This is a genomic window from Ferdinandcohnia jepli, from assembly GCF_047246645.1.
In the GTDB taxonomy this organism is placed as follows: Bacteria; Bacillota; Bacilli; order Bacillales; family Bacillaceae_L; genus Ferdinandcohnia.
In genome coordinates, this window is sequence record NZ_JBFOKR010000007.1 from 1 (window position 1) to 227992 (window position 227992).

At 36.9% G+C, this 227992-nt stretch carries 222 protein-coding genes, 1 rRNA gene and 3 riboswitches; of the genes, 159 read left to right on the forward strand and 64 right to left on the reverse strand.

All coding sequences use genetic code 11. The features are described 5' to 3' along the window. Positions 1-136 precede the first annotated feature (136 nt). Positions 137-252: ribosomal RNA gene (rrf, locus tag AB3M96_RS08485) — 5S ribosomal RNA — on the forward strand. A gap of 837 nt (positions 253-1089) precedes the next feature. Here the strand turns inward: rrf and AB3M96_RS08490 are convergent. Continuing rightward, complete coding sequence (locus AB3M96_RS08490) at positions 1090-1611, reverse strand: GNAT family N-acetyltransferase (protein ID WP_412967160.1); 522 nt, start codon at positions 1609-1611, stop codon at positions 1090-1092. A gap of 147 nt (positions 1612-1758) precedes the next feature. On the opposite strand from AB3M96_RS08490, the gene AB3M96_RS08495 reads away from it, so the two are divergent. After that, entirely contained in the window at positions 1759-2685 is a 927-nt protein-coding gene (locus AB3M96_RS08495; RefSeq protein ID WP_412967161.1) for an MBL fold metallo-hydrolase, read from the forward strand. A 102-nt stretch (positions 2686-2787) separates the two neighbouring features. On the opposite strand, the gene AB3M96_RS08500 is transcribed toward AB3M96_RS08495, so the two are convergent. Next, complete coding sequence (locus AB3M96_RS08500) at positions 2788-3222, reverse strand: Hsp20/alpha crystallin family protein (RefSeq protein ID WP_412967162.1); 435 nt, start codon at positions 3220-3222, stop codon at positions 2788-2790. Positions 3223-3410: 188 nt separating this feature from the next. Between AB3M96_RS08500 and AB3M96_RS08505 the strand changes: the two genes are divergently transcribed. The 14 genes from AB3M96_RS08505 (at position 3411) to purD (ending at position 18016) form a co-directional block, all read left to right on the forward strand. Then, on the forward strand, positions 3411-3953 hold the full coding sequence (locus AB3M96_RS08505) for a DUF2179 domain-containing protein (protein ID WP_412967163.1): 543 nt from the start codon (positions 3411-3413) through the stop codon (positions 3951-3953). Then, a complete protein-coding gene (locus AB3M96_RS08510) occupies positions 3950-4147 on the forward strand; it encodes an NETI motif-containing protein (protein WP_412967164.1) in 198 nt (65 codons plus the stop codon). The genes AB3M96_RS08505 and AB3M96_RS08510 overlap by 4 nt, the downstream gene beginning before the upstream one ends. Before the next feature lie 70 nt (positions 4148-4217). After that, positions 4218-4319, forward strand: a riboswitch (purine riboswitch). A 113-nt stretch (positions 4320-4432) separates the two neighbouring features. Beyond that, positions 4433-4921: a 5-(carboxyamino)imidazole ribonucleotide mutase gene (gene purE / locus AB3M96_RS08515; protein ID WP_412967165.1), complete on the forward strand. Its 489-nt coding sequence runs from the start codon at positions 4433-4435 to the stop codon at positions 4919-4921. Continuing rightward, positions 4908-6059 carry a 5-(carboxyamino)imidazole ribonucleotide synthase gene (purK, locus tag AB3M96_RS08520; RefSeq protein WP_412967166.1) on the forward strand — a complete coding sequence of 384 codons (1152 nt, stop codon included), beginning with the start codon at positions 4908-4910 and terminating at the stop codon, positions 6057-6059. The genes purE and purK overlap by 14 nt, the downstream gene beginning before the upstream one ends. 3 nt (positions 6060-6062) lie before the next feature. Beyond that, positions 6063-7355 carry an adenylosuccinate lyase gene (purB, locus tag AB3M96_RS08525; RefSeq protein ID WP_412967167.1) on the forward strand — a complete coding sequence of 431 codons (1293 nt, stop codon included), beginning with the start codon at positions 6063-6065 and terminating at the stop codon, positions 7353-7355. A 213-nt stretch (positions 7356-7568) separates the two neighbouring features. Continuing rightward, positions 7569-8285, forward strand: coding sequence for a phosphoribosylaminoimidazolesuccinocarboxamide synthase (gene purC, locus AB3M96_RS08530; RefSeq protein WP_412967168.1), 717 nt, complete (start codon positions 7569-7571; stop codon positions 8283-8285). Next, positions 8282-8539 carry a phosphoribosylformylglycinamidine synthase subunit PurS gene (gene purS / locus AB3M96_RS08535; RefSeq protein ID WP_412967169.1) on the forward strand — a complete coding sequence of 86 codons (258 nt, stop codon included), beginning with the start codon at positions 8282-8284 and terminating at the stop codon, positions 8537-8539. Before purC ends, purS begins: the two co-directional genes overlap by 4 nt. Next, complete coding sequence (gene purQ, locus AB3M96_RS08540) at positions 8536-9225, forward strand: phosphoribosylformylglycinamidine synthase subunit PurQ (RefSeq protein WP_412967170.1); 690 nt, start codon at positions 8536-8538, stop codon at positions 9223-9225. Before purS ends, purQ begins: the two co-directional genes overlap by 4 nt. Beyond that, positions 9209-11437 carry a phosphoribosylformylglycinamidine synthase subunit PurL gene (gene purL / locus AB3M96_RS08545; RefSeq protein WP_412967171.1) on the forward strand — a complete coding sequence of 743 codons (2229 nt, stop codon included), beginning with the start codon at positions 9209-9211 and terminating at the stop codon, positions 11435-11437. Before purQ ends, purL begins: the two co-directional genes overlap by 17 nt. Continuing rightward, positions 11413-12831, forward strand: coding sequence for an amidophosphoribosyltransferase (gene purF, locus AB3M96_RS08550; RefSeq protein WP_412967172.1), 1419 nt, complete (start codon positions 11413-11415; stop codon positions 12829-12831). The genes purL and purF overlap by 25 nt, the downstream gene beginning before the upstream one ends. Positions 12832-13508: 677 nt before the next feature. Continuing rightward, the gene (purM, locus tag AB3M96_RS08555; RefSeq protein WP_412967173.1) at positions 13509-14549 is read left to right on the forward strand and encodes a phosphoribosylformylglycinamidine cyclo-ligase; all 1041 of its coding nucleotides are present in this window, start codon (positions 13509-13511) and stop codon (positions 14547-14549) included. Then, positions 14546-15136 carry a phosphoribosylglycinamide formyltransferase gene (purN, locus tag AB3M96_RS08560; protein WP_412967174.1) on the forward strand — a complete coding sequence of 197 codons (591 nt, stop codon included), beginning with the start codon at positions 14546-14548 and terminating at the stop codon, positions 15134-15136. Before purM ends, purN begins: the two co-directional genes overlap by 4 nt. Positions 15137-15146: 10 nt before the next feature. Beyond that, a complete protein-coding gene (gene purH / locus AB3M96_RS08565) occupies positions 15147-16712 on the forward strand; it encodes a bifunctional phosphoribosylaminoimidazolecarboxamide formyltransferase/IMP cyclohydrolase (protein WP_412967175.1) in 1566 nt (521 codons plus the stop codon). A gap of 35 nt (positions 16713-16747) precedes the next feature. Next, positions 16748-18016: a phosphoribosylamine--glycine ligase gene (gene purD / locus AB3M96_RS08570; protein WP_412967176.1), complete on the forward strand. Its 1269-nt coding sequence runs from the start codon at positions 16748-16750 to the stop codon at positions 18014-18016. On the opposite strand, the gene AB3M96_RS08575 is transcribed toward purD, so the two are convergent. Both AB3M96_RS08575 and AB3M96_RS08580 read right to left on the reverse strand, forming a co-directional pair. After that, positions 17994-18074 (reverse strand): EYxxD motif small membrane protein, encoded by an 81-nt coding sequence (locus AB3M96_RS08575; protein ID WP_412967375.1) that lies wholly within the window; start codon positions 18072-18074, stop codon positions 17994-17996. The two genes, purD and AB3M96_RS08575, sit on opposite strands and share 23 nt — an antisense overlap. 93 nt (positions 18075-18167) lie before the next feature. Continuing rightward, complete coding sequence (locus AB3M96_RS08580; protein ID WP_412967177.1) at positions 18168-18425, reverse strand: YgaP family membrane protein; 258 nt, start codon at positions 18423-18425, stop codon at positions 18168-18170. Positions 18426-18610: 185 nt separating this feature from the next. Here AB3M96_RS08580 and AB3M96_RS08585 point away from each other — a divergent pair, with 185 nt between their 5' ends. The 9 genes from AB3M96_RS08585 (at position 18611) to AB3M96_RS08625 (ending at position 32250) form a co-directional block, all read left to right on the forward strand. Further along, positions 18611-20353: an adenine deaminase C-terminal domain-containing protein gene (locus AB3M96_RS08585; RefSeq protein ID WP_412967376.1), complete on the forward strand. Its 1743-nt coding sequence runs from the start codon at positions 18611-18613 to the stop codon at positions 20351-20353. 50 nt (positions 20354-20403) lie between these two features. Continuing rightward, positions 20404-21447 (forward strand): DUF3048 domain-containing protein, encoded by a 1044-nt coding sequence (locus AB3M96_RS08590; RefSeq protein WP_412967178.1) that lies wholly within the window; start codon positions 20404-20406, stop codon positions 21445-21447. Between the two features lie 37 nt (positions 21448-21484). Then, entirely contained in the window at positions 21485-21787 is a 303-nt protein-coding gene (locus AB3M96_RS08595) for a YerC/YecD family TrpR-related protein (RefSeq protein ID WP_412967179.1), read from the forward strand. Between the two features lie 355 nt (positions 21788-22142). Then, the gene (pcrB, locus tag AB3M96_RS08600) at positions 22143-22829 is read left to right on the forward strand and encodes a heptaprenylglyceryl phosphate synthase (RefSeq protein WP_412967180.1); all 687 of its coding nucleotides are present in this window, start codon (positions 22143-22145) and stop codon (positions 22827-22829) included. A gap of 89 nt (positions 22830-22918) precedes the next feature. Further along, the gene (gene pcrA, locus AB3M96_RS08605; RefSeq protein ID WP_412967377.1) at positions 22919-25189 is read left to right on the forward strand and encodes a DNA helicase PcrA; all 2271 of its coding nucleotides are present in this window, start codon (positions 22919-22921) and stop codon (positions 25187-25189) included. A gap of 49 nt (positions 25190-25238) precedes the next feature. Then, positions 25239-27245, forward strand: coding sequence for an NAD-dependent DNA ligase LigA (ligA, locus tag AB3M96_RS08610; RefSeq protein WP_412967181.1), 2007 nt, complete (start codon positions 25239-25241; stop codon positions 27243-27245). 14 nt (positions 27246-27259) lie between these two features. Next, positions 27260-28450 (forward strand): CamS family sex pheromone protein, encoded by a 1191-nt coding sequence (locus tag AB3M96_RS08615; protein ID WP_412967182.1) that lies wholly within the window; start codon positions 27260-27262, stop codon positions 28448-28450. A 181-nt stretch (positions 28451-28631) separates the two neighbouring features. After that, the gene (pruA, locus tag AB3M96_RS08620; protein ID WP_412967183.1) at positions 28632-30179 is read left to right on the forward strand and encodes an L-glutamate gamma-semialdehyde dehydrogenase; all 1548 of its coding nucleotides are present in this window, start codon (positions 28632-28634) and stop codon (positions 30177-30179) included. Between the two features lie 268 nt (positions 30180-30447). Then, positions 30448-32250: a PAS domain S-box protein gene (locus tag AB3M96_RS08625; RefSeq protein WP_412967184.1), complete on the forward strand. Its 1803-nt coding sequence runs from the start codon at positions 30448-30450 to the stop codon at positions 32248-32250. 24 nt (positions 32251-32274) lie between these two features. Here AB3M96_RS08625 and AB3M96_RS08630 read toward each other — a convergent pair whose 3' ends face one another. Further along, positions 32275-32580, reverse strand: coding sequence for an iron-sulfur cluster assembly accessory protein (locus AB3M96_RS08630; protein ID WP_412967185.1), 306 nt, complete (start codon positions 32578-32580; stop codon positions 32275-32277). A gap of 652 nt (positions 32581-33232) precedes the next feature. Here AB3M96_RS08630 and putP point away from each other — a divergent pair. Together putP and AB3M96_RS08640 are read left to right on the forward strand one after the other, a co-directional pair. Beyond that, positions 33233-34747 (forward strand): sodium/proline symporter PutP, encoded by a 1515-nt coding sequence (gene putP, locus AB3M96_RS08635; protein WP_412967186.1) that lies wholly within the window; start codon positions 33233-33235, stop codon positions 34745-34747. A 126-nt stretch (positions 34748-34873) separates the two neighbouring features. Continuing rightward, on the forward strand, positions 34874-35335 hold the full coding sequence (locus AB3M96_RS08640) for a GNAT family N-acetyltransferase (protein WP_412967187.1): 462 nt from the start codon (positions 34874-34876) through the stop codon (positions 35333-35335). A 328-nt stretch (positions 35336-35663) separates the two neighbouring features. Here the strand turns inward: AB3M96_RS08640 and AB3M96_RS08645 are convergent, their stop codons facing one another. Continuing rightward, entirely contained in the window at positions 35664-35981 is a 318-nt protein-coding gene (locus AB3M96_RS08645) for a thioredoxin family protein (protein ID WP_412967188.1), read from the reverse strand. A gap of 321 nt (positions 35982-36302) precedes the next feature. Here AB3M96_RS08645 and AB3M96_RS08650 point away from each other — a divergent pair, with 321 nt between their 5' ends. From AB3M96_RS08650 to AB3M96_RS08720, 15 genes are all read left to right on the forward strand, one after another. Beyond that, entirely contained in the window at positions 36303-36512 is a 210-nt protein-coding gene (locus tag AB3M96_RS08650) for a hypothetical protein (RefSeq protein ID WP_412967189.1), read from the forward strand. 21 nt (positions 36513-36533) lie between these two features. After that, positions 36534-36824 carry an Asp-tRNA(Asn)/Glu-tRNA(Gln) amidotransferase subunit GatC gene (gene gatC / locus AB3M96_RS08655; RefSeq protein ID WP_412967190.1) on the forward strand — a complete coding sequence of 97 codons (291 nt, stop codon included), beginning with the start codon at positions 36534-36536 and terminating at the stop codon, positions 36822-36824. 14 nt (positions 36825-36838) lie between these two features. Continuing rightward, positions 36839-38296, forward strand: a complete 1458-nt coding sequence (gatA, locus tag AB3M96_RS08660; protein ID WP_412967191.1) for an Asp-tRNA(Asn)/Glu-tRNA(Gln) amidotransferase subunit GatA — start codon at positions 36839-36841, stop codon at positions 38294-38296. Positions 38297-38308: 12 nt separating this feature from the next. Continuing rightward, positions 38309-39739 carry an Asp-tRNA(Asn)/Glu-tRNA(Gln) amidotransferase subunit GatB gene (gatB, locus tag AB3M96_RS08665; protein ID WP_412967192.1) on the forward strand — a complete coding sequence of 477 codons (1431 nt, stop codon included), beginning with the start codon at positions 38309-38311 and terminating at the stop codon, positions 39737-39739. Positions 39740-39857: 118 nt separating this feature from the next. Beyond that, positions 39858-40112: a DUF3949 domain-containing protein gene (locus AB3M96_RS08670; protein ID WP_412967193.1), complete on the forward strand. Its 255-nt coding sequence runs from the start codon at positions 39858-39860 to the stop codon at positions 40110-40112. A 124-nt stretch (positions 40113-40236) separates the two neighbouring features. Next, positions 40237-41172 carry a hypothetical protein gene (locus AB3M96_RS08675; RefSeq protein ID WP_412967194.1) on the forward strand — a complete coding sequence of 312 codons (936 nt, stop codon included), beginning with the start codon at positions 40237-40239 and terminating at the stop codon, positions 41170-41172. A 146-nt stretch (positions 41173-41318) separates the two neighbouring features. Then, the gene (locus AB3M96_RS08680; protein ID WP_412967195.1) at positions 41319-41837 is read left to right on the forward strand and encodes a sigma-70 family RNA polymerase sigma factor; all 519 of its coding nucleotides are present in this window, start codon (positions 41319-41321) and stop codon (positions 41835-41837) included. Further along, the gene (locus AB3M96_RS08685; protein ID WP_412967196.1) at positions 41834-42277 is read left to right on the forward strand and encodes an anti-sigma factor; all 444 of its coding nucleotides are present in this window, start codon (positions 41834-41836) and stop codon (positions 42275-42277) included. The genes AB3M96_RS08680 and AB3M96_RS08685 overlap by 4 nt, the downstream gene beginning before the upstream one ends. Continuing rightward, the gene (locus AB3M96_RS08690; protein ID WP_412967197.1) at positions 42274-43380 is read left to right on the forward strand and encodes a hypothetical protein; all 1107 of its coding nucleotides are present in this window, start codon (positions 42274-42276) and stop codon (positions 43378-43380) included. The genes AB3M96_RS08685 and AB3M96_RS08690 overlap by 4 nt, the downstream gene beginning before the upstream one ends. Continuing rightward, on the forward strand, positions 43380-44327 hold the full coding sequence (locus AB3M96_RS08695; RefSeq protein ID WP_412967198.1) for a hypothetical protein: 948 nt from the start codon (positions 43380-43382) through the stop codon (positions 44325-44327). The genes AB3M96_RS08690 and AB3M96_RS08695 overlap by 1 nt, the downstream gene beginning before the upstream one ends. A 17-nt stretch (positions 44328-44344) precedes the next feature. Further along, on the forward strand, positions 44345-44890 hold the full coding sequence (locus tag AB3M96_RS08700) for a GNAT family N-acetyltransferase (RefSeq protein ID WP_412967199.1): 546 nt from the start codon (positions 44345-44347) through the stop codon (positions 44888-44890). Between the two features lie 223 nt (positions 44891-45113). After that, positions 45114-46016 carry a diacylglycerol kinase gene (locus AB3M96_RS08705; protein ID WP_412967200.1) on the forward strand — a complete coding sequence of 301 codons (903 nt, stop codon included), beginning with the start codon at positions 45114-45116 and terminating at the stop codon, positions 46014-46016. Positions 46017-46143: 127 nt separating this feature from the next. Continuing rightward, on the forward strand, positions 46144-47520 hold the full coding sequence (gene rlmD, locus AB3M96_RS08710; RefSeq protein ID WP_412967201.1) for a 23S rRNA (uracil(1939)-C(5))-methyltransferase RlmD: 1377 nt from the start codon (positions 46144-46146) through the stop codon (positions 47518-47520). A gap of 300 nt (positions 47521-47820) precedes the next feature. Further along, positions 47821-48393 (forward strand): TetR/AcrR family transcriptional regulator, encoded by a 573-nt coding sequence (locus tag AB3M96_RS08715; protein ID WP_412967202.1) that lies wholly within the window; start codon positions 47821-47823, stop codon positions 48391-48393. Positions 48394-48531: 138 nt separating this feature from the next. Beyond that, entirely contained in the window at positions 48532-50640 is a 2109-nt protein-coding gene (locus AB3M96_RS08720) for an MMPL family transporter (RefSeq protein WP_412967203.1), read from the forward strand. Between the two features lie 208 nt (positions 50641-50848). Here the strand turns inward: AB3M96_RS08720 and AB3M96_RS08725 are convergent, their stop codons facing one another. The 4 genes from AB3M96_RS08725 to AB3M96_RS08740 are packed head-to-tail and all read right to left on the reverse strand — an operon-like array spanning position 50849 to position 54629. Continuing rightward, complete coding sequence (locus tag AB3M96_RS08725; protein WP_412967204.1) at positions 50849-51922, reverse strand: ABC transporter substrate-binding protein; 1074 nt, start codon at positions 51920-51922, stop codon at positions 50849-50851. Beyond that, positions 51919-52722 (reverse strand): ABC transporter permease, encoded by an 804-nt coding sequence (locus tag AB3M96_RS08730; protein ID WP_412967205.1) that lies wholly within the window; start codon positions 52720-52722, stop codon positions 51919-51921. The genes AB3M96_RS08725 and AB3M96_RS08730 overlap by 4 nt, the downstream gene beginning before the upstream one ends. A gap of 1 nt (position 52723) precedes the next feature. After that, positions 52724-53530 carry an ABC transporter permease gene (locus AB3M96_RS08735; RefSeq protein WP_412967206.1) on the reverse strand — a complete coding sequence of 269 codons (807 nt, stop codon included), beginning with the start codon at positions 53528-53530 and terminating at the stop codon, positions 52724-52726. Continuing rightward, complete coding sequence (locus tag AB3M96_RS08740) at positions 53520-54629, reverse strand: ABC transporter ATP-binding protein (protein ID WP_412967207.1); 1110 nt, start codon at positions 54627-54629, stop codon at positions 53520-53522. Before AB3M96_RS08740 ends, AB3M96_RS08735 begins: the two co-directional genes overlap by 11 nt. A 221-nt stretch (positions 54630-54850) precedes the next feature. Beyond that, positions 54851-54937: riboswitch (cyclic di-GMP riboswitch) on the forward strand. Between the two features lie 214 nt (positions 54938-55151). Here AB3M96_RS08740 and AB3M96_RS08745 point away from each other — a divergent pair. Beyond that, a complete protein-coding gene (locus tag AB3M96_RS08745; protein ID WP_412967208.1) occupies positions 55152-56351 on the forward strand; it encodes a sensor domain-containing diguanylate cyclase in 1200 nt (399 codons plus the stop codon). A gap of 253 nt (positions 56352-56604) precedes the next feature. Here the strand turns inward: AB3M96_RS08745 and AB3M96_RS08750 are convergent, their stop codons facing one another. Together AB3M96_RS08750 and AB3M96_RS08755 are read right to left on the reverse strand one after the other, a co-directional pair. After that, the gene (locus tag AB3M96_RS08750) at positions 56605-56892 is read right to left on the reverse strand and encodes a YxcD family protein (RefSeq protein WP_412967209.1); all 288 of its coding nucleotides are present in this window, start codon (positions 56890-56892) and stop codon (positions 56605-56607) included. After that, complete coding sequence (locus AB3M96_RS08755; protein WP_412967210.1) at positions 56880-57317, reverse strand: hypothetical protein; 438 nt, start codon at positions 57315-57317, stop codon at positions 56880-56882. The genes AB3M96_RS08750 and AB3M96_RS08755 overlap by 13 nt, the downstream gene beginning before the upstream one ends. A 246-nt stretch (positions 57318-57563) precedes the next feature. On the opposite strand from AB3M96_RS08755, the gene cyoE reads away from it, so the two are divergent. From cyoE to AB3M96_RS08805, 10 genes are all read left to right on the forward strand, one after another. After that, the gene (cyoE, locus tag AB3M96_RS08760; protein WP_412967211.1) at positions 57564-58484 is read left to right on the forward strand and encodes a heme o synthase; all 921 of its coding nucleotides are present in this window, start codon (positions 57564-57566) and stop codon (positions 58482-58484) included. A gap of 172 nt (positions 58485-58656) precedes the next feature. Next, positions 58657-59934: a phytoene desaturase family protein gene (locus AB3M96_RS08765; RefSeq protein WP_412967212.1), complete on the forward strand. Its 1278-nt coding sequence runs from the start codon at positions 58657-58659 to the stop codon at positions 59932-59934. 15 nt (positions 59935-59949) lie between these two features. Next, the gene (locus tag AB3M96_RS08770) at positions 59950-60840 is read left to right on the forward strand and encodes an RNA polymerase sigma-70 factor (RefSeq protein WP_412967213.1); all 891 of its coding nucleotides are present in this window, start codon (positions 59950-59952) and stop codon (positions 60838-60840) included. Between the two features lie 86 nt (positions 60841-60926). After that, positions 60927-61547, forward strand: coding sequence for an SAM-dependent methyltransferase (locus AB3M96_RS08775; RefSeq protein ID WP_412967214.1), 621 nt, complete (start codon positions 60927-60929; stop codon positions 61545-61547). A gap of 256 nt (positions 61548-61803) precedes the next feature. Further along, positions 61804-61950, forward strand: coding sequence for a hypothetical protein (locus AB3M96_RS08780; protein ID WP_412967215.1), 147 nt, complete (start codon positions 61804-61806; stop codon positions 61948-61950). 14 nt (positions 61951-61964) lie between these two features. Beyond that, complete coding sequence (locus tag AB3M96_RS08785) at positions 61965-62426, forward strand: cytochrome c oxidase subunit II (RefSeq protein WP_412967216.1); 462 nt, start codon at positions 61965-61967, stop codon at positions 62424-62426. A gap of 14 nt (positions 62427-62440) precedes the next feature. Next, entirely contained in the window at positions 62441-64138 is a 1698-nt protein-coding gene (locus AB3M96_RS08790; RefSeq protein ID WP_412967217.1) for a cbb3-type cytochrome c oxidase subunit I, read from the forward strand. A 117-nt stretch (positions 64139-64255) separates the two neighbouring features. After that, the gene (locus AB3M96_RS08795; RefSeq protein ID WP_412967218.1) at positions 64256-64888 is read left to right on the forward strand and encodes an SCO family protein; all 633 of its coding nucleotides are present in this window, start codon (positions 64256-64258) and stop codon (positions 64886-64888) included. A gap of 2 nt (positions 64889-64890) precedes the next feature. Beyond that, positions 64891-65454, forward strand: a complete 564-nt coding sequence (locus tag AB3M96_RS08800) for a hypothetical protein (RefSeq protein ID WP_412967219.1) — start codon at positions 64891-64893, stop codon at positions 65452-65454. Between the two features lie 233 nt (positions 65455-65687). After that, the gene (locus AB3M96_RS08805; RefSeq protein ID WP_412967220.1) at positions 65688-66830 is read left to right on the forward strand and encodes a trans-sulfuration enzyme family protein; all 1143 of its coding nucleotides are present in this window, start codon (positions 65688-65690) and stop codon (positions 66828-66830) included. A 180-nt stretch (positions 66831-67010) separates the two neighbouring features. Here AB3M96_RS08805 and AB3M96_RS08810 read toward each other — a convergent pair whose 3' ends face one another. The 3 genes from AB3M96_RS08810 to AB3M96_RS08820 all read right to left on the reverse strand — a co-directional run bounded on the left by AB3M96_RS08810 (position 67011) and on the right by AB3M96_RS08820 (position 70240). Beyond that, positions 67011-67631, reverse strand: coding sequence for a hypothetical protein (locus AB3M96_RS08810; protein ID WP_412967221.1), 621 nt, complete (start codon positions 67629-67631; stop codon positions 67011-67013). Between the two features lie 42 nt (positions 67632-67673). Further along, entirely contained in the window at positions 67674-68666 is a 993-nt protein-coding gene (locus AB3M96_RS08815; protein ID WP_412967222.1) for a dimethylarginine dimethylaminohydrolase family protein, read from the reverse strand. Positions 68667-68887: 221 nt separating this feature from the next. Continuing rightward, entirely contained in the window at positions 68888-70240 is a 1353-nt protein-coding gene (locus tag AB3M96_RS08820; RefSeq protein ID WP_412967378.1) for a sigma-54 interaction domain-containing protein, read from the reverse strand. 363 nt (positions 70241-70603) lie between these two features. Between AB3M96_RS08820 and AB3M96_RS08825 the strand changes: the two genes are divergently transcribed. Next, on the forward strand, positions 70604-71806 hold the full coding sequence (locus AB3M96_RS08825; RefSeq protein WP_412967223.1) for an ornithine--oxo-acid transaminase: 1203 nt from the start codon (positions 70604-70606) through the stop codon (positions 71804-71806). Between the two features lie 55 nt (positions 71807-71861). On the opposite strand, the gene AB3M96_RS08830 is transcribed toward AB3M96_RS08825, so the two are convergent. Beyond that, positions 71862-72029, reverse strand: a complete 168-nt coding sequence (locus tag AB3M96_RS08830; RefSeq protein WP_412967224.1) for a hypothetical protein — start codon at positions 72027-72029, stop codon at positions 71862-71864. 351 nt (positions 72030-72380) lie between these two features. On the opposite strand from AB3M96_RS08830, the gene AB3M96_RS08835 reads away from it, so the two are divergent. Both AB3M96_RS08835 and AB3M96_RS08840 read left to right on the forward strand, forming a co-directional pair. After that, positions 72381-73370 (forward strand): ornithine cyclodeaminase family protein, encoded by a 990-nt coding sequence (locus AB3M96_RS08835; RefSeq protein WP_412967225.1) that lies wholly within the window; start codon positions 72381-72383, stop codon positions 73368-73370. A gap of 288 nt (positions 73371-73658) precedes the next feature. Continuing rightward, the gene (locus tag AB3M96_RS08840; RefSeq protein ID WP_412967226.1) at positions 73659-75287 is read left to right on the forward strand and encodes an ATP-binding protein; all 1629 of its coding nucleotides are present in this window, start codon (positions 73659-73661) and stop codon (positions 75285-75287) included. 26 nt (positions 75288-75313) lie between these two features. On the opposite strand, the gene AB3M96_RS08845 is transcribed toward AB3M96_RS08840, so the two are convergent. The 3 genes from AB3M96_RS08845 to AB3M96_RS08855 form a co-directional block, all read right to left on the reverse strand. After that, positions 75314-75910: a hypothetical protein gene (locus AB3M96_RS08845; protein ID WP_412967227.1), complete on the reverse strand. Its 597-nt coding sequence runs from the start codon at positions 75908-75910 to the stop codon at positions 75314-75316. Positions 75911-75989: 79 nt separating this feature from the next. Continuing rightward, positions 75990-76718, reverse strand: a complete 729-nt coding sequence (locus AB3M96_RS08850) for a DUF421 domain-containing protein (RefSeq protein WP_412967228.1) — start codon at positions 76716-76718, stop codon at positions 75990-75992. A gap of 24 nt (positions 76719-76742) precedes the next feature. Beyond that, positions 76743-78065 (reverse strand): DUF2254 domain-containing protein, encoded by a 1323-nt coding sequence (locus AB3M96_RS08855; RefSeq protein WP_412967229.1) that lies wholly within the window; start codon positions 78063-78065, stop codon positions 76743-76745. Positions 78066-78197: 132 nt separating this feature from the next. On the opposite strand from AB3M96_RS08855, the gene AB3M96_RS08860 reads away from it, so the two are divergent. Beyond that, a complete protein-coding gene (locus AB3M96_RS08860) occupies positions 78198-78710 on the forward strand; it encodes a cupin domain-containing protein (protein ID WP_412967230.1) in 513 nt (170 codons plus the stop codon). Between the two features lie 449 nt (positions 78711-79159). Here AB3M96_RS08860 and AB3M96_RS08865 read toward each other — a convergent pair whose 3' ends face one another. Continuing rightward, entirely contained in the window at positions 79160-80218 is a 1059-nt protein-coding gene (locus tag AB3M96_RS08865) for a lactonase family protein (protein WP_412967231.1), read from the reverse strand. Positions 80219-80477: 259 nt separating this feature from the next. Between AB3M96_RS08865 and AB3M96_RS08870 the strand changes: the two genes are divergently transcribed. Beyond that, positions 80478-81896 carry a tyrosine phenol-lyase gene (locus AB3M96_RS08870; protein ID WP_412967232.1) on the forward strand — a complete coding sequence of 473 codons (1419 nt, stop codon included), beginning with the start codon at positions 80478-80480 and terminating at the stop codon, positions 81894-81896. A 34-nt stretch (positions 81897-81930) separates the two neighbouring features. Here AB3M96_RS08870 and AB3M96_RS08875 read toward each other — a convergent pair whose 3' ends face one another. Continuing rightward, positions 81931-82713 (reverse strand): ABC transporter ATP-binding protein, encoded by a 783-nt coding sequence (locus AB3M96_RS08875; protein WP_412967233.1) that lies wholly within the window; start codon positions 82711-82713, stop codon positions 81931-81933. A 317-nt stretch (positions 82714-83030) separates the two neighbouring features. Here AB3M96_RS08875 and AB3M96_RS08880 point away from each other — a divergent pair, with 317 nt between their 5' ends. Further along, on the forward strand, positions 83031-84044 hold the full coding sequence (locus AB3M96_RS08880; protein WP_412967234.1) for a S66 family peptidase: 1014 nt from the start codon (positions 83031-83033) through the stop codon (positions 84042-84044). A 58-nt stretch (positions 84045-84102) separates the two neighbouring features. On the opposite strand, the gene AB3M96_RS08885 is transcribed toward AB3M96_RS08880, so the two are convergent. Beyond that, positions 84103-84726 carry a glycerol-3-phosphate acyltransferase gene (locus tag AB3M96_RS08885; RefSeq protein WP_412967379.1) on the reverse strand — a complete coding sequence of 208 codons (624 nt, stop codon included), beginning with the start codon at positions 84724-84726 and terminating at the stop codon, positions 84103-84105. A 196-nt stretch (positions 84727-84922) separates the two neighbouring features. Between AB3M96_RS08885 and AB3M96_RS08890 the strand changes: the two genes are divergently transcribed. The 3 genes from AB3M96_RS08890 to AB3M96_RS08900 all read left to right on the forward strand — a co-directional run bounded on the left by AB3M96_RS08890 (position 84923) and on the right by AB3M96_RS08900 (position 88393). After that, entirely contained in the window at positions 84923-86992 is a 2070-nt protein-coding gene (locus AB3M96_RS08890) for a sensor histidine kinase (protein ID WP_412967235.1), read from the forward strand. Between the two features lie 15 nt (positions 86993-87007). Further along, complete coding sequence (locus tag AB3M96_RS08895) at positions 87008-87655, forward strand: response regulator (RefSeq protein WP_412967236.1); 648 nt, start codon at positions 87008-87010, stop codon at positions 87653-87655. 114 nt (positions 87656-87769) lie between these two features. Then, complete coding sequence (locus AB3M96_RS08900) at positions 87770-88393, forward strand: hypothetical protein (RefSeq protein ID WP_412967237.1); 624 nt, start codon at positions 87770-87772, stop codon at positions 88391-88393. Between the two features lie 72 nt (positions 88394-88465). On the opposite strand, the gene AB3M96_RS08905 is transcribed toward AB3M96_RS08900, so the two are convergent. Then, complete coding sequence (locus AB3M96_RS08905) at positions 88466-89017, reverse strand: GNAT family N-acetyltransferase (RefSeq protein WP_412967238.1); 552 nt, start codon at positions 89015-89017, stop codon at positions 88466-88468. Positions 89018-89264: 247 nt separating this feature from the next. After that, positions 89265-89999, reverse strand: coding sequence for a hypothetical protein (locus AB3M96_RS08910; RefSeq protein WP_412967239.1), 735 nt, complete (start codon positions 89997-89999; stop codon positions 89265-89267). Between the two features lie 216 nt (positions 90000-90215). Here AB3M96_RS08910 and AB3M96_RS08915 point away from each other — a divergent pair, with 216 nt between their 5' ends. The 4 genes from AB3M96_RS08915 (at position 90216) to AB3M96_RS08930 (ending at position 92841) form a co-directional block, all read left to right on the forward strand. Further along, positions 90216-91100 (forward strand): LysM peptidoglycan-binding domain-containing protein, encoded by an 885-nt coding sequence (locus AB3M96_RS08915; RefSeq protein ID WP_412967240.1) that lies wholly within the window; start codon positions 90216-90218, stop codon positions 91098-91100. Positions 91101-91448: 348 nt separating this feature from the next. Beyond that, a complete protein-coding gene (locus tag AB3M96_RS08920; RefSeq protein ID WP_412967241.1) occupies positions 91449-91949 on the forward strand; it encodes a DoxX family membrane protein in 501 nt (166 codons plus the stop codon). Between the two features lie 206 nt (positions 91950-92155). Then, positions 92156-92455, forward strand: a complete 300-nt coding sequence (locus tag AB3M96_RS08925) for a nucleotide pyrophosphohydrolase (RefSeq protein WP_412967242.1) — start codon at positions 92156-92158, stop codon at positions 92453-92455. Positions 92456-92586: 131 nt separating this feature from the next. Further along, positions 92587-92841, forward strand: coding sequence for a GlsB/YeaQ/YmgE family stress response membrane protein (locus AB3M96_RS08930; protein ID WP_412967243.1), 255 nt, complete (start codon positions 92587-92589; stop codon positions 92839-92841). Between the two features lie 54 nt (positions 92842-92895). Here AB3M96_RS08930 and AB3M96_RS08935 read toward each other — a convergent pair whose 3' ends face one another. Next, the gene (locus tag AB3M96_RS08935) at positions 92896-93345 is read right to left on the reverse strand and encodes a staygreen family protein (protein ID WP_412967244.1); all 450 of its coding nucleotides are present in this window, start codon (positions 93343-93345) and stop codon (positions 92896-92898) included. Positions 93346-93621: 276 nt separating this feature from the next. On the opposite strand from AB3M96_RS08935, the gene AB3M96_RS08940 reads away from it, so the two are divergent. Next, the gene (locus AB3M96_RS08940) at positions 93622-94674 is read left to right on the forward strand and encodes an LLM class flavin-dependent oxidoreductase (protein WP_412967245.1); all 1053 of its coding nucleotides are present in this window, start codon (positions 93622-93624) and stop codon (positions 94672-94674) included. Positions 94675-94798: 124 nt separating this feature from the next. Then, the gene (locus tag AB3M96_RS08945) at positions 94799-95281 is read left to right on the forward strand and encodes a hypothetical protein (protein WP_412967246.1); all 483 of its coding nucleotides are present in this window, start codon (positions 94799-94801) and stop codon (positions 95279-95281) included. Positions 95282-95328: 47 nt separating this feature from the next. On the opposite strand, the gene AB3M96_RS08950 is transcribed toward AB3M96_RS08945, so the two are convergent. Further along, positions 95329-95643, reverse strand: coding sequence for a phage holin family protein (locus AB3M96_RS08950; protein ID WP_412967247.1), 315 nt, complete (start codon positions 95641-95643; stop codon positions 95329-95331). A gap of 225 nt (positions 95644-95868) precedes the next feature. Here AB3M96_RS08950 and AB3M96_RS08955 point away from each other — a divergent pair, with 225 nt between their 5' ends. The 4 genes from AB3M96_RS08955 to AB3M96_RS08970 all read left to right on the forward strand — a co-directional run bounded on the left by AB3M96_RS08955 (position 95869) and on the right by AB3M96_RS08970 (position 99032). Continuing rightward, entirely contained in the window at positions 95869-96609 is a 741-nt protein-coding gene (locus tag AB3M96_RS08955; protein WP_412967248.1) for an ABC transporter ATP-binding protein, read from the forward strand. Then, positions 96587-97648 carry an ABC transporter permease gene (locus AB3M96_RS08960; RefSeq protein ID WP_412967249.1) on the forward strand — a complete coding sequence of 354 codons (1062 nt, stop codon included), beginning with the start codon at positions 96587-96589 and terminating at the stop codon, positions 97646-97648. The genes AB3M96_RS08955 and AB3M96_RS08960 overlap by 23 nt, the downstream gene beginning before the upstream one ends. A gap of 23 nt (positions 97649-97671) precedes the next feature. Beyond that, the gene (locus AB3M96_RS08965; protein ID WP_412967250.1) at positions 97672-98340 is read left to right on the forward strand and encodes a TetR/AcrR family transcriptional regulator; all 669 of its coding nucleotides are present in this window, start codon (positions 97672-97674) and stop codon (positions 98338-98340) included. Positions 98341-98645: 305 nt separating this feature from the next. Beyond that, on the forward strand, positions 98646-99032 hold the full coding sequence (locus AB3M96_RS08970) for a hypothetical protein (protein ID WP_412967251.1): 387 nt from the start codon (positions 98646-98648) through the stop codon (positions 99030-99032). 194 nt (positions 99033-99226) lie between these two features. On the opposite strand, the gene AB3M96_RS08975 is transcribed toward AB3M96_RS08970, so the two are convergent. After that, positions 99227-100411 carry an SLC45 family MFS transporter gene (locus AB3M96_RS08975; RefSeq protein WP_412967252.1) on the reverse strand — a complete coding sequence of 395 codons (1185 nt, stop codon included), beginning with the start codon at positions 100409-100411 and terminating at the stop codon, positions 99227-99229. Positions 100412-100676: 265 nt separating this feature from the next. Here AB3M96_RS08975 and AB3M96_RS08980 point away from each other — a divergent pair, with 265 nt between their 5' ends. From AB3M96_RS08980 to AB3M96_RS09015, 8 genes are all read left to right on the forward strand, one after another. Then, complete coding sequence (locus AB3M96_RS08980) at positions 100677-102605, forward strand: BglG family transcription antiterminator (protein ID WP_412967253.1); 1929 nt, start codon at positions 100677-100679, stop codon at positions 102603-102605. Positions 102606-102953: 348 nt separating this feature from the next. Then, the gene (locus AB3M96_RS08985) at positions 102954-104885 is read left to right on the forward strand and encodes a PTS fructose transporter subunit IIABC (protein WP_412967254.1); all 1932 of its coding nucleotides are present in this window, start codon (positions 102954-102956) and stop codon (positions 104883-104885) included. 71 nt (positions 104886-104956) lie between these two features. After that, positions 104957-106033 (forward strand): SIS domain-containing protein, encoded by a 1077-nt coding sequence (locus tag AB3M96_RS08990; protein ID WP_412967255.1) that lies wholly within the window; start codon positions 104957-104959, stop codon positions 106031-106033. Between the two features lie 54 nt (positions 106034-106087). Then, the gene (locus AB3M96_RS08995) at positions 106088-106867 is read left to right on the forward strand and encodes a Cof-type HAD-IIB family hydrolase (protein ID WP_412967256.1); all 780 of its coding nucleotides are present in this window, start codon (positions 106088-106090) and stop codon (positions 106865-106867) included. Between the two features lie 154 nt (positions 106868-107021). After that, positions 107022-108821, forward strand: coding sequence for an oligoendopeptidase F (gene pepF, locus AB3M96_RS09000; protein ID WP_412967257.1), 1800 nt, complete (start codon positions 107022-107024; stop codon positions 108819-108821). A gap of 195 nt (positions 108822-109016) precedes the next feature. Beyond that, positions 109017-110309, forward strand: a complete 1293-nt coding sequence (locus AB3M96_RS09005) for an MEDS domain-containing protein (protein ID WP_412967258.1) — start codon at positions 109017-109019, stop codon at positions 110307-110309. Between the two features lie 182 nt (positions 110310-110491). Further along, positions 110492-110860 (forward strand): YkvA family protein, encoded by a 369-nt coding sequence (locus tag AB3M96_RS09010; RefSeq protein ID WP_412967259.1) that lies wholly within the window; start codon positions 110492-110494, stop codon positions 110858-110860. A 175-nt stretch (positions 110861-111035) separates the two neighbouring features. Further along, the gene (locus AB3M96_RS09015) at positions 111036-111698 is read left to right on the forward strand and encodes a hypothetical protein (protein WP_412967260.1); all 663 of its coding nucleotides are present in this window, start codon (positions 111036-111038) and stop codon (positions 111696-111698) included. Positions 111699-111736: 38 nt separating this feature from the next. On the opposite strand, the gene AB3M96_RS09020 is transcribed toward AB3M96_RS09015, so the two are convergent. From AB3M96_RS09020 to AB3M96_RS09050, 7 genes are all read right to left on the reverse strand, one after another. Next, positions 111737-111985, reverse strand: coding sequence for a LexA family protein (locus tag AB3M96_RS09020; protein ID WP_412967261.1), 249 nt, complete (start codon positions 111983-111985; stop codon positions 111737-111739). Next, positions 111975-112199, reverse strand: a complete 225-nt coding sequence (locus AB3M96_RS09025) for a hypothetical protein (RefSeq protein WP_412967262.1) — start codon at positions 112197-112199, stop codon at positions 111975-111977. The genes AB3M96_RS09020 and AB3M96_RS09025 overlap by 11 nt, the downstream gene beginning before the upstream one ends. A 117-nt stretch (positions 112200-112316) precedes the next feature. Next, a complete protein-coding gene (locus tag AB3M96_RS09030) occupies positions 112317-112811 on the reverse strand; it encodes a L,D-transpeptidase family protein (protein ID WP_412967380.1) in 495 nt (164 codons plus the stop codon). A 255-nt stretch (positions 112812-113066) separates the two neighbouring features. Next, complete coding sequence (locus AB3M96_RS09035) at positions 113067-114074, reverse strand: NAD-dependent epimerase (protein ID WP_412967263.1); 1008 nt, start codon at positions 114072-114074, stop codon at positions 113067-113069. A gap of 7 nt (positions 114075-114081) precedes the next feature. Then, entirely contained in the window at positions 114082-115242 is a 1161-nt protein-coding gene (locus AB3M96_RS09040) for a hypothetical protein (protein WP_412967264.1), read from the reverse strand. After that, entirely contained in the window at positions 115239-116303 is a 1065-nt protein-coding gene (locus AB3M96_RS09045) for a glycosyltransferase (protein WP_412967265.1), read from the reverse strand. The genes AB3M96_RS09040 and AB3M96_RS09045 overlap by 4 nt, the downstream gene beginning before the upstream one ends. Positions 116304-116489: 186 nt before the next feature. Further along, complete coding sequence (locus tag AB3M96_RS09050) at positions 116490-117140, reverse strand: hypothetical protein (protein WP_412967266.1); 651 nt, start codon at positions 117138-117140, stop codon at positions 116490-116492. A 222-nt stretch (positions 117141-117362) separates the two neighbouring features. Here AB3M96_RS09050 and AB3M96_RS09055 point away from each other — a divergent pair, with 222 nt between their 5' ends. After that, positions 117363-118292, forward strand: a complete 930-nt coding sequence (locus AB3M96_RS09055) for an FxLYD domain-containing protein (RefSeq protein ID WP_412967267.1) — start codon at positions 117363-117365, stop codon at positions 118290-118292. 41 nt (positions 118293-118333) lie between these two features. Here the strand turns inward: AB3M96_RS09055 and AB3M96_RS09060 are convergent, their stop codons facing one another. After that, a complete protein-coding gene (locus AB3M96_RS09060; RefSeq protein ID WP_412967268.1) occupies positions 118334-118732 on the reverse strand; it encodes a cytosolic protein in 399 nt (132 codons plus the stop codon). Between the two features lie 279 nt (positions 118733-119011). Here AB3M96_RS09060 and AB3M96_RS09065 point away from each other — a divergent pair, with 279 nt between their 5' ends. The 3 genes from AB3M96_RS09065 (at position 119012) to AB3M96_RS09075 (ending at position 121729) form a co-directional block, all read left to right on the forward strand. Then, positions 119012-119959 carry an ABC transporter permease subunit gene (locus AB3M96_RS09065; RefSeq protein ID WP_412967269.1) on the forward strand — a complete coding sequence of 316 codons (948 nt, stop codon included), beginning with the start codon at positions 119012-119014 and terminating at the stop codon, positions 119957-119959. After that, positions 119956-120837: an ABC transporter permease gene (locus AB3M96_RS09070; protein WP_412967270.1), complete on the forward strand. Its 882-nt coding sequence runs from the start codon at positions 119956-119958 to the stop codon at positions 120835-120837. The genes AB3M96_RS09065 and AB3M96_RS09070 overlap by 4 nt, the downstream gene beginning before the upstream one ends. A 175-nt stretch (positions 120838-121012) precedes the next feature. After that, on the forward strand, positions 121013-121729 hold the full coding sequence (locus AB3M96_RS09075; RefSeq protein ID WP_412967271.1) for a YwmB family TATA-box binding protein: 717 nt from the start codon (positions 121013-121015) through the stop codon (positions 121727-121729). A gap of 39 nt (positions 121730-121768) precedes the next feature. Here the strand turns inward: AB3M96_RS09075 and AB3M96_RS09080 are convergent, their stop codons facing one another. Then, on the reverse strand, positions 121769-122551 hold the full coding sequence (locus tag AB3M96_RS09080) for an aminoglycoside 6-adenylyltransferase (protein ID WP_412967272.1): 783 nt from the start codon (positions 122549-122551) through the stop codon (positions 121769-121771). 177 nt (positions 122552-122728) lie between these two features. Here AB3M96_RS09080 and AB3M96_RS09085 point away from each other — a divergent pair, with 177 nt between their 5' ends. Both AB3M96_RS09085 and AB3M96_RS09090 read left to right on the forward strand, forming a co-directional pair. After that, positions 122729-122929 carry a DUF6199 family natural product biosynthesis protein gene (locus tag AB3M96_RS09085; RefSeq protein WP_412967273.1) on the forward strand — a complete coding sequence of 67 codons (201 nt, stop codon included), beginning with the start codon at positions 122729-122731 and terminating at the stop codon, positions 122927-122929. 100 nt (positions 122930-123029) lie between these two features. Beyond that, positions 123030-123950: a DMT family transporter gene (locus AB3M96_RS09090; protein ID WP_412967274.1), complete on the forward strand. Its 921-nt coding sequence runs from the start codon at positions 123030-123032 to the stop codon at positions 123948-123950. Between the two features lie 39 nt (positions 123951-123989). Here the strand turns inward: AB3M96_RS09090 and AB3M96_RS09095 are convergent, their stop codons facing one another. Next, positions 123990-124499, reverse strand: a complete 510-nt coding sequence (locus AB3M96_RS09095) for a hypothetical protein (RefSeq protein WP_412967275.1) — start codon at positions 124497-124499, stop codon at positions 123990-123992. Beyond that, positions 124499-124972 (reverse strand): hypothetical protein, encoded by a 474-nt coding sequence (locus AB3M96_RS09100; RefSeq protein WP_412967276.1) that lies wholly within the window; start codon positions 124970-124972, stop codon positions 124499-124501. Before AB3M96_RS09100 ends, AB3M96_RS09095 begins: the two co-directional genes overlap by 1 nt. 164 nt (positions 124973-125136) lie before the next feature. Here AB3M96_RS09100 and AB3M96_RS09105 point away from each other — a divergent pair, with 164 nt between their 5' ends. Continuing rightward, a complete protein-coding gene (locus tag AB3M96_RS09105; protein WP_412967277.1) occupies positions 125137-125655 on the forward strand; it encodes a YbaK/EbsC family protein in 519 nt (172 codons plus the stop codon). A 155-nt stretch (positions 125656-125810) separates the two neighbouring features. Here AB3M96_RS09105 and AB3M96_RS09110 read toward each other — a convergent pair whose 3' ends face one another. Beyond that, the gene (locus AB3M96_RS09110; RefSeq protein WP_412967278.1) at positions 125811-126599 is read right to left on the reverse strand and encodes a Cof-type HAD-IIB family hydrolase; all 789 of its coding nucleotides are present in this window, start codon (positions 126597-126599) and stop codon (positions 125811-125813) included. A gap of 160 nt (positions 126600-126759) precedes the next feature. On the opposite strand from AB3M96_RS09110, the gene AB3M96_RS09115 reads away from it, so the two are divergent. After that, positions 126760-128457 carry a DUF2207 domain-containing protein gene (locus AB3M96_RS09115; RefSeq protein ID WP_412967279.1) on the forward strand — a complete coding sequence of 566 codons (1698 nt, stop codon included), beginning with the start codon at positions 126760-126762 and terminating at the stop codon, positions 128455-128457. Positions 128458-128748: 291 nt separating this feature from the next. Here the strand turns inward: AB3M96_RS09115 and AB3M96_RS09120 are convergent, their stop codons facing one another. Then, positions 128749-130128: a Glu/Leu/Phe/Val family dehydrogenase gene (locus tag AB3M96_RS09120; RefSeq protein ID WP_412967280.1), complete on the reverse strand. Its 1380-nt coding sequence runs from the start codon at positions 130126-130128 to the stop codon at positions 128749-128751. Between the two features lie 425 nt (positions 130129-130553). On the opposite strand from AB3M96_RS09120, the gene AB3M96_RS09125 reads away from it, so the two are divergent. From AB3M96_RS09125 to AB3M96_RS09135, 3 genes are all read left to right on the forward strand, one after another. Then, positions 130554-131894 carry a CoA-disulfide reductase gene (locus tag AB3M96_RS09125; RefSeq protein WP_412967281.1) on the forward strand — a complete coding sequence of 447 codons (1341 nt, stop codon included), beginning with the start codon at positions 130554-130556 and terminating at the stop codon, positions 131892-131894. Positions 131895-131966: 72 nt separating this feature from the next. Beyond that, positions 131967-132013: riboswitch (PreQ1 riboswitch) on the forward strand. 133 nt (positions 132014-132146) lie between these two features. Then, the gene (gene queF, locus AB3M96_RS09130) at positions 132147-132647 is read left to right on the forward strand and encodes a preQ(1) synthase (protein ID WP_412967282.1); all 501 of its coding nucleotides are present in this window, start codon (positions 132147-132149) and stop codon (positions 132645-132647) included. A gap of 16 nt (positions 132648-132663) precedes the next feature. Beyond that, positions 132664-133290, forward strand: a complete 627-nt coding sequence (locus AB3M96_RS09135; protein WP_412967283.1) for a queuosine precursor transporter — start codon at positions 132664-132666, stop codon at positions 133288-133290. A 650-nt stretch (positions 133291-133940) separates the two neighbouring features. Here AB3M96_RS09135 and AB3M96_RS09140 read toward each other — a convergent pair. Next, positions 133941-134870 (reverse strand): GNAT family N-acetyltransferase, encoded by a 930-nt coding sequence (locus AB3M96_RS09140; protein ID WP_412967284.1) that lies wholly within the window; start codon positions 134868-134870, stop codon positions 133941-133943. A 227-nt stretch (positions 134871-135097) separates the two neighbouring features. Here AB3M96_RS09140 and AB3M96_RS09145 point away from each other — a divergent pair, with 227 nt between their 5' ends. The 4 genes from AB3M96_RS09145 (at position 135098) to AB3M96_RS09160 (ending at position 137886) form a co-directional block, all read left to right on the forward strand. Then, complete coding sequence (locus AB3M96_RS09145; RefSeq protein WP_412967285.1) at positions 135098-135436, forward strand: PadR family transcriptional regulator; 339 nt, start codon at positions 135098-135100, stop codon at positions 135434-135436. Continuing rightward, a complete protein-coding gene (locus AB3M96_RS09150) occupies positions 135423-136286 on the forward strand; it encodes a permease prefix domain 1-containing protein (protein WP_412967286.1) in 864 nt (287 codons plus the stop codon). Before AB3M96_RS09145 ends, AB3M96_RS09150 begins: the two co-directional genes overlap by 14 nt. A 22-nt stretch (positions 136287-136308) precedes the next feature. Beyond that, the gene (locus AB3M96_RS09155; protein WP_412967287.1) at positions 136309-136722 is read left to right on the forward strand and encodes a hypothetical protein; all 414 of its coding nucleotides are present in this window, start codon (positions 136309-136311) and stop codon (positions 136720-136722) included. A gap of 105 nt (positions 136723-136827) precedes the next feature. Next, positions 136828-137886 (forward strand): M42 family metallopeptidase, encoded by a 1059-nt coding sequence (locus AB3M96_RS09160; RefSeq protein WP_412967288.1) that lies wholly within the window; start codon positions 136828-136830, stop codon positions 137884-137886. A gap of 153 nt (positions 137887-138039) precedes the next feature. Here the strand turns inward: AB3M96_RS09160 and AB3M96_RS09165 are convergent, their stop codons facing one another. Both AB3M96_RS09165 and AB3M96_RS09170 read right to left on the reverse strand, forming a co-directional pair. Beyond that, a complete protein-coding gene (locus tag AB3M96_RS09165) occupies positions 138040-139212 on the reverse strand; it encodes an MFS transporter (RefSeq protein WP_412967289.1) in 1173 nt (390 codons plus the stop codon). 163 nt (positions 139213-139375) lie between these two features. Further along, the gene (locus AB3M96_RS09170) at positions 139376-140497 is read right to left on the reverse strand and encodes a coiled-coil domain-containing protein (RefSeq protein WP_412967290.1); all 1122 of its coding nucleotides are present in this window, start codon (positions 140495-140497) and stop codon (positions 139376-139378) included. Positions 140498-140735: 238 nt separating this feature from the next. Between AB3M96_RS09170 and AB3M96_RS09175 the strand changes: the two genes are divergently transcribed. Next, positions 140736-141230, forward strand: coding sequence for a GNAT family N-acetyltransferase (locus AB3M96_RS09175; protein ID WP_412967291.1), 495 nt, complete (start codon positions 140736-140738; stop codon positions 141228-141230). A gap of 428 nt (positions 141231-141658) precedes the next feature. On the opposite strand, the gene AB3M96_RS09180 is transcribed toward AB3M96_RS09175, so the two are convergent. Next, on the reverse strand, positions 141659-142081 hold the full coding sequence (locus AB3M96_RS09180; RefSeq protein WP_412967292.1) for an acyl-CoA thioesterase: 423 nt from the start codon (positions 142079-142081) through the stop codon (positions 141659-141661). 125 nt (positions 142082-142206) lie between these two features. On the opposite strand from AB3M96_RS09180, the gene AB3M96_RS09185 reads away from it, so the two are divergent. Further along, positions 142207-143268 carry an AbrB family transcriptional regulator gene (locus AB3M96_RS09185; protein WP_412967293.1) on the forward strand — a complete coding sequence of 354 codons (1062 nt, stop codon included), beginning with the start codon at positions 142207-142209 and terminating at the stop codon, positions 143266-143268. Positions 143269-143574: 306 nt separating this feature from the next. On the opposite strand, the gene AB3M96_RS09190 is transcribed toward AB3M96_RS09185, so the two are convergent. Continuing rightward, positions 143575-144057, reverse strand: a complete 483-nt coding sequence (locus AB3M96_RS09190) for a DinB family protein (protein ID WP_412967294.1) — start codon at positions 144055-144057, stop codon at positions 143575-143577. A 150-nt stretch (positions 144058-144207) separates the two neighbouring features. Then, positions 144208-144510 (reverse strand): EthD family reductase, encoded by a 303-nt coding sequence (locus tag AB3M96_RS09195; protein ID WP_412967295.1) that lies wholly within the window; start codon positions 144508-144510, stop codon positions 144208-144210. Positions 144511-144690: 180 nt separating this feature from the next. On the opposite strand from AB3M96_RS09195, the gene AB3M96_RS09200 reads away from it, so the two are divergent. The 3 genes from AB3M96_RS09200 to AB3M96_RS09210 all read left to right on the forward strand — a co-directional run bounded on the left by AB3M96_RS09200 (position 144691) and on the right by AB3M96_RS09210 (position 147480). After that, complete coding sequence (locus AB3M96_RS09200; protein ID WP_412967296.1) at positions 144691-145335, forward strand: LytTR family DNA-binding domain-containing protein; 645 nt, start codon at positions 144691-144693, stop codon at positions 145333-145335. A gap of 140 nt (positions 145336-145475) precedes the next feature. After that, positions 145476-146987, forward strand: a complete 1512-nt coding sequence (gene scpC / locus AB3M96_RS09205) for a succinyl-CoA:acetate CoA-transferase ScpC (protein WP_412967297.1) — start codon at positions 145476-145478, stop codon at positions 146985-146987. A 223-nt stretch (positions 146988-147210) separates the two neighbouring features. Beyond that, a complete protein-coding gene (locus AB3M96_RS09210; RefSeq protein ID WP_412967298.1) occupies positions 147211-147480 on the forward strand; it encodes a hypothetical protein in 270 nt (89 codons plus the stop codon). A 35-nt stretch (positions 147481-147515) separates the two neighbouring features. Here AB3M96_RS09210 and AB3M96_RS09215 read toward each other — a convergent pair whose 3' ends face one another. Then, positions 147516-147971 carry a DUF2269 family protein gene (locus AB3M96_RS09215; protein WP_412967299.1) on the reverse strand — a complete coding sequence of 152 codons (456 nt, stop codon included), beginning with the start codon at positions 147969-147971 and terminating at the stop codon, positions 147516-147518. 261 nt (positions 147972-148232) lie between these two features. Between AB3M96_RS09215 and AB3M96_RS09220 the strand changes: the two genes are divergently transcribed. Next, entirely contained in the window at positions 148233-148625 is a 393-nt protein-coding gene (locus tag AB3M96_RS09220; protein ID WP_412967300.1) for a YbaN family protein, read from the forward strand. Between the two features lie 321 nt (positions 148626-148946). Here the strand turns inward: AB3M96_RS09220 and AB3M96_RS09225 are convergent, their stop codons facing one another. Next, a complete protein-coding gene (locus AB3M96_RS09225) occupies positions 148947-149285 on the reverse strand; it encodes an ASCH domain-containing protein (RefSeq protein WP_412967301.1) in 339 nt (112 codons plus the stop codon). Between the two features lie 172 nt (positions 149286-149457). Between AB3M96_RS09225 and AB3M96_RS09230 the strand changes: the two genes are divergently transcribed. After that, positions 149458-149664 (forward strand): hypothetical protein, encoded by a 207-nt coding sequence (locus AB3M96_RS09230; protein WP_412967302.1) that lies wholly within the window; start codon positions 149458-149460, stop codon positions 149662-149664. Between the two features lie 361 nt (positions 149665-150025). On the opposite strand, the gene AB3M96_RS09235 is transcribed toward AB3M96_RS09230, so the two are convergent. Beyond that, the gene (locus AB3M96_RS09235; RefSeq protein WP_412967303.1) at positions 150026-150919 is read right to left on the reverse strand and encodes an ABC transporter permease; all 894 of its coding nucleotides are present in this window, start codon (positions 150917-150919) and stop codon (positions 150026-150028) included. A 12-nt stretch (positions 150920-150931) separates the two neighbouring features. Then, positions 150932-151855 carry an ABC transporter permease subunit gene (locus tag AB3M96_RS09240; protein WP_412967304.1) on the reverse strand — a complete coding sequence of 308 codons (924 nt, stop codon included), beginning with the start codon at positions 151853-151855 and terminating at the stop codon, positions 150932-150934. Between the two features lie 176 nt (positions 151856-152031). Between AB3M96_RS09240 and AB3M96_RS09245 the strand changes: the two genes are divergently transcribed. From AB3M96_RS09245 to AB3M96_RS09290, 10 genes are all read left to right on the forward strand, one after another. After that, a complete protein-coding gene (locus AB3M96_RS09245; RefSeq protein WP_412967305.1) occupies positions 152032-152658 on the forward strand; it encodes a LysE/ArgO family amino acid transporter in 627 nt (208 codons plus the stop codon). 159 nt (positions 152659-152817) lie between these two features. Continuing rightward, entirely contained in the window at positions 152818-153630 is an 813-nt protein-coding gene (locus AB3M96_RS09250; RefSeq protein WP_412967306.1) for a transporter substrate-binding domain-containing protein, read from the forward strand. A gap of 128 nt (positions 153631-153758) precedes the next feature. Then, positions 153759-154415 (forward strand): amino acid ABC transporter permease, encoded by a 657-nt coding sequence (locus AB3M96_RS09255; RefSeq protein ID WP_412967307.1) that lies wholly within the window; start codon positions 153759-153761, stop codon positions 154413-154415. Further along, positions 154412-155134 (forward strand): amino acid ABC transporter ATP-binding protein, encoded by a 723-nt coding sequence (locus AB3M96_RS09260; protein WP_412967308.1) that lies wholly within the window; start codon positions 154412-154414, stop codon positions 155132-155134. The genes AB3M96_RS09255 and AB3M96_RS09260 overlap by 4 nt, the downstream gene beginning before the upstream one ends. Before the next feature lie 82 nt (positions 155135-155216). Next, positions 155217-155753 carry an HD domain-containing protein gene (locus AB3M96_RS09265; RefSeq protein ID WP_412967309.1) on the forward strand — a complete coding sequence of 179 codons (537 nt, stop codon included), beginning with the start codon at positions 155217-155219 and terminating at the stop codon, positions 155751-155753. A gap of 1133 nt (positions 155754-156886) precedes the next feature. Then, on the forward strand, positions 156887-157510 hold the full coding sequence (locus tag AB3M96_RS09270; RefSeq protein ID WP_412967310.1) for a TetR/AcrR family transcriptional regulator: 624 nt from the start codon (positions 156887-156889) through the stop codon (positions 157508-157510). A gap of 43 nt (positions 157511-157553) precedes the next feature. After that, positions 157554-158438: an ABC transporter ATP-binding protein gene (locus AB3M96_RS09275; RefSeq protein ID WP_412967311.1), complete on the forward strand. Its 885-nt coding sequence runs from the start codon at positions 157554-157556 to the stop codon at positions 158436-158438. A gap of 6 nt (positions 158439-158444) precedes the next feature. Further along, positions 158445-159239 (forward strand): DUF2705 family protein, encoded by a 795-nt coding sequence (locus tag AB3M96_RS09280; RefSeq protein WP_412967312.1) that lies wholly within the window; start codon positions 158445-158447, stop codon positions 159237-159239. A gap of 17 nt (positions 159240-159256) precedes the next feature. Then, positions 159257-160057, forward strand: a complete 801-nt coding sequence (locus tag AB3M96_RS09285; RefSeq protein ID WP_412967313.1) for an ABC transporter permease subunit — start codon at positions 159257-159259, stop codon at positions 160055-160057. A 159-nt stretch (positions 160058-160216) separates the two neighbouring features. Continuing rightward, positions 160217-161065, forward strand: coding sequence for a M55 family metallopeptidase (locus AB3M96_RS09290; RefSeq protein WP_412967314.1), 849 nt, complete (start codon positions 160217-160219; stop codon positions 161063-161065). A gap of 246 nt (positions 161066-161311) precedes the next feature. Here the strand turns inward: AB3M96_RS09290 and AB3M96_RS09295 are convergent, their stop codons facing one another. Next, positions 161312-162475, reverse strand: coding sequence for an ROK family transcriptional regulator (locus AB3M96_RS09295; protein WP_412967315.1), 1164 nt, complete (start codon positions 162473-162475; stop codon positions 161312-161314). A 294-nt stretch (positions 162476-162769) separates the two neighbouring features. On the opposite strand from AB3M96_RS09295, the gene tkt reads away from it, so the two are divergent. Together tkt and fsa are read left to right on the forward strand one after the other, a co-directional pair. Then, positions 162770-164779, forward strand: coding sequence for a transketolase (gene tkt, locus AB3M96_RS09300; RefSeq protein WP_412967316.1), 2010 nt, complete (start codon positions 162770-162772; stop codon positions 164777-164779). A gap of 113 nt (positions 164780-164892) precedes the next feature. Further along, entirely contained in the window at positions 164893-165561 is a 669-nt protein-coding gene (gene fsa, locus AB3M96_RS09305) for a fructose-6-phosphate aldolase (RefSeq protein WP_412967317.1), read from the forward strand. 43 nt (positions 165562-165604) lie between these two features. Here fsa and AB3M96_RS09310 read toward each other — a convergent pair whose 3' ends face one another. The 3 genes from AB3M96_RS09310 to AB3M96_RS09320 all read right to left on the reverse strand — a co-directional run bounded on the left by AB3M96_RS09310 (position 165605) and on the right by AB3M96_RS09320 (position 167897). After that, a complete protein-coding gene (locus AB3M96_RS09310) occupies positions 165605-166711 on the reverse strand; it encodes a PAS domain-containing sensor histidine kinase (protein WP_412967318.1) in 1107 nt (368 codons plus the stop codon). After that, positions 166704-167357 (reverse strand): response regulator, encoded by a 654-nt coding sequence (locus AB3M96_RS09315; RefSeq protein ID WP_412967319.1) that lies wholly within the window; start codon positions 167355-167357, stop codon positions 166704-166706. The genes AB3M96_RS09310 and AB3M96_RS09315 overlap by 8 nt, the downstream gene beginning before the upstream one ends. A gap of 99 nt (positions 167358-167456) precedes the next feature. Further along, complete coding sequence (locus tag AB3M96_RS09320) at positions 167457-167897, reverse strand: GAF domain-containing protein (RefSeq protein WP_412967320.1); 441 nt, start codon at positions 167895-167897, stop codon at positions 167457-167459. 299 nt (positions 167898-168196) lie between these two features. Here AB3M96_RS09320 and AB3M96_RS09325 point away from each other — a divergent pair, with 299 nt between their 5' ends. From AB3M96_RS09325 to AB3M96_RS09335, 3 genes are all read left to right on the forward strand, one after another. Further along, entirely contained in the window at positions 168197-168928 is a 732-nt protein-coding gene (locus AB3M96_RS09325; protein ID WP_412967321.1) for a Crp/Fnr family transcriptional regulator, read from the forward strand. Positions 168929-169175: 247 nt separating this feature from the next. Beyond that, positions 169176-169556 (forward strand): hypothetical protein, encoded by a 381-nt coding sequence (locus tag AB3M96_RS09330; RefSeq protein ID WP_412967322.1) that lies wholly within the window; start codon positions 169176-169178, stop codon positions 169554-169556. A gap of 65 nt (positions 169557-169621) precedes the next feature. Then, positions 169622-171058: a DEAD/DEAH box helicase gene (locus AB3M96_RS09335; protein WP_412967323.1), complete on the forward strand. Its 1437-nt coding sequence runs from the start codon at positions 169622-169624 to the stop codon at positions 171056-171058. A 35-nt stretch (positions 171059-171093) separates the two neighbouring features. On the opposite strand, the gene AB3M96_RS09340 is transcribed toward AB3M96_RS09335, so the two are convergent. Further along, positions 171094-172293 carry an MFS transporter gene (locus tag AB3M96_RS09340; protein WP_412967381.1) on the reverse strand — a complete coding sequence of 400 codons (1200 nt, stop codon included), beginning with the start codon at positions 172291-172293 and terminating at the stop codon, positions 171094-171096. Between the two features lie 191 nt (positions 172294-172484). On the opposite strand from AB3M96_RS09340, the gene AB3M96_RS09345 reads away from it, so the two are divergent. Next, positions 172485-173513 carry an alpha/beta fold hydrolase gene (locus AB3M96_RS09345; RefSeq protein ID WP_412967324.1) on the forward strand — a complete coding sequence of 343 codons (1029 nt, stop codon included), beginning with the start codon at positions 172485-172487 and terminating at the stop codon, positions 173511-173513. An 18-nt stretch (positions 173514-173531) separates the two neighbouring features. Beyond that, the gene (locus AB3M96_RS09350) at positions 173532-173876 is read left to right on the forward strand and encodes a hypothetical protein (protein ID WP_412967325.1); all 345 of its coding nucleotides are present in this window, start codon (positions 173532-173534) and stop codon (positions 173874-173876) included. 130 nt (positions 173877-174006) lie between these two features. Here the strand turns inward: AB3M96_RS09350 and AB3M96_RS09355 are convergent, their stop codons facing one another. Continuing rightward, complete coding sequence (locus tag AB3M96_RS09355; protein WP_412967326.1) at positions 174007-174939, reverse strand: aldo/keto reductase; 933 nt, start codon at positions 174937-174939, stop codon at positions 174007-174009. A 226-nt stretch (positions 174940-175165) separates the two neighbouring features. Here AB3M96_RS09355 and AB3M96_RS09360 point away from each other — a divergent pair, with 226 nt between their 5' ends. Next, positions 175166-176524: an SGNH/GDSL hydrolase family protein gene (locus AB3M96_RS09360; RefSeq protein WP_412967327.1), complete on the forward strand. Its 1359-nt coding sequence runs from the start codon at positions 175166-175168 to the stop codon at positions 176522-176524. A 42-nt stretch (positions 176525-176566) separates the two neighbouring features. On the opposite strand, the gene AB3M96_RS09365 is transcribed toward AB3M96_RS09360, so the two are convergent. Next, positions 176567-177538 (reverse strand): phosphotransferase enzyme family protein, encoded by a 972-nt coding sequence (locus AB3M96_RS09365; RefSeq protein WP_412967328.1) that lies wholly within the window; start codon positions 177536-177538, stop codon positions 176567-176569. Between the two features lie 480 nt (positions 177539-178018). On the opposite strand from AB3M96_RS09365, the gene AB3M96_RS09370 reads away from it, so the two are divergent. From AB3M96_RS09370 to AB3M96_RS09445, 16 genes are all read left to right on the forward strand, one after another. Then, entirely contained in the window at positions 178019-178462 is a 444-nt protein-coding gene (locus AB3M96_RS09370) for a YueI family protein (RefSeq protein ID WP_412967329.1), read from the forward strand. Between the two features lie 132 nt (positions 178463-178594). After that, positions 178595-180112, forward strand: a complete 1518-nt coding sequence (locus tag AB3M96_RS09375; RefSeq protein WP_412967330.1) for a nitrate/nitrite transporter — start codon at positions 178595-178597, stop codon at positions 180110-180112. 394 nt (positions 180113-180506) lie between these two features. Then, entirely contained in the window at positions 180507-180956 is a 450-nt protein-coding gene (locus AB3M96_RS09380) for a hemerythrin domain-containing protein (protein ID WP_412967331.1), read from the forward strand. A 39-nt stretch (positions 180957-180995) separates the two neighbouring features. Further along, positions 180996-181307, forward strand: coding sequence for a hypothetical protein (locus tag AB3M96_RS09385; protein ID WP_412967332.1), 312 nt, complete (start codon positions 180996-180998; stop codon positions 181305-181307). Positions 181308-181325: 18 nt separating this feature from the next. Next, positions 181326-181619 carry a hypothetical protein gene (locus AB3M96_RS09390; protein WP_412967333.1) on the forward strand — a complete coding sequence of 98 codons (294 nt, stop codon included), beginning with the start codon at positions 181326-181328 and terminating at the stop codon, positions 181617-181619. Further along, positions 181594-185283, forward strand: a complete 3690-nt coding sequence (locus tag AB3M96_RS09395; protein WP_412967334.1) for a nitrate reductase subunit alpha — start codon at positions 181594-181596, stop codon at positions 185281-185283. Before AB3M96_RS09390 ends, AB3M96_RS09395 begins: the two co-directional genes overlap by 26 nt. Beyond that, positions 185273-186775 (forward strand): nitrate reductase subunit beta, encoded by a 1503-nt coding sequence (gene narH / locus AB3M96_RS09400; protein WP_412967335.1) that lies wholly within the window; start codon positions 185273-185275, stop codon positions 186773-186775. The genes AB3M96_RS09395 and narH overlap by 11 nt, the downstream gene beginning before the upstream one ends. Continuing rightward, entirely contained in the window at positions 186772-187374 is a 603-nt protein-coding gene (narJ, locus tag AB3M96_RS09405) for a nitrate reductase molybdenum cofactor assembly chaperone (protein WP_412967336.1), read from the forward strand. Before narH ends, narJ begins: the two co-directional genes overlap by 4 nt. 227 nt (positions 187375-187601) lie before the next feature. Next, entirely contained in the window at positions 187602-188303 is a 702-nt protein-coding gene (gene narI / locus AB3M96_RS09410; protein WP_412967337.1) for a respiratory nitrate reductase subunit gamma, read from the forward strand. A 345-nt stretch (positions 188304-188648) separates the two neighbouring features. Continuing rightward, positions 188649-188873, forward strand: a complete 225-nt coding sequence (locus AB3M96_RS09415) for a heavy-metal-associated domain-containing protein (RefSeq protein WP_412967338.1) — start codon at positions 188649-188651, stop codon at positions 188871-188873. A gap of 14 nt (positions 188874-188887) precedes the next feature. After that, on the forward strand, positions 188888-190786 hold the full coding sequence (locus AB3M96_RS09420) for a heavy metal translocating P-type ATPase (protein ID WP_412967339.1): 1899 nt from the start codon (positions 188888-188890) through the stop codon (positions 190784-190786). 93 nt (positions 190787-190879) lie between these two features. Continuing rightward, entirely contained in the window at positions 190880-191521 is a 642-nt protein-coding gene (locus AB3M96_RS09425; RefSeq protein ID WP_412967340.1) for a Crp/Fnr family transcriptional regulator, read from the forward strand. Between the two features lie 20 nt (positions 191522-191541). Then, complete coding sequence (locus AB3M96_RS09430; RefSeq protein WP_412967341.1) at positions 191542-191991, forward strand: flavodoxin; 450 nt, start codon at positions 191542-191544, stop codon at positions 191989-191991. 169 nt (positions 191992-192160) lie between these two features. Next, on the forward strand, positions 192161-193144 hold the full coding sequence (locus AB3M96_RS09435) for an aldo/keto reductase (RefSeq protein ID WP_412967342.1): 984 nt from the start codon (positions 192161-192163) through the stop codon (positions 193142-193144). Between the two features lie 232 nt (positions 193145-193376). Further along, the gene (locus AB3M96_RS09440) at positions 193377-194306 is read left to right on the forward strand and encodes a ring-cleaving dioxygenase (RefSeq protein WP_412967343.1); all 930 of its coding nucleotides are present in this window, start codon (positions 193377-193379) and stop codon (positions 194304-194306) included. 20 nt (positions 194307-194326) lie between these two features. Next, on the forward strand, positions 194327-194935 hold the full coding sequence (locus tag AB3M96_RS09445; RefSeq protein WP_412967344.1) for a flavin reductase family protein: 609 nt from the start codon (positions 194327-194329) through the stop codon (positions 194933-194935). A gap of 29 nt (positions 194936-194964) precedes the next feature. Here AB3M96_RS09445 and AB3M96_RS09450 read toward each other — a convergent pair whose 3' ends face one another. After that, complete coding sequence (locus tag AB3M96_RS09450; protein ID WP_412967345.1) at positions 194965-195831, reverse strand: VanW family protein; 867 nt, start codon at positions 195829-195831, stop codon at positions 194965-194967. A 670-nt stretch (positions 195832-196501) separates the two neighbouring features. On the opposite strand from AB3M96_RS09450, the gene qoxA reads away from it, so the two are divergent. From qoxA to qoxD, 4 genes are all read left to right on the forward strand, one after another. Further along, positions 196502-197425, forward strand: coding sequence for a cytochrome aa3 quinol oxidase subunit II (qoxA, locus tag AB3M96_RS09455; protein WP_412967346.1), 924 nt, complete (start codon positions 196502-196504; stop codon positions 197423-197425). A gap of 70 nt (positions 197426-197495) precedes the next feature. Beyond that, positions 197496-199448 carry a cytochrome aa3 quinol oxidase subunit I gene (gene qoxB / locus AB3M96_RS09460; RefSeq protein ID WP_412967347.1) on the forward strand — a complete coding sequence of 651 codons (1953 nt, stop codon included), beginning with the start codon at positions 197496-197498 and terminating at the stop codon, positions 199446-199448. Next, on the forward strand, positions 199445-200041 hold the full coding sequence (gene qoxC, locus AB3M96_RS09465; RefSeq protein ID WP_412967348.1) for a cytochrome aa3 quinol oxidase subunit III: 597 nt from the start codon (positions 199445-199447) through the stop codon (positions 200039-200041). Before qoxB ends, qoxC begins: the two co-directional genes overlap by 4 nt. A 1-nt stretch (position 200042) precedes the next feature. Next, positions 200043-200327, forward strand: coding sequence for a cytochrome aa3 quinol oxidase subunit IV (qoxD, locus tag AB3M96_RS09470; protein ID WP_412967349.1), 285 nt, complete (start codon positions 200043-200045; stop codon positions 200325-200327). A gap of 374 nt (positions 200328-200701) precedes the next feature. Here qoxD and AB3M96_RS09475 read toward each other — a convergent pair whose 3' ends face one another. Then, a complete protein-coding gene (locus tag AB3M96_RS09475; protein WP_412967350.1) occupies positions 200702-200917 on the reverse strand; it encodes a hypothetical protein in 216 nt (71 codons plus the stop codon). A 276-nt stretch (positions 200918-201193) separates the two neighbouring features. Between AB3M96_RS09475 and AB3M96_RS09480 the strand changes: the two genes are divergently transcribed. The 7 genes from AB3M96_RS09480 to AB3M96_RS09510 all read left to right on the forward strand — a co-directional run bounded on the left by AB3M96_RS09480 (position 201194) and on the right by AB3M96_RS09510 (position 208765). Next, positions 201194-202327: an acyltransferase family protein gene (locus AB3M96_RS09480; protein ID WP_412967351.1), complete on the forward strand. Its 1134-nt coding sequence runs from the start codon at positions 201194-201196 to the stop codon at positions 202325-202327. A 319-nt stretch (positions 202328-202646) separates the two neighbouring features. Continuing rightward, positions 202647-203339, forward strand: coding sequence for a response regulator transcription factor (locus AB3M96_RS09485; protein WP_412967352.1), 693 nt, complete (start codon positions 202647-202649; stop codon positions 203337-203339). Further along, the gene (locus AB3M96_RS09490; RefSeq protein ID WP_412967353.1) at positions 203317-205464 is read left to right on the forward strand and encodes a sensor histidine kinase; all 2148 of its coding nucleotides are present in this window, start codon (positions 203317-203319) and stop codon (positions 205462-205464) included. The genes AB3M96_RS09485 and AB3M96_RS09490 overlap by 23 nt, the downstream gene beginning before the upstream one ends. Before the next feature lie 56 nt (positions 205465-205520). Beyond that, positions 205521-206270 (forward strand): GNAT family N-acetyltransferase, encoded by a 750-nt coding sequence (locus AB3M96_RS09495; RefSeq protein ID WP_412967354.1) that lies wholly within the window; start codon positions 205521-205523, stop codon positions 206268-206270. Positions 206271-206392: 122 nt separating this feature from the next. Beyond that, positions 206393-207121 (forward strand): DsbA family oxidoreductase, encoded by a 729-nt coding sequence (locus tag AB3M96_RS09500; RefSeq protein WP_412967355.1) that lies wholly within the window; start codon positions 206393-206395, stop codon positions 207119-207121. Positions 207122-207272: 151 nt separating this feature from the next. Beyond that, positions 207273-208001 (forward strand): hypothetical protein, encoded by a 729-nt coding sequence (locus AB3M96_RS09505; protein ID WP_412967356.1) that lies wholly within the window; start codon positions 207273-207275, stop codon positions 207999-208001. Continuing rightward, positions 207998-208765, forward strand: a complete 768-nt coding sequence (locus AB3M96_RS09510; protein WP_412967357.1) for a hypothetical protein — start codon at positions 207998-208000, stop codon at positions 208763-208765. Before AB3M96_RS09505 ends, AB3M96_RS09510 begins: the two co-directional genes overlap by 4 nt. Positions 208766-208797: 32 nt before the next feature. On the opposite strand, the gene AB3M96_RS09515 is transcribed toward AB3M96_RS09510, so the two are convergent. Next, complete coding sequence (locus AB3M96_RS09515) at positions 208798-209637, reverse strand: P-loop NTPase family protein (RefSeq protein WP_412967358.1); 840 nt, start codon at positions 209635-209637, stop codon at positions 208798-208800. Positions 209638-209881: 244 nt separating this feature from the next. Between AB3M96_RS09515 and AB3M96_RS09520 the strand changes: the two genes are divergently transcribed. The 5 genes from AB3M96_RS09520 (at position 209882) to AB3M96_RS09540 (ending at position 213909) form a co-directional block, all read left to right on the forward strand. Then, positions 209882-210601, forward strand: coding sequence for a YebC/PmpR family DNA-binding transcriptional regulator (locus AB3M96_RS09520; RefSeq protein WP_412967359.1), 720 nt, complete (start codon positions 209882-209884; stop codon positions 210599-210601). A gap of 111 nt (positions 210602-210712) precedes the next feature. Beyond that, the gene (locus AB3M96_RS09525) at positions 210713-211090 is read left to right on the forward strand and encodes a DUF2500 domain-containing protein (protein ID WP_412967360.1); all 378 of its coding nucleotides are present in this window, start codon (positions 210713-210715) and stop codon (positions 211088-211090) included. Between the two features lie 337 nt (positions 211091-211427). After that, the gene (locus AB3M96_RS09530) at positions 211428-213002 is read left to right on the forward strand and encodes a M2 family metallopeptidase (RefSeq protein ID WP_412967361.1); all 1575 of its coding nucleotides are present in this window, start codon (positions 211428-211430) and stop codon (positions 213000-213002) included. A gap of 326 nt (positions 213003-213328) precedes the next feature. Further along, positions 213329-213568 (forward strand): excisionase family DNA-binding protein, encoded by a 240-nt coding sequence (locus tag AB3M96_RS09535; RefSeq protein WP_412967362.1) that lies wholly within the window; start codon positions 213329-213331, stop codon positions 213566-213568. Between the two features lie 20 nt (positions 213569-213588). Beyond that, the gene (locus AB3M96_RS09540) at positions 213589-213909 is read left to right on the forward strand and encodes a YciI family protein (protein ID WP_412967363.1); all 321 of its coding nucleotides are present in this window, start codon (positions 213589-213591) and stop codon (positions 213907-213909) included. 32 nt (positions 213910-213941) lie between these two features. On the opposite strand, the gene AB3M96_RS09545 is transcribed toward AB3M96_RS09540, so the two are convergent. Continuing rightward, complete coding sequence (locus tag AB3M96_RS09545) at positions 213942-214898, reverse strand: D-2-hydroxyacid dehydrogenase (RefSeq protein ID WP_412967364.1); 957 nt, start codon at positions 214896-214898, stop codon at positions 213942-213944. Positions 214899-214918: 20 nt separating this feature from the next. Next, positions 214919-215863: a GGDEF domain-containing protein gene (locus tag AB3M96_RS09550; RefSeq protein ID WP_412967365.1), complete on the reverse strand. Its 945-nt coding sequence runs from the start codon at positions 215861-215863 to the stop codon at positions 214919-214921. A 320-nt stretch (positions 215864-216183) separates the two neighbouring features. Here AB3M96_RS09550 and uxaC point away from each other — a divergent pair, with 320 nt between their 5' ends. Continuing rightward, positions 216184-217581 (forward strand): glucuronate isomerase, encoded by a 1398-nt coding sequence (uxaC, locus tag AB3M96_RS09555; RefSeq protein WP_412967366.1) that lies wholly within the window; start codon positions 216184-216186, stop codon positions 217579-217581. Between the two features lie 127 nt (positions 217582-217708). Here uxaC and AB3M96_RS09560 read toward each other — a convergent pair whose 3' ends face one another. Beyond that, a complete protein-coding gene (locus AB3M96_RS09560) occupies positions 217709-218911 on the reverse strand; it encodes an ROK family protein (RefSeq protein WP_412967367.1) in 1203 nt (400 codons plus the stop codon). Between the two features lie 613 nt (positions 218912-219524). Here AB3M96_RS09560 and AB3M96_RS09565 point away from each other — a divergent pair. The 4 genes from AB3M96_RS09565 (at position 219525) to pflA (ending at position 225136) form a co-directional block, all read left to right on the forward strand. After that, on the forward strand, positions 219525-220907 hold the full coding sequence (locus tag AB3M96_RS09565; RefSeq protein WP_412967368.1) for an MFS transporter: 1383 nt from the start codon (positions 219525-219527) through the stop codon (positions 220905-220907). A 64-nt stretch (positions 220908-220971) separates the two neighbouring features. Beyond that, entirely contained in the window at positions 220972-221817 is an 846-nt protein-coding gene (locus AB3M96_RS09570) for a creatininase family protein (RefSeq protein WP_412967369.1), read from the forward strand. A 328-nt stretch (positions 221818-222145) separates the two neighbouring features. Continuing rightward, entirely contained in the window at positions 222146-224374 is a 2229-nt protein-coding gene (gene pflB, locus AB3M96_RS09575) for a formate C-acetyltransferase (RefSeq protein WP_412967370.1), read from the forward strand. A 36-nt stretch (positions 224375-224410) separates the two neighbouring features. After that, positions 224411-225136, forward strand: coding sequence for a pyruvate formate-lyase-activating protein (gene pflA / locus AB3M96_RS09580; RefSeq protein WP_412967371.1), 726 nt, complete (start codon positions 224411-224413; stop codon positions 225134-225136). Between the two features lie 30 nt (positions 225137-225166). Here the strand turns inward: pflA and AB3M96_RS09585 are convergent, their stop codons facing one another. Then, positions 225167-225718 carry a hypothetical protein gene (locus tag AB3M96_RS09585; RefSeq protein ID WP_412967372.1) on the reverse strand — a complete coding sequence of 184 codons (552 nt, stop codon included), beginning with the start codon at positions 225716-225718 and terminating at the stop codon, positions 225167-225169. A 172-nt stretch (positions 225719-225890) separates the two neighbouring features. On the opposite strand from AB3M96_RS09585, the gene AB3M96_RS09590 reads away from it, so the two are divergent. Both AB3M96_RS09590 and AB3M96_RS09595 read left to right on the forward strand, forming a co-directional pair. Next, positions 225891-226424 carry an RNA polymerase sigma factor gene (locus tag AB3M96_RS09590; RefSeq protein ID WP_412967373.1) on the forward strand — a complete coding sequence of 178 codons (534 nt, stop codon included), beginning with the start codon at positions 225891-225893 and terminating at the stop codon, positions 226422-226424. Then, positions 226411-227880 carry a hypothetical protein gene (locus tag AB3M96_RS09595; protein WP_412967374.1) on the forward strand — a complete coding sequence of 490 codons (1470 nt, stop codon included), beginning with the start codon at positions 226411-226413 and terminating at the stop codon, positions 227878-227880. The genes AB3M96_RS09590 and AB3M96_RS09595 overlap by 14 nt, the downstream gene beginning before the upstream one ends. The last annotated feature ends 112 nt before the right edge of the window (positions 227881-227992 follow it).

Below are 227992 nucleotides of genomic sequence, written 5' to 3' on the forward strand. Positions count from 1 at the left end.
CGAGGTTGATAGGTCAGAGGTGGAAGCGCGGTGACGTGTGCAGCTGACTGATACTAATCGATCGAGGACTTAACCAATATTGATTTCTTTGAATGTGTGAGTGTTATCTAGTTTTGAAGGAATGAACCTTCAATAGTCTAGTGATGATGGCGAAAAGGACACACCCGTTCCCATACCGAACACGGAAGTTAAGCTTTTCAGCGCCGATGGTAGTTGGGGCATTGCCCCTGTGAGAGTAGGACGTCGCTAGGCACGAGAGAAAGACCAGCTGGAATGGCTGGTCTTTTTTGTGTTTTAAAACCGTAAGGTTTTATGGAAAAAGTATACAAACGCATATCGAGTATTGAAAATAAGAAAATATTTGGGTTTCGAGGAGCGAAGAGTTCAAGGAAGCAAGGGAACGACAACCGGAATGTACTATGTACATGAGGATTGGAGAGAGTGCAGTTGACGCAGAAATCTGAAGTTCATCGGAAGCCGACCATCGTACACGGAAGTTAAGCTTCCGGCGCCGATGGTAGTTGGGGCATTGCCCCTGTGAGAGTAGGACGTCGCTAGGCACGAGAGAAAGACCAGCTGATATGGCTGGTTTTTTTTTTGCAGATAGGAAAGTGTAAAATTCTTTCCTATCTGCATAAGTACAACTACGGCTCTGCTGTCGCCTAAAGGCTCGGCAATCGCCGAGTTTTCTAATATTTATAAAAAGGTTTTAATGTAACTGATGTTTTCTATTATGTTTTGATTGAGTACTATAGCTTGGGAAAATTGCCAAAATGATAAATTTTGATTAAAATGCACAAATTTAATTTAACGTCTCAAAAAATGCATACGCGGTGATTAAGAAGGTCAAATGCCGCCCCAGAAATTGCTAAAAACCGTAAATGTTAATTAAAAACCATAAATTTGATTTAAAAACCGTAAATTCAATATAAAAACCGTATTTTTTAATTAAAAATCGTAAATTCAAATTATAATGCATAACCTAAATTAAGTTGAATTCGCCTTAGCTCAAAACTAGTGCAGATTGCTATTAATCTATCAAATTATGAAAAATTCACTTAAAAATCTCCAAAACCGGGACTAGATATCCTATTTTGAACCAACCATCAACTTTTTGCCCATTATGATATAAAGAGTTTTACCATCTGGCAAGAAAGAATTACTAATTTCCTTCCACCCCAAGCTTTTGTATAGTGATTGTGCATTTATATTTGATTTTTGTGTGGTTAGCACTGATGTTGAATTTGTTGCATTTTCTAAAAGGTCCGCAATTAAGCTTTTTCCGATTCCCTTTTTTCGGTAGTCTGGGTGGACTGCCAGTTCGACAAGTTCAAAGCAGTCAGTTAACCATTTTTCTGTTTCTTCCTCTGATAGATGTTTTTCTAATAGCCCTCTATAATATTGTCCTTCCATGGAAGTATAGCCATACGTAAAGCCAATTACATCTCCGTTTTTATTGACAGCAACAAGTCCCTTGAACCCATCATAAGATGCATGTTTTTTAAAACGATAAATTACCTCAGAATCATTTTGATCCCAAATCTTATTATAAAGAGAAGATATGATTTCAAAGCTCTTATCTGTACAATCGAATTTATAAATTTGTATCATTTTTTTCCTCCATTATTTGATATATCGTGTAATTATTCTTTACTTTGTTGTATTCTCCTTCTTTTTTAAGAAGAGAAATTATGCTATGAAAGAGTTAGTATGATACGCTTATACCACATTAACGAGGCGATGAAAGGATTAAAACCAATGGCCAGAAAAAGATACACAAACTATGACAATGTAAGTAATACAAAAAGCTTTGCAGATATGAGACGTTGGTCGAAGGAAAGACGTGCTAATAAGAAGGATTTATCTGTCCAGATTCAGCAATATGAGAACAAAGAGATTCAGAAAGTGTATCAGAACCGAGAGTGCTCGTCGATAACCTGGATTGGTCATTCGACTTTTTTACTTCAGGTAAATGGTATAAATATTGTTACAGATCCCGTTTGGGCAAAACGAATGGGGTTTCAAAAGAGGTTAACGGAACCTGGCATTCCTATAGAAGAGTTACCAGAAATTGATGTCGTTTTAATTTCTCATGGTCACTATGATCATCTAGATTTTGGTTCAATTAAGCGTTTAAAAGGAAAACCTACTTTTTATGTACCCATTGGTCTCCGTTCTGCTTTTACAAAGAGGGGATATAAAAATGTTATTGAAGCAAATTGGTGGGATGAATTTTCAACTAACGGTCTGAAAATTACGTTTGTTCCGGCGCAACACTGGACAAGAAGAGGAATTAAAGATATGAACACTTCACATTGGGGTGGTTGGATAATAGAAGATACACTAACAAATCAAACTGTTTATTTTGTTGGGGATACTGGCTATTTTAAAGGATTTAAAGAAATTGGAGAAAAGTTTAATATTGATGTTGTCCTTATGCCAATAGGTGCATATGAACCGGAGTGGTTTATGAAGGATTCTCATATAAATCCCGAAGACGCCATTAAAGCCTTTCTTGAGGTAAAGGGAAGCTTATTTATTCCGATGCATTATGGAGCCTATCGATTAGCAGACGATAACGGTCCAGAGGCACTTGAACGTTTTTTAAAAGAATGGGATAGACTAAAATTGCCGAAGAAGCAATTAGCTGTTTTACAAATTGGTGAAACTCGCTGGCAGCAATAAAGAAAACTCTGCTCTCGCAGAACCGTAGTTGCACTTATGCGTTTAGGAAAGTATCATATACTCTCCTATTAGCTAAAAAAATGCCCCGTTTGCTGGGGCATTTTACTTTTCTGCATCTATAACATCCACTTTTTTACGAGAATCATCTGGTATTAGTTTATGAAGGTGGATAAGGAGAAGCCCTCTTTTATAGGTAGCTTTTATTCGGTCTTCTTTTACCGTATATGGCAAAGGAATCTCGCGTTCGAACTTTCCTTGGAATATGCCCTCCTGAATGATATCAAAGCCTTTAAAATTAAGATTAATTTTCCCCTTCACTTCAAGAGTCTGATGATTCACAAAGATATCAACATCCTCTACCTTCGCAAGTCCTGGGAGGCTGAGTACAACTAATAGTTCATTTTCTCCTTGATATAGGTTAAGTTGTGAGTGGGCATTATCAAAAAATGGTGCAAATCCATTCCAAAATTCTTCTCCGAAAAAGTGATCCCACTGATTTCTCCAGTCGGTCATTCTTTTAAATTGATCCATTTTCATTGGGAACCCTCCTGATAACAATCTACTCCAGTCTGTGTTTTGCTTCTCTAGTATATGGGTGTAAAGTGATATATGTGCCTATAAAAATATGCAAACATGTTTACTGCAGTTTCGTTTTGGGAAAATGTTTAGTAAAATGAATACTTTGGAAAGCTACACATATGTAAGGAAAGTAAGGGGGGTTAATTTTGTTAGAAAATGCTTATGTTATGGTACTTATTATTTTGGTCATTAATATTGTGTATGTCTCGTTTTTTACGATTCGGATGATTTTAACGATGAAGGGACAGCGATATGCTGCTGCCTTTCTAAGTACGATTGAGGTTGTCATTTACGTTATTGGTCTTGGTTTGGTGTTAGATAATTTAAATGAAATACAGAATTTAATAGCATATGCTGTAGGCTATGGAATTGGTGTAATTGTTGGAATGAAAATTGAGGAGATGCTTGCGTTAGGCTATATTACAGTTAATGTAATTACAAAGGAATATGAAATGGATTTGCCTAAGAGACTTCGTGATGAAGGTTATGGGGTTACAACCTGGCCATCCTCGGGAAGAGAAGGTGACAGGCTTTCCATGCAGATTTTAACGCCTCGTAAATACGAACTTAAGTTATATAGAACGATTCAGGAGTTAGATCCAAAAGCATTTATAATTGCATATGAACCCAAGACAATACATGGCGGTTTCTGGGTGAAGTCTGTAAAGAGAGGTAAGCTTGAATCATGAAAAAACAAACCAAGTTAAAGTTTGAGGTGTTGGAAAATGAAACGATTGACCAATGCTTAGAACGGATGAAAAAGGAAGGGTACATGCCGGTAAGAAGAATGGAAGAACCACTGTTTCAAGAAGTGGAAAGGAATGGTGAGATTATTATCGAACCATGTGGCCGAAAAATAATTTTCGAAGGTAAAATGGAGTAAAACACGAACGTTAAAATTATTATAATGGATAATTGTTCGATATTAATTGACATCCAAAACCTCTGTTGTTAAGATTAAAGTAATAAGACCTCATATAATCTTGGGAATATGGCCCATAAGTTTCTACCCGATAACCGTAAATTATTGGACTATGAGGGAAAAGTATAATTTTACCTTAACTTAAAGACTTGTCTTAAAAGTGCCCAGGTAGGATTGCTTTCCCTTTTTTCGGGACAGTCCTACCATGGGCATTTTTTGATAAGTTTAAGATAACGGGAGGATAAAATGAATCCAGTAGTTGGCGTAATCATGGGAAGTACTTCTGATTGGGAAACAATGAGGGAAGCATGTGTGATTTTAGACGAAATTGGTATTCCTTTTGAAAAAAAGGTTGTTTCCGCACATAGAACACCTGACTTAATGTTCGAATATGCCGAAACAGCAAAAGAACGCGGTATTAAGGTTATTATTGCGGGAGCAGGCGGTGCAGCGCATCTGCCAGGTATGGTAGCCGCAAAAACAACAATCCCAGTAATTGGTGTGCCGGTCCAATCAAGAGCTCTAAACGGGTTAGATTCTCTATTATCGATTGTTCAAATGCCAGGCGGTGTACCAGTAGCAACTGTAGCTATAGGTAAAGCTGGTGCAAAGAATGCGGGACTTTTAGCAGCATCTATTCTAGGCACTTCAAATCCTGAATGGGATCGTGCGCTTGTTGAAAAGAGAGAGCAGAAAAAAATTCAAGTACTAGAAAGTAGTGATGAACTTGAATAATCGAATTTTACCTGGTCAAACCATTGGGATTATTGGTGGTGGGCAGCTTGGCCGAATGATGGCAATTTCGGCAAAAGAGATGGGATTCAATGTTGCGGTTCTTGATCCGACTCCAAATTCACCATGTGGACAGATAGCAGATCTAGAGATAACTGCAAACTATGATGATTTAAATGCAATTAAAGAATTAGCTTCACATAGCGATGTGATTACATACGAATTTGAAAATATTGATTATGAAGCATTAACGTGGCTTGAAGAGAATGCGAATTTACCTCAAGGAAGTAAATTGTTAAAAATCACCCAGGACCGTGGGACTGAGAAAAATGCCATTCAGAAGAGTGGGTTACAAGTGGCATCATTTTTTCTAGTGGATAACGAATCTGATCTACATGATGCCGTTGAACGAATAGGTGTGCCAGCAGTCCTAAAAACGCGTCGTGGAGGCTATGATGGCAAGGGCCAATTTGTACTGAAAAAGCAGGATGACATTAATGAAGCTAGTAAACTACTTAAAGTGGGTCCATGTATTTTAGAGGGATGGGTTACTTTTCAAAAAGAAATTTCGGTTATTGTTATCAGAAATTCTGCAGGTGAGATAAAAACATTTCCTGTATCAGAGAACGTACATGTTGATAATATCTTGCACCAATCGATTGTTCCAGCAAGGATACCAGTAGAAATTCAGTTCTTAGCAAAAGAGATGGCAATGAAGCTGGCTGCTGAATTTGATTTAGTAGGAACATTAGCTGTTGAGATGTTTGTAACAAGCGAAGGAGAAATCTTTATTAATGAATTGGCACCAAGACCTCATAATTCAGGTCATTATACGATAGATGCATGTGAAACTTCTCAATTTGAGCAGCATGTACGTTCCGTTTGTAATTGGCCACTTGGTGAAACTACGCTGCTTCGACCTGTAGTAATGACAAATATATTAGGTGAGCATGTGCAGTCCCTGCTAGAGAGTGTTTCTCAATTTTCACATGTTAAGGTGCATTTATATGGGAAAAAGGAAGCAAAAGTAAAGCGTAAAATGGGTCATGTTACCGTTTTAGGAAATACTATCGAGGATGCGTTAGAAAAAACGAATTCATTACATATATGGAATATACCACAAGAAGTGATCGGAGGATAAATCATGATAGAACGTTACACACGAGAGGAAATGGGTGCTATTTGGACGGAGGAAAACCGTTTCAAGGCATGGTTAGAGGTAGAAATTTTAGCTTGTGAGGCTTGGGCAGAGCTAGGAGAGATTCCAAAAGAGGATGTGGCATTAATTCGTAAACACGCATCCTTTGATGTAAATCGAATTAAAGAAATAGAGGAAGAGACTAGACATGATGTTGTAGCCTTTACTCGTGCAGTTTCTGAAACGTTGGGTGAAGAACGAAAGTGGGTTCACTACGGATTAACTTCTACTGATGTTGTTGATACAGCTCTTTCTTATCTAATAAAACAAGCAAATGATATTTTATTGAAGGACCTTGAACGATTTGTAGAAATAGTAGCTGAAAAGGCAAAGGAACACAAATATACCGTTATGATGGGGCGTACTCACGGTGTTCACGCTGAGCCAACAACATTCGGGCTAAAGTTGGCTTTATGGCATGAAGAAATGAAACGTAATTTAGAACGCTTTAAGAATGCTGCAAATGGAGTTCAATTTGGAAAAATTTCTGGAGCAGTTGGTACGTATGCAAATATCGACCCATTTGTTGAACAGTATGTGTGTGAAAAGCTAGGTATTTCACCTACACCTATCTCAACGCAAACGCTGCAACGTGACCGTCATGCTGATTATATGTCAACACTAGCACTTATCGCTACATCTATCGAGAAATTTGCAGTAGAGATTCGTGGGTTACAAAAAAGTGAAACAAGAGAAGTAGAAGAGTTTTTTGCGAAGGGTCAAAAGGGGTCTTCAGCAATGCCACATAAACGAAATCCAATTGGCTCTGAAAATATGACTGGATTGGCACGTGTTATCCGTGGATACATGATGACAGCCTACGAAAATGTTCCATTATGGCATGAACGCGATATATCTCATTCATCTGCCGAGAGAATCATTTTACCAGACGCAACAATTGCGCTGAATTATATGCTAAACCGTTTTGGAAACATTGTGAAGAACTTAACTGTTTATCCAGAAAATATGAAGCGCAATATGGACCGTACACTTGGTTTAATTTATTCACAACGTGTGTTATTAGCGTTAATCGATTCTGGAATGGCTAGGGAAGAGGCGTACGATACAGTTCAACCGAAGGCGATGGAAGCGTGGGAAAAGCAAGTTCCATTCCGTGACTTACTTGAGGCTGAAGAACAGATTACAAGTCGTTTAACTCCAGCACAAATTGATGATTGTTTTGATTATAACTACCACATTAAGCATGTAGATATGATTTTTGACCGTCTGGGCTTATAAAACAGGTAAAAAAATAAAAATACGATTTTTAATTTGGAAATACGGTTTTTATTTGAAAAATACGATTTTTAATACGAAAATACGGTTTTTAATCTGAAAATACGATTTTTAATTCAAATTTACGATTTTTAGCATCTTTTTGGTGGTTGGCAGCCACGTAGCTCCAACCACCAGCTTATCGAAAAGAGACCTAAATTGAGGGGAGACCTGAACGTGGAAAAGCTGGCTTTGTTATATGAAGGGAAAGCGAAAAAAATCTACCAAACAGCGGAAGATTCAATTGTGTTAGTGGAATATAAGGATGATGCAACAGCATTTAATGGTGAGAAAAAGGCTCAAATTGTAGGAAAAGGCCGTTTAAACAACGAGATTACGAGTTTACTATTTTCTAAATTACATGTTGCGGGAATCAAGACACATTTTATTGGGAAGCTTTCAAAAACGGAACAGCTTGTAAAACGTGTCACGATTATACCACTTGAGGTAGTAGTGAGAAACGTAGTTGCTGGAAGCCTTTCAAAAAGAACTGGAATTTCAGAAGGTACACAGTTAGAAAAACCGGTTGTTGAATTTTATTACAAAAATGATGGGTTAGGGGATCCGCTTTTTACAGAGGATCACATTGACATGTTGCAGCTTGCTACAAAGGAACAGGTTTCTGAGCTTAAGGAAAAGGCGCTAAAAATTAATTCAGTATTAGAAACATATTTTTCAGGATTAAATATTAGACTGGTAGATTTTAAGCTTGAGTTTGGTGTAACAAATGAAGGGTCTATTTTATTAGCTGATGAAATTTCACCGGATACTTGCCGTTTGTGGGATTGTGACACGAATGAAAAGTTTGATAAGGATGTATTCCGTCGTGATTTAGGTAATTTAACAGATGCATATACTGAAATTTTACATCGTTTAGGAGGAAAAATAGCATGAACTATAAAGTGAAGGTATACGTAACATTACGAGAAAGTGTGTTAGACCCACAAGGTAGTGCTGTAAAAGGATCGTTACATCGCCTTAACTATAACGAGGTAAAGGATGTCCGAATCGGTAAGTATATGGAATTAACAATTGATGAGAAGGTTACGAATTTAGACCAAACAGTACGAGAAATTTGTGAAAAGCTTTTAGCAAATACAGTAATTGAAGACTACCGCTATGAAGTTGAGGAGGTTGTCGCGCTGTGAAATTTGCGGTCATCGTATTCCCCGGCTCTAACTGTGATGTAGATATGTATCATGCAATAAAGGATGCGCTTGGCGAAGAAGTTGAGTATGTGTGGCATGATGCAACAAGTTTAGATGGTTTTGATGGTGTACTATTGCCTGGAGGGTTTTCCTACGGAGATTATTTACGCTCAGGCGCAATCGCGCGTTTTTCAAATGTCATGAAAGAAGTTGTTAAGGCTGCAGAGGCTGGTAAACCTGTGTTAGGCGTTTGTAATGGGTTTCAGATTTTATTAGAAGCGGGACTACTCCCAGGTGCAATGAGACGAAATGAAAAATTAAAATTCATGTGTCGACCAGTTGAGTTACGAGTTGAGAATAATACAACCATGTTTACCTCAGAATACAAAGCAGGTGAAATCATAACGATTCCGATTGCACATGGTGAAGGAAACTATTATTGCGATGAGGAAACACTTGCTAGATTACAAGAAAATAACCAGATTGCGTTTACGTATCATGACGCAAACCCAAATGGTAGCATCATGGATATTGCAGGAATTACGAATGAAAGAGGAAATGTCCTTGGTATGATGCCGCACCCAGAACGTGCAGTAGAAGAATTAGTAGGTAGTGAAGATGGAAGAAAGCTATTTCAATCAATTGTGAAAAATTGGAGGTTAGCAGCACATGTCGTTACTTCTTGAACCAAGTCCGGAGCAAATTAAGGCTGAAAAAATATATAGTGAAATGGGATTAAATGATTCTGAGTTTGCGTTAATTGAAAACATCTTAGGAAGACTTCCAAACTATACAGAAACAGGCTTGTTTTCTGTTATGTGGTCAGAGCATTGCAGCTATAAAAACTCGAAGCCGGTATTACGTAAGTTCCCAACAAGTGGAGAACGTGTTCTTCAAGGTCCCGGAGAAGGGGCTGGAATTGTTGATATAGGAGATAACCAAGCAGTCGTGTTTAAAATTGAGAGTCATAATCACCCTTCTGCTATTGAGCCTTATCAAGGTGCAGCAACTGGTGTTGGAGGAATCATTCGTGACGTGTTCTCAATGGGGGCAAGACCAATTGCATTATTAAACTCGCTTCGTTTTGGTGAGTTAACTTCTCCACGTGTGAAATACTTGTTTGAAGAAGTAGTGGCAGGAATTGCGGGATATGGAAATTGTGTTGGAATTCCAACAGTTGGTGGAGAAATTCAATTTGATCCATCATACGAAGGAAATCCGCTTGTAAACGCAATGTGTGTTGGTTTAATTAATCATGAAGATATTAAAAAAGGGTTGGCAAAAGGTATTGGCAATACAGTCATGTATGTAGGGGCAAAAACAGGTCGTGATGGAATACACGGTGCTACTTTTGCTTCTGAAGAGCTTTCAGATGAGTCAGATGCTAAGCGTCCAGCGGTTCAAGTGGGAGACCCATTCATGGAGAAGTTATTACTTGAAGCTTGTCTTGAACTGGTAAAATGTGATGCGTTAGTCGGAATTCAAGATATGGGTGCTGCAGGATTAACAAGTTCTTCAGCAGAAATGGCAAGTAAAGCAGGTTCAGGAATTGAGATGGACCTTGACCTAGTACCACAACGTGAAACTGGAATGACAGGCTATGAAATGATGCTTTCAGAATCTCAAGAACGTATGCTAATCGTTGTTGAAAAAGGCAGGGAGCAAGAGATTCAAGACATCGTAACGAAATATGGCCTTGAAGCAGTAGCAATCGGAAAGGTAACAGATGATAAAAAGCTTCGATTACTTCACAAGGGTGATGTAATTGCAGATGTCCCTGTTGATGCATTAGCAGAAGATGCACCAGTATATCATAAGCCATCAAGTGAGCCTGCGTATTATCGTGAGTTTCAAGCGATGAATGTGGAAACTCCTGTTGTTATAGATTTAGAGAAGACTCTACTAGATTTACTTGCTCAACCTACAATAGCAAGTAAAGAGTGGGTTTATGATCAGTATGACTATATGGTTCGAACAAACACTGTTGTTTCACCTGGCTCGGATGCTGCAGTTGTACGTGTTCGTGGAACTGAAAAGGCACTTGCAATGACAACAGACTGTAACTCTAGATATCTATATTTAGACCCTGAAATTGGTGGGAAAATTGCTGTTAGTGAAGCGGCACGTAACATCGTATGTTCTGGTGGAGAACCGCTTGCTGTTACAGATAACTTAAACTTCGGTAACCCAGAAAAACCAGAGATTTTTTGGCAGATTGAAAAGGCTGCTGATGGAATAAGTGAGGCATGTGTTGCCTTAGGTACACCTGTTATCGGAGGGAATGTTTCGCTTTACAATGAGACAAATGGCGTAGCGATTTACCCTACTCCTGTAATTGGAATGGTTGGATTAATTGAAGATGTAGCTCATATTACCACTCAAGAGTTCAAGCAAGCAGGAGACCTTATCTATGTAATAGGTGAGGCAAAGCCGGAGTTCGGTGGTAGTGAATTACAAAAGTTATTGAATGGAAAAATCTTTGGTCAGGCACCAGAGTTAGATTTAGTGATTGAAAGAAAACGTCAGCAGCAAGTCCTTGCTGCGATTCGTGCCGGATTGGTTGCTTCTGCTCATGATATTGCAGAGGGCGGTTTCGCTGTAGCATTAGCTGAGAGTGCAATTGGATCAAAAGGGTTAGGAGCAAGAGCTACTATTAATGGTGAGGCTGTAGTTGAATTATTTAGTGAAACACAGTCCCGTTTTATTGTATCTGTTAAACCAGAAAATAAAGCCAAGTTTGAACAACTTGTAGAAGCGACTTATGTTGGAGAAGTAATAGAAGAGGGAACTCTATTCATCCAGGATCAAGAAGGAAACAATCTTGTTAACCTCCCTGTTGAAGAGGTAAAAAGAACATGGAAAGGAGCTATCCCATGCTTGCTGAACTCAAAGGCTTAAACGAAGAATGTGGTTTATTTGGAATCTGGGGGCACCCGGATGCCGCGCAAATCACTTATTACGGTTTGCATAGCTTGCAGCACCGAGGTCAAGAGGGTGCTGGTATTGTTGTAAGTAATGGAGAAAAGCTTCGTATTGTAAAAGGGGAAGGCCTCGTTAATGAAGTATTTAGCAACGGCCAATTAGATAACTTACACGGAAAAGCGGCGATGGGGCATGTACGTTATGCTACTGCAGGTGGTGGGGGCATTCAAAACGTTCAGCCCCTTCTATTCCATTCCCAAGTTGGTGGCCTTGCAATTGCACATAATGGAAATCTAGTAAATGCAAATGACTTAAAGCATCAGTTAGAGAATCAAGGAAGTATTTTTCAAACAACATCAGACACTGAAGTTCTTGCTCATTTAACGAGAAGGAGCGGATATACAAAAATTAAGGACCGTGTGAAAAATTCGTTATCAATGTTAAAAGGTGCATATGCCTTTATCATTATGACGGAAACGAAAATGCTTGTTGCGCTTGACCCAAATGGTCTTCGTCCTTTATCAGTTGGCCGCCTTGGTGATGCGTATGTTATAGCTTCTGAAACTTGTGCATTTGATGTTGTAGGTGCAACCTATGAGCGTGATGTAGAGCCTGGCGAACTTCTTGTAATAACGGATGAAGGTATGACATCTGAAAGATTTTCACTAAACACGAACCGTGCGATGTGTAGCATGGAATATATCTATTTTTCACGTCCGGATAGCTCAATCAATGGAATTAATATTCATACAGCACGAAAAAACCTAGGTAAACAGCTTGCATTTGAAGCACCGGTAGAAGCAGATGTTGTTACAGGCGTACCAGATTCTAGTATCTCGGCGGCAATCGGCTATGCAGAAGCATCCGGTATTCCATACGAACTAGGATTAATCAAAAACCGTTATGTTGGCCGGACGTTTATTCAACCTTCACAATCTCTACGTGAGCAAGGGGTTAAAATGAAGCTTTCACCTGTACGTGGAGTGGTAGAAGGTAAGCGCGTTGTAATGGTAGACGATTCGATTGTACGTGGTACAACAAGTAGACGAATTGTAAAAATGCTGCGTGATGCGGGTGCAACTGAGGTGCATGTATGTATTAGTTCACCTCCAATCAAAAATCCGTGTTTTTATGGAATTGACACCTCAACACACGAGGAACTGATTGCATCGGCTCATTCGGTGGAAGAAATCCGTCAAATTATTGGAGCGGATACATTAACATTTCTAAGCCCAGAAGGTCTTGTAGAAGCAATTGGAAGACCGTATGAAGGTGAAAGCCGTGGTCAATGTATGGCCTGTTTTACTGGTAAATATCCGACAGAGATTTTTCCAGATACAGTGTTACCGCATGAGAAGGTTTATGTGTGAGGAATCGAGATTAAATAGTGATCTCATTACTATGTTCTATGTTGCTATTTTAGTATTTTCAAGTGACTATTGTTGATTAGTTACTACAAGGGTGATTGGAGCGCATGGCATGAGACTCCTCGAAAATGCTTTGCATTTTCTTCGTGCGTGGGAGAATTCAAAGAAGCCTCTCAAAGTCCTGCGGGAAGTTCATAGGAACGTCTACTAATGACCGCCACGTCCTGTGGCTAACGTAGACGTCAGCACATCCTCGAAAATGCTACGCATTTTCTTCGTGCGATGCATATGCTGCCGGAGCATTCCTTGTCCTGTGCAAGTCAGGTGAGACCCCGCAGGAGCTTGCGACCTGTCTAGCTTCAGCGGCTAGAAACTCGAGAAATTTCAACTCCTCCGTCAGAGGTAAAAGGCGCCTCTTTTGTCGGAGTCTCCGACGCACAGGATGTGCTAGTGCCGCCAAAGCCACAGGACGTGGCGTTATTGGCGGCCAATTTCCTCGTTTCTAACCAAGCCGCTTTCGCATTTCGTAGAGGAGGCTCACGGTCCGCCCGCGGAAAGCGAGTGCCAGGAGCGGAAATCACCATAACCTATAAAACAATGGGAAATAAAGTAAAGAGTTTATGAGAAACAATCATTAACTCAAGACGTTCGTAGAATACAGGTAGGGAGTGTTCGTAAGGATGGCAAATGCTTATAAGCAAGCCGGAGTAGATATAGAAGCAGGCTATGAAGCTGTTACCAGAATGAAAAAGCATGTGCAAAAGACAGTTAGACCTGAAGTGATGGGGGGACTCGGAAGCTTTGGGGGAATGTTTGATCTTTCGAAGATAAATGTAAAAGAACCTGTGTTGGTTTCAGGTACAGATGGAGTCGGCACAAAGCTTATGCTGGCATTCATGATGGATAAGCATGATACAATCGGAATAGATGCAGTCGCGATGTGTGTAAATGATATTGTTGTTCAAGGTGCTGAGCCGTTATATTTTCTAGATTACATCGCTTGTGGAAAGGCATTGCCTGAAAAAATTGAACAAATTGTAAAAGGGATCGCGGATGGATGCGAACTAGCAGGCTGTGCCTTAATTGGCGGCGAAACTGCAGAAATGCCTGGTATGTATGCAGAAGATGAATACGATCTCGCTGGTTTTTCAGTAGGCGTTGTTGAAAAATCAAAGCTTGTTACGGGGAATTCAATTAATCCAGGTGACGTTTTCATCGGCTTATCTTCTAGTGGTATTCATAGTAATGGATACTCACTTGTTCGCAAGGTATTACTTGAAGAAGGTGGATTAGACCTAGCAAAAACTTATGGTAGACTCGAAAAATCACTTGGTGAAGAGCTGCTTCAACCAACGAAAATATATGTAAAGTCGCTCTTGAAGGCGATGCAGCAGTTTACGGTCAAGGGAATGTCCCATATTACTGGTGGGGGCTTTATTGAAAACATCCCACGTATGCTTCCAAAGGGTATAGGTGCTGAAATCGATTATGGCTCATGGCCAGTTCCGGCAATTTTTGATTTACTTCAAGAGACTGGGAACCTAAACAGACTAGAAATGTTTAGTATTTTTAATATGGGAATAGGTATGGTTCTTGCTATAGACGAAGCTGATATTCATGATGTTATCAAACTTCTTGAGGAACAAGGTGAAAAGGCGTATATTATCGGCCGTGCAAAAGAAGGGGCAGGAGTTTCCTTTGGCGGAGGAGCGCTTGTATGAAAAAGATAGCGGTATTTGCCTCTGGGAGCGGGACAAATTTTCAAGCCATAGCTGATTCAGTTAAGTCTGGTTTTTTGCAAGCTGAGCTTGTCTTGCTTGTTTGTGATAAACCGGGGGCTAAGGTAATTTCCCGTGCTGATCTTGCAGGTGTAGAATCCTTTATTTTCTCACCTAAAGAATATCCAAGTAAGATTTTTTTTGAAAAAGATATCGTTCAGATATTGAAAGAGAAAGATGTGGACTTTATTGTATTAGCAGGATATATGAGGCTGATTGGTGAAACCTTGCTATCAGCCTATCGTCATAAAATTGTTAATATCCATCCTTCGCTTTTACCGGAATTTCCAGGTAAGGATGCTATTGGTCAAGCTTTTGAAGCTGGCGTGATGAAAACGGGTGTTACGATTCATTATGTGGATGAAGGCATGGACACCGGGCCAATTATTGCTCAGAAAGAGCTAGTGATTGAAGACCATGATACGTTGGAAAGTGTGGAGAAAAAGATTCATCAAATTGAACATGAATTTTATCCACAAACATTACAGTCATTATTCACTTCATCCAGTAAAAGTCTATCAACTCTGTAAGGACGGTATTATGACAAACATAGGGAGCGATTTTACAGTGACAATTAAACGAGCGCTTGTAAGTGTATCAGATAAAGAAGGACTTGTCCCTTTTGTAAAGGGTTTAATAGATCATGGTATTGAGGTTATCTCAACGGGTGGTACAAAACGTATGCTTGAAGAAAATGGTCTTTCCGTTATAGGTATTTCTCAAGTAACAGGCTTTCCTGAAATTATGGATGGACGAGTAAAGACACTACATCCGAATATTCATGGGGGATTACTTGCGGTTAGAGAAAATGAAGAACATGTAAAACAACTTAACGAGCATCAAATTTCACCAATCGATTTAGTAGTAGTAAATCTATATCCGTTTCAGCAAACAATTGCGAAGCCGAATGTTGAATTTGCTGAGGCAATTGAAAATATTGATATTGGCGGACCATCTATGCTTCGTTCAGCTGCCAAAAACCACAAGTATGTAACGGTGGTAGTTGATCCACAAGACTACAATAAAGTATTAGATGAGCTTAATCAGACTGGTGCAGTAGCTGCTGAAACCAAGCAAAAGCTTGCAGCAAAAGTATTTCGTCATACAGCAGCCTATGATGCAGTAATTGCAGAATTTTTAACGAAGGAAGCTGGAGAAGATAGCCCAGAATCGTTAACAGTTACATATGAGAAAGAGCAAGATCTACGCTATGGTGAAAATCCTCATCAAAAGGCTGCATTCTATAAAAAGCCACTTTCAACGGAGTTCTCGATTGCGTCTGCAGCACAATTACATGGGAAAGAATTATCATACAACAACATTAATGATGCAGATGCAGCTCTTCAAATAGTCAAGGAGTTTACAGAACCTGCAGTTGTTGCAGTTAAACATATGAACCCATGTGGTGTAGGGGTCGGAACTACTATAGAAGAAGCTTATCAAAAAGCATATGAAGCAGATTCGACTTCAATTTTTGGTGGTATTGTAGCATTGAACCGCGAAGTAGATGCATCAACAGCTCAAAAGTTACATGAAATTTTCTTAGAAATTGTGATTGCACCTTCCTTTAGTGAAGAAGCTTTTGAGATTCTATCTTCAAAGAAAAATATCCGTTTATTAACGGTTAATATTGCTGAGAAACAAGAGGTTGAAAAGAAGTTAGTTTCTGTTCGTGGTGGTTTATTAGTACAAGAAGAAGACGTTTATACTTTTGAGGATGCAACGATCACAATTCCAACGAAACGCGAGCCAACTGAAAAGGAATGGGCTGATTTAAAGCTTGCCTGGAAGGTAGTTAAGCATGTTAAGTCAAATGCAATTGTTTTAGCAAAAGACGATATGACAATTGGAATTGGTGCGGGGCAAATGAATCGTGTAGGAGCAGCGAATATTGCACTTGCACAAGCTGGTGAAAAGGCACAAGGTTCTGCTTTAGGGTCTGATGCATTTTTCCCTATGGATGACACAGTAGAAGCAGCTGCTAAAGCGGGTGTAACAGCGATTATTCAACCAGGTGGTTCGATTCGCGATGAAGATTCGATTAAAAAAGCAGATGAGTACGGAATTACCATGGTATTTACAGGAGTACGTCATTTCAAGCACTAGAAATTTCGAAAAATCATCGTAAAGAGGTGGACTAAATGAAGGTACTTATCATCGGACGAGGTGGACGTGAGCACACAATAGCCTGGAAGGTTGCTCAAAGTCAGAAGGTGGATGAGGTATTTGTAGCACCTGGTAATCCAGGTATGAGTGATGTAGCAACTATTTTGAATATCAATGAAGCTGACCTTGATGCCTTGTTGACATTTGCGAAAGTTGAAAAAGTGGACCTTACAATTGTCGGTCCAGAAGTTCCATTGATAAATGGTATTGTGGATCAGTTTCAAGCTGAGGGTTTAAAGATATTTGGCCCATCAAAGGACGCTGCTCTACTTGAAGGTAGTAAGTCTTTTGCGAAGGAAATTATGAAAAACTATCAAATCCCAACAGCATCATATGAAACATTCACCTCTTATGAAGAAGCAAAATCATATATCCTTGAAAAAGGGGCTCCAATTGTTATTAAGGCAGACGGTCTAGCAGCTGGAAAAGGTGTAACGGTTGCAATGAGTGTTGATGAGGCTTTAACAAGTCTTTATGACATGATGGAGGCTGGTAAATTTGGCGAGGCGAGTTTACGAGTCGTGATAGAGGAGTACCTTGAAGGCGAGGAGTTCTCGTTAATGGCCTTTGTAGACGGGGAAACTGCATACCCAATGGTCATTTCACAAGATCATAAACGTGCTTTTGACGGCGACAAGGGGCCAAATACTGGAGGAATGGGTGCTTATTCGCCTGTTCCACAGATTCCAGAAACAGTTGTAGAAGAAGCTGTTGAAACGATAATCAAACCAACAGTTAAGGCAATGGAATTGGAAGGAAGACCATTTACAGGAGTTCTTTATGCGGGCCTTATTTTAACGACCTCCGGGCCAAAGGTGATAGAATTTAATGCAAGATTTGGAGATCCAGAAACACAGGTTGTTCTTCCGCGACTTGAGAACGACTTAGTTGAGGTTATATTCGGGTTACTAGCTAAAGAAAAAGTTGAGTTGTCTTGGTCAAGTTCAGCGGCAATTGGAGTTGTTTTAGCATCTAAAGGATATCCGGAAAGTTATGAGAATGGTGCTGTTATAGAGGGACTTTCTAGTCTAGATACTACCATTAACATTTTCCATTCAGGTACTGCTATAGTTGATGGACAATTTGTTACTAACGGAGGAAGGGTCGTAACTCTCGTTGCACAAGCCGAAACACTTGAAGAGGCGCAAAACTGTGTCTATCGTGAGGCGGAAAATATTCAATGTTCAAACCTGTTTTACCGTAAGGATATCGGACACAGATCTATCTCGCGCGTTTCTTCCTAATGTAAGCATAGGAAATGGCAACAATTCCTCCTATAATTGCAATAAGGACAAATAACATATCTGAAGCATATTCCCAAAATGACAAATTCAATCTACTCCTTTCTGTAGGTAATAAAAGGTAAGAAGGTGGACGCCTTCTTACCTTTTTATTTTAAGTCGGATTAATTACGTCGGGTAATCTGTCATTGTTTTGTTCATCTTGGTTTTTTTCCATATATTCTTTAAAAAGAGCAGTTAATGGGCAAAAGCGAGTTATCCCTTCTGCTACTTTCATACCACCAAGCATTGCTACTATGATAAAACTCTCGCGCCAAGGGCGTTTTACCATTTTTGCTGTAGCCCACGCAAGCATTGTAAATCCACACGTTATACGGATTAAAGCGTTAATCATGCCTATATTTGGCCTCATAATACTACCCCCGTTGTCATATCATTTCTACAATAACTAAATTTTTATACGGTTATAAATTGTCCCGAAAATTTATTGCAGAAAAAATTTAAAATTATCTAAACTCTTTAGTGCGTTAAATTGGTTAATATGGTACGATAATAATAGCTTCATATGAAGCTATGGTAGAGATTGGAGAGATGTTTATGCCTGAGCAACGGTATCGTTGGAAAAATAAGCAACTCAGGGAACATGTTGCTGTAATAGATGGGAAGAAGTCCCCAACAATTTTATTGAAAAATGTAACATATTTAAATCAAATGCTTAAGAAGTGGCTACATGCACATATTTGGATCTATGAAGACCGCATAATCTATGTCGGCCAACAACTACCCGCTGATCTCACAGGATGTGAAGTAGTTGATTGTGATGGAAAATATATAGTGCCGGGTTATATTGAACCACATGCCCATACTTTTCATTTATATAATCCCCATACATTTGCTCAGTATGCATCACAGACTGGTACGACTACACTTATAAATGACAATCTGGTGCTTGCTTTACAATTAACAAAAAAGAAAGCGTTTTCTTTTTTGAATGAGATGAAGAACTTGCCGGTATCTATGTATTGGTGGTGCAGGCTTGATGCACAAACAGAAATCCAGAACGAAGAACAAGCTTTTTCAAATGGAAATGTGCTTAGCTGGCTGGATCATGATTCGGTTGTTCAAGGTGGAGAATTAACAGGTTGGCCGAAGCTTTTAGCTGGTGATGATCTAATGTTACATTGGATACAAGAAGCAAAACGTAAAGGTAAAAAAATTGAAGGTCATTTTCCTGGAGCATCCGAAAAAACATTGGCAAAATTAATGTTGTTAGGAGCTGATTGTGATCATGAATCAATGACAGGAAAAGATGTCATGAATCGATTACTTCAAGGATATACAACATCTTTACGTTATTCTTCGATACGACCTGACTTACCAACTATCCTTGATGAAATTCATGAGTTAGGAATCGATCAATATGATAAATTTGTGTTCACAACGGATGGATCACCTCCTGCTTTTTACGAACATGGAATTATCGATAATATGATTAAAATAGCCATTGATAAAGGAGTTCCGCTTATCGATGCATATAATATGGCAACCATTAATGTTGCTCGTCATTATCATATCGAGCATCTACATGGAATGATTGCGACGGGCCGTGTAGCGAATCTTAATATCTTGTCCTCAAAAGATAACCCAACTCCGGAGTCAGTACTGGCAAAAGGCATATGGGTTAAAAGAAACGATGAAGTACACGAATTTAGTAAAGCGTTTCCATGGAAAAGTCATGGCTTTTCACATGTATCGACAAACTGGGATTTAACAATGGATGACCTGCAATTCTCCATGCCGTTTGGGATGAAAATGGAAAATGCAGTTATTATGAAACCTTACTCCATTACAATTGATGCATCATACGATGAATTGTCCATGAAACATGATGAAAGTTTTATAATGCTTATAGACCGTAATGGAAAGTGGCGAGTAAATACAATTGTGAAAGGGTTTGCTAACAGGGTGTCCGGTTTTGCTAGTTCTTTTTCCAATACGGGTGATTTTGTGTTAATTGGAAAGAATAAGCAAGATATGATGCTTGCATTCAGCCGTATGAAGGAACTTGGCGGTGGAATCGTTTTAACTGAAAATGGCGAGATTATTCATGAAATACCACTCGAAATAGGTGGAATAACTTCAACGAAATCAGTAGAAGAGTTAATGTCTTTAGAGAAGGAATTTGATACTCTTCTAAGAGAGCGTGGGTACAATCATAGCGACCCAATCTATACATTATCGTTCTTATCTTCGACGCACTTGCCATATATACGCATTACACCACAAGGAATTTATGATGTTATGAATAAAACTGTACTCTTTCCGTCGATAATGCGTTAAAATATAAAAGTGTAAAATTAGTAATAATTAGAAAAAGGTTGTGGCTTTTGATGAAGAAAAGTTTACTATTATTCGGCATAATACTTGTACTATTTTTAGCAGCTTGTAATAAAAAAGAAGAGGTAGTAAAAGAAGAAGATACAGGGCCTAAACAAGAAGAACCTGTTGTGACAGAAGAGCCAGAACTAGAAAACATGTTTCCATTAACAGGGTTAGGTACTGATGAGGAAGTATCAAATCGTCCTTATGCAGTTATGGTTAATAATCATCCGAAGGCACGTCCACAATCTGGTCTGCATATGGCTGACGTTGTGTATGAGGTTTTAGCAGAAGGAGATGTTACAAGATTTTTAGCCGTTTTTCAAAGTGAGAAGCCTGAAATCATTGGACCGGTCCGTAGTGCTCGTGATTATTATATTGAATTAAGTAAAGGGTACGATTCTTTATATGTAGCACATGGATGGAGTCCAGAGGCGCAGCAAATCTTAAATAGTGGAAATATTGATAACCTTAATGGTATGGTTTACGATGGCAGTTTATTCTGGAGAGCAGATCATCGAGTAGCTCCTCATAATTCTTACATCTCATTTGAGAACATTGTTAAAGGGGCGGAACAAGAAGGATATTCGATGGATAAAGAAGTTCAGGCATTTACGTTTTTGTCTGACGAAGAAATAGAGACTATTGAGGGAACAACGGCTGAACACGTTAGAGTTTCCTATTCATCAAGAGATACATTTGCCGCAGTATACGATTTTAATGCTGAGGAAGGCAGATACGAACGATATAGTGCAGGTGAACAAACAGTAGATCGTGAAACAAATACGCCTGTTCTCCTAGATAATGTGTTTATTGTGGAAATGAGTCATCAAGTAATTGATGAAGCGGGAAGAAGAACGATTGATACAACTTCTGGTGGAAAAGGGTACTTGTTACAAAAAGGCAAAGCAAAAGAAATAGAATGGCAAAATGTAAATGGACGAATTATCCCATTCTCTAATGGAAAAGAGGTAGGATTTGTCCCGGGGAAAACATGGATTAATATTATTCCAACATCACCAGGAATTACAGGCGCCGTTTCATTTGGAAACTAATTATACATTTAATAAAGAACATTAAAGGAGAAACTATATGCAAATTGATAAATTACGTGGTAAAGAACTAGATCAGTTATTTAATGCAATTCTATCAATAAACGACTTGGAAGAATGCTATCGATTCTTTGATGATTTATGTACGGTTAACGAGATTCAATCATTAGCTCAACGACTTGAGGTTGCAAGAATGCTGCAAGAAGGTAATACGTATCATAAAATTGAAACTGAAACTGGCGCTAGTACAGCAACAATATCCCGTGTGAAGAGATGTTTAAACTATGGAAATGATGCCTATCAAATGGCTTTAGATCGTTTAAAAGAAACTGAAGAAAAATAGGAAAGAAAAAAGTCGAAACAATGTGTTTCGGCTTTTTTTTTTAGTAGAGTGTGTCTATATCCAGCTTCAGCGCCTAGCCCCTCGAGGTCGCTTCACCCCTCCTGCGGCGGCAACACTGAGGGAAGGTTCGTGAGGAAAAACCTCGCAGGAAAAAAGCTTTGCTTTTTATCGAGCCTCCTCGTCAGGGTTCCGACGCACAGGACGTGGCGGCCATTAGTCGATGTTCCTTTTTCCAAGGCGCTTACGCTTTTAATCTAACAGGATTAAATTGGTTCACTTGGAATTGTGTAGAGGTATTAATAATGGCGTGAGTTTTGATATAATGGAGAAATGGATATATGAATGGAGGATCTTCATGTACGATTATAGAGAGTGGAGACATGTTTTTAAACTTGATCCAAATAAGGAAATTGATGATGAACAATTAGAGAGAGTTTGTGAATCAGGTACGGATGCCATTATAGTTGGAGGTAGTGATGGAGTTACATTGGATAATGTACTTGCATTAATGTCGCGCATTCGCCGTTATACAGTACCATGTGTATTAGAAATTTCAAATATTGAGTCAGTCACACCTGGCTTTGATTTATATTTTATCCCTTCTGTTATGAATAGTACGGATACAAATTGGATGATGGGCTTACATCATGAAGCGGTGAAGTCGTTTGGGGATGTAATGAATTGGGATGAAATTATCATGCAGGGATACTGTATTTTAAATAAAGATTGCAAAGCAGCACAGTTAACACATGCTAATACAGAATTGAGTATCGAGGATGTTGTAGCTTATGCTGCAATGGCTGAGAAAATGTTTTCTCTTCCTATCTTTTATCTCGAATATAGTGGTACGTATGGCGATAGTGAGGTTGTGGAAAAGGTTAGTAATGAATTAAAGAATACAAAATTATTTTATGGCGGGGGCATTAAAACCGTGGAGCAGGCAAAAGAAATGAGTCAGTATGCGGATACAATTGTGGTTGGAAATTTTGTGTATGAAGATATTGATGCTGCTCTTAAAACGGTACAAGCTATTAAAGGGTAATTACAATATAGAAGATATGGAAAAGCTGTAGAAAATCAGGTAAAATAGAACGTATGTTTGATGAACATTTATATAGGGCGGTGGAACAAGTGCAATTTTTAAGTAATAAATTGTTAGCGGGTCTAAACAAAGAACAACAAGAGGCAGTGAAAACAACAGATGGACCACTTTTAATAATGGCTGGTGCGGGAAGTGGTAAGACAAGAGTGTTAACCCACCGTATTGCTTATTTAATGGTTGAAAAAGAGGTTGCTCCTTGGAACATTTTAGCGATTACCTTTACAAATAAGGCTGCTCGTGAAATGAAAGACCGTGTAGCAGGAATATTAGGAGGAGCGGCTGAAGATATTTGGATTTCAACGTTCCACTCGATGTGTGTACGAATTTTACGAAGGGATATTGATCGACTTGGCTTTAATCGCAATTTTACAATACTAGACACAACTGACCAGTTATCGGTTATTAAAAATATCTTAAAAGAGAAAAATCTTGATCCGAAAAAGTTCGACCCACGTAGTATCCTTGGGGCAATAAGCAGTGCAAAAAATGAGCTGATTTCAGCGGAAGAATATGAAAAAACTGCTGGCGGGATGTACGAACAGGTTGTGAGTGATGTTTATACGATGTATCAAAAGCGTCTTCGTAAAAACCAGGCTCTCGATTTCGATGACTTAATTATGACTACTATTACACTATTCAGACGTGTACCCGAAGTGCTCGAATTCTACCAACGTAAGTTCCAATACATTCACGTGGATGAGTATCAGGATACGAACCGTGCACAATATATGCTTGTAAAATTACTTGCAACACGATTTAAGAATCTTTGTGTTGTTGGGGATTCTGATCAATCCATTTATCGTTGGCGTGGGGCAGATATTGCGAATATCCTTTCATTCGAAAAAGACTACCCAAATGCCAGTGTTATTTTACTAGAACAGAATTACCGTTCAACCCAACGTATTCTTCAAGCAGCAAACCAGGTGATTGAAAAAAATGCGAATCGTAAACCAAAAAAGCTTTGGACTGAAAATGATGAAGGTGCTAAGCTTCTCTATTATCGTGCTGATAGTGAATCAATGGAAGCTCAGTTTGTTGCCGGGAAAATTAGAGAATTAGTTGATAATGGTAAGAGAACCTTTGCAGATATTGCTATCCTATACCGCACAAACGCACAATCACGTGTTATGGAGGAAGTATTACTAAAATCAAATATTTCTTATCAAATTGTCGGCGGAATAAAGTTCTACGATCGAAAAGAGATTAAAGATCTTCTAGCGTATTTACGTGTGGTTGCGAATCCGGATGATGATATTAGCATAACAAGGATTATTAATGTACCAAAACGTGGTATTGGTGCTACTTCAATTGATAAGATAGCAAATTATGCTAATGCGAATGATATCTCAATATTCCAAGCCCTTCAGGAAGTGGAGCATATTGGTTTAAGTGCGAAAATCACGAATTCATTACGAGATTTTAGAAGTCTAATTCACAACTGGGATCAAATGCAGGATTATTTATCAGTTACTGAATTAGTGGAAAGTGTCTTAGAGAAAACAGAATACCGTGAGATACTTAAAGCTGAGAAAACAATTGAAGCACAAAGTCGCTTAGAAAACATTGACGAGTTTTTATCTGTTACGCAGAATTTTGAAAAACAAAACGATGATAAAAGCTTAGTTGCATTTTTAACAGATTTAGCGCTTGTTGCTGATATTGATAAATTAGATGAAGATGAAAATGATAAAAACAATGCAGTTGTTTTAATGACACTTCATTCAGCAAAGGGATTAGAGTTTCCGGTTGTCTTTTTAATGGGACTAGAAGAAGGGGTATTCCCGCATAGTCGTTCATTAATGGATGAGGAAGAAATGGAAGAAGAACGTAGACTTGCCTACGTTGGTATTACACGTGCAGAAGAAGAGCTTTATTTAACAAATGCTCAAATGAGAACCTTATACGGGCGCACAAATATGAATCCAGTTTCTCGTTTTATAAGTGAAATTCCGGAAGAATTAATAGAGGATTTAGGAGAACAGCGTAAACAACAAATGCAGCAGCAAAGACAACAAATGCAGCAGCAGAGACAGCAACAAATGCGTACTCCATTTACACCTTCTAGTTCGGTAAGTCAGTCTGAACGCAAATCCTTTGCTCGTCCGATAGCAACATCAACTGGTGGCGATGAAATTGGCTGGAAAGTAGGCGACAGGGCAGAGCATAAAAAGTGGGGAATTGGTACAGTTGTTAGTGTAAAAGGAGAAGGTGAATCAAAAGAACTTGATATTGCCTTCCCAAGCCCAACTGGAATTAAGAGATTACTGGCAAAATTTGCACCAATAACAAAAGCTAATTAAAGTCTTTCTCTTTAAATGATTAAATTCATACTTGGAAAGGGTTGGTTGTATGGAAAATGAGGTAGTGCAAAAAAGAGTACAAGAGCTTCATGAACTTTTAAACCGATATAACTATGAATATCATGTTTTAGATAAACCGACTGTGCCTGATGTTGAGTATGACCAACTATTACACGAATTAATTAAGCTTGAGGAAGAATATCCTGAGTTAAAAACTGAAGACTCTCCTACGCAGCGTGTTGGGGGACATGTATTAGAAGCGTTTCAAAAGGTTGAGCATCGAACACCGATGCTTAGCCTTGGAAATGCATTTAACGAACAGGATTTACGTGATTTTGACCGCAAGGCGCGTGAAGCAGTTGGAGATAGTATCTCTTATGTATGTGAATTGAAAATTGATGGTCTTGCTGTATCCCTTCGTTATGAACAGGGGATGTTCGTTCTAGGTTCGACCCGTGGCGATGGAACGATTGGAGAAGATATAACAATCAACCTAAAAACCATTCGCTCAATACCATTACGTTTACGAGATGCGATTGATATTGAGGTTCGTGGCGAAGCTTATATGCCAAGAAAGTCTTTTGAAAAGCTAAATGCGGTAAGGCTCCAAAATGAAGAAGAGCCATTTGCGAATCCTCGAAATGCGGCAGCAGGTTCTTTACGACAATTGGATCCAAAGATAGCAGCAAGTCGAAATCTTGATATTTTTGTTTATAGTATTGCTGATACGGGACGTACAGGAGTTGTGTCACATAGTGAAGGATTAGATATGCTTGACCAACTGGGCTTTAAAACAAATCCAGAACGTAGAAAATGTACGACTATTGAGGAAGTACTTGAATATGTTACTAGCTGGGTAGAAAAAAGACCGCATCTGCCGTATGATATTGATGGTATTGTAATCAAGGTAGACTCGCTTGATCAACAAGAGGAATTAGGATTTACTGCGAAAAGTCCACGTTGGGCAATCGCTTATAAGTTCCCTGCTGAGGAAGTTGTTACAAAGCTGATTGACATTGAATTAAGTGTAGGTAGAACGGGCGTGATAACACCTACAGCCATTTTGGAACCAGTTCAAGTTGCGGGTACTACGGTGCAAAGAGCATCTCTTCATAATGAGGATCTGATCCGTGAAAAAGATATTAAAATTGGAGATCCTGTCATTATTAAAAAGGCTGGGGATATTATCCCGGAAGTAGTTAATGTTTTAGTGGAAAAACGGACAGGTGAAGAAATTGATTTTCATATGCCGACACATTGTCCTGAATGTGAAAGTGAGCTTGTTCGACTAGATGGTGAGGTTGCGTTACGATGTATTAATCCGAAATGTCCTGCCCAAATTCGTGAAGGACTAATTCATTTTGTGTCACGTAATGCCATGAATATTGATGGTCTAGGTGAGAAGGTCATTTCTCAATTGTTCAAAGAGAAATTAATAGAGGATGTTGCAGACCTTTACAAATTAACAAAAGAGCAGCTCATTAACTTAGAACGTATGGGTGAAAAGTCTGCTGACAATCTTATTTCTGCGATAGAGACTTCTAAACAAAACTCTCTTGAAAGACTACTATTTGGTCTGGGGATTCGCCATGTTGGAGCAAAGGCAGCTAAAACCTTAGCACAACATTTTGAAACAATGGAAAATCTACAAAAAACGAATAGAGAAGAACTAACATCAATTAATGAAATCGGAGAAAAAATGGCCGATGCGATTGTAACATATTTCGAGTTGCCAGAGGTTCAGGAGTTGCTGGTAGAACTTCAAGAATACAGTGTAAATATGGAATACAAAGGGCCAAAGGCAGTTGCGGTTGAAGATAGTGATTCCTATTTTGCGGGTAAAACCATTGTATTAACTGGTAAGTTGGAGCAATTAACAAGAAATGAAGCGAAGTCGGAGATTGAAGCGCTTGGTGGTAAAGTGACAGGCAGTGTCAGCAAAAGTACAGATTTACTAATTGCTGGTGAGGCAGCGGGTTCAAAACTATCCAAGGCACAGGAGCTTGGTATTGAAATTTGGGATGAGGAACGTATGGTTCAAGAACTAAGGAAGTAAGGGGGTGTTCGGTATTGAAAAACCTATTCTTATTGGGGTTATCACTTGTTCTTCTTTTAACAGGATGTGCACCGAAGTTTGAACAAGAAACAGAGGTTATTCAGGATTCTGAAGAAGAAACGGAGCAAGCGATTATTCCAAGGTATAATATTTCTGATTCATATTATAAGGCTGTTTTACCTTATAAGACTGGAAAAGCCAGGGGAATTGTAGCAGAATACGTTAATAATCGATTGGACGTTGATGAATTTGAAACGGGATTGATGCGCATTGCACAAGATTCTTTTCCGTCGGACAAATACTTTTTCCAGGAAGGTCAACACATAGAAAAAGAAACCATTCAACGTTGGTTAACGCGTGAAAAGTCCGATGCACAAATGGCGAGTGCGAAAAAGGGCACTGTTAATGAGGGATTAAACCCAATTTTTGAGGCACCGGGTAATGATGATGAATATGAAGCAACAATGGAAAAGAGTCCTATTTATATCGCTACCATTGCTGAGCAAAATTACTTAATAAAAAATAATGATGATAAGTTACAAATTGGCGGTATCGTAATTGGGATTGGTCTAAACTCTCATCATTATTATAATTTACCTGCTTCTGTAGGAGGTTATCCAAGGGAAGTAGAGATAGATCAAGCAACAATTGAAAGAGAAGGCCAAAAAGCTGCAGAGAAAATTATTAACAGATTACGAACTGACAAGGAATACGAAAATATAAAAGATGTTCCGATTATGGTCGGCTTGTTTAGACAAGAAGCGGCTAATTCAGTAGCTCCAGGAAATTTCTTTATGAAAACAACTGTGGGTGCAAACAGCTCTAAAATTGGTAAGTGGGAAGCTATTAATGAACGCTATTTCTTTTTCCCATCAAAAGAAGCGACCGAGAATTATCGTGAAGATGCATTAAAAGTAGATAATTTTTCTTCTGATATTTCCGAGTTCTTTCCTAATTTTACAGCAGTTATAGGCAGAGGGTTTTATAAGGATGATGAACTACAAGAGTTGACCCTGACTATTCCAATGCAATTCTACGGTAAGGCAGAAGTTATTGGTTTCACACAATATATAACCGGTCTCATCATGGAGCATTTTGAAAACTATGTCTCTCTTCAGGTGTACATAAACTCTGAAGATGGACCGGAAAGCGTAATAACACGAGATGCGGGAGAAAATGAGCCTACCATACATGTTTATAATTAATGCAAATAGGACCTAGCTTAGAGTTAGGTCTTTTTTACAGTTAAATGAAAGAGTTTTTTCTATCTCCTTAAAAAAACGGTGTGGGAATATTACGACTATTACCACTTTATTTGAAGAAGATACATATATCTAGTAGAATGTTATTGTTGAGGTTAAAAATCTGAAAGGGAGGCGAAGTAGAATGGTAGTACCATATAAACATGAACCATTTACAGATTTTTCAATTGAGGAAAATAAGAAAGCGTTTGAGGCGGGCCTAAAAACTGTTGAGGCTTATCTTGGAAAAGATTACGATCTAATTATTGGCGGAGAACGCATTTCAACTGAAGATAAAATTGTCTCTGTAAACCCAGCTAATAAGCAAGAAATTGTAGGTAGCGTATCAAAAGCAAATCGTGAACTTGCCGAAAAGGCAATGCAAGTTGCTGATAAAACGTTCCAAACCTGGAGAAAGTCTAATCCTGAAATGCGAGCTGATATTTTATTCCGTGCAGCTGCAATTGTTCGTCGTCGTAAGCATGAGTTTTCTGCTCTATTAGTGAAAGAAGCAGGTAAACCATGGAATGAAGCTGACGCAGATACTGCAGAAGCGATTGACTTTATGGAATATTACGGTCGTCAAATGCTGAAATTAAAAGACGGTATCCCTGTGGAAAGTCGTCCAATTGAACATAATCGTTTTACATACATTCCACTTGGAGTTGGTGTTATTATCTCTCCTTGGAATTTTGCATTCGCAATTATGGCTGGTATGACAACAGCTGCTTTAGTATCTGGTAATACAGTGTTATTAAAACCAGCTAGCACAACTCCAGTTATTGCGGCTAAATTCATGGAAGTACTTGAAGAAGCGGGACTTCCTGCAGGTGTAGTTAACTTTATTCCTGGTAGTGGTTCTGAAGTGGGAGACTATTTAGTTGACCATGCAAAAACTCGTTTCATCAGCTTTACAGGTTCACGTGATGTAGGTCTACGTATTTACGAACGTGCCTCTAAGTTAAATGAAGGCCAAATCTGGTTAAAACGTGTAATCGCTGAAATGGGCGGTAAAGATACAATTGTTGTTGATAAAGAAGCAGACCTTGAATTGGCGGCTAAGTCTATTGTTGCATCATCGTTTGGTTTCTCTGGTCAAAAATGTTCTGCATGCTCAAGAGCAGTTATCGTAGAAGATGTGTATGACCAAGTATTAAATCGCGCTGTGGAGTTAACAAAAGAATTAACAGTTGGAGACCCAACAAGCAAAGAAACGTTCATGGGTCCAGTTAATGACCAAGGTGCATTTGATAAGATTATGAGCTATGTAGAAATTGGTAAGCAAGAAGGTAAACTCCTTCATGGTGGAGAAGGCGATGATTCGAAAGGTTGGTTCATTCAGCCAACAATCTTTGCTGATGTAGCAGAAGATGCTCGTATCATGAAAGAAGAAATCTTTGGACCTGTTGTTGCATTTAGTAAAGCTCGTGACTTTGACCATGCGATTGACATTGCTAACAACACTGAATATGGTTTAACAGGTGCGGTTATCTCAAACAACCGTGCAAACATTGAAAAGGCACGTGAAGACTTCCACGTTGGTAACCTTTACTTTAACCGTGGATGTACAGGTGCAATTGTTGGATACCAACCATTTGGTGGATTCAACATGTCTGGAACAGACTCAAAAGCAGGTGGCCCAGACTACCTACTACTTCACATGCAAGCAAAAACAACTTCAGAAATGCTATAATAGAACATCTCAAAACCTCTCCTTTGCGGAGAGGTTTTTTACATTTCCATGAAAAACATATCCACATGTGGATAACCCAAAAATGATAGCGATTTCTCCCTGTGTCCTCCTGGGGTGGACAGTTGTCTTTTTGTGGTGTCTGACACCAATGTGGGTAATGTGGATAATGGGGATAAGTTGATTTTTCGGAGGATGTATTTTATATTTAAATTAATTAAATTCCAAATATTCGTTTAAGTATAGAGATAATTAGGGTTTAGGGGGAGTCATGCAAATATTTAAAAGGTGGTTTTCGAAGAAGAAAAATGTATACCAGAAACACTTTGTTGATCAGTTGAAGGATGCGTTTTTTGTATTAGACCGTAACTGGCGCTTTACTTATATAAATCATGAGGGAGAAAGGTTACTTTTACGTACAAGGGACGAACTTGTTGGCAAAATGATTTGGGATGCGTTCCCAGAGGCGTTTCGTTCCACCTTTTACTATGAATATAATAGGGTAATGGTAGAACGAATTGCGGTACAATTTCAAGAGTATTTTTCACCTTTAAAGATATGGTTTGAAGTTAGTGCTTTTCCAATGGAGGACGGTATTGCGGTACATTTTCGTGATATAACAAAGGAAAAGGAAGAATTAGATATTAGTAAACAACAATATAGGTCATTGTTTGATTATAATCCTGATGCTATATTTTCATTGGATTTGAAAGGTAAATTCACATCTATAAATAAGAGTTTTCAAGAACTTACAGGGTATACAAGTGAGGATTTACAGCTACTAACATTCGATCCTCTAGTGGCCATCGAAGATAAAGAGAAAGCCCGTGGTTATTTTTATTTAGCAGCGAAGGGAGAATCTCTAAATTATGAACTCACAGCAATTTCTAAATTCGGGAAACGTATTTACACATACATAACGAATGTGCCTATTGTGGTGAATAACAAAATAGTGGGTGTGTATGGGATTGCTAAGGATATAACTGAAAGGATGATGGAGCAGGAGCAACTCCGTAAAAGTGAAGAGCTGCATAAATTAATAGCTGAGAATATCCAAGACATTATTTGTCATAGCTCTCCAGACGGTTTATATGAATATATATCCCCAGCGGTATATCAGTTATTAGGATATCTCCCGAGTGAATTAGTAGGAACAAATAAACAAGCAATCTTTCATCCTGAGGATAGAGAAAAAATAAGTAATCCACCGTTACATGACGCAGATATGTGTACATGTCAAATACTACATAAGAACGGTTCGTATAAATGGTTTGAAATTAGTAGAAAAACCATCAGGGATGAGAGTGGAGAAATCAAGAAGGTACTTGGGGTTGCACGTGATATTAGTGAGCGAAAAAAAGCAGAGAGTTTAATGAGAAAAAATGAAAAACTGTCAACCGCTGGTCAACTAGCGGCGGGTATCGCTCATGAAATACGAAATCCATTAACTTCTGTAAAAGGCTTTGTGCAGCTTATGCAAAATGGACAAGACTTACAAAGACCATACTTGGATATTATGTATTCAGAGATTACGAGAGTGGAAGGAATTATTAAGGAACTATTACTTTTGTCAAAGCCAAATAAAGAGAATTTTAGTGAAAAAAATGTGGTAACCATTATTGAACAAGTGGTTACTCTTATGGAAACGGAAGCTGCCTTGAAAGATGTACATATGAAGGTTGAGTTACGTAATGAAAATTTACTGATTACATGTGACGATAATCAAATTAAGCAAGTTTTTATAAATCTTATAAAAAATGCGATTGAAGCAATGCCCGCCGGTGGAGAGATCCATCTAAGTATTACTACACACGATCAAGATGTTATTATCTCACTAAGAGATACAGGATATGGGATCCCACCAGAAATTCTATCGAAAATAACCCAGCCGTTTTACACAACAAAGGATAAAGGAACTGGGTTAGGGCTTGCAGTTTGTTTTAATATAATAGAAAACCATAAAGGTACAATTGAAATTGAAAGTGAACTAAATCAGGGTACGACGTTTACTGTCACGTTTCCTTTATTAAGGAAAGCTTCTAGACAGGTAGCTGGAAATGTTGTGTCAATATAAAAAGCGAGGAATAACCTCGCTTTTTTAATGTTGATGATTGTATCCTTTAGAAGGGTTTGTAATGGTAAAGCCTTCCTCAGGAACATAGAAGAACTGAATCCAAACTCCATCTAAAAATTCAGCATCACGTGTATCTAAAAGGATATCGACATCCTTATCCGTCTTAACAATCTCATCATGTTCAGTAGGGTTGTCGAATTGTAATGCATAATGAGCATGATTCCCATGATGCTCAGTTATAATGACACGAATCATTCTTCCTTCAGCTTCATCACTTGCTAACATCTGTTTGATGACTTTAGCTGCATTTCGATTAATTTTTACCTTCATTGGTCATTCTCCTAATTATAAATTTTACTCCTATATATTCTCCCAGTATTTCTGAAAAATAACAAATATATAGCTTGCAAGAGAAAAAACATAAAAAATATTTTTCCCGGCGTAATCTTCCGTAAGACTCCCACTTCAAAATGTAACAATTAGGTGAGAGATAACAGACTCTAACACCCGATTGGTGAGAAAAATCAATCAGGCTCTGCGTGATTAACAATCAGTGGGATAAACAAAAACCCACTGATTGAAGTCTCACTTTATGACAAAATGATGACAAAACTCAATTTAATTTTATAAATTTTCATGAATAGATATTAGGTTATTGTACTCAAATTGTTAATTTGATTCACATTTATGTATTTTTATACATATTAAATATATTTTTATATAATTCATTCTGTTCTGAATACTTATATGTGCTACGCTTAAAAGGTGTTTTCTTCACAGTGCAGCTATTTTATAAAAATAAGAATAATCATGAAATTGTATGAGGTTGCATAGGGATGGTATTAATTGATTTTTAGGGGGGTGAGCCAATGGAACATAGTTTAACGGGTGCAACATTGTTTTGGCTTTATGTGCCAATGTTATCGTTAATTTTGCTATCGATTATTACTTATTTTACTGAAAGAGGAGAGGATGTCTAGACATGGATATTAACGTACCAACGTTAACAGCAATAATAATTTATTTAGTGGGAATGTTAGTTATTGGTATTCTTGCAGCAAGAATGACTAGGGACCTATCAGACTATGTATTAGGTGGTAGACGATTGGGTGCAGGAGTTGCAGCATTAAGTGCTGGTTCATCTGATATGAGTGGTTGGCTCATGCTTGGCTTACCAGGTGCCATGTACCTGGGGGGAATGGGAGAAATTTGGATTGCAGTGGGATTGGCAGTAGGTGCTTATTTAAACTGGCAATTTATAGCTAAACCATTTCGTTTATATACAAAAGTTTCGAATGACTCCATTACCATTCCTGATTATTTAGAAAACAGATTTCGTGATCATTCAAAGTTGCTTCGTGTTTTCTCAGCAATTGTTATTCTATTATTCTTTACCTTTTATACCTCAGCAAGTCTAGTTGGTGGGGCAATTTTATTAGAGAGTTCTTTTAACATGGATTATAAACTGGCACTTTGGGTTGGAGCCGGAGTTATCCTTTCATACACATTCTTTGGAGGCTTCTTAGCTGCAAGCTGGACCGACTTTATTCAAGGAATACTAATGTTCTTAGCACTTATCATAATCCCTATTGTGGCAATCTTTGAGCTGGGCGGTTGGGGAGAAACTGTTACTAAAATTGGAGAAATAGACTTATCCCACTTAGATGTTATGTCAGGTGCAACAACCCTAGGTATTATTTCATTATTAGCTTGGGGGCTAGGCTATTTCGGTCAGCCGCATATCCTAGTTCGTTTTATGGGGATTAAGTCCACAAAAGAGATACCAAAAGCTCGTCTTATTGGCATGGTATGGATGGTATTATCATTAATTGGTGCTATTTTCATAGGATTTGCAGGTATCGCTTATTTTGCTGATGCGCCATTAGCAAATTCCGAAACAGTATTTATTATGTTCTCACAAGTTTTATTTAACCCCTGGGTTGCGGGCTTCTTACTTGCGGCTATTCTTTCAGCAATAATGAGCACTGTAGATTCACAACTATTAGTTTCTTCCAGTGCGTTAGCACAAGATTTTTATAAAGCGATCTTTAAAAAGGATGCTAGTAAAAAAGAAGAAATGTGGGTTGGAAGAATTGCGGTTTTATTAATAGCTATCATTGCTATTTTTCTTGGATATAACCCGGAAAGTAAAGTATTAGAGCTCGTAGGATATGCATGGGCTGGTTTTGGAGCTGCATTTGGTCCTGTTATCATTCTCTCCCTTTTCTGGAAACGGATGAATCGTTGGGGAGCGCTAGCCGGAATGATTGTAGGAGCAGTTACAGTTGTGGTGTGGAAGATTCTATCCACTGACAAGGTAAATGAAGCTGGTGAAGTGATTAAAGAGGCAGTTATTCCATTTAGCCTTTATGAAATTGTTCCAGGTTTTCTACTAGCTCTACTTGCAGTTGTTATAGGAAGCTTACTAACTAAAGCACCTTCTAAAGAAATCCAAGAAGAATTCGATAGTGTTAAAGAAGAGTTAAAAGCATCGTAATTTTTAAGATAGTAATTTAAATTAACAAAGAATAAGAAATAAGAAATCCTCCGATAAAGGGGATTTCTTTTTGTTGACGACCAATCAGTTTCTAGATTACCTTTAGAAAGGAAAGGGAGGGGCATTATGTCTAAAATTACAATAAAACCAATTACCATAGAAAATATTTATAAATGCATTGGTTTAAAGGTAGCCGAAGAACAGACCAATTATATAGCTCCAAACGTATTGTCAATTGCAGAATCAAAGGTGAATAGCTGCTATACCCCCTATGCAATATATGCAGAGGAAGATGTTGTTGGGTTTGTTATGACCGATTATGATCCATCTCTTGAAGTCCGAAATAAATATTGGGTACCGCGAATGATGATTGATGTCCACTATCAAGGGAAGGGTTATGGTAAGCAGGCAATGAGAGAAGTTATTAATCTATTAAGTCGTAATGAAGATTGCGAGTATATTCGTCTTTCAATTGAACCAGAAAATATTTCTGCTCTGCGGTTTTATGAGAGTTTAGGGTTTGTAAATACTGGGGAAATGTTAGAGGGAGAAGAAGTTATTCTGGAATTAGTAGTACATAAAAAGTAATAAGTGAAAAAGGGCGTTTTATGTGTTTTACATAGACGCCCTTTTCAATAGGTAGAAAGTAAATAATTTTCAACCTGTTTTTTTGTGTCTAGCCCCAGCGCCTAGCCAGTTTTCCTACCTGAATAAGCTTCTTAGAGTATCTTGCGCAAAAGCTTTGCTTTTAAGCAGCTCGAGGTCGCTTCACTCCTCCTGCGGCGGCGACAGCCTCCTCGTCAGGGTTCCAGCGCTTGTCGGACTTGCACAGGATGTGCTGACATCGGCGTTCGCCACAGGACGTGGCGGCTTTTAGTCGATGTTCCTTTTTCCAAGGCGCTTGCGCATTTCTTATTTAGATTCCTAAGCCTTCTAAATATTCATTTACTTGATCAGGTGTTTTAGCATTTGCACTGTGAAGGTGGCCAAGTTTTTCACCGTTCTTATAATAAAGTAGACTAGGAATCCCCATTACATTGTATTTCTCAGCGATATCTGGGAATTCATCTTTATCAATGCTGTGCCAGCTTACGTTATTATGGCTGCTAATAATGTCACCGATGAACATCTCCAAGCGTCTGCAATCAGGACACCAAGTTGTATCAAACACAACAATCGCACCATCTGAATTTATAACCTCGTTAAAACGCTCTACAGAACTAATCTTATCCATACTGTCTCACTCCATGTACTGTAATATGGTAATACTATAGCAAATTACCACTACCAAAAGAAACTTATCTGCTTACATTATGTAAGTGTCTTTCTGGGGTGGACAAATGTGTTTCTTATCGGTGTCCAGCTCCAGCGCCTAGAAACTCGAGAAACTTCACCTCCTCCTACAGAAGCAAAAAAACGCTTCCTTCGTCGGAGCCTCCAGTTTTCTCGTTTCTGGTCAAGGCGCTTCCGCATTTCAATGTGCCTGGCACCATTGTGGATATTGTGGATAATGTTGATATGTGATTAACCGGTTGTTGCCGAGGGGAGGTAATGTTTGGTATTATCAGTTTATTATCTAAAAGAAAAGAAGGTTATGAATTTCAACCTAGCTTTTGATGGTCTAGCTCTTGGTGCAGTCGGCTCTCGTTATAAGTCAAACGTTTTGAAAGTAAAAGAAAGAAATAACCTTCAAGCATTTCGTCTTATGGTTCACATCGATAGTCAGTCGGGTGCCTTGCGCTTTTCTATTGTTGAGGGTTTTTGAATTTATGGAGGTGAAGGGAGTATGTCACGTATCTCGATTGAGGAAGTGAAGCATGTTGCAAATTTGGCACGTTTGGCTGTTACAGAGGAAGAAGCGAAACAATTTCAACAACAGTTAGATGAGATTATTACTTTTGCGGATTTATTAAATGAAGTTGACACTGAAAACGTTGAGCCAACATCACATGTTCTGTCTATTAAGAATGTCATGCGTGAGGATGTGGCAACAAAAGGGTTGCCGGTTGAGGAAGTCTTAAAGAATGCACCGGATACAAAGGATGGACAGTTTCGCGTACCATCAATCATTGAATAAGGAGGGGAGAAACATTGTCATTATTTGAACATAGTGTATCAGAGCTGCATTCATTACTACATAAAAAAGAAATTACGGTTACTGACCTTGTGGATGTATCCTATAAGCGTATAAATGAAGTTGAAGATAAGGTACAAGCGTTTTTAACTTTAGATGAAGAAAATGCAAGACGATATGCAAAGCAGTTAGATGAGGCAATTGGGAAAAAAGATGAGTTTGGTCTGTTGTTTGGTCTACCTATTGGCGTAAAAGATAATATCGTAACGAAGGGTATTCGAACAACTGCCGCTAGTAAAATCTTAGATAACTTCGATCCTATCTATGATGCCACTGTTGTTCAGGAGCTTCAGGGAGCAGAAACCGTTACAATTGGAAAGCTGAATATGGACGAGTTTGCAATGGGTTCTTCTACTGAAAACTCAGGCTATAAAAAAACCAAAAACCCATGGAACCTTGAACGTGTACCAGGTGGCTCAAGTGGTGGTTCTGCTGCAGCCGTTGCAGCTGGTGAGGTATTATTTTCGCTAGGATCAGATACAGGTGGTTCGATTCGTCAGCCTGCAGCATTTTGCGGGGTAGTCGGATTAAAGCCAACCTATGGACGGGTATCACGTTTCGGGTTAATTGCATTTGCGTCTTCGCTTGATCAAATTGGCCCAATTACACGTACAGTTGAAGATAATGCCTACTTATTACAAGCCATTGCCGGCCATGATTCAATGGATTCAACTTCGGCAAATGTTGATGTCCCGGATTATTTATCAGCCTTAACAGGAGATATAAAGGGACTTAAGATTGCCGTTCCGAAGGAATATCTAGGTGAAGGTGTATCAGAAGAGGCACGTCAATCGGTATTAGATGCCTTAAAAGTCCTTGAAGGATTGGGTGCTACATGGGAAGAAGTTTCTCTTCCACATTCAAAATATGCACTTGCTACTTATTACCTCCTATCTTCTTCGGAAGCTTCTGCAAATCTTGCGCGATTTGATGGAGTTCGGTACGGTTATCGTACCGACAATGCTGAAAATCTACTTGAAATGTACAAGCAATCTAGAAGTGAAGGCTTTGGTGATGAAGTAAAACGTAGAATTATGCTGGGAACCTTTGCGTTAAGCTCAGGATACTATGATGCTTACTATAAAAAGGCCCAAAAAGTTAGGACTTTAATAAAGAAGGATTTCGAGGATGTATTTGAGAAATATGATGTAATTATTGGACCGACTACTCCTACTCCAGCATTTAAATTCGATGAAAATACGAAAGACCCACTTACAATGTATGCAAATGATATTCTAACAATCCCTGTTAACTTAGCGGGTGTTCCAGGTATTTCGGTTCCGTGTGGTTTCTCAAATGGGCTGCCACTTGGTCTACAAATCATTGGAAAGCATTTTGATGAAAGCACCATCTATCGAGTTGCAGATGCGTTTGAAAAAGCAACAGATTTTCATAAAAAGAAACCACAGTTGTAAGGGGTGATAAAAGTGAACTATGAAACGGTAATTGGGTTAGAGGTACATGTTGAGCTAAAAACACAATCGAAAATCTTTTCAGGTACACCAAATGAATTTGGAGCAGCTCCTAATACACTTACAAGTGTTGTAGAGTTAGGGTATCCGGGTGTACTCCCTGTGTTAAATAAGACAGCTGTTGAATATGCAATGCGTGCTGCAATGGCTTTAAACTGTGAAGTTGCGACAGAGACAAAGTTTGACCGTAAAAATTATTTTTATCCGGATAATCCAAAAGCCTATCAAATTTCTCAATTCGATAAACCAATTGGAGGAAACGGCTGGATTGAAATAGAAGTGAACGGTGAAAAGAAAAGAATAGGAATTACACGTCTTCATTTAGAGGAAGATGCAGGAAAGCTTACTCATACGGGTGACGGGTATTCATTAGTCGATTTGAATCGTCAAGGAACACCGCTTATTGAAATTGTATCAGAGCCAGATATAAGAACTCCAGAAGAAGCGTATGCCTACCTGGAAAAATTAAAATCAATCATCCAATACACTGGCGTTTCAGATTGTAAAATGGAAGAAGGTTCCCTACGTTGTGATGCCAATATCTCACTTAGACCTGTAGGGCAGGAAGAATTCGGAACAAAAACAGAATTAAAGAACTTAAATTCTTTTGCCTTTGTTCAAAAGGGTCTAGAATATGAACAAACACGTCAAGCTGAGGTTTTGTCTGCCGGGGGAGAAATTCAACAGGAGACACGCCGTTATGATGAAGCGACTAAAACCACCATTCTTATGCGTGTAAAGGAAGGCTCTGATGATTATCGTTATTTTCCTGAGCCTGATTTAGTGGAGCTTTATATTGATGACGAATGGAAAGAGCGAGTACGAGCTCAGATACCTGAGCTTCCAGATGCACGTAAGAAACGTTATATTGAGGAGCTTGGCCTCCCGGTTTACGATGCTAGTGTGTTAACAGTAACCAAGGAAATGTCGGACTTTTTTGAGGAGACAGTTACAAAAGGAGCCGATGCAAAACAGGCATCAAACTGGATTATGGGAGAGGTTTCAGGCTATTTAAATGCAGAGCAAAAGGAATTACATGAAATTGCCCTCACTCCAGCAGGGTTAGCAGGTATGATAAAGTTAATTGGAAATGGCACAATTTCTTCCAAAATAGCAAAAACCGTCTTCAAGGAACTAATTGAAAACGGTGGAGATGCTGAAAAAATTGTGAAAGAAAAAGGATTAGTGCAAATTTCGGATGAAGGCGCACTTACTACAATTATTGTAGAAATTTTAGATAAAAATCCACAATCAATCGAAGATTTCAAGAGTGGAAAAGGAAAAGCAATTGGTTTCCTGGTGGGTCAAGTAATGAAGCTAACTAAAGGCCAAGCCAATCCGCAAATGGTAAACAAAATCCTGGTTGAAGAAATGAATAAGCGCTAATATTCAGTTGCCGCCAATTGGGCGGTAACTTTTTTACGTTAATTTCCAACTTTTTGAAACCTTGCACAAACTCATACGTATACATTAGTAAATGCAATACCTAAAGGGAGTGAGTAGGTTGGATATCGTTTTTATTATTCTAGCGGCAGTGTTTGTTCTTTACTTTCTAATTATGGTTCCTGTTCAGTACCGATACATTGACGAAATGAAGAAAAGTAGAGAAAAAGCAAACCAAACTCAAAATGAACAATATGAAAGTATGTCTTTTCAAGAGGAACAGCTGCATTTTAATCAACAAGGAAATCTTCTCAACCTGCCATCAGCATTGGTAGCAACAATCATCTATAAAATACGAAATCGAAACAAACATTGATCTCTTTAAGACCTTCATTTGAAGGTCTTTTTCAATGTCGAAATATGGCGTAAAAATTTAATAGACGTTACTGAGAGATTTCGATAATGTTGAATCAGAAAATATAGAATGGAGAATATTTCCTTTGAGGTACATTTATCTGATTTTATTGATATCATGCTTTCTATTTCTAACAGGATGTGAATCACAAGAAGAAATTGATCAACTAGTAAGAGAGTATGTTCAAACCAAATATGATGTAGAAGAAATTGAGTTCATTTATCGAGAGAGTAAAAATGAAGGCAATATGGGAGACCGTACGTATATAGTAAAAAGCAAAAAGGAACCCTCCTTTGAGTTCGACATACTATTAGATGGGATAATGAAGTCTGAGGTAGTCGGAGACGATTATAAAAAGCAGGCAGAAGCTTACGAAATTGGACAAGCATTTGAAAGTAAATATAGGGCAGAACTTAATCAGTTGGGGTATGCCCTTGTGAATTTTAGCAGAGCTCAAGATCGTACAGCGTCTACAGAATTAGAGGTAAGTGTGGTATCGGAAAGAACAATTTCGTTAAATAATGAACAGTCGCTAAAAGACTTGTATCAGATATTTGCTATTTTACAAGAATATAATGAGAATCTAAAAGAGGATTTTTTAGTTTACAATCTACTCATCGATTACCCTTATAAAGACAAAACTGAATCGTTAACATTTTACTATAATGTAACGGACATCACGAGTTATGAAAAACTTACATCAGCTTTAGCGGAGGATATCCATTTTGTGAATTTGGCATTGCAAGAAAAGTATCAGTCTACACTTGTTGAAATGGAGAAGGAAATAAAGAAATTAGGTTTTTCATATCGGGAGGGTTTGAACGATAGCTCGATTTTTTGTTATGGAAAGGATCTAAGCGGGCAGGAATGTCTGGGGTTTACTATATATCTTTCTGGAGCTGATAAATCAGAAGGGAATTTAACCGCTTTAAAGGCAGTTATAAAAGAATTTGATATCCCTATTGGTGAAGTAGTAATAGCCAACACCGGAGGAGCAATCGTTTTAGAGGGTTTTAACTAAATAGAATGATAGGGTCTGACGAAAAAACGTCCGGCCTTTATTTTTTTGAAAAAAGTGTAGGGTTTACTAAAAGAATATTCGTCTATTAGTATAGATGAAAGAGAAAGGGGGGGAGCAACATCCAAGATGAAGTATTAATTGAGAAGGTGAAAGCTGGAGATGAACATGCGTTTCGCTTACTCGTTGAAAAATACAAGAATACCCTGTTTCGAGTAATCTATCCTATTCTTAGGCATGAAAAGGATGCGGAGGATGCTACACAGGAGGTTTTTCTAAAAATCTATTATGCTCTCCCCGAGTATAGTTCACAAGGTTTTAAATCATGGATGACAAGAATTGCGATTAATCATGCAATCGATGTGAAACGAAAAAAGCAGAGACAAAATGAAACTGTGTTTGAACCAGACGACCTATCAACCTTCTCTCAATCAGAAGAAAATATAGTAGTCCCTCTTTTACGTAAGGAACAAAGGAAACTAGTGCAAGAACGATTGCAAGATTTGCCTGCTAATTATCGGGAGGTTATTCAAGCCTACTACATATCAGAAAAAAGCTATCAACAAATAGCTGAGGAACAACAGGTTGAAGTAAAGACGGTAGAGACAAAGCTATACCGGGCAAGAAATTGGATGAGAAGACATTGGAAGGAGGATGATTTTTCATGAAGCATTACAACACAGATGAGTGGCTGGCGTATATAAATGACAAAATACCTGAGCTAAAGCGTGAAGAAATGGAAGAACATCTTTTATTATGTGACCAATGTTTAGAAGTGTATATGAACTTGCTCGAAGACAAAGCTGAGGAATTACCAATTATTCAGAATGAAGGATTTACGGATGAAACGTTACGTAATCTCCCTAAGAAGAAACAGAAGCAGAAGAAATTGGATTTACAAAGTCCGATTTTTCACTATGGAGTTGCAGCAGCAGTTACCTTTATTCTAATGACAAGCGGATTCTTCCAAAGTGTAACCGGGATTGTATCAACTGTAGAAGCCTCTTCAGACGCAAGACAAGAAAAACCTGTTTCAGAGGGATTAATGGAAAAGGCATTATCACTATTTGACATAATTGAAGGAAAACAAAAGGAGGGGCAAAAATGAATTTTAATCCAATACTGGCATTTTTTCTAACGTTTATCCCGGGTGTTGGTCACTTTTATGTAAATCGAAAATTTAGAGGATTTATATATGGAGCAGGAGCAGTAGGGCCAGTTTTATTTGGTATATTTCTCTATGCAATCGGGGGGTACTTAGGAGATGCCGTCTTAGTCGGATTTTTAATTGCTTTCTTTGTAACCGTAATTAGTGTGTTTGACATGATTCTCTTTTTATTAAGACGATCTAAGGTCAGTAAACATACTTCGAATCATCATGAAGCTACTGTTGAGTCTACTGGTTTGAGTGAAGTGAAAACAGATGAATCCGAACGTTTTTATACCATTTTACTCTCATTTATTCCTGGATTAGGTCACTTTCAGCTTGGATTAATAAATCGGGGATTAACGTTCTTAACAGGATTTTTCGGACTAGGGACAATGGTTATATTTATTTCCGCGTTTACGGATCAAGGAGCATTCATGGTATTTCTGGGTATCCTGCCTGTAATTTGGGTGTTTACTATGTTCGATGCCATACAGTTAGTGTCAAAAAAACAACGTGGTGAAGAATTAGTAGATAAAACAATACTGGAAGATTTCGAAGAAACACGCCGTGAACAGGGAAAGAAAAGTAAAACTCTTGCGACCATCCTTTCCATTTTTCCAGGTGCAGGACATATGTACTTAGGACTACAAAGGCGAGGCATCCAGCTAATGGCGGCATTTTTATTCGCAATTTATATACTGGATGTTCTTAGATTATCATTGTTTCTCTTCTTAATTCCGATCATCTGGTTTTATAGCTTTTTCGATGCACTTCAGAAGGTTTCAAAGCACGGAGAAGAGGAAATTGAAGATATCCCTGTGATTTCTTACATTGTCAACCATCAGAAATGGTTCGGAATTGGTTTACTGGCATTAGGTCTTTATTATATGTTTGACAGTATTGTAGTACCGGCTATTAGCCCAATGCTAGAATTCGAATTTGGATTCAATCTTTCTCACTTTTATTATAACTACTTCCAAGGTGCAATCTTATGTATTTTATTAATTGGTGGGGGACTGAAGCTTATCTTTGGAAGTAAAAGTCGGAAGGAGAGTGCGTAATGAGAAAATGGCGTGTTGGTTCGGTGTCTATGGGACTTTCTTTAATAATGCTGGGTATATTATTGTTTCTCTCACAGTTAAGAGATACCCAAATGTTTGAGCCACTGCTTGTATGGTGGCCTCTCATTCTTGTAGTCCTAGGGATTGAAATTGTTTTATATCTATTTTTGTCAAAGCAAGAACATCCGATAGTAAAATATGATTTACTAAGTATATTCTTTGTAGGAATTATCGGTACGATAGGAATTGGTTTTACTTTGTTGGCCTCAACGGGTTTGGTTGATGAAGTACAAGCTTTTCTCGGAGCAGAGCATCGGACAATTGATTTGCCTGAGGTAGAAGAGCAGCTGCCAACTACAATAAAACGAATTGTACTAGAAACAAATAGCTCATCGACTAAAATAGAGAGTTCTTTGACTAGTAATCTTCATGTGTTTGGTACATATCAAGCAACTGTTGACCCAAAGGGAAAGCCAGTTATAGCTAGTAAAAATGATTATGTATTTACTAAGGTTGTTGGTGAAACGATGTACATAACTATAAAGGATCCTTCCAATCATTCTGGTCCTTTCAATACTTACACAACGTTGGATCCAACAATCGTAATACCGGCTTCTGTACGACTTGAAGTAAGAGGTGAGCATAACCGAATATCACTTTATCCGGGGTCTGTTGAAAATCATTGGGTAGTTGACGGAGGGGGTCATGTAGACGTGTATGTTAGTAAGGAAAATAATGTTCTTCTATCCGCCACATCAAATAGTGACTTGCAAAATGGAACGATAAATTGGGATGAACTGACAAGGCCAGAAAGCAATAATAGTGAAGAAGTGTATGGAGACCAAAGCAATATATATAAAGGCACTCTGAAGCTAGGGGATGGAACATATCAGCTATCAATATTGAATTGTGATTCTGTTTCTGTAAATCTAGTCGAAAAAATGTAGATTTGAGGGAAAAGGATATGTTTTCATTTAAAGTGAACGATAAAATTTCCATAGAGCTTTTGCAACAGCATCATAAAGAAGAGTTATTTGAGTTAATAGATTCAAATCGAGAGCATCTGCGTAAGTGGTTATTATGGGTTGATAAACGAAAGTCACCTGACGATTTTACTCCGATTATCCCAATCTGGTTAAATTATTATGCAGATAATAATGGGTTTGATGCAGGAATTCGTTATGATAGTAAACTCGTTGGAATGATTGGTCTACATTATATTGATTGGAAAAATAAATCTACAAGTATTGGCTATTTTTTATCAGAGGAAGCACAAGGAAGAGGTATAATTACACAGAGTATAGAAGCATTACTTGGATATTTATTTAATGAATTAAGATTGAATCGTGTTCAAATACAAGTAGCAGCAGGAAATGTAAAAAGCAGAGCGATTCCAGAGAGAATGGGTTTTAGGGCCGAGAACATCATACGTGAGGGACAATGGTTATATGACCATTATGAGGACTTGGTTACGTATAGTTTACTTGCAACAGAGTGGGAAAATAAGTAGAGGGGACGCTTGGTATCATACCAGGCGTTTCTAAGTGTTTATTTAAGTATTTTTATGAGAGCAGATGCTAATAAAACAAGTTCTGAATATAGTATAATTAGCAAGTAGAAGTTTAAAATTGGTTTAATTTACTAGTTGCAAAATTGATAAAAATTGAAGGATAGGCTATGATGTTAAAAGATGGAATATAGACTGAATGTATATCTAAAATAGGATGATGGTTATGAAAAGAGCAAGAATTATATATAATCCAACATCAGGTAGAGAACTATTCAAGAGACACCTTCCTGATGTATTAATGAGGCTGGAAGAAGCTGGTTATGAGACTTCTTGTCATGCGACAACAGGGGCCGGAGATGCAACAAATGCGGCTCGAATTGCTGTTGAAAGAAAATATGATCTTGTTGTTGCAGCGGGTGGAGACGGCACGATAAATGAGGTTGTTAATGGCTTGGCTGAACAGGAGTATCGTCCAACACTTGGAATCATACCAGTTGGGACAACAAACGACTTTGCACGTGCTATAGGAGTTCCGCGTAATATTGAGGGTGCTTGTGATGTACTTGTAAATGGTCTATCGGTTCCTATTGATATTGGCAGAGTGAATGATAAATATTTTATTAATATTGCCGGCGCAGGTAGGCTAACAGAACTAACCTATGAAGTCCCAAGCAAGCTTAAGACGATGCTGGGACAACTTGCTTATTACCTAAAAGGAATGGAGATGCTTCCTTCCATAAAACCTACTGAAGTAAGCATCGAATACGATGGAAAGTTGTTTGAAGGAGAAGTTATGCTTTTCCTAGTATCATTAACAAACTCAGTAGGTGGCTTTGAAAAGCTAGCACCAGATTCATCTTTAAATGATGGGCTGTTTGACCTTTTGATTCTAAAAAAGGCAAATTTAGCGGACTTTATTAAGGTTGCGACACTTGCAATTCGTGGAGAGCATATTAATGACCCGCATGTATTATATACAAAAGCGAATCGAATTAAGGTGAACCCTACAGAGAAAATGCAATTGAACTTAGACGGTGAATATGGGGGGCTTCTCCCGGGGGAATTCGTTAACCTCTATAAGCATATAGATGTACTTGTTTCTAAAGATAAAGCGGTACAAATGTAACGAAAAATCTGGCTAACTGCCAGATTTTTTTTAGCTAATAGGATAGTTATGTATTGTATAAATTGGCGAACGATATCCTACATATGATACAATCGTCTCAGCATTTGAACGTAAAGGAAGTATAATAATGACAACAGTAAATCCACCAATCGAAAAAAATACATATTATGATGTCACGTTCGAGGATCTCACACATGACGGTGCGGGTGTAGCCAAAATAGATGGCTTCCCTGTTTTTGTGCCAGATGGGCTGCCGGATGAACGTGCGAAAATCAAAGTAATCAAAGTTAAAAAAGGGTATGGATTTGGTCGTCTGATAGAAATCTATGAGAAAAGTAAGTTTAGAGTTGATGCACCTTGTCCCGTGTTTAAAGAGTGTGGAGGCTGCCAATTACAGCATTTGAGCTATGAAGGACAAATGGTTGCAAAGCATAAACAAGTACAAGAGGTACTGACACGTATTGGGAAATTGTCTGATTTAAAAGTTCATTCAGTTCTTGGTATGGAGCACCCTTGGCGGTACAGAAACAAGGCGCAAGTTCCAGTGGCAGACAGAGAAGGTGGACTTGTAGCTGGTTTTTACCAACAAAGAAGTCATGAAATTATTGATATGGAAGCCTGTTTAATTCAACAAGAAAAAAACGATGAAGTAGTCCAAAAGGTAAAGTCAATCTGTGATAGGTATAAGGTTCCAGCTTATGATGAAAAAAACCACAAAGGTACGCTCCGTCATATTATGGCTCGTTATGGTCTTGTGACAGGCGAAGTGATGGTTGTTCTAATCACAAGGACAAAGGAGCTTCCGAATAAAGAAAAAATCATTTCTGAAATTGTGGATCAAATTCCTAATGTTAAATCAGTCGTTCAAAATGTTAATCCAAAGCGAACGAATGTCATATTTGGCGATGAAACGACTGTTCTTTGGGGCGAAGAGTATATTTACGATAACATTGGTGTTATAAAGTTTGCTATTTCTGCACGATCTTTCTATCAAGTAAATCCAGAGCAAACAAAGGTACTTTATGATAAAGCGTTAGAGTATGCAGAGTTAACAGGTAGTGAAACGGTATTTGATGCATATTGTGGAATTGGAACAATCTCACTATTTTTAGCTCAACAAGCGAAAAAGGTATACGGAGTTGAAATTGTCCCTGAAGCAATCGAAGATGCAAAAAGAAATGCTGCATTAAACGGAATAGAGAATGCGGAATTTGCTGTAGGTGAGGCAGAAACAATTATCCCTAATTGGAAAAAGGAAGGGATTAAAGCAGATGTCATTGTTGTTGACCCGCCTCGAAAGGGCTGTGATGAAGCCTTACTACAGACTATTATTGAAATGAAACCAAAGCGAGTCGTATATGTGTCTTGTAATCCAGCTACTCTTGCAAGAGACTTACGAATTTTGGAGGATGGAGGATTTAAAACGGTTGAAGTACAACCGGTAGATATGTTTCCTCAAACTGTTCACTGTGAGGCAGTGGCGAAGATTGAATTGATAGGTTGATTTTTGTAGTTGATAGGCCTAGGTGTTTGTGAGGGACTAGCGAAAATGAAAAATTATTAGTGGGATCACTTATCAGGCAGATGAGAGCCCTGAGCGAAGGGGAAGGTCGTGCTGAGGTCACTCATAATCCTGATGAAAGCCCAGAGCGAAGAAAAATTCCGAGGTCACTCATAAGCCCGATGAAAGCCCAACACGAGAAAAAATCCAGAATTGGTCACCCGTCGTAAGCCTAGTCGTTAAAATCTATGTATAAAAGAATATAATGAACCATTTAATACTGTGCGGTTCGGGGGGAGAAGAATGGCACGTGAACGAAAATTCACTACAGATGATCTGTATCAAGCTACAGAGGAAATTTTATTAAAACACAGCTATGATGGGTTTAACTTTAGCTTACTGGCAGAGCGCCTGCAGGTATCTCGTGGTGCAATCTATAAATATTTTGATAACAAAGATGTGCTGATTACAGAGTATATGTTGTATGAGATGAATAAATTTCTTACAGGTCTTGAGGCAATTGAGACAGTCGGTGGTTTCAAAGAACAGTTACATTTTCTAATTGACCATATGTTTAAAAATCCAGCAATACAACAATTGATTGAATTAGGAAAGCATGTGCCGACACATAAGGATAAGAAGGTTCAAGAAAACAAGAGGAAACTGGAGAAGCTACATCTAGATATGTATCATAGCCTTAAGAATTTTATACAGCTAGGTAGGAGAGAACAAGTACTAAAACAGTCCATACCTGATTCTTTAGTTTTAGGTTATATCTTTCAGTCAGTAGTAATCCCCAATCACTTTGAAGTGCCGCATTCAGAGTGGGTTAACTCAATAAAGGAAATAATTAGTCATGGAATTTATAATGAATAATAATTGACACATCTGTTACTTTTGAAAGATAATAATTTTGGTAACAGTGTCAATTATTATTTTAATCAAAAGTGACACTTGTGTCACATTTTAATGCTGATGTTCAGCAAATAGCTAAATTAGGAGTGGATATAACGAATGAAGAATTTCTTACAAGCAGTTACTGATCGAGTGTCTACTAAAAAGGGGATGTGGATAACGCTAGCAGCATGGTTGGTCATTACAATGGTGTTGGCGTTATTTGCTCCAAATGCAAAGGATTATGAAGTAACAACAATTGATTCATTGCCGGAAGATGCACAGTCAGTAATTGCACAAAATAAAGTGAATGAATATTTTAAGGATGACGATGGTACACCTGGAATCTTAGTATTTCAGTCCGAAAATGGGAAACTTGAATTTAGTGAACTTTTGACTATTTTTAATGATATTGAAGGAGAGAAAATTCCAGGTGTTGAACAAATAATTGCACTCGGAGAACTACCACCACAAGCAGCTGCGGGTTTTTTCTCTGAGGATCAAACAACAGCTATTATTCCAATCGCTTTTAGTTCAGAGTTAGAAACGAAAGAGATTAGAGATTCTAAGGATCAGATAATTGACATTGTAAATGAGTATTCTGGAGTAACGTTATATGTGACGGGGCCGGCGGGAATCGGTACTGACTCACTTGATTTATTCTCAAGAGCAGATTTAGTTCTTATTTTATCAACGGTTGGTCTTATTTTAATTCTTTTAATTGTTATCTACCGTTCACCATTACTAGCACTTATTCCATTATTAGCGGCTGTATTTGTGTATGAGGTAGTTATGCAGCTTCTAGGCATCTTTGGAAAAGCAGGATTGTTATTGAGCAACCAAACCATATCAATTATGTCGATTCTCTTATTTGCTGCCGTAATTGATTATTCGCTATTTGTGTTCTCACGTTTCCGCGAAGAACTGAAGAAGCATGAGAATAAGTTTGAAGCGATGAGGGAAGCAATGAGGGAAACTGGAATGCCTGTATTTTTCTCAGGTGGTACGGTTTTAGCGGCAATGTTAGTGTTATTCTTTGCAGAGTTCGGAGATTACAAAAACTTCGCTCCAACCTTTGCTACAACGATGGTTGTGATAATGGCAGCATCGATTACTCTTGTTCCTGCATTATTCGCTCTTTTTGGTAGAAAGTCATTCTGGCCAAAAGTTCCGAAGGTTGGAGAAGATCAAGTAAAGGATAGCTCTCTTTGGAGCAAGGTTGGCCGCACTGTCGTTAGAAAACCAGTGTTATCTGTTTCGGTAGTAGGTGTAATTCTTCTTGTATCAGCTCTAAATATGTTCAACCTAACTTATGAATTCGACACAATGAAATCATTTCCCGAGGACATGCCTTCTCGTCAAGGTTATGAAATAATTGAGGAAAAGTTTGAAAAGGGTGACCTTGCACCAACAACTGTGTTATTTGAAGCAAAGAAAACACCTGAACCTGTTCAACAAGAAGCGCTACAGGCTGAATTATCAAATCAAGAGCTTGTAAGTAGTGTGAGATTAACCAATACTGCAGATGAAGGTAGAGTCCTTTCATATAGCCTAACATTTGAAGAAGGGCCATATGATGTCGAAACCATTGATGCGATGGAGGGAATTATCTCTAATTCAGAAGACATTTTGAAGAATGCTGATGTCGAAGGTACCCTCTATTTTGCAGGAGAAACACCGAAAAAAGTAGACGACCGGAATGTAAATAATCGAGATGTTATATTAATTGTGGTATTAGAAACTATATTGATATTTATTATGTTAATATTTCTGACGAAGTCCTATAAGATGCCGATTTATATGATGGGGACCATCTTAGTTTCATTCCTGGCTGCATTAGGATTAGGTATGTTCCTGACAGATTTATTCTTTGATATTGGAACTATTAGTAATCGGGTTCCGCTATATTCCTTTGTGTTCTTGGTTGCGTTGGGAATTGACTATAATATCATGTTAATTTCTAGATTCCAAGAAGAACGAAGAAAACATTCTGTTAAAAAAGCAGTAGAAATTGCGGTAGCTAATACAGGTGGAGTTATTTCATCAGCTGGTCTAATCCTGGCTGCTACCTTTGCAGTTCTTATGACACAGCCTATTCAATTATTATTCGTTTTCGGGTTTATTGTTGCAGTAGGTATATTATTGGATACATTCTTAATTCGTGGTGTCTTACTTCCAGGATTAATTGTGCTACTTGAAAAAGATAAAGCAGTAAGTAAAGAGCAGTAACTAGAAAAGCCAGCCCGTGACTTAGGGCTGGCTACTTTGTTTTAACAGTTTAGAATGTATGTAATTTTCAACTTAGTTTCTGGTGTCTAGCTTCAGGCGCCATCGGCTCGAGGTCATAAGCCAATCGCTTCGGAAGGTAAAAAGCACCTTCTGTCAGCGCTTGTCTTATGCTTGTCGCCGATAGGCGGGCGCCTTGGGCTTTTCTAATTTAATTTTGTGCCATCTTAAACTCTAAATAGATTTGGTTATAAATAGATAAATTCTTTTTACCTAAATTCTCGTATACTTCAAGCCTTTCAGTTAGCTCTGGTGATGGATAAAAACGTTCATCGTTAACCATTTCTTCAGGCATATACTGAAGTGCTTCTTTATTCGGTGTAGAGTAACTAACATACTCTGTATTTTGGGCTGCAGCTTCAGCATCCAGTATAAAATTAATAAATTGATGGGCAGCATCAATGTTCTTCGCTGTTTTTGGTATAACCATGTTATCAAACCATAGATTTGATCCTTCGATCGGAACAACATATTCTAAATCTTCATTTTCCCACATAATTTCTGATGCTACTCCAGACCACACGATACCAATTGAGGCTTCTTGATTTTCGAGCAGCATTCTACCTTCATCTCCAACGATTGCTTTAATGTTAGGACTCAGGGAGATGAGTTTTTCTTTTGTTTCTTTCAGATGCTCGGTATTTGTATCATTTAGGGAGTAACCTAAACTATTAAGACCCATTCCGATAACTTCCCTTGCACCATCGATAAGCAAAATCTCATTTTTAAGAGCGGGGTCCCATAGATCATTCCAACTTTTAATTTCCAATCCATCAAGCATTGTAGGATTATAGACAACCCCAACCGTACCCCAGAAATAAGGAACTGAATATTGGTTTCCTGGATCAAAGGGAAGATCCATAAATCGCTCATCAATATTTTTTAAGTTAGGTAGTTTTGAATGGTCAAGCGGTATAAGTAAATCCTCTTGGCGCATTTTATCAATCATATATTCTGACGGTACAGCAATATCATAGGTTGTACCACCTTGTTCAATTTTTGTCATCATTGCTTCGTTAGAGTCAAAGGTTTCATAGATTACTTTAATGCCTGTTTCCTCTTCAAAACGTTCAACTAACTCCATATCGATATAATCACCCCAGTTAAATATCGTCAGGGTATTTCCGCCTGATAGGCCTTGTGACGAATTTAAGTGGTGGATAAGGTAGAGAAGGGCTCCTGAAACAATACTTATTGCTAAGAAAGCACGAACTAATTTACTCATTTTCGTACCCCCAATCCTTTAACATTACTACGTTGTGAGATAAAGTAGTATCCAATGACAAGGATCATTGTAAATACGAACAATAAAGTGGATAATGCATTAATATTTAACGCAATTCCTCTACGAGCTAATGAATAGATTTCAACAGATAGTGTTGTAAAACCGTTTCCGGTTACAAAGAAGGTAACCGCAAAGTCATCAAAGGAATATGTTAAAGCCATAAAAAAGCCAGCAAAAATCCCTGGTGTAATATACGGAAGAATAACTTTAGTGAAAACATCCCAACGGCTAGCACCAAGATCACGAGCTGCATCGAGTAAAGTTGGACTCATTTCCTTTAATTTAGGAAGAACCATAAGTACAACAATTGGTATACAAAATGCAATGTGAGATAGTAACACTGAATAGAAACCGAGCTTAATGCCAACTAACGTTAATAATATTAAGAAAGAAGCACCAATAATTACATCAGGACTAACAATTAACACATTGTTAAGAGATAACAGAGCATTCTGAGTTTGATTTCGTTTTACAGAGTGAATGGCAATCGCTCCGAGAACACCTATTATAGTAGAAATTAGTGCTGATAGTAGAGCTATAACAATTGTATTAAGCACAATTATAAGTAGTCTTGTATCCTGGAAGAGCTCTTTGTACCAATCAAGTGTAAACCCTTCAAAATCATTCATTGTTCCGCCACTGTTAAAAGAATAGAAAACTAAAAAGAAAATGGGAGCGTAAAGTATGAAAAAGATGATTGCCAAATATGCTTTTGATGAAATCGAAAGTCTGTTATTCATATTACGCACCTCTTTTCTTACGGTTACCAGTTGCAACCATAATTAACACCATAAAGATGATTAGGAATACGGCTATTGTAGAGCCCAGGCCCCAATCCTGTGTGACAAGGAATTGCTGCTCAATAGCTGTCCCGAGTGTGATTACCTTGTTACCGGCAATCAGTCGTGTAAGCATAAACAGTGATAAGGCAGGAATAAATACAATCTGACATCCTGATTTTACACCTTGAATGGTTAATGGAAAAGTAACTCTTCGGAACGTTGTCCAGCGTGAAGCACCTAAATCACTTGCAGCATCAACTAGACTTGGATTCAACTCATTTAATGAATTGAAAATTGGTAATATCATGAATGGAATAAAAATATAAACTGAAACAAATATAAAGCTAAAATCAGTAAATAGTAATTGCTGCGAACCAATACCCAGGACCTCTAAAAGGCTGTTTGTTATTCCGTAGGTTGAAAAGATTCCTAAAAATGCATAGGCTTTTAAAAGCAAGTTAATCCATGACGGAGCAATTAGTAGCAATAACCAAAGGTGCTTGTGCTTTGTTTTTGTTAATAAATATGCTGTTGGATATGCAACAACTAAAGAAATAGCCGTTATTAAAAATGCATACCAAAATGAGCTAAGTGTCATTTTTAAATAGATTGGTGTAAAAAACGTCTTATAATTAATTAATGATAAATTTCCCTCTATATCAAAAAAGGAATAGTAGAGTACGAGAGAAATTGGTGCAATGACAAAGATGGCAATCCACAATGCATAAGGGATGATATATAGATTACGAGTAAGCCTATTTTCCATGGCTTTCCCCATCCGTATATGCATCTAAACGTCGGTCGAATTCTTCTTCAGTCTCTCCAAGACGCATAACATGAATAGCTTCAGGATCAAAATAAAGTCCAATTTCATCCCCAACGGTAGCCTTTTTAGTGGAATGTACCAGCCATTCATTTCCGTCTTTATCAAAGCAGCAAATCTCATAATGAACCCCACGGAATAACTGGGAGTCTACTTCGACCTGAAGTTTTCCTCGATTTAATGTTGTGATTTCTAAGTCTTCAGGACGTATTACTATTTCCACCGGCTCATTATCACTAAATCCTTGGTCAACACAGTCAAATGTTTTACCGACAAATTCAACTAGGAAATCTCGATGCATTTTCCCTTTAACGATATTCGACTCTCCAATAAAATCAGCCACAAAGCGATTAATTGGTTCGTCATATATGTCAGTTGGGGTGCCACTCTGTTGGATTTGGCCTTCATTCAGAACGAATATTTCATCCGACATGGCAAGTGCCTCTTCTTGGTCATGAGTAACAAAAATAAAGGTAATCCCTAGGCGCTGCTGTAACTCTCTTAGTTCATACTGCATTTCAGTACGTAGCTTCAAATCAAGTGCTGATAGCGGCTCATCTAGTAAAATTACTTCTGGTTCATTAACAATAGCACGGGCAATTGCAACACGCTGTTTCTGCCCACCGGACATTTCTTTGATTTCTCGTTTTTCGTATCCTGCTAGATTAACAAAGCTAAGTGCTTCCTTAACTTTAGCTTCAATATCAGTATTTTTTAATTTCTTAATTCGTAATCCAAATGCAACATTTTCAAATACATTTAGATGCGGAAATAAAGCATAATCCTGAAATACAGTATTTACTTGACGTTTATTAGCAGGAACTGAATTAATCTTCTTTCCATTAAAATAAACCTCTCCTTGAGATGGTTCAATAAATCCGGCAATTAAACGCAAGATGGTAGTTTTTCCACAACCAGAAGGACCTAGAAGCGTATAGAACTTACCTCGTTCAAATTCAAAACTTACATTATCAAGGACGGGTTGATCAGAATCATATTGTTTTGTTACACCTTTAAATTGAATAATAGGTATATTACTCATGGCGACCCCCTTCTCTACTATTTATCTGTTTAAAATAATTTCAATTCGGCATAATTATACATGAATCGGCAAATAATTCAATAATCTTGCCCATATTTTAAAAATATTGTTTAGGAATAAGTCGGCATCGAGTTATATTTCCTATACGGTTATAATTGACCCAGACTAAAATAAGAAATATAATTATAGTAAACCTAAAGAACACTTTAGTTTGATAATAGAATAAAGTAGGGCAAATTCATTGAAAAATGGAGACGCAAAACTATAGGGGCTAAAATCAATTTAGAATATGCCAGCCAGTTGCCGAGATAAGTCGTATTAGAAGAAACGCAGATTAATCGGTAGAGGATTAGTCTTTTTTTTATACTTTAGTAAAGATTAATATGGTAATATTTACCTATATAACAGCCTGTTAAAATAATAGATTAGGAATCTATAAGAGTGGGAGACGCCACTCGTTTTTTCAAAAGTAAAAAGTAGCTAGATTTTTCAAATGAACTCTAATTTTGGAAGTGATTACAAATGGAGAAAGTGGTCCAAAGTAAAGGAAATCTAAATGTGCTGAAGAAAATTAGTGAATTGCTTGAAAAAGTAGGGACTGAGAAGAGTCTTATCACGCCAGAAATATGTGATTTGTTTGAAAATGAAGCTTACAATGAAGAGCAAAAAGTAACTACAGATAAAGTTTTAAGACAGCTTCATGAAATGAATGAGCAAATAGAAAATATGAACTGGATGAATAAGCATTATCGAATACTGCATGAGTTTGCTCAAATATGTAGTAAAACGTTAAATGAAAAAATCCTACTTCAAAAATCCTACGAAATGGTTTCTCAGGTAATGCCAACTGACTCATTTTATATTGCGCTATATGATGAGGGAGATACACAAGTACAATTGATTTTTATAATGGATAACGGAGAGCTGGCTCCACCAAGTACAGTTGAATTTGGCGAGAACTATACTTCAAAGGTTATCAAGACAAGAGAGATTGTTCATTTAAAACAGCAGAGTCAGTCTCTTGAATATGATACAAAAATGGGTGAAGGGGAAGAGGATACAAGTTCCTGTTTATTTGTCCCTGTGGTAATTGATGACCAAGTGAAGGGTGTTATCTCTGCACAAAGTTTCCGAGACTTTGCCTACCGCAAAGAACATGAAGATTTATTACAAATGATAGGTGCCCAAGTTATTAATTCCATTGAAACAGCACGTTTATATGAAAGAATCTATAAAATGTCAAGAACTGATGAATTAACCGGATTAAAGAATCATCGGGCTTTCCATGAGGATTTAGCAAAGCTAATCCAAAGTGGAAAAGATAAGCTCACATTAATGATGATAGATTCAGATAACCTAAAACAAATGAATGATAACTATGGACATGACATTGGTGATTTATATTTAAAGACATTATCTGACGGAATCAAGTCAATAAGCGGTCCTGATATACAGGGATATCGTTATGCGGGAGACGAATTTATGATACTTATCAAATCTCGTATTGATCGAACCGTCGAAGAGTTATACGCTGACTTGAAAAATTATTATCAAAACCATCCCATTTTGCTGGGTGATGAGAAAATAATAGTGTCAATTAGTTCGGGTGTAGGCATGTATCCTCAGCATGGACCAACGGTGGATTCACTTAAAAAGGTTGCCGATCAAGCACTATACCGTGCAAAAGAAAATGGAAAAAATCTATTGTATATTGCAAATTAAAAATAAAAGCTCATCTTCCTTTTGGGGAGATGAGCTTTTGCTATTAGTTAGTTTATCCCGGTGTAATCGTCCGTAATACTCCCACCTATAAACGTGATGTGAAACGAAGACGTTTAGGGGGAGATAACGGACGCTAACACCCCGATTGGTGAGATCAGGTTTTTCTTAGGGCTTTAGCCCTTAGAAAAATCAATCAGGCTTTGCGTGACTAACAATAAGTGGGGGATGAACAAAACCCCCACTTATTGAAGTTTCACTTTATATGTGCGATTATTCCTTCGTTATCATCTAGTACAAGCTTTATACCAGCATAAGGATCTCTGTTTAGGAATTCTCCAAGCCATAGCCTGATTGCTTCAATTAAGTTAGCCATGATGAGTACTTGTTTTCGGTCTTGTACAAATACTTCCGCTGAAAAGCCATAGTCATCATCATACATTAATTCTACTTCAACTTCTTCTGGCTTTACTTGTTTCTTCAAGCCAATATATACGCAAATAGCGTTAATAATTTCTTGTTCAGAAAGAATTAGTTTCTCCATGAATTTTCCTCGTTTTTCTTTTTCCTTACTAGATTGAAAATTTTACGAATAACTGAGAAAAGAACATAAATAGCAATAATGTTAATCATTAATCCAAAGAAAGAACCAAGTACACCCATATTAGACAGCAGGCCGCCAAATAGGAAACCAGCAAGTCCACCAAGCATTAGGCCTTTCATTAATCCACCAGACATAAGTCCACCTTTTGGTGTTGTTGTAGTCGACTTATTCGTAGTAGTTGTATCTGTGTTTTTTTTCTGTTGGAAATTGGATTTATTTTGGTTACCTATATTACTGTTGAAACTCTTTTTACCTGACTTGTACCCTTTTGCTTCAACGGTTGTTGTAGAATCTTGAAAAACAAAGTTGCCAACTGGTGAAAGGATAAGGGATAGTGCTACTATAGCTGCAAGAATTTTTTTCATGTTTTTATTTACCTCCGTGGTGTATGATTAACTAGAATAGATAGGTATTTCCTTTCTATTCTACTATATATACGAAGTAAATATTAATTAGTTTCGCTTTTACTAAAAAAATGACCTGGTAAATTATGCTTGATCTATTTCATAGCTTTAGTCAATATAGGTGTGAGGAATATCTCATCTATGAATAGCAATTTGTTATAAAATATACACTGACAAGTAATGTTCGTATCAAGGGAGGTTATGAGTATGAATAAGGAAATGGCATCTGCTCTAGTAGGTAAACAAAAGATATCATTACTTATTGCAGATATTAAATCCTTACTAAAAGCAGGTGTCTTACTTGCAAATGTACTTCCCGTATTTTCAGGTTTTTGGTTAGCGATCTACTTCTTTAATGTCTCAATTGTGGATTACTGGGGAGTCTTTTTACTAACCATGTTGGGAAGTACAATGGTTATGGCGGGAGCACTGATCATTAATAATTGGTTTGATGTTGATATAGATACAGTAATGGAACGAACAAAAAAAAGACCCACAGTGACTGGGCATTTTACACTGCGATTTGTTTTACTATTGGGTATTATATTAACTGCTGTTGGATTTATTTTATTATTTTTTACTACAACAGAGGCAGTAATATATACGTTCATTGGTTGGTTTACGTATGTAGTTCTTTACACAATGTGGTCAAAGAGAAGATACACCTTTAATACCATTATTGGTAGTATTTCAGGTGCTGTATCTCCTTTAATTGGGTGGACTGCAGTCGGAAGTAGCCTCCACACTGTTCCTGCCATTTTATTCTTACTGTTGTTTATTTTTCAGATGCCTCATACGTATGCAATTGCGATGAGAAAGCATGCTGAATACAAGGCAGCAGGAGTAGCGATGCTTCCGGTTACAAAGGGTTTTTTAACAGCAAAAAAACATATAGTGTTTTATGTTTTGTGTTTATTGCCTTTACCATTCTTTTTAACGCAATTAGGCACAGTTTTTATTGTACTAGCAACCATCCTTAATGTAGGTTGGTTCCTTCTTGCCGTCTATGGTCTATTCATAAAAGATGACCTAAAATGGGCGCGATGGAACTTTTTATATTCTGTAAACTATATAATGATCATCTTTTTACTAATGGTAATTGTTACATTACCGGGTTATTTTAAATAAGATTCCCAGTGCGGAAATAAAAGCGTGAGTTCGTTATTATAGAACACACGCTTTTTGCGTAATGAAAAGTAAAAGCACAGCCGGTATATTTTAATATGAAAACTTTTTATTTTATGTCACAATCCACCATCTCAAATCGTCTTGTGTGTAAAAACAGAAAGGGGAAATGGTAGTGGATAACAAGGTTTGGGATTGTGTAGTGATTGGTGGCGGTGTTGCGGGTTTGGTTGCTTCAACATTTCTAGCGCGCTCGGGGAAAGCGGTGCTTGTACTAGAGAAGTCTAAACAACTAGGTGGTAGAGGACAGACAATTGAAAAGCACGGCTCTTATTTAAATCTAGGTCCACATGCGATTTACGAGAAAGGAATTGCATATAAAGTGTTAACTGAACTGGAACTGGAAGTAAAAGGTGGAAAGGTCCCAACTAGTGGTAAAATTGTAGATAAGGAAAATGTATATGATTTACCGGGTGACGCACTTAAACTATTAACTAGCCCAATGCTTAGTTGGAATGGTAAAAAAGAGGCGCTCCGGTTTTTTACAACTTATAAGAAAATCGATACATCTAGTATGAAATCAGTGCGATTAAGTAAATGGCTCAATCATAATATAAAGAGTGAAGAAGTAAGGAAATTTATTCAAATGCTTATTCGGTTAGCCACTTATAGTAATGATATTGATGAAATAAGTGCTGGTGCTGCGTTAAGGCAGCTTCAACTAGGGAATGCAATTTACCTTGAAGATGGTTGGCAAACAATGATACGTGCATTAAAAGAGAAGGCAAGGGAGTATGGAGTTGCATTTTTAACAGGGGCAAAGGTAGAACAAATCAAAGGTGTCTTTCCAAACATGCAGGTCCTTACACAAGGTAGAGATCCTATTGATACTAAAAATATTGTATCTACTGTAAGTCCACAAGAGGTTACTGCATTGCTCAGAGAATACGGAAATCCAGTAGATTTTGATACTTTTAAAAATCTTAAGCCAGTTAAAGTAGCATGTTTAGATCTTATTTTAAGTAGCCTACCACTACGCAATATTCATTTTGCTCTGGGTTTGGAGCAACCATTTTATTATTCCAATCATTCAAATGTAACCAAGTTAAGTTATGATGGGAAAAATCACGTCGTACACGTAATGAAATATTTGAGTGCTTCTGGAATAGAGGACCAAGATCAAGTTCTAACAGAGCTAGTAGATTTCATGGATCGGATACAGCCTGGATGGGAGAATTTTGTTATTTATAAAAGGTATCTTCCTAGAATGACAGTTTCCCATAGTGCTGTTAAGGCAGATAAAAGTGGACTTTTGGGTAGGCCTACTCATAGTGTCAAACACATTCCAGGACTTTACCTTGCTGGTGATTGGGTAGGAGGAGAAGGCATGCTGGTCGATGCCAGTTTTAATAGTGCGGTTCAAGTTGCGGAGACTATCTTGGAATCTAGTTAAAGGGTGTGATGGAGAATGTTAGATGAAAGTTTATATCTACAATATAAGCCATTGCTTTTTTCAATTGCTTATCGAATGACAGGGACGATTACTGAGGCAGAAGATATTTTACACGATGTTCTTCTGGGAATGGAGAAGGCTGACTTTCAAACGGTTAGCAATCCAAAAGCATATCTTTGTAAAATGGTTACAAACAAGTCGCTTGATTATATGAAATCGGCTAAAAAGAAACGAGAATTATACTCAGGGCCATGGTTGCCGGAACCGGTAGTCACACATGGAAAAAATGACCCAATCTTGAAAGTATTACAAAAGGACCAGGTTTCCTATGCACTGCAGACATTGATGGAACAGCTAAGCCCTATTGAGCGAGCGGTATTTGTGTTAAGACAAGTATTTGAATTTGATTATCAAGAAATTGCGAGTATGGTGAATAAGGAAGAGACGAATTGCAGAAAGATTTTTAGTAGGGCTAATAAAAAGCTAGATTATAAGGTTGTTGAAAATAGGAGTGGAAATGAAAGGCTTCAACAACTGGTTCACCAGTTTGTTATTGCAGCATCGACAGGACAAATGGAACATCTTCTCAGCTTATTAAGTGAGGATGCAGTTCTTTATTCAGATGGTGGAGGAAAGGTAAAGGCAGCTTTAGTACCTATTCAATCTAAGGACAGAGTAGCGGCATTTATTTTTGGGTTGGTGAAGAAGTTCGGAAACGATAGTGAATATACAGTTGAACCAATACGAGTTGAGGGGCAAGTAGGACTTCTTTTAATGGTAGCGGGAGAAATAGAAAGTGTAATTTGCTTTGACCAAAAAGACAATTATATTCATACCATCTATATGGTTCGAAATCCAGAAAAGCTTCAGCATATTAGTCTTTATTATAAACTTGACTCAAAATGAGTTGAGTTTTTTCTTTTATATAGATTTATAATAAGAAGTGTAGAAACAAAAGGTTATTCAAGAAGAAAACTTTTTAGGAGAAACATATGGACGAGAAGTACTATGATGCAATATTACACATTAAAACGAGTGGTGGGCAAAAAGGGTTTAGTCCATCTGTTCATTACCATCGTTATGAGCCAACACCTTATCAAGGACTTGAACAGCTGTGTAAACAATATCAAGTAACTAGTAAAGATCGTATTGTGGATTTTGGATGTGGCAAGGGAAGATTGTTATTTTATCTACATCATTTATTTGGTGCAACTGTAGTTGGAGTAGAGGTTGATAAGAGTTTATACCAAGAGGCTGTTCAGAATAAGACACGTTATTTGAAATATACGAAGGGCCGTGCAGACCAAATTGACTTGCATAATTGTGTTGCTGAAGAATATGAAATTCACCCACTGGATAACAAATTCTACTTTTTTAATCCCTTTTCCATTCAAATCTTTAAAAATATAGTTAGTAACATCCTTCATTCTCATGAGTCTTCACCAAGGGAAATAGATTTGATTGTATATTATGGCTCAAATGAATATACCTATTTCTTAGAAAATCATACACCGTTTGAACGTAAAGAAGAGATTAGCATTACTGGGCTATCTGAAAGTAATCCTTATGAAAGGTTTATAATTTATCGGTTAGGATCATTAGAAAGTAAATAGGGGTAAACGTAAATGGCAAATCGGAGTTAGTTCACCGATTTGTCATTTTTGCGTTTAGCTCATTTTTTTACAAGTTAACAGTGTTACAAACTTTAAAAACCTACTAATATCAAGTGTTGGTAAGTCGCTAGCATACATTGAAAATGTTATGTGTAAAAAAAATTACAGTTAAAGTGTGATTCAGTTCACTACAATGAGAATCATTACTAATTAATATGGAATCAAGAAGGAAACAAACTCTAAGGGGGTTAATTGAATGGGAGCTAAGGTAAACCGAAATAAAAAGTTGGGTAACGAACATGAAGCACCATTAGTAGGAACCTGGATTTCAGTAGGAGTGGTTGGAGCAGTTATTCTTGCCACATATTTATTATTATTTGGGCTTTTCATGGCTAGATTTTAGGAGGGGAAAAGTATATGCATCGTGATGAAAAAGTATGGCTAACAATTAGTTTCGGTATGATCATTGCATTCATGCTTATTACAGGATACCAAGCATTCGCGCTAGAAATGGGACCACCGAGTCATATGGAAACAATTGATCCACAAAAGGTGGATGAGACGGCTCCATTTGACAAACCAGGTATTACACAAATTGGTGAAAATGAATTTGAGGTTGTAATGACTTTAGAAATCTTTAGTTTTAATCCAGGAAACATTGAAGTTCCAGCTGGATCAACTGTTCATTTTACAATGACTTCAAAAGATGTTGTTCATGGATTTCAAGTTGCTGGTACGAACCTTAATGCAATGGTAATGCCAGGTCAGATTCAAAAAATTACACAGACTTTTGATGAGCCAGGTGAGTATTTAGTACTTTGTAATGAGTACTGTGGCGCAGGTCACCAAATGATGTCAACAACAATAACAGTTAAATAAAGGAGGGCTGAGTAGTGGAAACAGCAATACCACAAACAGGAGCTATTAAAACGTTTAAAGAAAAAACAAATAAAGCTTTAGGTATAAGTCTTGAGGATGCAAGAATTACAAAATCCTATTTGTCAGTAGCATTTATCGCATTATTATTAGGTGGGTTTTTAGGATTATTACAAGGATTGAATCGTGCAGGTCTTCTTGAATTACCAACTTGGCTAGATTACTATCAAGTATTAACAGCACACGGGTTGCTATTAGTTGTTGTACTTTCAGCATTTTTTACGATTGGTTATTTCTACGCAGGACTCTCACATGATTTAGGAGGATTACTCCCTAAAGTAAGAAAGCTTGCATGGGTTGGATTCTGGACCAAAATGGTCGGATTAGTGCTAGTGGTAATTCCAGTACTAATGAATAAAGCGTCAGTTATGTATACCTTCTATCCACCAATGGCAGCACATCCGGTCTTTTACTTTGGGTTAGCGCTGGTTGTTGTAGGGATTTGGATACTTGCATTAGGAGCATTCATTCAGGTTGCTACCTGGAGAAAGCAAAACAAAGGTAAACACCTTCCAATTCTATCATTCTTTGCTACTGGTGTGTTTGTACTATTAGTTGGTGCAACAGCATTCGTTGCAGTTGAAGTTCTTTTCTTAATCATCCCTTGGACTTTAGGCTGGGTTGATACAATTAATGTAATGGTTTCACGTACTTTATTCTGGGCATTCGGACATACAGCAGTTAATATTTGGTATCTAACAGCGGTTTCTGCTTGGTATGTAATTATACCTAAAATTATTGGCGGAAAACGTTGGAGTGATTTATTAACACGTGTTGTAGTTATCGCTTTAGTAATTATGAATATCACTGGTGGATTCCACCATCAAATTATTGACCCAGGAATTAATCTTTCAGTTAAATTCCTACATGTTTTTATGAGTTTAGCAATTGGGTTCCCATCTTTAATGACAGCTTATGCGATGTTCGCAGTATTTGAGCGTACTGGAAGAAAAAAGGGTGGAAAAGGAGCTTTAGGTTGGTTTAAAAAGTTACCATGGGGAGATGTTCGTTTCTTATCACCTTTCATAGCAATGGCTGCGTTTATCCCTGCAGGTGCTGGTGGTATTGCACAAACTACTAACCAATTAGACCAAGTTGTGCACAATACAATGTGGATCGTTGGACATTTCCATTTAACATTAGGTATGTCAGTAGTAATGACTTTCTTCGGAATTAGTTATTGGTTAGTACCGTATGTATCAAAACGCGTGCTTACACCAGGAATGAATAAGCTGGGTGTTGTTCAGACAATTATTTGGACAATAGGAATGATCTTTATGTCAGGTGCGATGCACTGGGTTGGATTATTAGGTTCACCTAGAAGAACTTCATACTCAACTTATTTTGAAAATGCAACTGCACTTGGTTGGGATCCATATTTAATGTTCTTGGCTGTTGGAGGTACATTCCTAATTGTTGCAGTTATCCTTCAAGTGTATGCAGTATTTAATATGATGTTCTTTGCTCCTAAGGGAGTAACAGAGTTCCCAATCGCAGAGGAAGAAGAAAATGCTACAAAAACTCCTATGTGGACAGAACGTTGGGGACTTTGGGTAGTTCTAATGATTCTAGTAGTTGCAATGGCGTATGTAATACCTCTTACCGATATGATTGTCAATGCACCTCCAGGATCACCACCACACAAAATGTGGTAAATGGAAAATGGCTAGAACTAGTTTCTAGTGTCGACAAAGGGATAGCTCAATCGAGAGGGCTATCTCTTTGTAGTTTTTAAACTAGCATTCAAAAACGAAATGTAGGAAGTGGTTTTTATGTTTAAGGATAAACATAGTACAATTGCCAGTTTACTCATCCTTATGTTAGGTTTTACATTATATTTTACGGGAACTGACGGGTTTACAGCTTTTACAGCTGAGACTGCAAGGGTGAATCAACTAGTAGAAGATAAACCGCTTTTTCCTAATGTGATGCTTGAGGATAGTAACGGGCGAGAGTATTCCATTTCTGAATTCAAAGATAAATATGTATTCGTCACTTTTCTTTATACCTCATGTATGACGGTGTGTCCTCAACTGGAAATGAACATGTCACTCGTATATGAACAAATTCCAAGCCGATATATAGGAGAGGATATTGTCTTTTTAAGTATTAGTTTTGATCCTACTCGAGATGATCCAGCTACATTGGATAAGTATAAAGATTACTTTGATGCAGATGGAGAAACGTGGAGAATGGCGAGGGTACCAGAACAGAATGAGCAGGAAGCTTTGTTAGACGCCTTTGGTGTCATTGTAATCCCTGATCAATATGGTAATTTTGCTCATAATTCGGCTTTTTATTTAGTAGATAAAGAGGGCAGATTAGCAGAGGTAATGGATTACACGTTAGTTGATGAAGCAGCTGCAAAGGTAAATCGCATCTTAGAAGAGGGAGAGGGGAAATAAAGATGAAACAATTCTTATATGGGTTATTTATTTTTATCATCCTGGCGCTTCCTCCTGTTGCTAATCTCTTAGAGTCAATCATGATTGTCCATATGCATATGCAAATGCCGTTAATTGTATTTTCAGGATTTTTAATGGCTAAGTTTTTTCAAAATCGTTTCCCTCGATTCTTTGAAAAATGGAATCGTAATGGCGTTCCGGGTATTTTATTATTTATTGTCATTTTGGTATATTGGACAATACCAAAAACCATGGATGAAACCTTGACGATACCAAGTATGGAGATATTTAAGTTTCTAAGTTTATCACTTTTAGCGGGAGTCCCTTTGCGAGATAGCTGGAAAAAGCTCACTTCTAAGGGTAAAAATATTATATTTATCTTTTTTACAATTAAGTATTTAGGTATGGGTTATCTCTATATAAATACTACAATGCAATTATGTAATAATTATCTATTAATCGATCAACTTACACTCGGGTGGGGATTCATTACGACAGCAATTTGTATATTGATTTATCTGGTATATGTAAACTTTACTGACCAATCGATGTATAATCAAATGTAACGTAGAAGCTACTTATTTTAGTAGCTTCTTTTTATATGAAACCATGCGTGTAACTAGGAAAAAAGTTAGAGGATTTTGGTCATCTATCTGATAGAGCACGTAAGTCCCAGTTGGTAATCAGACATCGAATAACAGAAGTGTATTATGATTTAACGAACTAAGAAAAATATAATTGACATGACCTGATTGGAAGTTCAAAATAATAGCAATACACAACAGAGAAGGTGGACAAGTTGGAAAGCAGTTTTGAAACAAAAATTGTGCATAGTGCTAAAAAAACGACTACCCCAATTCGCAGTAAAGTTACTCCTATCTATCAAACATCTGCATTTACATTTGATAGTCTAGAGGACCTTGAAGGCTACTATCAGGGAGAGGGAAACTACTTATATTCTCGAACTGGGAACCCGAACCCAGATGAATTAGGACAAATGGTTGCGACAATTGAGGGGGCACCTGCAGGAATAGCAACTTCTTCTGGTATTTCTGCCATTTTAGCAGCGGTTATTTCTGTTGTTAAGAGTGGAGACCATATTGTGGCAGCAGACGATGTTTATGGTGGAAGCTTTCACTTATTAAAAGAAGAATTAAAAAATATGGGAATTGAAACAACTTTTGTATCATTTACTGACTTCAACCTGGTAGAGCGGGCAATAAAATCGAATACCAAACTTTTATATACTGAAACAATTACAAATCCATTATTACGTGTTGAAAATGTAGAAGCAGTTGTGGATCTTGCGGAAAAACATGACCTATACACTGTTGTTGATAATACTTTTGCTACACCTTATCATTGCAATCCTTACAAATTAGGCATAGATCTTGTGATTCACAGTGCTACAAAGTATATCGGTGGCCATAGTGATGTCACATCTGGAGTAATAGTTGGCAGAGAGGAACTTGTTGAAAAAGCGCGATCAAAAGTTGTGAATTTAGGCGCGAATGTAAGTCCTTTTGAGGCATGGTTAACAGTGAGAGGTTTAAAAACTCTAGCACTACGTATGAAGACGCAATCCAACAATGCACGCATATTAGCAGAGGCTCTAAGAGAGAATAAGGATGTGAAAAAGGTTTATTATCCTTTTCAAGAGGAGCAAGCAGGTTATGGAGCGATGGTGTCAATCGAGCTTTCCAATAATGTAGATGTAAGCAGATTTTTTAAATCATTGTCTTGGATAAAATTAGTACCTACTTTGGCGGGAGTGGAAACAACGGTTTCTCACCCTCTTAAGACTTCACACCGTGCCCTGTCTTCAGAAGCGAGAGAAAGATTGGGTATAACGAATGAACTTGTGAGAATCTCGGTAGGGATCGAGCATTCTGATGATATTGTTGCAGTTTTTGAGAAGGCAATTGAAAGTTCACTTAAATAGAAACGCTTTTTTAGATAGAGATGGGAGTACTCAATTACGAGTACTCTATTTTTGTAATTACATATTTTAGTGCTTAAGACAGTGAAATGAAAAAAAAGGATGAGGAGTAATATCTCATCCTTCTTTCATGAAAATAAAAAGCATATTTTCTAAGCAGTGTACAAGTATTTTTTTGATAGCCTAGCTAAAAACCAATTCAGTTAACTCTTTATCTGTATAAATACCGCTTATACCAGGCTTATCTTTAAAGTATTGATAAATTACTTCTCCAGAGTGGTACTCTTTTAACCCGGTAATAATTGTTTGTAAATACTCATGTGAGGGTTTATTTACTGTTATCTCATTCATGTTCCAGGGTGCAGTAAAAGTATAAATAGGATAGCCCTTATCCTCTCCAAGATAAAGAATGGTTCCATACCACGCTTGTTTACGAAATGTATAACAACCTTCACTTTTAACCTTTTGTAAATTTAAATCAATTTCGATACCGCTATTCTCTTGCTTAAGTACATCTAAAAATTGATCTGTTGTAATCAGATATTTTTTACTATAAGTGACCTCATTACTTTTTTGCTCTGAATCAATAAATGCTACACCCATAGATCTCCATCTTCCTGCGCTTTTAGCAAAATAGAGTGGATAGGGTATTGTAAAGATTTCTTCTGCGACAGGGAGTGTTGGATCTTTGCAACCTACTTCGGTAACAGTTGAACCAAAGGGTTTTCCCCCTCTTATGTAACAAAGAAAACGATCTCGATTAATATTAGAACCGTAGCTTGCATACCAAACATATTGCGTCATTATATCACCAACTTTTTTGTACTATAAAAATAATTATACTATTTAAGAAACAGGTTCTCTTATTAAAGGTAATGTTAGACAATGGATGCCGCCTCCTAATTTATAGAATTCAGAGACGTCAACAGGAATAACCTCTATACCATTGTTTTGCAGAACTTCCATCGTTCTTACACCAGTAGAAGGAAATATAACTCTTCCGGGAGATACAGGTAAGACATTAATTGAAAGTGCTGGGTCACGCGGATCTACATGTATTAGCTCAATTTTTCTGCGATGTAATTCATCTATGAACCAATAAGGAAGCAAAGTTTTATTAATTAGGGCTTTGTTACGATCAAGTAATAAGAACGCTTCATCAAGATGAATAATAGTTGACGGTAAATCAACGGTTATTAAATCTATTTCTTGTAATGTAAGAATAAAACGAAGCTGTTCAATACCTATTGAATTTACTCGTTCAGAACGACCAATAATTGCTGTCTTTTCATCAAGCATCGTGAAGCTTCCACCTTCAACAAAGCCATTTCCTTGGATACAACCTAGAAGTGGTGCTCCTAAATTACTAAGCGTTTTCGCTAATAATGGAGTTTCTCCATATCTAATATATAGTGCAAGCCTGGATAATATAACACCACCAGGTATGACTAATCCTAAATCTCTAGTAAATACACGTTCTGGCCAATTATATGTTTGGCCTTCAAGGTAGACAATTTCAACACCTTCATCCTGCAAGGCTTTAACTAAATGGCTGTGTTGACTTTGTAAAATGTCCAGATCTGCCTTTGGGTTGTCTTGCAGATCTTCAGGTCTGGTCCCTTTAATATAATCAGCAAGAAGCCCCCCAGCCTCTATAACTCGTGGGTTTTGTTCAAGTTGTTGGATTTCAGTTCCAGGGCGGTGCAAGAGTACTTTTTTTAGTCTGCCAACATCGCTTGAAACACCCCAAGACTCTCCCCATATTTCCTGTAATAAAGTCTTATCTTGAAATGATTCGAGGACAAGGTTTCTAGATAAATAACGTTTACCAGTGCTCATGAGTTCTCCTCACTCTTATAAAATATAATTTTCTATTAGTTTTATCAAATAGTATAAAATTATTTGTGTTTAAAGAAGTGTTTCTGAGCAAGGGCATAAAAAGCTCATCCAGTCTATAACTTCGGATGGGTTATTCTTACATGTGGATTTCAAATTCTATAGTTACTGTCGTTACATATTAAATTTGGTCCTTATCTCTGAAATAAGGTTTTTGCTGTCTATTAGTTTCGTTTACGTATCCCAAATTTCTTCATGCGATATTGAAGGTTTTGACGGCTCATCCCTAGGGCCTTGGACGACTTTGTTACATTATAGTTGTGTTGTTGCAATGCTTTTTGGATATATTCAGCTTCTACTTTATCGATATACTTTTCTAGTGGCAGTATTGTATCTTTCTCATTCACAAGAGATACTGGTTGAACACCTTCTACCTTAAATTGTGATTTTTTTCGAAAATGAATAGGGAGGTGGTGGAAAGAAATTGTGTCCTCATATTCAATTAAATTCATTGCTCCCTCGATAATATGCTCAAGTTCACGTACATTTCCTGGCCAATCATATTTATTCCAAATCTGCAAAACTTCATCGTCAATTATAGAAACATTCATAGCAAAAAGTTGATTGTACTTGTGTATGAAGGAATGTGCCAACTCTAAAATATCAGTTTTTCTCACACGCAAAGGAGGTATAAAGAGAGAGACAACACTTAGACGGTAATATAGATCTTTTCGAAGTCTGCCATTCGATATTGCATCGATAGGGTCTTCATTCATAGTGGCGATTATTCGAACATCAACTTTGCGATCCCTTGTGTCTCCCACTCTTCTAAGCGTTTTTTCTTGTATTACTCGGAGTAACTTGGCTTGCAAAGAAGGATTTAAGGAATTTATCTCATCTAGTAATAATGTGCCACCTTCTGCTTGCTCAAACAATCCAGGTCGATCAACTGCTCCAGTGAACGCTCCTTTTTTTGTGCCGAACAAAAGTCCCTCAATAAGATTATCAGGTATTGCGGCACAATTTTGAGAAACAAAGGGGTTTGATGAACGCGAACTTCCATTATGAATACTTTGGGCAAATAATTCTTTTCCTGTACCGGTTTCTCCTACAATTAACACTGAAGAACTGGTACGAGTTGCTCTCTTACTAGCATCTATTACCTCTTGTATAAGTAGGCTGCTACCTATAATACTATCGAATGTAAAATGAGTATTACTCTTTTTGTTTATATTTTCTCGTATCAATTTTTCTAATTTGGTAATATCGCGTGCTATCTCCATAGCACCTAGCAAAACATCTTTTTCATAAATCGGTATTGTATTGTTAACAGTAGTAATTTCTTGTCCTTGATTATTAAAATAGGTTTGCTTTACATTTGGAATACTTGTGCCATACCGAAGGGCTTGTAGTAAAGTGCTATCTTCATTTTGGTGAAAGGAGAAAACCTCTGTTAGGCTTTTGTTAAGTACATCTTCAGCTTTCATACCTTCCATCTCTGCCATTTTTGGATTATAGATAATGGTTTTACCTTGATGATCAACCACATGAATTCCCATATCGATCTCTTTTAACATGCGTTCAATCGCCTTTTGTTTTACTATCTCTGTATTAATCAATGATAACGCCTCACTAACGTTTAATTAGTTTAAGTATAGAGAATTTGAAGGAAGGGGTGCAATATTTTTTTGCACATAGCGGCGAGTATTATATGTTTAGTGCAAAATATATTTTCTGTTTGTTCATTATGTGCAAGCTTTTTTTGCACTAATGTTGTTTGAGAAGTAGTTGAAATGCTACTATTTCACTGTAAATACCTTATTAATAACCCAATGTAGGTAATAATCAAACTAATTTACGTTGGCATGCTTCTTGCATAATATTTAAATAAGAGTTTTACTTAACTTTAACGAAGAATTGTTTAAATAGGAGGAATCTAAATGGTTGAAACTAAAATAAATTCTCAATCAATTATTGAACAAACTGAAAAGTTTGGTGCTAATAATTATCATCCACTACCAATCGTTATTTCAAAGGCTGAAGGAGTCTGGGTAGAGGATCCAGAAGGAAATAAGTATATGGATATGTTAAGTGCATATTCAGCGGTGAATCAGGGACATCGTCATCCGAAAATTATCCAAGCACTAAAGGATCAAGCAGACCGTGTCACATTAACGTCTCGTGCATTTCATAACGATCAGCTTGGTCCATGGTATGAGTTAATTTGTGAACTTACAAAAAAGGACATGGCATTACCTATGAACACAGGTGCCGAGGCGGTAGAAACAGCAATAAAGGCTGCTCGCAGGTGGGCATATGATGTAAAAGGAGTAGCGGAAAATCAAGCAGAGATTATTGCTTGTGTTGGAAACTTCCATGGACGTACAATGACAGCAGTATCTTTATCTTCAGAAGAGGAATACAAAAGAGGCTTTGGACCAATGCTTCCAGGTATTAAATTAATTCCTTACGGAGATTTAGAGGCATTAGAAAATGCAATTACAGAAAATACTGCTGCTTTTTTAATTGAACCAATTCAAGGAGAAGCGGGTATTGTTATTCCACCAGAAGGATTCTTAAAGAAAGCTTATGAAACTTGTAAGGATAACAATGTCTTATTTATTGCAGACGAGATTCAAGCTGGTCTTGCTCGTTCAGGAAAAATGTTTGCATGTGAATGGGATGAGGTTGACCCAGACATGTATATTTTAGGAAAAGCACTTGGCGGAGGAGTATTCCCAATCTCCTGTGTAGTCGCTAATAAAGATGTTTTAGGTGTATTTAATCCGGGTTCACATGGCTCTACTTTCGGTGGTAATCCTATGGCTTGTGCCGTTTCAATAGCATCCTTGCAAGTTTTAGTCGAAGAAAAGCTTGCGGAGCGTTCACTTAAGCTAGGAACTTATTTTCTTGAAAAGCTACAAGAAATAAAGAACCCGATTATTAAAGAAGTTAGAGGACGTGGACTTTTCATTGGGGTTGAATTAACAGAAGCGGCTCGCCCGTACTGCGAGGCATTAAAGCAAGAAGGCCTGTTATGTAAAGAAACACATGATACAGTTATTCGTTTTGCACCACCTTTAGTTGTAAGTAAAGAAGAACTAGATTGGGCTATAGAACGAATCGTTAAGGTTTTAGGATAAATTTTAAAAAGGATCAAGACGATAGAAAAGTCTTGGTCCTTCTTATTTTGTGCACCTATGGCATTTCGTCTTCTTTTACGCGGTTTTTAAATGCTTCATGTGTAGCGATATCCTCAATCTGTTCAAATTGACGGCTATGATCTTTTTCTTCACTAATGCTATTTTTCGGAAAATTACCAGGATGTCCTTTTTCTTTATGGTTAAAATTTTTGCCACGACTCATTTGCCATTCTCCTTTCGGTGTTCTTACGTATGTAGTTTTAACAATTGCTAAATATTTATGTTTCTTTCAATATAAAAGACTTTTTGAGTAATCAATGGAAAAGAAAGTTGTAAAACACCGCGATGTATTTTCTGAAAATATAAAAAACTATTGTAAATAACGTTTTGAAAAGTTATTATATCTTAAAGAAAACTCAGTGTTCATCGTGTTTTTGACTTATGGAATAGCCAAAAAAGTTGAGTCTTTACCAATATGAAAAGTATAATCTGTAACTTGAAAAGTAGCGGTTCCTTATTTCTAAGACATGGTATCTATTTATATTGCATGACTAAATAAGAGAGAAGGGAAAAAATGCTTATTCTATCAGAGAAGCAAATCCAATCACTTTATTCTATGAAAGATGCAATAAATGATTTAGAAAAGGCAATTACTTATTTTACAGAAGGAAAGGTTCAAAACCCACATCGGACAGTTCTGGACTTTCCAGAGAAAAAGGCATCAGCATTATATATGCCTAGTTCTATGGAACCCGTAGGGAAATCAGCAGTCAAAGTAGTTACAATATTCCCTGGTAATCCTTTAATCGGTAAGAAAACAACACAGGGTGTTATTTTATTAAGTGATACTGTTAGCGGGGAACACCTGGCATGTATGAATGCTTCCTATTTAACACGATTACGGACAGGTGCTGTAAGTGGAATTGCGACAAAATACCTTGCGAATGAAAGGGTTTCTACCGTTACTGTAATTGGAACGGGAGGTATGGCAATGGAGCAGGTGCAGGCTGTACTTGCGGTGCGTAACATTACAGAGATTTTGCTTTATAACCGGACTATAGAAAAGGCGTGTGAGTTTAAAGAAAAGATATTAAAAATAAACCCCACATTTAATGGAACAATTACGGTTATGGATGACCCGGATGATGCCGTAGCAAAGTCCGATATTGTGATTTGTAGTACACGTTCAGAGGTGCCTGTTTTTTCAGGTGATGTATTGCAACCTGGAACTCATATCAACGGTGTAGGTTCATATTTGCCTCATATGCAGGAGGTAGATGAAGAAACTATTTTAAAATGCTCAAAAATTGTTGCGGATACGATAGAAGGGGCGAAAAATGAGGCTGGTGACCTTATTGTCCCAGAAACAAAAGGTAAATGGAGTTTTTCTGATTTACATGGTGAACTTGGTGATCTGGTAACTGGTAGAGTTTCTGGAAGGGAAACGTCAAGTGAGATTACATTCTTTAAATCAGTAGGGACAGCCTATTTTGATTTAACGGTTGCAGCTGCTGTTTATGAAAAGGCAATTAAATCCGGAGTCGGAATACAGGTGGATTTATAGTAGTGACTATTACTATGTTCTCCTAGTAGTAATCGAGGAAGGTTACTGTTTACATTTGATATATTTGAGTGGGGAAAATAGTGAAAACTTCTTGTGGTAGTAATGGTAAAACTAGTATATGATTATATTGAAAATTATGGATATGGTAGTGGGAGTAGCCTTTTACAGTTCTTAACTGAATATATGTAATCCACCGGCGGAGTGCACAGATCTCATTTAGAGGGAATACCCTGAAATGATTCGGCATAAATAGCCAAGGTGCTATAAGATTAGGGGCGGGTGTTCGCTTTGTTTTTACTAGAGTATATCTACAATCTTTCAGTGTTTGGACTATTAGTAAGTACATCATTAATTATACGTTCGTTTACAAATCATAAACCACTCAAGCAAGCTAAAATATTGGTAGGGCTATATGCAGGAATAGTATCAGTTATCCTTGTTGCTTTATCTTTTCAACAAAATGAATATTCCTATGATATACGATACGCACCTATTGTGCTTGTGTATGCATATTTAGGCCCAATAGCTGGGAGCATTACAGGAAGTATTGCGTTACTGGCTAGATTGTTTTTTGGCGGCCATTGGTTGACCGCAATTATAGGTTGGCTTATAGTTATGAGTGTTTTTATCATTGTTCATAAACTTGTTAAGCATTTATCACCAGTTAAAAGGGTAGCAACAATAATGGCATCTTATGTGCTTGCTTATACCGCTGTCGTGCCAATCCTTTTTAATGTGTTTCGGGACAAGCCTTTATTTCATGTCCAATATTTATTGTTTGTACTTTTAGGAGTAATTGTCGGTACCTTGTTAATTGAATCTTACGAAATGCTATACAGAACAATTGCAGAGAAAAAACGGATTGAAAAAACGTTAGCAGAAAGCGAATCACAGTATCGCCTCATCGCAGAGAATACATCAGATTTAATTATGGTGATGAAACCAGACCACTCAGTTAGTTATTATTCTCCATCACATCAGGCAGTTTTAGAATATAGTGTTTCAGAATTAGTAGAAACAAAGCTGTGCAGTTTTATTCACCCAGATGATAAAGCAAGATTTAAAGAAGCAATGAATTGTATTAATAAAGTAAAAGAACCTCAAACGGTAGAATATCGGTTTAAACATAGAAATGGCCATTGGATACAGTTTGAATCTCGTTGTATGCCTGTAACAGGTGAGAATCATTCAATTGAACATATTGTAATTGTTAGTAGGGATGTCACTGAGCGCAAGAAAGCAGAAGAACTTCTTTTAAGGTCGGAAAAGTTATCTGTTGTAGGGGAGTTGGCTGCAGGTATTGCTCATGAAATTCGGAATCCCCTTACAACGATTAAAGGCTTTATTCAACTCTATAAAACAGAAAATCCTCATGTTCAATATAATGAACTTTTGCTAAGCGAATTAGCAAGAATTGAAAGAATCACAAGTGAATTGTTATCTTTAGGAAAACCCCAGGCGGTGGAACTTACACATACAGATATAAGGGAGTTAGTAATAAAAACACTTGAATTATTAAGTCCTCAAGCAAATTTAAACGGGATCCAGTTTGAAGTGAATAGTGAAGAAAAACCTTACTTTGTTCTGTGTGAAAAAAACCAGATGCTACAGGTGTTTTTAAATCTATTTAAGAATGCGATGGAATCTATGCCTAAAGGCGGAGAAATTACCGTAAATTTCAATCAAAATCTAGAAGGGAAATATACAATTTCCATTCAAGATCAAGGATGTGGAATCCCAAAAGAACTGCTTCCGCGGTTAGGAGAGCCTTTTTATACACTAAAAGAAAAGGGAACAGGATTGGGACTAATGATTTGCCATAAAATAATAAGAGATCATCAAGGAACTATAGAATATCAAAGTAAAGAAGGGCAAGGCACAAAAGTTAACGTTGTGCTACCTATTGCTACTATTTAAAAAAGTGTGGGAATCCCACACTTTTTTTATGTCGACTTTCTGTTTCTTTTGGTATGATCTGCGTACTTCTTTTGTGTCCATATAAACACATCCGTCATAAACTTTGCAATGATGATTACACCAACTAGAGTTATAAAGAGGTGAAAAAAACTTGAGTTACCATACAATTGAAATAAACCAAGACTTACTAAAAGAGGTTTAAAGAGAAAACAGAAAATTGCAGCCGCTATTGTTGCGTATATATAGTAGTTTTTCTCCTTGTTAATGGACCATTGATAGATAAGCATAAAAATAACCGGAACAAGACTTGAGTCAAGGGCTATGCCAGGTAATGTAGGAATCAGTGGATAGGGATAATTCCAAAAACCCATATTTCTACCGAATTGGTCTGTATATCCAAAAACGACATGGAAACTGTACCCGAAGAACCCAATTTGGAAAATCTTAGTTTTATCAATTTTAAAAAACAATAGTATTAATGGAATAACTAAAAATCCAAACATTACCCAGAATTCAAAAGAAGCATAAATTGCGTTTTCTTGCCAGTATGTAATTAATTTGTGGTTTGCTTCTTTTTCCAGCTTTACAATTTCATTGAATTGCTTAATTAGGGTGTCCGGCATTTTTATCCATTCCTTTATGAAGTTTTACTACTATATTGACCAATTCGAGAAAACATATCCTAAAAAAAGCACTATTTTTCTAGTGTTTAATCGGAGGAACAACGAGTGTATTTTGATCATCTTTTAGTGATATATGTAATTCTGAATCACGGTTAATGGATGCAAAAAATACATCTTGAAGATCAATTATGCCCATGTTTTGCATTTGTTGTTGAAGCCAAATTTTATCATGGTTAAAATGCTCTAATACATTTGAGTAAATTGTACCTTCCACAATAACAGGAAAGGAAATCATAGCGTTTGATTTGGAGAGATTTAAGTCTTCCAACGTAACCGTACTTTTTGAGGTTTTTTTTAATACACTTAGCGAACCATTTGCTTCAATGATTGCCGTTTCCACATCCTTAATGTCAAAGACACCCTTTTCGCGAAGCATTTGAAGGATGTTATCTATCGAGTACCGGATCTTTCTTACGTTTTCATAAAGAAACTTCCCATCTTGAATGACAACAGTAGGTTCAAAAGTAATAAGCCTACCAAAACTTCTGTTAGACAATTTCCAATTTGCGACAAAACGTTGCAATAACCCAATACCTACTATTGCAGCTGCGGTAGGGAGGTGGTGAATGTTAGGATCAGCTATATCTGCCCCAACAACTGCCCCTAAAATAATAACAATTAAAAAATCAAAAATGGGTAACTCTCCTATCGCTCGTTTCCCCATAAAAATAGTCATCACTAAAAGAAGTGGGATCATTGTAACGATTCTTCCTAAAATTAAAAGGATATCTTTTAGATGTTCAAGCATGGGCAATCACTCCTAATGACGTACTCATAATGGTTTAAAATCCTTGCTATGTTCAGTTATAACGGCAAGTCTTTTTAACTCCCTGTTTAAATACTTCCTATCCAATGAAAGTAAGTTATCCTTATGAATTCCCTCAATCACGTAATTGGAAAACTCCCATATGGATTTTCTGGTCGACGCTGAAGATTCTGCTACAACAGTAAGTGTTCGAATAATCGCTTTTAAAATTGTAATATCCTGTCCACCATACTGGCGAATTTGTGAAAAACTTTTATATAAGTAATCTGAGAAGGTAGGCTGTTCGAAAATAACGCGCAGGTTTCGATTCTGATCATTAAAATATGATTTTTGTAAATGCTTTTTAGTTAGCTTAATTAATATCCTACCAAGGTTATCAATACAGTTAATGGCTGTGTTTGGATCATTTATTCCTGGTGAAAGTGCTCTAACAGCGATTTCTACAATCTTTATCATTCCAAACTCAATATTATGAAAAGGTGCTTGCTTTGTACCTACCGTTATAAATCTGTCATAGTTACCTTCAAACTTACTATTAGACGACGGCCAAACTGAAAGTATGGGTGTTTCTTCATCAACATAGTCATTAATGTTCCTTTCAATTCTGAGGATACAATCATCTTTACTTGCTTGCTCAACCATCCCGGGAATATCGATATACTGAATATAACCAGTCTTGGTAGTGAAAAATTTCTGTGGCGATATATGTTTTATCTCTTCGCTCTCCCAATCATCCCAAGGAGGGTCTTCGTGAATGCTCTTTCTGTCCTCAAGATATTCCTCAATTCGAGCTGTTGTACTTTGTGTAATATTATAGATAAGGTTACTGACTTGAATCCACGTGGTCACATGGTGAATGAAGAATACAAAAACAAATAAGCATATAATAGAAAACAATATTGCAAAGGAAGGAACAATATATAGCGTATTTGGTCCATTGTCCTCTAATAAAAGTAATAAAACGATAGAATAAACAAAGCCACCTACAAACACTCCTAAAACTCTTTGTGTACTATGGTTGGTTATAAAATTTTGGAGTGTTCGGGGAGAAAAGTTTGAAAGATACGTTGTTAGAACAACTAGTATAGTTGAAAATGTAATTGTTGTAATTGTTAAGAGGGAGGCGGAAATGGTGCTTAAAATCGTGCGTGCTAGGCTAATATCACTTAAGAATGCTCCAGGTAGTAACTGGTAAACAGACTCAGACTTCAATAATGTAGATTCTGCTTTACTACTAAGGAGTGCTAGAATAAAGGCAATACCCCCGTAAAGAGTAGGAAGATACATAAAGTTAGAACGGACCTTTAGAAGAAAACTTGTAAAAGACATGGACTTCCTCCTGGCAAAAGATGAATATTACTAGTCTTTGAACTCAGAACAGGATTATTCACCATGGTTTCAATTTAATTTGCAATAAGTAAGGAACAAAAGTTAGGCTGAAATTCGAAAGGAGATTGAAAAATGAACGAAATGAATGCTGACTTTCTCATAGAAAAATTAGGATTAGTTGCTCATCCAGAAGGTGGATTCTATAAGAATACATTTTCCTCCGAATTAACAACCAAAGTAAAACGTAATGGGAATAATGAGGTAAAAAGAACTTTATATACAAGTATATATTTTCTTCTACGCTCAGAGGACATCTCTCATTTTCATAGATTGCAGTCAGATGAACTATGGTATTTTCATGGAGGAAGTTCGTTAACTGTGCATCTTATCAAAGAAGATGGGACATATGAAGAAGTACAACTAGGTTTGCAGTTAGAAAAAGGAGAAGTACCTCAAGTACTTGTCCCTAAAAATACAATCTTTGGTTCTTCTGTTAAAGATCAAAACACATTTTCATTAGTTGGCTGTATGGTTTCGCCTGGTTTTGATTTTGAGGATTTTGAGTTGTTTACACAAGAGGAATTGCTAGAAGAGTATCCGCAGCATGAACAGATTATTAGAAAAATGGCTTATAAGTCAAAATAAGTGGTAAAAAAGCTATAGTGGGAACATGCTTGAATGTAGGTGTGGATTTTAAACAATCGTTTGTTTAACGCTAAACAAACGATTGTTTAAATATTGCATACAGTTATTATTACCCATGAATATGACCTAAACAAACGTTTGATTGACCTTGAACAGAGGGTTCAATCAAACGTTTATTTGGATTGCAGGTCTAGAAAATTGTTTTGATGGTATAGAGCGTATACCCAAGCCCAAAAGAAAACAAAGATTTCCTTTGTGTACTTTTAGGGAAGCGCGTTCTGAGAGAAAAGCGGGAAAAGGTGTATCGCAAGTAGGTTTTACGATACACGCTTGAAAAAACAAAGAAAAGGTGCACCGCAAGAATAGTTTGCGAAGCACCCTTAAGTGAAAAATTATTTCGGGAAACAATCTTGAGTGACCCGAAATAAGTACATGAGCCGGTTCATCCCTTAATCATGTAAAAACTTAACACAAACGGGATCTGGAACTTGTACATCTTTTTGAAGGAGTTCCAGTTTTCCTGTTACTGAGTCTCTTGAAAATAGCACAAGAGTACTTGATTCTTGATTAGAGGCTACGAGAAAATCTTCACTTGGATCTAACACAAAATCTCTAGGCCATGCCCCCTCGGTTGAAGTATATTCAATTAGAGTTAATTTACCAGTAGCTTCGTCAACTTGGAAACTAGCAATACTATCATGACCGCGATTTGCAGCATACACAAACTTACCATCTTTTGAAATATGAATCGCACTACCCTGGTTGTTTTCTGTAAAATCCGAAGGTATCGTTGGTATTGTTTGTATTTCAGTAAAGCTTCCATTAGTAGAATCGTATTTAGTTACAATCACCTCAGAACTTAGTTCAGTCATGATATACGCATATTTCCCGTTGGGGTGGAAGGTTAGATGTCTTGGTCCGCTTCCAGGCTTAACTAAAAGGCTACTTACCTCAGATAGTTTTCCTTCTGAGACTTCGTATGTAATTACTTTGTCTATACCTAGATCAACAACCGCAATATATTTCTCATCGGGACTAAACCCTGCATAATGAACATGAGGCTTTTCTTGTCTTTCTTTGTCTAAACCAAAGCCTGTATGTTGAATAATAGAAGTTGGAGGCGTTAATTGATTATCTGATGTAAGTCGATAAGATTCAACGGTACCCCTATGATAATGAGCAGTGACAACCGCATCATTAGAAGAATTTACATCAATATGGCAAGGGGACGAGCCTTCCGAAAGTTGCTTGTTTTGCTCTATTAATTCACCAGTAGTAGCGTTAATTTTATAGGCTGCAACACCACCCAATGAACCTTCTTTAGCTACTGAGTATAAATTTTGATTATCCTTGCTAATTGTTACATAAGTTGGATTCTCCAACTCAGCTGCAGGTTTTACCTCTTGAATCTGTTTACTCTCCGTAGCTAGTTTAAATGAATAAATCCCCTTACTCTCTCCTTTTGTGTATGTACCAATATATCCAATATATGTTTGTGAATTAGTCATCCCAATACCCTCTTTTCTAAAATTCATTACAGCCATTGTAGCTTATGTTGAGTGACAGAGTCCAACAGAAGCTATGCGTTATCATCTCCAAAAGAAGTAATAAAAAGTCTTTCTTTTTATATGTAATGGTCAATCCCAACACTTTACCTTCACTGATTTAAAGCGTTTATAGTGTAATGGGTATTCTTGAGTATTGTTCTATAAATCCTTTACATTATATGTAGATTGAATTTTCAAAAAGTAATGGGAGGTCGAAGGTGTGAAAAGAAGAACTGCGGAACCGTATAAAATTAAAGCTGTTGAACCTTTAGCGATGTTATCGTACGAGGAGAGGAAGGAAGCACTAAAACGAGCTGGTTACAATACGTTTTTAATTGATTCACAAGATGTATATATTGACCTTTTAACAGACAGTGGCACGAGTGCAATGAGTGATAGACAATGGGGAGCACTAATGGTAGGAGACGAAGCTTATGCAGGTAGTAAGAGCTGGAAAAGATTAGAACAGGCTGTACGTGAGGTATATGGATATAAATATGTGTTACCAACACATCAAGGGCGTGGAGCAGAAAACCTGTTATCGCAATTGAAAATTAAACCTGGTGATGTTGTGCCAGGGAATATGTATTTTACTACAACACGTGCTCACCAGGAATTAAATGGAGCAAGGTTTGTAGATATTATAATTGATGAAGCACATGATCCTTCATTCGATCACCCATTTAAAGGAAACATTGATTTGGCTAAATTAGAGAATCTCATACACGAGGTAGGTGCAGAACGGATTCCTTATGTATGTTTAGCAGTTACGGTTAATATGGCAGGTGGTCAACCGGTAAGCATGCAAAACATGAGAGAGGTATACGAGCTTTGTAGCTATCACGGTATTGATGTCATGTTAGATGCAACCCGTTGCGTTGAAAATGCGTACTTTATTAAAGAAAGAGAACCAGGGTACGAAAATGAAAAAATAAAGGACATTTTAAAAGAAATGTTGTCTTACTCTGATGGTTGTACAATGAGCGGGAAAAAGGATTGTCTTGTGAATATTGGTGGATTTTTGGCAATGAACGACGAGGAGCTTTATGCTCGCTCACGTGAATTGGTTGTGGTATATGAAGGGATGCCGTCATATGGTGGCATGGCGGGACGTGACATGGAGGCAATGGCACAAGGAATCTATGAATCTATTGATGATCATTATATTCAACATCGTATTCATCAGGTAAGATATCTTGGGCAACAGTTGATAGATGCGGGTGTTCCAGTTGTGCAGCCAATTGGCGGCCATGCAGTGTACCTGGATGCAAAACAGTTTCTCTCACATTTAAAACAAGAAGACTTCCCGGCACAAGCACTGGCAGCTGCACTTTATCTTGATTCAGGTGTAAGAGCCATGGAAAGAGGTATTGTCTCTGCTGGGCGTAACAAAGAAACAGGTGAGCACAACAAACCGAAGTTAGAATTGGTACGATTAACAATCCCTCGTAGAGTGTACACGAATAATCATATGGATGTAGTAGCAGATTCAGTGATTGCTCTTTACGAAAAGAGAGACCAAATTAGTGGTTTACGTATGGATTATGAGCCGCCTACGCTTCGTTTCTTTAATGCAAGATTTTCACCATTGTCTCAGAATGTAGAACTATTAGTAGACCATGAAGTTGTAGAAGGATAATGAAAAGCCTCCCACGTTAGGGAGGCTCTTGCTTTTATAGAGAGTTTCTTACCAAATAAGGGCGGCTATTTTCCCATTTTACTGTTACCGGAAGTTCAAAGTATTGTGAGAGATGAATACTTGAAAGTAACTCAGTTGTTTTACCGGCTGAAAATATCTCTCCGTTTTTCATAAGTAATACGTTATGAAAGATAGGTAAGATTTCTTCTATATGATGTGTCACGTAAATAATAGTTAGTGATTTTTGCAGAGTAGCCAACCTATCTATGGATTCTAGGAGCTTTTCACGTGCTATAAAGTCTAATCCGTTTGTTGGTTCATCTAGTATAAGTAAAGCAGGTTCAGCCATCAGAGCACGGGCAATTAGTACTCGTTGCTTTTCACCTTGAGACAAAGTGCTATAAAGTCGATTAGCATATTCAATACAGCCAAGCTCCTCTAGTAATGTTATGGCTTTATGTCTCATTTCATCACTAGGCGTTTCATATAAGCCGATTGACGCGAATGCTCCACATAATACAACTTCAAATGCGTTATCAGATTGATGAAACTTTTCTTGCAAGGAAGCTGAAACAAATCCTATTTGTTTACGAAGTTTTTCTCCTAAATAGGTTTTACCGAATTTCATACCTAGTACAGTCACATTACCTTTCGAAGGGAAATAATAAGCATTGAGGATATTTAATAGAGCTGTTTTACCAGAACCATTAAGACCATATAGAACCCAGTGTTCACCCTTCTGAATATGCCAATTGATATTTTTTAGAATCACTTTTTCATCTTTTTGCAGCGATACATTTTCAAGATGTAGAATCATTTTTACTTCTCCCGTCCCATGAAGTAGATAGTTTAATAATATCAGAAAAATAAGACAATGTAATTTTTCAGTCTTAGAACTATATTAAAGGAAAAGGTTTCCACTTGTAGAATATAATATGTCTAATACGGAATAGAGAGGGAACAAAGAACATGCTAAGAGCTTGATAATAAAAACGTATACAATCAGTAATTTTACAGAAAGTGACGCTGATAAAAATTGCAGATTTTAACATATTGGAGATGCTAAAATATTAACAGAGACTATGAACCAGCTAATAAAATCTATATTGGTAAAGGCATATGGAGGTAAAAAGTATGATTTCTTATCCGATTCTATCTAAAGGTGCAACTATAGGTGTTACAGCCCCCTCATCAGGGGTTGGGCAAGAATTGCATCATCTTCTAACACTCGCATGTGAAAAAATGGAGGAAAAGGGATACCATGTTGTATGTGGTGAAACAGCCTGGTCTCAACATAAAGCCAAATCTGCACCTGCTAAAAGACGAGCAGATGAGTTTAATAAAATGGTAAACGATGAAAACGTTGATCTCATCATTCCACCTTGGGGTGGAGAACTATTAGTAGAAATACTAGAATATCTGGATTTTGAAAATATGAAAAAGAAATGGATCCTAGGTTATTCTGATATTAGTGTACTCCTACTGGCGCTTACACTTAAAACAGGTATAGCCACTGCACATGGTACAAATTTGGTTGATTTAAGAGGAGACTTTTCAGACGAAACAACCGCAATGTGGGAAGAAGTATTATCGACACAAGCAGGTGAATCAGTTCTTCAACATTCATCTGAGAAATACCAGAACAAGTGGAGACATGAACAGGTATCACCGTGTGTGTTTCATTTAACAGAGCAAACAACCTGGAAGACCGTTTCCTCCAAAGATGAACATGTCAAAGGCAGGCTGTTAGGTGGGTGTATAGATGTAATTCGTCATATTATAGGTACACCTGTAGGGGATGTAAAAGCTTTTCAAGAGAAATTTCTAAAAGGGGAACCAATCCTTTGGTATTTAGAAAACTGTGAATTAAATACAGCAGATGTTAGGCGATCGCTTGTACAAATGAAGCTTGCAGGCTGGTTTGATAATTGTTCGGGTATCTTGTTTGGCCGAAGTAGCGCGGATATGCCAGTGGATAATTATACGATTCTGGATGTTTATGAAGAACTTGCAGAAGAACTCAATGTTCCAATCATTTATGATATTGATTGCGGTCATCAACCACCACAGATTACATTCATAAATGGGGCATACGCTGAGGTGACTACTAAAGACGGTAAAGGTAAGGTTTTACAAACTTTTATATAAGATAAGTAGCCCTGTTCCAATTAGGAGTAGGGCTTTTATTTTGCGAAAGTAACTTGCGTTATGCACCAAATTTAAGCATACTTGAAATCCTGGTTTCGGTTTTTTCTTGTATTCGCTTCCAATTTTCCATATGTTTATATATACATAATATTGTTAAAAAAATCGTAATAAGTGTTGAGTATAATGGATAACCAAATAAGTAAGTTAGAATGACCCAGGATAGATACATTGCTAGAACACCGATAACAAGGTAGTCGCTAATAATAGTAAGAATAAGTAATAGTGCTAAACCAATTAAGGCAACCTTCCAATCGATTGCAAATGCAACTCCTATCATCGATGCAGTCCCTTTTCCGCCGTTAAACTTCATGTTTACAGGGAAATTATGTCCGATAATAACGAAAGCTCCTGTTAAAAAGACAAGTAGGTAGTAGAAATCTACTTCAGGAACATAGCTACTTAACCAAATTTTCATAATTAAAACAGGTAATACACCTTTTCCAATATCAATTAAAGCGACAATAATCCCGTACTTCCAACCTAGAACAATTGTGGTGTTGGAAGCTCCTGCATTTTTAACGCCACTTTCCTTAATGTTAACTCTCTTAAGTTTGCCGACGATGCTTGAACCATGGATGCAGCCAAATAAATAACCAATAAGTATACAGATAAAAAGTAAAATAGTCCCAACCCCATTTCCATTTATACCCTTTTATTATACTGAATCATAAATAAATTGGTAGAGCATTAGGTAAAAATGATTACTGGTTGTAAATTTTACTCTCTAATCAATAGAAATATGCAACTCAGTTAAGTCTATGTGTACCAATAATCTCATAAACTTTTAGGGATAAAAAAATTACGGTGGGAGAGCGTGTATGGGTGATAAACCAAGAATAGAGTTGTCCGTTGTGTTAGGTAATAAGACACAAGTCCTTTTATGGTTGTCTAGATTAGCCTGGCTTGTTATGGCTGTATTTTCTATTTATCTATTTATAATGGACTTACCTGTAAGGACAGAAGCATACAGAACTGTTTGTGAATCTTTAAATAATGGATGTTTGGAAACGAGTCAATTAAATGTAGGCGAAGTAGAAGCGCTTAAGGAAATGGGACTAACTCTAAAAGCTTATGCAGGATTTATGATAGCCTTAGATATTTTGGTTACCATAGTATTTATCATCCTATCAGTTCTGCTGCTTTTTCGAACAGAAAGAATCATGTTTAATTTGTACGTTTCTCTAGTGTTTTTATCCCTTGGAGTAGGGATTTCCCACTACTTTCCTACTGAATTTCCTGAATTGAATGTGATCTACCATCTTGTAAATATCTTTGGAGGTACTTACTTAATTTTATTTTTGATTCTCCCTGATGGGAAGTTTGTTCCTCGTTGGTCAATTTTAGCAGCACTAGTTTGGTTTATTGTTGGAATAGGGTCTATCTATTTTCCGGGTAGTGTATTTGATGTTGAAGTCTGGCCAATCTGGTTGGGGATAGGTAGTTGGATAGGACTCCATATATGTCTTGTCTTTTCACAGGTATACAGGTATGTGAAGGTATCCAATCAGATACACAGACAGCAAATGAAATGGTACATCTATAGTATTGCAATTTACTTTATTGCTTTGGTGTTATTAAATTTTATCGGCCAATTAAGTGTTATTTTAAAAATAGGCACAGAGCTTCTTTATGCGGGATGCTTTATTCTAATTCCAATTTCAATAGCGTTTTCCATTTTTAAATATAAACTCTGGGACATAAATATTGTCATTCATAGAACTATTCTATACGGCCTACTCAGTTTATTTGTCATTCTGTTTTATGTAGGCATAGTCGGACTTATTAGTGAAATGTTACAAACAGAGGAGAATGTTCTTGCCTCAATTATCACTGCTGGTATAATCGCTGTTTGTTTCCACCCTATAAAAGAAAAGCTTCAAATGTTGGTTAATCGATTGATCTATGGAGAGAGTGACAATCCTTATGCCATATTAAGTAGGTTAAATTTAGTTTTAGAAGCAGTAAGAGATACAGATAGTGTTCTTCCAAACGTAGCAAAAACAATTTCTCATGCTCTAAAAATACCCTATGTAGCAATTCAGTTAAAAGAAAAAGAGGGATTGCATACTATTGCTGAGGTTGGAGAACCACTACCCATTTGTTTAAACATTCCTTTGGTCCATCAAGGACAGGAAATGGGTTCATTCATACTCTCCCACCGTTCATCTACTGAACCTTATCGTCAGTCTGATAAGAACTTACTTCAAGATTTAGCGAGACAAGTGGGTATTTTAGCACATTCCATTATGCTGCATAAGGATTTGCAATTATCAAGGCAACAATTAGTTAATGCCCGTGAAGAAGAAAGGAGACGTTTGCGCAGGGATTTACATGATGGGCTAGGACCTAGCTTAGCAAGTCTAGCCATAAAAATGGATGTTGCTAATAGCTTCATGGAAAAGGAACCTGAGAAATCCAAATTATTACTACAAGAAATGGATATCCAAATAAAACAATTGCTACAGGATATTAGGAGAATTGTATACTCCTTACGCCCGTCTTCGTTAGATGAACTTGGACTTATTTCAGCCATTCAAGAGTTGCTCTCCCAATATAAAACAAGTCACATCCACTTTACATTAAACGCCCCAGCAACTCAGTTGTTACTTCCTGCTGCTCTAGAGGTAGCGGTCTATAGAATTATGCAAGAAGCAATAACGAATGTAATACGTCACTCTGAAGCAACTACTTGTAATATAGAAATCTCTTTAAACCATACTTTTCAACTTGTCATCAGGGATGATGGGAAAGGGCTTCATGAGAAGATACAGTATGGAATTGGAATAAAATCAATGAAGGAAAGGGCAGAGGAGCTTGGTGGATCCTTGAAAATATATTCCCAAGAAACAGGAGGGACTATCATTCTTGCAGATATCCCAATTCAGTAAAGAAGGGGTGACAATATGATTAAGGTTCTTGTAGTTGATGATCATCCATTGTTTCGTGAAGGAATAGCAACTCTCTTACAATCTACAGACGATGCAGAACTTATCGGAGTTGCTACGAATGGTGAGGAAGCTGTTGAGCTTGCTCTGAGATTACAACCAGATGTTATATTAATGGACTTAAACTTACCGATAAAAAATGGAATTGATGCTACAAGAATTATTACAAAGCAAAACCCTAGTATCGGCATTTTGGTCCTGACAATGTTTGATGACGACGATTCCGTTTTTTCAGCACTGAAGGCAGGGGCAAGAGGCTACCTTTTGAAAGGGGCTAATCGTACAGAAACAATTCGGGCAATTCATGCGATAGCAAATGGAGAATCTATATTTAGCCAATCAATAGCAGCTAGAATGTTAGAATTCTTTAAAAATGTGAATCCTTTACCTACACTTGTTTTTCCACAATTAACTGAGCGGGAACGTGATATTCTTGAACTAATCGTTGAAGGCAAAGATAACAGTGAGATTTCAAGATTACTAGGGATTACCTTAAAAACTGTTAGAAATCATATATCCAATATATATAGTAAACTGCAAGTTGCAGATCGTGCAGAAGCAATAGCCCATGCGAAAAATGAAGGTATGGGTAAGAAAAAGTATTAATCCCGGATATGCCCTGAAAAGTTCCTGCCCCTGTCGGGTGCAAACTCCCATGACAGCGGGAAAACTTGAGTGATATTTTAGAACTGTAAATATCACATAAAGGGGATAGGTAGAATGAAAATTTCACAAAGCTTTTTTAAAATGACAGGGTTCCTATTAATAATTGGTTCTTTGATTTCGGCTGTCGGTCATTTGCTTAAACCACAAGAACCAACCACAAAATCTGGAATTGAACAGTTTATAAGTCAAGCATTACTATCTGATACGCTATTAATAATCGGTATTCCTTTTGTAATTTTAGGTTTATCAGGTATCTATTTACGCCAAAGTGAAGGTTTACGTCTATGGGGGTGGATCGGTTATCCTATAACTGGTCTAGGTTTAATATATGTTGATATAATCCAGCCAGTAATTCGGCTAGTTGCTTATCCATGGGTCTTACAAGGTGCAGGAACAAAAGAGGAGATTTTTGAAGCTGTTACAACTATTTATGATCAAGACCCTTTTGGATACCTTTTTCCATTAGTTCTATTGAGTTTGATCGGCCCATTATTATCAGCTCTAAGTTTTTGGAAAGCTAAAATACTTCCGACATGGCTAGCTGTCATGTTGGCCCTTATACTCCCATTGTTCCTTATCGCACCAATGTTTGGTTTCTATAACTTTCCTGCCTACCTATATGTAGTGTTTGGCATTTTTGGAGTAACCTTATTAAAGAAAAATGGCAAAACTAGTTAACAAGTTAAATGAGGAAATGTGTTACCAACATCAAATTTACTTGTTATTAGAAACAAACTAGAATTTTATATTCTAGTTTGTTTTCCATATCTCATATAAATGATAACTGTTATGGTCTTTAAGACTTTCAACTTGACCGGATACTTCTTTTACAAACTTCATACCGAGTACTTTTATAATGTTGAGAGAAGGGCTATTTTTGGGGTGAACGATTCCAACCACTTTAGGCAGCCCTATTGTCTCAAAGCCATAATCTAAAACAGCTTTGGCGGCTTCTTTAGCATACCCCTTACCTTGGTGTTTTTGAGTCAGGCTATAATATAGTTCAACTTCTTCTGGATTTAAATCGTTTGGTCCTAAACCGCTAATTCCAATAAATTCACCAGTTTCTCTTAGAAAAACAGATAAATTGAATTTATATATCTTTTCCTTTGTATTCTTTGCATTGCAGTTCATTGACCATGTAATCAAGTTCATTATTTCTTGTAAATTTGCAGGAGGAACTTCTGGCATATAGTTAAAGTGTCCCGGTTCCTGTGTCATTTTATATAATGATTCTGCATCTTCTTGTTGATATGGGCGAATCAATAACCGTTCAGTTTCAATTACTGCACTAATAAACATACAACTTTCACTCTTTTCTTTTGTATTTTTACTAGAATACTATAGTGCATTTCTATGGCGATATTTATATACCATACCACTAGTTAAATCTGTGTTGTTTGCCATATATAGTAGAATACAAATAAAAAGTCATATTCGGTAGTGAAGGAAGTAATAAAAAAGTTATAAGATTGCGTTTAGACCAGCTCCAATAAAAAAAGCCCCTACCAATAGGTAAGAGCAGTAAAAAAAGAAGAGGTATTATAGGTTAATCTATGTAGTCTCCAACATCTCCCATAGAATCTAAGTGGCTTGCAATCATAGCGATAATTGTACCAGCTTCCTCTTTACTGAAAATAAAGTTTGTTTCATCCTTAAGTAATTGGTCTTCTTCTGTCCAAATACGATTTATTCTTTTTAAAACGCCATCACCAGTTTCTTGAATCACTCCGAATTGGTAGGTGACCTCCACTTCGTTCTCCTCATAATAGGCAGTTACTTCAGGTGTTTCCCATTCCACATCAATCTCATCGTAAATTGTAACCTCGCCGTTATCTTCTAATTCTTGTAGTTCTTCATCGTCCATATAAAGGATATCATCGTCATCTTCGTCATCAGAAACATAAACTAATTCAGTATCTCCAGTATAGTCATCTTCTTCAACTGTGTATGATACTTCACCCATATCTCCATTCATATAATTATGAAAGCTTTCGTGAACAGCATCAACAATGTCCTCGATGTCCGGTAACACTACTTTGCTTAGATGACCAGTTTCAGGGTCAACGGTTTCCATATAAAATTCTTCATTATTTGGGTCGAAAAAGAGAGAGCAAAAGTAGTCTCTTTCAATATCAGCTTCCACTTCTGTAAAAAACTCAATCCGAGGATGCTTTGAACCACGTTCTACTGACATTTGTCCAACTTGATCATATTTCTCACATATTGATTCAAGATTATCCTGTAATTCCCCAATGACTCTGTCAAACCATTCTAATGACATGAAAAATCCCACCTTTCAAGGTTATTGTTTTTAGTATTACCCTACTGGTTGGAATTTCAGTTCGTTATACGACGGAAATATTTGGATGTGTATTTGAGAATGATTCACATGGAAATTAAAGGAAATCCTTACTACCAAATAAAGTAGCTGAAATAATGAACAGTTAACCTTCTCAACTGCTCATGAATAAGATATAGGCAGATGAGGAGGAAAAATATGTTATATATAGTACAGGCGGGAGATACATTGTTTGGAATTGCCAACAGGTATAAAAGTAGCATTCAATCAATCATTGGGGCTAATATTATTTGTAACCCGAATTATATTTTTATAGGACAGCCATTGATAATACCAAATCCAGAAGTTGATTTACCAAAGGCGGGCGGCTCACCTTATTATGTAGTTAATGTGGGTGATTCGTTATGGTGTTTAGCTTCACAGTTTTCACAAAGTATCCAGGTAGTTGCGGAAGCAAATCAGATAAAAAACATTAATCAGATATATGTTGGCCAGGAATTGCTTATTGGAGTAAATCAGCCAAATCCTACTGAATTATTTGAAACATGGAATATCACTGAGGATGAATGCGAGTTTTTAAACTCTGCTGGATTATATGGGGTTTATTATCTTGGTTCTTTTCTATGGGAATCACTTGGAATCCGAGCGTTGCCATATCTTAAGAGATTACTCACTCATCCTTGTATGGAAGTACGTTATCATGCTGTAATGAGTCTTGGAAGAATATCAACGGGTGGTGAGACATATACACTTCTATTACAGGCAACTCAAGATCCTGACCAAAATGTTGCGGAACTAGCATCATTGGCTGTAAAAAGATTTCAACTTGTACAAAGATGGTCTAAGAGGGTACACGTTGTAACTTCAGATACGCTGCTATTTAGAAATATAGATGTTAGTTCTTCAAGCACAAGTATTTCAAGAGGAACACCAGTTATTGTTATAAGATGGTATATTCCAAGCCCAACTGGAGAGGTTATACCACCGGGAAGATTGGCTACGTTTGAGTTAATACAAAATCTTGAAACCGGTGAGGTTGGATATATTGAAAGAGTTGGCTACGGTGCGATACAGCTTTTGTAACTGGAGTTTATAGAACAATATGTATTAAAAACACGTTCAGGAGTGAGTACAATAATTTGGATATCGCTCCTTTTTATTGCTCCTCGTTCGTGTGGACCGTCTATTCTAATAGGGCTGCAATGGCTTTTCAAAACATAAAATTAATTAACCACTATTGCTAACTTATTAAATGTGAATTATTTGTGAAGTCTATTGTATTTAGTGTAAATCTGAAGTATAGTAAGAGTGTAGAAAGTTAGTGAAACATTTCACAAACTACTACAACTAAAGCTGACAGCTATTATACCATTATTTTTTTACTAACATTTGTGAAAAACTTCACAATATGAAATAAAGGGAGAGATTATGATGAGAACATTCTTAAAAGGACCTAAAATGGCAGTACTTTGGACAATAATACGAATTTGGCTAGGAATTCAGTGGATTGAGGCTGGTTGGCATAAAATGACTGATGGATTCGATGCAGGAGGCTTCTTACAAGGAGCCATTGCACAAGCTGGTGGAGATCACCCGGCAGTACAAGGATGGTACGCGGCATTCCTTGAAGGTTTTGCAGTACCGAACGTAGAGTTATTCAATGTGTTAATTCCTTGGGGAGAAGTATTAGTTGGTCTTGGATTAATACTAGGTGCTGCAACAATTCCGGCACTTATCGCAGGTGCATTCATGAACTTAAACTTCTTACTTGCAGGAACAGTAAGCACAAACCCAATACTAATGACTGTAGCGGTAATACTACTATTTGTTGGAGCAGCAAGCTACCACTACGGAGTTGATAGATTCGCAATTCCATTCATTAAAAAACAAATGAACAACAATGAAACTGAAAACACAGTAAATGCTGCTTAACTTGAGAAAGAAGGTTTCCTATACAGGGAACCTTCTTTTTTGGCAGATAGGAAAGCATAAAATTCTTTCCTATCTGCATAAGTGTAACTACGGCTCTGCGGTCGCCTAAAGGCTAGGCAATCGCCGAGTTTTCTAATAGAAAAATATAACCAAACCCTTATCGAGTGATAGAATAGGATATATTACATAATTTGGGGGATGTCTTTATGAAAGAAATGACAAAGAAAATTATTGAGTTTTGTGATGAAAGAGGTTGGACTCTATATCATAATGAAAAGGACTTAGCCATTTCCGTTTCAATTGAAGCAAGTGAACTTCTTGAAAACTTTCAGTGGCGAAGCAGTGAAGAAGCAGTCTCAGAGACCAGGCAGAATATTAAGGAAGAAATGGCTGATGTTTTGATTTACCTACTACAATTAGCAAATAAGATGGATGTTGATTTAGAAGCGGAAGTATATAAGAAAATGGAGAAAAATGCATTAAAGTATCCGGTGAAAACCGTTTAAGGGTATTCCTAAGCAAAATTGAAGGGAATATCTTAGTAACTATATTTATCTGCCTAATAATCATATATTAGTGTTAATGTCCATACCGATAAAAGAAAGAACGCATAAGCTATCAAAAAAGGAGAATACTCATGGACATTGTTAGTTTAGTTCTTTCAGCAATTATTGCAATGATAATTGGAACGGTAGCCGGAAAATTATCACCGTTTGATACACCTGGTAGCTGGGCGGGAGCAATTGTAGCTGGCTTTATTGGTGCTTGGCTCGGACCTCTCTTATTTGGGGCATGGGGTCCAATGATAGCAGGTTTTTCTTTAGTCCCAGCACTATTAGGAGCTATTATTGTTGTTGTAATATTGGGTGCAATATCAAAAGCTTTAAAATAACTAAAAACTACCTGTCTACTCCATTAAAATGGAAGAGGATAGGTAGTTTTTTTCTCAGATTTTATAAGTTAGAAAGTGCCCCCAATTTTCACTTTTGTTGTATTGTGGGTAAGAAGACATAAAAGTAACAATAATAGGTGCAAAGTCTAAATGAGGATATGCGGCAAATAATCTTCTATCTCCATAACGAATTGCTTTCAAGGCTAAGGGTAGTTCACGTTTGAAAATAGAGTATCTAAATGCAGCTGTATTTTTATCGATATTTTCACCTATATATAAATAAACGTGGTAATAATACTGTCCATTTGTTAATCTCCATTCTCCAAGTACTTCATCTCTTTGAGAATTGATTTTATCTAAAGCGTATTGTAGGCCAAGGGTTAAAAAGAGTTCTCCTGTAACATCTGAATGGGTAAGAGTGTATTTTCTTTGTAATATAGGTGATGTAGCTGTAATTCCATTTCTGAACTCTACAGAGAGCTTGTTAGGATCGAATTTGCTCACTTTCTACACATCCCTTGATTTAAATTGGATTACATAAGTAACTATTTATTCAACTATAACTTAAGACAGATAATTCCCTTAAGCTTAATTGATATAGGAATGTTTCCTTATGATATTTATAGTTTATTAATATGTTGCAGGTTGTAGAAAGTAGCTTAATTTTAAATTCCGATTGCATGAAATTTGCCTATGCGAAAACTTTAATAAATAATAGAGATAGTAAAAAATTACTAAAAATACGATATATTCGTTAAGGAAGAGGCTGGAGGGACTTAATTGGAAATAGGAATAAGTACATTCGTAGAAACAACACCTGATGTAAAAACAGGTGAAGTGATAAGTCACGCACAAAGGTTACGTGAAGTGGTTGAGGAAATTATACTTGCTGATCAAGTTGGTTTAGACGTATTCGGTGTTGGCGAACATCACCGCGAAGATTATGCAGCTTCGTCTCCAGCAGTAGTGCTAGCTGCAGCTGCTCCTCAGACCAAAAGGATACGGTTAACAAGTGCTGTTACCGTGCTTTCTTCTGCGGATCCGGTACGTGTTTTTCAGGAATTTGCTACCCTTGATGCCGTTTCAAATGGGAGAGCAGAAATCATGGCGGGCAGAGGATCATTCATCGAATCTTTTCCACTGTTTGGGTATGACTTGACAGATTACAATGAGCTGTTTGAAGAAAAATTAGACCTTTTACTTCGAATTCGCGAATCTGAAAAAGTAACCTGGCAAGGGAAGCACCGTCCTGCTATTACTAATCTGGGAGTCTATCCAAGGCCGGTACAGGATCCACTTCCTGTTTGGATAGGAAGTGGCGGTAATTCTGAATCTGTTGTTCGAGCAGGCCTGCTAGGTTTACCACTTGTATTAGCAATTATCGGAGGTAGTCCATCTCAATTTGCACCATTAGTTGAACTGTACAAAAAGGCAGCTGCGCATGCGGGTCATGATGCTTCAAAGCTACCTGTAGCATCGCATTCACATGGTTTTATTGCTGATAGTACAGATGAAGCGGCAGATAAATTTTATCCATCAACGCAACAAGCAATGAATAAATTAGGCCGTGAACGCGGATGGGGACCTTATACTAGACAAACCTTTGATTATGCAAGAAGCTTTGATGGAGCTTTGTATGTTGGAGACCCTGAATATGTAGCTCAAAAGATTATTCACTTACGCAAAAACGTAGGGATAACTAGGTTTATGCTACACGTACCCGTTGGAACTATGCCTCATGACCAAGTTATGAGAGCAATCGAATTACTTGGGAAAGAAGTTGCCCCACGTGTACGCGAAGAAGTTGCGAAATGGGAAGCAGAAAAAAAATAACAATAAATAGTAGGGATCCACTGTTTTTTTAATGGTGGGTCCTTACTTTTTTGAGTGGAAAAAGGAGTATGCCAAAGATTGTAGAAATAGTATTAAAAAGAATTAATTTTTAGGGAGAGAATACATGAGTAATCAACAAGGAAGTCTATCACACAAACATCTAGCAGTAGATTGTTTTAATAAAACCTGGGATTTGTTGGACAAAGGAAATCGTAGTCTTATTGAAGAAGAACAAATGGTTCACCTTTGTCATACTTCCTTTTGGCATTGGACACAGGTAGATGACCGTACTCCTCAAAATATATATATTGGGTATTGGCAGCTTTCTAGAGTTTACTCGGTAGTTGGAAATGGCGGACAAGCATTATATTACGCGGACCAATGTGTGAAAGTGAGTACTGAAGCAGAGCTTCCTCCATTTTTTATTGCATATGCTTATGAGGCTCGAGCTAGAGCCCAGCTTGTTTTAAAACAATTGACTGAAGCAGGGGAAAGTTTAGAACTTGCCGGGACATTCATTAACTTGGTAAAGATTGAAGAAAGTAAGAAACTAGTCGAAACTGATATAGTTGAATTAGGGAAAGAACTATCAGGTTTAGTTCAATAATTTAAATAGTTCAGAGCAACCTTTTGTAGGGTTGCTCTTTCGTGTATTTACATGTTTTTATCAGTAAATGCTTGCTGTTCTAGTTCTACAGTTTTCTTCTGTTGTCTTTCTGTTCTTGCTGTAGCCGTTTGTTTAAACATTTGATGTCCAAACACAGCGACACCTGCAGCTAAGATACCGTTTATTATTGCATCAATCGAAAAACCAAAGGAATAGATTCCAAAACCTAAAGAAGCCCCAAACAGGATCCATAAAATCGACCAATTTGGTACCTTAGGTGTCTGTTTTAAGGCGTAACCCAACACCCATAGTACAGGAATAAACATATGATAATTTTGATCTAGAAAATCACCTAATTCCATGTTTTTCACCTCCTAAAACTCGTACTATTTCACTGATATAGTATGAATAATAACGTCGAATTGCTTGTTCATATGTAACATTAAAAAAAGTTTGGCTATTGCCTAGCAAAAAAAATTTTAAAAAATTGAAAGTTACTACTTATTTTGATATTGACCAAATTGAGTGTTGGGAAGATAATAAGTGAGTAAGCACTCACTTTTTTTGTAAAGAGGAGGCAATTTTAGATGGATAGTGTAAAAGTTGAAAAAGTTAATAAGAAATACGGCAAAAAGACAGTTTTACAGGAGATCAGTCTTACAATCCCAGAAGGGACAATTTATGGATTCATTGGTCCTTCTGGTGCAGGAAAGACAACGTTAATAAAATTGATTGTGGGTATGGATTCACCTGATGATGGGGTTATACATGTTCTAGGTAGGAAAGTACCAAATCTTAAATTATTCCAAGATATTGGCTATATGGCTCAGTCAGATTCCCTTTACACAGAGTTAACTGGTAGAGAGAATCTTTCCTTTTTCGCATCACTCTTTGGCTTATCAAAATCAGAAGTAAAAAAACGAATTGATTATACCTCTCAGCTTGTTAATCTAACAGATGATTTAACCAAAAAGGTTTCAGCATACTCTGGGGGGATGAAAAGAAGATTGTCGCTAGCTATTGCCCTTATTCAAGATCCTAAAATTATCATTTTAGATGAACCAACAGTTGGAATCGATCCAGAGGTAAGGCTTACTATTTGGAATGAACTATTCCGATTGAAAAAAGAAGAAGGAAAGACAATTATTGTGACTACCCATGTAATGGAGGAAGCCGAACGATGTGACTTTATTACTATGGTTAGAGATGGAAGAATCTTAACAATAGGAACTCCGAAGGAATTAAAAGAAACGTATCAGGTTGATAGTTTTGATGAAGTTTTCTTACAGGCGGGGAGGGTTACAAATGAGAGTCTTGGCATTAATTAAGAGAATTATTCAGCAATTAGTACGTGATAAACGTACGCTTGCCCTGTTATTTGTTGCGCCTTTACTAATCTTATCGCTAATGTACGTGTTATTTAATAGTGAAGCCAGAGAACCGAAACTAGGGGTTTATCTACAAGATAGTACCCTTATTCAGGTACTTGAAGAAGCAGAAATTAATGTAACTGAATATGAAGAAAAAGTAGTTGTAGAGGAAGTAATTCTAGATGATGATCTTGATGGCTTTCTTATACAGGACGCTGATAGTGTCAACCTTACGCTAAGAAACAATGATCCAACTTCAGCTAGGGCATTACAAATGAAGATTAATCAAATCCTTGCAGCAAATGTTCAAGCAAATCTTGTAAAGCAACTACCAGAAACGATAACTTTGCCGAATATAAAGCTTACTACTAAATATGTTTACGGAAGTAGTGAATCGGCATTTTTTGATATTCTTAGTCCTATACTAATTGGGTTCTTTGTGTTCTTTTTTGTATTCTTAATATCAGGAATCGGCCTTTTAAAGGAGCGAACCACTGGTACACTTGAGCGATTATTAGCCACACCCATTCGAAGAGCAGAAATTGTCACGGCCTATTTAGCGGGCTTTGGGCTCTTTGCTGTTATTCAAACAATTATTATTGTTTTGTATGCTATAAATGTGTTAGATATAACACTTGTAGGTTCTATCTGGAATGTACTACTTATTAATTTACTGCTTGCATTAGTAGCGCTTTCACTCGGTATATTATTATCGGCGTTCGCTGCCTCGGAATTTCAGATGGTTCAGTTTATCCCGATTGCTATTATTCCACAAATTTTCTTTTCAGGAATTATACCGCTGGAAGGAATGGCCAATTGGTTACAGGCTATCGCTAAAGTAATGCCTTTATACTATGCGGCTGATGCTCTTAAGGGAGTTATGTATATGGGCTATGCATTTAAGGATATTATTTTTAACCTCGGCGCTTTAGTACTATTTGCGGTGATTTTTATTGGGTTGAATTTAATCGCATTGAAAAAGTACCGTACATTATAGGTTTACGTAAGGAAGTGGGATTTTTGTCAAAGGATAATATGCTAGATGCATTAATAGAACAAACAAAACGATCAAAAAAACAGACAGATAAGCAACAGAAGATTGTTGAAACGGCTATAAAAATGTTTGCAGAAAAAGGCTATGCCAATACATCCACGAGTGAAATCGCAAAAATTGCAGGTGTGGCGGAGGGAACAATTTTTCGTCACTATGGAACGAAAGATAACTTGTTATTATCCGTTATCCTGCCTTTTATTAAGGAGGCCCTGCCAAGCATGGCCGATAATGTATTTAAAGAAGTTATAAAAGATGAAAGTATAAAATTTGATGATTTCTTGAGAGGTCTTATTAAAAATCGAATAGAATTTGTTATGGAAAATCGAGAAATCTTCCAAGTCCTTGTAAAGGAACTAATGTATAGTGAGCAACTTAGGAAAGAGCTTTTTCCTCATTTTTCAGAGGTCATAGTTAAGAGAATCTCTACATTAGTTGAAAAATATAAAGAGCGTAGAGAAATCATAAATCTACCAACAGAAACACTAGTGAGAATGTTTTTTACGCTATTTGGTGGCTATCTTGTTTCGAACTTTATCTTATTTTCAAATCGCCAAGAAATAAATGTTGATGTAGAAGTTGAAAATCTCGTTATGTTTGTGATGAACGGTATCGGCTCGAAAAACCAGGAGATGTAAGTCAACGGGTTCCGATAAGGGAGAGTAACATTACCATTAGAATATGAATTAGCAGCTAATTCGCATTGCGATTGGTCTGCTTTTTTTATTGTCATATTAATTTATAATGAATTAAAATTTGAAATAACTGTACTTTTAGCATACCTGTTTTTATGAGAACAATTATTATTGTCCACTATAAAATATCTGTGCCAAAATACAAGCAAGGGATTCCAGAGAAAAATTTTGAAATAAAGGAATTTTGTATCTGAGATAAATTTAGTAACAATAATCAATCAAATACGTCTAACTAAAGGGGTGTCAAAATGACTAAATTTATAGTAAGCCTAATACTGATGGTATTTTTGTTCAGTTTATCAGGTTGTGATAGTTCGGAAACCAATACCTCGGTTTCGAAGCATCCAGATGCAGAAGAAGTATTGCGTCTTTATAAAAATGCAGATATTTTTCAATGGGAAGGGTTAATTTATAAAACAGATATTGATTGGGTAAATGAATTAGAACTTTCAAAGAAAGAGTTGATTGGCGAGATAACAGAATTATTTACAAACGAAGACACAAACTCATTTAAAAATGGTATGGCAAACAAATTACCAGTAGGAGCAAAAATTTATTCAACAAACGAAAATGGCATTTTGATTGTAGAATACAAAGATGAAGAAAAGTATTATTTAGCCTTGGTCGAAGGGTAAAAAGGGTTAGGTTTATATTTGAAGACAGCTTTGGATAATACCGATGCTGTTTTTTATGATTTAGTATATTTTTCAACTGATTTCTTATCGCTATTTACCTTGCCATTTTACCTAATTTAATTGATTTTCTCTCTCAAAACGGAACCCTTTAGAAGTGAGTCCTCTAGCTATATGACAACATTGCTAAGTACGCCCTATACATCTTCCTTATATTCATTCCCCGTCTCACGATCTGTGACCCTACTAATACATACTAATGCCAAGAGAAGGCTGCATGCTGCCGTTATGAATAAGACACTAAAGCCAAATAAATCAATAAACAACCCAATAGTAGGGGGAGATACAATAGCTGCTAAAGAGGAGACCAGATAATATAAACCGGTCCTTGTTCCAAAACTGTTACTGCCTCCGGTCGAAATGATAAACGGATAAGCATTAATATTAACGCAAGCCCAAAATAAGCCGCCCATAAATAATATTGTCCGCAAGTATAATACTGACTCAACCCAATTAAGCAATGTAAATGAAATAATTAAACCAATTATTCCAACGATGATTACCCTCTTCTTTCCGAATTTTGCTCCAAGTAATCCACTTGGGATAGCTGATATTACGAAACTAAGCGAGAAAAATGTTAAGGAAAAGGCAGAAGCACTCTTAGATAATCCAAGTTCATTGACTCCGTATAAAGTAAATAATGCTTCCATCCCTTGAATGGCAATAAACCAGAAGAAAATGGCTGCTAGTAAAAAAAGGGTAGAATTATTTAATTCTTCCTTGTAATTTATTTTTGGGATGGTTGTTTGTGAATACGTTATCGCATCACGATGTTCTTTTATTTTTGTGAAAAGGATCCATAATACAAGGAGAAACACAACAGCGACTGCAAGGAATGGGAGAGACTCGTCTTTACTAAATAAAAATGATCCGGCACTAAACGCAAAAATGGCGCCACAGCCACCCATAAAGTTGATAATTCCATTTGCTTTTGTTTGCTTGTGTTGGGGAGTAATATCTGGCATAAGTGCAATCGTTGGGGAACGAAAAATGGCCATAGATAAGTTCATACTTATCATGAAGATAAGTAACATAAGTAGACTGGTATGAAAGGGAATAAGTGCAAAAAACAACGAAGCAAGCGGTATTCCAACTAATATATAAGGCATACGTCTCCCGTAACGTGTACGTGTACGGTCACTGCGCCGACCAATATATGGCTGTAAGAAGAGTGCAATGTAATTATCAATAGTCATAAGAAAGCCAATTAAAGCTGTACTAGATAGATAATTATCTAGAAAAAAAGGCACAAAGCCATTATACAAAGACCATCCAAGACTGATACTGAAAAATCCAAATCCTAACAGCCACGTTTTTTTCATAGAGACGCTCCTCGCTGATATATTCGTACTAGATAGTAAAAAAGAAGTACTACTAATAGTATGCAAGGGGGGTTCCTCATTTGCTTGGCTAATGGAAAGTATAAAAAATACTTTCTAAACGTAAAAGTGAAGCTATCGCTTTGCCATTGCTCTTTTCTATATATCTCATTTATTGTCTAGGCCTTGGTTTTAAATGCTTTTATGCAATAATATTTTCAACAACATGATACACTACTATATATAGAATATTTGAGCGGGTGCAAACATGAATAATAGACAGAAGGAATTACTTAGAATATTGCTTCTCAAGGAAAAAGGAGCGAACCAAATAAGAGAGCTGTCGGAAGAACTGGATTGCGCTGAAAAGACTGTTAGAAATGATTTAGATGTACTTGAAAAGTATCTTCAAGATTATCCAGTTACGAGGCTGATAAGAAAGCCGGGATATGGAATTTCCATTACTATTGATCCGGAAAGCCGTTCAAAAATAGTCAGCGATTTGTTTTCAAGTGAGCAAAAAACTAACGAGGAACGTCTAATGGAAATAGCTTATGAGTTATTAACTAGTAATAAGGCTATTACACTTCAATATTTAGCTGATAGATATTTTGTTCCAAAAGCAGCAATTAAGAAAGATTTAGAAATTATAACTACTTGGTTTGAGCGATTTAATATTGACCTCATTTCAAAGCCTCGCCTAGGAAATTTGATTCAGGGCAGTGAATTAGATAAACGAAATGCTCTGGCACATTTATCAAAAATGATTCCTTATTTAGATAATGAAAAGAACTATGTGTTAGATCTGTTCTTACCATATGAAGTATCAACTGTTCGAAAAGCACTTGTTGAAATGGAGAAGAAGTTTTCCATGGCATTGACTGAAGACGCAGTCGAAAGCCTTTTAGTTCATGCTCTTATTATGGTAAAAAGAACAAGACAAAAATCACCAGTATTTGTGGAGGAAACCGAAAGGGAATCTGTTAGTGAAAAGCAAGAGTACCAATTTGCTCTGTGGTTTTTTGAACAGCTTCAAACTACTTTTCGAATTACGTTCCCAAACGAAGAACGTGTTTATTTTACGTGGCATCTTATTAGTAGTAAACGAATAGATGAACGAGTAGATTTGGCTGGACAAAATAATACAAATCAAATTGTAACAAATTTAATTGCAAAGATGAGTAGATTAACATTATTTGATTTTGAACAGGACTCTATCTTGAAAAACGGGCTCGCTGTCCATTTTCATTCTGTATTAAACCGGTTAACATATGGATTCCCAATTACGAACCCATTGCTTTCCAATATAAAGAAAATGTATCCTTACATGTTTAATATGGCAATCTTAGCACTTGAAGAAACTAAAGAGAATTATTCAATAGAAATACCCGAAGATGAGATTGCGTATATTGTGCTTCATTTTCAAGCTTCAATTGAAAGAATGGAAGGTAGGAAAAGTGATAAAAAGAAAGCATTAATTGTTTGCCATATGGGAATTGGGATGTCGCATTTGTTGGAAGCGAAAATTGAACAACAATATCAAAATATTGAGGTTGTTGCTTGTATTGGTAAATCAGAAGTAAGTGAATTTATAAATACTCAAAAGACAGATTTTATCATATCTACGATCCATTTGGATCATGTAAAGGTGGACCATATTGTAATTTCTCCATTGTTTGGACAAGAAGATAAGAAGAAATTAAGTAAGTTTATAGAAGAGATTGTTCTAAATAAGAAAATCTCTGAAGAGAATCATGTCTTTTCAGAGTTTATCCATGAAGATCTAATGCTGTTTGGACTAAAAAAGGAACACAGATATGAGGTAGTGGAAATGCTAGCTAGTAGGCTAGCAAGCAAGGGCTATGTTGAGAAAAATTTTATCCATAATGCAGTAAATCGGGAAAGAAAATCTGCAACCGCTATTGGGGGAGGAATTGCAATTCCCCATGGCGATCCAAAGTTAATTCGAGAGTCCGCTGTAGCTGTTGCAATCCTCGAGGAACCTCTTGAATGGGGCGATGAATTTGTTTCCGTAGTATTTATGCTTGCTCTATCTAAGGACAAAAAAGAGGATATTAAAAATGTAATAGGAAAAATTGCCGTAATGAGTGAATCGCCATTACTTGTTCAAGAACTAATCGAATCAAAAAATTATCAGCATTTTATACAAACATTAGCAAATGATAAAAGGGAGTAGGTAGAGTGAATCAAAAAAAGATTCACTCTATTTTTATTTAAAACATTTTTACCGTAGTATCCGGTAAAAATAAATAATATTAGATGGACAAGAACCATTTATTATATAAGTAAGCGATTACTAGATAATCCCTTTTTAACTTTATTCAGCAGAAGACCCTACTTCTATAAGTGGGGGAGAATGCAAAATGAGTTTACAATTCATTCAGGGTTCAAACTCCGACTGAATAAAGTTAAAGCCTCCGGCGGATGCCTCGATTTTTAAAAGGAAATTTTTCGAGCAAGCTCGAAAAAAATCGGGCGCAAATACGCCAAGGCGCATTTAATTACATCTAGAGGAGGAAGCATAATGGGAAAGATTTTAGCTGTTACTGCTTGTCCAGTTGGAATCGCTCACACGTATATGGCTGCTGAAAATTTACAAAAAGCAGGAGAAGCGTTGGGCGTAGACATAAAAGTAGAAACACAAGGCTCTATTGGAGTTGAAAATGCATTAACGGAACAAGATATTGCTGAAGCAGATGGTATTATTATTGCTGCAGATAAAGAAGTTTCAAAAGACCGCTTTGCAGGTAAGCGAGTAATTGTAACTGGAGTTCAAGAAGGAATTCGTAAGCCAGAAGAACTCATAAAGAGAATCCAAAATGGTGATGCACCAGTTTATAAGGCAGGTCAAGCATCAGCAGGAGGAGCTAGCAAAAGCACAAAGAAAGAAAACCCAATATACAAACACCTTATGAATGGTGTATCTTACATGGTTCCATTCATTGTGGTTGGGGGACTTTTAATTGCCCTAGCGTTAACTCTTGGTGGGGAACAAACTCCAGGAGGAATTGTCATTCCAGAGGATTCAATTTGGAAGCAAGTTGAAGCACTTGGTGGAACAGCATTCATGTTCATGGTGCCTATTTTAGCAGGTTTCATTGCGGTAAGTATTGCTGATAGACCAGGACTTGTGCCAGGTATGATAGGTGGATATATCGCAGCAAACGGTAGTTTTTATGGAAGTGAAGCAGGCGCTGGTTTTATCGGTGGTATACTTGCAGGTTTCTTAGCAGGGTATGTAGCCTTAGCGATTAAGAAGATTAAGGTTCCAAAAGCAGTTCAGCCGGTAATGCCTATAATCTTTATTCCAATTTTATCAACTGTAATTGTTGGTTTACTATTTATTTATGTAATCGGTGCTCCAGTAGCACAGGTATTTGAGGCATTAACTGCATGGCTTGCAGGAATGCAGGGTGGAAGTTCAATATTCCTTGCAATGATTCTTGGTGCGATGATTGCGATTGACATGGGTGGTCCATTCAATAAGGTTGCATTTTTATTTGGATCAGCAATGATTGCAGAAGGTAACTATGAAATCATGGGTCCGATTGCTGTTGCAATCTGTATTCCTCCAATTGGACTTGGATTAGCTACTTTCATTAACAAGCGTAAGTTCCGTCAAAATGAAAGAGAAGCTGGTAAAGCTTCATTTACAATGGGGTTATTCGGTATAACTGAAGGTGCAATTCCGTTTGCAGCACAGGATCCGCTTCGTGTAATTCCAAGTATTGTAGTTGGTTCTATGGTAGGTTCTGTTATCGCAATGCTTGCAAATGTAGGTGACAGAGTTGCTCATGGTGGTCCAATAGTTGCTGTATTAGGTGCAGTAGATAATGTATTAATGTTCTTTGTTGCCGCTATTGTTGGTGCAGTAGTAACAGCATTAATGGTAACAGCATTGAAGAAGGATGTTGAAGGGGCTACAGTTGAAAACGTAGTAACTACTACTCCTGTTCAAGAACAGGTTAAAACAGAAGCTCCAGTTTTAAATACGGATATTCAAAAACTTACTGATATTACTAACTTAGATTTAATTGATGTTGATTTAGATGGATCAACACGTGATGATGTTATTGACGAGTTAATCGAAAAATTCAATGCGAATGGTATTTTAAGTTCTAAACAAGGGTTTAAAGAAGCGATTTTAAAGCGTGAAGGCGAAAGTTCAACAGGTCTTGGTATGAACATTGCGATTCCTCATGGTAAATCTAATGCAGTGAAAAGACCAGCAGTTGCTTTTGGTATTAAGCGTGATGGAGTTGACTGGAAGAGTTTAGACGGAACAGATGCTAAGTTAATCTTTATGATTGCTGTTCCAGTGGAAGCTGCTGGTGACGCACACCTTAAAATCCTTCAAATGCTGTCTAGAAAATTAATGGATGACAGCTTTAGAGAACAGTTATTAGCGGTTGCTTCAAAAGAGGAAGCTTACAAGCTGCTTGAAAACGTACAATAATGTTGACGGGAAAGAGAGCAAACTAATGGCTCTCTTTTCCTATATATAACTTTAAATAGGGAGTGGCAGCAGTGAAAAAAAGTATTATGTGGGATCATATATCTGAGTCTCCAGATAGACTGAACGACCTTCTTTCAAGTAATCAAATTACAGATTTCTTACATGATTTTGATGTACAGAAGCTAAAACGAGTGGTTTTTGTAGCATCAGGTAGTTCGTTGAATGTTTCACTTATTGCAAAACGATTCTACGAGGAACTTGCTCAAATTGAAGTAAACGCCTATACACCTTTTGACTTTATGGGGAATAGTAAAATCATGGCTACCTTTAATCCTGACGAAACACTTTTAATTGCCATTTCTCAAACAGGTACAAGTAGTGGGACTGTCCAAGCGATTAAACATGCAAAAGAACTGGGCTTTAATGTTCTATCACTTACTGAAAGAACGAATACACCGGTAGAGAAACTTGGTGATTTTTATTTGAATTTCTTATGTGGAATTGAACCATGTAATGCAAAAACAAAAGGAGTAAGCAATTCTTTATATTTATTAGTTTTACTAGCCGTACATTTTGGTAAAGAAAAATCAGTCATCTCTCTCTCTAACTTTCAAAGCTATTTGGATGAAATGAAAGCAAGCATCGAGGATATCCCTGCAACAATTGCTGCAACTGAAAGATGGATAGAAGAGCATAAAGATTGGAGTACTATTCATCATTTTCTAATTATAGGTAATGGAACAAATTATGGAACTGCTATTGAAGGAATGCTTAAGGTGATGGAAACTCTTTATGTGCCAGCCTCAGTATGTGAATTAGGAGAGTTTTCACACGGGTTTCATCGTACAATTAACCATAATAGTAATGTAATTACTATTTACACCGAAGAGTATGGTCAAGATGTGATGAAGAAAACTAACGATTATCTAAAAGAAAAAGTAAAGCGCCTACTAGTTCTTAATGCAACGAGTCAAACAGATCCATCAGATCATGTTATTAACATTAAATATCGACCACTAACTGCTTCATGCTTGAATATTTCAGTTGCTTTACAAGTACTTGCAACAGCTTTACCTGAAATTATTGGATATGATCCAAATAGCCCAGTTAACGAAGACTTTACAAAAATCGTAAACACTCGTGAATAATAGTTGGTACAATAAGATAGTTACGAAAAATTGTCTTGGAAAGCGGGGAAAGAAATGACAGAGCGAAGTGTAATCTTTTTTGATATAGATGGTACATTGTTAAATCATGAGAAGAAACTGCCAACTTCTACAAAGGAAGCGATTTTCGAATTAAAAAGGCTTGGACATGAGGTTGCAATAGCAACAGGGAGAGCTCCGTTTATGTTTGTAGATTTACTTGAGGAACTGGGAATTAATACATATGTTAGTTATAATGGGCAATATGTTGTTCTGAATGGAGAAGTTCTCTATACAAATCCTTTAAACATTATTGCACTGAAACAACTTACTGACAGAGCACTTTCAAACGAACATCCTGTAGTATATATGGATCATGAAGATATGAAAGCAAATGTTCCAGAGCATAGCTTTATTAAAGAAAGTATTGATACGTTAAAAATAAGCACATTTCCGACATATGATCCGCACTATTATAAAGAGCGAGATCTATTTCAAACACTTCTCTTTTGCCCTGAGGGAGAGGAGAGTCAGTATGAGGAAAACTTTACTGAATTTGATTTTATTAGATGGCATCCTGTTTCTGTTGATGTATTACCAAAGGGAGGCTCAAAGGCTAAAGGTATAGAAAAAATTATTGAGAGATTAGGATATCAAGAAGAACATGTTTATGCATTTGGTGATGGACTTAATGACATTGAGATGCTATCGACAATTAAGAATAGCGTTGCAATGGGAAATGCGGAGCCTGAGGTTAAAAGTGTTGCAAAATATGTAACTACATCAGTTGAGGCTGATGGGATTTATCACGGTTTGAAAATGGTCGGTTTATTATAATTTTATATTTGGTTAAGAGAGCGAAGGGAGTAAAAGACTACTTTCGCTCTTTTTTTGTTAGAATCATTTAAATTTTCAATTGATTCCTATATAATAAAGATATATTTCGATTCACGAAACATTGAAACTAGTAATCGGTGAAAGGGGAATTTTTATGGCAAAGGGCACTTTATTACGTTCTGAGGTTCCGGTTGAACAAACCTGGAACTTACGAGATTTATTTGAAACTGAAGAGGCATGGGAAAATGAGCTTGAGGCTGTACAGCGTGATCTTACAACGGTGACTCAGTATAAGGGACGTGTTTGCGAAAATGCTACATCTCTACTGAGTTGCTTAGTAGCCAAAGATGCTTTACTAGAACGTGTAGTACGAGTAATGACATATGCTGATTTACAAATGGCAGTAGATGGTACAAATCCTGTTTATCAAGGAAATGCGGCACGTGTTGCCTCAATGTTATCTACAGTAAGTTCTAGTATGTCATTTGTACAATCAGAACTACTTGCTTTAGATGAAGAAAAAGTCCAAACCTACATAAAAGAAGAAAGTGCATTAAAAGAATTCAAAAAAACATTATCTGATATTCTTGAAACAAAACCTCATATGTTATCTCCTGATGCAGAAGAAGTTTTAGCGGCTTTTGGTGAGGTGTTTAATTCACCCTATATGATTTACCAGAGAAGCAAAACATCAGATATGCAGTTTTCGGCTTTCACCACAGATGATGGAGTTGAGCATCCATTAACATTTAACTTATTCCCAAAATATGAGGATTCAGCAAACACAGAGCTTCGCCGCAAAGCATATGATTCATTTGTAGGAACACTTAATCAATACAAAAATACATATGCAGCAACTTATGCTACTGAAGTAAAAAAACAAGTAACCGAGGCTCGCTTGCGTAAATATGAGTCTGCTACTGATATGCTTTTAGAGGAACAGCAAGTAACAAAGGAGATGTATCTCAATCAACTGGATACAATCCAAACTGAGTTAGCTCCACATATGCGTCGCCTTGCAAAGTTAAAGCAACGCGTGTTAGGTCTTGAAAAAATGCATTATGCTGACCTGAAAGCTCCACTAGACCCAGATTTTAATCCGGAGGTAACTTATGAGGAAGCTTCAAAGCTTGTACTAGAGTCTTTACAGGTTATGGGTTCTGAGTATATCGAAATTATGGAACAGGGAATTAAAAACCGGTGGGTAGATTTGGCAGATAATATTGGAAAAAGATCAGGTGCTTTTTGCTCAAGTCCGTTTGGTGCTCATCCATATATTTTGATGACATGGAATAACTCTATGAGAAATACGTTTACTCTTGCACATGAGTTAGGGCATGCAGGGCATTTTGTATTAGCCGGCCGTAATCAACGAATTTCAAATACTCGTCCATCCCGTTACTTTGTTGAGGCACCCTCGACAATGAACGAAATGTTATTAAGTAAACATATCCTAGAACAATCGAGTGATGAACGTATGAGAAGATGGGTAATTCTTCAATCACTTGGCACTTACTACCATAACTTTGTTACACATATTCTTGAAGGAGAGCTTCAACGCCGAGTATATGATTTAGCAGACAAAGGAACACCAATTACTGCGAAACTGCTAGGGGAACAAAAGATTGAACTTTTATCTGCATTCTGGGGAGAAGAAGTTGAAATGGATGAAGGTGCCGGATTAACATGGATGCGCCAGCCACACTACTATATGGGCTTATATCCGTACACATATTCTGCAGGATTAACAGCCTCAACAGCTGCTTCTCAAATGATTCAAGAGGAAGGTCAGCCGGCTGTTGACCGTTGGTTATCTGCTCTTAAGGCAGGAGGAACCTTAAAACCGCTTGAATTAATGAAGCTTGCAGGCGTTGATATGACAACACCTGGGCCAATTAAAAAAGCAGTAGCCTATGTTGGTTCTTTAGTTGATGAACTTGAAAAAAGCTTTTAATAACTTTAAACTACGAAAACTAGCTATCTATTAGGTGGCTAGTTTTTTACTTCTTTTATTAGGAAACAGCAGAGAGTGATTTGCATTAATAGTTGGTAAGGATATAATAGAATGTAAATAAATTAAAAATATTCCCAAAATAGGAAATATACCTTTACTATGTAATTTTCTGTCTGTCGGGTTATGGAGGATTATATGGATACATTAATTCCACTAACAAGTTCTTTGAAAATTAACCAGGGGTCACATGTCTTATACTTTTATAATTCAATCGATGGTTATATTAGAAATGCATGCTCATTTATTGTAGATGGAATTAACTTAGGGCATCAAATTGTTTTCATAGAGCAGCCAGAAATGTACGAGTTGATTTTGAATAGGATTGGACCAATTGATAAAGAAAAACTACATTTTGTAAATAATTATGAGTTCTATCAAATGTACCAGGATTTTCACTTTGAAAGAGTCTTACATAATTTAAAAAATATTATTGATCCCTTTGTAGAAAATGAAAGTATGGCCAGGATATGGGGACTAGTTGATTGGAAAGATCAAGACAACATTATAGAAAAGCTACATACATATGAATGTAAATGTGATATTACAGTTTCGGGATTAGGGTATACAACTGTTTGTGCATACGATAGTAAGAAGGTACCATCTACAATTTTATTAGAAATGTTAAAAAGTCATGAATATATGATGACAGATGATAGTTTATTTCGTAGTAGTCTATATAAATCTTCTAACAAAAATAACCCTACTGCATTCCCTTCATTATCTGTTCAAACAACAATTGACTCAGAAATGGATCTATATAGGAAGAAACTAGACTTTGTGCATGTAGTATCACACGAGGTGAGAAATCCACTTACAGTAATAAAAGCATACGCAACTCTTCTCGAGGATGAAGAAACGGAAGACCAGCGATTATCTAGACTAAGAGCAATCAAAAACTATGCTGTTGTTATTGATAATGAAATATCTCATATTATCAATACAGAACAAATGTTATCAACGGATGCCCTTTGGCAGAAAACCTTGATTAAGCCAACAGAACCTATAAATCAAGTGATTGAAATCATGAAAATAAAGGCTCAGACACAAGGTATCACACTTACAACAAAAACTTCTTTAAGTGGCAGGGAATATCTATTTGGAAACATAATGGGATTGAAGATGATTGTTTCCAATATAGTAAGCAATGCAATTAAATATAGTTATGAAGGAAAAACAGTAACCTTACTTGTAGAAGTAGATGGGACATCACTAGTTTTTACCGTTATTGACGAAGGTGTAGGTATGTCAAAGGATCATTTAGAAAAGCTTTATAAAAAATACGAAAAAATAAACCAAGAACAAAGTGGGCAAGGAATTGGTTTATTCATGGTCAAAAAGCTAGTAGATCATTTCGAAGGAACTATTGAGGTGAAAAGTGAACTAGGAGTAGGTACTACATTTCAAGTCTACCTTCCTTTATACAAATAAATGCTAATAAGATAAATTACCATCTATTTAATAGAGGTTTTTTTTCTTGGGTCTTTCTATTAAAAAGCTATAAATTAGCTGTAATCTAAATTAGGCAAATGGATAAGGATGTATGAAATTTATAGAAAGGGTTATGATTTTTCAATGAGCAAATAAATTTAATAAAGAGCGGAGGTACTATTATGGATAATATGGAGAAGCATTATTCTGAAGAAAAGTTTTGGGAAAAACTCAAAAGGTTTGCGTTACGAGCTGGCCATTCAGTTGTGTATACCGCTTTACTGCTTTACTTTGTATTACAGAAGCCTGATTTGCCAGTTAAGTCAAGAGTAACTATTTTAGCTGCGTTAGGTTATTTCATTTTTCCGGTTGATTTAATTCCAGATCTTGCTGCAGGAATAGGATTTACTGATGATTTAGGTGCTCTGGGTGTTGCTTTATTCCAGGTTGCTATGCATATTGATGAGGATGTAAAAGCAAAAGCTAGAGGTAAACTTGTCGACTGGTTTGGAGAAGATGTAGATACCTCTGATGTAGATGAAAAGTTATAGTCAAAGCGTGGTCTTAACTGTGTCCTCTTTTTTGGCAGATAGGAAAGCATAAAATTCTTTCCTATCTGCATAAGTGCAACTACGGCTCTGCTGTCGCCTAAAGGCTCGGCAATCGCCGAGTTTTCTAAGATGAAGAAATATTTTATTTATCTTGCTACTTAGTGAGGGGAAGCGCATGGGAAATGATTACCTTAAAACATTGCTTTTTGATAAATTTCACTTTTTAAAGGTACCAGAACTATCTTTACCTTTGAATGTAGTAGAAGAGTATAACGAGATATTCTATGAATCTATAATTCATGGCAAAGGCGGGTTAGTACCCTATAAATCTACTTATCCAAAATATATGTTTTTACATTATCTTATAGAAAACAAGGAAATACTTGTACATGGAACTAATAACCCTGCTATTGATTCATTTGAACCAAGAGAACAAACACTGTTTAATGGGAAGAAGGTAAAAGCTGTTTTTGCATCTACTGATGCTATTTGGTCGATGTTTTTCGCTGTGATAAATCGTCAGGAGTATAACGGTTCACTTCGAAATATATGCTTAACTACAAAAACTAAAAGAGGGATTAGGCGATATTATTATTTTTCATTAAACGCTGATTTTAAGGGAGAGCGTTGGACCAACGGATATATTTATCTAATGCCTAAGCAACCCTTTAAACAGGGTGGTATTAAAGATGAGTGGATATGCGAAGACAATGTAAAACCATTAGCAAAGATCGCTGTTTCCCCGGAGGACTTTATATTTTCAAAAGATGTAAGGAGTCATAAAGAAAGTGACCCGCATTTAAAGACTATGATTCGATATCTTATTTGGGGACGTTAAGTAAATCATAGATGAAAGAACCGGACTGTCGGCATGGCCTATGAATCTGACAGTCCTTTTAAAATTCTAATTGAGCGTGGAGTCTTTGGTTCGTACGTAATGACTCCTTTTGTTTTCATTCTATCCAGGTATGCCTTGATTGTACTTGTAGAATTGACAGACCTGCAGAGCTTTGAGAGTTCACGAATAGAGGGGGAGATTTTTCTCTTTTGCATATATTTATGAATTTGTTCTAGGATTTCGTTCTCCGTATTTGCCATTCTATCCTGCAATGTCTCAATTTGCACGTTTTATCTCTCCTTTTTTCTTAGAAGCAGCAGATAAGATATTATCAATTTTAAAGGTCCGTTTGTTTCCACGCAGTAAACAATATGCTTTTATTGATTGGTCATTTATTTCGATAACTTTAATGAATCGTTGGGTGAGAATACCGTTTTGTGACATATAGATGATTTCGATTGGTGTGTTTTCTAGGCGGGCTCTGTTTAGAATTCCCTTCATGCAATCATCTCCTTTTTTATTATTATATACGAACATATATTCTATTATCAACAAAAACAAGAACGTTTATTCGTGTTTTTAAAAAATGTTTCTTTAAGCTAGCTTAATGCTCTTATATTAAGGATTAATAAAGACTCTTGTGCCAATTGGAATAATACGTGCCAGTTCTTCAACATCGTGATTATACAAACGAATGCATCCTTTTGAAACTGACTTTCCAATAGAACTCGGGTCGTTGGTGCCATGAATACCATAGTGCTGTTTTGATAAGCTCATCCACAGCGTTCCATATGGACCACCAGGATTTGGCGCTTTATTAATTATGATGTAATTTCCAACAGGTGTTGCATGGAGCATCCGACCTACTGCAATTGGATATTGTTTCTGTAATGATCCATTTCTTACTAAACGGAGAGTGCGATTTGATAATGAGACTTCGACTTGATATGGAATAGTAGTTGGATCAGGGTAACCAGGTATAACGATTGATTGGCCAGGATAAATAACGTTCGGATTGACTGAAGGGTTTGCTGCAATAATTTTAGAAAGTGGGGTCCTGTAATCTAAAGAGATTTGTCCTAGCGTCTCACCGTACTTAACAATATGAATCAGAGGAAACACCTCCTACAAGTAGTTTAGAAGCAGTTTATGAGAAGGAAAGTTAAAGTGTTAAAGTGGTGTTTTTTACAAAATAAACAAACGCTTGTATGATTTTCAGATGCCTTAATATAACTGGGTTAAAGGGTTAAACAAACGTTTGTTTAGTGGTAAGAAACTTAGGTTTGAATTCAAAATTTCGATATCTACCTAAGTTGTTTTTATGTAAACAAAACAGCCTGTTACACATAAACAGGCTGTTGTTGTGGACTATTTGCCGTAATAATCTCGATACCAATCTACAAACTTACGTAACCCTTCTTCTATAGAGGTTTTTGGGTAAAAACCGATATCCTCATACAAATCTGTTATATCTGCATAGGTTTCCTTTACATCCCCTGGTTGCATTGGGTGTAAATGGACTATGGCTTGTTTTCCAATGATTTTTTCTAATGTTTTAATAAAATAAATGAGGCTTACTGGATTATTGTTTCCGATGTTGTACAGTTTGTAGGGAGCATTACTTGAGCTAGGATCAGGTTCCGATGGATTCCACTCCATATTATGTGTAGGTGGACGGTCGAGGAGCCTAACAATACCTTCTACAATGTCATCAACAAAAGTGAAATCCCTTCGCATGTCGCCGTTGTTAAAAACCTTGATGGGCTGTTCTTCAATGATATTTTTTGTGAATGAATAATAAGCCATATCTGGACGTCCCCATGGGCCATACACGGTAAAAAATCTAAGTCCGGTAGTAGGGATGTTAAATAAATAGCTGTACGTATGCGCCATTAACTCATTAGATTTCTTTGTTGCAGCATATAAACTAACTGGATGATCAACTGAATCCTTTGTTGAAAAAGGGGTGCTAGTATTTGCTCCATATACAGAACTTGAAGATGCAAATATTAGATGTTCAATGGGATAATACCGGCAGGCTTCTAAGACATTTAGAAAGCCCACCAGGTTTGAATGCACGTATGAATGGGGATTTGATAAACTGTATCGTACTCCTGCTTGAGCAGCCAGGTTTATTACAATATTAATTCTTTCTCTTTTGAATACAGCCTGCAGTTTCTGTGCATCCGCTAAATCAGTTTCATAGAATGTGAAATTATTATTTTTTTTAAGAAGTAAGAGCCGGTCTCTCTTTAAGCGTACATCATAATAATCGTTTAAATTATCAATACCTACCACATGAAAGCCTTTAGCTATTAAACGTGATGATAAATGATAACCGATGAAACCTGCAGCACCCGTTATTAATATACTCATTTTTTTATCATCCTTCCTCGGTTAGAGGAATCGGAGTTTTTGTCCATTCTTCATATGTTTTAGGGTCAAGCATTTTTACTTGCTCAAGGAATTCATCAAAGAAGCCTCTTTCACGTAGATCCTTAAACAACTCGAGTGGCCTACTTTGATCACGAGTGAAAGAGTAGACATGGTCAACCATTTTGAATCCACTCTTTGTAATAATTACATGTCGTAAAGGTGTATCTATTTGCTTAAATCCTGCCTTTTTTTGAGATGTTAGGATATCTAAGAGTTGTTTTGTAACTTCGAGTGGAAGTTTGGATTGTTTCTTTAAATAAGAGTTTAAATCAGGCCCTGATAAATACTCCATCGTAACGTAGTTCTTCTTTGCTTCAAATACCTTTGGAATAAAAGATAATTTCTGACAAGATAGAAGGACCTCTTGTTCCTGTTTGGCATGTTCAATTTTACCGTAAACCTTAACACAACGGTCATCGGATAATCGATAAACTGCTCCTTGATGCCCTTTCCCAATTAGGAATTGAGCAAGAGAGCTATCAACCTTAACGCTACTGCCCTTGGCTGACATTACCATTAAGCTTTTTATTTTAATCTTTTGATTTAAATAGCGCTCCCACTCTTTGTAGGTATCTGGCTCTAGTTTTTGAACTTGCATGAGAAAAGAGTCCTTAAGCAAAAGTAGTTTTAAATCGCGAAGTAATTTAACTGGTATTGGATGAATCCGCTTAAAGGCATTTACATGGTCAACGACCTTCAATTCATTATTCACGATGAAGATATGCCGTAGTGGTGCATCTACCATTGTGAATTTAGCCTTTTTAAATGCTTTTAATAATTGTAATAGTTTTTTAGTTATATCCTCTGGCATATACATGCTACCAAGAAGATACTCCTTTAACGTAGGCCCATCTAGAAATTCCATTACGATATAATTTTTACCAGTTTCATAGACTTTCGGCATAAAAGGGTTCTTCTTTGCAGCCTTTAGGGCGTCTTGTTCCATTTTGGCTTGAAGAGGGTCCTCATAAATTTTTACGCATTTATCCTCTGAAATTCTAAAAACAGCTCCTTGGGATCCCATGCCAATAAGAGGATATGAGGTAGGGTTATAAATTACTAAGTTTTTTTCAACTTTAGTGACAGTTATAGATGTAAAGTCGCTCATTTTGATCCTCCTAACAATTCATTATAAAATTTTGCCTGCTGTTCAAGCTGTTTCTTTTGGTCAAAGTGTTGTTCCACTTTGTGCCGTGCAGCCTCAGCATATGGTAGCCATAGGTTCTGGTTTAGTAACATGTGTTCTAATCCAAGTGCTAGTTCATCGACATTATTTTCAGGTACTAGGAATCCGTCAACATTATGTGTGACAATTTCAGGTACTCCTGCATGGGTTGTTGAAATAACGGGTAGCCCTGTTGCCATTGCTTCCTTTACGGTATTTGGAATTCCTTCTACATCTCCGTTTGATGCGATTAGACTTGCTGCACAAAATAAATCAGCCCTAGTCATATGCTCATAAACTTGTTCCTTAGGCAGGTGCTGAAATAGTTTAAAAGAATCACCAAGCCGTAGCTGCCTTGCTAAGGAGATAAGTTGATTTTCCATTGGACCACGTCCAATTACCGTTAGAGTAGCATTTGGAAATTTTGGACGTATTTTAGCAAAAGCTTGCATTAAGATATGATGTCCTTTTTTTTCTACTAATCTCCCAATGGAGAGTATATTTTGAGATCCCGTAATTTCAGGAGCTCGGTATTTAAATTGATCGAGGTTTACACCACCATATAACACCCTTATTTTTTCTGGTGGACATCCCCACTCTATAATTCGATCTGCTAAATACTGACATACAGGTAAAAATAACTCTGTACGTTCAAAGAGGATTTTCATATTATCTAGATAACTGAAATGTTGATCTGCAAGGGTGCCATCTCGTCCTCGAATACTTGTGACCATGGGTAGTCCCGTTTGCTCCTTGAAGGGAAGTAATAAGATACCTAACTGACCATGGTGAGCATGAATAAGTGAGAGTTTGTGTTCTTTTACAAATTTTTTAGGAGAAATTATGTCACTTAAGTAATGCACCCTATCATTTAATAGTGACATATCTACCATATATTTAGGTTGGCGGACCAAATGAATGTAGTCATAGCCTGGAACCTCACGAATTTGAGGAATATACTGGGTAGGGTCTACTCGTAAATTTAAATGTATTGCGGTAGGCAAATCTATCGACTCCTTTCTGTAAATAGTAGTCTTTTCAATTACACTATGCACACCCGTACTTAATAGTTTGGACAAAACACACAATGATAAAAAAATATGGAGAGTAATAGGTTAATAGAGGAGAGTCAGAAGCGGATTCGAAGGAATAAATAGAAAAACACTAGGCTATATGCCTAGTGTAAATGGTTATTTATTGATGAAATTAGAATCTAATGAGGATGTAGTTGCAGGTTGTTCTGTTCCTGTAATCCAATTCTGACGTAAAAGAGCAATGATTTTTTCGAGGTTAGTTTTATCTTCAATCACAACAAAATTTTGCTGGGGAAAGACACTCTTTACCTTTATGGTGAGTTTATAACTATTATTAAGCCTGTCATCTAAGCCGTATAGGTCATGCCAGCGGATAATTTGTTCGATTTCATAGGCCTTCACTTGGCGAAATGAATAATATCTGCCATGAAGAATAATGCCATTGGATAACACATAAAAATTCCCGCGATGCTGGACTATTCTTATAATGGCGAAAAGAATATAAGCTATTGAAAAGAAAGAAGAACCTAAAAAGTCACTTGTAAGGACCGCAACTACTATAATTAGAATGAACAACATGGCAGCTAACGTGCCCCATTCGACATATTTATATGACCTTGTATCTTTGGAAAGTGGTTGCATTTCTTTCCATTCCCCAGGTACAAGGATTGATTGGAATTCTTCTTCTCTCTGTGGGAAAATAGCGTTGTTTGTTAAATCGGCTGCTTTTTTAATATTGAGTCGATATCTGATAAGATAATAAATGCTAAGTATGAAAATAATTGAAAAAAGTACATCTAGCAACATTTTATTGAACTCCCTTCTGGCTATAATCTATTATTTCAAAGATAGTAAGGAGATACAACCCATAGGAATGAGATGATAATTAACCTACTTTAGTACTAAAACTTTAGAAGGATTTTTTTATGTTGGCCCACTTTTTTAAGAAGCTAATTTCATAGACATGTTATGATGAGGTAAAATAAAAATGGTTTAATTACACCTATTTAGGAAAAAGGTGGGGGAAACTTGAATACATTAGAAGCTATTATTGAGGATATTAAGGAATTTCCGTTGGCAGACCATATATTGTCTTTCAGAGAAGTTCAGGACTTACCAACAATTATGAACGAAGATGAGTCAATTTTATTTATTACGGTAGGCACATATAATGACAATAAAGGGCTATTAATTGCTACAGATGAACGTGTTCTGTTTGTCTATACAGAGCATTACATAACAAGGGCATTGAAAATTCCATATGAAGATATTGAGCATATTTACAAGGAACAAAAGGACATTGAATCATCAATTGAATTGTTCTTTACGGATACAAAAGTTGTGATTAACAAGATACCTTCTTTAGATGTTCCTCCTTTTGTAGATATTGTTGAAAATTTTATGGAGGATTATTTTGTTCAAAATGATCGATTACTATCTGCGCAAGCTAATCAAGTGCATCCGAAAAAAGAGAGTAGTATTTTTAGAGTGTTTGGCTGTTTTGGAGTAGTTGCCTTTTTGGTTGTTCTTATTGGAGTGGGCATTAATGTCTATGATCACTATATGGGGACTGAAGAGCTCGGAACCGAAGAAATCAGTGGTGTAGAGGAAAGCGAATATGAAGTTAGTGAAGAGGACCATAATCCTCCTGACTATGCTCTTACGGTTGAAGAGGCTGTAGCAGAGTATAATCTGGAAATTTCAGAACTCGAAACAACAAATGATGAATACTATGAATATATTACAGGGACAATTAAAAATAATTCAGATCGGGAGTTTTCCTCCATCTATGTTGATATTCAAATGTTTGATGAAGATGGTAATCTAATCGATTCTACAATTGATAGTATGGAGAAATTTAAACCGGGTCAGACATGGTCCTTTAAAACCGAGTACTACAATAAATATGCTGTTGATTTTAAAATTTCAGGAATTACTGTGTTTGAGTTAAATGAATAAAGAAAAATGGCCTAATTCTCAACTGAATTAGGCCATTCCTCTTATTGAATTGAATTTTTTGCATCCTCCACAATATGAAAAAGCAGGTGAGCAAGGTGGTGGATAGGACCATACTCTTGTTCTTCACCTTCTGCTGCACCCGCAGAAAACTCAAGGTCATTTAAATAAAGTGCCATGAATTCATAGAAATTAGCCAGCTCGAATGAAAAACAGTAGGTTGGTTCTTCACTATCTTCTTCATATTGAAGTGCTAAGTAGTGCAAGTTTCCCTCAGCATCTTCTCCATCAAAAAAGACAAACAGTCCAATGTTTGTGTCTAATTCAAACAAATGTCGAGTACCACCAACGGTGACCTTTTCGAAATCCTGTTCATCAAGTATGCCGACCTTCATTTCGTCGACTCCGTCTTCCTTATGGAATGTAACAGATATTGTTCTCATTTAATCGCCTCCAGTTTCAAATTCTTCCTTCTGGGAAGGGAGTATTACTGCATGTTAACTAGTATGTAGTTTACACCATTAACAAGAAAAAGAACATGGTCCCTAATAGGGTTTACAGAAAATCATAAACTAAATCGAAATTAGCAAAATTTTAGTAAAAAGGTAAATACATAAATAAGACATCATCAGAAAGATATATTACTATAGTTGTAAAACTATTCCTAATTTAGTAGACTTTATATATAATTTATAATTTTTGCAATTAGATTGGAGAAATGTATGAAGGGTTCGCTGCTAAGAATTATTTCTAAACAATTGGGTTTATGGTTGTTAACTACACTACTTTTATCTGTAATAATATTTATTCCTCGTGATGTAATATATGAAACTAGTCGCGCTGGTGATATACAAAAAGTCTTATATGACTATACTATTGAGAAACATTTCACTAATATTAAAGACTTTCTTATTTTTGTAAAAGATAATAAAGGTCTCGGTTCATATACAAATAGTTCTTCAGTAGCCTCACATATACTGGAAACCTTTAGTCGCAGTCTTTATATATTGGTTCCGGCGATATTTATTGGTTTTTTTGTTGGTATCCTAAAAGGAGTTTTTGATTATTTTGTGAGAAAACGGAAAATTGGCATTGGGAGTGGTATGACTTGGTTTATGCTTTCAGTTCCGGATCTCTTTTTTATGATTATCATTCAATTATCGTTGATGTTTTTATATGAAGTTGGTTTATTTCCTCATGTTGATTTATTCGGTCATGAAAAGCTTGAAAATATTATTGTGTGTAGTCTGTTTTTATCAATTTATCCATTATTTTTAATTGCGAATATTACCTACGCAACGCTTTTAGAAGAAGAGTCAAAGGACTATATCACAACTGCCAAATCAAAGGGAGTATCCTATTTTAAAACCATAACGGTTCATATGCTCAAGAATGCAATGCAGAAGATAAATATGAATAGTAATACGATGACTCTTTATGTGTTATCAAATTTGTTTATAGTGGAATTTTTAACAAATTACCGTGGAGCAGCTTATTACTTTTACCAGGCAATAGCATCTCCTCAAAACTTTGTAGTGGGCACAAATTTTCATATGTACACAAATGTAGCGGTAGGATTTGTATTTTTGTTTACGGTGATTATTTTGATCTCAAATCTATTTTTTCAACTTATTAATTTGGTAGTGTCACCGAAAGGAAAAGCATTATGAAAAATTACTCACTAATAATTGGGGCAAGTATACTTGGAATAATCATTGTAATGACGATTGCAGGACCTTATCTTCCATTTATAGATGAAGACTTAACTGAGCATTTATATCTAAAATACGAGGATGGAAGAATGGAAGTTCCGCCATTTGCGCCATCTGAGGATTTCTTACTAGGCAGCGATCGAAAAGGTGTTGATTTGCTGAGTAGACTTGTTATTGGTACAAGAGAGACTTTACTTATCATTTTAAGTGTTGTATCAATTCGCATGGCAATTGGATTGTTCTTGGGGATAGGGGCCTATTACTCACGATTGCTTCATTTATTTTTAAAGGTATGGTATCAAGTCTTTTCCTACATTCCTTCTATATTTTTAGTTGTAATGATAGTCGGGATTCCTTTCTTTTTATATGCAGCTAATAGGCCATTTTGGTTTATACTCGTATTAGCTTTAATAGAGGTAGGAAGAGTAGGGGATGTTGTTCATAAACTGGTAAAAAATATAGCGAACAAACCATTTTATGAGGCAGGAATCGTTGCAGGAAGCACCCCTTTTGGACTGACACGGCGATATCTTCTTCCAAACATGAAGACGCAATTGGTGACACTAGTTGCTAATGAGTTAGGGAGAACATTGTTTCTCATCGCACAACTAGGTGTTGTAGGAATTTTTATAAGTGTAGCATTTGAAAATGATGCATCAGGGGCGATGTATGCTGTGAATACCTCGGATTCTTGGCCGCTAATCCTATCAACGGTCTTATATGATATGTGGGGTGTAAAAGTCATACCATTCAGTGCCATATTCTTAATTGCAATAACTGTTCTATCTTTCTATTTAATTGGAAACGGAATTGTGAAGAAGGTTACTCAAAAATAAGAGAAAAATGTCTCAAGCTAAGCTTGGGGCATTTTTGTTTTAAAGGAAATCTAATTTTTAATGGGGTTATCAGTTCAAAGTTTCAGGCGATTGTGCTTTTCTAAATAAGTTTAGTAGTTTACTAGGTATAGAACCTCGAAATCTTGGCAAAGATTGTTACAGAGGTGATGAGCGGATGAAATTGACAATCCCATTTCTTTTATCATTAGGGTTGGTAGTCGGATTTTTTTCAAATAGTGAAACCGAAATAACGAAAGAGCAAAATGATTTAGAAACACTTAACCAAGTTGCTGTGATGAACGAGATAAAGGTAGAATCATGGATAGCTTTTTCCAGAACGAGATACGGACAAGCTACAGATAAGAAAGAAATGCTTTCAATGGCAAATGAACTGATGGCTAGTTTAGATGAGTATACATGGCGAAATGTAGTCGAAGATGACGATCATTATATTTGGCAAGGTGAGAGAGTAACAAATGAAGGAATAAAAGAAAAGCTGAAATTAAAAGCATATGTACTTGGTAGTAAATATGAGCTTTCGACCACACTTGAAGCTAAGGGAGAATTACTGGAAGAAGACCAATTGGATTGGGTCAAGAAAACGTTTAAAGAGGATGAATCCACATTTTATTCTGTAACAGGTAAAATTCAATCAACTAACGAGCTTTCAAATCTTACAAATAATTTAATCACTGATGTAAATGGTAAAATGGTTGAACAACTGTTGGAATCCGAATTCGTATCTGTATCCGCATATTCAGATGTTTTTGAAACGGAATTACGAACAGCTAATAATGAACTCATTAATATGCAAATTGGTTTGCGAACTTCAGCAGATCAAAATCATGTAGACGTGACAATTGGAACACCGATTATTACAACAGAGTATTAAAAGATAGAAACAGAAAAGCCTAGAGTTTAGACTCTGGGCTTATCTTACCTTATTGTAAATCAGATGTTTTAAAGCATCGTCCATTGAGAATAGAGAGCTTTGATTTACTGTTTCTGTAAATAAGTATATTAATTTTTCAGTAGCCAACTTTATATGTTCAGCAGTGATATCGACTGGAAAAGTCAATAGATACTCTTTGATAAATGATGGATGTAATGTTTCATAGGCCTTGAACTGGTGTAGTTTCTTATTTTCATTTAATGCTTGAACAACTAATGTGTCACTTCTCATTTCCTCGAGTAACTTTAATGCATAAATTAAATTTTTCCTCTTTAACTCTTTGTTTAAACTCATAGCCGAATATACAAACTCAAATACAACATCATATGGTACTTCGTATGTTATTGGCTTACTTGTAAACTTTTCATTTTCAAATTTCATCTTCTTTGATACTGAACCAGTCTTATCGATAACCACTTTCCACAATGGCGATTTTACGTTTAAAAGATCAGTTGGGAGAATGGAAATGTTGAATTCCAATGTATTTTCCATTATAGCTATAATCAGGTAAATATCCTTTCTAAGTTGCTTTTCTTTAATGTAGATTGGATTAAATTCACTTAATACCTGGCGGATTTTATCTTTTGTCTTTTCTACATTCTCTACGTTAGCAGCAGACACCATCATATCAATATCAGAATATGAATCATTATAGCCAATTACCCCTGAACCTAGCTGAATGACACCTTCCACGAATTCTATAGACTTTACATTCTCAATCGTTCTGTTGAAATAATGATCTCTTTCCTCAGAATTGTACATGTTCCACCTCGCAATTAGCAGATCCATAGGTTAAAGTATAGAACCTACATATTTTCGATATTTTTCATATATTCTAGCATAAGAGTAAAATAAAGGAATGCATTATTTCATAGGTATGAAACGAAAGTACTTATTGTTCGTATTACATACTAAGTCATACTAAAAAGGGGAATGAATATGGTCATTGTTTTTTTGCTTTTTATTCCACTTGGCTTACTCATGTTTTTCAAGCCAACATTTATTTGGGCTCTTACGGAAAGTTGGAAATCTGCTGATGCAACAGAGCCATCGAGTTTATATCTATTTTCAACAAGAATTGGTGGTACAATCTTTACCATCTTAGGGATTATAGGAGTTATTATATTTGCAATTATGTAGGAGTACGTTTAAAAATGTATTTAATTTTTGTTTTAGTTTTCTTATAATAAATGGAAATAATGGTGAATTATAAGTTTACTAGTTTAAGTGAGGGAGCCTGATGAGTTCAGAGAGTTTAGCGTTACCGCACGGAAGAGTAAAGGGCATTATTTTGGTATTGATCGGTGCAATTCTTTGGGGAACCTCAGGGACGGTTGCCCAATTTCTGTTTCAGAAACAAGGATTTAGTGCTGAATGGCTTGTAGTTATACGCTTATTGGTATCGGGTGTTCTCTTATTACTATTTGCATATCAAAAAGAAGGAAGCAAGATCTGGGGGGTGTGGAAGGATCGGAGGGCCATATTCCAGATTATATTGTTTGGAATATGTGGTATGCTGGCTGTCCAATATACATATTTCGCGGCTATCCAGCATGGAAATGCTGCAACGGCGACTGTTCTTCAATATATGGGTCCTGTAATTATTACATGCTATCTGGCCATTGTCGCCAAACGATTACCAAACGTTATGGAAATATCCTCGGTAGCGCTTGCGGTAGTGGGAACCTATTTATTAGTCACAGGGGGCAGTGTTCATTCTTTATCGATTTCAGGATGGGCTGTTTTCTGGGGGATTAGTTCTGCATTTGCATTGGCCTTTTATACATTGCAACCAATTCGTTTACTTAAGAAGTGGGGGTCAATGATAGTTGTAGGTTGGGGCATGCTAATTGGAGGGTTTGGGTTTAGTTTTATACACCCACCTTGGAAGTTTGAAGGTGAATGGTCTCTACCTGCTTATTTTGCAGTAGTTTTTGTGGTGGTTTTTGGTACACTAGTTGCTTTCTATTGTTACTTAGAAAGTCTTCGCTATATTTCTGCAACCGAAACAAGTTTACTTGCCTGTGCAGAACCCTTATCTGCTACCTTTCTTTCGGTAATCTGGTTGCATGTCGCCTTTGGCGCTGGTGAGTGGATAGGAACATTTTTTATTTTGACTACGATTGTTATCTTATCGTTTATAAAAGAGAAAAGAGCATAGATAAAGACAAAGAAAAAAACCCTCAAAGTAGGGTCTTTTTTAATCGAGCGTTTTACCACTCTTAAGAAGCTTATGAGTACGAGTTAATAAAATAAATAAACCAAGCGTCAGAGATTGTGTTACTAAATAGACGTGAAAGGAATACGCTAATCGCCAATTGTTATAAGTAAAGACATTGAAATGTACACAAATACCTTCAAAAAGTGTTCCGAAAAGGGACCAAATGACAATATAGAAAAAAGTCTCAATTCCTCTTAAACGCATTCGTTCATATATATAAACAAATAAAAAGCCAAAAGGTGCATATAAAAAGTACGTTAAAAAATCAAAAAAATCATATAATCCTGTGTCCATAATATTATATAAATCCAACTGAGGAGCAGCTAAAAGATGATCGCTTATCCGTGCAACTGTTGATGAAAATAACATGATTATTAGTAATATGCTTAAGGGTGTTCGTTTAGGGAGAAAGAAAATAACTGCATAACCAATAATAAGCCAAAGCAATACAAACCATTCGTTTTGATCAAACACCTTAGGAAGTGGCATTATTTATTTATCTCCTCCTTTTGTAACAAGCGTATAAATGGAACTGTTATGAGTAAGGTGAGAAGTAAAATAAAGGTGTACGATAGTAACGAATATAAGAATGACCAATCTTCGTATGTAATCGCCTCATTGTAAATAAGAAAATATTCTATACTGTATAACGTACTAACTACGATAAGCGATAATCCAATCCTTTGTAACACTGTCGTTACAGAGAAGAAAAAGTTAAAATACCAAAGCAGAAAAAACGGGATAAGTATCGTTTCAAATAATATAAAGCTTAGTAAAGACTCTACGTCTTGTGAAACACTCCATCGTTTTGTATTTACATATAAAATGGAACCATAACTGGTAACTAGAAATTCCAAAACAAGCACAATATATAAATTTTCAAACAATGTAAGTTTCTTTTTTATTACAGAGGTAGCAATTAAAGTTAAAAGTGACAGACCTAGGATAGTTAGGGAGTACATAAGAATTAAGATCCACCTTTAATACCATTTAATTCATAGGTTTTATTGTATTTGGTGTTTTTATGCAAGTTTTATATTTATCCTTCAAAATGTATTTTTATGTTTTTTCGAAATTTTATGGTAAATTATGAGAAGCACTATTTTTTTAGGAAGGGATGGACAAGATGTCATTAGAAAGTGTAAAAGCTCATTTTAAGCAATGGAATCGTGAAAAAGATGTTATGGAATTCGAAACATCTAGTGCAACGGTGGATCAAGCAGCGCAAACAATCGGAGTAGTACCTGCAAGAATCGCCAAAACGTTATCGTTTAGAGGGGAAGATGATAAAGCAATTTTAGTAGTCGCTGCAGGAGACGCCAAAATTGATAATAAAAAGTTTCGCCATACCTTTGGATATAAGGCTCGGATGCTGTCTCCAGACGAGGTGCTAGAAAATACGGGGCATGTAATTGGGGGAGTATGTCCATTTGGTTTAAAAAAAGAACTAGATGTATTTTTAGACACGTCGATGAAACGTTTTGATACCCTTTTTCCTGCATGCGGAAGTACCAACTCAGCGATTGAACTTTCATGCGAAGAATTATTTTTATATTCATATGCGAAAGAATGGGTAGACGTATGTAAAGGTTGGGAAGTTGCGAAGGTAGAGGAAGAGCCAGTAGTACAAAATGGAAAAAATTGATACATACATTATTTTTTATAGTTTATAAAGTATGGAGAAGGAAGTTGTTTCTATGTCTTAAGAGCCGGCGGCTTAAGGTCAATAAGATAACCTTGCAGCCGGCTCGATTTATAATTATCAACGACAACGGGCGTCTTTCACATTATATTAAAACGTTAGTCAATTAGTCCAATTGACTTTAATCCATTATAAACTCCTGAATGCTCAACATCTGTTGTAGTATATTTTGCATATCTAGGTAAATCGGGATGAGCATTTCCCATTGCAAAGCCTGTACCTACGAATGAAAGCATTTCTTTATCATTCATACCATCACCAAAGGCAATCGCATTGTCAGATGAATATCCAGCCCTTGTTAAAAATGCCTCGACAGCCACTCCTTTGTTCACCTTATCACGGATAACATCCCGGCAAGATTTCATCCCTTCAACGTTTACTTGTGACAAATGAATGTTTGTTAGATGCCTGTATTTACTGTCTATATCTTCAGCGTTTGTAATAATAGTAGCCCCTAAAACATCCTCTTGAAAATGTTCCTCTAGTATCTTGTTTTGCTTGAGATGAAAGGTTTTTATAAAGTCTTTTACGATAGCTGATTCGATGGTAGTAAATACATTGGTTTCTTTTGTGTATAAAACTACTTGGTGGTCGTTTTCTCTTGCAATATGTAACAATTCTTCTACTAGTTCCGCTGACATAGGTTCCTTATAAATAGTATCTCCTTTGTGGATAGCGAATGCACCGTTGTAAGCTATAAAAGATGTAATTGATAGTTCCTCACCAATTTCTAAAATTTCATGAAGGGGCCTACCTGTTGCTAGGACAACTTCTATTCCTTTTGCTTGAAGTTGGGCAATTGCATTCTTTGTAGTGTTTTCAATGGTGTCATCAGGGCGAAGGATTGTTCCATCAATATCTAAAAATACAACTTTATATTCAGTCATGAGTAGCGACTCCCTAGAAATTATTTTAGCCGGTTTAAGAATACTGTTGTGCTAACCGCTGGTAATAACCTTAATAGTAATATTTATAAGAGTTATTGTGCAAGTTTTGAAACCATTTTATATGCAAATTCGTATAGTTATTATGAAAGAGGGTGCGCGTATGAAATTCAAACTGAGTAGTTTTATTTTATTTATTGCAGTATTTCTTCTGTTTCCGTTACAGGGACTAGCGGTTGAGTATTCAATCACAGACGTCACAATCGATGCATTCATTCAAACTGATGGAACAGTTGAAGTTATAGAAAAACATACCTATGAATTCGAAGGTGAGTTTAATGGAATTACCAGGTCCATCATACCTAAAGAAGGAAGCAGTATAACAGATTTCTCAGCATCGGAAAATGAGAAATCCTTACGTGTTGAAAAAGAAGATGATATGTATAAAATATACCGAAAAGGTGAAGACGAGACGGTCACAACAGCATTAACATACAAAATCGAAAAAGGTGTAGAGGTATATCGGGATGTTGTTCAGTTTTACTGGCCATTCTTTGATAATCGTAATGATTCTACATATGAAAATATGATAATCACGATTCACCCGCCTGAATCAACTAAAGAGGTAGTTGCCTTTGGGTATGATGCAGCCTTTGGTAAGGAATCGGTACAACCTGATGGTTCGGTGGTTTTTCACTTAGGTGAGGTTCCTAGCAGCACAAATGGAGATATTCGTGTTGCTTACGATACTAGTCTATTTGCAGTAGGGTATCAAACTGCGGATAAAGATATGAGAGCTGAGATCATAGCTGCTAAAAATAAGTTACTTACTGAGGCAAAGGAAAAAGCAGAATCCAGGGAAAAGCTATCAAATTTTGCTGGAATTGTTATACCACTTTTTGCGATTATTCTTTTATTCTTTATTATTCGCAATTGGATAGAAGCACGTGCAAAACTTGCAGCCATTAAAAGGGAAGTAGGTTCTACAAGTTTCTTACCTAAACAAGTAATGAGTCTTCCAGCGACAATTTTATATACAAATCACAATTATCTTCCTCCTCAAGCAATGGCAGCAGCCTTACTAGACTTAGTGAGGAAGGGGTTAGTACAGCAAACTTCGAATGAAAGTTTCAAGTTGTTTAACCGAACTGGAGCCTTGGAACATGAAGAAATACTGATCGATAGATTATTTGATAAAATCGGACAGAATTGTGAATTTAGCTTTGAAGACCTTGAGGCTTACACAAAAGATAAGAAAAACCATGAGATTTATTCGTTGTTTCAAAGTGCTTGGGCAAATGCAGTTAGAAAAGAAGTAAAGGAACATAGCTTTTATGAAAATAAAAATAAGTACAGACTTGCAATCGGCATGTTAAGTATTCCGTTATCTCCTTTACTCATTTTATTCCCGATGTATGACTTATTTGGCTGGTTTGTAATGACTATATTTCTGTTTTTAGCATTCATTATTTATGCAATTGCTTACCGACCTAGAACATTCGAAGGGGCGAAGCTTTCATATGAATGGTTAATCTTTAAAGGGAAGTATAAACTGTTGAAACCAGAGGACTGGAAAAACTGGTCGGAAGATGATCAAATGCGAGCATATATTTATGCTTTGGGAACTAGTGATAAGGATATGCAAAAACAAAATGACCGCCTTGTTTCAGCTTTTAGTAAACCATATACAGGAACAGACGACTTCCAACCTTACTCCATTTATTCCTTCGGGTATGTAGGACCAACTGCTTCTGGTCGATTTCATTCGGCTAATGATTCTACTAGCAGTACCGGTGGAGGAAGTGCAGGTAGTTCTGGAGGAGGTACAGGTGGAGGTGGAGGAGGATCAGGAGCATTTTAACTTTATTCAGCAGAAATCCCCCTACTTTTAAAAGTGGTGGATGAATGCAAAAAAAGTATACAATTCAGTAGGGGTTCAAACTCCGACTGAATAAAGTTAAAGTATTTGATCCTGGTCAACACCCTGTATAAGTTAAACAAACGTTTGTTTAAAATGTAAAGTCCTTGGTATTACAAGTGAAAAGCGATAAACAAACGTTTGATTAAATGAAAAGGTACCTTCCTAACTTTGGAAGGTACCTTTTTAAAGTGATGGTAACTTATAGTTGGGGAATATCTACTAAGAATGAACTTAATATAACTTCCCCTGCCTATATAGCACAGTTGATAGTTTCATAACTGAATGAATATAACAGTTTTGTCGTAAGGGAAAGGGATCACCAAAAAATTCTGGAAGAATGGTATCCATCGTGTGCTGCATTTTTGAGTAAAGCTGACTGAACACTTCTTGTTCACTATAAAACTGAGTTTCTCTCCCTTGGAGCCATTCTAGATATGAGACAATTACTCCTCCTGCATTAGCAAGGATGTCTGGAATAATGATCACGCCTTTTTTACTTAAAAATTCATCTGCCTCACTTGTAACAGGGGCATTCGCACCTTCAACGATAATGGGTGCTTTTATTTGCAGCATATTAGACTTATGAATTTGATCTTCTAAGGCGGCGAGTATTAAGGCATCAACTTCTAGATAAAGGACCGATTCTCTGTCTAGTATTTCAGCTGTTACACCAGCAACCTCCAATTCTTCCTTTGATACTGGGAGGTCACCCTGATTTGCGGTAGTAAAAGTAAGTAAAGAGGGGATATCTAAGCCTTCTCCGTTAAATAAAGTAACATTACGGTCACTGACGGCAACTATTTTGTTATTCAAGTGTGAACAATGATATGCTTCCAGTGCTGCTACTGATCCTACATTCCCAAAGCCTTGGACTGCAATTTTTAAGTTTTTGTTCTCTAATCCTACAATTGTTTGAGCATAAATATTAGTAGAATTTGAAAGTTCATTTTTTTTCTCATTCAGGTAGTTATAAAGCAAATAACGAAAGGTAAAATAGACACCTTTTCCAGTTGCTTCTCTTCTTCCAAGAGATCCTCCATTCACAACACTTTTTCCTGTGAAACTCCCACGATATGGGAAACCAGGTCGAATACTTTTATACTCAGCCATCATCCAATCCATTTCTCGTTCCCCAGAACCAACATCAGGTGCAGGAATATCCTTATCCGGGCCAAGGATATCACTAAAGTAACGTACATACTTTTTACAAATTAGATGTAGTTCTTTTTCTGATAGTGAACGAGGATTAACAACAAGACCTCCCTTTCCACCTCCAAATGGTACGTCATGGAGGGCGTTTTTTAAAGTCATTAAAGAGGCAAGATTAATGACTTCATCTTCATTTACAGACTCATGAAATCGAATTCCACCTTTGTAAGGACCTAAAGCGTTATTATGTTGTACACGATAAGCTGGAATCCGAACAACCTGCCCATCTTCTAAAGGGATTCGTAAAAATGACTTGTGAATATGATTTGGTGTTGAAAGAATGGAGGCTAATGAGGTAAATGCTTTCTCTCGTGTTTTATCTTTTAGTTCAGGTATGAATGATGTATCTTCCAATAGTGCATTCAACGACTGTTGAACAATCATCTTTGTTTGACTACTCACGCTATTCCCCCTACTCTAAAAATAGATACCTTTAAAGTGTAACATATGGACAAAATGTAGAGAGACAATATGACTTATAAGTAATTTTTTATCCAATGATATAAAAGTATAAAATTTTTAACCGAGTTTTCGGTGTCCAGCTCCAGCGCCTAGCCCCTCGAGGTCGCTTCACCCCTCCTGCGGCGGCAACACTAAGGAATGCTTCGTGAGGATAATCCCCGCAGGAAAAAAGCTTTGCTTTTTTTCGAGCCTCCTCGTCAGGGTTCCAGCGCTTGTCGGACTTGCACAGGATGTGCTGACATCGACGTTCGCCACAGGACGTGGCGGATTTTAGTCGATGTTCATCTTCAAGGCGCTTGCGCTTTTCTTATATTCAGGTTTAAAAAAACAAAACTAAAGGAAAATAACGGAATGGAGGGATTGAGATGAAATTTGTAATTATTGGCGGTGACGCAGCTGGTATGAGTGCTGCGATGCAAATCGTGAGAAACAGTTCTGGTCATACAATAACCGTCTTAGAAAAAGGCGGGATATATTCATATGGACAATGTGGCCTTCCTTATGTGGTAAGTGGCAAAATTGAATCTACGAGCAAGGTAATTGCAAGAACCCAAGCTGAGTTTCAAAAACAGTATGGAATCGATGCCCGTGTATTTCATGAAGTAAAGAATGTAGATAGTGGAAACAAAGTGGTAAGTGGCATTAATCATACTACTGGTGAAGAGTTCGAAGAATCTTACGACCGTCTACTTGTTGCAACAGGCGCAAGTCCAGTTGTTCCAAAATGGGAAGGTACAAGCCTTTCAGGGATTTTTACATTAAAAACAATTCCAGATACTGAGGAAATTTTGGATTATCTATATAAAGGATTTCGGGATGTTCAAAATGTAACCGTAATTGGAGGCGGTTATATTGGGCTTGAAATGGCGGAAAGCTTTGCTGAGCTAGGGAAGAAGGTTACGATTATTGAAAGAAATCAGCGGCTTGCGGGGATATTTGATAGTGAAATGTCAGAGTTAATACACGAAGAGGCAAAGAAAAACAATATAGACTTGAGGTTAGGTGAGTCAGTAGAAGGTTTTATCGGTAATCAATATGTTGAATATGTTAAAACAGATAAAGGGGAAATTCAGGCAGATTTAGTTCTTATTGCAATCGGAGTTAGGCCAAACACTAGATTCCTAGATGGAACAGGAGTTGTATTAGGTGTAAATGGTGCTATCCAAGTTAATCCTTATATGAAAACTAGTGTAGAGGATGTATATGCAGCAGGTGATTGTGCTACGCAATACCACCGAATAAAAGAACGGGATGACCATATACCCCTAGGAACACATGCTAATAAACAAGGTCAAATAGCGGGTTTAAATATGATTGATGTACATAAGACATTTAAAGGGGTTGTTGGTACATCAATCATAAAATTTTTTAGTTTAACACTTGGAAGAACGGGATTAACCGAAAAAGAAGCTAAGAGACTACATATTCCTACAGGGGCGGTAACAATCGAGGCAAAGGATATTGCGGGTTATTATCCAAACGACAAAAAAATGACGGTGAAACTCGTTTATCATAAGAAAACACATAAGCTTCTAGGTGGACAAATTATTGGTGGAAATGGCGTCGATAAACGAATTGATGTCCTTTCAACAGCATTGTTTCACTCTATGACAATTGATGAATTATTAGATTTAGATTTGGCGTATGCACCACCTTATAACGGAGTATGGGACCCGATTCAGCAAGCAGCAAGAAGAGTGAAGTAAATGACTCCTAAAAATTTCATTTGACGAGTCGCAACGTCTTCTATATTATATGTAGAAGATACCCGTGCTTAAGCGGGAGAGGTTCATAGCCGAAACCCTCTATAAAAAACTATGGATACATGACAGCTATGCCATGTCCATATTTGGACATGGCTTTTTACGTTTATGATCCTATTTTAGTTTGTGTTAGAACGGCAGCAATGAACCTTTCTTAAAAGTGTTGGGACACATTTTTATAGGGAGGTATTTTTTATGTCTGGACGAAAGTCTGAAGAAGGTTTAGAGGATTTGTCTTTATTAGGAAATCAGAACACAAAATATGCATTCGAGTATGCACCTGAGGTTTTAGAATCAGTTGATAATCTCCACCCAAATCGAGATTATTTCGTGAAATTCAATTGCCCTGAGTTTACGAGTTTATGTCCGCTAACGCATCAGCCTGACTTTGCTACCATGTATATTTCGTATATTCCTGATAAGAAAATAGTAGAAAGTAAGTCTTTAAAACTATATTTATTTAGTTTCCGAAATCATGGTGATTTCCATGAGGATTGTGTAAATATCATTATGAATGATTTGATAAAATTATTAGACCCGCGCTATATCGAGGTTTGGGGTAAATTCACACCACGTGGAGGAATTTCAATTGATCCTTGGTGTAACTATGGAAAACCTGGAACGAAGTATGAGGAGATGGCTCACTTCCGTTTAATGAACCATGACCTATACCCAGAAAAAGTGGATAATCGCTAAGGAAGAGGAATAGAAAATGTTATTATATTTGAATGGAATTTTCGTTGGACTTTTGATTTTAGCTAATATTGTTGCTGTAAAGCTTTTTAGTGTTGGGAGCTTTGCAATGCTACCTGCAGCTGTCATTATTTATGTATTTACCTACCCTATTATTGATGTAATTGTAGAGGTATACGGTAAGAAGGAAGCGCAAACGACAGTTAAAGCTGGGTTGCTTACTCAAGTTCTTGCACTTATTTTTATTTCGATTACAATCCAATTACCTGCAGCACCAGTTTTCACAGCTCAGGAATCGTATCAAACAATATTAAGTGGGAGCTTTCGTGTGATTTTAGCTAGTTTGATTTCGTACGCAATAAGCCAAAATCTAGATGTGTTCGTGTTTAACCGTTTGAAAAATAAGCATGGCCAGAAAAAGCTTTGGCTTCGTAATAATGCATCAACAATGTTAAGTCAGCTTGTTGACACAAGCATTTTCATTACCATTGCTTTTATTGGTACAATGCCATTATCTGTTCTAGTTGGCTTAATCTTTACACAGTACATTTTTAAATTTGTAGCTTCAATTTTATTAACACCAGTTGTTTATGGACTTGTTAGCCTTATTAGAAAAAAAGAAGCAACAACTGCAGTCCAAGGGTAAAGGAAAAGCACACGAGTTCGTGTGCTTTTTTCTTTAGGTTCTTTTTTATTTTCTTTTTATGTAAGCTGCGTATTACATAGTTTGGTGATTTCCGCTCCTGGCACTCGCTTTCCGCGGGCGGACAGTGAGCCTCCTCTTCGAAATGCGGAAGCGGCTTGGTCAGAAACGAGGAAATTGGCCGCCAATAACGCCACGTCCTGTGGCTTTGGCGGCACTAGCACATCCTGTGCGTCGGAGACTCCGACATAAGAGGCGTCTTTTGCCTCTGACGGAGGAGTTGAAATTTCTCGAGTTTCTAGCCGCTGAAGCTAGACAAGTAGCAAGCTCCTGCGGGGTCTCACTTGACTTGCACAGGACAAGGAATGCTCCGGCAGCATATGCATCGCACGAAGAAAATGTGTAGCATTTTCGAGGATGTGCTGACGTCTACGTTCGCCACAGGACGTGGCGGTTTTTAGTAGACGATCCTATGACTTTCCCGCAGGACTTTGAGAGGCTCCTTTGAATTCTCCCACGCACGAAGAAAATGCAAAGCATTTTCGAGGAGTCTCGCACCATGCGCTCCAATCACCCCTGTTAAATATATTCGGCAGCTTAAATATCCCTTCAGACCTCCTGAAAAACAACAAAGTTTATGAGCTATACTTTCTTTAAAATGATGTTTTTCGATAACAAGCAATTTGGAAAGTAGCATTCATTCCGACGCTTTCATATAAACGATTTGCTCCTGTTAAGCTATTAGCATCAACATTAAGTAAGACAGTTTTAATCCCTCTATTGTAGCTTTCTTTGAACACAGTGGTCAGTAAGGCAGATCCAATTCCCTTTTTACGTCCGGTTCGCTTCACGCCAAGGTATTCAACATATGTTCCTTCAGGAAAGTTTTTGCAAATGATGAAACCTACCAGCTCTTCGTTAAAATAAGTAACGTACCAAAGAGATTGATCGTGTTGCTCGGTATTTCTTTTTCTAATCCAATCTTCAAATGGTTCCTCATAATAGCTTCTTGTATCCTGGAAGGATTCTACATATGCATTGTAAAGGCCTTTTGAATCTCGTTCGCTGTTATAAGGAAGAAGTACCACATCTTCAGCTAAGGGAGTTACTTCAGGTTCAGCCTTCATATCAATTACCATTCTGCTATATACCTTATCAAATGTGTACTTATTTCCTTCGAGAAGAGAAATTGCTGAAGGATTAGTTGCTGGGATATAGTTATTTAGTTCATAGGGAATTTGATCTTTCTCATAATCGACTATATATTCCTTGGCACGCTGTTCCATTTGAGAGATTAAAAGAGTGCCAGCCCCGTTCCCATACCAAGAAGGGTGGATAAACCCGTAACAATCAAGTCTACCTTTACTCATCTCCTCCAAAAATCCGTATCCTACGAGGGTCTCGTCTTTTTTAATAATCCATGTATTTGTTTCGATAGGGATGTTACTCCAAATGTCTAAAACATCTTCAATTGTACAATCAGGTACTCCATATTCTGCGATATCCGAAGCGATAATTAACTCTGTTACCAACTTGGCATCTTCTAGGGTTGCGGGCCGAAATGAATAAGTTAGGTTTGTCATTTTGCATTCCTCCAGGGAATAAAATCAAAGCATTGTGTTTAAAATTATATTAATTTTCTGAAATATAAACAATCTCTTTTTATTTTACCAGTCTTCGAAATAGGCTTTGACCAGAACAATTGGTTCAAAGTCAGTTATAAAAAAGGAAAATAATGTTTGTTAAATCAGGTACATCGTGTTACGATGTACAGTAAGTAGTATAACGATATAGATAGAGGTGAAAACAGGTGAGTAAAACGGAATTAATAAAGGGTAGTACAAGTATGATTCTTCTGTCGTTACTATCGGAAAATGATATGTATGGTTATGAAATTACAGAAAAGGTGCACGAGATAAGTGAAGGATTTCTAAGTTATAAGGAGGGTACACTCTATCCAGCATTAAAAAAGCTAGAGATAAACGGGCTGGTAGAAAGCTACTGGAAGAATTCTTCTGACGGGCCACGCCGAAAGTATTATCGAATCACCTCCACAGGAAAGCAGGCATTATCTGAACAAAAACAGGAATGGAACATGTTTCGACGAGTCATGCATCGAATTGTAGGTGATGGAATTGTCGGGACGTGAGACAGTCATAGTTGAAATTGAGGAGTATATTAAAAAATTGCTGGCAGAGATTCATCTAGACGCAGATGAAAAAAGAGAAGTTGAGGAAGAATGGAAGCAGCATCTATACGATCATTACTATTCTTTACGAAAAAGAGATGTCGAGAAGAAAGCTGCAATTGAAACAGTAATTTCCCAATTTGGAAATATTTCAATGCTTAAAGAGGAAATTAACCAAACATACCCAAGCTCTATTAAAAAACATATACAAAAGGAATTTACAGTTGCGATTATATGTTTTATTGCTAGTATAGTTGGTCCAATCATACTTATTAGAGCCAGCTTTTCAGTGTATTTTCTTGTGGCTACTTTAACGGCGCTGTTAATAGGGTATGTTAGTTACCGTTTCATCATAAAAAAACAAACGTTTTGGCTATTTTCCATTCTAGGGCTAGTTCCAATTTATATAGTATTTATTCAACTTATGAAACAAATGATTGGGATTCAGCTGACTTTTGATATTTATCTCAACCAAATTTTTTCATTAAATTGGAATGAGTTAACGGGCTCAAATGGTTTATTTGAGTTCACCACGCTGCATATGATGTGGTACCTAGTGATTGCGATGCAAATCATTTCGAGTAGAAACTATATACCAGTTTGGCAGAGAATCTGTAATGCAAGCTTTCATTATTGGGCGATGCTACTGCTTGGATTGTTTTTTGCCAAAATACAATCTAGTTCTGAATGGGCCACAATCTATCTAAATGTATTTCTGTTATATTCATTTTTACAGCAGGTAATTTCGATTGATTGGATATTACTTTTTAGGCAAAAGGTAAGTAGTCTGTTTGTAAGACGAGTGCTATAAGTCTTTCGTGGGGGTTACCAAAATGAACCAACTCAAAAGGAGTATCGTTCCTTTTTTAGTAATTATGGTAATAACGTTTCTATTAATTGATTTCGGTGACAGACCGATGAAGTATGAGCTAGTATCATACCAAGATGTTCCAGAGGATTTGAAAAACAGTGTTTTACTAGATCTAGGTCCAGGAGGCGGAGGATTGCACCAGGTTAACCGATATACTTACGCTTTTATTGGAACAGAGCCTGATGAAAAAGCAATAATTGAATTCGTTGGCGATGCTCATGATGGAATCGGTAAGGAAGTAAGGTACTCAGTAAGTCAAAGTAAGCCTGGGGAAGAAGCTACCATCATTAAAGGTAGATTTGGAGATTATGCGGTACATATTGTTCGTATTGAAAAACGCATATCTGAACCGTTTGGATTTTTCAGAGTAAATTAAAAATTGTGGTAGAATAGAGTTAAGGAAAAGTAAGATTGTTCTAGGCGACTTAGAAATACAATCTTATTTTCTATACTAAACTATCAGCGATAAGGAGAGACTACTTTGGAGAATCTACTTAAAGAACTTTCAGCAATTCATGGGCCTTGCGGCTTTGAAGAGGATGTAGCAAGATACATAGCAAATCGTTTAAAAAATAAAGTGGACCACATGGAAGTAGATGGAGCCGGCAATCTAATTGTGACTAAAAAGGGTAATCAAGATGGCCCCAAAATTGTTGTTGCTGCCCATATGGATGAAGTAGGCTTTATTGTAAAAAAGATAGAAGAGAATGGTCTAATTCGTTTTGAAAAACTTGGCGGTCACGACGATCGTATACTATTATCACAACGTGTTCAGATAAAAACTCGCAATGGGCTACGTTCAGGTGTAATTGGTACTATTTCAGCACACATGATGAAATATGATGATCCGAAAAAGGTACGTCCGCATCAACGTTTGTACATTGATGCAGGTGCTTCCTCTAAAAAAGAGGCAGAGGAATTCGGAATAAGAATAGGAGACCCTATTACTTGGTATCCGCACTTCGACCATTTATCTGAAACTCGTATAGTAGGAAAAGCATTTGATGACCGCGCTGGCTGTGCTGTACTAATTAAAGCGCTAGAGGATCTAGATAAAGACAATTTTGCAGGAGAGTTTGTTGGTGTGTTTACTGTTCAGGAGGAAGTCGGTCTTCGAGGTGCGCGAGTAGCTAGCCATCAACATAATGCAGATGTCGCGTTAGCGTTAGATACAACGGCAGTAAGTGATACTCCTGAAGAAATGATGGATCAAACACTTGCAATTGGTAACGGTACTGGAATTAAAGTAATAGATTTTAGTCTGATAGCAAATAAAAAAGTACGTGATCATCTAATTGAGCTAGCTGAAGGAAATAATATTTCTTATCAATTAGAGGTCTTCCCTGGAATAGGAACCGATGCTGGAGAGCTAAGCTTAGCTCATCAAGGTATTCCAACTGGTGTGTTATCAATTCCGTCAAGATACGCACATTCTTCTATTGAGGTAATCGACCTTCAAGATCTTGAAGCAACTAAGAATCTATTGCTGTTGTTTGTAAAAGAAATGAAATACGCAAGTTCCTATAAATTTACGATTTAAACAAACGCTTGGTTGAAATAGAGAACCCTTGTTAAGACTCAATAAAACCGCTAAACAAACGTTTGATTGAGTCAAAAGGGAAAACATAGAAGCCTATAAAAAAAGAACCGCAAAGACATAAACCTGTCCTTGCGGTTTTTAAATGCGAATTCTTTATATAGCTTCTGTTTGCTTCTTCTGTGAAGTCATATACCATCTGAATAATCCAAATGCAACTACTGATAAGATAATACCCGATATATATGGTAATCCCATTGCGACCGAATAGAGCCAGCCACCTAAAATTGGCCCAATAATTCTTCCTAAGGAATCAAAAGAGGATAATAAACCAGTTACACTTCCGTGTCCTGTTTTAGATCGCTTGGTTAGTAATGAAGAAACGCTTGGACGGATGACCCCGTTTCCAACTCCAAATATAGTTAAAAAGATTGCTGCAGTAAGAAAATCACGTGTAAATAGAATAAGGAAGAAGCCTAATGCAGAAATGACAATCCCAATTTGAATGACAAAGCCTTCTCCATATTTCTTTGACATTTTTCCAACTAATCCGCCTTGAACAATTGCTCCTGCTAGACCCATTATCATGAAAATATAACCTAGTTCTGTTGTGCCAAGATTAGCTTTCTCTGCTGCGAAGTAAGCAAACGTTGCTTCTAGCCCAGATAAGGATAGGGTAATGAACAATGATAAGAAAAACAAAACGGATTCAGGTCCGTTAATCGCTTTAAGTAGACCACTTCTTTTTCGTGATGGTTGATTATTGCGCATGTCTTTTGGTAATGATTCTTTTAATACAAAAAGTACTAAGAAGAATGTTAGTAATGATGATATCCCTGAAATATAAAAAGGCATATGTAAGCTTGATTGAGAAAAAATCCCTCCGATTGCTGGTCCGAAAATAAATCCTAGACCAACAGATGCACCAATAATTCCCATTCCTTTTGCGCGGTTTTCTTCAGTGGTTATATCAGCTGCATAAGCCATAACGGTCGGCATATTTGCTGCAGACAGAGTACCTCCAATTATTCTAGCAGCAAAAAGCATCCAGAGTTCAGATGATAATGCCATTAAAAAGAAGGATAGAGATAGTCCTAAAATACCAATCATAATAACAGGTTTACGCCCTATACGATCCGATACTCTCCCCCACATTGGTGCGAATAGAAATTGCATTAATGAATAAACTGCCATTAAAAGTCCCAATTGGGTCGGGGTAGCACCTAGTTCTTCAGCATAGAAGGGAATTACCGGAATGATGATTCCGAATCCTACCATAACTAAAAACATGACAGCGAATAAGATAGGTAACGCTTTTTTAGTCTCCAAGGTTATGTTCACTCCAGTTTGATAGCTATTCCTTATAATAATAATGGAAAAATAAAATATTTGCGAGTAGCTCATGGTGTATTTAAAAAATAAGGCATTAATGAACCAAGTTGTTTTCAAAGAAGAAATAGAAAAGCATCTTCACAATGAAGATGCTTGTACATTACATAACTCGTTTTACACGACCATTGAAGACGCCTTTCCAATATCCGCTGGTCATACTTGCTATAGCTACTCCGGTTGAGGTTTGAGACCCTATGAATTTACCTCCGCCCATATAGATACCAACATGTCCATCTTTTTTATACGTATCAAAGAAGACTAAATCACCAGGTTGCATGTCACTCACCGCAACAGTAGTACCTTGATTTTTTAAGGCGTCAGTACTAGCACCAACACTTACTCCAGCTTGAGCAAATGCCCAATGGACAAACCCAGAACAATCAAAGCGGCCATTTGCAATGTCATAAGCTGATCTCCCACCACCAAATACATATACAGAATTTCCTATGTATTTATAGCCAGCTGTAATAACTGTATTAACAGAGCCACTTGCTTTTGGAGTAGAAGTTGGTATAGAAGCTGCTGCATTATTATTTGTATTACTTGAAGCCGGTGGTGTTACAACAGGCTTGCTAGCAGCAATTATTCTGTCTCTTTCAGCTAACTGTCCTTTTTCTTGTTGTTTTAATTCCGCCTTTAATGCGTCATTTTGAGCCTTTTGTTCTTGTATTTGCGCTTGCATTCCTTCTAATTCAACTTTGGTATTTTCGAGTTTCGCAAGTTCAGTTTTAACTGTTTCTTGTTTATCTTTAACTGATTGAATATCATTCGTTTGCTCTTCGATTAATGTTTGATCCGCATTTAGAATAGTAGAAACCGCGGTTACTCGATTAATGAAATCTGTAAAACTAGTAGCTCCAAATATAACGTTAATATAACTAATAGAACCTCCGTCAACCTGAAGGGAGCGTGCACGTTCTTTTAAAATTTCATTGCGCGCAGCAATTTTATCCTCAGTTTCTTGAATCTCTGCTTGGAGAACTGCTAATTGTTCTTCAGAAGCGCTAATTTGTGCTGCTGTATCGTTTATCATTTTCTGATTATCAGCGATTGCTTGGTCAACCTTTTGTATTTGTTTATTTAGCTCGGCAAGTGCTTGACGAGTTTGTTGTAATTCGCTGTCGATTGAGGTAGTACTATATTGAGCATGTGCTGGTGATACATAAGGACTAACAACACTCAAAAACATTGCAGTACTAATAGCTATAATTGGTTTTTTCAAGGAAATTCCTACTTTCTAATTAGCCTTGGAATAGTTACTCTACTATTCTAGCATAAAAAACTAGTAAAATAGGTGTATTTTTTCATTACAAAAATATGTCATTTTTCTTACTAATGTTGCAATATCCCTATCTTTATGCGTTTTGGCATAAAAAACACCAGAACCTTACAGCAATTTTCTTGTTAAAGAGGAATCATTTGTTTTAATGTCGAAGATAATGACTGGGTGGTGGATAAATATGTTAATAAGACAAATTAAAGTAAGTGATGCTAAGGAATTTATAGAGTTATCAAGTATTGTAGATGATTCTGGATATATGCTGTATGAACCTGGTGAAAGGGAGACAACCCCTGAGCAACAGGAAAAAATGATTGAGAGAGTGCTAGGCGAAAAGAACTCAACTATTTTGGTAGCTGAAACTGAAGGGAAACTTGTAGGCTTTCTTTGCGTATTTGGTGGTGGTGTCAGAAGAAACCGACATTCGGGATACATCGTATTAGGTGTACAAGGTGAATACAATGGAAAAGGGATTGCTACAAAACTATTTAAAGAAATGTTTGTATGGGCAAAACAGGTTGGGTTATCAAGGTTGGAACTAACCGTAATCAAAGATAATGTGAAGGCCTTCAATTTATATAGGAAAATGGGCTTTGTGTTAGAGGGGGAAAAGGTACATTCCTTGGTCATTGATGGAGTGCCGACGAATGAATATTACTTGTATAGATTATTGTAACTGGTATACGAGCCATTGAGGGTGGCAAGGCAGGAATGAAGGTAAGATAGAGCAGGTCTACGAGCCATTAAGCAAGGTAATATAGGACTGAAAGTAAGATAGAGTATGCCTTCGAGCCGTTGAGCAAGGTAATATAGGACTGAAAGTAAGATAGAGTATGTCTACGAGCCGTTGAGCAAGGTAATATAGGACTGAAAGTAAGATAGAGTATGCCTTCGAGCCACTGAGTAAGGTAATACAGGACTGCAGGTTAGATTGATGAGCGAGGCATTGAAAATTCCAAGTAACAAAGTAAAAAAAAGAAGGCTTTTGCATTCACATTGGTAGGGTATTCAAATGCAAACAATCGCTTGTTTAAATTTCAAAACTCTTGTTATATATGAGCTGAAGGCCTAAATAAACGTTTGTTAGAAACAGTTCGAGGGAAATTATAGTCCCTCGAACTGTTTTATTTTACTTTTGATTTTTTCTGGTAATGGTACTGCTGTTTTTGAAACTACATCATAATTAGCATTAATCATCTCTGCCTCAATTAAAACCACGTCGTCTCGAGTAATCAAACTTTCTAGTGTAAGACTGGAGTTCCCAATTTTTTTAACTCGAACATAGATTGTTAGAATATCATCTAATAATGCCGGCTTTTTATAATGAACTGTACTTTTTACTAGTACAGGATCAAACTGAAGTGAGTGAGGGTCTTTGATCCATTGTGGACCTAATATCTCCCTCATATATTCTGTAAAGGCAATGTCTAAGTATGTATGATAATGGGCATTAAAGACAATCTTTTGACCATCAATTTCTGAATAACGGACCCGGATTTCATGCGAAAATTTGTATTGATCTTTCATATTGTTTCCTCCTTTATGTGGATGTAACAATTTACTCGCATATATTTAGAAAGGCGAAATAATAATAGAAAAACATAGAACATCATGTTACTATTTTTTTATTCTATGAGAAAGGTCGTACATTCATGAATAAGTTAGAAGGGAAAAAAATCCTTGAATCATATTTTGTTGCTGGTCTAGGTGGGGTTATCTTTTACATGGGACACCTGCCAATTCCATGGATATTGGGACCGATGTCATTTATGACTCTATACAAGGCCGTTTCAAACAGAAAAATGGTTGTACCCGTTCCTTTTTATAACGGCGGTCTTGTAACGCTAGGAATCTATTTTGGTTTATCTTTTACAAAGGATACATTTATTACGGTTTATCCATATATTCTACCATTTATAATCACAACTATTTTGCTACTGGCTGCGAGTATAATTAATAGTATCTTAGTAACAAAATTTATAAAAGTAGATCCGATGACAAGTGTGTTCGGTTCAATCCCCGGGGGATTATCTGAGATGGTGGCTGCTAGTCATTCCCTAAAAGCAAACTCCGCCATGGTTACCATTTTTCAAACCGTTCGTTTATTAACTGTTGTATTTTTAGTTCCTTTTATTGTAACGCATCTATTTACAACTAGAACTGTGAATCCATATCAACTTGCTACTAATGTGAGCACGGAATCCTTGGTTGCATATCTGTGGTTTGGCTTAGCAATTTTAGCGGGTTGGTTGCTGAGAGATAAACTTCCGGCAGCATATGTAATTGGACCATTAGCAGTTACCGCTTTACTAGGGGTAGTAGGAGTACCTTTACCCAACTTACCGCCATGGTTCTTACTAATTGCTCAAGTCACGGTTGGAATGAAAATGGGAAATAATATATATTTAAAAGACTTGAAAATTGGTGGGAAGTACTGTGGCATCTATTTACTACTAACTGCAATATTAATAGCAATTTCATTTGGCTTTGGATACATCTTTTCGGTTTTATCAGATCTCCCCATACAGACAGCCATTCTAAGCTTGGCTCCTGGAGGATTAGTAGAAATGGTGTTAACAGCGACAGCAATTGGAGCTGACCCAGCAATCGTGAGCGCATTACAGCTAGTTCGTCTCTTATTTATCATTCTAGTTGTTCCAAGCTTCCTAAAATGGATGTTTACAAGAGAAAAGAAAGTTGCTGCAAACTTATAAAAACAAATGGACTTTAAATGTTAAACAAACGTTTGATTGAAAAGTGAACCACTTGGTGCGCAAGGGTCTAAGGGCTAAACAAATGTTTGTTTGAACATGTTTATATAAAAAGGGAGCTGTGCGCTCCCTTTTATTTGTAGGTAAGAAAGTCTATAAATTTCAACCTAGTTTTTGGTGTCTAGCTCCAGGCGCCATCGGCTCGAGGTCATAAGCCAATCCGTCGGGAAGGTTAAAGAACAACCTTCCAGCCGGCTCGTCTTATGCTTGTCGCCGATAGGCGGGCGCCTTGCGCTTTTCTAAGTAGTATTAGCCTTCCCATTCCTCTTTTGAAGGGCCATACATTCCAGGTACCATTAATCCAGCCTGGCGCATTAATACAGTCATTTGACCTCTATGGTGAATTTGATGTGTGTTTAACACGCCGAGTGTAAAGGAGTTGGGCCATTGTTGACCATACATATCAACTGTTTCATTTAACTTTTTATCATTCCATTGCTCCTTAATCGCACTAATCATGTTCTCACTTGATACTCTATATCCGTCTGCAATATCTTTGGCTGAAGTAGGAACTTCGCTTTCATGTTCTGCTCCTTCAAACGTTAAGCCAGTACGTGAAAGCATTTCATGTAATGATGTAACTAGATGCCATCCCAGCTCACCAAGTGTTCTGTGTCCTGGTGCAACAGCCTGTGATAAAGCTTCATCTGTTAACGTATCTAAGATCTTTTGTGTGGAACTGCCTTCATACTGCCAATCTTGTATAAATTCTTCAATTGTATGGTACTTCATAATGAATATCCTCCTAAATTTAGTTATATTTCATTATTCTTCATACACATTAAATTTCCTTTTTAAACTATGTAAATTAAAAAGACTGTAGGCGAACTCGAAATTTCTTCGAGTTTGTCTACAGTCTGAGACCCGTAGATTTTAATGCAATTAATCCACTAAGGAGATAACAGGTGGCTTAGATAAGTATGGCATAAGATTCTGAACGTCTCCTGCTGTTGCTTCCCACTCAGGTGATGATAGGGCAAGGCTCATTGTATCTGGATTTTCAAAATGGAGTTCTACAAATAAATAGGGATCTCCTTCGTTATTAATGGACTGAAGCACACGGTGGATCTCGGCACCGATTAGATTAGGTACCTTTTGAGCTAAAGGTACATGTGCCTCAAAATAGTATTTTTCAAAGGCTTCTTTATCAGTCGGCTGATCATACATCACAATTACTTTTGCCATATTTTATCTACAACCTTTCATTATGGTATCGTTCTTTATAATATAGTAGGTAATAAGTACTATATGACTCGAATTATTCGACAATTGATAACGTATGTTGTCGTATAACCTAGAAAGTCTATAAATATACCTGTAAAATATAAAATAATAGTAGATTTCAATCACAAAGGATGTTGCATAATGAAAGAAATCACAGTTAGCTCACTGTTAGACGTGATTGGTGAATTATTTTCAGATGAGATATCAATAGCTGTATCAAATACAAAGGAATATGTTTATTATCGTCCAAGCAAGCGAATCGACCTGAAAATCAAGTCAGGGGACTTAGTAAAGGAAGGTACAATTGCATATAAAGCTATACATACAGGCCAAAAGGCTTCAGAATTTATTAATCGTGATGTATTCGGGATACCCTATCACGGCATGGCGGTACCATTTTCTTATGATGGTGAATTAGAAGGTTGTGTAACTGCTATTTATCCTGCACTTACTGAGGGGAAAGCAGTGGTAACGGTAAAATCTCCAGATGGCTGGATTCCGATTCCTTTTTCCAAGGTTGTATATCTAGAAGCGAAGGATAAAAAGACCCATGTGTATACTGAAAGCTTCTCTGGTACACATAAATATTCTCTACAGGAATTTGAGTACTCGTTACCAAAAGATTATTTTATTCGATGCCATCGATCATTTATTGTAAATGTAAACCATATAAGAGAGATACACCCTGATACCCATTCCACTTTCTTATTAGAGATGGATAATGGAGCACGTGTTCCTGTGAGCCAAAGTTATTCTAGCTATTTTCGCAAATTATTAGCTTTTTAATGTAAAGGGAAATCTTCTGCTTTAGTAGGGGAATTATCTCTTTTATCCCAGTTTCTTGTTCTTTGCTCCAGAATTTCCTATCTGTGTAGTGTAAATAGGTAAAATTATCTTACTATTCATTACATGGAGGTTTGGGAGAGATGGTAAACAAATTAGAGCGAATTAGAGATACCCGTCTTCATGACCGTATTGTCACACCTGAAGAGGCAGCAGAATGGATTCAAGACGGTATGACGTTAGGATTAAGTGGATTTACACGTGCCGGTGATGTGAAAGCGGTACCATTCGCGCTTGTAAAACGTGCTGACACTGAAAACTTTAAAGTAAATGTTTATACAGGGGCTTCATTAGGTTCAGATGTAGATAAATTGTTTGCGGAAGCAGGAATATTAGGGAAAAGGTTACCATTCCAAGCAGATCCTACAATGCGGAAAGGGATTAACCAGGGGGACTTTTTATTTGTAGATCAGCATTTGTCACACACAGCTGAATTATTACGAGCAAATGTAATGGATGTGGATATAGCAATTTTGGAAGCGATTGCAATTACTGATGACGGTATGATTATTCCTACTACGTCAATTGGTAATTCACTTTCATTTGCACAGCAGGCAAAGTCAGTGATAGTAGAAATTAACCTAGCCCAATCTACTGAACTAGAGGGTATACATGATTTATATACACCTGGCAAACAAGGGGAAAGGGAACCAATTCCATTAACGAAGTCAGCTGATCGCATTGGTCTTACTGGAATAAAAGTGGATATAGATAAAATAAAGGGAATTGTATTTACAAATCAAACCGATTCACCTTCCACAATTGTTCCACCTGATGAGGAAACAAGGGTTATGGCGCAACACTTGCTTGCGTTTCTTCGCAAAGAAATTGAAGTTGGACGTTTAACAGAGAAACTTGCACCTTTACAATCTGGTATAGGGTCAGTAGCAAATGCAGTGCTTCATGGTATGTTAGATTCTGAGTTTACAGATTTAGAGGTTTATTCAGAAGTGTTGCAGGATGCAGTATTCGATTTAATGGATGCCGGAAAAGTCTCATTTGCATCATGTTGTTCAATTACTTTATCAGATGAAAAAATGAAAAAGGTATTTGCTAATTTCGAAGAATACCGTTACCGGTTAATAATGAGGCCCCAGGAAATTTCGAATCATCCGGAAATCATTCGTCGACTTGGATTAATCTCCATTAACACTGCATTAGAGCTAGATATCTACGGAAATGTTAATTCAACTCATGTTCTTGGAACAAAGATGATGAACGGAATCGGTGGTTCTGGTGACTTTGCACGAAATGCTCGCTTAGCTATTTTTGTTACGAAATCAATTGCTAAGGGCGGAAACATTTCTAGTATTGTACCTTTCGTCTCACATGTGGACCACACGGAACATGATGTTGATGTAATCGTTACAGAACAAGGTTATGCAGACTTACGAGGACTTGCACCAAGAGAGCGTGTTGAACTAATTATCGAAAACTGTGCACACCCAATGTATCGTGACCAACTTCGCGAATATTATCAAGAAGCATTAACAAGAGGTGGTCAAACTCCACACGTACTTGAAAAGGCATTTTCATGGCATACAAACTTTGCACAAAAGGGTACAATGCTTCAAAAGGAAACTGTAACTTTATAATATGAACAATTGTAACCGTACAGAGTAATCTGTGCGGTTATTTTAATAGTAAAGTTAATCGAACAAAACTAGTTTTCCCAGTAGGAGAGGGAATCCGGACAAAATCAGTTGCAACGTTGAATAGTCTGATTTTAGCTGAGTCTAGGTATTTCGTAATATATAAACAATGAATTTTACATGATACGATTGTATGAGGAAACTACATTACGAAAAGAGGTTTTATATGAAAAATATACAAGTGTTTGTTGGTTGCTTTTTTATTGCAATATCTGCATTTTTATATGCAACTAAACATATTACAGCAGCAATCATTTCATCCAATATCAATAGTCCCAGTGTTAATTACTATGAAGGTGCTCTGGATTTAGTTGGAGCGGGTATAACCTTCTGGACAATTGCATCACTGGTCGCAGGAATTGTTTTGTTACTCAGTAGATTCATTGGAGCGTATAAAAGAAATGTAAAAGAAGTTCCGAAAGCGGAGCAAAAATAAAGATGCCTGTCCTTTTTTAGGATAGGCATCTTTATTTAAAAAGGCTTCAAAATCATTAATGCAATAATGACTATAAAAATTGTATTTTCAATATGTTCTACGCGGAATAACGCTTTTGCCAGCGGGTAATATTCCTTTGGAATTTCCTCGCCTTTATGAGAGTGTAATAAGGCTTTTACTGGTTTCGATTTGGGTGTAAGTGCAAAAGGACCCATTGCAAGGGCAACTAAAAACAGCACTAAGCTAGTTACATACCAGCCCATCTTAAATAAACCAGGGTTAATAGCCCCCATTAATAGCCCTGAAACCAATAGCATTGTACCGCCGATCATTACAAATATATGAAGTTTATGCCGAATTGCATAAGCATGTTTGAGTTCTGTCATCGTATCGCCTGACTTTACAACTGTCGTTAAAATAAACCCAGGACCCATACCAAGTATGGCAGAAAAAATGTGTAAGAAAACAAGGATTTCATATATTGTACTCACTAGAAAATTACCTCCAATCAATACAAATTCCACCTATAATAATACCATTCTTTTTAAATAGAATAGAGTGATAATGTTCACATTCGATTTTCTATGATACGAAATTTAATATTCGTTGGAAGTATTATAAAGCGATAGATTATATTTCTTGTGTAGCTCTAATATTTTACTTTTTTGTGACATGTTTTTTTCAGTGAATCTTCTGGTGGTATAATATAAAAGGAATGCAACACAGAGAAATCTCTAAAAGGGGGCGATTAAATGAAAAGTATTACAAAACTATTCTTTATCCTTTTGGGATTTATCTGTCTAGGACTAGGAATTGTAGGAATAATCTTACCTATTATACCTACAACACCCCTTCTATTATTAGCTTCTTTTCTATTCGTAAAAGGCTCTGACCGATTTGATCACTGGTTTAAAGGGACTGGTTTATATAAAAAGCATTTAGAAGGTTTTGTTAAGAAAAAAGAAATGACGTTAAAGCAAAAGCTGACTATTTTGTTATTTGCAGATGCAATGATTCTAATTCCATTGATTACGCTTGATAGCACACTTCTAAGGATATTCCTGGTACTCGTAATCATTTATAAGTACTACTACTTCATCACGAAAATTAAAACTGTTCCTCAACCTGACTTTCATAATAATTGAAGAAAGAAGAAAAACCTTGCCGCTTGGGACAAGGTTTTGTTTATGCGTTAGTTAAAACAGTAACTAAATTTCAACCTAGTTTTCGAAGTTTAGCTCCAGCGCCTAGCCCCTCGAGGTCGCTTCACCCCTCCTGCGGCGGCGACAGCCTCCTCGTCAGGGTTCCGACGCACAGGATGTGCTAGTGCCGACGTTGCCACAGGACGTGGCGACTTTAGTCGGCCAGCGCTTGTCGGACTTGTACAGGATGTGCTGACATCGACGTTCGCCACAGGACGTGGCGGCTTTTAGTCGATGTTCCTTTTTCAAGGCGCTTGCGCTTTTCTAATTTACCTTACTAAACTCATGGACCCATACTTTCATGTGAGGGAGCCAAGGCATTCCAGGATGATAGGAAAGAATGGATTCTTTATACTCTTCAACTGAGTTAAACCCTTCCATCCGAGCATGTTCATCTGTTAATTCACCTAGTGTTTGGGAATATACAGAATCGACTCTAAAGCGCTGTCCTTCTAATTCCATTATTTCTCCAACATCCGCATATCTTCCATTTCGACGGGTTGCAGTTTTCTTTCCCTCAAGTACTTTTTGGACATCAGTCGGCATCGTTACAAGACGATCGATGGAACATGTTTTTGGTGGTAGTTCATTTTGTGTTGTCATAAAAGCTACTCCTTCCTCATCTGTATAATATATTCTACTAATTACTATACCTACTACTTCATCAAAAAGCTAATCAAGATGAAAATTTCTAGATGTTTTACCTTTTTCCGTGTATGATTAGAGTACTGAATGGGTGACTATGATAGTAACGCCAAGTAAAGGAGATTACCCTATGTCAAACCAAGAAAAAGATACAGCAACACAACCAACCGATAAAAAGAAAGTTAGCTTGCAGGACTTAGTGAAACAACAATTAGCAAATAAAAAGCAAAACCAGGCAGCTGGCAACCAGGTAACAGGTGGTAAGGGTTCAAATCAACGTATGCAAAGTCAACAAACGAAAAAGCCTAGTAACACTCGTAGAAAAATGGGCGGATAACACAAAAAAGAGCTTCCGAGGAAGCTCTTTTTTTAATAAACTTTAAGGAGAATATTATTTTCCACCTAGTTTTCGGTGTCTAGCTCCAGCGCCTAGCCAGTTTTCCTACCAGAATAAGCTTCTTCGAGTATCTTGCGCAAAAGCTTTGCTTTTAAGCAGCGAGAAGTCGCTTCACCCCTGCGGCGGCAACACTAAGGGATGCTTCGTGAGGAAAAACCTCACAGGAAAAAAGCTTTGCTTTTTTTCAAGCCTCCTCGTCGGGGTTCCGACGCACAGGATGTGCTAGTGCCGACGTTGCCACAGGACGTGACGGCTTTTAGTCGATGTTCCTTTTTCAAGGCGCTTGCGCTTTTCTAATAAATCAACCAGTCTTTTTATCAAAATATCTACGTAAACCTTCTCCTAAAATGTTGAATGTAAAAACAGTAAATGAGATGGCAACACATGTCCAAAACGGAATCCAAATGGAACTTAGCATATCTTTTCGTGCTTGGCCTAAAAGAGTTGGCCAGTTTAAACTATTATTTATCATTTCTCCAGTCCCATAATTCAATTGAACAAACACCTGTGAAATAAACACCGAAAAAATACCGAGCTGTGCAATTAATAATGCAGTTCTCCCAATATCAATAAAGAAGTTAACCATGATTGCAGGATACGTATTTGGTAAAATATTTCCTAATGCCAGTCGGAGCGGAGATACACCAACAGTGATTCCAGCTTCAATATATGGTTTGCGAGCAATTCGCTGTGTCTCTTCACGAATAACGTGACTTACTTTTCCTACCTCAATTAGTGCCAATAGTAAAATTGACCAGTATAATCTGTTTTCGTTCATGACAAGCGCAGGTATACATAAGATTAACAAGGAAGAGAAAATTACCGGGATACTTGAAAAAATATTATTCCAACTGGTTACTAACCAAGAAAAAGGATTATTTGGTTTAGTGGCCAATAGGCCAAGAGGAATGGCAATTAAATAACGAATAAGAACAATTCCTAAGATAATTAACATTGTATCTTTTGCGCCGACAATTAGTACACTTAGTAAATCTCTACCCTCATGGTCAGAGCCAAAGGGAAACTGTTGCTCTGGGGTAAATGGTGCCTTTAATAATCCTCCATCCTCAAGGAACCGAATTCTACCGCCTTCAATACCATCCTGAACGTACGGAATATGTGGACCAATAAACATCACAAGAAGAAGTAAGGTGAGCATACTTAAGCCTATAATTAAAAACCAGTTTCTATTCAATGCAACCCCTCCTTATTTAGGATCTAGCTTCACTTTGATGATTTGGCTAATAATATGGGCAATCATTACTAGCAACAGGAAGCTGATGCAAATCGCAATGATGAGTCCACGTTCATCTGCACCACCTCCATGACCTGGAGGAACTGCATTCGTATAGCCAATCGCTGAAAACATACGATAAGCGGCACCTTGATATCCGAGTAGATACTCCACAACTAACAAGTTTGAGAGTATAAATACCATCAATGATTGAAGATGACTTGCAATCGTAATTAGACAGGACCTCATCATATGGTTTAGAAGTACTCTGGTTTTTGTAAACCCTTTTGCAAAGGCTACTTGAATATAAGGCTCTCGATCCTGTTGCAGCAATGCTACAGATGTGATTCTAGCCACATACAGTGCAGGTGCAATAGATACAAGGATACTCGGAGCAATAAATTTCCACCAAGCCTGATCGCCCATAATACTGAAATCAGGAACATATAGAAGCAAAAAGTAACTTAAGCAAATGATTATGAAGAAATCAGGGACACCCGATAAAAACCAAGTAGCACCACTTCCAAAAATGCCTTTCTTCGTATTTGTAAACCGGTAATCCATAATACCTTTTAAAATCCCAAAGACAATACTAAGGACAAAGCCAACTACTATTATTTTTAGGCTTTTAGGAAAAAACGTAAGAAGGTCGTCTTCAGCTGAACGTGATGGGAATTTGGTTTCGCCGAGGCTTTTATTTTCTATGGCATTTTTGAAAAAGTCGATTATACTTGTTGAAAAAGCCTTTAAATCAAAGTTATATGAATATTCTACAGTCATTGCTTTACCAATGAATTCAATTGTGGGTTCTCGAGGAAAGAGAACAAAAATAACGATACATAAAAAGACAAATAAATAGATAACAATAATTTTGGCTATTTCTTTTGCTACACTCACGGGTTCCACTCCTTGTCGAAAATATGCGCAATTTTTACTATATTCTATGGATTTCGAAGAAAATCCTTCTATTTTCGAAAAATTAAGACATAAAACTATGACAAAAGTTGTCAATCTACTAAACTATGGATAAAATTTTAAAATAATATTCTTATTGTAATCAGGGGGAGTCTGTTTTGGTTGAAGCAATTCTACACGGCGTTATTCTTGCGTTTGGTCTCATATTACCGCTGGGTGTTCAAAATATATTTGTATTTTCACAGGGAGCCAGTCAACCTACCCTTATAAGGGCATTACCAGTTGTAATCACGGCTGCTGTTTGTGACACAATCTTAATACTATTGGCTGTTTTAGGAGTATCGTTGTTACTTTTATCACTTCCTTGGCTTACTTCCTTCGTATTTGGAGGAGGGGTACTATTTCTTCTTTACATGGGATGGATCATTTGGAAAAGTAAGCAGACAACGATTATTACAGAGGAAGATAGAGGTTTTACACCTAAAAAACAAATCGTATTTGCTGCATCTGTATCATTATTAAATCCTCATGCAATTCTTGATACGATAGGTGTAATTGGTACAAATTCGCTTAGCTATACAGATAGTGACAAAATCGCTTTTACTTTTGCGACTATAACTGTGTCTTGGTTATGGTTTTTAGGATTGGCTGTAGTAGGAAGGTATGTGGGGAAAATTGATCAGACGGGGTCTTTACTTACTATTATAAATAAAATATCTGCAGTGATTATTTGGGGAGTTGCAGCATATATGGGACTACAATTAGTCCAGATGTTAACTGTGTAGTTCTAATTTCTCAGTTTATAATCATAGAATAGTAGTAACCAAAATAATATTATGACAGAATAGTGTCGAATAATATTTATTTTACCGAATTAATGTGGTACTATAGTAAAAAAAGGTTGAATTGTATAAAAATTATAAAAATAGCAAGGGGGATTCACTATGAAAAAGTTAACACTACTTTCGATGCTGTTTGTTCTACTATTTTTAGCAGCATGTGGAACAAGTGGTACAAGCGGAGATGGGGAAGAAGAAAGTAAAGAACTAAAGGTAATGACCGATGCAGCATACGCACCATTTGAGTACATGGATGGAGATAAAATTGTTGGTTTTGATATTGATGTAATTAAAGCAGTTGCAGAGGAAGCTGGGTACAAATTAAACATCGTACATACAGGCTGGGATCCTATTTTTGTAGAGTTAAAGAGTGGATCATATGATGTTGCAATTTCCTCCATTTCAATAACTCCAGAAAGATTAAAAGAATATGATTTTACACTTCCATACTTCTTATCAACAAATAAAATTATGATTCCAGAAGATAGTGATATAGCAAGTGCAGACGATCTATCTGGTAAAGTTGTAGCAGTGCAAGGTGGTACTACAGCTCATGAAGTTATGGAAAAACTATTCGGAGAAAAACATAAAGATATTAAATCATTTGATAATAACAATCTAGCAATTATGGAACTCGAAAAGGGCGGAGCCGATGCAGTTGTTGCTGACAATGGAGTAATTGAATACTACTCAGCTAGCAACCCTGATAAAAAGCTTAAAGTTGTTGGAGACAAAGATACATTTGATGCAGAGTTTTATGGAATGATGTTCCCGAAAGGCAGTAAAGTAAAGGCTGATTTCGATGCAGCACTAGAAAAACTAATTGAAAATGGAACGTATACTGATATCTATAAGGAATGGTTTGGAGAGGATCCAGATTTAGAAACGTTAAAAGCAGAACAAGAAGAATCAAAATAGGAATAATACAAAATTGCGTAACTCACAAAGCTGTGTTACGCAATTTTTTGGCTTAAGTAATGCCTGTACCTATGAAAATAGATTTCTACCAGTGACAAGGCATTGACAAAAAGACAGGAGGTTACAGCATGGATTTTAATTTTGACATAATAATTGATTATGCTCCTTATTTTTGGGAGGGGACTCTTCTAACCATAGGATTATCGATTGCCGGGATTTTACTTGGGACAATCCTAGGGTTATTTATTGGGCTAGGAAAGATTGCTCGTAATAAGTGGGTAGCATTCCCGTTTACTTGTTATGTTACTTTTTTTAGAGGGACTCCACTCCTAGTGCAAATATTTTTAGTTCATTTTGGGATAGTACCGCTTTTTATTGGTGAAACAAATGGAATTGCAGCCGGGGTAATTGCATTAACCTTAAATGCTGCTGCATATATAGCAGAAATATTTAGAGCTGGTATTCAATCTCTTGATAAAGGTCAAATGGAGGCGGCGAGATCTCTGGGAATGAATCATTTCCAAGCGATGAGATATGTTATCATCCCTCAAGCCTTCAAACGTATGATTCCGCCATTAGGTAATGAATTTGTCATTCTTATTAAAGATTCATCACTATTATCAGTGGTGGCGACACCAGAGATTATGTACTGGGGACGAATGATGACAGGTCAATACGCTCGAGTTTGGGAGCCGTATTTAACTGCAGCCTTTATCTATTTATTTTTAACCCTTACATTAACCATTCTATTAAATCAACTTGAAAAGAGGTTAAAGACAGAATGATTAAAGTAGAGCAAATAAAAAAGTCGTTTGGAAAAAATGAGGTACTGAAAGGTATTTCATCACAAATTGAGCCACAAGAGGTTGTTGTTGTTATTGGTCCATCAGGTTCGGGTAAATCGACCTTTTTAAGGTGTATAAATTTACTAGAGTCGGTAAATGAGGGACATGTATATATTGAGGGAGTTGATATTACTGATAAAAAAGTAGACATCAACCAAATCAGAACGGATGTGGGAATGGTATTTCAGCAGTTTAATCTTTTTCCTCATAAAACAGTTATGGAAAACATAATGCTATCTCCGTTAAAAGTAAAAAAGGTTACAAAGGAGAAAGCGTATGAAAAAGGGATGGAACTTCTCCGAAAAGTAGGACTATCTGAGAAAGCAGATGCGTATCCCGACTCCCTTTCAGGTGGTCAAAAACAACGTGTGGCAATTGCGAGAGCACTTGCGATGGAACCCAAAATCATGCTTTTTGACGAGCCTACTTCAGCGTTAGACCCTGAGATGGTAGGAGAAGTCCTTGAAGTAATGAAACAGCTTGCCAAAGAAGGTATGACAATGGTGGTGGTTACCCACGAAATGGGCTTTGCACGTGAAGTAGGAGACCGTGTGTTATTTATGGATGATGGTCTGATTGTAGAAGAGAATACACCGAAAGAAATCTTTGAAAATCCGCAGCATGACAGAACAAAAGCATTTTTGAGTAAAGTATTATAGGGAGGTGTGAACCTTCCTTTTTGTATTTTTAAAAAAGTGGCTACAATAAACTAAAAGTGTAGATTAGAAGGGAGAGTTAACCTTGGATGTAATTGAAAAGGCAATTATTGTTGCAAGTAAAGCACATGATGGACAGTACCGCAAACTCACGAAGATTCCATATATTACACACCCACTTGGAGTTGGGCTGCTGTTAATGAAAGCTAATGCTCGTCCAGAGCTTGTAGCGTCCGGAATTTTACATGATACGGTAGAGGATACTGAACTAACTCTAGAAGACATCAAAGAGCAGTTTGGTGAACCGATAGCAACGTTGGTAGAGGGAGCCTCGGAACCAGACAAATCATTATCATGGGAAGAACGAAAAGAGCATACGATAGAATTCTTACGAACAGCTTCTGAGGATATTCGGACTGTTGTTTGTGCAGATAAGCTTCATAATATAAGGTCGATAATTCGTGATTATGAGGAAAGTGGCGAACAGGTTTGGAGCAGGTTTAACCGAGGTAAGCATAAACAAGAGTGGTATTATCGTAATGTGCTTGAAAGTCTGGGGCAGCAGTCAATTTTTCCACTTTTAAAGGAACTTCAAATAGAGGTTGAGTGTTTATTTGGATAAGAATAACCGCATAAATAGTAAACAAAAAAAGCCTTCGTTTGAAGGCTTTTTTTTCTAACATCTTAGGAGACCCAACCATGACCATCAGCATTCTATTAAAACTTGCTTGGTACGTTGTTACCGACGATAGCCGATGTGTGTCTATTCCGCTTTTGGTGGAACTAGACCTCCCAATCACTATGGAAACCATAATGTGGGGTCGAATTTAAATCTCAACTATTCAGTTTTAAGTGACTCAAACATCCTTTTTCCTGTCAAACGTTTGAAAGCAAGCAAGTCTATTTCACCGTAGGTAATGCCTTAAAAGTGAATGATTAGTAGGTTTGAAAATGTTTCTTCTCAATTTCTTTTACCACCCATTGATAAAAGTATTGGAAAGTTATTTTCATTCCTTTGATCTTTGTACAAGATGTAATCTTTTCATTTGTATTTTTTTGAAAGAATGTAGGATAATCATTACTCTTTTTTCAAAAAAGATAGGATAGATCTTTTGGTTAAGAAACCTTCATTCTGTGAATGTTCTTTACCTTTCAAAGTCATTGGCGGAATGTTATTTCTTTCCCGTGTGAATCTAAATGACTCCAATCCTCCCCATTTTTTGTAATGGTATTTGATTTCCTTCTTTCAAAATATACTCCTGAATCGATTTTTAAAAAGAGTTTGCATTCCCTGACCTGCCTAGCATGTCTTTTTTAGAATGGGTCTCTTTTCAAATGATCCTGCCAAATATCAAATCATTCTTTTAGGGACATGTACTCTGGTGCAACAAAGCTTTCTTTTTGGTTTGTACAGTTGTAAAGGATATATTACTTATACTCGTTCTCGCGATTGCGGAACGAACACCAAGATGGTTGAGCCTCCTAAAATGTTAGGATATATTTGGTATTTCCTTTACACCCTTATTATAACACCATACTGTCAAAGTAAACGTGAAAGAAAGGGCAATTTTGTGAACGTTTTCATAAGTGAGGAGATAGCTAACAAACCCTGTTAAATTAGGGTTTTTGAGGTGAGGGTAGCCGATAGATCATAACTATAATTACAAGATGTAAATTATTATTGACCGGACTGGTCAGTAGGAATATAATGGTATTGACCGAAGTGGTCAATGGATATCTTTTGGAGGTTTAAAAATGGTTTCAAAGTTTTTGAATATGGACCAAGAAAAACAAGATCGAATCATAAATGCAGCAACGAAGGAGTTTGCCGAAAAAGGATTTTCAAATGCTTCAACGAATGAAATTGTAAAGCAAGCGGGGATTTCCAAAGGATTGCTGTTTCATTATTTTAAAAACAAAAAGGAACTGTATGTATTTTTGTATGAGTACTACCTTGAATTAATGGTTAAAGATTTATTTGGAAAGATTGATTTGGAGGAAGGTGATATTTTCACTAAATACCGCAGTATTGCTTGGCATAAATTTGAGCTTATGAAAAAGCATCCTGAAATGTTTGACTTTGTTAGGAGCGGATATGAAGAAAAAGCACTGGAAGTTAAACTTGAACTCCAAAATAAAAACAAAGACATCATTGCAGATAGTTATGCAAAGCTGTCGAGTAAGATTGATGTTGAAAAGTTTAAGGGTGGAGTCGAGGTTCACAAAGCTATTCAAATTATTTTCTGGACATTAGAAGGCTTTGCTAATCAAAAACAAGAGCAAACAAAGGATATACCGCTAGATCAGTTAGATGTTGAAGAGCTACTAATGGAAATGGATAGCTATATTGATATGTTGCGATTAGCATTTTATAAGTAATTCTGGTTATATATCTTTTCAAATCATAAGGGAGGGGAACCCCATGAACGTGACTGAAATAAATAATTTAACAAAGATGTATGGTAAAGCAAGAGGAATTGAAGATATCAGTTTTCATGTTGAAGAAGGAGAAATATTTGGGTTTATTGGACCTAATGGTGCCGGGAAATCTACAACCATTCGGACGTTATTATCGCTAATCTATCCTACAAGTGGAAGTGCAAAAATTTTCGGAAAAGATACGATTGAGTTCTCAGCAGAAATCAAAAAGGAAATAGGGTATTTACCGTCAGAGGTCTTTTACTATGACAATATGAAAGTAAAGGACCTACTAAAATACTCAGCTAGCTTTTATAAAAAAGACTGTTCCAAAAGAATAAAGGAACTTGCTGAAATTATGGAATTAGATGTTAACCGAAAAATTGAAGACCTCTCCCTTGGAAACAAAAAGAAGGTAGGAATTGTCCAAGGGTTATTGCACGAACCAAAGTTAATTATCTTAGATGAACCAACAAGTGGTTTAGACCCTTTGATGCAACAAAGATTCTTTGAACTACTTGAGGAGGAAAATAAAAAAGGAGCTACCATTTTATTTTCCTCCCATATTTTAAGTGAGGTGCAGCGCCTCTGCGATCGGGTTGCCATCATAAAGGATGGAAAAATTGTTACCGTTGAAAAGATAAGTACATTAAAAGAAAACAATTTTAAAAGGTTTACGATTGAAACAGCATCATCAATCGATAATAACTATTTTTCAATTCCAGGTGTAAATGATTTAGAGATTAGTGACAAGAAAGTTAGTTTCTTGTTCAAGGGTAATCTAAATACTGTAATGGCCAAGATTTCAGGAATTGAGATTACTAACTTATCAGTAGATGAACCAGACCTTGAGGAGATTTTTATGCATTACTATGAGAGGGAGGCCTAGGACTCTATGAATATCTTTATTCATGAATTGAAGGCTAATCGGAAATCAACGGCTATTTGGACTGTTTCATTACTAGCATTGATGGTTCTTTTTATGTCAATGTTCCCAACGATTTCAAAGGAAGTTGATGAATTCAAAAAAATGCTGGAAGGATTTCCTATAGCGGTTCAACAAGCGCTCGGTATTCAAGTCGATAGTTTTGCTTCCATACTCGGGTACTACTCTTATGTGTTTATGTATATCACATTATGTGGTGCAATTCAGGCTATGAACCTGGGGACTTCCATTGTATCGAAGGAAGTGCGGGAGAAGACAGCCGACTTCTTACTAACAAAGCCTGTTACGAGAACAACAATTTTAACCGCAAAGGTTTTAGCTGCAGTTATTTCTTTATTGTTGACAAGTATTTTGTACATGGTGGGTTCCGGTTTAATGGTCAATGTGGTGGCTACTGATTATAGCATGACTGCATTTCTATTAATCAACCTATCATTGTTTATTATTCAACTAATTTTCCTTGCACTAGGCATCTTTGTTTCTGTTTATTTTCCAAAGATTAAATCAGTATTAACAGTTTCGCTTGGAACGGTTTTTGCGTTCTTCATAATTGGTATGTTAAGTGCTACAAGTGGAGATGAGGTGAAAAGGTACTTATCTCCTTTCAAGTACTTTGACCCGAGTTATATTATAAAGAACACAAGCTATGAGCTTCCGTTTTTACTGATCGGGATAGGGTTTATCGTTGTAGCAATTGTGGTGAGCTACTTTTTCTATACCAAGAAGGATATTCACGCAGTGTAGACAGGAAAGGAGGGGTCATGGTGAACCTACTATTTAGAGAACTTAAGGCATATCGGAAATCACTGATTATATGGAGTGTAGGTATTGTTTTTCTTATTGTGGCTGGAATGAGTAAATATGCAGGTTTAGAATCATCGGGTGAATCGATGAATGAGTTAATGGCAGCAATGCCGAAGTCGCTGCAAGCGATTATGGGAACGGGCACACTTGATTTATCATCTCCAATCGGATATTACGGGGTTCTTTATCTGTATTTACTATTAATGGCGACGATTCACGCCACCATGCTTGGAGCAACAATCCTTGCCAAAGAAGAACGAGACAAAACCTTTGAGTTTTTGTTTGTTAAACCAATTACTAGAACTACAGTTATCACAATGAAGGTTGTAGCGGCTGTTATTAATATAGTGATATTCAATGTTGTTACCCTGCTTTCTTCCATATTCTTTGTAGACTTTTATGGAAACGGCGAAAATGTAATAGAAGATATTTTGATGCTAATGGGTGGCATGTTTATTTTACAGATTCTGTTTCTGACGATTGGAACAGCTATTGCTTCAGTTATTCGAAAGCCGAAAAAAGCAGCCTCATTTTCAACAGGACTGCTATTACTAACGTTTATGCTGTCAGTTGCTGTTGATTTAAGTGAAAAACTGGACGTTCTAAAATATATCACCCCATTTAAGTATTTTGATGCAAAAAACATGCTGAATGGAGAGGCCTTTGAACCGGTTTATGTGATGTTATCTCTATTAATAATTGGGATATTAACAGTGGTTACCTTTGCATTTTATAAGAAAAAGGATCTGAATGTTTGATCATAAATAATGGCTAGGGAAAAAGGCAAACCGTGATAAAAACGGTTTGTCTTTCTTTATAGTGAAGTTTCGGGTTGCGAAATATAAGTAATCCTATTATTCTGTAAATAAGATATATTATTTATCTATAACATTTGTACTTAAAGGGAGAGACCAACAATGAAAATATTTATCTCAGCAGATATTGAAGGTGTATCAGGAGTGGCAACAAATCAACAGCTAAAAACATCTGGTGAATACCAGCGCTTCCGAAAGCTTATGACTCAGGATGTGAACGCAGCAATTGAAGGTGCTTTTAAAGGTGGAGCAACAGAAGTTGTAGTGGCTGATGGCCATGGAAATATGTCTAATATATTCATAGAAGACCTAGATTCAAGAGCACGCCTTGTCCAAGGTAGCAACCGTGTAATGTGTCAGCTTGAAGGATTAGATGAGAGCTTTGATGCTATTATGTTTGTGGGGCATCATGGACGTGAGGGCGGATCTGAACGTACCATCATCTCTCATTCACTTGCGGGAATCTGTGTAAACGAAATGAAAATTAATGGTCAGATTGTTGGTGAAACTGAAATGAATGCCATGGTTGCAGGGGCATTTAATGTACCGGCCATCTTTATCTCTGGCGATGATGCATATGTAGCGGAGGTTCTTGAAACACTGCCAAATGTTGAAGCAGCAGTTGTTAAAAGAGGAATTGACCGCTTTGCAGCTGAGCTATTACATCCAGAAGTAGCACAACAGATTATTCGTGAAAAAGCAGAAGCAGCAGTTAAACGAATCCCAGAATTCACACCACTTGAGGTTGGTGGACCTGCAACTTTTGAGATTGAGTTCAAAGGGTCAAACCAGGCGCTGATGACAACAACTATTCCTTCTGTTGAGCTAATTAGTCCAAAACGAATTACATTCACCTGCGACGATATGGTAACAGCTTATAAGCAAATGTGGGGCTGTGTGATTATTGCCATTACGGCAACGAATGGTGTATTAGGGAATGTGAACGCGTAAAGGTGGATCTGTGGAAGTTAGTTTGGTAGGGGCGATTAGGTGAAAGTCGTTAAAAATCGTAAATTGCGATTAAAAACCGTAAATCCGATTTAAAAATCGTAAATTCCTGCTAAAAACCGTAAATCAGAATTAAAAACCGTAAATCCAAATTAAAAACCATAAACCCAATTTTAGACACTGCGCAGCCTTAATATTTCACCAAAACACAAGAATCCCCTTCCGAATAACGCGAGAAGGGGTTCTTTTTCACTTTTTCACAGTCAAATTCAGCATAGGAACGCCCAAAAATTGCTTAATCGCAAATGCACAAGCTCCCATACGCACTGATTCTTTACCGATCGTTGAAATCGAGAGTTCTCGATAATGACTTATAGAAGAATTTAGGTTTTCTTTAAGCTTTTCAATTGAATTTGGGTAAATTCGAAGCAATTCACTATCTAGTACTATTGTATTTGGATTGTACATATTAATCATATTGTTTAGCCCAATCGAAAGGTAATATAGAAAATCTTCCATGCGGGTAACAATGTCTTCGTCACCTTCGGCAATTAATCGTTGAACATCATCATAGGTAATGTTTGGAAGATTTTTTTCCTTCATCAAGTCACTCATAAAGCTTGAATCAGACGCATATTGCTCCCAACAACCTTGATTGCCACATGTACATGGTTTTCCTTTTGGAACGACAATCATGTGGCCAATTTCGCCGGCAAATCCATCTTGCCCCCTGAAAAATTCATTATCCAAAAGCATTCCCATTCCAATTCCAGAATAAAGAGTAGCACAAAGTATATTATCAGTATTGTGGTGGATATATACTCTCTCTGCAAATGCTGAAAGGTTTGCATTATTTTCAATGTAGATATCAATATTGAATTCGCTTTCTAAATCTTGTTTTAAATGTATATTTTCCCAAGGAAAACGAGGTACAAAGTGTATAACCTCATCCTTGCTAACAAGACCATGTATAGCAATGACGATACCAACAATACCATACCGGTTGTCAGTAAACTCGGCTTCAAATGATTTAATTTCCTGAATTAAGATAGGAAGGATCTGGGTATATTCTGTTGTTGAAATTTCAATGGATTTTGATGACACTGGATTGCCTAGAAGATCAGATAGTGTAAAAGATAGTTGTCCATATTCTATATCAATCCCCAGCGCATAACCTGCCGTTGCGTTTAGGGAGAGCATGATTGGTTTTCTGCCAACACTATTATGTTCAAGTTGAGTTTCAATAATAAGACCTTCATCAAGTAAATCAGTAACCTGTGCAGAAATAGTGGCCCTTGTAAGTGCTGTTGCTTTTGAAATATCAGCTCTGGAAATCATTCCTTCTTCTACAATCTTTTCAAGTATTAAGGATCGATTTAATTTTTTAATGTATGCTGCATCTCCGGTTATCATTTAAATCCCCCATTTTCCATTGTTACAAGTGCCATACTATAGTTTTTACCTAACTTGTAAAATTCTACTTATAAATATTGAATTATTGATAATTTGAACTAAGTTTCCTTAAAGAGATTCTTTAGTAATCTCAATTGACGAAAAATAGATAGGATGTTACATTAGTAACGGGTATAATTTGTTTAGTTGGTGAATTAATTATACTACTTACTTAGTACGTTGAAAAGATTAGAATTTTGGTAAAAGTAAGAAATATATGAGATTACTATTTTATAAGTGTAGGAGAGTGATTTTATGTCAACAGTTTTAAATGACAAAGAATTAGATTTATTAACAATCAATACGATTCGTACCTTATCTATCGATGCAGTAGAGAATGCAAACTCTGGACATCCAGGAATGCCAATGGGTGCTGCTCCAATGGCTTATACACTTTGGGCAAAAGAAATGAATCACAATCCATCAAATCCTAACTGGTTTAATCGTGATCGCTTTGTTTTATCAGCTGGACATGGTTCCATGCTTTTATATAGTTTATTACATCTTTTCGGCTACGATGTAACAATGGAAGATTTGAAAAACTTCCGTCAATGGGGAAGCCGCACACCTGGACACCCTGAATTTGGACACACTCCAGGAGTTGAGGCTACAACAGGTCCTCTTGGACAAGGAATTGCTATGGCTGTGGGTATGGCAATGGCTGAAAGACACCTTGCTGAAACTTATAACAAAGATAAATTTGAGGTAGTAAATCACTATACATATGGTATTTGTGGTGATGGAGACTTGATGGAAGGTGTATCAGCAGAAGCAGCTTCGCTTGCAGGCCACTTAAAACTAGGTCGTCTAATTGTAATGTATGATTCAAATGATATTTCGTTAGATGGAGACTTAAACCTTTCATTCTCTGAAAGTGTAGAAGACCGTTTCAAAGCGTACGGATGGCAAGTGATCCGTGTTGAGAATGGTAACGATACAGAAGAAATTCAAAAAGCATTAAAAGAAGCAAAAGCTGATCTAAACAGACCTACTTTAATCGAAGTAAAAACAGTAATCGGCTTTGGTTCTCCAAACAAATCAGGTAAATCAGCATCACATGGTGCACCACTTGGTAAGGATGAAATTGCTTTAACAAAAGCTTCTTATGGCTGGAACAATGAAGAGCCATTCTTTGTGCCAAGTGAAGTAGCAGAATTAACTCAACAATTTGTAACAACTGGCCAAGAAAAAGAAAGTGTATGGAATGACTTATTTGCAGAATATAAGAAAGCATATCCAGAGTTAGCTGAACAGTTTGAAGCAGCATTAGAGGGTAAGCTTCCTGAAAATTGGGTAGAAGCTTTACCAACATTTGAAGCAGGTTCTTCAATAGCTACTCGTGATTCATCAGGTAAGGCACTTAACGCTGCAGCATCCGTAATTCCACAATTAATTGGTGGTTCTGCTGACTTAGCGGGCTCAAACAAGACACTTATAACATCAGAAAAAAACTACGGTATCGATAGTTTTGCTGCACGTAATATCTGGTTTGGTGTAAGAGAATTTGCAATGGGTGCTGCTATCAACGGTATGGCACTTCATGGTGGAGTAAAAGTATTCGGAGCAACATTCTTCGTATTCTCTGATTACCTACGTCCAGCAATTCGTCTGGCTGCATTAATGAAGCTACCTGTAACATATGTATTTACTCATGATTCTATTGCTGTTGGTGAAGATGGCCCTACACATGAACCAGTTGAGCAACTAGCTGCATTACGTGCAATGCCAGGATTATCAATTCTTCGTCCAGCTGAAGCAAAAGAAACAGTGGCAGCATGGCGCTTAGCTATAGAGAGCACTGACACGCCTACAGCTCTTGTATTAACAAGACAAGGATTACCAACACTAGCACTTGATGATGAAACAGTATATGAAGGTGTGAAAAAAGGTGCTTATGTAGTATCTGAAGCAAACGGGGACGTTCAAGGTCTACTACTTGCAACAGGTTCTGAAGTATCCCTTGCAATTGCTGCTCAACAAGAGCTTGAAAAAGAAGGAATCTTTGTATCAGTAGTTAGTATGCCGAGCTGGGATCGTTTCGAGCAACAATCAGCAGAATATAAAGAAAGTGTACTTCCTAAGAACGTAAAAGCACGTTTAGCAATCGAAATGGGATCACCACTTGGCTGGAGAGAATACATTGGAGATGCAGGAAAGGTGCTTGCTGTTAATCAATTTGGCGCTTCTGCACCTGCAAAAAAACTGTTAGCAGAGTACGGCTTTACAGTTGAAAATGTTGTGAAGAACGTTAAGGAATTATTTTAACTTTATTTAGCTTAAATCCCTCACTTTATTAGTGAGGGATAGAGCGTAACAAATGATTATATCTCGAAAAAATCGAGTTCAAAAAAGTCGTGTTAACAGGAGGGAATAAGTAAGTGAAATTCTTTATTGATACAGCAAATCTAGAAGATATTAAAAAGGCACATAAAATGGGAGTGTTGTCAGGTGTGACAACAAATCCTTCCCTAGTTGCAAAAGAGGGCGTAAAATTCGAAGACCGCATTGAAGAAATACTTCAAGCAGTTCCTGATGTTGAGTCTGTATCGGCTGAAGTAACTCCGGATGCTGTAACTGCAGAGGAAATGATTGCACAAGCGGAAGAACTCATCAAAATAAATGATGGCGACAAAAACATCACGATTAAATTACCAATGACAGTTGCAGGATTAGAGGCAACTCGTTACCTTGCGAAAAAAGGTGTTAAAACGAACGTAACTCTAATTTTTACTGTTAACCAAGCACTTTTAGCTGCTCGTGCTGGAGCAACGTATGTTTCTCCATTCTTAGGACGTCTAGATGATATTTCAGAAGACGGAGTTTTACTAGTATCAAAGATTGCTGAACTATTCCGTATCCATAAGCTAGATGCACAAATTATTGCTGCATCTGTAAGACATCCAGACCATGTAACTCGTGTTGCACTAGCTGGTGCACATATTGCAACCATTCCTTATGGAGTGATTGAGCAATTAACCAAACACCCACTAACTGACCAAGGCATTGAAAAATTTGCGGCGGATTGGGCGAAAGCACCTAAAAATTAATAGATAGTAAAAACCCTGAATCATGTGATTCAGGGTTTGTTTTTTATTTGGGAACATGTAGTTTTACAGTTGTACCTTTTCCTGCTTCTGATTCAACAGTAAGTTCTCCGCCGGCACCTCTAGCACGTTCTTCCATACTGAACAATCCAACACCATTTCCTTTTTCTTCATGAACAAATCCTTGACCTTTGTCGGCGATGACAACCTCTACAGCAGAATTAACTTCATGAATTGTTACATTTGCTTCAGAGACATTTGCGTATTTTGCAACGTTCGTTAACGCCTCTTGGACAATTCGGTACATCGTTGTTTCTTTATTAATATCTAGTCGAGTACGAAGTGTACAGTCAAGATTAACTTGAATCCCATAATGCTGTGAGTAGTTTTCAATATATTTGCGTATAGCAGGAACAACACCTAGGTCATCAAGAACAGAAGGACGAAGTTCCCATGCTAGTCCACGAATATCCTCGATTACAAAAGAAACATCCTGTCTGATTTTATGAAGTCTATCATCAGGTTTATCTAAAATTAACTGATCTAATTGGATTAGGAGTGAAAACATACTTTGGCCGATACCATCGTGCAATTCACGTGAAAAACGTTTACGTTCTTCTTCCTGAATAGAAATAACACGGGTCATCATGCTTTTAAGCTCTTCTTGTGTTTCTTTTAATGCGGTAACCTCATTACGTACGGCTAAATATTGATATGGACGTCCACTTTCACCTATTAAAGGAACAATGGTTGTATCTACCCAGTAATAAGAACCGTCCTTAGCTCTGTTTTTAATTTCAGCGCGCCATACCTGTCCGGAACCAATCGTTCTCCACATATCCATCCAGAATTCCTTATCATGATATCCGGAATTAATAATTCTATGGTCCTGACCAATTAATTCTTCCTTTGAATATTTGGAGATCTCACAGAACTTATTATTGATATATTGGATTTTCCCTTGTCTATCGGTAATCGCTACAATAGAAGACTCATCTAACGCAAATGTTAAATCCGCCAAATGTTTGAGAGAGTGCTCCACATCTGTACGAAAACTAGGGTCCTTAATATGAGTCTCTAATTCTGACAAGAGTTTCAAGACATTCGGGCCACCAATTTCAGATTGGTGTTTTAAACGATCGTATCTATTCAAAATGAAGCAACCCTTTCTTCATGGCGTATTTTACTAGTTCTGGACGGGACTTCAAGCCAAGTTTCTCCATTAAATTACTCTTATGTGATTCAACTGTTTTTACACTTATGATTAAATGTTCAGCAATTTCTTTATTTGAATAACCTTTTGCAATCCATTCAAGAACTTCTTTTTCACGTTCTGAAAGTACATCGAATGTATCAGAGCTATCCCCATTTTTAACGCGGTCTAAGTAACCGCTCATTAAGGTTCTGGTTGCAGAAGGTGTTAAGTATGCATTACCAGAGTAAACAGAAGCAATTGCGGCTATTAATTCTTCATGTGGTGCATTCTTAAGAATATAACCGGAAGCACCAGCATGTATCGCTCTAAATAAGTATTCTTCATCATCATGCATCGTTAAAATTAGTATTGAAACATCTGGCATAAGCTGATGCAATTCTTGTGTTGCGGTTAATCCATCTTTACCATGAGGCATACTTAAATCCATAAGAACGACATCAGGGCGTAGTTCCTGAGCTTTTTTAATCGCTTCGTCCCCTTCTGATGCTTCACCAATAACTTCTATATTATTTTTACCGTTTAAAAGCATCATCAGTCCTGAACGTACAACTACATGATCATCAACGATTAATAATCTAATCATTCTCTTTCCCCCCGGACGTCCTATTCGTGTGATATTCGTCACACTCTTATTCCATCATATAAAAAAAAATGAATCCTTTCAATGGGATTCATTAGTAGTTTAGCTTATTTCTTTATTATAAAAAACGGTAAAATCGTCTGCAGCTGCCTTTATTTGATTAATTTGTTCCATTGTATATTTCTTAGAAGTTCGTGAACCTACGAGGAGGATACCATTTATATTACCTTTAAAATAAACAGGCACGGCCACAGCTGCATATAAGTTCTCTGCTAACATAATCGGATACTGCATACGTAGCTTTTCAAAACCCGGTGTCCCACTATCGACTATAATAGAGGTACCAAAGCGAACCACAGATCCTGATAGACCCTTTCCGGGTTTTCCGACCATATGTTTATATCTTTCATTTATATTTCCGTGAGCATACTTCCAATGAATGGCTTGGTTTTGCTGATTCACATCTGCAAACGCTGAGAAATCACTAGAGGTACTCGTACATATATCATATAGTTTTTGCTCGACTTGTGTAATTACTTCCATAGTTATCTCCCCTTGACCACTGCTGTGGCCTTTTTAGTCTGGGACCTTTTATCTTTCCTCTACATTGTAAATCTTTTTCGGGAGATTGTATGTCAGGGAATTCCCCTAACTTTATATCCTGAAAAGATGAACTTAATTATCATTTTTTCGGTAAAGTAGGGGGATTATACCCCCTTTAGGGGAAAAACACGCAGAAACAGATAGGGGAATTCTCATCAAAAGTTCAGTAATTCCCCCGATACCAACTTTTCACTATAAGCCGTATGATTATAGCATAAAGTCATTCGGGAGGTTTTAAAATGGCAATGATCGTTCAGGAACTAAGAAGTGAACTTACACATATAGAATCAATTAATGAAAATATTACTCAATTTTTATCAGATGAAAATTTAAATAAATTACAAAGCATTATGAAGACAAAAACAATGAAAGCCGGAACACATCTTTTCTGGGAAGGCGAAGAAGTAGAAAAAATGTACTATATCCTTTCAGGAAGAGTAAAACTAAGAACATCTTCAGAAAATGGCAAAGACTTTCTTCTATCTATTAAAGATGAAGGAAGCTTAGTAGGAGAATTCGGTGGCTTTAATGATGAAGTCTATTATAGCTATCGTGCTGAAGTATCTGAGGACGCTGAAATTGGATTCATCCAATTAAATGATCTTAAAAAGCTTATGTACCAATTCGGAAACTTCGCAGTAGAATTTATGAGCTGGATTGGTTGGACACAACGTGTCATGCAAAATAAGCTTTACGACTTCTTGTTTTTTGACAAAACAGGAGCTCTAGCTTCAACCCTAATTAAACTTACGACTACACATGGTGTGAAATGTGCGGACGGAATCCTAATCTCAGTTGAATTAACAAACAAAGATCTAGGTGACTTCATCGGAACTGCACGTGAAAGTGTAAACCGTATCCTAAATGCCTGGAAACGAGAAGGAATTGTGGAAATGATTGACCGCAAAGTAGTTATCCGTCGTTTGGATCGTTTGTATGAGATTTGTGAGTGTGCGGGTGGGGTTCATTAATAGGTGGAAATGGGGAAGGTGACCTGGCTTAAGGTTACCTTTTTTATTTTAGTAAGAAAACTAAAGAAAAAAATGTGAGAAATCATAAGCATTCTAAAGAAATTTAAAGATAAACAGAGGAAAAAGGCTTTTTTAAATGAAATTAGAATGAATTTTGTGCTTTATAAACGTGTTTGTTCACTATAAAATATACATGTGTTCTTTTTAAGAAACAAAATAATGAGTACATAGTGTAGCGGGTGATATATTGAATATATATTCATTAGTAGAAAATGAAATCATAATAGAAGTACTTGATTCAGTACTCGAGAATACCAAATATAGAATTGAATGGCTCGCCCACGAAGCCAAACTCTATGAGAAATTACGCATATACGATGAGGCAATTGTGTTTTTGCCGAAGTCTTATGTGTATAACCTTTATAAGGTAGGTGCCTTTTTAACTCAACAGCTTCCAAAGGTAAAAGTGGTACTAGTACTAGGGTCAGAGGATGATTTTGATTCAAGACAAGCAGGAAATCAGGGAGTTCTGTATATGAATAGTCCATCTTTTAGAGAACATGTTCTTTCAATAATTGAATACCAAATAGATAAAACACATTCAAAATTGATCATTACACAACGGTAATGGTCTTTTTATTTTGATCACCTAGGTTATACTAAATGTAAAGTCTAATTTATGAGGTACTAACAATGAACGGTTTTAAAGAATTTACAATAAGTGAAGAAATTCAGCGTGCGTTAACAGCGCTACAATATAAAGCTCCAACCGAGGTCCAACAGGATGTGATCCCACGTGTACTTGCAAAAGAGGATCTTGTTGTAAAATCTCAAACAGGTAGTGGTAAAACGGCTGCTTTTGCGATACCTATTTGTGAAATGGTGGAATGGGAAGAGAATAAACCTCAAGCGTTGGTGCTGACTCCAACAAGAGAGTTGGCAGCACAGGTAAGAGATGAGATAACAAATATAGGGCGATTCAAGCGAATTAAGGCTGCGGCCATTTATGGTAAACAGAGCTTTGAAAGGCAAAAAATAGAACTCAAGCAAAAGACGCATGTTGTAGTGGGGACGCCTGGAAGAGTGCTCGACCATTTAGAAAAGGGGACTCTTATTGTTGATAATCTTCAGTTTTTGGTAATTGATGAGGCTGATGAAATGCTGAATATGGGATTTATTGACCAGGTAGAAGCTATCATTCAAACATTACCTGTGAATCGGGTGACGATGCTCTTTTCAGCTACATTACCAGAAGATGTTGCCCAACTTTCACATACATATATGAAGAATCCAGTTATTATTGAAAGTAAGTCATCGATGGATATTAAACAAAAAATAGAGCATTCATTTATTGAAACTGACGAAAATGATAAGCTTTTGCTTTTACAATCAGTAGCTACGGTAGAAAATCCAGATAGCTGCATTATCTTTTGTAGCACACAGGAACGCGTTGACCAGCTATTTAGAAAGTTAGAAAAAGCACATTATTCGTGTGACATGCTTCATGGTGGAATGGTACAAGAAGATCGATTTGCGGTAATGGATGATTTTAAAAGAGGAGAGTTCCGATATTTAATAGCTACTGATGTGGCGGCGAGAGGGATAGATGTTGAGAATATTTCACTTGTTATTAATTATGATGTTCCACATGATAAGGAACGGTATGTACATCGGACTGGCCGAACAGGTAGAGCGGGACAAACTGGGAAAGCAATTACATTTGTTACGCAAAAGGAAATACCTTTTATAAGTGAAATTGAAGACTATATTGGATTTGAGATTACGAAAGTTGAACCACCAACAAAGGATGAGGTAGCTATAGCAATGCCTGCTTTCGAAACTAAGATGAATAGCCAGCCTCGTCTAAAAAAGGATAAAGCAGATAATGTTAACAAAGATATTCTAAAGCTTTATTTTAATGGCGGGAAAAAGAAAAAATTGCGGGCGGTTGATTTCGTTGGAACGATTGCAAAGCTTCAAGGAGTATCTGCAGATGATATTGGGATTATCACGATTCAAGAAAATGTAACTTATGTAGATATTCTTAATGGTAAGGGGCAGCTTGTATTACAACAAATGAAGAATACAACTATTAAAGGAAAACAGTTAAAGGTTCATATTGCAAGATAAAGAAAGGTCGTACCCTAACAGGTACGACCTTTTGGTTACACTTGTGTTTTTAATTGCGCTTTAGGTTTAGCGTTCTTTTGCCATAGAAAAGTAATGAAAATGGTCACTACTAACAATATAAGCCCTAAAATAAATGGATAAATGATATGCACATCGTATAATAACCCACCAAGCGTTGGCCCTAATATATTTCCGATACTCATGTAAGCATTATTCATCCCCATTGCGAACCCTTGTTCATTTCCAGCAAGTTTCGAAATTAATGTATTTAATACTGGACGAAGAATTGATGTTGCTAAGAAAATTAGTAATGTAATACCGAAAAACACTGCATAGCTCGATGCTACTAATGAAAGGAAGAATCCTAAAGCGGCAACTATTAAGAAGATGTTTAAGATCTTACCCTCGCCGTAACGAGTCACCATTTTATCGACAACAAAGAGTTGAACAATTACACTTACAAGACCTGTAGATGTAACCATAATTGCTATATCCTGAGGACTTGCACTAAATTGATAGTCTACAAATAGACCGATTACAGACTCATACGCCATTAACCCGAAGCTCATTACCAGAGTAATAATTAGAGGGATGAAGAATGGCATTTTTACAGAACGAACTAATTTTTTAGCCATTGGCTCATCGTCAATATGAGCAAAACCTTCAGTAGCATCTTTTTGTTGGCTCTCTTTTAATACTGCAAAAGAGAAGATAACAGAAACCAATGAAACTAGTGCGGAAATTAAGAATGGAAACTTTAATCCATAGTCTGCTAAAAAGCCACCAACTCCAGGGCCTACTACAATTCCAAGTGACATCGCAGCTGAAACATAGCTGTTCCCTTTTGCGCGTTGTTCAAAGGTAGTAATGTCTGCCACATATGCAAATATCGCAGGCACCAGTAGTGCCGCGCCAATTCCTCCAATTACACGAGATGCATACAGCAACCAAATCGAATCAACGAGATAAAAAATAAACATTGATAGAGTTAAAAAGAGTAATCCATAAATAATCATCTTTCTACGGCCATATTGATCCGTCCACTTACCTGCAATAGGAGAGAAGATAAACTGAGCACCAGCAAAGATAGCAATCATAAGTCCTGCTGCTTTTCCGCCCTGGTCAATCGACTCTAAATAGGCTGGCAAAATTGGAATAATAATACCAAAGCTCCCGATTGCGATAAACATATTGATCATTAAAATAATCATCTTTTTACGTTGGTCTGCCGCCATAGCTGCACCTCTTTTCATATATATAATATTTTTTGTTAGTTTTTATCAGAACTCTAATAAGTTATTATAAATTCACATTATTGTCAAAGAAAAAAGATACCAATAATTCGACAAAGTTCTAAAGGAATAAAAGAAAGAAAAGGAGAATTATAGAGATAGAAATAAAAGGTTCTGGGAAAGGTTGGAAAAGTATGGCGGTATTTACAAGAGAAAAAAATTACGAGATTCCTGAGAATGGACTTTGTTCAGTTGAAACAATTTCACTCGGTGGAATAAAGCAAACCATTTTACTTCAAGCAGTGGATGTAACGAAGCCGGTTTTGTTGATACTACACGGAGGACCTTCTCTACCGATTCCTGGTGTATCTTCAAAAGGTTATGATTATACAATTGTTACGAACACGAAAGAATTAATAAAGCATTTTGTTGTAGTATTTTGGGATCAACGCGGTACAGGGAAGTCTTATCATGCCAGCATTTCAAACAATACAATGACCATCTCACAATTTGTTTCAGATGCAGTTGAATTAACCGATTATTTACGAAACAGGTTTGTCCAAGAGAAAATATTCCTCGCAGCTCATTCATGGGGTAGTACAGTTGGACTTAATCTCGTAGCTAACTGTCCAGAAAAATATCATTCATATGTTGGTTTATCACAGATTGTAAGTTGGACAGAGAATGATAAACTTTCCTATGCGTGGCTGAAGAATGAGGCAGTAAACAGAAGGAATCAAAAGGCTCTAAGAGAACTAGAAGCTGTTGGTGAACCTCCATATGTTGAAAGTTTTGAACAATGGGGTGTCATTCGGAAATGGCAGCAAAGATTTAATACGCTGATTTATACGGGAGCAGAACATTCACCTAGCTTATTTAAGTTAACAATGGACATGATGAAATCAAGGGAGTACTCATTAAAAGATATGTATCATACATTTTATAAAGGGTTTAAACTTGTCTATTCCAGGCACTTTATCGAGGAACTAGCTACCAATAATTTCATGGATAGCTTGAAGGAAATATCAATACCGGTTACCTTTATCCATGGCCGGCACGATTTCCATGTAAATGGAAGATTAGTAGAAACATACTATAATAAACTAAAGGCTGATAAAGGAAAACGGCTAATCTGGTCGGAAAAGTCCGCCCATGTGTTTCACCCAGAGGATACCAAACAGATTGAACAACATCTTATTGAGGAACTTCAACATATAAAATAGCTTAGTGAGGAGAAACCAATGGATATTGTGGAGATACTAGTATTTGCAGCCATATGGGGAATGTTCATTTTTCATGTGGTCAAAGAATACCGAAAGTCCAAAAAAGATAAACGTAAAAATCTAAGACATTTGCTAAAAGAACTAGATTTTTGGGTAGAAGGTCTACGCTTGGGTGGTATCTTATTATTCTTTTCAGGATTCATAAGTGATGTACATATCTTAAAACATCTAGGTGTCGGAATACTGTGTTCCGGATGGTTTCTCTCGGGTGTTGTTACGTGGGGAGTTAGTAAGAAAAAGAGTTTAATAATTATGATCTTGGCGGTTGGGTTTGGTTTTGTGTATTATTTGTTGTGGTTTTGAGTGTTGTTGAAAATGCTAACGCCTATAGAATGTAAGTAACGACCATAGAAATGAAATAACGCCTATAGAGCCAATTTATATGCTGAAAAATTAAGGAAGCCTTTAAGAATAAGGGCTTCCTTACATGTTTTTATCTAAAGATCTCACTAATTCTCTCAATTTCCTCAGCAGTTAGTTCAACATCGAGTGTTTTTAAATTATGTAACACTTGCTCCGGTTTCTTTGCACCTGGAATAACAGCATCAATTGTTGGTTGAGTTAAATACCATGCAAGTGCAACATGCGCTACCTCTGCATTTTTGCTTAATGCAATTTCTCGGAGTTTCTCTACCTTCTCCAAGTTACTTATAAACGCTTCTCCTTGGAAAAGTGGATTTCTTGAACGACCATCTTCAAAAGTAGTTTCCTTCGTGTATTTTCCACCGAGTAATCCAGAAGCAAGCGGGAAGTATGGAATAAAGGAAATCGTATGTTTTTTAGCAAATGGCAGAATATCAGTTTCAGCTTCACGTCGGAACAGGTTGTAATGCCCTTGAATGACATCTAAATAGCCATCCTTATTTGCTTCAATTAATTGCTCCATTGAAAAATTTGAAACCCCAATAGCTCTAATTTTTCCTTCATCCTTTAATTCCTTCAATGCTCCAACTGCCTCATCCTTTGGAGTCTCGTCATCTGGAAAGTGAATGTAAAATAAATCAATATAGTCTGTTTGAAGACGCTTTAAGCTTTCTTCTACTGTTTCCCGTAGGTATGCAGGAGAGTTATCCCGAGTTACTTCACCATTTACATAACGTTGCGCACCCTTAGTTGCCAATATAATATCATCGCGTATTCCTTGTTCTTTAATTACTTCACCAATAAGTATCTCAGAACGTTCGGGTCCATACATATAAGCTGTATCTAAGAAATTCATGCCATTCTCAATACCAGCCCGAACCAGTTCTTTTCCTGTTTCTTCATTTAAATTTGGATAAATATTGTGCCCACCAACTGCATTCGTACCAAGCCCTATAGGATTTACATATAAGTCAGTTCTTCCTAGTCTAACCTTCGTCTTCATGGAATCTCAGCTCCTTGTGGATTGTATAGCCATATTTTAGCAAATTAAGCTGTATGAATGAAACTGATTTGTTTCGTTAGTAAGTTGGTGTCAGTTTATAAAATCGATTGTTAGAATTTGTAAAACCCTGTAGGAAAACAACGAACGAATACGATTGTTTTGTCAGAAAAGTAAAAATATAATAATGGGGTATTGGACAAACATTACAAAAGGAGGAGGACTTTCGTTGTGGTATAAAGAGAGAAAACTATCGATTCTATTTTTGCTAGTTTTATTGATGAATGCTTTTGTATCGCCTATGGTTTTTGCAGAAGAGGTAACAGTGGACAAACCATCATTAGTTGCACTGGGGGATTCAATAACTTTTGGATGGAATTTATATGAGGGTGAGAATCCTGATAAAACAAAACCATCTAGTCATGCGTTTCCTAACTATATCTTAGGAGGGGGATTTGAGGTAACAAATCTAAGTTATCCTGGGTGGACTTCAACACAGTTATTAGAAAAGTTCACTGCGGCTGATCCGACATATTTAACAGCAATCGCTCAAGCTGATGTCATTACACTAAATATTGGTAATAATGATTTTCTTCAGTTGCCAGAAATAATGGATTTAAGAAGTAATCCTAGACCACTTTCCGAGTCAGAATTAATGGCCTTAAAAGGAAAGATTGTTCAAACTGCATTTCAATTAGGCGAAAATCTAAAAATGATTTTTCAGGGTATACGCTCCGTAAACAATACTGCACCTATAGTTTTCTATAATATGTATAATCCATTTGAGGCAAAAACTAATCCTGTCTTGCATACTCTTGGAAAGACTCTAATTAATGGAGAAGGAGAGCAAAAGGGTATCAATGAACTTGTATATTTACCATTCGGGCAAATCCCTGGTACGTTCTTAGTGGATGCGTACTCTGCATTCGAAGGAAAACAGGATACATTTATTCTTCCCTTCCCAGATGTCCATCCGACAATAGCTGGACAGAAAGCATTAGCTTCTTTAGCAGACCAAGTGTTATATCAATTGTTTCCACCAGAATTAAAGATTACCCTTACTCCAACACCAACAGAGTCAACTGAAGGTCCTGTTACTATAGCTGTAGAAACAAACCAAGAAGAGCTTCTTGAAATAAAGTGGCTACCAGGGCAATTAGAGGTCAAGGATTTTGAAGAGAACGGGAATGAGATAGAAGTAGCTAATCCAGTGTTTGAGGTTACAGAAAATGGATTTTACACAGTCTATGTATTAAGTGGATTTGGTGAAGAAAAAGTACAAACAATCGAAATCACAAACATCATCGAACCTGAAGAAGAACCACCTGCAGAGGAGGAGCCACCTGTTGAAGAAGAGCCTCCAGCAGAAGAAATGCCACCTGTAAAAGAGGAGCCTGTGAAGGAAGATCCAAAACAAACGCCAGATAAGCAAGCACCAGATAAGCAAAAACCAGTTAAATCAGGTAATAAACTTCCAGATACTGCAAGCTCAAATTACAATCTGCTTGTTGCTGGAGTTTCTCTACTTCTGGTAGGTTCAGGCATATTTTTTATATATGTTAGAAAGAATAGAATAGTAAATTCATAATATAACAGGCCTACCCCTAAATTTAGGAGTAGGCCGTTCTTATTAGATTTCCCCAAACCCTTCCCGATATTTACTAATCTTGTTTTCAAGTTTTTCAATTAACCCGTTTAACCACACAGGTTTTTCAGGTCCCTGTGAAACATCTACGGTTTGAAGTAGACTAGCAAACGTAACTAGATTATGGTATCGGTAAAACCAAGACAAATCCTCAAGTATTGAGTGACCAAGGTTCGTTTCACTTTCATATCCTTTTAAAAATTCAAGAAACTTTAGGTTAGTAGAATCATAACCTTCTTCGAATAAATCGCGTAAAGAAAAAGCTATATCTGCCACATACCAGTGCATCATACAGTCATCGAAATCTAATATGGATGCTACATTATCATTCCAGCAAAGGTTATCTAGTTCAAAATCATAATGAATTAACCCATAGTTTTCATTGGTCTTTGGCAGGTTCTCAATCCAACCCGAGACAAAATCTAATTCATGAAAAGCTGCTACCTCTTGTGCAGGTAGATTGTCACGAACAAACTTTAATTGTTCCTGGTGGCTACTGCGCTTATCCGCAATATTTGTAGGGAGAGATTTAAATTTGTTATGAAGTTGTCCGAGTGTTTTCCCCCAGTTACAAAACTGTTCATCATTCATCTCTTCAATGTCAATATGATCTCCTGTTAATCCTTCAAAAACTACTGCATATACCTTTCCTAGTTCAGTTTCAACTATCTCAATGTAGTCTCCTGCTTTAGACGCAATTGGCAACGCAACCTTTACATCACTATCTTTCAAGGAAAGTAGAATTTTAATTTCCGACTCAAGTGAAGTAAATTCTTTTTCGCTAGCAAATGTAAACCTCAAAAACCGCAATTGAGTATCTGATTTAAACACGCAAACCGTATTTGCTGATGCACGGTAAAAATAAACCGATCCTTCATCGTAGGTCCAGTTTTGTAATATTTGCTCGGCAAGTGAACATCTCCAGTTCTCATCAACTGTTCCCATTATTTTTTCCATCGTACTAAGCTTCATCATAAAATACACACGCACCCTTTTTCATTAGATTAATTTCAAAAATCTAACCGTGGCACGCTGAAGTTCTCTTTAACTCCAAAAGAAAAGGGCTACAGAGTTATATAAAATAACCCTGTAGCCCCAGGAAAAATAAAAGCACTAACGTGTTAAACGTTATCCGTAGGAGTGAGAGATATTCTAGTTAACTTCATCGTACCGCCATTTAGATTGATCATCGTAAAATCTCACTCCCTTCCTTGTAATATGAAAATAATACCAGTTAGTAGATTCTTTCGTCAATAAAAATTTTCATATAGTCCCATGTTTTTAACATTATTATGAAGGTTAGCCATTTGATTTCTTCTCAAAAAGAAGATTTGTTATGATGAACCTATCAATCACAATAGGAATATTTTTAAAAAGAAGAAAGTTATTTGAGGAATTTGCGTAAAATATGACAAATGTAAAAGGGAGAGAAAGCCGTTGTCTAAACCATCTGTTGATGATATTCTCCAGCAAGGTATCCATGGGGCTAAAGAAATAAAGCCAGAGGAACGGAAGAAGTTTTTAGGAACGTTGCGAGAGCGTGTTATCATTGCTTTAATGGCGTCTCAGGTGAGGGAGAGTAAGGTATATCCTGAAATTGAGGATGCCTGCAAAGCAAATTTAGAGGCACATATGTATTTAAACGGAAATATGAATTATAAATTTCTTTCTAAATATGTGAAAATGGCAAATAAATATAATATAAAATACACTCTTGTTACAAATAAGGAATACAACTCTGAGCTGGGTTTGGTGTTAGCGCATGAATATGCAGTTGATAAGGAAGAGATATATGTCAGCAGTACACCTAAAGTAACACTTCAAAATCAGAATACTGAAAAGAAGGGTATATTTTCATTTTTTAAAAATCGATTTAAATAATAGATGGACTCGGTGGTTTCCGGGTCTGTTTTCTTTTATAAAAACTAAATGCCAAAAGTGGGTTTGAAATTTTATTAATTCCACAAACTACAAAGAAAGTAATGATACATAAGTGTTTTGAGGAGGAATAGAATGAAATTACAAAAATGGCAGCTACCCCTTCAAACCTCTAGTTTAGTTGTTGGATTTATGGTGTGGGTCATTATTTCTTCATTGATGCCGAATATAAAACAGGATATTCCCCTTGCCGACAATCAGGTGGCATTGGTGACAGCGGTACCTGTCATTTTAGGGTCGTTATTACGGATCCTACTAGGCTATTATACAAATCGATTTGGGGCAAGATGGTTATTCGTTATTAGCTTTTTAGTGTTGTTACTACCCATCTTTTATATTAGTATGGCGGATTCGTTAGCTGACTTAATTCTCGGTGGACTGTTACTGGGAGTTGGAGGAGCGGTTTTTTCAATTGGTGTAACATCCCTCCCGAAATATTATCCCAAAGAACGACATGGGTTTGTGAATGGTATTTATGGTGCTGGGAATATAGGGACCGCAATTACTTCCTTCGCTGCGCCAGTGCTTGCGGTTAATTATGGCTGGGAAACCACAGTTCGGTTATTTTTAATACCAGTTCTTTTATTTGCTGTATTGAACTTTCTCTTTGGTGACCGACAAGAACCGAAAGTGAATAACCCCTTGGGTGAGCAAATAAAAAGTGTTTATAAAAATGAAAAGCTTTGGTTTCTAAGTTTGTTTTATTTTGTAACATTTGGATCATTTGTTGCGTTTACTGTTTACCTACCAAATTTCTTAGTTACAAACTTTGGATTAACTTCGGTGGATGCCGGGTTACGTACCGCAGGTTTTATTACTTTAGCAACTTTGATGAGACCGGTTGGTGGTTGGTTGGGAGATAAATTTAATCCTTATTTAATCTTATTCCTTGTTTTTAATGGTCTTACGTTTTCAGGGGTACTTCTTTCGTTTTCGCCAGATATTACACTATATTCAATCGGTAGTTTGACAGTTGCCTTTTGCGCGGGAATCGGAAATGGTACGATCTTTAAGCTGGTACCGTACTATTTTTCGAAGCAGGCTGGTATTGTCAACGGAATTGTTTCTGCTATGGGAGGATTAGGTGGATTCTTCCCACCACTCGTTTTATCGATTGTGTTTAATATTACTGGTCATTATGCGATTGGATTTATGTCATTAGCGATGTTTGCGCTATTAAGTGCAGTCATCGTTGTTTGGATGTTCTATCTGGAAAGAATAAGCCTCGAATCAAAGCTTATTGAAAATGTTGCACAAGGCATGATGGTGACGAGCCCAAAAGGAATAATTGAGAAGGTGAACCATGCCTTTACTCGGGTAACTGGTTATGAGACTGATGAGGCAATTGGACAAAAGCCTAGTTTACTACGTTCAGGTAAGCATGATGATTCTTTCTATGAAAGAATGTGGAATTCAATTTATGAAAAAGGATACTGGCAGGGTGAAATTTGGAATAAACGAAAAAATGGTGATATATATCTAGAATGGTTGACCATTAGTGAAGTGAAAAATGAAGCTGGTGAGGTTAAATACTATGTGGGATTATTTAATGATTTGACAGAAAAAAGTGATGATGGAGGAGTCAGGGTGTAGAACCCTGGCTCTTTGTCTTTATTAATGGAAAAAAACAAAATAGGTAAATCGACTAGAAATTAATGCTTTAATCAGCAACTAACTGGGTTATTCGCAATTATTTATATAGATTAGCAAATATGAGGTTTCTTCAGCAATTATTTCAGATTTCCCTGCATCTCAATGGTTTCTAACGTTACATCCTCAGTTAATTGTGATAAGGACCTGTCCCCACGTACACCCACCACCCCTAAACTCCAATATTCACAAATTTTTCAAATCAAACACCGTGATTCGCTTTTCCTGTAAATAAGGGAAACTAGCAATTATTGTGGGTCAAGGTTCTGTCCCTCTGTACCAATTTTTTGTTTATCAATTTTTGTAATGGAAATGATGGTGAGGAGGTTATCAAATTTTGTCAGATTATGAAAGGATGATTGAGATGTCAGGACCAAGTTTGAAGAAACAGGATGCGCATTCTTCTATTCATGAGGCGGCCTTAAATGAGGCAAAGGAGTTGCGTAATTTGTTCCGTAAGTGTTTGGAGGAAGGTGACAAGGAGAAGGCACTTCAGGTGGCGGAGATCGCAATTGACCACTGGGAATCGAGGACCCTAAAGCACGCTGATTCAGAGGAGTCAGGCTTATATAAGGAAATGGTGGAAGAGGACCCTAGCCGCGAAAAAATAGTGAACCAGCTTACTCGTGACCATGATTTAATGCGACGTATTGTTGCGACTATGAAGAAAAGCTTAGAAACTCAAGAGGCAGATTACCGAATGATCCCACTTCTAGATAGTCTAATTATTATTGATGAGATTCATAATGACGACGAAATGAATAAACTCCTGGCAAGTAACGAATAATAACTTGAAAAATTAGGTAATGGAGGAAAGGGGATGTAAATGAGTAAAAAGGATGTAATTGAGGAAAAGCTACTTCGATTTGCTGCACCTAGTTTATATCAAAAGATGGTGGACGTTTTTTCTAAATACAACATCCATTCCTATGATATTCATGCGACTGTCGTTAAACAAACAGATGGGTATGAAGTAAAGCTGCGGTTTTCACAGTCTTTTTCACAGACTGTGTCGACCTTTGTAAGCTTTGAGCAAGCAACAGAACCAGATGAGGAAGTAGCTACATTTTTTAAAGAAACTGCTGAAACTTGCAAGAATCAACTAATCTCAGATTATTACAAGATGATTAAAGTATAAAAGGGGTTGTATATTCAATTGTTTTCATTAGAGAATGACACAATGCTAATTGATGACCGCGAAGATTTAATAGCTGTATTAAGAATGAGATTTGGTGACGTCCCAGGGAAAATGATTGAACAAATCTACCAAATTGATGAAATGGGGACATTACAACGTCTTATTTTAGCAGCGGCAAATGCTTCGAGCTGGAATGTGTTCTTAGAGGAATTCCAACAAGGAAATGAATCTTATCGAATTGTTGGGGAAGATTTCAATCCATTAGCGAATCTCCTGAAAGAAAGGGATGGCGGCAGTGGCAAAGAAAAATAATCTGCTACATTCATTGAAGCATTTAGTCCGTGGAGAGCGAATCAATGATGGCTGGACAGAGGAGAATCCACGTCCGCGTGACTGGGAATCTGTTTATCGAAATCGATGGGCCTACGATAAAATTGTTCGTTCTACTCATGGCGTAAACTGTACGGGGTCTTGTAGCTGGAGAATTCATGTGAAAGACGGAATTATCGCCTATGAGACACAGCAGACAGATTATCCATCAACCGGGGACGACTTCCCGGATTACGAGCCTAGAGGATGCCCGCGTGGCGCAAGTTTCTCATGGTATACATATAGCCCGACTCGTGTGAAGTATCCATATGTGCGTGGAGATCTTTTTGCTCTTTGGAAAGAAGAATTGGAGAAAGCAGACAACCCTGTCCAAGCATGGGAAAACATTGTCACTAATCCAGAAAAACGTGCTCAATATGTGTCAGCCCGTGGTAAAGGCGGCTTTGTTCGTGGAACATGGAAGGATGTCTGTGAAATCATTGCAGCTTCTACTATTTATACGATCAAAAAATACGGTCCTGACCGGGTTGTTGGTTTTAGCCCAATCCCTGCAATGTCGATGGTGAGTTATTCCGGCGGGACGAGGTTTTTATCTTTAATAGGTGGGTCTATACTGAGCTTTTACGATTGGTATGCGGATCTACCTCCAGCATCTCCACAGGTGTGGGGTGATCAAACGGATGTGCCTGAAAGTGGAGATTGGTATAACACAAAATACTTCATCATCTGGGGAACAAACATCCCACAAACAAGGACACCTGACGCTCATTTTATGGTTGAATCTCGCTATAACGGTACAAAGGTAGTAGGGGTAAGTCCAGATTATGCTGAGTATGATAAGTTTGCTGATATTTGGTTGCCGGCCAAAGCAGGTACGGATGGCGCATTGGCGATGGCGATGACACATGTTATTTTAAAAGAATTTTATGTAGATAAGGAAACACCATATTTTACAGATTACGTTAAGCAGTATACAGACCTTCCGTTTCTAGTTGTATTAAATAAAAAGAATAATAGTTATCGAACGGATCGATTTGTTCGTGCTTCTGACTTTTCAGACCAACAAGAGCACGGCGACTGGAAAACTGTAGTATGGGATGATAGCTCCAAAAACGTCGCAGTTCCGAATGGTACCCAAGGCCACCGTTGGGATAGTGGTAGCAAGTGGAACTTAGATATGGTAAATGAGGATGGAACGAGTATTAATCCTCGACTCAGCTTTTTACAGGATTCAGATGAAGTTGCACTGGTTGAATTCCCTTATTTTGCTGAGCAACAGGGTGGAAAAGTTGAACGTGGTGTCCCAGTTAAAAAGATTAAGGACAAAAATGGTGATGAACTAATTGTCACAACCGTTTTTGATATTATGCTCGCACATACAGGTGTTAATCGAGGACTAACAGGCGATTATCCAACTGATTATAATGATGCAACTAGACCATACACACCAGCCTGGCAGGAAAGTATAACAGGTGTGAAAAAGGAACATGTCATTCAAGTAGCACGCGAATTTGCTGAAAATGCAGCTTTAACACAAGGGAAGTCAATGATTGCAATGGGTGGCGGTACGAATCACTGGTACCATAGTGACCAAATTTACCGTTCAATTTTAAACCTTGTGATGTTAACTGGTTCCCAAGGCGTAAACGGTGGAGGATGGGCTCATTATGTAGGGCAGGAAAAGGTTCGTCCGTTAGAAGGATTTCAACAAATTGCGTTCGCAAATGACTGGGTAAAAGCACCACGTTTAATGAATGGAACTTCATTCTTCTACTTTGCAACTGAACAGTTCCGGTATGAATACGATGCTGATGATGTACAAAACGAATGGGGTAGTCAATATACAAAGATGCATCCTGCAGACTTTAATGCACTTTCAGCGAGGTTGGGGTGGCTACCAAGCTTTCCATCACTCTCGCAAAACACATTAGATGTAATGAAGGATGCTCGAGCTAAACATGGTAATGATGATAAAGCTGTTACAGATTACATTGCTAAGCAGATGGTAGATGGAGAACTTGATTTTGCGATAGAAAACCCAAATGATCCTAGAAACTTCCCGCGTGTCTTCTTTAACTGGCGCTCTAATTTATTGGGGGATAGTGGAAAGGGACACGAGTATTTCGTGAAGCATTTAATTGGCTCTAAAGATACGGTGCTATCAGATCCAGAACATTCCTGGCAACCAAAGGATGTAAATATTACGGAGAAGCCGCCAGAAGCAAAAACAGATTTGTTTGTAAGTATGGATTTTAGAATGACGAGCTCTGGTCTGTTCTCTGACATCATTTTACCGGCAGCAACATGGTACGAAAAGCAAGACATCAGTACAACGGATTTACATCCATTTGTTCATCCGTTTAATGCTGCGATTAGTCCGCCCTGGGATACAAGAAGTGACTGGGATGCTTTTAGACAGATTGCGAAAACATTCTCAGAGTTGGCGAGAGAGCATTTGCCTCCACAAGAAGATGTGGTCATTTCTCCATTAGCACACGATACAATTAATGAAATCGCTCAGCCTTTCGGGAAGGTTAAAGATTGGCGAAAAGGCGAAGTGGAAGGCATACCTGGTAAAACAATGCCGAACTTAAATTATGTAAAGCGTGATTATCCAAATGTATATGATATGTGGATAACGGTTGGTCCAAACATTAAAAATGGATATGGTACAAAAGGAGTTAAGATTCCTGGAGATAAAGTATACCAATCCTTAATGGACCGATTGGGACCTTCCAAGTACGAAGGAATCGGAAAGGGATATCCTTCACTTTACTCTGATGTGCAAGCGATAAATGCTATTTTACTAATGTCCGGTGCGACCAACGGAAAGCGTGCTGTTGAAGGCTGGAAGTCGATGGAGCAGAAGACTGGTAAAAAACTCGGTCATATTTCAGAGGGGCGTGAGGATGAGGACTATACATTAGACGCTTTAACCATTCAACCTCGTCAAACCATCTCAACTCCGGTTTGGAGTGGATTGGAAAATGATAATAGACGCTATTCTCCGTTCACGGTGAACAAGGAATATCATATTCCATGGCATACGTTAACTGGTCGTCAAAGTTTTTATTTAGATCATGAAGTCATGCTTGATTATGGAGAGGGGCTTCCGTTATACATTCCTCCGATAAATAAGGGGCCATTTGTGAAGGGTGAAAAAGAAGTTGCAAACACAGGGAAATCAATCACTCTCCGTTATATGACACCTCACCAAAAATGGGGTATTCATACGATGTTCACTGACACAAGGCATATGGTACAGCTATTCCGTGGCTGGCAGGTTGTCTGGATGAATGAAGAGGATGCAGCTGAAATCGGAATTAAAGACAATGATTGGATTGAACTTTATAACCGGAATGGGGCAGTTGTTGCGAGAGCTGTACTCACATACCGGATGCCGCGTGGCGCGGTGTATATGCACCACGCTCAGGATCGGACGATGGGTGTGCCTGGTAACACAATCAATAAAAATCGTGGCGGTACACATAACAGTGTGACTAGAATTTATCCGAAAGCGACACATATGATTGGTGGTTATTCGCAGTTAAGCTATGGTTTTAATTACTATGGACCAACTGGTAGCCAGAGAGATACGTTGGCGATTGTTCGCCCATTAAAGGAGGTCGACTGGCTTGAGAATTAAAGCACAAGTTGCGATGGTCATGCATTTGGACAAGTGTATTGGCTGTCATACTTGTTCTGTTACTTGTAAAAACGTCTGGACGAATCGACCGGGCATGGAATATGTCTGGTATAACAATGTGGAAACCCGCCCTGGACCAGGGTACCCGAAGGAGTGGGAAAACACTGACCGCTATAAGGGTGGCTGGACACTAAGAAACGGGAGATTACATTTACGTGCAGGTGGGCCAATTTCGAAACTAGCCAATATTTTTTACAATCCTAACATGGCAGAGCTTGATGATTTTTATGAACCGTGGACATATGATTTTGAGCATTTGCATCAGGCGAAAAAGGGAGAGAATATCCCTGTCGCACGTCCGAAGTCAATGATTACAGGAAAGTATATCGATAAACCAGAATGGGGTTCAAACTGGGACGATGACCTAGCTGGTGGAAGTGAAGTAGTTCCGCTGGATCCGAATGTTCAGAAGCTTCAAGAGCATATTGCGATGGAATATGAAAAAACATTCATGATGTATTTGCCGAGGATCTGTGAACACTGTCTAAATCCATCCTGTGTGGCGTCTTGTCCGTCAGGAGCATTGTACAAGCGTGATGAAGACGGAATTGTACTTGTTGATCAGGATGCATGTCGTGGCTGGCGTTTCTGTATGAATGGATGCCCATACCACAAGGTATATTATAACTGGAACACACATAAGGCAGAAAAATGTAATTTTTGTTATCCACGTACTGAAGCGGGCCTTCCAACAGTATGTTCAGAAACATGTGTCGGACGTATTCGATATATCGGAGTTGTTCTTTATGACGCTGACAAAGTAAAGGAAGCGGCATCTGTAGAAGACCCGAAGGATTTATACGAGTCACAGCTTTCTGTATTCTTAGACCCATTTGACCCGGAAGTAATTGAAAAGGCTCAAGAACAAGGAATCAATCATAGCTGGATTAAAAGTGCTCAGGAGTCACCAATTTATAAGATGGCAATGAAGTGGAAAATTGCCTTACCATTACATCCTGAATATCGAACTCTACCAATGGTGTGGTATGTTCCACCACTAAGTCCAATCATGAATCATATTACAAATGAGCAGAGTTTGAGTGTAGATGGCTATATCCCGGCTGTGGATGACATGAGAATACCAATGGAATACTTGGCTTCTATCTTAGCTGCTGATGACACAAGTGTGATACGAAGAGTTCTGTTAAAAATGGCAGCTATGCGTGTTCATATGCGTGCGAAAACAGTAGGTGGAATTGATGAAGTGGCTAAGAGTAAGCTTTTAGAAGAAGCGGGCACAACTGTAGAAGAACTTGAAGAAATGAATCGATTACTGGGAGTTGCGAAGTATAATGAAAGATTTGTAATTCCAACAGGTCGTCGCGAAATGGACGAAGATCTTCATTACAAGCAAGGAGCCTGCAGTATCGAAGACTTAGCACCACCTGAAGGAATGGTGACATATCCGTTTGAAAGAAGTGGAAATCAATGAATAATGAATCAAAAGCGATAGCAGTCATCATGTCTCGAGTGCTTGATTATCCTACACAAGAATTACTGGAAGGATATCAAGATATTGAGGAGTTTGTAACTGAGCAAGTTTCTTCTATAAGAATGAGAAATGAGATTCTAGAACGGGTAAAGCCTCTCTTTGAATATTCCTTACTTGATCTTCAACAGCTTTATGTGGATACCTTTGACTATAAGGATAAAACAGGTCTTTATCTCACTGCACATGAACTGGGAGATAGTCGGAAACGTGGAGCAGCATTGATTAAATTGCAGAAACTGATTTGTGAAGCTGGATTCGAATATGAGGGGCAGGAAATAGTTGACTATATTCCGATGCTCCTCGAGCTTTTAGCGCATGCACCTGAAGGAGAGAATTTCGAGCGGCTGTCACGTCGGCTGGCATTTGCAATTCACCGTATCCTTAAACATCTTCCAGAATCAAATCCATATCAGAGGGCAGTAGACTTACTAATGATGTTTGTATTTGAAGCACCTGAAACGGAAGAGATACTTATACTTGAAAACGAACGAGAGGAAGCGGATTTAGAAGAACTACCTTATCCAATGATGTATCAATAAATAGTTTTTTTGGGAATGTGGACAATGTGGATAAGATCTGTGGATTGCTGTGAATTTTGTGGATTAATTGTTTAGAATACATGTGGATACGCATGTTGATAATGTGGATAAATCAAAGGTTATCCTGTGTATATGTGGATAACTTTGTGATTGTTAGTGGTTTACCATTAAGGTACATGTACGGAAATAGTAATTTTCACCTTACATGACAGGAAGGAGGCGTTTGGATGGAGTTATTGTTTTGGTGGACGATCTACCCGTATATCTGCGGTACGATTCTTGTTGTTGCAACTTTTTACCGCTTTATTTTTCGAGGTAAAACCTGGACGGCACCATCAACTGAGATATTTGAGAAAAAGTGGCTAAAAGTTGCATCTCCTTTGTTTCACTATGGAATTATCTTTGCGTTTTTTGGACATGTAATGGGGGTATTGATTCCTTTGGAGTTCTATAACGCAATCGGGGTAGACGACCATACCTATCACTTTTTTGCCATTGTAGGTGGAGGGTTTGCTGGAGTTATGGTGGTACTTGGGCTAATTTTCTTTCTGATACGGAAGCTTGCAATTGAAAAGATACGTGTACATTCGTCCTTTGGAGATTATTTTACAGTCATCTTGCTTCTCCTAGTGGCTGGATTAGGCACATATATGACGATTATCTACAATACAACGGTTGCAGCTTATGAATACCGTGTATCCATTGGCCCGTGGTTTCGAAGTTTATTCACATTGAATCCACAACCTGGACTTATGCTCGGAGTACCAACGTTGTTTAAGGTTCATGTGGTCCTATCGTTTTTATTATTTGCATCTATTCCATTCACAAAGCTTGTTCATATGTTTAGCTTTCCATTACGCTATCCGACACGTGCACCACAGCAATACCGTGCTCGTGATGGGTATAAGAGTGGACAAAAGAGAGTCTAAGTGTAGAGGGGGGAAACCTCCTCTTTTTGCATGATTGCAATCACGCATCTGATGTTTTCTGATTATGAAAATGGTGTGGTTTTCTGGCCCGGATTTTGCTAAAGTGCATAAATTTTGATTAAAATGTAGAAATCCAAAATAACATGCACAAATCAGAATTAAACTGCATAACCCCAATTTTCAAACCTTCTAACAAGCAATTCCCCAGAAAAATGAAAGGATTTCATGTAGTTTCATAAGTTAATCTCCCAAAAATCAAAATTTGACCCACGTCAAAGTTTCCAACGCAACCTCTTCGTACAATAAAGGTGTAAACAAAACAAAACAAACGAGGAGGAATGAAAAATGAGAAATGTTACTTATAAAATGGAAGAACTCACTTGCCCTAGCTGTATCGCTAAAATAGAAAAGGCATTAACGAAACAGGTTGGTGTAGACGAAGTAAAAGTATTATTTAACTCTGGAAAAGTGAAGGTTGCCTACGATGAAACAAAGGCGGATCCAAATGAATATGCTGCTCTGTTGAATAGACTAGGCTATCCTGTTCTTTCTACTAAAATCGAAAAATAGTGGAGGCGAGGAAAGTGAGAAGAAGCGACAAGAAACAAATAGTCATAGTTTCCGGGAGTCTATTGTTGATAGGGATACTGCTTCGTGAATTAGACCAGATATTCATAGCGAACATCGCATTTTTACTAGCAAGTGCATTTGCTGGAATCCCTATTGTAATCAAAGCGTACCAATCATTACGATTACGAATCATCAGCATCGAGCTCTTAGTCACAATTGCAGTTACAGGTGCAATCATTATAGGCGAATATGTTGAATCAGCGGCGGTTACCTTTCTATTTTTATTTGGGGCATACTTAGAATCTCGTACTCTTGAAAAAACACGTTCATCGCTTAGATCGTTGATGGACTTGGCCCCTCAACAAGCAAGGATTCTTTTAAACAATCAAAAGATGTTTGTACCTGTAGAGGATGTAAAAGAGCGGGATATTGTATTTGTACAGTCTGGAGAAAAAATCCCCGTAGATGGGAAAGTTAGAGTTGGCCATGCAAGTGTCAATGAAGCTACCATCACTGGTGAAGCGATACCTGTTTTAAAGAGTAAAAACGATAAAGTTTATAGCGGGACAATTCTTGATACAGGTTATTTGGAATTAGAGGCGGAAAGGGTAGGGGAAAATACAACCTTTTCTAAAATCCTGCAGCTTGTTGAGGAAGCCCAGGATTCGAAAGCAAAAACGCAAAAGTATCTTGAAAGATTTGCATCATTTTATACACCAATTATTTTGTTACTAGCCATAGTAGTCTTCCTTTTCTCAAAGGACATCGAGTTAACACTAACCTTTCTCGTAATCTCATGTCCAGGAGCTCTCGTAATCTCTGCTCCTGTTTCAATCGTTGCAGGGATCGGAAATGGAGCGAAAAATGGGATTTTGCTAAAAGGTGGCGAAATCGTGGAGCAACTTTCACAAATTGATGTCGTAGCATTTGATAAAACTGGTACACTTACAGTAGGGACACCAGAGGTTTCGTCAATTAAGGCTTTTGGAATATCTGAGAAAGAACTGCTCGAATTAAGTGCCACCGCCGAGCTTTTTTCGGAGCATCATTTAGGAAAGGCAATTGTAAAAGAAGCGGACAAAAGAAATATCGCCCTAAATAAGGAGCCGAGGGAATTCCGAGTATTTAAGGGTAAAGGAATTGAAGCAAAAGTTGCAGAAAGACAGTTAGTAATTGGTACACGTAAATTATTACTTGAATACAAGATTCAATTAGATGATAAAGTAAGAGCATACGTAGCATCCGAAGAAGAAAAAGGTCAAACAGTAGTACTTGTTTCAGATACACAAACAGTGTTAGGGGTTATTTCAATTTCTGACCAACTACGGCCAGAAGCGGTAATGGCCATTCAAAAAATAAAGCAGTCAGGTATTAAGAAAATTGTCATGTTAACGGGAGATAATATAGCAGTCGCAGAAATAATAGCAAATCAACTTAAGTTGGATGGATATTATGCAGAATTACTCCCCGAACAAAAGGTTGAGAGAATTAAGAATCTAAAAAGCCAAGGATATAAAGTTGCAATGGTTGGTGACGGGATAAATGATGCACCTGCAATTGCCTCAGCAGATATTGGAATTGCCATGGGCGGGGCCGGCACAGATGTTGCAATGGAAACAGCAGATGTTGTATTAATGTCGGATAGACTGGACCGTCTTCCGTTGGCAGTTAAACTTGCAAGAGCAACCGTATTGAATATGAAGCAAAACATGTACTTTGCAGTCGCAATAGTGGTGTTATTATTAGTCGGAGTTTTAACAAAAACAGTATTCTTAGCATCAGGCATGTTCATCCATGAAGCCAGTGTTTTGCTAGTTATTCTTAATGCGATTCGCCTTGTACGATATAAAGATAAACAAAAGAATGGCATCATAGAATACAAATCTAATAAGCTCATATCAAAAATAAATTAATGATGGGAGTAATTCCAAATGCACTGTCACTCTTGCAATAGTCATGATCATATGAAGAATTCCTGCATTTCCAAAGTTCCTATATTTAACCATTTGAATGAAGAGGAAATGCGAGAAATTGCGGGAGTTAGTATTAGTCGGAAATTAGCTAAAGGAGAGCTCCTTTTTCAATCAGAGGAACTCTCTGAGCATCTTTTTATTGTTCATAAGGGTCGGGTAAAAATATATCGTCTCACTGAGAATGGAAAGGAACAAATCATCCGGTTCATTGAATCTGGGGATTTCGTTGGTGAACTGGCTCTTTTTTCGAATACCGTAACTTCTAACTTTGCCGAAGCAATGGAAGATACTGAAATCTGTTCCATTAACCAAAGGGATTTTCAGCAACTCCTTTTACAATATCCTACCATCTCACTAAAAGTATTAGAGGAAGTTAGCAGCAGACTTACTCGTACAGAGACTCTTGTTGAAAAACTAAATTCACAGGATGTTGAGAAACGAATTGCTTCATATTTAGTGGAATTAATGGCTGAGTCTAGAGGAGAATTGAATGATAGTATTCAGTTACAGCTTCCAATTAGCAAGGGAGACTTAGCTTCAATCCTTGGAACGAGCCAAGAAACCTTAAGCCGTCGCCTCTCGTCCTTTCAAAACAAAGGTTTGATTGAGTTGAAAGGGCAGCGGACTATCATTATAAAACAACCAGAACAGCTAGAGGATAAAGCTTTAAATTAACCCTATTGGGGGGATCCAAATTGTATAGGGTCATTGTTATTTATGCAAGTATGTCTGGAAACACAGAGTTAATGGCCAAGATCATAGCAGAAAGTGTTATAGAAAATGGACTACAAGTAGAAGTTAAGGATTGTTGGGAGGTACTACCCGAGGAGTTACTGAAATACGATGGTATACTTTTAGGGACTTATACTTGGGGAGAAGGTGCGCTCCCTGACGAGTTTCTTGATTTATATGAGGAGTTAGATGGTCTGGACTTTACAACAAAAAAAGGTGCCGTTTTTGGGTCAGGTAGTTCAATGTATCCGTATTTTGCAAGAGCAGTTGATCTCCTTACAGAAAAGTTACAAAAATGTGGTGCTGAAATGATTCTACCACCACTGAAAATTGAGTTGTCTCCAACTGAAAAAGAACAATCTCTATGTAGGGAGTTCGGAAAACAGTTTAGCGAAAAAGTAATTAAACTATAAGAGACTGAGGGAGTCTCTTTTTTATTTTGTTAGAAGTAATGCTTAGTAAAGTATAGGTAAAGCTTAAATAATTCTAGATAATGTCTCAAAAACTTGTATGTAAGCGCATTACTATTTAAACTAGAACTAATATCAAGATTTATATGATTTATGAAGGGAGCTGGACAAATTGAAATATAGACCACTAGGAAATACAGGATTAAAAGTAAGTGAAGTTAGTTTTGGTACATGGGCAATTGGAGGGGCATGGGGAAAAACAAACGATGAAGAATCACTAAAAGGCCTTCAGGTGGCAATGGATAACGGTGTTAACTTCTTTGATACAGCGGATGTGTACGGCGACGGGCATAGTGAGGAATTGTTAGCAAAAGCGACCAAAGGTAAAGAGGATGAAATACATATTGCTACAAAGTTCTGCAGACAAGGAGATTTACATAGCGAAGAAAACTATTCATATGAAACAGTTCGCAGCTATTGTGAAGCAAGCTTAAAACGCTTAAATCGCGAAGCAATTGATTTGTACCAAATTCACTGCCCGCCTACTGAAGTTTTACGAAACGGTCAGGTTTTTGATGTACTGGACCGCCTTCAAAAAGAGGGGAAGGTTCGTCATTACGGAGTGAGTGTTGAAACTGTTGAAGAAGGTTTAATCTGCCTTGAACATTCGAACGTAAAGAGTCTGCAGGTTATTTTTAACATGTTCAGACAGAAGCCTCTAGAAGAACTTCTTCCAAAGGCAAAAGAAAATGGAGTAGGGATATTAGTTAGACTTCCGTTAGCAAGTGGTTTACTAACAGGTAAGTTCACAGAAAGTCATACATTTGAAAAAGAAGATCATCGTAGCTTTAATGAAAATGGGGAAGCCTTTAACGTAGGTGAAACATTTGCAGGTCTTGGCTTTAAAAAAGGGGTTGAACTGTCAAACCAGCTTACTTGGATTGCAGAAGGAAGAGATTCAATGGCAAAAGCAGCTTTACGCTGGATCCTTGATCAGGAAGAAGTAAGCTGTGTCATTCCAGGATTTAAAACCGTCAAACAGATTCAGGAAAACCTAGAGTCCATGAATGTAAAATCATTCACTGCTGAAGAACAACAAAAAATAAGAGACTTCTACAATGAAAATGTTAAACAATTCATTAGAGGTCCATATTAAAAACAATGCTCTCTACACGAAAATGTAGAGGGCTTTTTTTAGCTTTAGTCCAGGATTAAAAACTTTTCTAAAACGCATACCGCAATTCTGCCGTAGTATGTTTTCTTAAATTGACAAATCGTTATTTTTTTTGTAAAATTATCTTAAATTCAAGATAAATTAATTCGAGATATAGTGGATAGCAACTTTTTTATCTGTTAACAATAATAAAAATAGCAAAGGAGAGCTATATATGAAAACAACAGGTATTCATCATATAACTGCAATAGTAGGGCATCCGCAAGAAAATGTTGATTTTTATGCAGGAGTTTTATGCTTGCGTTTAGTAAAGCAGACGGTAAACTTCGATGACCCGGGTACGTATCATTTATATTTTGGGGATGATGGTGGTAGGCCAGGAACCATTATTACATTCTTCCCATGGCCTAATGCGTACCAGGGCAAAATTGGGGATGGCCAGGTCGGCGTTACTGCATATGCTGTTCCGAAAGGTGCTCTTCCTTTTTGGGAAAAGAGGCTAACAAAGTTCGGTATATCTTTTGAAAAAACTGAACGATTTGGTGAACAATCCCTTCAGTTTGAGGATGTACATGGATTACAACTGGAAATTGTTGAACGTGATGAAAGTAATAAAAGTAGTTGGGAGTTTGGTGAAATCACCTCTGATGTAGCTATTCAAGGATTTGCAGGTGCTACCTTGTATTCTTCAAGTCCGGAAGATACTGGAGAACTATTATTAACAATGGGACTTGAGAAGATTGGAGAGGAAGGAGACTTTATCCGTTTTCGCTCAATAGGTGATATTGGAAATGTAATTGACCTTAAGCAAACGTCTTCGGGTCCGGGACAAATGGGAGTAGGGACTGTTCATCATATCGCGTGGAGTGCAAAGGATGACGAAGATCAATTAGAGTGGCAAAAATATATTGGAAGTCATGGGTATGGTGTGACGTCTGTTCGTGATCGTAATTATTTCAATGCCATTTATTTTAGAGAACATGGTGAAATTTTATTTGAAATTGCTACAGATCCACCAGGCTTCGCTTATGACGAATCCTATGAAACGATGGGATCAACTCTAAAGCTTCCGCCACAATATGAGCAACATCGTTCAAAAATCGAAGCAGTTCTCCTACCATTTGAAGTAAGAGAGTTAGAATAAACGTCATTGGAGGTAGCAGGATGATATCAATTGACCCTAACCAAAATTCTGAAAGGGACAACTACAAGCTGTTAATTGGAGGGATTGTACCAAGACCAATTGCCTTTGTTACAACGATTGGAGAAAATGGTGTTGTTAATGGTGCGCCTTTTAGTTATTTTAATATCGTTTCCTCAAACCCTCCATTAGTCTCATTGTCAATTCAACGTAAGTCTGGAGAAAAGAAGGATACTGCCCGAAACATCTTACAAAAGAAAGAGTTCGTTATTCATATTGTTGATGAGAGCAATGTTGTAAAAATTAATGAAACAGCAGCAAATCTGCCACCTACGGAAAGTGAAATTACCCGAGCAGGGCTTACTTTAGTTGATAGTAAAGTAGTTATGGTGCCAGGGATAGAGGAAGCAAAGATTAGACTAGAATGTACGTTAGAGCATTCGATGGAATTAGGAGGCACAGAGACACCTGGATGTGATCTGCTTATAGGGCGAATCGTACAATTTCATATTGAAAATGAGCTTTATTACGATGGCAAGATAAATCATGAAAAGCTTGCGGCTGTAAGTAGACTTGCAGGAAATTACTATGCCAAAATCGGTGAAGTATTTGAGATAAAGAGACCAGACTAAAACTGGTCTCTTTTCACTTTTATATGGCTTTACCTTATGTTCCTAGGTTCAACATTAATATCTTCAGAGGAATAAACTGTTATTACTAAAGTTCCGTGTGTAGCCTTTGCACGCAGTAAAATGGGTTGGTTGTATGTATTTTTAAAAAGAAAGTCAGGTCCGTACCAACTGACTGTTGCATCCCGCCCAGGAGGAACATATCCCACACGTTTGCTATGTGAATAACGCTTAACAATTTCGACTCCAGCCATATCCACTGCATTAAAAAGTGTCGATGAAACTTGGCATATTCCTCCACCAATTCCTTCAATTAATTCACCTCTGATAATCTCGGGAGCGGGCATATAACCTTTTGCAGCTGTTCTCTTCCCCACAACCTTATTAAAAGAAAAGGTCTCATTTTGAAAAATAACATGGTTATCAATTGATGAAGCTGCGAGGCTTATATTTGTAGACCGTTCTTTGTTAGACGAATTAAAATATGTAACATATTGACCAATTATTTTAGTTCGAATGGTGGCGAGAAGCTCACTATCTACCCTGGGGTAGATGTTAGAGATTGGTACCTCAATTGATTCTCCTTTTCCAAAAAAGCTTGAATAGAATAACTTTGTAAACTGGTCTCTGTTTAGTTTTTTTCCAACGCGTTCCTGGACAATCTCTCCTGCTTTGCCAACTTTGGCATTTTGAGGCTCCTGGTAAACCTGTTCATCTAAGTAAGACAAAAACGTAGTATACTTAGCGTCATCTAATATTGGCACACCAAGTAAAGGAATTGCGTATTCTGCACGATTCACAGTAGCAATTGGCTGACCATTATATGTGATGTATAGGTTGTTCTCTGGTTGAAACTGTTGTATTGAAAAAAGAAGTGTAAAAATCCAAAGAAGCTTCAATGGATCATCCCACCTTTCCTAAATATAGGGAAAACTCCACTCAAATATGTACTTAGTAGTAGTATGGATACTAATTACAAATTCAATTAAAAATACTTAAATTTTTGAAGTGAATTAGACTGTTTTGATGGAACTTTACAACTGTAACAGAATGTTCAAATTTGAAAAAGATGTTGTGATTTGTGTCACAACAAGGTTTAGAGCTTGTATGTTACAATTATTATTTTTTACAAATAATTCCTTCTTTAATTCGTAACAACTTTTTAGTGGGTTACGTGTTATTATCGTCTACACAGTGTGATATTCGTCATAGACAAAAACGACATTCACATATTACAGATTTATAAGTTAATTAATTTTTAATAAAGTGAAACTTCAATTAGTGGGGTTTCGTCCCCACTAATTGTTAGTCACGCAAAGCCTGATGGATTTTTCTAACGGCTAAAGCCCTAAGAAAAACCTGATTTCACCAATCGGGGTGTTAGCGTCCGTTTTTTTCGACAAAACATCTCCTTTTCGAAGTGATTCACCTCCTTTTTTTAAGGTGAATTATTACGGACGGTTACACCGGGATAAAAAAATTTTGACAACTTTGTGAAGTTGTACACATTCTTGTGTCCTCATACATAGTTGTTAATAAGTGCAAATACAACAGAAAGGGGTACCTTTTATGAAGTTAAAATGGGCTTTTCTTGTAGTAGTAACTACTATTGTCACAGTGCTAACAGGTTGTGAACCACTAATGGTTTTAGATCCCAAAGGGCCTCAAGCACAAACACAAGCAAATGATATAATGCTTTCAATTTGGTTAATGTCATTTATTGTTATCGTCGTTTTTTCACTATTAGTTTTTATGCTTATCAAATATCGCGCTTCCAAGCAGCGAGAGGATTATGAACCGCCACATATTGAGGGGAATAAATGGGTCGAAGCGATTATTGTTGGTATTCCAGTATTAATTGTTGCGTTCCTGTCAGTTGTTTCAGTTCAAAGTAACTATAAGGTTGAATCTACACCTGTGGGCTATGAAGATAAAGAACCCTTAGTAATATATGCATCATCATCCAACTGGAAATGGCATTTCAGCTATCCAGAACAGGATATCGAAACAGTCAATTATCTATACATTCCAGCTGATCGACCAATTGAGTTTAAATTATATTCCTTTGGTCCAATTACGAGCTTTTGGATTCCACAGCTTGGTGGGCAAAAATATGCGATGTCTGATATGGTAACAACTCTTCATTTAGCAGCAGATGTACCTGGAGAATTTATGGGGCGTAATGCGAATTTCAGTGGTAAAGGATTTGCTGAAAATAGCTTTAATGTGACAGCGATGAACGAAGCTGAATTTGATGAATGGGTAGAAGAAGTAAAAGAAACAGCTCAGCCGCTAACAGAGGAAAAGTTCAACGAGCTAATAGAACCAGGTCATCTGGGACAACTAACTTTTACTGGAACTCACTTAGATTTCTCACCAGCTCCTGAAGGGGAGAATGGCGGGCATAACCACGGTACGTCACAGGATGAACATTCAGAAAATCAAGAAGATGAACATGAACCTGAAGACCATTCAGAGCACGATTCACACTAGGTTTAACTAGTTTCATAGATAGGAAAATTTCATCTAATGAAAGATACTTTCCGAAAGGAGTAAACGAACCATGGATTTCTTTAATCGATTTGCAATTCCACATCCAAGTCCGGCAATTTATGCTTCGATGGTTGCAATTGGGCTTACCATGATTGCGATTGTTGCAGGTTTAACATATTTTAAAAAATGGGGTTATCTATGGCGTGAATGGTTAACTACTGTTGACCATAAGCGTATCGGGATTATGTATTTAATTTCGGCCCTATTGATGCTGTTCCGTGGTGGAGTAGACGCGATTATGATGCGTGCGCAGCTTGCTGTACCCGAGAACACGTTGCTTGATGCACAACACTATAATGAAGTATTTACAACACACGGAATTGTTATGATTATGTTCATGGCAATGCCTTTTATCATGGCATTAATGAACTATGTAGTACCATTACAAATTGGTGCGCGCGATGTAGCTTTTCCACGTCTAAATGCACTTAGCTTCTGGCTTTTCTTTGCAGGGGCAATGTTATTTAACATTTCATTTATAATTGGTGGCTCACCTGACGCAGGCTGGACATCATACTTCCCATTAGCAGGTACTGAATATAGTACATCCGTGGGTACGAACTATTATATGATTGCTCTTCAAATTTCCGGTATCGGTACACTGATGACAGGAATTAACTTTATTACGACCATTCTTAAAATGAGAGCACCAGGAATGACACTAATGAAAATGCCTATGTTCACATGGTCATCATTAATTACGAACGTCATTATTGTATTTGCATTCCCAGTATTAACAGTAGCACTTGCAATGGGAACGCTAGATCGTCTTTTTGCTACTAACTTCTTCACAACGGACAATGGTGGAATGGATATGCTTTGGGCAAACCTGTTCTGGGTTTGGGGACATCCTGAGGTATACATCTTAATTCTTCCGGCGTTCGGTATATATAGCGAAGTTTTCTCTACCTTCTCACGTCGTAATTTATACGGTTATAAATCAATGGTTGCTTCAATGGTAATCATTTCACTATTATCGTTCTTTGTATGGGCTCACCACTTCTTTACAATGGGGCAGGGAGCTTTTGCAAACAGTATATTCTCGATTACAACGATGGCAATTGCAGTACCAACTGGTGTTAAGCTCTTTAACTGGCTGTTAACACTCTGGAAAGGAAAAATTGTCATTACGACTCCAATGCTGTATGCACTACTATTTATTCCTACCTTCACAATTGGTGGAGTAACTGGGGTTATGTTAGGAATGTCAGCTGCAGACTATCAATATCACAATACAATGTTCTTAGTAGCTCACTTCCACATGGTTATTATTCCTGGTGTTGTGTTTGCTATGCTGGCGGGTCTCACATACTATTGGCCAAAAATGTTTGGCTTTATGTTGAATGAAAAAATTGGTAAGGCTGCAGCTTGGCTTATTTGTATGGGTACACTTGTTGCCTTTATGCCAATGTTCTTCTCTGGACTTGACGGTCAAGCTCGTCGCATGTACACGTATTCTGAATCCACAGGTTTTGGAATTTGGAATATGATTTCATTTGTTGGAGCAATTGGCCTGGCAGTCGGTTTTGTATTGATTGTTTATAATATTTACTACAGTACTCGCTATGCTTCAAGAGATATCGGCTCAGATCCTTGGGATGCACGTACTCTTGAGTGGTCAACTCATAGTCCAGTTCCAGAATACAACTTTGCGATTGTTCCTGATGTTTCTTCATCAGAAGCACTTTGGGATTCAAAGAAAAAAGGGCATGAACTGTTTAAAGGTGAATACAAAAAGATTCATATGCCAAACAATAGTGGTTTACCATTTATTCTGGGCTTTGTGATTTTCTTTGCCTGGGGATTCTCATTTGTATTTGGATTATGGATTCCACTAGTTATCGCAACTCTAGCCATCTTCGGATGTATGGCATATCGTTCATTCGAACAAGATCATGGCAGATATATTTCCGTAGAGGAAATTAAAAAAACAGAAACTAAATTGGGAGGTAATCAAAAATGAAAATAGATCACTCTCTCCCTCTTGAATACAGCACAGAAGAAAACCAACTGAAGATCCTCGGTTTTTGGATCTTCCTTGGTGCAGAAATAATGTTATTTGCAACGTTGTTTGCATCTTATTTCGTATTATTTAATAGAACAGGTAATGGACCATCTGGTGCAGAAATCTTTGAAATCACACCGGTGTTAATTGAGACGCTATTACTTTTAACAAGTAGTTTTACTATTGGTTTAGCGATTCACGCGATGCGAATTGGTAACAAAAAAGCAATGCTTACTTTCTTTGGAATTACACTCCTTCTAGGACTTTCCTTCTTAGGAGTAGAGATATATGAGTTTGTTCATTATGTACACGTAGGGGCAGGCATACAAACGAGTGCATTTACATCAATCCTTTTAACGACATTAGGTACACATGGTGCGCACGTAACACTTGGTTTGTTCTGGGGACTCTTTATAATGCTACAGATTAAAAAGCATGGATTAACTCCAGCAACTACAAATAAATCATTCATTTTCTCTCTTTATTGGCACTTTCTAGATGTTGTCTGGATCTTTATCTTCAGCTTCATCTACCTGAAAGGAATGATGTAAGATGAAAGAATTATTTCCACGAAAACAGGTCATGGGATTTATTTTCTCACTTGTCCTGACAGCTGTGGCACTAGCAGTTTACTTTTTTGAACTGTCCTTTGCAGTAGGAATGACAATTCTCTTGGTAACAGCCTTCATTCAAGCTGCCGTTCAGTTAGTGTTATTTATGCACGCTGGCGAAACAGATGATAAACATTCAATTTATACGAATATTTATTACGGAGTCATTATCGGGTTAGTAACCATTTTTGGTACACTTTTAACCATGGTTTGGGGCTACGTTTAAAATAAAGAAGGAGCGCTACGGTAGCGCTCCTTTTTATGTTTAAGAAAGTATAAAAATTTTAACCGAGTTTTCGGTGTCTAGCTCCAGCGCCTAGCCAGTTTTCCTACCAGAATAAGCTTCTTCGAGTATCTTGCGCAAAAGCTTTGCTTTTAAGCAGCGAGAGGTCGCTTCACCCCTCCTGCGGCGGCAACACTAAGGAATGCTGCGTGAGCATAAGCCTCGCAGAAAAAATGCTTTAGCATTTTTTAGAGCCTCCTCGTCAGGGTTCCAGCGCTTGTCGGACTTGCACAGGATGTGCTGACGTTGACGTTCCCACAGGACGTGGCGGTACTTAGTCGACGTACCTCTTTGAAGGCGCTTGTGCTTTTCTTATTTTACTTATAGTTTTTTTCAAGCATTTCCTCTGTTACTACAAAGAAAACTCCCATTAGGAAAATAAATACTGCTCCAACAACTGTTCCAATTCCAAGCGGAGTTAAAATACTGTAACCGCTTACGGATAATCCTAGAATAAAAAGTACAGTCCCCAGGATAAACAGGGCACCACCGATAAATTTACATGCATTGAGTAATTTCACTTTCGATTCCATTCATTTCACCCCACCTTATAGAGGATGTTCAAAAAGTCAAATCAAACTTTTTGAGTTCTTACTATATATTATTCACTTTGTTCACAAAATCGTCAAACTTTTTTTAGTTTTTTTGTAGACTTTTTCAAAAAGACGTAATAGCTCCCAAATCACGATTCGTTTCTTCATAATTTAACACCAGTTCTTAAGAAATTCTTCAGATTTATCCTACTTAATTGTTAAAAATGATTTTCTACAATAATGCTAGAAAAGGGAGTAAAAGGAAAGGTGTTATCTATGAAAATACATATTACTAGTTTGAGAGAAAAAAGCACGGGGCTTAAAAATAATTATAAAAAAGCACGTGACCCATATATCGACAATGCCCGGTTTACGCTGATCGTACTCGTCGTTTTTGGTCATTTGGTTAGCCCAATGAAGGGGGAGAGTGAGGCGATTTATTTAGTAAATAATTTACTAGCGTCTTTTCGGATGCCAGCTCTTATCATGTTGACAGGTATGTTTGCAAAAAGTTTTTATAAGGAAGGGTATATTGAAAAAATAACAACAAAACTTTTCGTGCCTTATTTACTATTCCAGGTATTTTATTTATTTCTAAATCATTATTTAACAAACTATAGCTTTTCTTCTTTCGACTGGTTCAAGCCATTTATGGGAATGTGGTTTTTACTAAGTGTATATTATTGGAATCTACTGTTGTTTGTTTTTACAAGACTAAAGCAGCCTATCCTAATTGCAGTCTTCCTTGGAGTTGCTGTAGGGTACATGGATAGTGGGTTTGAAAGTTATAATTTGATGAGAACATTTGTGTTTTTTCCGTTCTTTTTGCTAGGTTTCTATTTAAATAAAGAGTTATTAACGACTTTTAAAAAGCCATCTTTCAAACTAATTTCAATAGGATTATTCCTGCTTATAATAGCTGTAATGAAGATTACGGGACTGGAAGTATCAAGGGGGCTATTATTAGGAAAACAAGCGTATGAAACAATTGGTCTCGGTATAATAGAAGGTTCTCTTCTAAGAATCTTGTTTTATATCATTATGGTATTCGGAATTGCAGTCTTTCTACCATGGATAAGTTCCAGTGAAAGATGGTATACAAATTACGGATCAAAAACAGCCTATATCTACTTGTTTCATTTTGTATTAATCAAATTCTTACAAATAATGGGGATATATGTTGATGCCAGCCCGTTGTTGGTGGTAGTAGCTCCGGTGATAGCGCTAGTAGTATCAGTCTTGCTAGCATCAAGGCCGGTTATCCTAGTTACAAAACCGTTAGTTGAAGGTACAATCGTAAAAATCATAAAAGAAAAAGGGTCACATGTGATAAAAAATGGAGCGGCAACACTTAAAACAAAAATTTTAAGAAATTCTTCAGAAATTACCTATCTAGTTTTTAAAAAATAAAGGCTATATTATTGGTAATCTTTGGTGCTATAATTTAGTCGATTGAAGAGAATGTTAAGTAACTTTGTTGCTTTAAAAATCTCTGTAAACATATATAGTTAATTAATTTGTTCGCAGGGTGATTGGAGCGCATGGCACGAGACTCCTGCGGGAAAAGCGTGACCAGGTGAGACCCCGCAGGAGCGTAGCGACGAGGAGGCTCACGGTCCGCCCGCGGAAAGCGAGTGCCAGGAGCGGAAATCACTATCTATACCTTCACACTCAAAGTACTACTAGAAATAAGCCTTTGAAACAGATGTTTCCAATAGGAGGAAATCGTATGAACAATTACCACGTTCTTGTTGTGGATGATGAAAAAGAAATAAGAGATGCGATTGAAATATATTTAAAGAACGAAGGTTTAACTGTCTACAAAGCAAAGGATGGAATTGAAGCGATCGATGCCTTACATACACACGAAATTCACTTAATTATCATGGATATTATGATGCCGCGGTTAGATGGAATTGCAACTACATATAGAATCAGAGAAGAAAAAAACATTCCAATTATTATGCTAAGTGCAAAAAGTGAAGACACAGATAAGATATTAGGACTTCAAATTGGAGCGGATGACTACGTTACAAAGCCTTTTAATCCAGTTGAATTAATTGCTAGAGTAAAGTCGCAGCTTAGGAGATATGTGACACTTGGAACATATGAAGGAAAAGCTAAGGTCATAGATTTACATGGTTTAACCCTTGACCAAACTGCTAAACACGTTGCTATCAATGGTGAAGAAGTAAAACTCACACCAATTGAATATCGAATTGTTGAATTATTAATGGTTAATGCAGGACGGGTTTTTTCAATCTCAGAAATATATGAGCGTGTATGGAAGGAACCGGGATTTAATGCAGAAAATACGGTTGCTGTCCATATAAGAAAAATTCGTGAAAAAATAGAAATTGATCCTAAAAATCCAAGGTATCTGAAAGTGGTGTGGGGAATTGGCTACAAAATGGAAAAATAGTATATGGTTACTAACTAGTTTATTAGTTACGTTCGGATTAATTGGTGGTAGTGTTCTAGTAAATAATGCAAATCAGTATTTATTTGTTGACTATTTTGAAACAAATAACTTTAACCATGAACGTAATGAAATTTGGCACTATATAAGCAAATATGAAATTTATGATATTCCTTTTGAAGAAGCACATAGTAATTTAATCGTAACAAAGGGTGAAATAGATGTAGCTCGTTCGAAGCTTAGTGACTTGTCAGATCAATTAGAACTGATAAATAATGAATACAACTACGGAATAGAGGAAGCAAAACAAGCTGGAGAAACTGAAAAAGCAGAAAAGCTTACAGTGGAACGTGATAAAGAATTAGAAAAAATGAGATCTTATTTTGAAGATGATGAATATACAAAGGACCAACTTTTAAAGGAAAAAGAGAAAGAGCTGGACGCTTATTACGAAGAACTAGAAAATATGGAAAATGTCTATGAAGAGTATAAACAGTTCTTTGCTTTTTATTTAAAAGATAAGGAGACTGGAGAAATTTATACAAATCTTTCAGGTAAGGATGAGAAGTATTTCACAGAAGAAACTATGTTATTTATAGAAGACTGGGATTATATACTAACTCCAATTGGTCCACCAGGAGTCTCACTAGAGGAGAAAAAGCTCGTTGGTAAGCTGGGAGTTAAAAAAGACGTTTCTGAATCGGTTATGTCACATAGCTATCTGGAATTCCTTAAAAACCAGAAAGTTTTTTATGGTTTAGCGATAGGTGGAATTATTGCATTACTAGCAGGTTTGTTTCTCTTTACAAAGATGAAAATTAAAGAAATAAGAATTGCGAAAAGATTTATTCCAATTGATATTAATACAGTATTGGTTGTAATTTTAGGAGTTGTTTCTTTTTTAGTTCTCTGGGATTCTAAGGATATATTTTTTTATATTAGCAGTAAAAGAAAATTACTTTTCAATTTTACTATCTTACTAGTTTTGGTTGGGTTTACTTTACTTTTCCTAAAACTAATCCAAAATAGATTAAATGACAAAGAAAATCGGAAAGCCGATTTCCAAAACAGTCTACTTTATAAAGGATATAAAGCGATTAGTGAAGCCTTTTTAAATAGAAGTATTGGCGTACAGACTCTCCTCTTGTTGAGTGTGATCATAGCATTTGTTCCAGGAGGGTTCTTTTTAGCAAACCGATGGTATAACTCACCATTGCAAAATTTCATTTTACTATTACTTATATTTATTCCTGTTGCTGTTCCAATCATCTATTTAATCTTAAAACGTGCAGGATATTTTAACATCATTCTTAAACACACTTCTGAACTAGTTGAGGGTAATCTTGCTCCTGATTTAGTTGTTAAAGGAAATTCACCGTTAGCTACTCTTGCAGCCAATATTAATGAACTCAAGTCTGGAGTAGAGTTTTCTCAAAGAGAGCAACTGAAGAGTGAACGTTTAAAAACAGAGTTAATAACGAATGTGAGTCATGATCTTCGCACTCCGTTAACATCTATCATTTCGTATTCCGAGCTTCTAAAAAAGCCTGGACTTAGTGAAGAAGAACGTATTTCCTATATAGAAATCATTGACCGTAAATCAAAAAGACTTAAGTTTTTAATAGAAGATTTATTTGAAGCATCAAAAATGGCGAGTGGAAATATTGAATTAGAAAAAACAAGGATAGATTTAAATCAACTACTAGAACAGGCACTTGCAGAGCATGAAGAAAAGATAAAAGATTCATCTCTTCAATTTCGTGTTTCTAATTCTGGCGTCCCTGTTTATGCAAATATTGATGGGCAAAAGGTGTGGCGAGTTTTCGATAACTTGATAGGAAATATTCTTAAATACTCGCTAGAACATACACGGGTTTATATACAAGTGAAAGAGGAAAAAGGTAAAGCGATTATTACATTTAAGAACGTTACCAAGTATGAACTTGGAGAAAATGTAGATGAATTATTTGAACGCTTTAAACGAGGGGATACATCTCGTCATACAGAAGGGTCCGGCTTAGGTCTGGCAATCGCTAAATCTATTGTCGATCTTCACGGAGGTAATATGGATATTGGACTTGACGGAGATTTGTTCAAGGTAACAGTACAGTTTGATTCTGTACAGTGAAAAGTATAATTTCTTGGCCCTATGTTAGCATAGGGCCTTTTAGGGGGAAGAGAATAATGTTAATTGAAAATTATAAAGTATACACATTACAAGAACGCCCTGAACTAGTAACTGGAATGAACTCACTACATTCAGCAGGATGGGCAAAGTTTATGCTATTTGATGAAGTGGCGGAAAAGTATTTTGGCGAATTACCAAAAATATTTCCAGCCTATCAATTTGTTTTAGTAAATGAGCAAGATAAAGTAATTGCTTGTGGAAATTCAATTCCCTTTCGATGGGACGGAAATGTAGATGACCTACCGGGTGGCTGGGATGACGTCTTGGCAAGAGGAGTACAGGAACACAATAAAGGATTAAGTCCAAATGCGGTTTCAGCAATTGCGATAGTAGTTGATCCAGACCTACGGGGTAAGAAAATTAGTGATTTTATGGTACATACTATGAAGGATTTAGTTAGAAACACTGGCATTAAACAAATGGTAGCTCCTGTTCGCCCGTCCCTCAAGCATAAGTATCCACTTATCCCAATGGAGAAATATGCAAATTGGATAAGGGATGATGAAGCGCCTTTTGACCCTTGGTTAAGAATTCATTGGAAATCTAAAGCAGAGATAGTGAGAGTGGCTAGTGAATCGATGATTATTAGAGGAACAGTAGAACAATGGGAGAGCTGGGTAGGGATGAAATTTCCTGAAAGCGGGTCATATATTATTCCGGCTGGCCTAGTACCAGTTGAAATGAATATAGAAGAAAACATTGGAACTTATGTAGAACCGAATGTATGGATGAAACATGAGTTATAAGAGAGCACCACTTGCATTTTCCATCTATAAAAAGGGTACGTTAAGATGAAGTCGTCAGATGAGCATTTTTAACTTAGTCTGTGGTACGATAATGGAAACCAAGATAGAAGAGGTGTTTTAGAATGAAAATTGAAGTATGGTCAGATTTTGTATGTCCATTTTGTTATATAGGAAAACGTCGTTTGGAAGAGGCTCTTGCGCAGTTTCCAAATCGAGATCAAGTAGAGGTTGAGTTTAAAAGTTTTGAACTAGACCCAAATGCACAATTGTATTCTGGTAAAAATATTCATGAAGCTCTTGCTTCCAAGTACGGCGTAACTGTTGAAGAAGCAAAACGCATGAACAGTAGTGTTGGTCAGCAAGCACAAACTGTTGGGTTGAACTTTAACTTTGAAGAGATGAAACCCACCAATACATTTGATGCACATCGCTTAGCGAAATATGCACAAACAGTAGGTAAAGAAAAAGAAATGACAGAACAACTTCTACATTCCTACTTTGAAGAGTCTAAGTTAATCAGTGACCATGGGATCTTAACTGAAATCGCTGTTTCTTTAGGATTAGACCGTGAAGAAGTGCAAAAGGTATTAGAGGATAAAACAAAATTTTCAAATGATGTCCGTCTTGATGAAGCTTTTGCACAACAAATTGGAGTTACAGGAGTGCCATTTTTTGTGATTAATCAAAAATACTCTATTTCGGGTGCTCAGCCTACTTCAACTTTCCTTGGTGCATTACAACAAGTATGGAAAGAAGAAGCTCCGGCTCCAAAATTACAGGACTTATCAGGTGATGGCGCTGCAGATGCAGCATGTACGGATGATAGTTGTGCTATACCTCAAGATAAATAAAAATACGATAGATGTAAGTGCAAAGCAGGGTGCTTTGCACTTTTTGTATTTCTAGATTTAACATGGGTGATAGAAGAGTCGAGTTTTCCTTTTAATAGAGGAATTTTGTCGCAAATTGAGGAATATATAGTAGGGAAGAAGATAAAAAGGGGTGTTACTTATTACTTTTCAGTTCGAATTTCCGTTTGATTTAGTCTCCCTGTTAACAGTAATTGTTGGATGGGGAGTTATAGTTTTTTTTGCAAATAGAAAATATACTAAACTAGAAATAAAGCCAAGTATATGGAAGGTTATAGTTGTTTTACTATTTGGCCTTTTTACATTTTCTATTAATGTAAATATGTTTGAGACGATCATTAAAATTCCGATACTACCACTTGGAGCGTGGATATTATTTGCTGTTTTACAAGGTAGAGGGCGATGGGAAACATACCGTTCTTTTGCATGGTTAGGTTTTTTTTCAAACTTTCTGTTCCTTGCTTTAACCTTACTTACCTTAGGAATACAGCATGTTGCTTATCCACCTGATCATATAGAAACATATATATCAAACGTTGAAGGTGCAACTATTGTGAATCTACATCCTTCCGCAAAAGATACAGTTCTAGACAAGGAAAAAATGAACTCACAGCTTTCAACAATGAAAATTGATATGATTTATAGCGATAAATGGTATGAAGAAACGTATATGAACGGTGATGTGAATCAAAGAACAGAACGTTTTCCTTATCAACTTCTAGGAGTGAAGGGGAAATGGGGAAGTGGTGTACCAACAACTATTTTTATTGAAGATGACGGCAAGGGATTACTTATTTCAACACCACAAAAGCAATATTACTTCCGCTCAAAAGAGGAATTTGTAAGGGGGGCGAGCGAGTGATAACAAAGAAAAAAGTCTTATGGTTGGTTGGAATCATTTTACTAGTTGGTGTTGCGAGTTTTATGTATTACTATTACATGGCAAAACCTAGTGGCTTTTTATCTGAGCGTGAAATGCTTATAGAGTTAAATAGATATTCACTAAATAGTAACGCCACGGAGATTATCGAAAAAGTTCAAATTGATGATGAGCATATGTTTGTTCCTTTTAAAGCTAGTGATAATAGCTACGGAACTAGTTTATGGATGTGGACTCAACATGAATGGAAGCTTGTTGCGGATAGTACATCTGGAGGTCCGGAAATTTGGAAAATTGATAGTAACGATCCAAGTAGCTATGTTTTATTCTGGAATATACATCCAGATGACCAAATTAGCCATGGAGATTTTTATGCAATAAGAGACCGTAACTATCATATTACTGAAGGGGAGCATACATATTATCCAAGAATACAAATGCAAACAACAATTTCTTTTGAGAAAACGCCATATGGAATCATGAAACTCCCGAAAGAATGGAGTACGGTAATGGAAGAATCAGCAAAGCTACAACAAGCTATACAGCCAGATGGCTTTTCCCCTAACTTTTTCCCAGTTAATCAAGACGTATATTTTGGTTGGATTCCTTATAATCAATCGAATGAAGAAGTACGAGCAGGAAAAACTCATGTAGGTGGAGGTTCTTCGAGCGTAGATTTAGCTTATGTAAGAACTTTAAATAAAGTTGATGAACTGGAATTTATAAATGTGGAAGATGATAGGTAGGAGTAGAGTACCCTATGAGTGGGTACTCTTTTTTACATATACTCTTTAATAAATCTCTCAATCTCTGTGCTCATCTTATCCCAATCATAGGATGAATTATCATAGTGAAGCTTTGAAAATGGAAATGAAGCTAGCAGTAAAGCCTCAGTTTCTTTTCGATAGTCTAAATATGCTATTACACCATCGTATCCATTCAAACCTCGATTCTTACCAAAACTTTGTTGTGTATAATACCAAGTGATAAAATCAAACCAGTCCTGACTTCGTTCTTTTCGTATTCGATCAATTGTTTCCTCCGTATTTGACTGATTAATCGTAATTAAAACTGGGTTCAATGATGTAAGTATTTCGGTGAACTTTGAGTAAAAGTCACTAATTTCTGGATATGGTCGATCATCCCTTGCAGTTAATACACAAAGGGGATTCTGCAGAAACGCACACTCGAATATATAAACAGTGTCATCATTTTTCGCTTTTTCAGCAAACTCTTCCCAACGCTCTAATATAACGTCACAATAAGTTTCCAATGGAAGATTATATACGTCGTTAGAACCTAGTTCTTGAAGTAGAGCTTCCGGCAAACCCACTGCCTCAGTACTCATTTTCCCATATGGTATAAACGAGAAAGACTTTTTCTTGGTTACATAAGATTCTATGATATCTTTACCTTCACTATACTTCTCTAGCAGACTATTATAGTGGTCCTCACTCAAACATGCTGTTGATTCATAGTCTGCAGGATGGTTTGCATTTCCTTCAAGAAAGAGTTGGTTTTTAACATTTATGCTTGTGAGTAATTCACTTACTTTTTTAGCTGTCGTAGTTTTGCCGGAACCAGGAATACCTTCAATCATTATCAATTTAGAGTTCATAATTGCCTCCGTTTTATGTCGATAGAATAATAGTAGAGTTATATCCAAAATTTCACAAGTAATTTTGGTTACATTTTCTTCTAATTTCACTCGTAAAACGGAAGGTAGTTGGAGTATAATAATATTTGTTAAAAATCACTTATATGAGGTGTAATGGGTTTTAGTCTTATGATAGTTGGAGAAACCTGTTGATTTCATTATAATAGTTTTTGTATATTCGAAACATGAAAGTGAGTGTTCAAATATGGGCCGTAAATGGAACAATATTAAAGAAAAGAAAGCTTCTAAGGATGCGAATACAAGTCGTATTTATGCGAAGTTCGGACGCGAAATATATGTTGCAGCAAAACAAGGTGAGCCCGATCCAGAGCTTAACCAACATCTAAAAATGGTGCTAGAGCGCGCTAAAACATACAATGTACCAAAAGCTATTATCGATCGTGCAATTGAAAAAGCTAAAGGCGGTTCAGATGAAAACTATGATGAACTTCGTTATGAAGGCTTCGGTCCAAACGGATCAATGGTTATCGTAGATGCTTTAACGAACAATGTTAACCGTACAGCATCTGAAGTTCGTGCGGCATTTGGTAAGAACGGTGGGAACATGGGCGTAAGTGGATCTGTAGCTTACATGTTTGATGCAACGGCTGTTATTGGTGTTGAAGGCAAAACGGCTGATGATGTTCTTGAATTACTAATGGAAGCAGATGTTGATGTACGTGATATCCTTGAAGAAGAAGATTCAGTCATTGTATATGCAGAGCCAGAACAATTTCATGCGGTGCAAGAAGCATTCAAAGGTGCAGGTGTAACAGAATTTACTGTAGCCGAATTAACAATGCTTGCACAAAATGATGTAACACTTCCAGAAGATGCACAAGCAAAGTTTGAAAAAATGATTGATGCTTTAGAAGATTTAGAAGATGTTCGTCAAGTGTATCATAATGTTGATTTAGGTGAATAAAGTTGATAAAGTGGACCATTTGTGGGTCTGCTTTTTTTTATGAGCAGATAATTGAAACTTTTATGATATTTCAAGCGTATTGTTAGTATGAAGTTTTAAGGGGGAATCAAGATGTATCCTGGAGATTTTATGTTTAGTGTGATACCGATTTTCATTGGGATTGTTTTTATTATCGTTATAGGTGCAATTATTATTAACGTTGGAAAGGGTATCACTCAATGGCAGAAAAATGAGGCATCACCACGTCTTACTGTACCAGCCATTGTAAAGACAAAGCGTACACATACTAGTAGACATACCCATAACCACGGAGGTCATCATAGTCATTCGACTCATACTCAGTACTTTGTAACATTTGAGTATGAGAGCGGGGATCGCTCTGAGTTTAAGGTTACCGATAAGGAATTTGGTCTTCTTGCAGAAGGAGACATGGGGAAACTCAGTTTTCAAGGAACTAGATATTTAGGTTTTGAGAGATTTTCAAATTAGGATCTTATAGGTTTGAATGGATCAATTATTTACTGTGAATTCTCGCTAAAAATCGTAAATTTCGATTAAAAACCGTAAATCTCATTTAAAAACCATAAATTCAATTTAAAAACCGTATTTTCAATTTAAAAACCATAAATCTCTTGTAAAAACCATAAATCCAAATTATCATGCAAAACGCTTTAATCTAGTAACCTAAAAACAATGTTTTTAGCAAATTAGTAGTATAACACAATCCGGAACGCCTAAATATAGTAGCGAACTCCTCCAAATATAGAGGATTTTGTCGCTTTTTCTAGAATAATAGGAATTAGAACACTGAAATGGAGGATGAAGAATGACAGTTGAACAATTTTTAGAGGAACAAAATAAAGCGGTCCAAGAATTACATAAATATGGTGCTGAAGCTTCTTGGATGGCAGCAACAACTGGAGAAGAAGAGTGGAACCAAAAGGCTGCAGAGGCCGAAACAGCATACAATTTGTATTTCTCAAATTCTGAGCGTTTCGAAAAGGTAAAAGCATACCTTGAGGAAGTGGTAGACCCTGTACAAAAACGTCAGCTTCAACTCCTTTATTCCAATATGGTTGAAAACCAATTATCAGAAGAAACATTAACAGAAATGGTACAGTTATCGACAGAGTTAATTGGCGTTTTTAATACATACCGTGCTACTTTAAATGGAAAGACTGTTTCAGAGAATGATATTCGTCAAATCCTAATTAAAAGTAATGATTTAGAGGAACGTGAGCAAGCGTGGCATGCAAGTAAACAAATTGCAAAAGAAGTAGAAGAAAAGCTACTTACACTTGTGAAAAAACGTAATGCAGCTGCACAATCACTTGGATATGATAATTTTCACCAAATGAGTTTTGAATTACAGGAACTTGACCGAGATGAAGTTTTCACTATTTTTACAAAACTAAAGGAAATCTCCGATGAGCCTTTCCGTCAGGTGAAACAGGAAATGGATGAGGAGCTTGCTGAGCGCTTTGGTATTGCTGTAGATGAATTACGTCCATGGCATTATGCTGACCCTTTCTTTCAGGAGGCACCACCTTCAAAAGATCTGGACCTAGACCCGTTCTATGAAGGAAGAAATCTAGAAGACTTAACATCTGAAACATTCACTAAAATGGGTATGGATATTTCTGATATGCTTCAGAAGAGTGATTTGTATCCACGAGATAAAAAAAATCAGCATGCTTTTTGTACAGACATTGATCGTGAAGGTGATGTACGCGTCTTAAGTAATAACATTCCTTCTGATTATTGGTCTGCAACAATGCTACATGAATACGGTCATGCGGTTTACTTTAAATATATTGATCGGTCACTTCCGTTCTTGCTGCGTAGCCCTGCGCATACGCTAACAACTGAAGCTATTGCCATGCTTTATGGACGCTTTGCGAAAAATCCAGCATGGTTGCAGCAATTCCTTGGTTTAGAAGAGGGCCAAGTCGAAGAAATTACTCCATTGATTGAAAAGTCATTGCGTCGCCAAATGTTAATCGCAGGCCGTTGGATTATGACTTTTTCATTCTTTGAACGTGAATTATACAAAAACCCGGATCAGGATTTAAATGCTTTATGGTGGAAAATTGTAAATGAAGTTCAATTTGTGACACCACCAGAGAACCAAGACTATCCTCATTGGGCAGCAAAAATACACTTTACATTAGTTCCGGTTTACTACCAAAACTATTTACTTGGAGAGTTAACGACTTCTCAACTTCAACGTTATATCGAGACAAATATCTCGACAGATTTATTTACTGAAAAGGTTGGGGATTTCCTCTTAAATGACTTCTTCAAACCAGGAGCATTATATGCTTGGAATGAAAAAATAGAAAAAGCAACAGGAGAGAAGCTAAATCCACAGCATTTCTTAGATCAGTTTGTAAACGTTTGATATACACCTGAAGAAAAAATGAGAGAGTCTTATCTCTCATTTTTTTGCTTATTGGTAAGCAAGCGCAACTATGTATGGTGTCGCCAAATGTCTCGGAATTTAGCAACATCCAGAAAGCTTCATATAAATAGTAGAAGTATAGTATCCTAAAAGGAAGGTGAGCAATTATGGCATTATTTTCTCTCTTTAATACAAAGTGTGTGATTTGCAAAAGAAAAAGTAAGCCATTGCGAAAATATATCGATGATCAAGGAAAACAAATTAAAGTTTGTATACCATGTTCGGAATATGCGGAGAGAAGAGCCTATCGAAGAAAATAGGAAAGGATGAATAGATTGTATCTAACTATACAAGAAACTGCAGAGTTATTATCAGTATCTGAGGCACAGGTTAAAAAGCTTATTCAGGAAAAGAAAGTTCGTGCACTCTTTGATGGAGAACAGTATCTGTTGTACAAAGAGCAATTTAACACGCATTTAGAACAGATTGAAAAGTACAAAAAACTTTATGAAGAATATCAAAATGAACCGATTCCAGAGGATATTGATGTAAAAGATGAAGACTAAGACGGTAAAAGGGTGAAATCATGCCAACTGAACAATATATATACACGCTCAAATTAATTCCAAGATTGCTGGATGAACGAAACTGGACAGAAAAAGAAAATGAAATTGTTCAAGCGCACTTTAATCAATTAAAAAGGTTAATGGAAGAAGATAAGGTTGTGCTTGCGGGGAGAACCCTAAACGATGATGAGTCCACTTTTGGAATTGTTATACTTCAAACTAATTCAGAGGCTGAGGCAAGGGAGATTATGGAGTATGATCCTGCAGTAAAAAAAGGAATTATGAATGCAGAACTGTATCCATACCGAGTAGCATTATTTAATAAGAGGTTTAATGTATAGAAAATGGCCATCAATATAAGATGGCCATTCTTTTAATATCCTTTTTTATAATCTACCAAATTTAAAGGTAAAGGGTTGCCCGCGACATAACTCTTTAGATTAGGAATGAATATATCGTCAATCACACGTTTCGTATAATGTTCAGTGGAGCCTGAAGTATGTGGTGTTATTATGACATTTTCAAAGTCCCAAAGCGGGCTATCCTCTTCTAGAGGTTCCTTTGTAAATACATCAAGTCCAGCACCTGCGATTTCCTCAGAACGAAGAGCCTCGATTAATTCATCTTCTTTTACGATTTCTCCTCTTCCAATGTTAATAAAAAAGGATGAGGGCTTCATTGCTTTAAATTCTTCTTTACCGAATAGGTGTTGAGTTTCTTTTGTTAGCGGTAATGTTACAACTACATAATCACATTGTGGAAGAACTTCATGTATTTGAGTTGAAGTATACATTTCATCAACAAACTCAACGTCTTTGCCGGAATTACGTACACCAAGTACCTTCATTCCAAAAGCCTTTGCGAGTTTAGCCGTTTCCTTTCCAATAGCCCCTACACCAATGATTCCAATCGTTTTTTCATGTATTTCGAGTTTTAAGCCAGAGTGATGCCATTTCTTTTCTTGTTGGTTTCTTACATATGTATGAATCTTTCTAGTTAAACCAAGCATCAGCGCAAAAATGGTCTCTGAAATAGGATAAGCATGTACTCCATTTGCGCTGGTAAGTTGTATGTGACGTTCTTCAAGTGATTGAAGTGGCATACTGTTAACACCTGCACTCCAGCTTTGGAGCCACTTTAACTTAGAATCTAATTGTAGGCATTTCTCTGAGATTTCCTTTTTCCAGCCGACAACAACTTCAGCATTCTGTAAGTGGTCTAACCAGACAGAGGAATCTCTTCCTGCAATTACTTCCCAATCAGGCACCACCTTTTTTATATTTGTTAATTGTGATGGTTCTATATTTTGTGTAATAACTAGTTTAGACACGTTGTTCCTCCTTCGTTAATTTAAGAATTTACTTTTTTAGAAGCATGCTTTGATTCATACATTTTTGAATCAGCCAAGTTGATATAATAATCAATATTTAATTCCTCAGGATTTTCTAATAGAGGGAGTGTGACTGTCCCAAAAGAGAGTGACGCTTTTTTATTGAAGTTTTGTAATTCAACATCTAATCGCCTGCCAATTTCAATAGCATTTTCCTCAGTACAATTTGGAAGCAATAAGATAAACTCATCTCCCCCAAACCGGAAAATACTATCAAAGTTTGCCCGTATTCTAGAAACCACTTTCGCAAAGTGTTTCAATAATCGATCACCTTCAAGATGACCATGCTCATCGTTTACCAACTTTAAGTTATCAATATCAATTAACATTAATGAAAGAGGATATTTAATGCGGTAGGCTCGTTTCATTTCCTCAATGGCCCTGTCATAAAAATGTCTTCGATTAAAGACGTTTGTGAGTGGATCCGTAATACTTTCGCTGCGTAACTTTTGATTTCTCTGTTGAACAAATCCATCAAAAAAGGCGTTTTGACGGTAATTGCTTAACTCAAACACACGCTCTATAAGTAATCCGGTAATGGGTGTAAGTTCAACCCCATGGAGTACCTTTAAAAAGTGTCGTAGCGAACAAATGCGGGTACTATTAGTTAACAATAGAATTTGCTGCATAGTAAGTTGAGTTTTAGTCGCATATATCCTGCCTAACTCGTAGCCTGTTTTCTCGGACTCGCGGATGAAGTTCAAATAATCATTGTCATCGTAAAAAAGTGCCCTACCTTGTGTGCGAAAAGTTTCTTCTAAAGATGTAGCGTATGTAGGACTTTCAACTATGAAATTATTTAATTCTGGATTTTGACGCAACTCGATAAAATGATCATTAATTATCGATGGTATAATATCTAGAATCTGAGGGAAATAGCTATCTCGTAACGCTGAAAGATTCATAGTGGCCCACCAGTCTTTATTATTTATTCGTATGTACATGGTTAATTGTGCTAATTTGTACATATTTTAGAATAGCATTTATTATCTTAATAATATAATAAGTACCATAAAACTTCCATTCAAAATACTTTGAAATATTGTATTCATTCGAGTATTTCCTATTAAATCCAAAAGATATTTATTGAAAATAAAAGCGTTTTCTTATATTATTAAGTATAGGCAAATAGTTTGTTTAGTAACCTAATTAAAATTGTTAATACAAAATATGAGTATTGTATGTAAGTTAGGGAGCATGTAGCCAATTTGAAAGGGTGAAAGAAATGAAAACATTTATTACGGATGATTTTCTATTATACAATGACACTGCGAAGGAATTATATCATAATGTGGCAAAACATTTGCCAATCATAGACTATCACAATCATTTAAACCAAGTAGAGATTCTAGAAAATAAGAACTTTAGTAATTTGTCAGATATATGGCTTGGTGGAGATCATTACAAGTGGAGATTAATGAGAGCAAATGGTATTAGTGAGGATTATATTACTGGGAATAAACCAGAGTATAAAAAATATATGGCTTGGGCTAAAACAGTTCCCAATACGATAGGTAACCCACTTTACCACTGGACACATTTAGAGCTTTTACGCTATTTCGGAATTGATGAGTTATTAGATGAAACAACTGCACCTGCTATTTGGGAAGAGGCGAATGAAAAACTTGCTACTCCTGAATTATCTGTACGTTCCATTTTTGAAAAATTTAAGGTGGAATTTGTAGGAACAACGGATGATCCAACGGATGACTTAGCTAGTCATAGTAAGTTGAAGAATGAAGGATACAGCGTTAATGTTTCTCCATCGTTCCGACCTGATAAAGGTTTAACAATTGAAAAAGATGACTTCCTACCATGGGTTGAAAAACTAGGGGAAGTTACCAGTCAATCTATTGAAAACTATGAAAAATTCCTAAGTGCCCTTGCATCACGCGTGGATTTCTTTGATGAAAGAGGCTGTAAGAGCTCTGACCATGGATTAAGTGTACTTTTCTATGAAGCAGCAACAAAAGAGGAAGTATCAGCTATTTTTGCTAAGAGATTAAAAGGTAATCAGCTTACTCAAAAAGAGGTCGACCAATTCAAAACCTACACATTAGTAACGTTAGGCGAACTTTATGCTGAAAAAGGCTGGGTAATGCAGCTTCATATTGGTGCAACAAGAAATAATAATACTCGTATGTTTAATCTGCTCGGACCAGATGCCGGTTTTGATTCAATCGGTGATATCAAGGTTGCTGATAAATTATCAAGAATTTTAGATGCTTTGGATGTACAGAACAAGCTGCCAAAGACTGTATTGTATAGCTTAAATGCAAATGATAATAATGTTTTAGCTGCTATGGCTGGAAACTTCCAAGGATCAGAAGTTCCTGGAAAGGTTCAATTCGGTACAGCATGGTGGTTCAATGATACAATTGACGGAATGGAAGACCAAATGAGAACCTTGGCAAACATGGGGCTTATTAGCAACTTCATTGGTATGTTAACTGATTCTAGAAGCTTCCTTTCATTCCCAAGACATGAATACTTCAGAAGAATTCTATGTAATTTATTAGGAACATGGGTTGAGCAAGGAAAAGCACCAAGAGATATGGAACTCCTAGGAAGATATGTACGTGGCATATGCTATGAAAATGCAAAACGTTATTTTTCAATCTAGGTAGTATTATAAATGGAAGTGGTGGTTTTTGATATCTTTCAAAAACCGCCTTTTTCTTTTCTAGGTAGACAACAAATGGAGAAGGGGGACTGTAGAAAGTACCGTCCAAAATAAAAACAGCCCTTTCTTATTTTAAATAAGGGCTGTCAGTTGAAGAAGTTTGTTTATCTGGAATTGATAGAAGAATGGAAGGTACTTCTAAGAAGTGTTGAATTCCTAACGCACAAGCACCAAGCACACAAGAATCATTTCCAAGTTCTGAAAGAACGATTTCTCCATATTCACTTACAGAAGAAATTAAGCGGCTCTTAATTATTTCAATAGCTTCAGGATAGATACTTAATATGCGGCTATTAATAACAATTGTTTCTGGATTGTATAAATTAATAATATTGTTAAGACCGATTGAAACATAATTTAAATATTGATTAATATAGCTCTTCGCAACAGGATGATTGGTTTGTAGTAAGGTCTCAACATCAGAAATCGTTATTTTGGTCTGTTGGAGTTCAGTTTCTAATTTGCTCAGTAGATAAGGCTCTGAAGCATAAAGCTCCCAACAGCCATGATTTCCACATTTGCAAGCCTCACCATTTGGGTATATAATCATATGCCCCATTTCCCCGGCATATCCGTGAAAACCTTTGTGAAGCTCACCATCAATTATCATTCCAGAACCGATACCAGAAGTTAATATAACGGTTAATAGATTGTTGCTTTGGTGATGTTTAAATACTTTTTCAGCAAAAGCAGATAGATTTGCATTATTTTCTACTAATATTGGAATGTTCAATTCCTTTTGTAAGTCCTCTTTAATATGTTTCTGATGCCACTTATACCTTGGGATAAATCGGATGCTTTCATCCTTTTTATTAACTGTACCATGAATCCCAATTACAACATTTACGATTCCGTATGGATGATTAGAGTATTCCAGCTGAAATACCTTTATATTTTTAATAATGGTTTTAATAATATAATCATAGTCTTCAGTGTCAACTTTATGCTCATTTACGGATACGGGCTTTCCTTTTAAATTGGAAACAGTGTAAATGATCGACTTATAATCTAAATCTATTCCTAAGACATAACCAGCATTTTCATTAATAGAAAGCATGATAGGGCGTCTACCTACAGAGTTATGCTCCTGTTGTGTTTCATAAACCAATCCTTCTTGTAAAAGATCAGCAACTTGGACAGAAATGGTTGCCTTGTTTAACCCCGTAATCTTTGATAAGTCAGCTCTTGAAATTAAACCATGTTCTATAATTTTTTGGATGATTAAACTTCTATTAATCTTTTTTATATATGCGCTATCGCCAGTAACCATTTGTTTAACCCCTTTGTCCATTGAAGATAGATACTGAGTATATACTTTAGTAGTAATGTAAAGGCTTACATCGTGTGTGGTAATTAGTTTGTGAGATAATCTAATTATAACAGAAATAGGAAAATAAGCTATGGGAAAATGACTAGCAGATTGTTTAAAGAAAATATAACTATACGATAGATCGCAAAAGTGTAGAGTATAATCATTTTTCTGGTTTTAACAACTGGCAATGCAAACAAGAATTTTAAAAAACTACTGCTATTTAAAGCGTTTACAATTAATATTAAAACATAATTAGTTTGACTGAAAAACAAACTAATCAAGAACGTTTAAATTAGTAGGTTAGTAATCTTTTCTTTGCTAGTAAATAAAAAATAGAAAACTCAATCATTTTAGGAGGATGATTAGTTTAATAGACATTTAAAATATTTATTTAGTTTGTATATTAGACAAATATGATGAAAGTACCAGTCGTTGTTTAAATTGAAAAGGAAATGTAAATATTGAATGTATTTCATGGAACGTAAGGATCTGGAAATTAGGTAATACAAGGATAAGATTACAAAAGTTATAGATCGTATTAAACAATTTTATATACATTGGGGGTTAAAACATGGAAAAGAAAGAAATGAGAAAGTTTGGTGTCCGTGACCAGTTTGGTTACATGTTGGGAGATGTTGGAGGGGGATTTGCAAACCTTTACATTGGTTCATTTTTCCTTTTATTTGCAACTTCCGTATTGGGTGTTAGTCCTTATTTTATGGGTACACTGTTTTTAGTTTCAAGGATATTTGATGCTGTTACAGATGTTTTTATGGGAAGTATTCCAGACAGATGGCGATTAGGAAAAAGTGGTGATAAGTTTTTACCTTATATTAATATTTCCAAATGGTTGCTCGCGGCATCAATTTTAATTTCATTTGCTGATGTCTCAAGCTGGTCATCAACTGCCATTCATGTTTGGGTTGTATTTGTTTACTTATTTTATGGAATTGCTTACACTGCTGATTCTATCCCTTATGGCTCATTGGCGGCTGTTATTACAGAGGACCCAATTGAACGTACTAAACTATCCCGTGCTCGTTCTGTTGGTGGAATGGTAGTTGGAATTGGATTTTTATCTTTTGTTCCTATGTTTATCTATGATAAATCTGGGAATCTAGTACCTGAAATGTTTTTCTATATTTCTATCGTATTTAGTATTCTTTCTGTTCTTGCTTATACAGGGCTTGTCAAATTGACAACAGAACGTGTTCGAGATAATCGTCCTGTAGGAACAAAAACTGACTATAAATTTACAGAGGCTTTAAAAGCGGCTTTAAAGAATCGCCAATTATTAGGAATGATGGTAGCAAGTATTGGTTCATTACTCATGATTAATGGGGTTTCCCAATTAGGTGCAATTGTGTTTGCAGAATACTATAAAAAACCTGGTGCATTTGCGATTAACTCATTCTTACAAATGGGAATAACTCTTTTATTGTTCATTTTCGTTCCTAGATTAGTTAAAAGGTTTGGTAAACGAAATATGGTTATAGGAACTGCAAGTTTCAGTTTAATTGCTTCTTCATTAATTACAATCTTTATTATTGAAAATGTTTACATTTATATTGTAGCTTATAATATTGCAACAATAGCAAATATGGTCTTTGTAATGATTGTTTGGGCTCTTGTTACAGATTGCTTAGACTTTACAGAGCTTAAAACTGGTAAACGATATGATGGAACAATTTATTCTATTTATTCGTTTTCACGAAAAGTAGGCATGGGTATTGGTTCTGCCCTTGGTAGTTATGCTTTAGGATGGGTAGGATTTGTTTCAGGGCAAACTTCTCAAAGCCAAGAAGTGGCAGAAGGTGTATTACGTATGTATAACGGACTGCCTATTTTAGCCTTTGCTTTAATGATTATCGGTATAGCGTTTATTTTTAATTTAAATAATGCGAAATCACAAGAAATGTACGATACATTAAAAGAAAGACGAACTGCAAACTAATAAAAGATGATCAGAAATTTAATGAAAAATGTATTGTCCAATAGTTAAAAAGAGGTGTTATAAAATGAGAACTCGGTTTTTATCAAAATGTACAAACGGGGAAGTTGAAGAATACCTACAAAGCAATGATTTAATTTTTGTACCTGTTGGTGTAACTGAAACACATGGAGCATTACCACTTGATGCTGAGACGGTTTTTGCTGAGGCTGTTGCTTTAAAAATGGCAGAAGCAACAAACGGACTTGTTCTTCACAATCTCCCATATTTCTTTTCTGGTGGGACAGCGATGGCTCGTGGAACAGTTAATATAAGTGTTAAAGAGGGAATGAGATATTTAGAAGCTATAGCAAAATCACTTTTAAAACAAGGTTTTAGAAGACAAGTGTATGTAACTTGCCATGGTCCTGCTCACATAACACTAAGTGGAATGGTTCGTGACTTCTTTGAAGAAACCAAAGTTCCAATTCTTTATATGGACATGGTAAAAATAGTTGATACTGTTGAAGATTTAAGTTACTCATTTATGGAAAAGTTTAACGATATGAGTATTGGTGCTTATAAAATCCTTGGAAGATTAGAAGATGTTCCATTAAATGTACCCGTATCAGATTCAGTAACCTATGATGTACAAAACATGTTAGCTGGCATGGGTAAAAATCCAGGTAACCAACTCGGAAAATATGCATTACAGTCAGGTGCAATTGGTTCTTACTTTGATAAAGCATCCGATCACTTAGTAACACCTCTTCTAACATCAGAGGAAGAACGTGAAAAATTTGCTCAATCGGGAGTACTTGCCTTAGAAGAACTTATTCGAAAATTAGATATGCCAACAGTTGTAGACCTTATTCGAAAAACAGATGAATATACTCAAAACGAAAGTCTTCAAAAATACGGTGAGTGGCTATAATTATTATAAAAAACGAGAAATTTATTTTCTCGTTTTTTCCTTTTTATACATTTCCTTTCAACCTTCGTTAGTTTTCCTTTTTCCCATATTTATATAGTACTTTTCAATCACAATTTCACTTATAATATGTAAGACGTAAAAACCTTCTAAACTTTCAGTCTTGAACAATTTTTGAAAGAATTGTTACCAAAATATTAATTTATACCATATGTGAAGAAAATCACATGCAAAAGAACTCGAACGGGTGTATGATGAATTTGTAGATAAAGTTTGTTCAGTTATGAACAATATTAATGTATTTAAATACCCTTTTATGGAGGTCCTTATAATGAGAGCATGGAATGGTTTTAAAGACGGTAAGTGGCAGAAGGAAATTGATGTACGTGATTTCATTTTACAAAACTTTACTGTGTACACAGGAAATGATGAGTTTCTAGCGGGTCCAACAACCCATACATTGGAGCTTTGGGATCAAGTAATGGAGTTAACAAAGCAAGAACGTGATAATGGTGGAGTTCTTGATATGGATACGAAAGTAGTATCTACAATTACTTCTCACGGACCTGGATATTTAGATGTAGAAAAAGAAAAAGTAGTTGGAGTTCAAACTGATAAACCCTTTAAACGTTCTTTACAGCCTTTTGGTGGAATTCGTATGGCTGTTGATTCAGCAAAATCATATGGATTTGAAATTGATCAAGAAATCGTAAAAATCTTTACAGAATATCGTAAGACACATAACCAAGGTGTGTTTGATGCATATACTCCTGAAATGAAGTTGGCTAGAAAAGCAGGTATCGTGACTGGTCTTCCAGATGCGTATGGCCGTGGAAGAATTATCGGTGACTACCGCAGAGTAGCACTTTATGGTGTAGACCGTTTAATTGAAGAAAAGAAAAAAGACCTAGAATTAATAGGTAACGGAGCTATGTCAGATGATGTAATTCGTGACCGTGAAGAAACTTCAGAACAAATCCGAGCTCTACAAGAACTAAAACAATTAGCGGTTTCTTATGGCTACGATATATCTGAGCCTGCAACAAATGCCAAAGAGGCATTCCAATGGTTATATTTCGCATATTTAGCTGCGATTAAGGAGCAAAATGGTGCGGCAATGAGCCTTGGTCGTGTGTCAACTTTCTTAGACGTTTATATTGAAAGAGACATTCAAAATGGTGTACTAACTGAAGAAGAAGCACAAGAAATTGTTGACCACTTTGTAATGAAACTACGTCTAGTGAAGTTCTCAAGAACTCCTGATTATAACGAGCTATTTAGTGGGGATCCAACCTGGGTTACAGAATCTCTTGGTGGCGTAGCACAGGATGGTCGTCCATTAGTAACTAAGAACTCATTCCGTTTCTTGCATACATTGGATAACTTAGGACCAGCACCAGAGCCGAACTTAACAGTACTTTGGTCAGTAAACTTACCAGAGAGCTATAAAAAGTATTGTGCTAAGATGTCTATCAAGACTAGTTCAATCCAGTATGAAAACGATGATATCATGCGTGAAACATATGGAGATGACTACGGTATTGCTTGCTGTGTATCTGCAATGACAATTGGTAAGCAAATGCAGTTCTTCGGTGCTAGAGCGAACCTTGCGAAAGCATTATTATATTCAATTAACGGTGGTATTGATGAAAAACTAAAAATACAAGTTGGACCTTCATTTGCACCGATTACTTCAGAGTATCTAGACTATGAAGAAGTAATTCAAAAATATGATGTCGTTCTTGAATGGTTAGCTGGATTATATGTAAATACGTTAAATGTCATTCACTATATGCATGACAAATACAGCTATGAGCGTTTAGAAATGGCTCTTCATGATCGAGAAATCCTTCGTACAATGGCTTGTGGTATTGCGGGATTATCAGTTGTTGCGGATTCACTAAGCGCAATCAAATTTGCAAAGGTAAAAACAATCCGTGATGAAAATGGTATTGTTGTAGATTACGAGATCGAAGGAGACTTCCCTAAATACGGAAACAACGACGATCGTGTAGATGATATTGCGGTTGAGCTTGTAAAACGCTTTATGAACAAAATTAAAAAGCACAAAACATACCGTAATTCAGTACACACTCAATCTATCTTAACAATCACTTCTAACGTAGTGTATGGTAAGAAAACTGGTAATACACCTGATGGACGTAAAGCTGGAGAACCATTTGCACCTGGTGCAAACCCACTTCACGGACGTGATACAAAAGGTACACTTGCTTCACTAAGCTCAGTTGCAAAATTACCATATGAATATGCATTAGATGGTATTTCTAATACATTCTCAATTGTTCCTAAAGCATTAGGTAGAGAAGAAGAAGCAAGAATTAGTAACCTTGCAGGTTTACTAGATGGATATGCAATCAAAAAAGGTCATCACTTAAACGTAAACGTATTTGACAGAGAAACCTTACTTGACGCAATGGAACATCCAGAATTATATCCACAATTAACGATCCGTGTTTCTGGATATGCAGTAAACTTTATTAAACTAACAAGAGAACAACAAATAGATGTAATTAACCGGACTTTCCATGAAAGTATGTAACAAAAATCTTCAGTAAAATGTAAGGAGGACGACAGCATGAACGGACGCATTCATTCCATTGAGACGTGTGGCACAGTAGATGGACCAGGCTTACGTTACGTCATATTTACACAGGGGTGTTTGCTCCGCTGCCAGTTTTGTCACAACCCTGATACTTGGAAACTAAATATTGGGAAGGAAATGTCTGTGGAAGAAATTATCAATGATCTTAAAACGTATCTTCCCTTTTTCCAAGCATCAAATGGTGGAGTAACGGTAAGCGGTGGTGAACCGTTGCTACAGGTAGATTTCCTAATTGAGTTATTTAAGGAATGTAAAAAATTAGGGATTCATACAACGATTGATAGTTCTGGTGGATGCTTTAATCGTACTCCACATTTTATTGAGCGTTTAGAGGAACTGCTTACTTTAACTGATTTAATTCTTTTAGATATTAAGGAAATCGATACTGTTAAACATAAAGAATTAACAGGAATGGGTAATGAACATATCCTAGATTTTGCACAATATCTATCTGATAAAAAGGTACCGGTTTGGGTGCGTCACGTGTTGGTTCCAACCATTAGTGATAATGACGAGGATCTTACTAAACTTTCAGAGTTCATCAAAACTCTAGGTAACGTAGAAAAAATAGAAATCCTTCCATACCATAAACTAGGAATCTACAAATGGGAAAGCCTTGGTTTAGAGTATAAACTAAAGGGAGTAGAACCTCCTACAGAAGAGCGGGTAAGAAACGCAGAACGCATTTTAAGAGGATAGAGAAAAAAGAGCATCGGAAACGATGCTCTTTTAATTAACGTTAAAACTAATTCGTGCCTCTATGGTATAATCCTTTTTTTCGTTTTCTCCAGTATAAAAACGAGCACTACCGTTTATTTCATATTGCCCAACTGGGAAACCTTCTTCTTCAAAAAATCGCTTCATAAAGCTTACATAATCCGGGGGATCTTGGTCACTAAATCCACCGCTTTTTACATACTCTTCACGATATGGTTCCCCTTTTTGTAACGTCGTAGATAACAAGGGCTCATTCATGGCATATTCAATTTCATAACCTCGTGACTTTTCGGTAATATCAAAATAAAAAGGAGATGCAGCATGATAGATTGTTATTGAATCGAGCTCTCCAATATACTCTAATTCTGCGTGAATTTTGACTTTCTCTCCTTCTTGATATGAATCTTTATCTGAAACAAGCCGATAAACAAGGTCCTCTTTGGTAATTTCGGCATTCATGGTAGCTGTGCTGCCGCTTTGCACTGGTTCATTACTTGCACCCCCACAACCGACCAAAGTAATAAAGAGAAAAAGTGTAAAACAAAAAAAGATTAAAGACTTCATTGGAGAGCCTCCTAATTTCAATATTAATAACTAATTTTACCATATATTCTTTATTTAAAAGCAGGAGAAACAACGATTTATGGGTAATGTAGAGGTGATAATAAAAAAATTATTATTTCCTTGAAACAAGATTGCTATATACACGTCTTATTACTGATTGGAGGCGAGAGAAATGGATTCGGAGATGTTTAATTTTGAAGACATTTATGATACCTATTACCGAGATGTATATCATTTTGCGCTTTACTATACGAATAATCGGCAAGAGGCTGAAGATATTACGCAGGAAACCTTTATTAAGGTAATGAAGCACCTCGGTTCACTAAATAATCCAGAGAGGCTTAAGACGTGGATCTTTTCAATTGTAAAAAACACGGCGATTGATTTAAAAAGAAAGCAAAAATTTGTTCATTATTTACCTGATTGGATTTATGAAAAAGCATCTGATGAAAAGACGCCAGAGGCTCAAACGATACAAAAAAATGAATGGTCAGAGCTGCAAGAGGCTCTATTAAAATTAAAACCCCAGTTTCGTACTGTCATGATTTTACGCGGGTTAAAGGATTTAACAATAAAAGAAACTGCTGAAATAATGGGATGTAGTGAAACAAAGGTACGTGTAGATTACCATCGAGCACTTCAACAAATGAAGAAGAATGTCCATTCGTATGAAGAAAGGTGGGGACTAAAAAGTGAACAATCTTAATGATGAAAAATGGTTAGAACCTTTACGGAATCGGCCTGATCTTGAGCCAAATCCTGTATTTGCTAAAGAGTTAAAAGCTTCATTGTTGGAAGGACGATATAAGAATACTGGTAACAGAGGGTGGTTACTACGTTTTCGGGTGCTAGTACCTGCATTGATGGCAATCTTATTGTTTTCGGTTATTACAGTGTCGTTCTTGTCTAACGATATGCCCAATCAAGGTGAGGTACCTACTGAAACCGTTAAAACACCTGATGATTCAAATGAAGTAAATCCGAACTTTGATGCATTGATAGCTGAGAATACTGCGTATAAAACTCTTTATGACGAGGTGTTTGAGCAAACGAAGGTAGAAGAGGCTAGTAAAACAGTAGTTTATTTCTTTGAAGCATTACGTGTTAAGGATCAAAAGTACCTTGAAAATAGAGTGTTTTTCGCTGCGAATCCAGAAAAAGAGATACCTGTACTATTAGAGTTTTATGAAGGATTTGATGAAAATTCTTTAAAGCTTGAATATGTTGTAAGAAGTTTAGGAGAGCAAAGTTATGAAATTGTTTTTACCTATGAACAAAATAATCAGGTGAAAACTCACCATATACATTTAGATTTACAGGATGAAAATAACTTCCTAATTTATGCGCCATTGGATAAGTTTGATCCTGAAGAAAACCGAAAACAGGCTATCAACTTAAAGGCTAAGGGCATTGAAGAAATGATGGAGTTAGGAATTACAAAAGAAGAGGCAGTTAATAGATTTGGTTCCGCTTATACGGAAGGCGTTAATCCTAACTTTGATCACGATGGTACTGTTGAAGACTGGATGTATCATTTTTATGGTAGTGATAATCAGGAAGGAGAATTCACTCCAGATATTGATATCGGAATGCTGAAAAATCAACAGGTTGGAGTGATACTCAATATTGGATGGTCTGTATATGGTAAAGCACTGCGAATGGATCTTTACTATGGAAAAGATGGAAATGTATTTAACGTAACTTTAAACGAAGATGGTTTTTCTGAATATGATATAACCCCTAATAAGGATAATACATCACTGAAAGACCTTGAATTAACAGAAGAGGAAGAGGTTTTATATAAAGAGTTTAAGAAGGAACAAAATCCTGAAGTTCTGCGAAATGCTCATCCGATAAGTATAGCTAAAATGTATATACATGCTCAACTCGATAATGACATAGAGACTAATTATGCTTTATATACCACTCGGGAGGACAGGGTTCTTTGGAATCTTGATCAACAAAGAAAAGATTGGGAAAAGGATCCACCAAACATTGTAAATATCATAAAGCAGCTTTCTGGCCTTGGTGCTGGTACATGGAATGAGATAGACGAAGATGAAGGGTATATTCATTTTAGAAATGAAAATGGAGAGCAATGGTTTTCAATGATTAGAGATCCAAATGGAGTATGGAAGGTTTCGTTTTTACCTATACAATAATGAAGTAACAGACGCTAAATAAATGTTAGCGTCTGTTTTGTTCGCCCAGCATGGGCGAACTCTAACGGGTGAAAGTCCCTAGTACGACCTGGTAGCGGTAAGTACATAGCTG

Excerpts from the sequence above, each read along its gene's own strand:
- AB3M96_RS08490 (WP_412967160.1), bottom strand. The coding sequence starts at position 1,611 with ATGATACAAATTTATAAATTCGATTGTACAGATAAGAGCTTTGAAATC.
- AB3M96_RS08495 (WP_412967161.1), top strand. The coding sequence starts at position 1,759 with ATGGCCAGAAAAAGATACACAAACTATGACAATGTAAGTAATACAAAA.
- AB3M96_RS08500 (WP_412967162.1), bottom strand. The coding sequence starts at position 3,222 with ATGAAAATGGATCAATTTAAAAGAATGACCGACTGGAGAAATCAGTGG.
- AB3M96_RS08510 (WP_412967164.1), top strand. The coding sequence starts at position 3,950 with ATGAAAAAACAAACCAAGTTAAAGTTTGAGGTGTTGGAAAATGAAACG.
- purE (WP_412967165.1), top strand. The coding sequence starts at position 4,433 with ATGAATCCAGTAGTTGGCGTAATCATGGGAAGTACTTCTGATTGGGAA.
- purK (WP_412967166.1), top strand. The coding sequence starts at position 4,908 with ATGAACTTGAATAATCGAATTTTACCTGGTCAAACCATTGGGATTATT.
- purB (WP_412967167.1), top strand. The coding sequence starts at position 6,063 with ATGATAGAACGTTACACACGAGAGGAAATGGGTGCTATTTGGACGGAG.
- purS (WP_412967169.1), top strand. The coding sequence starts at position 8,282 with ATGAACTATAAAGTGAAGGTATACGTAACATTACGAGAAAGTGTGTTA.
- purL (WP_412967171.1), top strand. The coding sequence starts at position 9,209 with ATGTCGTTACTTCTTGAACCAAGTCCGGAGCAAATTAAGGCTGAAAAA.
- purF (WP_412967172.1), top strand. The coding sequence starts at position 11,413 with ATGCTTGCTGAACTCAAAGGCTTAAACGAAGAATGTGGTTTATTTGGA.
- purM (WP_412967173.1), top strand. The coding sequence starts at position 13,509 with ATGGCAAATGCTTATAAGCAAGCCGGAGTAGATATAGAAGCAGGCTAT.
- purN (WP_412967174.1), top strand. The coding sequence starts at position 14,546 with ATGAAAAAGATAGCGGTATTTGCCTCTGGGAGCGGGACAAATTTTCAA.
- purH (WP_412967175.1), top strand. The coding sequence starts at position 15,147 with ATGACAAACATAGGGAGCGATTTTACAGTGACAATTAAACGAGCGCTT.
- purD (WP_412967176.1), top strand. The coding sequence starts at position 16,748 with ATGAAGGTACTTATCATCGGACGAGGTGGACGTGAGCACACAATAGCC.
- AB3M96_RS08575 (WP_412967375.1), bottom strand. The coding sequence starts at position 18,074 with ATGTTATTTGTCCTTATTGCAATTATAGGAGGAATTGTTGCCATTTCC.
- AB3M96_RS08580 (WP_412967177.1), bottom strand. The coding sequence starts at position 18,425 with ATGAGGCCAAATATAGGCATGATTAACGCTTTAATCCGTATAACGTGT.
- AB3M96_RS08585 (WP_412967376.1), top strand. The coding sequence starts at position 18,611 with ATGCCTGAGCAACGGTATCGTTGGAAAAATAAGCAACTCAGGGAACAT.
- AB3M96_RS08590 (WP_412967178.1), top strand. The coding sequence starts at position 20,404 with ATGAAGAAAAGTTTACTATTATTCGGCATAATACTTGTACTATTTTTA.
- AB3M96_RS08595 (WP_412967179.1), top strand. The coding sequence starts at position 21,485 with ATGCAAATTGATAAATTACGTGGTAAAGAACTAGATCAGTTATTTAAT.
- pcrB (WP_412967180.1), top strand. The coding sequence starts at position 22,143 with ATGTACGATTATAGAGAGTGGAGACATGTTTTTAAACTTGATCCAAAT.
- ligA (WP_412967181.1), top strand. The coding sequence starts at position 25,239 with ATGGAAAATGAGGTAGTGCAAAAAAGAGTACAAGAGCTTCATGAACTT.
- pruA (WP_412967183.1), top strand. The coding sequence starts at position 28,632 with ATGGTAGTACCATATAAACATGAACCATTTACAGATTTTTCAATTGAG.
- AB3M96_RS08625 (WP_412967184.1), top strand. The coding sequence starts at position 30,448 with ATGCAAATATTTAAAAGGTGGTTTTCGAAGAAGAAAAATGTATACCAG.
- AB3M96_RS08630 (WP_412967185.1), bottom strand. The coding sequence starts at position 32,580 with ATGAAGGTAAAAATTAATCGAAATGCAGCTAAAGTCATCAAACAGATG.
- putP (WP_412967186.1), top strand. The coding sequence starts at position 33,233 with ATGGATATTAACGTACCAACGTTAACAGCAATAATAATTTATTTAGTG.
- AB3M96_RS08640 (WP_412967187.1), top strand. The coding sequence starts at position 34,874 with ATGTCTAAAATTACAATAAAACCAATTACCATAGAAAATATTTATAAA.
- AB3M96_RS08645 (WP_412967188.1), bottom strand. The coding sequence starts at position 35,981 with ATGGATAAGATTAGTTCTGTAGAGCGTTTTAACGAGGTTATAAATTCA.
- gatC (WP_412967190.1), top strand. The coding sequence starts at position 36,534 with ATGTCACGTATCTCGATTGAGGAAGTGAAGCATGTTGCAAATTTGGCA.
- AB3M96_RS08685 (WP_412967196.1), top strand. The coding sequence starts at position 41,834 with ATGAAGCATTACAACACAGATGAGTGGCTGGCGTATATAAATGACAAA.
- AB3M96_RS08690 (WP_412967197.1), top strand. The coding sequence starts at position 42,274 with ATGAATTTTAATCCAATACTGGCATTTTTTCTAACGTTTATCCCGGGT.
- AB3M96_RS08695 (WP_412967198.1), top strand. The coding sequence starts at position 43,380 with ATGAGAAAATGGCGTGTTGGTTCGGTGTCTATGGGACTTTCTTTAATA.
- AB3M96_RS08700 (WP_412967199.1), top strand. The coding sequence starts at position 44,345 with ATGTTTTCATTTAAAGTGAACGATAAAATTTCCATAGAGCTTTTGCAA.
- AB3M96_RS08705 (WP_412967200.1), top strand. The coding sequence starts at position 45,114 with ATGAAAAGAGCAAGAATTATATATAATCCAACATCAGGTAGAGAACTA.
- rlmD (WP_412967201.1), top strand. The coding sequence starts at position 46,144 with ATGACAACAGTAAATCCACCAATCGAAAAAAATACATATTATGATGTC.
- AB3M96_RS08715 (WP_412967202.1), top strand. The coding sequence starts at position 47,821 with ATGGCACGTGAACGAAAATTCACTACAGATGATCTGTATCAAGCTACA.
- AB3M96_RS08720 (WP_412967203.1), top strand. The coding sequence starts at position 48,532 with ATGAAGAATTTCTTACAAGCAGTTACTGATCGAGTGTCTACTAAAAAG.
- AB3M96_RS08725 (WP_412967204.1), bottom strand. The coding sequence starts at position 51,922 with ATGAGTAAATTAGTTCGTGCTTTCTTAGCAATAAGTATTGTTTCAGGA.
- AB3M96_RS08730 (WP_412967205.1), bottom strand. The coding sequence starts at position 52,722 with ATGAATAACAGACTTTCGATTTCATCAAAAGCATATTTGGCAATCATC.
- AB3M96_RS08735 (WP_412967206.1), bottom strand. The coding sequence starts at position 53,530 with ATGGAAAATAGGCTTACTCGTAATCTATATATCATCCCTTATGCATTG.
- AB3M96_RS08740 (WP_412967207.1), bottom strand. The coding sequence starts at position 54,629 with ATGAGTAATATACCTATTATTCAATTTAAAGGTGTAACAAAACAATAT.
- AB3M96_RS08745 (WP_412967208.1), top strand. The coding sequence starts at position 55,152 with ATGGAGAAAGTGGTCCAAAGTAAAGGAAATCTAAATGTGCTGAAGAAA.
- AB3M96_RS08750 (WP_412967209.1), bottom strand. The coding sequence starts at position 56,892 with ATGGAGAAACTAATTCTTTCTGAACAAGAAATTATTAACGCTATTTGC.
- AB3M96_RS08755 (WP_412967210.1), bottom strand. The coding sequence starts at position 57,317 with ATGAAAAAAATTCTTGCAGCTATAGTAGCACTATCCCTTATCCTTTCA.
- cyoE (WP_412967211.1), top strand. The coding sequence starts at position 57,564 with ATGAATAAGGAAATGGCATCTGCTCTAGTAGGTAAACAAAAGATATCA.
- AB3M96_RS08770 (WP_412967213.1), top strand. The coding sequence starts at position 59,950 with ATGTTAGATGAAAGTTTATATCTACAATATAAGCCATTGCTTTTTTCA.
- AB3M96_RS08775 (WP_412967214.1), top strand. The coding sequence starts at position 60,927 with ATGGACGAGAAGTACTATGATGCAATATTACACATTAAAACGAGTGGT.
- AB3M96_RS08780 (WP_412967215.1), top strand. The coding sequence starts at position 61,804 with ATGGGAGCTAAGGTAAACCGAAATAAAAAGTTGGGTAACGAACATGAA.
- AB3M96_RS08785 (WP_412967216.1), top strand. The coding sequence starts at position 61,965 with ATGCATCGTGATGAAAAAGTATGGCTAACAATTAGTTTCGGTATGATC.
- AB3M96_RS08795 (WP_412967218.1), top strand. The coding sequence starts at position 64,256 with ATGTTTAAGGATAAACATAGTACAATTGCCAGTTTACTCATCCTTATG.
- AB3M96_RS08800 (WP_412967219.1), top strand. The coding sequence starts at position 64,891 with ATGAAACAATTCTTATATGGGTTATTTATTTTTATCATCCTGGCGCTT.
- AB3M96_RS08810 (WP_412967221.1), bottom strand. The coding sequence starts at position 67,631 with ATGACGCAATATGTTTGGTATGCAAGCTACGGTTCTAATATTAATCGA.
- AB3M96_RS08815 (WP_412967222.1), bottom strand. The coding sequence starts at position 68,666 with ATGAGCACTGGTAAACGTTATTTATCTAGAAACCTTGTCCTCGAATCA.
- AB3M96_RS08820 (WP_412967378.1), bottom strand. The coding sequence starts at position 70,240 with ATGTTAAAAGAGATCGATATGGGAATTCATGTGGTTGATCATCAAGGT.
- AB3M96_RS08825 (WP_412967223.1), top strand. The coding sequence starts at position 70,604 with ATGGTTGAAACTAAAATAAATTCTCAATCAATTATTGAACAAACTGAA.
- AB3M96_RS08830 (WP_412967224.1), bottom strand. The coding sequence starts at position 72,029 with ATGAGTCGTGGCAAAAATTTTAACCATAAAGAAAAAGGACATCCTGGT.
- AB3M96_RS08835 (WP_412967225.1), top strand. The coding sequence starts at position 72,381 with ATGCTTATTCTATCAGAGAAGCAAATCCAATCACTTTATTCTATGAAA.
- AB3M96_RS08845 (WP_412967227.1), bottom strand. The coding sequence starts at position 75,910 with ATGCCGGACACCCTAATTAAGCAATTCAATGAAATTGTAAAGCTGGAA.
- AB3M96_RS08850 (WP_412967228.1), bottom strand. The coding sequence starts at position 76,718 with ATGCTTGAACATCTAAAAGATATCCTTTTAATTTTAGGAAGAATCGTT.
- AB3M96_RS08855 (WP_412967229.1), bottom strand. The coding sequence starts at position 78,065 with ATGTCTTTTACAAGTTTTCTTCTAAAGGTCCGTTCTAACTTTATGTAT.
- AB3M96_RS08860 (WP_412967230.1), top strand. The coding sequence starts at position 78,198 with ATGAACGAAATGAATGCTGACTTTCTCATAGAAAAATTAGGATTAGTT.
- AB3M96_RS08865 (WP_412967231.1), bottom strand. The coding sequence starts at position 80,218 with ATGACTAATTCACAAACATATATTGGATATATTGGTACATACACAAAA.
- AB3M96_RS08875 (WP_412967233.1), bottom strand. The coding sequence starts at position 82,713 with ATGATTCTACATCTTGAAAATGTATCGCTGCAAAAAGATGAAAAAGTG.
- AB3M96_RS08880 (WP_412967234.1), top strand. The coding sequence starts at position 83,031 with ATGATTTCTTATCCGATTCTATCTAAAGGTGCAACTATAGGTGTTACA.
- AB3M96_RS08890 (WP_412967235.1), top strand. The coding sequence starts at position 84,923 with ATGGGTGATAAACCAAGAATAGAGTTGTCCGTTGTGTTAGGTAATAAG.
- AB3M96_RS08895 (WP_412967236.1), top strand. The coding sequence starts at position 87,008 with ATGATTAAGGTTCTTGTAGTTGATGATCATCCATTGTTTCGTGAAGGA.
- AB3M96_RS08900 (WP_412967237.1), top strand. The coding sequence starts at position 87,770 with ATGAAAATTTCACAAAGCTTTTTTAAAATGACAGGGTTCCTATTAATA.
- AB3M96_RS08905 (WP_412967238.1), bottom strand. The coding sequence starts at position 89,017 with ATGTTTATTAGTGCAGTAATTGAAACTGAACGGTTATTGATTCGCCCA.
- AB3M96_RS08910 (WP_412967239.1), bottom strand. The coding sequence starts at position 89,999 with ATGTCATTAGAATGGTTTGACAGAGTCATTGGGGAATTACAGGATAAT.
- AB3M96_RS08915 (WP_412967240.1), top strand. The coding sequence starts at position 90,216 with ATGTTATATATAGTACAGGCGGGAGATACATTGTTTGGAATTGCCAAC.
- AB3M96_RS08920 (WP_412967241.1), top strand. The coding sequence starts at position 91,449 with ATGAGAACATTCTTAAAAGGACCTAAAATGGCAGTACTTTGGACAATA.
- AB3M96_RS08925 (WP_412967242.1), top strand. The coding sequence starts at position 92,156 with ATGAAAGAAATGACAAAGAAAATTATTGAGTTTTGTGATGAAAGAGGT.
- AB3M96_RS08930 (WP_412967243.1), top strand. The coding sequence starts at position 92,587 with ATGGACATTGTTAGTTTAGTTCTTTCAGCAATTATTGCAATGATAATT.
- AB3M96_RS08945 (WP_412967246.1), top strand. The coding sequence starts at position 94,799 with ATGAGTAATCAACAAGGAAGTCTATCACACAAACATCTAGCAGTAGAT.
- AB3M96_RS08950 (WP_412967247.1), bottom strand. The coding sequence starts at position 95,643 with ATGGAATTAGGTGATTTTCTAGATCAAAATTATCATATGTTTATTCCT.
- AB3M96_RS08955 (WP_412967248.1), top strand. The coding sequence starts at position 95,869 with ATGGATAGTGTAAAAGTTGAAAAAGTTAATAAGAAATACGGCAAAAAG.
- AB3M96_RS08960 (WP_412967249.1), top strand. The coding sequence starts at position 96,587 with ATGAGAGTCTTGGCATTAATTAAGAGAATTATTCAGCAATTAGTACGT.
- AB3M96_RS08970 (WP_412967251.1), top strand. The coding sequence starts at position 98,646 with ATGACTAAATTTATAGTAAGCCTAATACTGATGGTATTTTTGTTCAGT.
- AB3M96_RS08975 (WP_412967252.1), bottom strand. The coding sequence starts at position 100,411 with ATGAAAAAAACGTGGCTGTTAGGATTTGGATTTTTCAGTATCAGTCTT.
- AB3M96_RS08980 (WP_412967253.1), top strand. The coding sequence starts at position 100,677 with ATGAATAATAGACAGAAGGAATTACTTAGAATATTGCTTCTCAAGGAA.
- AB3M96_RS08985 (WP_412967254.1), top strand. The coding sequence starts at position 102,954 with ATGGGAAAGATTTTAGCTGTTACTGCTTGTCCAGTTGGAATCGCTCAC.
- AB3M96_RS08995 (WP_412967256.1), top strand. The coding sequence starts at position 106,088 with ATGACAGAGCGAAGTGTAATCTTTTTTGATATAGATGGTACATTGTTA.
- pepF (WP_412967257.1), top strand. The coding sequence starts at position 107,022 with ATGGCAAAGGGCACTTTATTACGTTCTGAGGTTCCGGTTGAACAAACC.
- AB3M96_RS09005 (WP_412967258.1), top strand. The coding sequence starts at position 109,017 with ATGGATACATTAATTCCACTAACAAGTTCTTTGAAAATTAACCAGGGG.
- AB3M96_RS09010 (WP_412967259.1), top strand. The coding sequence starts at position 110,492 with ATGGATAATATGGAGAAGCATTATTCTGAAGAAAAGTTTTGGGAAAAA.
- AB3M96_RS09015 (WP_412967260.1), top strand. The coding sequence starts at position 111,036 with ATGGGAAATGATTACCTTAAAACATTGCTTTTTGATAAATTTCACTTT.
- AB3M96_RS09025 (WP_412967262.1), bottom strand. The coding sequence starts at position 112,199 with ATGAAGGGAATTCTAAACAGAGCCCGCCTAGAAAACACACCAATCGAA.
- AB3M96_RS09035 (WP_412967263.1), bottom strand. The coding sequence starts at position 114,074 with ATGAGTATATTAATAACGGGTGCTGCAGGTTTCATCGGTTATCATTTA.
- AB3M96_RS09040 (WP_412967264.1), bottom strand. The coding sequence starts at position 115,242 with ATGAGCGACTTTACATCTATAACTGTCACTAAAGTTGAAAAAAACTTA.
- AB3M96_RS09050 (WP_412967266.1), bottom strand. The coding sequence starts at position 117,140 with ATGTTGCTAGATGTACTTTTTTCAATTATTTTCATACTTAGCATTTAT.
- AB3M96_RS09060 (WP_412967268.1), bottom strand. The coding sequence starts at position 118,732 with ATGAGAACAATATCTGTTACATTCCATAAGGAAGACGGAGTCGACGAA.
- AB3M96_RS09065 (WP_412967269.1), top strand. The coding sequence starts at position 119,012 with ATGAAGGGTTCGCTGCTAAGAATTATTTCTAAACAATTGGGTTTATGG.
- AB3M96_RS09070 (WP_412967270.1), top strand. The coding sequence starts at position 119,956 with ATGAAAAATTACTCACTAATAATTGGGGCAAGTATACTTGGAATAATC.
- AB3M96_RS09075 (WP_412967271.1), top strand. The coding sequence starts at position 121,013 with ATGAAATTGACAATCCCATTTCTTTTATCATTAGGGTTGGTAGTCGGA.
- AB3M96_RS09080 (WP_412967272.1), bottom strand. The coding sequence starts at position 122,551 with ATGTACAATTCTGAGGAAAGAGATCATTATTTCAACAGAACGATTGAG.
- AB3M96_RS09085 (WP_412967273.1), top strand. The coding sequence starts at position 122,729 with ATGGTCATTGTTTTTTTGCTTTTTATTCCACTTGGCTTACTCATGTTT.
- AB3M96_RS09090 (WP_412967274.1), top strand. The coding sequence starts at position 123,030 with ATGAGTTCAGAGAGTTTAGCGTTACCGCACGGAAGAGTAAAGGGCATT.
- AB3M96_RS09095 (WP_412967275.1), bottom strand. The coding sequence starts at position 124,499 with ATGCCACTTCCTAAGGTGTTTGATCAAAACGAATGGTTTGTATTGCTT.
- AB3M96_RS09100 (WP_412967276.1), bottom strand. The coding sequence starts at position 124,972 with ATGTACTCCCTAACTATCCTAGGTCTGTCACTTTTAACTTTAATTGCT.
- AB3M96_RS09105 (WP_412967277.1), top strand. The coding sequence starts at position 125,137 with ATGTCATTAGAAAGTGTAAAAGCTCATTTTAAGCAATGGAATCGTGAA.
- AB3M96_RS09110 (WP_412967278.1), bottom strand. The coding sequence starts at position 126,599 with ATGACTGAATATAAAGTTGTATTTTTAGATATTGATGGAACAATCCTT.
- AB3M96_RS09115 (WP_412967279.1), top strand. The coding sequence starts at position 126,760 with ATGAAATTCAAACTGAGTAGTTTTATTTTATTTATTGCAGTATTTCTT.
- AB3M96_RS09125 (WP_412967281.1), top strand. The coding sequence starts at position 130,554 with ATGAAATTTGTAATTATTGGCGGTGACGCAGCTGGTATGAGTGCTGCG.
- queF (WP_412967282.1), top strand. The coding sequence starts at position 132,147 with ATGTCTGGACGAAAGTCTGAAGAAGGTTTAGAGGATTTGTCTTTATTA.
- AB3M96_RS09135 (WP_412967283.1), top strand. The coding sequence starts at position 132,664 with ATGTTATTATATTTGAATGGAATTTTCGTTGGACTTTTGATTTTAGCT.
- AB3M96_RS09140 (WP_412967284.1), bottom strand. The coding sequence starts at position 134,870 with ATGACAAACCTAACTTATTCATTTCGGCCCGCAACCCTAGAAGATGCC.
- AB3M96_RS09155 (WP_412967287.1), top strand. The coding sequence starts at position 136,309 with ATGAACCAACTCAAAAGGAGTATCGTTCCTTTTTTAGTAATTATGGTA.
- AB3M96_RS09175 (WP_412967291.1), top strand. The coding sequence starts at position 140,736 with ATGTTAATAAGACAAATTAAAGTAAGTGATGCTAAGGAATTTATAGAG.
- AB3M96_RS09180 (WP_412967292.1), bottom strand. The coding sequence starts at position 142,081 with ATGAAAGATCAATACAAATTTTCGCATGAAATCCGGGTCCGTTATTCA.
- AB3M96_RS09185 (WP_412967293.1), top strand. The coding sequence starts at position 142,207 with ATGAATAAGTTAGAAGGGAAAAAAATCCTTGAATCATATTTTGTTGCT.
- AB3M96_RS09190 (WP_412967294.1), bottom strand. The coding sequence starts at position 144,057 with ATGAAGTACCATACAATTGAAGAATTTATACAAGATTGGCAGTATGAA.
- AB3M96_RS09195 (WP_412967295.1), bottom strand. The coding sequence starts at position 144,510 with ATGGCAAAAGTAATTGTGATGTATGATCAGCCGACTGATAAAGAAGCC.
- AB3M96_RS09200 (WP_412967296.1), top strand. The coding sequence starts at position 144,691 with ATGAAAGAAATCACAGTTAGCTCACTGTTAGACGTGATTGGTGAATTA.
- scpC (WP_412967297.1), top strand. The coding sequence starts at position 145,476 with ATGGTAAACAAATTAGAGCGAATTAGAGATACCCGTCTTCATGACCGT.
- AB3M96_RS09210 (WP_412967298.1), top strand. The coding sequence starts at position 147,211 with ATGAAAAATATACAAGTGTTTGTTGGTTGCTTTTTTATTGCAATATCT.
- AB3M96_RS09220 (WP_412967300.1), top strand. The coding sequence starts at position 148,233 with ATGAAAAGTATTACAAAACTATTCTTTATCCTTTTGGGATTTATCTGT.
- AB3M96_RS09225 (WP_412967301.1), bottom strand. The coding sequence starts at position 149,285 with ATGACAACACAAAATGAACTACCACCAAAAACATGTTCCATCGATCGT.
- AB3M96_RS09230 (WP_412967302.1), top strand. The coding sequence starts at position 149,458 with ATGTCAAACCAAGAAAAAGATACAGCAACACAACCAACCGATAAAAAG.
- AB3M96_RS09250 (WP_412967306.1), top strand. The coding sequence starts at position 152,818 with ATGAAAAAGTTAACACTACTTTCGATGCTGTTTGTTCTACTATTTTTA.
- AB3M96_RS09255 (WP_412967307.1), top strand. The coding sequence starts at position 153,759 with ATGGATTTTAATTTTGACATAATAATTGATTATGCTCCTTATTTTTGG.
- AB3M96_RS09260 (WP_412967308.1), top strand. The coding sequence starts at position 154,412 with ATGATTAAAGTAGAGCAAATAAAAAAGTCGTTTGGAAAAAATGAGGTA.
- AB3M96_RS09270 (WP_412967310.1), top strand. The coding sequence starts at position 156,887 with ATGGTTTCAAAGTTTTTGAATATGGACCAAGAAAAACAAGATCGAATC.
- AB3M96_RS09275 (WP_412967311.1), top strand. The coding sequence starts at position 157,554 with ATGAACGTGACTGAAATAAATAATTTAACAAAGATGTATGGTAAAGCA.
- AB3M96_RS09280 (WP_412967312.1), top strand. The coding sequence starts at position 158,445 with ATGAATATCTTTATTCATGAATTGAAGGCTAATCGGAAATCAACGGCT.
- AB3M96_RS09285 (WP_412967313.1), top strand. The coding sequence starts at position 159,257 with ATGGTGAACCTACTATTTAGAGAACTTAAGGCATATCGGAAATCACTG.
- AB3M96_RS09290 (WP_412967314.1), top strand. The coding sequence starts at position 160,217 with ATGAAAATATTTATCTCAGCAGATATTGAAGGTGTATCAGGAGTGGCA.
- AB3M96_RS09295 (WP_412967315.1), bottom strand. The coding sequence starts at position 162,475 with ATGATAACCGGAGATGCAGCATACATTAAAAAATTAAATCGATCCTTA.
- tkt (WP_412967316.1), top strand. The coding sequence starts at position 162,770 with ATGTCAACAGTTTTAAATGACAAAGAATTAGATTTATTAACAATCAAT.
- AB3M96_RS09315 (WP_412967319.1), bottom strand. The coding sequence starts at position 167,357 with ATGATTAGATTATTAATCGTTGATGATCATGTAGTTGTACGTTCAGGA.
- AB3M96_RS09320 (WP_412967320.1), bottom strand. The coding sequence starts at position 167,897 with ATGGAAGTAATTACACAAGTCGAGCAAAAACTATATGATATATGTACG.
- AB3M96_RS09325 (WP_412967321.1), top strand. The coding sequence starts at position 168,197 with ATGGCAATGATCGTTCAGGAACTAAGAAGTGAACTTACACATATAGAA.
- AB3M96_RS09335 (WP_412967323.1), top strand. The coding sequence starts at position 169,622 with ATGAACGGTTTTAAAGAATTTACAATAAGTGAAGAAATTCAGCGTGCG.
- AB3M96_RS09340 (WP_412967381.1), bottom strand. The coding sequence starts at position 172,293 with ATGGCGGCAGACCAACGTAAAAAGATGATTATTTTAATGATCAATATG.
- AB3M96_RS09345 (WP_412967324.1), top strand. The coding sequence starts at position 172,485 with ATGGCGGTATTTACAAGAGAAAAAAATTACGAGATTCCTGAGAATGGA.
- AB3M96_RS09350 (WP_412967325.1), top strand. The coding sequence starts at position 173,532 with ATGGATATTGTGGAGATACTAGTATTTGCAGCCATATGGGGAATGTTC.
- AB3M96_RS09355 (WP_412967326.1), bottom strand. The coding sequence starts at position 174,939 with ATGAAGACGAAGGTTAGACTAGGAAGAACTGACTTATATGTAAATCCT.
- AB3M96_RS09365 (WP_412967328.1), bottom strand. The coding sequence starts at position 177,538 with ATGGAAAAAATAATGGGAACAGTTGATGAGAACTGGAGATGTTCACTT.
- AB3M96_RS09375 (WP_412967330.1), top strand. The coding sequence starts at position 178,595 with ATGAAATTACAAAAATGGCAGCTACCCCTTCAAACCTCTAGTTTAGTT.
- AB3M96_RS09385 (WP_412967332.1), top strand. The coding sequence starts at position 180,996 with ATGAGTAAAAAGGATGTAATTGAGGAAAAGCTACTTCGATTTGCTGCA.
- AB3M96_RS09395 (WP_412967334.1), top strand. The coding sequence starts at position 181,594 with ATGGCGGCAGTGGCAAAGAAAAATAATCTGCTACATTCATTGAAGCAT.
- narJ (WP_412967336.1), top strand. The coding sequence starts at position 186,772 with ATGAATAATGAATCAAAAGCGATAGCAGTCATCATGTCTCGAGTGCTT.
- narI (WP_412967337.1), top strand. The coding sequence starts at position 187,602 with ATGGAGTTATTGTTTTGGTGGACGATCTACCCGTATATCTGCGGTACG.
- AB3M96_RS09415 (WP_412967338.1), top strand. The coding sequence starts at position 188,649 with ATGAGAAATGTTACTTATAAAATGGAAGAACTCACTTGCCCTAGCTGT.
- AB3M96_RS09440 (WP_412967343.1), top strand. The coding sequence starts at position 193,377 with ATGAAAACAACAGGTATTCATCATATAACTGCAATAGTAGGGCATCCG.
- AB3M96_RS09445 (WP_412967344.1), top strand. The coding sequence starts at position 194,327 with ATGATATCAATTGACCCTAACCAAAATTCTGAAAGGGACAACTACAAG.
- qoxA (WP_412967346.1), top strand. The coding sequence starts at position 196,502 with ATGAAGTTAAAATGGGCTTTTCTTGTAGTAGTAACTACTATTGTCACA.
- qoxB (WP_412967347.1), top strand. The coding sequence starts at position 197,496 with ATGGATTTCTTTAATCGATTTGCAATTCCACATCCAAGTCCGGCAATT.
- qoxC (WP_412967348.1), top strand. The coding sequence starts at position 199,445 with ATGAAAATAGATCACTCTCTCCCTCTTGAATACAGCACAGAAGAAAAC.
- qoxD (WP_412967349.1), top strand. The coding sequence starts at position 200,043 with ATGAAAGAATTATTTCCACGAAAACAGGTCATGGGATTTATTTTCTCA.
- AB3M96_RS09475 (WP_412967350.1), bottom strand. The coding sequence starts at position 200,917 with ATGGAATCGAAAGTGAAATTACTCAATGCATGTAAATTTATCGGTGGT.
- AB3M96_RS09480 (WP_412967351.1), top strand. The coding sequence starts at position 201,194 with ATGAAAATACATATTACTAGTTTGAGAGAAAAAAGCACGGGGCTTAAA.
- AB3M96_RS09485 (WP_412967352.1), top strand. The coding sequence starts at position 202,647 with ATGAACAATTACCACGTTCTTGTTGTGGATGATGAAAAAGAAATAAGA.
- AB3M96_RS09495 (WP_412967354.1), top strand. The coding sequence starts at position 205,521 with ATGTTAATTGAAAATTATAAAGTATACACATTACAAGAACGCCCTGAA.
- AB3M96_RS09500 (WP_412967355.1), top strand. The coding sequence starts at position 206,393 with ATGAAAATTGAAGTATGGTCAGATTTTGTATGTCCATTTTGTTATATA.
- AB3M96_RS09515 (WP_412967358.1), bottom strand. The coding sequence starts at position 209,637 with ATGAACTCTAAATTGATAATGATTGAAGGTATTCCTGGTTCCGGCAAA.
- AB3M96_RS09520 (WP_412967359.1), top strand. The coding sequence starts at position 209,882 with ATGGGCCGTAAATGGAACAATATTAAAGAAAAGAAAGCTTCTAAGGAT.
- AB3M96_RS09525 (WP_412967360.1), top strand. The coding sequence starts at position 210,713 with ATGTATCCTGGAGATTTTATGTTTAGTGTGATACCGATTTTCATTGGG.
- AB3M96_RS09530 (WP_412967361.1), top strand. The coding sequence starts at position 211,428 with ATGACAGTTGAACAATTTTTAGAGGAACAAAATAAAGCGGTCCAAGAA.
- AB3M96_RS09535 (WP_412967362.1), top strand. The coding sequence starts at position 213,329 with ATGAATAGATTGTATCTAACTATACAAGAAACTGCAGAGTTATTATCA.
- AB3M96_RS09540 (WP_412967363.1), top strand. The coding sequence starts at position 213,589 with ATGCCAACTGAACAATATATATACACGCTCAAATTAATTCCAAGATTG.
- AB3M96_RS09550 (WP_412967365.1), bottom strand. The coding sequence starts at position 215,863 with ATGAATCTTTCAGCGTTACGAGATAGCTATTTCCCTCAGATTCTAGAT.
- uxaC (WP_412967366.1), top strand. The coding sequence starts at position 216,184 with ATGAAAACATTTATTACGGATGATTTTCTATTATACAATGACACTGCG.
- AB3M96_RS09560 (WP_412967367.1), bottom strand. The coding sequence starts at position 218,911 with ATGGTTACTGGCGATAGCGCATATATAAAAAAGATTAATAGAAGTTTA.
- AB3M96_RS09565 (WP_412967368.1), top strand. The coding sequence starts at position 219,525 with ATGGAAAAGAAAGAAATGAGAAAGTTTGGTGTCCGTGACCAGTTTGGT.
- AB3M96_RS09570 (WP_412967369.1), top strand. The coding sequence starts at position 220,972 with ATGAGAACTCGGTTTTTATCAAAATGTACAAACGGGGAAGTTGAAGAA.
- pflB (WP_412967370.1), top strand. The coding sequence starts at position 222,146 with ATGAGAGCATGGAATGGTTTTAAAGACGGTAAGTGGCAGAAGGAAATT.
- pflA (WP_412967371.1), top strand. The coding sequence starts at position 224,411 with ATGAACGGACGCATTCATTCCATTGAGACGTGTGGCACAGTAGATGGA.
- AB3M96_RS09585 (WP_412967372.1), bottom strand. The coding sequence starts at position 225,718 with ATGAAGTCTTTAATCTTTTTTTGTTTTACACTTTTTCTCTTTATTACT.
- AB3M96_RS09590 (WP_412967373.1), top strand. The coding sequence starts at position 225,891 with ATGGATTCGGAGATGTTTAATTTTGAAGACATTTATGATACCTATTAC.